This window comes from Mycolicibacter heraklionensis (genome assembly GCF_019645815.1).
Taxonomy (GTDB): domain Bacteria; phylum Actinomycetota; class Actinomycetes; order Mycobacteriales; family Mycobacteriaceae; genus Mycobacterium; species Mycobacterium heraklionense.
The window spans coordinates 972,130-1,200,868 of the sequence record NZ_CP080997.1 but is presented as its reverse complement, the minus strand read 5'-3'; the positions used below and the strand labels follow the sequence as shown (position 1 = coordinate 1,200,868).

211 protein-coding genes, 3 tRNA genes and 5 pseudogenes (2 of these 219 running past the window's edge) are annotated in these 228,739 nt (G+C 67.7%); 102 read left to right on the top strand and 117 right to left on the bottom strand.

All coding sequences use genetic code 11. The annotated features are described in order from the left end of the window. The 4 genes from K3U94_RS05745 to K3U94_RS05730 form a co-directional block, all read right to left on the bottom strand. Positions 1–435, bottom strand: the beginning of a protein-coding gene (locus tag K3U94_RS05745; protein ID WP_220695867.1) for a cystathionine gamma-synthase. Its footprint begins 726 nt before the window's first position; the window shows 435 of its 1,161 coding nt (coding positions 1–435); the start codon lies at positions 433–435; the stop codon falls past the left edge of the window. Continuing rightward, complete coding sequence (locus K3U94_RS05740) at positions 432–1,151, bottom strand: Rv1078 family RDD domain-containing protein (RefSeq protein WP_220695866.1); 720 nt, start codon at positions 1,149–1,151, stop codon at positions 432–434. The genes K3U94_RS05745 and K3U94_RS05740 overlap by 4 nt, the downstream gene beginning before the upstream one ends. A gap of 68 nt (positions 1,152–1,219) precedes the next feature. After that, positions 1,220–2,614: a cystathionine beta-synthase gene (locus K3U94_RS05735; RefSeq protein WP_220695865.1), complete on the bottom strand. Its 1,395-nt coding sequence runs from the start codon at positions 2,612–2,614 to the stop codon at positions 1,220–1,222. A gap of 46 nt (positions 2,615–2,660) precedes the next feature. Further along, positions 2,661–3,707: an alpha/beta hydrolase gene (locus K3U94_RS05730; RefSeq protein WP_220695864.1), complete on the bottom strand. Its 1,047-nt coding sequence runs from the start codon at positions 3,705–3,707 to the stop codon at positions 2,661–2,663. Between the two features lie 181 nt (positions 3,708–3,888). Here K3U94_RS05730 and K3U94_RS05725 point away from each other — a divergent pair, with 181 nt between their 5' ends. Continuing rightward, positions 3,889–4,743, top strand: a complete 855-nt coding sequence (locus tag K3U94_RS05725) for an SGNH/GDSL hydrolase family protein (RefSeq protein ID WP_220695863.1) — start codon at positions 3,889–3,891, stop codon at positions 4,741–4,743. Between the two features lie 35 nt (positions 4,744–4,778). Next, a complete protein-coding gene (locus K3U94_RS05720) occupies positions 4,779–5,996 on the top strand; it encodes an acetyl-CoA C-acetyltransferase (protein WP_047317270.1) in 1,218 nt (405 codons plus the stop codon). 68 nt (positions 5,997–6,064) lie between these two features. On the opposite strand, the gene K3U94_RS05715 is transcribed toward K3U94_RS05720, so the two are convergent. Beyond that, positions 6,065–6,913 (bottom strand): putative endonuclease domain-containing protein, encoded by an 849-nt coding sequence (locus tag K3U94_RS05715; protein ID WP_220695862.1) that lies wholly within the window; start codon positions 6,911–6,913, stop codon positions 6,065–6,067. A 121-nt stretch (positions 6,914–7,034) separates the two neighbouring features. Beyond that, positions 7,035–7,883, bottom strand: coding sequence for a Bax inhibitor-1/YccA family protein (locus K3U94_RS05710; protein WP_047317272.1), 849 nt, complete (start codon positions 7,881–7,883; stop codon positions 7,035–7,037). A gap of 167 nt (positions 7,884–8,050) precedes the next feature. Here K3U94_RS05710 and K3U94_RS05705 point away from each other — a divergent pair, with 167 nt between their 5' ends. From K3U94_RS05705 to K3U94_RS05695, 3 genes are read left to right on the top strand one after another with little or no spacing between them, the layout of a single operon-like run. Further along, the gene (locus tag K3U94_RS05705) at positions 8,051–9,118 is read left to right on the top strand and encodes an enoyl-CoA hydratase/isomerase family protein (RefSeq protein ID WP_230987442.1); all 1,068 of its coding nucleotides are present in this window, start codon (positions 8,051–8,053) and stop codon (positions 9,116–9,118) included. A gap of 9 nt (positions 9,119–9,127) precedes the next feature. Continuing rightward, entirely contained in the window at positions 9,128–9,901 is a 774-nt protein-coding gene (locus K3U94_RS05700) for an enoyl-CoA hydratase (RefSeq protein ID WP_220695861.1), read from the top strand. A 26-nt stretch (positions 9,902–9,927) separates the two neighbouring features. Next, on the top strand, positions 9,928–11,628 hold the full coding sequence (locus tag K3U94_RS05695; RefSeq protein WP_220695860.1) for an alpha/beta hydrolase: 1,701 nt from the start codon (positions 9,928–9,930) through the stop codon (positions 11,626–11,628). Here the strand turns inward: K3U94_RS05695 and K3U94_RS05690 are convergent. Then, positions 11,560–12,036, bottom strand: coding sequence for a rhodanese-like domain-containing protein (locus tag K3U94_RS05690; RefSeq protein WP_220695859.1), 477 nt, complete (start codon positions 12,034–12,036; stop codon positions 11,560–11,562). The two genes, K3U94_RS05695 and K3U94_RS05690, sit on opposite strands and share 69 nt — an antisense overlap. Further along, complete coding sequence (locus tag K3U94_RS05685) at positions 12,033–12,587, bottom strand: cysteine dioxygenase (RefSeq protein ID WP_220695858.1); 555 nt, start codon at positions 12,585–12,587, stop codon at positions 12,033–12,035. Before K3U94_RS05685 ends, K3U94_RS05690 begins: the two co-directional genes overlap by 4 nt. Positions 12,588–12,864: 277 nt before the next feature. On the opposite strand from K3U94_RS05685, the gene K3U94_RS05680 reads away from it, so the two are divergent. Beyond that, entirely contained in the window at positions 12,865–13,920 is a 1,056-nt protein-coding gene (locus tag K3U94_RS05680) for a patatin-like phospholipase family protein (RefSeq protein WP_220695857.1), read from the top strand. Between the two features lie 4 nt (positions 13,921–13,924). Here K3U94_RS05680 and K3U94_RS05675 read toward each other — a convergent pair whose 3' ends face one another. Genes K3U94_RS05675 through K3U94_RS05650 form a run of 6 tightly spaced genes read right to left on the bottom strand, consistent with a single transcriptional unit; the run spans position 13,925 to position 19,870 of the window. Beyond that, on the bottom strand, positions 13,925–14,761 hold the full coding sequence (locus tag K3U94_RS05675) for a patatin-like phospholipase family protein (protein ID WP_220695856.1): 837 nt from the start codon (positions 14,759–14,761) through the stop codon (positions 13,925–13,927). Continuing rightward, on the bottom strand, positions 14,758–15,633 hold the full coding sequence (locus K3U94_RS05670) for a class II glutamine amidotransferase (protein ID WP_220695855.1): 876 nt from the start codon (positions 15,631–15,633) through the stop codon (positions 14,758–14,760). Before K3U94_RS05670 ends, K3U94_RS05675 begins: the two co-directional genes overlap by 4 nt. Positions 15,634–15,641: 8 nt before the next feature. After that, positions 15,642–16,109, bottom strand: a complete 468-nt coding sequence (locus K3U94_RS05665) for an SRPBCC family protein (protein ID WP_220695854.1) — start codon at positions 16,107–16,109, stop codon at positions 15,642–15,644. A gap of 16 nt (positions 16,110–16,125) precedes the next feature. Next, positions 16,126–17,184: an NAD(P)H-dependent amine dehydrogenase family protein gene (locus tag K3U94_RS05660; RefSeq protein WP_220695853.1), complete on the bottom strand. Its 1,059-nt coding sequence runs from the start codon at positions 17,182–17,184 to the stop codon at positions 16,126–16,128. Continuing rightward, positions 17,184–18,815, bottom strand: a complete 1,632-nt coding sequence (locus K3U94_RS05655; RefSeq protein ID WP_220695852.1) for a long-chain fatty acid--CoA ligase — start codon at positions 18,813–18,815, stop codon at positions 17,184–17,186. Before K3U94_RS05655 ends, K3U94_RS05660 begins: the two co-directional genes overlap by 1 nt. A gap of 41 nt (positions 18,816–18,856) precedes the next feature. Then, entirely contained in the window at positions 18,857–19,870 is a 1,014-nt protein-coding gene (locus tag K3U94_RS05650) for a YncE family protein (protein ID WP_230987440.1), read from the bottom strand. Positions 19,871–20,538: 668 nt separating this feature from the next. Between K3U94_RS05650 and K3U94_RS05645 the strand changes: the two genes are divergently transcribed. Continuing rightward, a complete protein-coding gene (locus tag K3U94_RS05645) occupies positions 20,539–21,291 on the top strand; it encodes a hypothetical protein (RefSeq protein ID WP_220695850.1) in 753 nt (250 codons plus the stop codon). Between the two features lie 81 nt (positions 21,292–21,372). On the opposite strand, the gene K3U94_RS05640 is transcribed toward K3U94_RS05645, so the two are convergent. Together K3U94_RS05640 and K3U94_RS05635 are read right to left on the bottom strand one after the other, a co-directional pair. Continuing rightward, positions 21,373–21,446 (bottom strand) — tRNA-Leu (locus K3U94_RS05640). A gap of 88 nt (positions 21,447–21,534) precedes the next feature. After that, positions 21,535–21,840, bottom strand: a complete 306-nt coding sequence (locus tag K3U94_RS05635; protein WP_220695849.1) for a DUF732 domain-containing protein — start codon at positions 21,838–21,840, stop codon at positions 21,535–21,537. A 481-nt stretch (positions 21,841–22,321) separates the two neighbouring features. Here K3U94_RS05635 and K3U94_RS05630 point away from each other — a divergent pair, with 481 nt between their 5' ends. The 14 genes from K3U94_RS05630 (at position 22,322) to K3U94_RS05565 (ending at position 34,137) form a co-directional block, all read left to right on the top strand. After that, on the top strand, positions 22,322–22,621 hold the full coding sequence (locus K3U94_RS05630; protein WP_047317294.1) for a PE family protein: 300 nt from the start codon (positions 22,322–22,324) through the stop codon (positions 22,619–22,621). A gap of 9 nt (positions 22,622–22,630) precedes the next feature. Continuing rightward, positions 22,631–23,869, top strand: coding sequence for a PPE family protein (locus K3U94_RS05625; RefSeq protein ID WP_047317295.1), 1,239 nt, complete (start codon positions 22,631–22,633; stop codon positions 23,867–23,869). A gap of 11 nt (positions 23,870–23,880) precedes the next feature. After that, positions 23,881–25,128, top strand: a complete 1,248-nt coding sequence (locus K3U94_RS05620; protein WP_412178173.1) for a PPE family protein — start codon at positions 23,881–23,883, stop codon at positions 25,126–25,128. Between the two features lie 46 nt (positions 25,129–25,174). Beyond that, entirely contained in the window at positions 25,175–25,471 is a 297-nt protein-coding gene (locus K3U94_RS05615) for a WXG100 family type VII secretion target (protein WP_047317297.1), read from the top strand. A 14-nt stretch (positions 25,472–25,485) separates the two neighbouring features. Then, positions 25,486–25,770, top strand: a complete 285-nt coding sequence (locus tag K3U94_RS05610) for a WXG100 family type VII secretion target (protein WP_047317298.1) — start codon at positions 25,486–25,488, stop codon at positions 25,768–25,770. A gap of 206 nt (positions 25,771–25,976) precedes the next feature. Further along, the gene (locus K3U94_RS05605; protein WP_047317673.1) at positions 25,977–26,276 is read left to right on the top strand and encodes a PE family protein; all 300 of its coding nucleotides are present in this window, start codon (positions 25,977–25,979) and stop codon (positions 26,274–26,276) included. A gap of 39 nt (positions 26,277–26,315) precedes the next feature. Continuing rightward, entirely contained in the window at positions 26,316–27,539 is a 1,224-nt protein-coding gene (locus tag K3U94_RS05600; protein WP_275564543.1) for a PPE family protein, read from the top strand. Between the two features lie 39 nt (positions 27,540–27,578). Then, positions 27,579–27,875, top strand: a complete 297-nt coding sequence (locus K3U94_RS05595; protein ID WP_047317674.1) for a WXG100 family type VII secretion target — start codon at positions 27,579–27,581, stop codon at positions 27,873–27,875. A 32-nt stretch (positions 27,876–27,907) separates the two neighbouring features. Further along, on the top strand, positions 27,908–28,192 hold the full coding sequence (locus tag K3U94_RS05590) for a WXG100 family type VII secretion target (RefSeq protein WP_220696689.1): 285 nt from the start codon (positions 27,908–27,910) through the stop codon (positions 28,190–28,192). A gap of 134 nt (positions 28,193–28,326) precedes the next feature. After that, positions 28,327–29,148: a PPE family protein, SVP subgroup gene (locus K3U94_RS24285; protein WP_220695848.1), complete on the top strand. Its 822-nt coding sequence runs from the start codon at positions 28,327–28,329 to the stop codon at positions 29,146–29,148. A gap of 51 nt (positions 29,149–29,199) precedes the next feature. Next, entirely contained in the window at positions 29,200–30,381 is a 1,182-nt protein-coding gene (locus K3U94_RS05580; protein ID WP_220695847.1) for a PPE family protein, read from the top strand. Between the two features lie 28 nt (positions 30,382–30,409). Beyond that, positions 30,410–32,932: an ATP-binding protein gene (locus tag K3U94_RS05575; RefSeq protein WP_230987438.1), complete on the top strand. Its 2,523-nt coding sequence runs from the start codon at positions 30,410–30,412 to the stop codon at positions 32,930–32,932. Beyond that, positions 32,932–33,615: a response regulator gene (locus tag K3U94_RS05570; RefSeq protein ID WP_047317303.1), complete on the top strand. Its 684-nt coding sequence runs from the start codon at positions 32,932–32,934 to the stop codon at positions 33,613–33,615. Before K3U94_RS05575 ends, K3U94_RS05570 begins: the two co-directional genes overlap by 1 nt. Positions 33,616–33,681: 66 nt before the next feature. Continuing rightward, positions 33,682–34,137, top strand: coding sequence for a DUF1942 domain-containing protein (locus K3U94_RS05565; RefSeq protein WP_047317304.1), 456 nt, complete (start codon positions 33,682–33,684; stop codon positions 34,135–34,137). 14 nt (positions 34,138–34,151) lie between these two features. Here the strand turns inward: K3U94_RS05565 and K3U94_RS05560 are convergent, their stop codons facing one another. The 5 genes from K3U94_RS05560 to K3U94_RS23560 are packed head-to-tail and all read right to left on the bottom strand — an operon-like array spanning position 34,152 to position 41,438. After that, complete coding sequence (locus K3U94_RS05560) at positions 34,152–36,704, bottom strand: DUF4118 domain-containing protein (RefSeq protein ID WP_220695846.1); 2,553 nt, start codon at positions 36,702–36,704, stop codon at positions 34,152–34,154. Then, the gene (locus tag K3U94_RS05555) at positions 36,697–37,596 is read right to left on the bottom strand and encodes a potassium-transporting ATPase subunit C (protein ID WP_220695845.1); all 900 of its coding nucleotides are present in this window, start codon (positions 37,594–37,596) and stop codon (positions 36,697–36,699) included. Before K3U94_RS05555 ends, K3U94_RS05560 begins: the two co-directional genes overlap by 8 nt. Position 37,597: 1 nt before the next feature. Then, positions 37,598–39,676, bottom strand: coding sequence for a potassium-transporting ATPase subunit KdpB (kdpB, locus tag K3U94_RS05550; protein ID WP_220695844.1), 2,079 nt, complete (start codon positions 39,674–39,676; stop codon positions 37,598–37,600). A gap of 1 nt (position 39,677) precedes the next feature. Next, positions 39,678–41,348, bottom strand: coding sequence for a potassium-transporting ATPase subunit KdpA (gene kdpA / locus K3U94_RS05545; RefSeq protein ID WP_047317307.1), 1,671 nt, complete (start codon positions 41,346–41,348; stop codon positions 39,678–39,680). Further along, positions 41,349–41,438, bottom strand: a complete 90-nt coding sequence (locus tag K3U94_RS23560; RefSeq protein ID WP_109519438.1) for a potassium-transporting ATPase subunit F — start codon at positions 41,436–41,438, stop codon at positions 41,349–41,351. 332 nt (positions 41,439–41,770) lie between these two features. On the opposite strand from K3U94_RS23560, the pseudogene K3U94_RS05535 reads away from it, so the two are divergent. Then, positions 41,771–42,481, top strand: a pseudogene (locus K3U94_RS05535) (dienelactone hydrolase family protein); the annotation flags it as partial. Beyond that, complete coding sequence (locus K3U94_RS05530) at positions 42,478–42,909, top strand: CBS domain-containing protein (protein WP_220695842.1); 432 nt, start codon at positions 42,478–42,480, stop codon at positions 42,907–42,909. The pseudogene K3U94_RS05535 and the gene K3U94_RS05530, both read left to right, overlap by 4 nt. A 26-nt stretch (positions 42,910–42,935) precedes the next feature. Here K3U94_RS05530 and K3U94_RS05525 read toward each other — a convergent pair whose 3' ends face one another. The 7 genes and pseudogenes from K3U94_RS05525 to K3U94_RS23550 all read right to left on the bottom strand — a co-directional run. Then, on the bottom strand, positions 42,936–43,886 hold the full coding sequence (locus tag K3U94_RS05525; RefSeq protein WP_220695841.1) for a Ppx/GppA phosphatase family protein: 951 nt from the start codon (positions 43,884–43,886) through the stop codon (positions 42,936–42,938). Next, positions 43,877–44,368: a DUF501 domain-containing protein gene (locus tag K3U94_RS05520; RefSeq protein ID WP_047317309.1), complete on the bottom strand. Its 492-nt coding sequence runs from the start codon at positions 44,366–44,368 to the stop codon at positions 43,877–43,879. The genes K3U94_RS05525 and K3U94_RS05520 overlap by 10 nt, the downstream gene beginning before the upstream one ends. Beyond that, positions 44,361–44,999 carry an FtsB family cell division protein gene (locus tag K3U94_RS05515; protein ID WP_220695840.1) on the bottom strand — a complete coding sequence of 213 codons (639 nt, stop codon included), beginning with the start codon at positions 44,997–44,999 and terminating at the stop codon, positions 44,361–44,363. Before K3U94_RS05515 ends, K3U94_RS05520 begins: the two co-directional genes overlap by 8 nt. An 18-nt stretch (positions 45,000–45,017) precedes the next feature. Beyond that, on the bottom strand, positions 45,018–46,307 hold the full coding sequence (gene eno, locus K3U94_RS05510; RefSeq protein WP_220695839.1) for a phosphopyruvate hydratase: 1,290 nt from the start codon (positions 46,305–46,307) through the stop codon (positions 45,018–45,020). 81 nt (positions 46,308–46,388) lie between these two features. Next, positions 46,389–47,123, bottom strand: a complete 735-nt coding sequence (locus K3U94_RS05505) for a lytic transglycosylase domain-containing protein (RefSeq protein WP_047317312.1) — start codon at positions 47,121–47,123, stop codon at positions 46,389–46,391. Between the two features lie 135 nt (positions 47,124–47,258). Then, positions 47,259–47,819, bottom strand: coding sequence for an RNA polymerase sigma factor SigC (sigC, locus tag K3U94_RS23555; protein ID WP_230987574.1), 561 nt, complete (start codon positions 47,817–47,819; stop codon positions 47,259–47,261). A gap of 147 nt (positions 47,820–47,966) precedes the next feature. Beyond that, positions 47,967–48,638 (bottom strand): annotated as a pseudogene (locus K3U94_RS23550) (DUF2275 domain-containing protein); the annotation flags it as partial. 118 nt (positions 48,639–48,756) lie between these two features. Between K3U94_RS23550 and K3U94_RS05495 the strand changes: the two are divergent. After that, complete coding sequence (locus K3U94_RS05495; RefSeq protein ID WP_220695838.1) at positions 48,757–50,283, top strand: PPE family protein; 1,527 nt, start codon at positions 48,757–48,759, stop codon at positions 50,281–50,283. A gap of 22 nt (positions 50,284–50,305) precedes the next feature. Here the strand turns inward: K3U94_RS05495 and K3U94_RS05490 are convergent, their stop codons facing one another. The 3 genes and pseudogenes from K3U94_RS05490 to K3U94_RS05480 form a co-directional block, all read right to left on the bottom strand. Continuing rightward, positions 50,306–52,906: a LuxR C-terminal-related transcriptional regulator gene (locus tag K3U94_RS05490; protein WP_220695837.1), complete on the bottom strand. Its 2,601-nt coding sequence runs from the start codon at positions 52,904–52,906 to the stop codon at positions 50,306–50,308. Positions 52,907–53,010: 104 nt separating this feature from the next. Continuing rightward, positions 53,011–54,111, bottom strand: a complete 1,101-nt coding sequence (locus K3U94_RS05485; RefSeq protein WP_220696686.1) for a catalase family protein — start codon at positions 54,109–54,111, stop codon at positions 53,011–53,013. Positions 54,112–54,132: 21 nt separating this feature from the next. Then, positions 54,133–55,935 (bottom strand): annotated as a pseudogene (locus tag K3U94_RS05480) (peroxidase family protein); the annotation flags it as partial. Positions 55,936–56,180: 245 nt separating this feature from the next. Here K3U94_RS05480 and K3U94_RS05475 point away from each other — a divergent pair. The 5 genes from K3U94_RS05475 to K3U94_RS05455 all read left to right on the top strand — a co-directional run bounded on the left by K3U94_RS05475 (position 56,181) and on the right by K3U94_RS05455 (position 60,851). Continuing rightward, positions 56,181–56,456, top strand: a complete 276-nt coding sequence (locus K3U94_RS05475) for a hypothetical protein (RefSeq protein ID WP_220695836.1) — start codon at positions 56,181–56,183, stop codon at positions 56,454–56,456. Between the two features lie 299 nt (positions 56,457–56,755). Then, on the top strand, positions 56,756–58,270 hold the full coding sequence (locus K3U94_RS05470) for a S8 family peptidase (protein ID WP_220695835.1): 1,515 nt from the start codon (positions 56,756–56,758) through the stop codon (positions 58,268–58,270). Between the two features lie 17 nt (positions 58,271–58,287). Then, on the top strand, positions 58,288–59,571 hold the full coding sequence (locus K3U94_RS05465) for a serine/threonine protein kinase (RefSeq protein WP_220695834.1): 1,284 nt from the start codon (positions 58,288–58,290) through the stop codon (positions 59,569–59,571). A 121-nt stretch (positions 59,572–59,692) separates the two neighbouring features. Next, positions 59,693–60,508 (top strand): C1 family peptidase, encoded by an 816-nt coding sequence (locus tag K3U94_RS05460; protein ID WP_230987433.1) that lies wholly within the window; start codon positions 59,693–59,695, stop codon positions 60,506–60,508. Positions 60,509–60,527: 19 nt separating this feature from the next. Then, positions 60,528–60,851, top strand: a complete 324-nt coding sequence (locus K3U94_RS05455; protein ID WP_220695833.1) for a protease inhibitor I42 family protein — start codon at positions 60,528–60,530, stop codon at positions 60,849–60,851. Positions 60,852–60,912: 61 nt separating this feature from the next. On the opposite strand, the gene K3U94_RS05450 is transcribed toward K3U94_RS05455, so the two are convergent. Next, positions 60,913–62,661, bottom strand: coding sequence for a DUF6345 domain-containing protein (locus K3U94_RS05450; RefSeq protein WP_220695832.1), 1,749 nt, complete (start codon positions 62,659–62,661; stop codon positions 60,913–60,915). A gap of 216 nt (positions 62,662–62,877) precedes the next feature. Between K3U94_RS05450 and K3U94_RS05445 the strand changes: the two genes are divergently transcribed. Then, positions 62,878–63,717, top strand: coding sequence for a DUF5995 family protein (locus K3U94_RS05445; protein WP_220695831.1), 840 nt, complete (start codon positions 62,878–62,880; stop codon positions 63,715–63,717). A gap of 12 nt (positions 63,718–63,729) precedes the next feature. On the opposite strand, the gene K3U94_RS05440 is transcribed toward K3U94_RS05445, so the two are convergent. After that, positions 63,730–64,632: a hypothetical protein gene (locus K3U94_RS05440; RefSeq protein ID WP_220695830.1), complete on the bottom strand. Its 903-nt coding sequence runs from the start codon at positions 64,630–64,632 to the stop codon at positions 63,730–63,732. A gap of 185 nt (positions 64,633–64,817) precedes the next feature. Here K3U94_RS05440 and K3U94_RS05435 point away from each other — a divergent pair. Continuing rightward, positions 64,818–66,052 (top strand): annotated as a pseudogene (locus K3U94_RS05435) (IS256 family transposase). Between the two features lie 3 nt (positions 66,053–66,055). On the opposite strand, the gene K3U94_RS05430 reads toward K3U94_RS05435, so the two are convergent. The 5 genes from K3U94_RS05430 to K3U94_RS05410 form a co-directional block, all read right to left on the bottom strand. Beyond that, a complete protein-coding gene (locus K3U94_RS05430) occupies positions 66,056–66,322 on the bottom strand; it encodes a hypothetical protein (RefSeq protein ID WP_220695829.1) in 267 nt (88 codons plus the stop codon). A gap of 93 nt (positions 66,323–66,415) precedes the next feature. Then, entirely contained in the window at positions 66,416–67,555 is a 1,140-nt protein-coding gene (locus K3U94_RS05425; RefSeq protein WP_220695828.1) for a hypothetical protein, read from the bottom strand. 234 nt (positions 67,556–67,789) lie between these two features. After that, a complete protein-coding gene (locus tag K3U94_RS05420) occupies positions 67,790–68,053 on the bottom strand; it encodes a protealysin inhibitor emfourin (RefSeq protein WP_220695827.1) in 264 nt (87 codons plus the stop codon). A 16-nt stretch (positions 68,054–68,069) separates the two neighbouring features. After that, on the bottom strand, positions 68,070–69,116 hold the full coding sequence (locus tag K3U94_RS05415; protein WP_220696684.1) for a M4 family metallopeptidase: 1,047 nt from the start codon (positions 69,114–69,116) through the stop codon (positions 68,070–68,072). Between the two features lie 123 nt (positions 69,117–69,239). Continuing rightward, on the bottom strand, positions 69,240–70,553 hold the full coding sequence (locus K3U94_RS05410) for a phospholipase D-like domain-containing protein (RefSeq protein ID WP_220695826.1): 1,314 nt from the start codon (positions 70,551–70,553) through the stop codon (positions 69,240–69,242). 243 nt (positions 70,554–70,796) lie between these two features. Between K3U94_RS05410 and K3U94_RS05405 the strand changes: the two genes are divergently transcribed. Beyond that, entirely contained in the window at positions 70,797–71,303 is a 507-nt protein-coding gene (locus K3U94_RS05405) for a LysM peptidoglycan-binding domain-containing protein (protein WP_220695825.1), read from the top strand. A gap of 25 nt (positions 71,304–71,328) precedes the next feature. Then, complete coding sequence (locus tag K3U94_RS05400; RefSeq protein ID WP_220695824.1) at positions 71,329–71,976, top strand: LysM peptidoglycan-binding domain-containing protein; 648 nt, start codon at positions 71,329–71,331, stop codon at positions 71,974–71,976. Here the strand turns inward: K3U94_RS05400 and K3U94_RS05395 are convergent. The 5 genes from K3U94_RS05395 to K3U94_RS05375 all read right to left on the bottom strand — a co-directional run bounded on the left by K3U94_RS05395 (position 71,961) and on the right by K3U94_RS05375 (position 77,790). After that, positions 71,961–72,899: a nucleoside triphosphate pyrophosphohydrolase gene (locus K3U94_RS05395; RefSeq protein WP_220695823.1), complete on the bottom strand. Its 939-nt coding sequence runs from the start codon at positions 72,897–72,899 to the stop codon at positions 71,961–71,963. The two genes, K3U94_RS05400 and K3U94_RS05395, sit on opposite strands and share 16 nt — an antisense overlap. Before the next feature lie 5 nt (positions 72,900–72,904). Then, positions 72,905–76,540, bottom strand: coding sequence for a transcription-repair coupling factor (gene mfd / locus K3U94_RS05390; protein ID WP_220695822.1), 3,636 nt, complete (start codon positions 76,538–76,540; stop codon positions 72,905–72,907). Between the two features lie 76 nt (positions 76,541–76,616). Then, a complete protein-coding gene (locus K3U94_RS05385; RefSeq protein WP_220695821.1) occupies positions 76,617–76,868 on the bottom strand; it encodes a type II toxin-antitoxin system RelE family toxin in 252 nt (83 codons plus the stop codon). Beyond that, complete coding sequence (locus K3U94_RS05380) at positions 76,865–77,137, bottom strand: type II toxin-antitoxin system Phd/YefM family antitoxin (RefSeq protein ID WP_220695820.1); 273 nt, start codon at positions 77,135–77,137, stop codon at positions 76,865–76,867. The genes K3U94_RS05385 and K3U94_RS05380 overlap by 4 nt, the downstream gene beginning before the upstream one ends. A gap of 50 nt (positions 77,138–77,187) precedes the next feature. Beyond that, entirely contained in the window at positions 77,188–77,790 is a 603-nt protein-coding gene (locus K3U94_RS05375) for a TetR/AcrR family transcriptional regulator (RefSeq protein ID WP_024442510.1), read from the bottom strand. An 87-nt stretch (positions 77,791–77,877) separates the two neighbouring features. On the opposite strand from K3U94_RS05375, the gene K3U94_RS05370 reads away from it, so the two are divergent. From K3U94_RS05370 to pth, 10 genes are all read left to right on the top strand, one after another. After that, a tRNA-Gln gene (locus tag K3U94_RS05370) sits at positions 77,878–77,949 on the top strand. Between the two features lie 59 nt (positions 77,950–78,008). Beyond that, the gene (glmU, locus tag K3U94_RS05365) at positions 78,009–79,535 is read left to right on the top strand and encodes a bifunctional UDP-N-acetylglucosamine diphosphorylase/glucosamine-1-phosphate N-acetyltransferase GlmU (RefSeq protein WP_267878349.1); all 1,527 of its coding nucleotides are present in this window, start codon (positions 78,009–78,011) and stop codon (positions 79,533–79,535) included. 109 nt (positions 79,536–79,644) lie between these two features. Next, positions 79,645–80,625, top strand: a complete 981-nt coding sequence (locus tag K3U94_RS05360) for a ribose-phosphate diphosphokinase (RefSeq protein WP_047317319.1) — start codon at positions 79,645–79,647, stop codon at positions 80,623–80,625. A 1-nt stretch (position 80,626) separates the two neighbouring features. Next, complete coding sequence (arsC, locus tag K3U94_RS05355; RefSeq protein WP_220695819.1) at positions 80,627–80,971, top strand: arsenate reductase (glutaredoxin); 345 nt, start codon at positions 80,627–80,629, stop codon at positions 80,969–80,971. Further along, positions 80,968–81,624, top strand: a complete 657-nt coding sequence (locus tag K3U94_RS05350; RefSeq protein WP_047317321.1) for an LpqN/LpqT family lipoprotein — start codon at positions 80,968–80,970, stop codon at positions 81,622–81,624. The genes arsC and K3U94_RS05350 overlap by 4 nt, the downstream gene beginning before the upstream one ends. Before the next feature lie 58 nt (positions 81,625–81,682). Then, the gene (locus K3U94_RS05345; RefSeq protein WP_220695818.1) at positions 81,683–82,045 is read left to right on the top strand and encodes a heme-binding protein; all 363 of its coding nucleotides are present in this window, start codon (positions 81,683–81,685) and stop codon (positions 82,043–82,045) included. Next, positions 82,045–82,320: a hypothetical protein gene (locus K3U94_RS05340; protein ID WP_220695817.1), complete on the top strand. Its 276-nt coding sequence runs from the start codon at positions 82,045–82,047 to the stop codon at positions 82,318–82,320. Before K3U94_RS05345 ends, K3U94_RS05340 begins: the two co-directional genes overlap by 1 nt. Before the next feature lie 27 nt (positions 82,321–82,347). Continuing rightward, positions 82,348–83,220, top strand: coding sequence for an oxidoreductase (locus K3U94_RS05335; protein WP_220695816.1), 873 nt, complete (start codon positions 82,348–82,350; stop codon positions 83,218–83,220). 139 nt (positions 83,221–83,359) lie between these two features. Further along, the gene (locus tag K3U94_RS05330; RefSeq protein ID WP_220695815.1) at positions 83,360–83,995 is read left to right on the top strand and encodes a 50S ribosomal protein L25/general stress protein Ctc; all 636 of its coding nucleotides are present in this window, start codon (positions 83,360–83,362) and stop codon (positions 83,993–83,995) included. A gap of 12 nt (positions 83,996–84,007) precedes the next feature. After that, positions 84,008–84,592 (top strand): aminoacyl-tRNA hydrolase, encoded by a 585-nt coding sequence (gene pth / locus K3U94_RS05325; RefSeq protein ID WP_047317326.1) that lies wholly within the window; start codon positions 84,008–84,010, stop codon positions 84,590–84,592. 103 nt (positions 84,593–84,695) lie between these two features. Here pth and K3U94_RS05320 read toward each other — a convergent pair whose 3' ends face one another. From K3U94_RS05320 to K3U94_RS05310, 3 genes are all read right to left on the bottom strand, one after another. Then, positions 84,696–86,330 (bottom strand): fatty acyl-AMP ligase, encoded by a 1,635-nt coding sequence (locus tag K3U94_RS05320; protein ID WP_047317327.1) that lies wholly within the window; start codon positions 86,328–86,330, stop codon positions 84,696–84,698. Between the two features lie 250 nt (positions 86,331–86,580). After that, positions 86,581–87,543 carry a 4-(cytidine 5'-diphospho)-2-C-methyl-D-erythritol kinase gene (locus K3U94_RS05315; protein WP_047317328.1) on the bottom strand — a complete coding sequence of 321 codons (963 nt, stop codon included), beginning with the start codon at positions 87,541–87,543 and terminating at the stop codon, positions 86,581–86,583. Between the two features lie 85 nt (positions 87,544–87,628). Continuing rightward, positions 87,629–89,095, bottom strand: a complete 1,467-nt coding sequence (locus K3U94_RS05310) for a PE-PPE domain-containing protein (protein WP_220695814.1) — start codon at positions 89,093–89,095, stop codon at positions 87,629–87,631. 152 nt (positions 89,096–89,247) lie between these two features. Here K3U94_RS05310 and K3U94_RS05305 point away from each other — a divergent pair, with 152 nt between their 5' ends. Then, positions 89,248–90,087, top strand: a complete 840-nt coding sequence (locus K3U94_RS05305; RefSeq protein WP_220695813.1) for a serine/threonine-protein kinase — start codon at positions 89,248–89,250, stop codon at positions 90,085–90,087. On the opposite strand, the gene rsmA is transcribed toward K3U94_RS05305, so the two are convergent. The 3 genes from rsmA to K3U94_RS05290 form a co-directional block, all read right to left on the bottom strand. Next, a complete protein-coding gene (gene rsmA / locus K3U94_RS05300; protein ID WP_220696682.1) occupies positions 90,003–90,953 on the bottom strand; it encodes a 16S rRNA (adenine(1518)-N(6)/adenine(1519)-N(6))-dimethyltransferase RsmA in 951 nt (316 codons plus the stop codon). The genes K3U94_RS05305 and rsmA overlap by 85 nt on opposite strands. Continuing rightward, complete coding sequence (locus K3U94_RS05295; RefSeq protein ID WP_082133899.1) at positions 90,926–92,044, bottom strand: resuscitation-promoting factor; 1,119 nt, start codon at positions 92,042–92,044, stop codon at positions 90,926–90,928. Before K3U94_RS05295 ends, rsmA begins: the two co-directional genes overlap by 28 nt. Before the next feature lie 119 nt (positions 92,045–92,163). Beyond that, complete coding sequence (locus K3U94_RS05290; protein WP_220695812.1) at positions 92,164–93,009, bottom strand: TatD family hydrolase; 846 nt, start codon at positions 93,007–93,009, stop codon at positions 92,164–92,166. An 18-nt stretch (positions 93,010–93,027) separates the two neighbouring features. Here K3U94_RS05290 and metG point away from each other — a divergent pair, with 18 nt between their 5' ends. After that, positions 93,028–94,572, top strand: coding sequence for a methionine--tRNA ligase (metG, locus tag K3U94_RS05285; protein WP_220695811.1), 1,545 nt, complete (start codon positions 93,028–93,030; stop codon positions 94,570–94,572). A 9-nt stretch (positions 94,573–94,581) separates the two neighbouring features. Here the strand turns inward: metG and K3U94_RS05280 are convergent, their stop codons facing one another. Both K3U94_RS05280 and K3U94_RS05275 read right to left on the bottom strand, forming a co-directional pair. Beyond that, positions 94,582–94,761 carry a hypothetical protein gene (locus K3U94_RS05280; RefSeq protein ID WP_220695810.1) on the bottom strand — a complete coding sequence of 60 codons (180 nt, stop codon included), beginning with the start codon at positions 94,759–94,761 and terminating at the stop codon, positions 94,582–94,584. A 20-nt stretch (positions 94,762–94,781) separates the two neighbouring features. Further along, positions 94,782–96,239 (bottom strand): NAD(P)/FAD-dependent oxidoreductase, encoded by a 1,458-nt coding sequence (locus tag K3U94_RS05275; protein WP_220695809.1) that lies wholly within the window; start codon positions 96,237–96,239, stop codon positions 94,782–94,784. Between the two features lie 180 nt (positions 96,240–96,419). On the opposite strand from K3U94_RS05275, the gene K3U94_RS05270 reads away from it, so the two are divergent. From K3U94_RS05270 to K3U94_RS05260, 3 genes are read left to right on the top strand one after another with little or no spacing between them, the layout of a single operon-like run. Next, on the top strand, positions 96,420–97,625 hold the full coding sequence (locus K3U94_RS05270; protein ID WP_220695808.1) for an NAD(P)/FAD-dependent oxidoreductase: 1,206 nt from the start codon (positions 96,420–96,422) through the stop codon (positions 97,623–97,625). Continuing rightward, on the top strand, positions 97,622–98,551 hold the full coding sequence (locus tag K3U94_RS05265; protein WP_047317337.1) for an RNA polymerase sigma-70 factor: 930 nt from the start codon (positions 97,622–97,624) through the stop codon (positions 98,549–98,551). The genes K3U94_RS05270 and K3U94_RS05265 overlap by 4 nt, the downstream gene beginning before the upstream one ends. 12 nt (positions 98,552–98,563) lie before the next feature. Beyond that, the gene (locus K3U94_RS05260; RefSeq protein WP_220695807.1) at positions 98,564–99,805 is read left to right on the top strand and encodes an aminodeoxychorismate synthase component I; all 1,242 of its coding nucleotides are present in this window, start codon (positions 98,564–98,566) and stop codon (positions 99,803–99,805) included. 4 nt (positions 99,806–99,809) lie between these two features. Here K3U94_RS05260 and K3U94_RS05255 read toward each other — a convergent pair whose 3' ends face one another. Both K3U94_RS05255 and rsmI read right to left on the bottom strand, forming a co-directional pair. Further along, entirely contained in the window at positions 99,810–100,208 is a 399-nt protein-coding gene (locus K3U94_RS05255; RefSeq protein ID WP_220695806.1) for a DUF6632 domain-containing protein, read from the bottom strand. Positions 100,209–100,278: 70 nt separating this feature from the next. Beyond that, positions 100,279–101,115 carry a 16S rRNA (cytidine(1402)-2'-O)-methyltransferase gene (gene rsmI, locus K3U94_RS05250; protein ID WP_220695805.1) on the bottom strand — a complete coding sequence of 279 codons (837 nt, stop codon included), beginning with the start codon at positions 101,113–101,115 and terminating at the stop codon, positions 100,279–100,281. Positions 101,116–101,139: 24 nt separating this feature from the next. Between rsmI and K3U94_RS05245 the strand changes: the two genes are divergently transcribed. From K3U94_RS05245 to K3U94_RS05235, 3 genes are all read left to right on the top strand, one after another. Continuing rightward, positions 101,140–102,699: a dolichyl-phosphate-mannose--protein mannosyltransferase gene (locus tag K3U94_RS05245; RefSeq protein ID WP_220695804.1), complete on the top strand. Its 1,560-nt coding sequence runs from the start codon at positions 101,140–101,142 to the stop codon at positions 102,697–102,699. Positions 102,700–102,825: 126 nt separating this feature from the next. After that, positions 102,826–103,680 (top strand): putative endonuclease domain-containing protein, encoded by an 855-nt coding sequence (locus tag K3U94_RS05240; protein WP_047317342.1) that lies wholly within the window; start codon positions 102,826–102,828, stop codon positions 103,678–103,680. 69 nt (positions 103,681–103,749) lie between these two features. Then, entirely contained in the window at positions 103,750–104,349 is a 600-nt protein-coding gene (locus K3U94_RS05235; RefSeq protein ID WP_220695803.1) for an alpha-ketoglutarate-dependent dioxygenase AlkB, read from the top strand. A gap of 17 nt (positions 104,350–104,366) precedes the next feature. Here K3U94_RS05235 and K3U94_RS05230 read toward each other — a convergent pair whose 3' ends face one another. Together K3U94_RS05230 and pat are read right to left on the bottom strand one after the other, a co-directional pair. Continuing rightward, a complete protein-coding gene (locus tag K3U94_RS05230; RefSeq protein WP_220695802.1) occupies positions 104,367–105,023 on the bottom strand; it encodes a DUF5642 family protein in 657 nt (218 codons plus the stop codon). A gap of 42 nt (positions 105,024–105,065) precedes the next feature. Beyond that, positions 105,066–106,091, bottom strand: coding sequence for an acetyltransferase Pat (pat, locus tag K3U94_RS05225; protein WP_220695801.1), 1,026 nt, complete (start codon positions 106,089–106,091; stop codon positions 105,066–105,068). Positions 106,092–106,246: 155 nt separating this feature from the next. Here pat and gdhA point away from each other — a divergent pair, with 155 nt between their 5' ends. Together gdhA and K3U94_RS05215 are read left to right on the top strand one after the other, a co-directional pair. Next, complete coding sequence (gene gdhA / locus K3U94_RS05220) at positions 106,247–107,599, top strand: NADP-specific glutamate dehydrogenase (RefSeq protein ID WP_047317346.1); 1,353 nt, start codon at positions 106,247–106,249, stop codon at positions 107,597–107,599. A gap of 101 nt (positions 107,600–107,700) precedes the next feature. Beyond that, positions 107,701–108,030, top strand: coding sequence for a DUF732 domain-containing protein (locus K3U94_RS05215; RefSeq protein WP_220695800.1), 330 nt, complete (start codon positions 107,701–107,703; stop codon positions 108,028–108,030). A 9-nt stretch (positions 108,031–108,039) separates the two neighbouring features. On the opposite strand, the gene K3U94_RS05210 is transcribed toward K3U94_RS05215, so the two are convergent. Next, positions 108,040–108,489 (bottom strand): SRPBCC family protein, encoded by a 450-nt coding sequence (locus K3U94_RS05210; RefSeq protein ID WP_220695799.1) that lies wholly within the window; start codon positions 108,487–108,489, stop codon positions 108,040–108,042. A gap of 40 nt (positions 108,490–108,529) precedes the next feature. Between K3U94_RS05210 and K3U94_RS05205 the strand changes: the two genes are divergently transcribed. After that, positions 108,530–109,144, top strand: coding sequence for a TetR/AcrR family transcriptional regulator (locus K3U94_RS05205; RefSeq protein ID WP_220695798.1), 615 nt, complete (start codon positions 108,530–108,532; stop codon positions 109,142–109,144). Between the two features lies 1 nt (position 109,145). Here K3U94_RS05205 and K3U94_RS05200 read toward each other — a convergent pair whose 3' ends face one another. Beyond that, positions 109,146–110,180, bottom strand: a complete 1,035-nt coding sequence (locus tag K3U94_RS05200; RefSeq protein WP_220695797.1) for an EcsC family protein — start codon at positions 110,178–110,180, stop codon at positions 109,146–109,148. Between the two features lie 17 nt (positions 110,181–110,197). Continuing rightward, complete coding sequence (locus K3U94_RS05195) at positions 110,198–111,064, bottom strand: SCO6745 family protein (protein ID WP_220695796.1); 867 nt, start codon at positions 111,062–111,064, stop codon at positions 110,198–110,200. A 210-nt stretch (positions 111,065–111,274) separates the two neighbouring features. Here K3U94_RS05195 and K3U94_RS05190 point away from each other — a divergent pair, with 210 nt between their 5' ends. The 4 genes from K3U94_RS05190 (at position 111,275) to K3U94_RS05175 (ending at position 118,022) form a co-directional block, all read left to right on the top strand. Further along, positions 111,275–111,718 carry a CDGP domain-containing protein gene (locus K3U94_RS05190; protein WP_052956737.1) on the top strand — a complete coding sequence of 148 codons (444 nt, stop codon included), beginning with the start codon at positions 111,275–111,277 and terminating at the stop codon, positions 111,716–111,718. A 143-nt stretch (positions 111,719–111,861) separates the two neighbouring features. Next, positions 111,862–114,813, top strand: coding sequence for a hypothetical protein (locus K3U94_RS05185; RefSeq protein WP_220695795.1), 2,952 nt, complete (start codon positions 111,862–111,864; stop codon positions 114,811–114,813). Positions 114,814–114,861: 48 nt separating this feature from the next. Further along, a complete protein-coding gene (locus K3U94_RS05180) occupies positions 114,862–116,784 on the top strand; it encodes a hypothetical protein (RefSeq protein WP_220695794.1) in 1,923 nt (640 codons plus the stop codon). Between the two features lie 161 nt (positions 116,785–116,945). Further along, entirely contained in the window at positions 116,946–118,022 is a 1,077-nt protein-coding gene (locus K3U94_RS05175; RefSeq protein WP_230987430.1) for a MinD/ParA family ATP-binding protein, read from the top strand. Positions 118,023–118,055: 33 nt separating this feature from the next. On the opposite strand, the gene K3U94_RS05170 is transcribed toward K3U94_RS05175, so the two are convergent. The 5 genes from K3U94_RS05170 to K3U94_RS05150 all read right to left on the bottom strand — a co-directional run bounded on the left by K3U94_RS05170 (position 118,056) and on the right by K3U94_RS05150 (position 122,354). Further along, positions 118,056–118,128 (bottom strand) — tRNA-Ala (locus K3U94_RS05170). Positions 118,129–118,177: 49 nt separating this feature from the next. Then, on the bottom strand, positions 118,178–119,305 hold the full coding sequence (gene sepX, locus K3U94_RS05165; RefSeq protein ID WP_220695793.1) for a divisome protein SepX/GlpR: 1,128 nt from the start codon (positions 119,303–119,305) through the stop codon (positions 118,178–118,180). 145 nt (positions 119,306–119,450) lie between these two features. Continuing rightward, on the bottom strand, positions 119,451–120,113 hold the full coding sequence (locus K3U94_RS05160) for a GNAT family N-acetyltransferase (protein ID WP_047317404.1): 663 nt from the start codon (positions 120,111–120,113) through the stop codon (positions 119,451–119,453). A 10-nt stretch (positions 120,114–120,123) separates the two neighbouring features. Continuing rightward, positions 120,124–121,392, bottom strand: coding sequence for a molybdotransferase-like divisome protein Glp (gene glp / locus K3U94_RS05155; protein WP_047317405.1), 1,269 nt, complete (start codon positions 121,390–121,392; stop codon positions 120,124–120,126). Positions 121,393–121,442: 50 nt separating this feature from the next. Continuing rightward, positions 121,443–122,354 carry a UTP--glucose-1-phosphate uridylyltransferase gene (locus tag K3U94_RS05150; RefSeq protein WP_220695792.1) on the bottom strand — a complete coding sequence of 304 codons (912 nt, stop codon included), beginning with the start codon at positions 122,352–122,354 and terminating at the stop codon, positions 121,443–121,445. Positions 122,355–122,430: 76 nt separating this feature from the next. Here K3U94_RS05150 and K3U94_RS05145 point away from each other — a divergent pair, with 76 nt between their 5' ends. From K3U94_RS05145 to K3U94_RS05135, 3 genes are all read left to right on the top strand, one after another. Next, the gene (locus K3U94_RS05145; RefSeq protein WP_230987428.1) at positions 122,431–123,027 is read left to right on the top strand and encodes a 5-formyltetrahydrofolate cyclo-ligase; all 597 of its coding nucleotides are present in this window, start codon (positions 122,431–122,433) and stop codon (positions 123,025–123,027) included. Between the two features lie 110 nt (positions 123,028–123,137). Further along, positions 123,138–123,506 carry an FmdB family zinc ribbon protein gene (locus K3U94_RS05140; RefSeq protein WP_047317408.1) on the top strand — a complete coding sequence of 123 codons (369 nt, stop codon included), beginning with the start codon at positions 123,138–123,140 and terminating at the stop codon, positions 123,504–123,506. Positions 123,507–123,572: 66 nt separating this feature from the next. Further along, positions 123,573–124,223: an SAF domain-containing protein gene (locus K3U94_RS05135; RefSeq protein WP_220695790.1), complete on the top strand. Its 651-nt coding sequence runs from the start codon at positions 123,573–123,575 to the stop codon at positions 124,221–124,223. A gap of 6 nt (positions 124,224–124,229) precedes the next feature. Here the strand turns inward: K3U94_RS05135 and K3U94_RS05130 are convergent, their stop codons facing one another. From K3U94_RS05130 to rpmF, 6 genes are all read right to left on the bottom strand, one after another. Further along, complete coding sequence (locus tag K3U94_RS05130) at positions 124,230–124,658, bottom strand: large conductance mechanosensitive channel protein MscL (protein ID WP_047317410.1); 429 nt, start codon at positions 124,656–124,658, stop codon at positions 124,230–124,232. 229 nt (positions 124,659–124,887) lie between these two features. Further along, positions 124,888–125,382, bottom strand: a complete 495-nt coding sequence (locus K3U94_RS05125; RefSeq protein WP_047317411.1) for a MogA/MoaB family molybdenum cofactor biosynthesis protein — start codon at positions 125,380–125,382, stop codon at positions 124,888–124,890. A gap of 46 nt (positions 125,383–125,428) precedes the next feature. After that, positions 125,429–126,871 (bottom strand): S1C family serine protease, encoded by a 1,443-nt coding sequence (locus tag K3U94_RS05120; protein WP_047317412.1) that lies wholly within the window; start codon positions 126,869–126,871, stop codon positions 125,429–125,431. Between the two features lie 55 nt (positions 126,872–126,926). Continuing rightward, positions 126,927–128,378, bottom strand: a complete 1,452-nt coding sequence (locus K3U94_RS05115) for a HAMP domain-containing sensor histidine kinase (protein ID WP_047317413.1) — start codon at positions 128,376–128,378, stop codon at positions 126,927–126,929. Continuing rightward, entirely contained in the window at positions 128,378–129,070 is a 693-nt protein-coding gene (locus tag K3U94_RS05110) for a response regulator transcription factor (protein ID WP_024442851.1), read from the bottom strand. Before K3U94_RS05110 ends, K3U94_RS05115 begins: the two co-directional genes overlap by 1 nt. 63 nt (positions 129,071–129,133) lie before the next feature. Further along, positions 129,134–129,307: a 50S ribosomal protein L32 gene (gene rpmF / locus K3U94_RS05105; protein ID WP_220695789.1), complete on the bottom strand. Its 174-nt coding sequence runs from the start codon at positions 129,305–129,307 to the stop codon at positions 129,134–129,136. Positions 129,308–129,485: 178 nt separating this feature from the next. On the opposite strand from rpmF, the gene K3U94_RS05100 reads away from it, so the two are divergent. Genes K3U94_RS05100 through K3U94_RS05060 form a run of 9 tightly spaced genes read left to right on the top strand, consistent with a single transcriptional unit; the run spans position 129,486 to position 141,309 of the window. After that, positions 129,486–131,210 carry an acyclic terpene utilization AtuA family protein gene (locus tag K3U94_RS05100; RefSeq protein WP_220695788.1) on the top strand — a complete coding sequence of 575 codons (1,725 nt, stop codon included), beginning with the start codon at positions 129,486–129,488 and terminating at the stop codon, positions 131,208–131,210. After that, positions 131,207–132,355, top strand: a complete 1,149-nt coding sequence (locus K3U94_RS05095) for an acyl-CoA dehydrogenase family protein (protein ID WP_220695787.1) — start codon at positions 131,207–131,209, stop codon at positions 132,353–132,355. The genes K3U94_RS05100 and K3U94_RS05095 overlap by 4 nt, the downstream gene beginning before the upstream one ends. After that, entirely contained in the window at positions 132,352–133,947 is a 1,596-nt protein-coding gene (locus K3U94_RS05090) for an acyl-CoA carboxylase subunit beta (RefSeq protein WP_220695786.1), read from the top strand. Before K3U94_RS05095 ends, K3U94_RS05090 begins: the two co-directional genes overlap by 4 nt. A gap of 12 nt (positions 133,948–133,959) precedes the next feature. Further along, the gene (locus K3U94_RS05085) at positions 133,960–135,945 is read left to right on the top strand and encodes an acetyl/propionyl/methylcrotonyl-CoA carboxylase subunit alpha (RefSeq protein ID WP_220695785.1); all 1,986 of its coding nucleotides are present in this window, start codon (positions 133,960–133,962) and stop codon (positions 135,943–135,945) included. After that, complete coding sequence (locus tag K3U94_RS05080; RefSeq protein ID WP_220695784.1) at positions 135,942–137,120, top strand: acyl-CoA dehydrogenase family protein; 1,179 nt, start codon at positions 135,942–135,944, stop codon at positions 137,118–137,120. Before K3U94_RS05085 ends, K3U94_RS05080 begins: the two co-directional genes overlap by 4 nt. After that, the gene (locus tag K3U94_RS05075) at positions 137,120–137,956 is read left to right on the top strand and encodes an enoyl-CoA hydratase family protein (protein WP_220695783.1); all 837 of its coding nucleotides are present in this window, start codon (positions 137,120–137,122) and stop codon (positions 137,954–137,956) included. The genes K3U94_RS05080 and K3U94_RS05075 overlap by 1 nt, the downstream gene beginning before the upstream one ends. Positions 137,957–138,014: 58 nt before the next feature. Beyond that, a complete protein-coding gene (locus K3U94_RS05070; protein ID WP_047317419.1) occupies positions 138,015–138,614 on the top strand; it encodes a DUF1707 SHOCT-like domain-containing protein in 600 nt (199 codons plus the stop codon). 53 nt (positions 138,615–138,667) lie between these two features. Further along, positions 138,668–140,128 carry a biotin carboxylase gene (locus K3U94_RS05065; protein WP_220695782.1) on the top strand — a complete coding sequence of 487 codons (1,461 nt, stop codon included), beginning with the start codon at positions 138,668–138,670 and terminating at the stop codon, positions 140,126–140,128. 20 nt (positions 140,129–140,148) lie between these two features. Beyond that, positions 140,149–141,309, top strand: a complete 1,161-nt coding sequence (locus K3U94_RS05060; protein ID WP_434084917.1) for a serine hydrolase domain-containing protein — start codon at positions 140,149–140,151, stop codon at positions 141,307–141,309. A gap of 22 nt (positions 141,310–141,331) precedes the next feature. Here K3U94_RS05060 and K3U94_RS05055 read toward each other — a convergent pair whose 3' ends face one another. Continuing rightward, complete coding sequence (locus K3U94_RS05055; protein WP_047317422.1) at positions 141,332–141,967, bottom strand: TetR/AcrR family transcriptional regulator; 636 nt, start codon at positions 141,965–141,967, stop codon at positions 141,332–141,334. A gap of 68 nt (positions 141,968–142,035) precedes the next feature. On the opposite strand from K3U94_RS05055, the gene K3U94_RS05050 reads away from it, so the two are divergent. Continuing rightward, positions 142,036–142,959, top strand: a complete 924-nt coding sequence (locus tag K3U94_RS05050) for an oxygenase MpaB family protein (RefSeq protein ID WP_047317423.1) — start codon at positions 142,036–142,038, stop codon at positions 142,957–142,959. Positions 142,960–142,970: 11 nt separating this feature from the next. Here the strand turns inward: K3U94_RS05050 and K3U94_RS05045 are convergent, their stop codons facing one another. Beyond that, positions 142,971–143,327 carry a hypothetical protein gene (locus tag K3U94_RS05045; RefSeq protein WP_047317424.1) on the bottom strand — a complete coding sequence of 119 codons (357 nt, stop codon included), beginning with the start codon at positions 143,325–143,327 and terminating at the stop codon, positions 142,971–142,973. A 170-nt stretch (positions 143,328–143,497) separates the two neighbouring features. On the opposite strand from K3U94_RS05045, the gene K3U94_RS05040 reads away from it, so the two are divergent. From K3U94_RS05040 to K3U94_RS05020, 5 genes are read left to right on the top strand one after another with little or no spacing between them, the layout of a single operon-like run. Then, entirely contained in the window at positions 143,498–143,809 is a 312-nt protein-coding gene (locus K3U94_RS05040) for a DUF2563 family protein (RefSeq protein ID WP_047317425.1), read from the top strand. Further along, a complete protein-coding gene (locus K3U94_RS05035) occupies positions 143,806–145,143 on the top strand; it encodes a putative alpha/beta hydrolase (protein ID WP_052956754.1) in 1,338 nt (445 codons plus the stop codon). The genes K3U94_RS05040 and K3U94_RS05035 overlap by 4 nt, the downstream gene beginning before the upstream one ends. Before the next feature lie 49 nt (positions 145,144–145,192). Next, positions 145,193–145,465, top strand: coding sequence for a hypothetical protein (locus K3U94_RS05030; RefSeq protein WP_047317426.1), 273 nt, complete (start codon positions 145,193–145,195; stop codon positions 145,463–145,465). 19 nt (positions 145,466–145,484) lie between these two features. Then, entirely contained in the window at positions 145,485–145,991 is a 507-nt protein-coding gene (locus K3U94_RS05025; RefSeq protein ID WP_052956755.1) for an LpqN/LpqT family lipoprotein, read from the top strand. 21 nt (positions 145,992–146,012) lie between these two features. After that, the gene (locus K3U94_RS05020) at positions 146,013–146,630 is read left to right on the top strand and encodes a class I SAM-dependent methyltransferase (protein WP_047317427.1); all 618 of its coding nucleotides are present in this window, start codon (positions 146,013–146,015) and stop codon (positions 146,628–146,630) included. On the opposite strand, the gene mnhG is transcribed toward K3U94_RS05020, so the two are convergent. The 8 genes from mnhG to K3U94_RS04980 form a co-directional block, all read right to left on the bottom strand. Further along, complete coding sequence (gene mnhG / locus K3U94_RS05015) at positions 146,615–146,962, bottom strand: monovalent cation/H(+) antiporter subunit G (protein WP_047317428.1); 348 nt, start codon at positions 146,960–146,962, stop codon at positions 146,615–146,617. The genes K3U94_RS05020 and mnhG overlap by 16 nt on opposite strands. After that, positions 146,959–147,240 carry a monovalent cation/H+ antiporter complex subunit F gene (locus tag K3U94_RS05010; protein ID WP_220695781.1) on the bottom strand — a complete coding sequence of 94 codons (282 nt, stop codon included), beginning with the start codon at positions 147,238–147,240 and terminating at the stop codon, positions 146,959–146,961. Before K3U94_RS05010 ends, mnhG begins: the two co-directional genes overlap by 4 nt. Beyond that, positions 147,237–147,764, bottom strand: a complete 528-nt coding sequence (locus K3U94_RS05005; protein ID WP_047317430.1) for a Na+/H+ antiporter subunit E — start codon at positions 147,762–147,764, stop codon at positions 147,237–147,239. Before K3U94_RS05005 ends, K3U94_RS05010 begins: the two co-directional genes overlap by 4 nt. Further along, positions 147,761–149,359, bottom strand: coding sequence for a Na+/H+ antiporter subunit D (locus tag K3U94_RS05000; protein ID WP_267878348.1), 1,599 nt, complete (start codon positions 149,357–149,359; stop codon positions 147,761–147,763). The genes K3U94_RS05005 and K3U94_RS05000 overlap by 4 nt, the downstream gene beginning before the upstream one ends. Beyond that, on the bottom strand, positions 149,356–149,805 hold the full coding sequence (locus K3U94_RS04995; RefSeq protein ID WP_047317431.1) for a Na(+)/H(+) antiporter subunit C: 450 nt from the start codon (positions 149,803–149,805) through the stop codon (positions 149,356–149,358). The genes K3U94_RS05000 and K3U94_RS04995 overlap by 4 nt, the downstream gene beginning before the upstream one ends. Then, positions 149,802–152,699, bottom strand: coding sequence for a Na+/H+ antiporter subunit A (locus K3U94_RS04990; protein ID WP_220695780.1), 2,898 nt, complete (start codon positions 152,697–152,699; stop codon positions 149,802–149,804). Before K3U94_RS04990 ends, K3U94_RS04995 begins: the two co-directional genes overlap by 4 nt. Before the next feature lie 207 nt (positions 152,700–152,906). Then, complete coding sequence (locus K3U94_RS04985; RefSeq protein WP_047317433.1) at positions 152,907–153,563, bottom strand: response regulator transcription factor; 657 nt, start codon at positions 153,561–153,563, stop codon at positions 152,907–152,909. Further along, positions 153,563–154,579 carry a HAMP domain-containing sensor histidine kinase gene (locus K3U94_RS04980; RefSeq protein ID WP_220695779.1) on the bottom strand — a complete coding sequence of 339 codons (1,017 nt, stop codon included), beginning with the start codon at positions 154,577–154,579 and terminating at the stop codon, positions 153,563–153,565. The genes K3U94_RS04985 and K3U94_RS04980 overlap by 1 nt, the downstream gene beginning before the upstream one ends. A gap of 304 nt (positions 154,580–154,883) precedes the next feature. Here K3U94_RS04980 and K3U94_RS24280 point away from each other — a divergent pair, with 304 nt between their 5' ends. After that, positions 154,884–156,242, top strand: coding sequence for a PPE family protein, SVP subgroup (locus K3U94_RS24280; protein WP_220695778.1), 1,359 nt, complete (start codon positions 154,884–154,886; stop codon positions 156,240–156,242). Positions 156,243–156,258: 16 nt separating this feature from the next. Here K3U94_RS24280 and K3U94_RS04970 read toward each other — a convergent pair whose 3' ends face one another. After that, the gene (locus K3U94_RS04970) at positions 156,259–158,253 is read right to left on the bottom strand and encodes a vWA domain-containing protein (RefSeq protein WP_220695777.1); all 1,995 of its coding nucleotides are present in this window, start codon (positions 158,251–158,253) and stop codon (positions 156,259–156,261) included. Beyond that, entirely contained in the window at positions 158,246–159,643 is a 1,398-nt protein-coding gene (locus K3U94_RS04965; protein ID WP_412178172.1) for a sigma 54-interacting transcriptional regulator, read from the bottom strand. The genes K3U94_RS04970 and K3U94_RS04965 overlap by 8 nt, the downstream gene beginning before the upstream one ends. Before the next feature lie 82 nt (positions 159,644–159,725). Here K3U94_RS04965 and K3U94_RS04960 point away from each other — a divergent pair, with 82 nt between their 5' ends. Next, positions 159,726–160,751, top strand: a complete 1,026-nt coding sequence (locus K3U94_RS04960; RefSeq protein ID WP_220695776.1) for an alpha/beta hydrolase — start codon at positions 159,726–159,728, stop codon at positions 160,749–160,751. Here the strand turns inward: K3U94_RS04960 and K3U94_RS04955 are convergent. Continuing rightward, positions 160,748–161,335, bottom strand: a complete 588-nt coding sequence (locus tag K3U94_RS04955; RefSeq protein ID WP_047317438.1) for a TetR/AcrR family transcriptional regulator — start codon at positions 161,333–161,335, stop codon at positions 160,748–160,750. The genes K3U94_RS04960 and K3U94_RS04955 overlap by 4 nt on opposite strands. A 4-nt stretch (positions 161,336–161,339) precedes the next feature. Then, positions 161,340–163,115, bottom strand: a complete 1,776-nt coding sequence (locus tag K3U94_RS04950) for an N-acyl-D-amino-acid deacylase family protein (RefSeq protein ID WP_220695775.1) — start codon at positions 163,113–163,115, stop codon at positions 161,340–161,342. Positions 163,116–163,357: 242 nt separating this feature from the next. Between K3U94_RS04950 and K3U94_RS04945 the strand changes: the two genes are divergently transcribed. Beyond that, positions 163,358–163,690, top strand: a complete 333-nt coding sequence (locus K3U94_RS04945) for a hypothetical protein (RefSeq protein ID WP_220695774.1) — start codon at positions 163,358–163,360, stop codon at positions 163,688–163,690. Between the two features lie 151 nt (positions 163,691–163,841). On the opposite strand, the gene purH is transcribed toward K3U94_RS04945, so the two are convergent. From purH to K3U94_RS04920, 5 genes are all read right to left on the bottom strand, one after another. Next, positions 163,842–165,407 (bottom strand): bifunctional phosphoribosylaminoimidazolecarboxamide formyltransferase/IMP cyclohydrolase, encoded by a 1,566-nt coding sequence (gene purH, locus K3U94_RS04940; protein WP_220695773.1) that lies wholly within the window; start codon positions 165,405–165,407, stop codon positions 163,842–163,844. Next, positions 165,404–166,030: a phosphoribosylglycinamide formyltransferase gene (purN, locus tag K3U94_RS04935; RefSeq protein ID WP_220695772.1), complete on the bottom strand. Its 627-nt coding sequence runs from the start codon at positions 166,028–166,030 to the stop codon at positions 165,404–165,406. The genes purH and purN overlap by 4 nt, the downstream gene beginning before the upstream one ends. Before the next feature lie 53 nt (positions 166,031–166,083). Further along, on the bottom strand, positions 166,084–166,563 hold the full coding sequence (locus K3U94_RS04930) for a hypothetical protein (RefSeq protein ID WP_047317442.1): 480 nt from the start codon (positions 166,561–166,563) through the stop codon (positions 166,084–166,086). An 83-nt stretch (positions 166,564–166,646) separates the two neighbouring features. Further along, positions 166,647–168,107 carry a cell division protein PerM gene (locus K3U94_RS04925; protein WP_220696679.1) on the bottom strand — a complete coding sequence of 487 codons (1,461 nt, stop codon included), beginning with the start codon at positions 168,105–168,107 and terminating at the stop codon, positions 166,647–166,649. Positions 168,108–168,152: 45 nt separating this feature from the next. Beyond that, positions 168,153–169,028: a DUF5336 domain-containing protein gene (locus tag K3U94_RS04920; protein ID WP_220695771.1), complete on the bottom strand. Its 876-nt coding sequence runs from the start codon at positions 169,026–169,028 to the stop codon at positions 168,153–168,155. A 156-nt stretch (positions 169,029–169,184) separates the two neighbouring features. Here K3U94_RS04920 and K3U94_RS04915 point away from each other — a divergent pair, with 156 nt between their 5' ends. Continuing rightward, positions 169,185–170,033 carry an LLM class F420-dependent oxidoreductase gene (locus K3U94_RS04915; protein ID WP_220695770.1) on the top strand — a complete coding sequence of 283 codons (849 nt, stop codon included), beginning with the start codon at positions 169,185–169,187 and terminating at the stop codon, positions 170,031–170,033. 113 nt (positions 170,034–170,146) lie between these two features. Here K3U94_RS04915 and K3U94_RS04910 read toward each other — a convergent pair whose 3' ends face one another. The 3 genes from K3U94_RS04910 to sucC all read right to left on the bottom strand — a co-directional run bounded on the left by K3U94_RS04910 (position 170,147) and on the right by sucC (position 173,852). Beyond that, a complete protein-coding gene (locus tag K3U94_RS04910) occupies positions 170,147–171,679 on the bottom strand; it encodes an acetyl-CoA acetyltransferase (RefSeq protein ID WP_220695769.1) in 1,533 nt (510 codons plus the stop codon). An 88-nt stretch (positions 171,680–171,767) separates the two neighbouring features. Further along, a complete protein-coding gene (sucD, locus tag K3U94_RS04905) occupies positions 171,768–172,670 on the bottom strand; it encodes a succinate--CoA ligase subunit alpha (RefSeq protein ID WP_047317446.1) in 903 nt (300 codons plus the stop codon). Positions 172,671–172,673: 3 nt separating this feature from the next. Next, on the bottom strand, positions 172,674–173,852 hold the full coding sequence (sucC, locus tag K3U94_RS04900) for an ADP-forming succinate--CoA ligase subunit beta (RefSeq protein ID WP_220695768.1): 1,179 nt from the start codon (positions 173,850–173,852) through the stop codon (positions 172,674–172,676). A gap of 288 nt (positions 173,853–174,140) precedes the next feature. Here sucC and K3U94_RS04895 point away from each other — a divergent pair, with 288 nt between their 5' ends. Together K3U94_RS04895 and K3U94_RS04890 are read left to right on the top strand one after the other, a co-directional pair. Next, a complete protein-coding gene (locus K3U94_RS04895) occupies positions 174,141–175,142 on the top strand; it encodes a M23 family metallopeptidase (protein ID WP_047317710.1) in 1,002 nt (333 codons plus the stop codon). A gap of 61 nt (positions 175,143–175,203) precedes the next feature. Then, complete coding sequence (locus tag K3U94_RS04890; RefSeq protein WP_220695767.1) at positions 175,204–175,725, top strand: hypothetical protein; 522 nt, start codon at positions 175,204–175,206, stop codon at positions 175,723–175,725. Between the two features lie 2 nt (positions 175,726–175,727). Here the strand turns inward: K3U94_RS04890 and pcrA are convergent, their stop codons facing one another. Next, positions 175,728–178,055 carry a DNA helicase PcrA gene (gene pcrA / locus K3U94_RS04885; RefSeq protein WP_220695766.1) on the bottom strand — a complete coding sequence of 776 codons (2,328 nt, stop codon included), beginning with the start codon at positions 178,053–178,055 and terminating at the stop codon, positions 175,728–175,730. A 245-nt stretch (positions 178,056–178,300) separates the two neighbouring features. Here pcrA and K3U94_RS04880 point away from each other — a divergent pair, with 245 nt between their 5' ends. Then, positions 178,301–178,564, top strand: coding sequence for a chorismate mutase (locus tag K3U94_RS04880; RefSeq protein ID WP_047317450.1), 264 nt, complete (start codon positions 178,301–178,303; stop codon positions 178,562–178,564). A gap of 34 nt (positions 178,565–178,598) precedes the next feature. Then, positions 178,599–180,263, top strand: a complete 1,665-nt coding sequence (gene pgi / locus K3U94_RS04875; RefSeq protein ID WP_220695765.1) for a glucose-6-phosphate isomerase — start codon at positions 178,599–178,601, stop codon at positions 180,261–180,263. 410 nt (positions 180,264–180,673) lie between these two features. On the opposite strand, the gene K3U94_RS24055 is transcribed toward pgi, so the two are convergent. Next, positions 180,674–180,796 (bottom strand): hypothetical protein, encoded by a 123-nt coding sequence (locus tag K3U94_RS24055; RefSeq protein ID WP_267878347.1) that lies wholly within the window; start codon positions 180,794–180,796, stop codon positions 180,674–180,676. Between the two features lie 91 nt (positions 180,797–180,887). On the opposite strand from K3U94_RS24055, the gene cysT reads away from it, so the two are divergent. Beyond that, positions 180,888–181,772: a sulfate ABC transporter permease subunit CysT gene (gene cysT, locus K3U94_RS04870; RefSeq protein WP_220695764.1), complete on the top strand. Its 885-nt coding sequence runs from the start codon at positions 180,888–180,890 to the stop codon at positions 181,770–181,772. After that, entirely contained in the window at positions 181,769–182,599 is an 831-nt protein-coding gene (cysW, locus tag K3U94_RS04865) for a sulfate ABC transporter permease subunit CysW (RefSeq protein ID WP_047317453.1), read from the top strand. Before cysT ends, cysW begins: the two co-directional genes overlap by 4 nt. Positions 182,600–182,616: 17 nt before the next feature. Here cysW and K3U94_RS04860 read toward each other — a convergent pair whose 3' ends face one another. Genes K3U94_RS04860 through K3U94_RS04850 form a run of 3 tightly spaced genes read right to left on the bottom strand, consistent with a single transcriptional unit; the run spans position 182,617 to position 186,620 of the window. Continuing rightward, positions 182,617–183,366, bottom strand: a complete 750-nt coding sequence (locus K3U94_RS04860; protein WP_220695763.1) for an SDR family oxidoreductase — start codon at positions 183,364–183,366, stop codon at positions 182,617–182,619. 48 nt (positions 183,367–183,414) lie between these two features. Further along, complete coding sequence (locus K3U94_RS24275) at positions 183,415–184,278, bottom strand: Fpg/Nei family DNA glycosylase (protein ID WP_220695762.1); 864 nt, start codon at positions 184,276–184,278, stop codon at positions 183,415–183,417. Between the two features lie 59 nt (positions 184,279–184,337). Further along, the gene (locus K3U94_RS04850) at positions 184,338–186,620 is read right to left on the bottom strand and encodes a cellulase family glycosylhydrolase (RefSeq protein ID WP_230987423.1); all 2,283 of its coding nucleotides are present in this window, start codon (positions 186,618–186,620) and stop codon (positions 184,338–184,340) included. A 125-nt stretch (positions 186,621–186,745) separates the two neighbouring features. Here K3U94_RS04850 and K3U94_RS04845 point away from each other — a divergent pair, with 125 nt between their 5' ends. Continuing rightward, positions 186,746–189,523 carry an ATP-binding protein gene (locus K3U94_RS04845; RefSeq protein ID WP_220695761.1) on the top strand — a complete coding sequence of 926 codons (2,778 nt, stop codon included), beginning with the start codon at positions 186,746–186,748 and terminating at the stop codon, positions 189,521–189,523. Position 189,524: 1 nt separating this feature from the next. Here K3U94_RS04845 and K3U94_RS04840 read toward each other — a convergent pair whose 3' ends face one another. From K3U94_RS04840 to K3U94_RS04820, 5 genes are all read right to left on the bottom strand, one after another. Next, a complete protein-coding gene (locus K3U94_RS04840; protein WP_047317457.1) occupies positions 189,525–189,926 on the bottom strand; it encodes a phage holin family protein in 402 nt (133 codons plus the stop codon). Positions 189,927–189,951: 25 nt separating this feature from the next. Then, positions 189,952–190,338 carry a hypothetical protein gene (locus K3U94_RS04835; protein ID WP_047317458.1) on the bottom strand — a complete coding sequence of 129 codons (387 nt, stop codon included), beginning with the start codon at positions 190,336–190,338 and terminating at the stop codon, positions 189,952–189,954. 215 nt (positions 190,339–190,553) lie between these two features. Continuing rightward, a complete protein-coding gene (locus K3U94_RS04830) occupies positions 190,554–190,835 on the bottom strand; it encodes a hypothetical protein (RefSeq protein ID WP_047317459.1) in 282 nt (93 codons plus the stop codon). Between the two features lie 54 nt (positions 190,836–190,889). After that, positions 190,890–193,628, bottom strand: a complete 2,739-nt coding sequence (locus K3U94_RS04825) for an AAA family ATPase (RefSeq protein WP_220695760.1) — start codon at positions 193,626–193,628, stop codon at positions 190,890–190,892. A 90-nt stretch (positions 193,629–193,718) separates the two neighbouring features. Then, complete coding sequence (locus K3U94_RS04820; RefSeq protein ID WP_220695759.1) at positions 193,719–196,463, bottom strand: helix-turn-helix transcriptional regulator; 2,745 nt, start codon at positions 196,461–196,463, stop codon at positions 193,719–193,721. 151 nt (positions 196,464–196,614) lie between these two features. On the opposite strand from K3U94_RS04820, the gene K3U94_RS04815 reads away from it, so the two are divergent. The 5 genes from K3U94_RS04815 (at position 196,615) to K3U94_RS04795 (ending at position 204,094) form a co-directional block, all read left to right on the top strand. Further along, positions 196,615–197,517, top strand: a complete 903-nt coding sequence (locus K3U94_RS04815) for an AurF N-oxygenase family protein (protein WP_220695758.1) — start codon at positions 196,615–196,617, stop codon at positions 197,515–197,517. Then, a complete protein-coding gene (locus K3U94_RS04810; protein ID WP_220695757.1) occupies positions 197,514–198,230 on the top strand; it encodes a DUF4873 domain-containing protein in 717 nt (238 codons plus the stop codon). Before K3U94_RS04815 ends, K3U94_RS04810 begins: the two co-directional genes overlap by 4 nt. A gap of 84 nt (positions 198,231–198,314) precedes the next feature. After that, positions 198,315–199,187, top strand: coding sequence for a TIGR03619 family F420-dependent LLM class oxidoreductase (locus K3U94_RS04805; RefSeq protein WP_220695756.1), 873 nt, complete (start codon positions 198,315–198,317; stop codon positions 199,185–199,187). 550 nt (positions 199,188–199,737) lie between these two features. After that, entirely contained in the window at positions 199,738–201,858 is a 2,121-nt protein-coding gene (locus tag K3U94_RS04800; RefSeq protein ID WP_230987420.1) for a cellulase family glycosylhydrolase, read from the top strand. 112 nt (positions 201,859–201,970) lie between these two features. Continuing rightward, positions 201,971–204,094, top strand: coding sequence for a cellulase family glycosylhydrolase (locus K3U94_RS04795; RefSeq protein WP_230987419.1), 2,124 nt, complete (start codon positions 201,971–201,973; stop codon positions 204,092–204,094). Between the two features lie 19 nt (positions 204,095–204,113). Here the strand turns inward: K3U94_RS04795 and K3U94_RS04790 are convergent. Beyond that, positions 204,114–205,061 (bottom strand): annotated as a pseudogene (locus K3U94_RS04790) (fumarylacetoacetate hydrolase family protein); the annotation flags it as partial. A gap of 3 nt (positions 205,062–205,064) precedes the next feature. Next, positions 205,065–207,347: an ATP-dependent DNA ligase gene (locus K3U94_RS04785; protein WP_220695754.1), complete on the bottom strand. Its 2,283-nt coding sequence runs from the start codon at positions 207,345–207,347 to the stop codon at positions 205,065–205,067. Between the two features lie 62 nt (positions 207,348–207,409). On the opposite strand from K3U94_RS04785, the gene ku reads away from it, so the two are divergent. After that, the gene (ku, locus tag K3U94_RS04780) at positions 207,410–208,285 is read left to right on the top strand and encodes a non-homologous end joining protein Ku (RefSeq protein ID WP_047317467.1); all 876 of its coding nucleotides are present in this window, start codon (positions 207,410–207,412) and stop codon (positions 208,283–208,285) included. A 113-nt stretch (positions 208,286–208,398) separates the two neighbouring features. Beyond that, positions 208,399–208,617 carry an alpha/beta hydrolase gene (locus K3U94_RS04775; protein ID WP_220695753.1) on the top strand — a complete coding sequence of 73 codons (219 nt, stop codon included), beginning with the start codon at positions 208,399–208,401 and terminating at the stop codon, positions 208,615–208,617. Here the strand turns inward: K3U94_RS04775 and K3U94_RS04770 are convergent, their stop codons facing one another. The 5 genes from K3U94_RS04770 to K3U94_RS04750 all read right to left on the bottom strand — a co-directional run bounded on the left by K3U94_RS04770 (position 208,618) and on the right by K3U94_RS04750 (position 213,284). Further along, the gene (locus K3U94_RS04770) at positions 208,618–209,022 is read right to left on the bottom strand and encodes a type II toxin-antitoxin system VapC family toxin (protein ID WP_047317469.1); all 405 of its coding nucleotides are present in this window, start codon (positions 209,020–209,022) and stop codon (positions 208,618–208,620) included. Beyond that, the gene (locus K3U94_RS04765; RefSeq protein ID WP_047317470.1) at positions 209,019–209,264 is read right to left on the bottom strand and encodes an AbrB/MazE/SpoVT family DNA-binding domain-containing protein; all 246 of its coding nucleotides are present in this window, start codon (positions 209,262–209,264) and stop codon (positions 209,019–209,021) included. The genes K3U94_RS04770 and K3U94_RS04765 overlap by 4 nt, the downstream gene beginning before the upstream one ends. 46 nt (positions 209,265–209,310) lie before the next feature. Next, complete coding sequence (locus tag K3U94_RS04760) at positions 209,311–212,133, bottom strand: MMPL/RND family transporter (RefSeq protein WP_220695752.1); 2,823 nt, start codon at positions 212,131–212,133, stop codon at positions 209,311–209,313. Then, a complete protein-coding gene (locus tag K3U94_RS04755; protein WP_047317471.1) occupies positions 212,130–212,534 on the bottom strand; it encodes an MmpS family transport accessory protein in 405 nt (134 codons plus the stop codon). The genes K3U94_RS04760 and K3U94_RS04755 overlap by 4 nt, the downstream gene beginning before the upstream one ends. 144 nt (positions 212,535–212,678) lie before the next feature. Then, on the bottom strand, positions 212,679–213,284 hold the full coding sequence (locus K3U94_RS04750) for a TetR/AcrR family transcriptional regulator (RefSeq protein ID WP_220695751.1): 606 nt from the start codon (positions 213,282–213,284) through the stop codon (positions 212,679–212,681). Positions 213,285–213,386: 102 nt separating this feature from the next. Here K3U94_RS04750 and K3U94_RS04745 point away from each other — a divergent pair, with 102 nt between their 5' ends. From K3U94_RS04745 to K3U94_RS04725, 5 genes are all read left to right on the top strand, one after another. Then, positions 213,387–214,178 (top strand): SDR family oxidoreductase, encoded by a 792-nt coding sequence (locus K3U94_RS04745; RefSeq protein ID WP_220695750.1) that lies wholly within the window; start codon positions 213,387–213,389, stop codon positions 214,176–214,178. Positions 214,179–214,192: 14 nt separating this feature from the next. Next, positions 214,193–215,269 carry an NAD(P)H-dependent amine dehydrogenase family protein gene (locus K3U94_RS04740; protein WP_220695749.1) on the top strand — a complete coding sequence of 359 codons (1,077 nt, stop codon included), beginning with the start codon at positions 214,193–214,195 and terminating at the stop codon, positions 215,267–215,269. 87 nt (positions 215,270–215,356) lie between these two features. Continuing rightward, a complete protein-coding gene (locus K3U94_RS04735; RefSeq protein WP_526022749.1) occupies positions 215,357–216,580 on the top strand; it encodes an Nramp family divalent metal transporter in 1,224 nt (407 codons plus the stop codon). A 123-nt stretch (positions 216,581–216,703) separates the two neighbouring features. Beyond that, on the top strand, positions 216,704–218,074 hold the full coding sequence (locus K3U94_RS04730; protein ID WP_220695747.1) for a PPE family protein: 1,371 nt from the start codon (positions 216,704–216,706) through the stop codon (positions 218,072–218,074). Positions 218,075–218,144: 70 nt separating this feature from the next. Then, complete coding sequence (locus K3U94_RS04725; RefSeq protein ID WP_220695746.1) at positions 218,145–219,074, top strand: class I SAM-dependent methyltransferase; 930 nt, start codon at positions 218,145–218,147, stop codon at positions 219,072–219,074. Between the two features lie 4 nt (positions 219,075–219,078). On the opposite strand, the gene K3U94_RS04720 is transcribed toward K3U94_RS04725, so the two are convergent. From K3U94_RS04720 to K3U94_RS04710, 3 genes are all read right to left on the bottom strand, one after another. Then, positions 219,079–219,996, bottom strand: coding sequence for an acyl-ACP desaturase (locus tag K3U94_RS04720; RefSeq protein ID WP_047317478.1), 918 nt, complete (start codon positions 219,994–219,996; stop codon positions 219,079–219,081). A gap of 176 nt (positions 219,997–220,172) precedes the next feature. Then, entirely contained in the window at positions 220,173–220,598 is a 426-nt protein-coding gene (locus K3U94_RS04715) for an SRPBCC family protein (RefSeq protein WP_047317479.1), read from the bottom strand. A 27-nt stretch (positions 220,599–220,625) separates the two neighbouring features. Next, positions 220,626–221,465 (bottom strand): SDR family oxidoreductase, encoded by an 840-nt coding sequence (locus K3U94_RS04710; RefSeq protein WP_220695745.1) that lies wholly within the window; start codon positions 221,463–221,465, stop codon positions 220,626–220,628. 60 nt (positions 221,466–221,525) lie between these two features. On the opposite strand from K3U94_RS04710, the gene K3U94_RS04705 reads away from it, so the two are divergent. Genes K3U94_RS04705 through K3U94_RS04695 form a run of 3 tightly spaced genes read left to right on the top strand, consistent with a single transcriptional unit; the run spans position 221,526 to position 224,526 of the window. Further along, positions 221,526–222,266 (top strand): SDR family NAD(P)-dependent oxidoreductase, encoded by a 741-nt coding sequence (locus K3U94_RS04705; protein ID WP_220695744.1) that lies wholly within the window; start codon positions 221,526–221,528, stop codon positions 222,264–222,266. Positions 222,267–222,319: 53 nt separating this feature from the next. Next, positions 222,320–222,826, top strand: a complete 507-nt coding sequence (locus K3U94_RS04700; RefSeq protein ID WP_220695743.1) for a pyridoxamine 5'-phosphate oxidase family protein — start codon at positions 222,320–222,322, stop codon at positions 222,824–222,826. Positions 222,827–222,882: 56 nt separating this feature from the next. Continuing rightward, positions 222,883–224,526, top strand: coding sequence for a hypothetical protein (locus K3U94_RS04695; protein ID WP_220695742.1), 1,644 nt, complete (start codon positions 222,883–222,885; stop codon positions 224,524–224,526). A gap of 13 nt (positions 224,527–224,539) precedes the next feature. On the opposite strand, the gene K3U94_RS04690 is transcribed toward K3U94_RS04695, so the two are convergent. The 6 genes from K3U94_RS04690 to K3U94_RS04665 all read right to left on the bottom strand — a co-directional run. After that, the gene (locus K3U94_RS04690; RefSeq protein WP_220695741.1) at positions 224,540–225,751 is read right to left on the bottom strand and encodes an acyl-CoA dehydrogenase family protein; all 1,212 of its coding nucleotides are present in this window, start codon (positions 225,749–225,751) and stop codon (positions 224,540–224,542) included. 106 nt (positions 225,752–225,857) lie between these two features. Further along, positions 225,858–226,226 carry a fluoride efflux transporter CrcB gene (gene crcB / locus K3U94_RS04685; RefSeq protein WP_047317484.1) on the bottom strand — a complete coding sequence of 123 codons (369 nt, stop codon included), beginning with the start codon at positions 226,224–226,226 and terminating at the stop codon, positions 225,858–225,860. Next, complete coding sequence (locus K3U94_RS04680) at positions 226,223–226,573, bottom strand: putative PII-like signaling protein (RefSeq protein ID WP_047317485.1); 351 nt, start codon at positions 226,571–226,573, stop codon at positions 226,223–226,225. Before K3U94_RS04680 ends, crcB begins: the two co-directional genes overlap by 4 nt. Continuing rightward, complete coding sequence (locus tag K3U94_RS04675; RefSeq protein ID WP_220695740.1) at positions 226,570–226,971, bottom strand: fluoride efflux transporter FluC; 402 nt, start codon at positions 226,969–226,971, stop codon at positions 226,570–226,572. Before K3U94_RS04675 ends, K3U94_RS04680 begins: the two co-directional genes overlap by 4 nt. Before the next feature lie 25 nt (positions 226,972–226,996). Beyond that, positions 226,997–227,413, bottom strand: a complete 417-nt coding sequence (locus tag K3U94_RS04670; protein ID WP_047317487.1) for a nuclear transport factor 2 family protein — start codon at positions 227,411–227,413, stop codon at positions 226,997–226,999. 16 nt (positions 227,414–227,429) lie between these two features. After that, on the bottom strand, positions 227,430–228,739 hold the 3' portion of the coding sequence (locus K3U94_RS04665) for an HAD-IC family P-type ATPase (protein WP_230987415.1). The gene runs 3,022 nt beyond the window's last position; only the last 1,310 of its 4,332 coding nucleotides appear in the window; its start codon lies beyond the right edge, outside the window; it ends in the stop codon at positions 227,430–227,432.

Below are 228,739 nucleotides of genomic sequence, written 5' to 3'. Positions count from 1 at the left end.
CTTGTCGGTGAGCGCCCCGCGGACCGCATCCAGGTCGGAGAGCGCCACCGGGGTATGCGCCACCCCCCACTGAGTGAAGACCTTGTCGATCAGCCGGAAGGTGCCACCGTAGGCGTCGTCGGGAATGATCAGGTGATCACCGGGGCGCAGGATCGACCGCAACGCGCAGTCCGTGGCGGCCATCCCGGAACCGAACGCCCGGCCGAACCGGCCCCGCTCCACCGCGGCCAGCGCGGTCTCCAGTGCGGCCCGGGTCGGATTGCCGGTGCGCGCGTACTCGAATCCGCCGCGCAGACCGCCGACGCCGTCCTGGGCGAAGGTGCTGCTGGCGTAGATCGGTGCGTTGACGGCTCCGGTTGCCGGGTCCGGACGGTATCCGGCATGGATCGCCGTGGTGGACAGACCAGTACTGCGGTGCGGTTGCTTCTGGCTCAACGGATCGGCAGGCAGACGGTGGTCATGATCTTGTCGGCGATCGTCTGGCGTTTGGCGTCCCACAGCGGGAACAGGTAGCCGATGCACAAGATCGCGCCGTCGATGATGTGGGCCAACTGGCGCACGATCGACATCCCGAACCCGATGGGCTGGCCGGTGGCTTCGGAGACCACCTTGAACTTCAGCACCGACTTACCGATGCTCGACCCGGTGGTGCCCTGCCGATAGCCGAAGTTCCAGATCCCGTAGGCGAGCGCGGCCAGCCAGCCGATGAACATCAGCGCGGCGCCGGTGCTCGACGGCGTGACCGTGCAGGCGAATCCGTCGGAGCTGGTGATGCACTCCCGGTCGGCGGTGGTTCCGGCGATCATCGACGGAATGCCGTAGAGCACGAGGATCGGCAGGAAGTCGATGAAGTAGGCGCCCACGCGAGTCAGCCAGGAGGTGTAAGCCTCTTGCGGCAGCTGGCCCACCGGGCTGCCGACCGCACCCGGGTACGCGCCGTAGCCGGGAGGCGGTGGCGGGTAGTTGCCGGGAGGCGGAGGCGGATAGTTGCCGGGAGGCGGAGGCGGGTAATTGCCAGGCGGCGGCGGGGGGTAATTACCCGGAGGCGGCGGGTAGTTGCCGGGAGGCGGCGGGGGGTAGTTGCCCTGCGCCGGGAAGTCACCGGACGGGGGTGGGTAGTTGCCCTGCGGAGGCGGGGGAAAGTCGGTCATCTCCACCCTTTCGGGTCGGGTCGGTGAACGGTCCAAACGCTACCGCAGGACAGTGAACGCCAGCGTCCTTATCGACGGCGTGGCCCGTCGGACAAAAAGCCCAAGAGATCGTGGCGCGTGATGACACCCACCGGTTTGCCGTCCTCGACCACCATCACCGCGTCCACCTGGGCCAGCGCGGTCGCGGCGACGCCGACGACCTCGCCGGATCCGATCAGCGGAAGCGGCGGGCCCATGTGCTGCGACACCGCGTCGGCAAGCTTCGCGCGGCCCTCGAACACCGCGGACAGCAGCTCGCGCTCGGACACGCTGCCGGCCACTTCGCCGGCCATCACCGGCGGTTCGGCACCCACGACGGGCATCTGCGACACCCCGTACTCCCGCAGGATCCCGATGGCGTCGCGCAGCGTCTCCGAGGGGTGGGTGTGCACCAGGTCCGGCAGGATCCCGGACTTGGCGCGCAGCACGTCGCCGACGGTGGGCTGCACCGTCGAGCCGTCCAGCCGGGACCGCAGGAACCCGTAGGACGACATCCAGGCGTCGTTGAAGATCTTCGACATGTAGCCGCGTCCGCCGTCGGGCAGCAGGACGACGACGAGTGCGTCGGGCCCGGCTTTGACCGCCGCCTCCACCGCCGCCACGACGGCCATTCCGCAGGACCCGCCGACCAGTAGCGCTTCCTCACGGGCGAGGCGCCGGGTCATGTCGAACGAGTCCGCGTCGGACACCGCGATGATCTCGTTGGGAATGCTCGGGTCATAGGCGTCAGGCCAGAAGTCCTCGCCGACCCCTTCCACCAGGTACGGCCGGCCGGTACCACCGGAGTACACCGAGCCTTCCGGGTCGGCGCCGATGATCTGCACCCGGCCGCCCGACACCTCTTTGAGGTAGCGGCCGGTGCCGGTGATGGTGCCGCCGGTGCCGATCCCGGCGACGAAATGGGTGACCTGGCCGTCGGTGTCGGCCCAGATCTCCGGACCGGTGGTCTCGTAGTGACTCTCGGGGCCCGCCGGGTTGGAGTACTGATCGGGCTTCCAGGCGCCGTCGATCTCTTCGACCAGCCGGTTGGAGACGCTGTAGTAGCTGGCCGGGTCGTCCGGTGGCACCGCGGTCGGGCACACCACCACGTCGGCACCGTAGGCCCGCAACACATTCTGCTTGTCCTCGCTGACCTTGTCCGGGCAGACGAACACGCACTTGTAACCGCGGCGCTGGGCGACCAGCGCCAAGCCGACACCGGTGTTGCCGGAGGTGGGTTCGACGATCGTGCCGCCGGGCTTGAGCGCTCCGCTGGCCTCGGCCGCGTCGATCATCTTCACCGCGATGCGGTCTTTGGAGCTCGCGCCCGGATTGAGGTACTCGACCTTGGCCACCACCCGGCCGGCCCCGGGGGGAACGATCGAAGTCAGCTCGACCAGTGGGGTGTTGCCGATGAGGTCACTGATGTGGCGCGCTATCCGCATGCCTGACATCGTCTCAGGCGGCTCGGTTCAGCAGCCCATGGCCTGCCTAACCGGTGGCCTCGCGGATGTATTCGCCGATCTGCCGCAACGAACGGGTGGCCTCCGGCACGAACGGTGCCGCGATCTGGAAGACGTGGATCTGGCCGGGCCACACCCGCAGCTCCACCGGAACCCCGGCGGCCGCGAGCACCTTGGCCCCCAGCCGGGCGTCGTGCAGCAGCACCTCGGAGCCGGAGACATGGATCAGGGTGCGCGGAAGCCCGGGCTTGACGTGTTGCAGGGGTTCGAGGACCTCGCTGCCGTGAGTGCGGTCGCGCTGGGCCGCGGCCTCGATCAGTTCGACGAACGCGTCGAATGCCTTGGGCGGGAACTCCGCCCCGGCGTGGATGTTGGGATGCGCCTTCTTGGCCTCCTTGGCGATCTCCAGCAGCGGCGACATGGCGACGATCGCCGCCGGGTCCTCCCCTTCTTCAAGCAACCGCTCGGCCAGCGCCAACGACAGGTAGCCGCCGGCGGAGTCGCCGGCCAGCACGATCTGGTCCGGTTCGTAGCCCTGCCGGCGCAGCCAGCGGTAGCCGTCGTAACAGTCGTCGATCGCATCCGCGATCGAGTACTTGGGGATCATCCGGTACTCCACCACCAGCACCGGACTGTCCGCGTACTTCGACAGCTTGGTGACCAGCCGGCCGTGGGTGTTGGCCCCGCAGGTCAGGAAGGCCCCGCCGTGCATGTAGAGCACGACGCGGCGGGTGCCGTCGGCCGGCAGGACGCCGGCGGCACGCACCATCTGCGCCTTGCAGCGCGGTAGCCGGATGGTGGCGCGGATGGTGCCCGGCGCCGGCAACATCGCCTTGGCGGCGAAGTCGAGCAGCCCGAACGGCCACGGCATCCGCGGTAGATAGCTGCCGACCGAGAGAACCGGCCGAATGGTGGCCCGGGCCGCCAGCCACGCGAGCCGTCCCTCGACGCTGGCTGACTCCTCGAAGACCTCGACGGGCAGCCCGTCATGACGGCCGTAACGGTGGGGTCGCGAGGTGGGATAGAGACGGGTGCGAACACGTAACGAGCTGGGAATTGTGTCGGGTGCGGTCATGATGGACACTCCCTCCAGCCGGCCCGGGCCGGCACAGCCAACGCGGTACCAAGTATCGTCACACGCGGAAATTTGAGAAGAAATCTTATGATTCGTTCCGATACTGCATCGGGTCCGCTTCGTGACCATTTTTGTTTGCTGCGCTCAGGCGACGGGCGAGTCCTTTCCCTAAAATCGAGACATGGCGATCCGGGCAACGCGACGCTCAGCTGTCACGCTGGGCACTGCGGGCGCGTTCGCTTTCAGCGGCACCCTCTACCTGGGTGTGCGCAATCTTCTGGCGGGCCAGGCCGACCGGGCCCGCCAGACGATCCCGAAGGCTTGGGACCTTCCACCCCGTGCTGACGGTTTATACGGTGCCGACGACACTGAAGTTCAGCCCTTCCACCGCGGAGCGAACGTCGATCTGCACCTGATGGTTTTCGGCGACTCAACCGCGACCGGCTATGGCTGTCGTGCCGCGGAAGAGGTTCCCGGGGCGCTGATCGCCAAGGCCCTGGCGCAGCGCACCGGATTGCGGGTTCGCTTGAGCACCAAGGCAATTGTCGGTGCCACCTCCAAGGGCCTGGCCGGTCAGGTGGACGCGATGTTCGTCGCGGGTCCGCCGCCGGATGTGGCGGTGATCATGATCGGCGCCAACGACGTCACCGCACTGAACAGCATCGCCGGCTCGGTGCAGCGACTGCGTGCCGCGGTGAAGCGACTACGCGCCAGCGGCGCGGTGGTGATCGTGGGCACCTGCCCGAAGTTCGGCGCGATCAGCGCGATACCGCGGCCGCTGCGCTGGGTCGCGCACGTCCGGGCCTGCCAGCTCGCCCGGGCACAGACCCTGGCGGTCAAGGCTGTCGGCGGTATCGCCGTGCCCTTCGCCGACTTCCGGGCGCGGGAGTTCCATGACAGCCCGCACCTGCTGTTCGCCGCGGACCAGTACCACCCGTCGGCGGCCGGTTACGCCCTGGCGGCGGGCCAAATGATCCCGGCGCTCTGCGCAGCGCTGGACCGGCCCGATTCCCGCGTGGTGGCCTCTTCGGGCTAGATTCGGCTCTATTACCCGATCTCTAGGAGCCAGAAGTGCCTGAAGCTGTCATCGTCTCAACTGCGCGTTCGCCGATCGGCCGGGCCGGTAAGGGATCCCTGGTCACCATGCGGCCCGACGACCTCGCCGCCCAGATGGTGCGCGCCGCCCTGGACAAGGTGCCTGCGCTGGACCCGCGCGAGATCGACGACCTGATGATGGGCTGCGGCCAGCCGGGCGGCGCCTCTGGCTACAACATCGGGCGGGTGGTCTCGGTGCTGCTCGGCTACGACTTCCTGCCCGGCACCACGGTGAACCGGTACTGCTCGTCGTCGCTGCAGACCACCCGGATGGCGTTCCACGCGATCAAGGCCGGCGAGGGTGACGCGTTTATCTCAGCCGGTGTCGAGACCGTCTCGCAGTTCGCGATCGGTGCCGCCGACGGTGCCCCGAACAGCAAGAACCCGCTGTTCAACGACGCTGTCGCCCGCTCCGAGGCTGCTGCGGCCGGTGCCACCGAGTGGCACGACCCGCGCGGCGACGGCCTGCTGCCCGACGTCTACATCGCGATGGGCCAGACCGCCGAGAACGTGGTGCTGCACACCGGGATCAGCCGCGAAGACCAGGACCACTGGGGCGTGCGCAGCCAGAACCGCGCCGAGGAGGCCATCAAGAGTGGCTTCTTCGCCCGCGAGATCTCGCCGGTCACGCTCCCGGACGGCACCGTGGTGAGCACCGACGACGGCCCGCGCGCCGGCACCACCTACGAGAAGATCAGCCAGCTCAAGCCGGTGTTCCGGCCCAACGGCACGATTACCGCCGGCAACGCCTGCCCGCTGAACGACGGCGCGGCCGCGGTGATCATCACCAGCGACACCAAGGCCAAGGAGCTGGGCCTGCAGCCGCTGGCCCGGATCGTGTCCACCGGGGTGTCGGGCCTGTCGCCGGAGATCATGGGCTTGGGCCCGATCGAGGCCGTCAAGAAGGCGCTGGCGAACGCGAAGATGTCGGTCTCCGACATCGACCTGTTCGAGATCAACGAGGCCTTCGCGGTGCAGGTGCTCGGCTCGGCCCGCGAGCTGGGCATCGACGAGGACAAGCTGAACGTGTCCGGCGGGGCGATCGCCCTGGGCCACCCGTTCGGTATGACCGGCGCCCGGATCACCGCCACCCTGCTGAACAACCTGGCGACCCACGACAAGACCTTCGGCGTGGAGACCATGTGTGTGGGTGGCGGCCAGGGCATGGCCATGGTGGTCGAGCGCCTCTCCTGATCTCCCTTTGTCGTTGACTCTGCGCCTACCAGGCAAAAGCGCGAGTACCCCGCCTGGTCAGCGCAGAGTCAACGGCGTTTTAGGGCGTCCCATGACTGGCGGACGCGTCGAACGACGTCGTAGCCCCGGTGTTCGGCAAGCACCTTGATGTGCGTCCAGCCGACGCTCTGGATGTACTCCAGCCTCTCCACATCTTTGACGTACTGCAGCCGATCGGTGCGATGTTGATCGCCGTCGTACTCGACCGTGAGCATGATGTCCTCCCACCCCATGTCGAGGAAGTACTTGGGGTAGCCGTCCTCGCCGAGTACGGGGATCTGGGTCCGCGGTCTTGGGAAGCCGGCGTCACCGAGCAGCAGCCGCAACCAGGTCTCCTTCGGTGACTGTGCGCCGGCGTCGACGAGGTACAGCGCGGCTTCGAGTTGGCGCAGCCCGCGGGTATGACGATGCCGCGCCGCCAGCTGCGCCACATCGTCGATCTTGAAATGCGTGGCATTGGCCAGCGCATCCAGTCTGGCGACCGCCTGACGCAACGGGCCGCGTCGGCCCAGGTCGAAGGCGGTGCGCTCCGGCGTGGTGGCGACGACGCCGCCAAGACGCTGGGATTCGCCGTCCAGGATCAGGTCCGCACGGGTCTTGACGCCGTGCGGGGCTCGCGCGTTGCGCCAGATCAGTTCGACGATCACGTCGTCGTCGACCCAGTTCGCCCCATGCAGGGCCGAGGCGGCAAGACCGCTGACGACTGCTTGGCGATGCGCCCACAGCCAGGCGCCCTCAATGCGGTGCCGCAACGTCGGCTTGACGCGTCTGTCCAGGTAGACGTTCGGCATGATCGCCGTGTGGTATTTGTCCAGCTCGTGCCAGGTGACCGCACCGGCCGCCAATGCCTCGCTACCGAGGAATGGTTCACCTTCCATGCCGGCATGCTGCCAGCGGTCTCCGACAGCACCCCAGATAGCAGTTGACTCTGCGCGTACCAGGCGAAAGTGCGAGTAGCCTGCCTGGTCAGCGCAGAGTCAACGGGGAAAAGCTAGCGGGTCACTCGCTCTGGAAGTAGCTGAGCAGACGCAGGATCTCCAGGTACAGCCAGACCAGGGTCACGGTCAGGCCCAGTGCGATACCCCAGGCGGCCTTCTCCGGCGCGCCGGCGCGGATCAGCTGGTCGGCAGCGTCGAAGTCGATCAGGAAGCTGAACGCGGCGATACCGATGCACACCAGCGAGAAGATGATCGACAGCGTCCCACCGCTGCGCAGGCCCAGGCCTTCGCCACCGCCGACGCCGAACAGCGACAGCACCAGGTTGCCGATCATCAGGGCCAGCACACCGAACATGCCGGCGACGAGCATCCGGGTGAACTTCGGGGTGACCCGGATGGCGCCGGTCTTGTAGACGACGAGCATGCCGCCGAACACACCGAGGGTGCCCATCACGGCCTGGCCGATCATCGAGCCGGCGTTGCTGGTGCCGACCGTGACCGCGGTCAGCACGAAGGAGATGGCGCCGAGGAACATGCCCTCCAGCACCGCGTAGCTGAGCACCAGGGCCTTGCTGTCCTGCTTGCGGGTGAACGTGGCCACCAGAACCAGGGCCAGTCCGCCGAATGCGCCGACGAAGGTCAGCGGCCCGGCCAGCGCCTGATTGCCCGCGACCAGGAAGAAAGAAACGATCGCTGCGACGCTGAGCACCCCCAGCGTGATGCCGGTCTTGGTGACGACGTCATCGATGGTCAGCGGGCGAGTGACCTCCCGCTGGTACTGCTGTAGCGACGGGTCGGCCTGGTAGGTCTGTCCCACCTGCTGCGTCGCACCGGCGACGCCGGTTCCGAACTGCGCGTAGCCGCCCTGTTTGGGCAACGAACGAAATACCGGGTTGCTGGTCTCCCGCACCGTCCCGATCCTTTCTTAATGCTGTCTGGTGCTCGGACACGAAGTTGTGCGAACACTTGCTCAACGGTCCACGACCCGTCGAAGTTCCCAACGGACTAGCGGCCGCTCTGCTGCCAAACCTTACCCGCGGAACGTTGACGGCGGGTAAGGATCTACATTGCGAAGGCGTGACAGGCGAATCTGACGGTGCCCGGAATCCCGACGTCCTGAATCCCGACGTCCTGGCCCACGTTGACAACGGTGTCGGTCTGCTGACACTCAACCGCCCGAGGGCGATCAACTCGCTGAACCTTCCGATGGTGACCGCGATGACCGCGGCACTTTCTGCCTGGGCCGACGACCCGGCGGTGACGGCGGTGGTGCTCGCCGGGGCCGGCGAGCGCGGCCTGTGCGCCGGCGGCGACGTGGTCGCGATCTATCACAGCGCCAAAGCCGACGGCGCCGAAGCACGCCGGTTCTGGTACGACGAGTACCTGCTGAATGCGCAGATCGGCGGATTCGGCAAGCCGTACGTGTCGTTGATGGACGGCATCGTGATGGGCGGCGGCGTCGGAGTCGGGGCGCACGCCAACACCCGGGTGGTCACCGACACCACCAAGATGGCCATGCCCGAGGTCGGTATCGGTTTCATCCCCGATGTCGGCGGCACCTACCTGCTCTCCCGCGCCCCCGGCCGGCTCGGCCTGCACGCGGCACTGACCGGCGCACCGTTTTCCGGTCCGGATGCCATTGCGCTGGGTTTCGCCGACCACTTCGTCCCGCACACGGCGTTGGAGGCCTTCACCGCGGCGATCATCGCCGACGGCGTGGACCGCGCCCTGGCGGCACACGCGATCGAGCCGCCGCCGAGTCAGCTTGCCGCACATCGTGACTGGATCGACGAGTGCTACGCACACGGCACCGTCGCGCAGATTGTGGACGCGCTGGCCGGCCACGACAGCCCCGACGCCAACGCCGCCGCCGAACTGATCGGCACCCGCTCCCCGATCGCGTGCGCGGTGACGTTGGAGGCGGTACGTCGGGCCGGCCAGCTCGCCACCCTGCAAGACGTGCTGGTCCAGGAATTCCGGGTGTCGTGCGCGTCGCTGCGCTCGCATGACCTGGTGGAGGGCATCCGCGCCCAGTTGGTCGACAAGGACCGCAACCCGCAGTGGTCGCCGGCGACACTGGCCGAGGTGACCGCCGCCGACATCGAGTCGTACTTCGTTCCCGCCGAACCCGACCTGACCTTCTAAGGAGACACCATGAGTTACGAAACCATCCTCGTCACCCGCGACGGCCGCGTCGGCACCATCACCCTGAACCGGCCGCAGGCACTCAACGCCCTCAACAGCCAGGTGATGAACGAAGTCACTGCCGCCGCAGCTGAATTCGACGCCGACCCCGGCATCGGAGCGATCATCATCACCGGCAACGCCAAAGCGTTCGCCGCCGGAGCCGACATCAAAGAGATGGCCGAGAAGAGTTTCGCCGACGTGTTCGCCGCCGACTTCTTCGCCGCCTGGTCCAAACTGGCCGCGGTGCGCACCCCGACCATCGCCGCGGTGGCCGGGCACGCCCTGGGTGGCGGCTGCGAACTGGCGATGATGTGCGACCTGCTGATCGCCGCCGACACCGCCAAGTTCGGCCAGCCCGAGATCAAGCTGGGCGTGTTGCCCGGCATGGGCGGCTCCCAGCGCCTGACCCGGGCCATCGGCAAGGCCAAGGCGATGGACCTGATCCTGACCGGCCGCACCATCGACGCCGCCGAAGCCGAGCGCTCCGGCCTGGTGTCGCGCGTGGTGCCGGCCGACGACCTGCTCGCTGAGGCCGGCAAGGTCGCCGCCACCATCGCCGGGATGAGCCTGTCGGCCGCCCGGATGGCCAAGGAAGCGGTCAACCGGGCCTTCGAATCCACCCTGGCCGAAGGGCTGCTCTACGAGCGCCGGCTGTTCCACTCGGCGTTCGCCACCGAAGACCAGACCGAAGGCATGGCGGCGTTCACCGAGAAGCGCGCACCGAATTTCACCCACCGCTGAGTAGACCCGCCGCTGAGTAGATCCCGATGAGCGCGACAGCCACCGACACCGCCACCGCGGAAGCGACCGTGGAACCGACCGCGCGCCCACCGTGGTGGGTCCGGCACTACACGTTCACCGGCACCGCGGTGGGCCTGGTGTTCCTGTGGCTGTCGCTGACGCCGTCGCTGCTGCCGCGCGGACCGCTGTTCCAGGGTTTGGTCAGCGGCGGCTCGGGCGCCATCGGCTATGCCCTGGGGGTGTTCAGCGTCTGGCTGGTGCGCTACATGCGCTCCAAGGACACCAGCCCGCCGGCCCCGCCGTGGGCCTGGCGAGTGCTCATTCCCGCCGCGGTGATCATCCATCTCTGGGTGGTGTGGACGATCCACGGCTGGCAGGACCAGATGCGCGACTTGATGGGTGTGCCGCGGCTGACTTGGTACAACTACCCCCAAGCCGGTGCGATAGCAGTGGTCACGCTGTTCGTCCTGGTCGAGGTCGGCCAACTGATCAGGATGCTGATCAACTTTCTGATGCGCCAGCTCGAAAGGGTTGCCCCGCCGCGGGTTTCGGCGGTGGTCGCGGTGGCGTTGCTGGTGGCCCTGTTTGTGGCGGTGCTCAACGGCGTGGTGCTCAAGACCGCGATGCACCTCATGAACAGCACCTTCGCCGCGGTCAACGAGGAGACCAGCCCCGACCGGGCCGCCCCGTCGACCCGGCTGCGCTCCGGCGGGCCGGAGTCGCTGGCCTCCTGGGCGTCGCTGGGCCATCAGGGGCGCATCTTCATCGCGGGTGGACCGACCGTCGAGCAACTCAGCGCATTCAACGGCACACCGGCCGCCGAGCCAATCCGCGCCTACGCCGGCCTGAATTCCGCCGACGGGATCAAGGCGACCGCTGAGCTGGCCGCCGCCGAATTAGCCCGTACCGGCGGACTGAGCCGCGCGGTGGTGGCGGTGGCCACCACGACCGGCACCGGCTGGATCAACGAGGCGGAGGCCTCGGCCCTGGAGTACATGTTCAACGGCGACACCGCGATCGTGAGCATGCAGTATTCGTTCCTGCCCAGCTGGTTGTCGTTCCTGGTCGACAAGGAGAACGCTCGCCAGGCCGGCCAGGCCCTGTTCGAAGCCGTCGACAAACAGGTGCGGGCCCTGCCAGAGTCCAAGCGCCCCAAACTGGTGGTGTTCGGCGAAAGTCTCGGCTCGTTCGGTGGCGAAGCCTCCTTCATGAGCCTTAACAACGTGCTGGCGCGTACCGACGGTGCGTTGTTCTCCGGCCCGACGTTTCAGAACACCATCTGGACCGACCTGACCATCAACCGCGATCCCGGTTCCCCGCAATGGCTGCCGATCTACCACGACGGCCACGCGGTGCGGTTCGTCGCTCGCTCGGCTGACCTGGCGCGTCCCGAAGGCCCTTGGGGTGCACCGGATACACCGCGAGTGGTGTATCTACAGCACGCCTCCGACCCGATCGCCTGGTGGCATCCGTCATTGCTGTACCACAAGCCGGACTGGTTGAGAGAGCCACGCGGCTACGACGTGCTGCCGCAGGTGCGCTGGACCCCGATTGTGACGTTCCTGCAGGTCTCCGCCGACATGGCGGTGGCGGTCGACGTGCCCGACGGCCACGGCCACAGCTACGTCGCCGATGCCGCCGATGCGTGGGCGGCGATCCTACATCCAGCGGCGTGGACCCCGGAGAAAACTGAACGACTCCGCCCCCTGCTGCACTCCAACGCTTAGTGCGGCAAGCGGGGCCGGCTCCACCAGCTCCCCGACGGCGGCCAGGGCCTGATAGCCGCCGATGACGTCGGTGGCGCGGTGCAGCCCCAAGTCCTGCAACGCGGCCGCGGCCAGGCTCGAGGTATAGCCCTGCGAGCACAGAATGATCCACTGCACGTCGTCGTCGACCGCCTGCGGCAGCCGGGCATCGCTGGTCGGGTCGCAGCGCCACTCCAGCACGTTGCGTTCGATCACCAGCGCGCCGGGCACCTCGCCCTCCGCCGCGCGTTGGGCCGCGGGCCGGATGTCGACCAGGTATGCGCCGTTGCGCAGTGCCTCGGGGACCTCATCAGCGGTCAGCCGGTGCAGCTTGGCCCGAGCCGATTCGAGCATATGGTCGATGCGGCTGGTGACGTGGGTTGTGGTCATGACGCCTCCGGATGTTGGGTGAGTTCGGTGCGCTGCCTACGCAAAGTATGGTCCTGCGCGACGTCGTAGTAGGACATTTCCGCCAGTGGCGGCGAGTAGGCATGCACGCTCAGCGTGGGGATCGGCAGCTGGACGGGCTCAGACCCAGTGGTCGGGGGCGCCCAGACGACGTCATGCACCCAGCCCCGGGTGAACGCGGCCTGGTCTCCGGCGTCGAGCCGTCGTTGCGCCAACTGACGACCATCCCAATGGAATTCATCCAGCGAGCCGGACAGCACCGTCAGCGCGCCGAGCGAGTCGCCGTGATCGTGCAGTTCGGTGGCGTGCCCGGGCACCCAGCTGATCAGCCAGATGTCGAGCCGCTCGTCGCCGTGGATTCGGACGAACCAGCGCTGGTCCTCGGGAAGCCCCGATGCGGGTAGCAAGTGGTTGTAGCGGCCTTGCAGCACCGCGTCGGCGGCCAGGTCGGTGGTCTGCAAGAGGTCGGGCAGGCGCAGCGAGCGTGGCCGGGCGGCCGGGCGCCGCAGCGCGATGGGATCAGCGATAACCATGGTGAAAACTCCAGAGCGGATGGGGTGGATTCAGGAAAGGGGTCGGCGGCAGCGTTCAGCTGCGGCAACAACAACCGTGGAATCCGACGTGCTCCATCACAGCGTCCATGCTAGGCGGGTGCGACGCCCGACGCGCCGGCCGGTCACTCGCTGGGGCGGGAATTCCGGCGTCCCGGCGCGGCAATACCCACTGTGACCTGCTCGTTCCCGACGGTACTACGGTTGTAATCGCAATGACGGAAAGAACCGGCGCGGCATTGCCCGCAAAATGGTGGACATGACCTCTGCTGCGGAACCCCGCGCGGCCCGGGCACCCCGGGTGGCCCTGGTGCTGGGCAGTGGCGGCGCGCGCGGCTACGCCCACATCGGGGTGATCGCCGAGCTTCGCGACCGCGGTTACGACATCGTCGGGATCTCCGGATCGTCGATGGGTGCTCTGGTGGGCGGGCTGCAGGCTGCCGGTCGGCTCGACGACTTCGCCGAGTGGGCCAAGTCGCTGACCCAGGGCGCGGTACTGCGCCTGCTGGATCCGTCGTTCACCGCGGCGGGCGTGCTGCGGGCGGAGAAGATTCTCGATGTCGTCCGCGACATCTTGGGCGATATCGACATCGAAGAGCTGCCAATTCCCTATACCGCGGTGGCGACCGATCTGATCGCGGGCCGGTCGGTGTGGTTGCAGCGCGGCCCGGTCGATACCGCCATCCGCGCCTCGATCGCCATCCCCGGGGTGATCGCACCGCATGTGGTCGACGGACGCCTGCTCGCCGACGGCGGCATCCTCGACCCGCTGCCGATGGCCCCGTTGAGCGCCGTCAACGCCGACCTGACGCTGGCGGTGAGCCTCAACGGCGGTGACCCGACCGCCGCCGGCCCGGCGGCTGAAGACTCCGAGCGGGGCGCGCCGGCCGGTCGATTGAATCGCATGTGGCGCAGTACGTCTGCGCTGCTGGACACCAGCGGGGCGCGATCCCTGCTGGACCGGCCGACGGCCCGAGCGATCCTGGACCGGTTCAGCAGTGGGGAGTCCGAACCCGGCGGTTCAGCGAGTCTCGACGCAGGAGAGGCGAAGCTGGGACCGCCGCATGGGCCCGGCGAGGACGAGGACTTCGCGCCCGAGGTGCCCAAACTCGGCAGTTTCGAGGTGATGAACCGGACCATCGACATTGCCCAGGCGGCGCTGGCCCGCCATCAGCTGGCGTCGCACCCGCCCGATCTGCTCATCGAAGTACCTCGCGTCGCGTGCCGCAGCCTGGACTTCCACCGCGCCGCCGAGTTGGTCGACGTCGGCCGGGAACTCGCCGCCCGCGCCCTCGACGCCGCGAAATCGCTTTAGCGCCCTAGCCTTTGGCCAAGAACTCGGCGATGGCGCCGGCCTGCCGTCGGCCCTGTTCGCGTCCGGCCTGCGCCGCCGGCAACCGGCACGCCGGGTCGAGCGGATTGCCGCCGAAGGCACGTAGCGCGTCATCGTCGGCCAGCACCGCGCACACTCGACCGTCGAACGCCGCGATCTCCCCGTCGACGCCGCCACCGGTGGGCACCAGCAGCACGGCCTCGTCGCAATCGGCGGCGACATCGAGGTTGATCGTGCTGCGCACGCCGCCATCCATGTAGCGGCGGGTGCCGATCACCACCGGGGGCCACGCGCCGGGTACCGCGCAACTGGCCGCCACGGCGTCGATGAGTTCCACCCCGGAGTCGCGGTCGAAGACCGTCAGCTCCCCGGTGTCGATGTCGATCGCGGTGATCCGCAGCGTGCGATCCGGCCAGTCGTGTGAGGGCAGACGGTCGGCGATGATGCCCCGCCGCACCGGTGCGGCAACCGTCTGCGCCGCCAGGGCAACCGCGCCGATACCTTGCAGCTTCTGCGCGGTGGTGGTGTTGGGCTCGGTGATCGCCGCCATGAACAGGTCGGTCAACGCATCGGCACCGACACCGGGATCGATCTCCGACGAGGTCTCGGCCACCTGCCGGGCGAACAACTCCGCCAGCCCCAGCCCGCTGCCGATCTGGGCGGCCACCGCCGACCCGGCCGATGTCCCCACCAGCACCGCGGATTCGAGCAGTTCCCGCGCGGTGTCGGGCGACTCGTCGGCGATGCCGCACAGCACACCGGTCTCCCAGGCGATGCCGGCTACTCCGCCACCGCCGAGCACCAGGGCGCGTTTGACTGTCATGTCATTCCTTTCCAGGGGTGTTGAGCCTCCTGGGCAGCGGCGGTCAGATCGTCCCGGCGCAGTTGCCGGGCAGGAGAATCGGGGAAAGCCAACTCGCCGGTGATGGTCAGATCGGCCTCGACGTGAACCAGTTCCCCGGGGTCGATCAACCGCCAGCGCGAATCGGCGTCCATCGGTTCGGTGGCGAACACCACCGCCGGACGGCCCCGCAACTGCTCGGAGTGCGCCCGGATCCGCGGGGTCTGCAGGTCCAGTCCGGCCGGCGCGGCTCCGTCGCGGCGGTCCAGCAGGTACAGCTCGTGGGTGTCGGGGTAGCGCAGCGCCCACATGTCGGTGGCGGTGCTCAGCAGGATATTGAGCGCGTAGATCGGCACGTTGGACGCCAGCCAGCCGACCGCGTCGCGCAGCCCGGCACCGACGTCGCCGTCATGCGCACGGACGCAACCGGTGATCAGCGCAAAGACCCGCTCGGAATCGGTCTGTCCCGCAACCAGGTCCGCGGTTCCGAGTTCGCGAAGCCGTTCCTCGACGGCGTCGAGGCCATGCAGCACGCCGTTGTGCGCGAAGATGCGGCCGTCCTGCAGGAACGGGTGGGTGTTGGCGACGTCCCGCACACCGGTGGTTGCGTAGCGCACATGCGCGACGAAGGTGGTGCCGGTCAGTTCGTGTGCCTCAGTGGAGAATTCGGCGTCCTGCCACGCCGCGATCGGTTCTTTGTGCAGCTGCGGCAGTCCGTTGGTGTCGAAGACGCCGATGCCGGTGCCGTCCGGGTTGCGCCGGCTCTGCTCGGCGAGGTTGTCCGGAGCGTCGAGCAGCCAGAACGTGGCGGTGACGACGTCGGTCCCGGCGTGCAGCCCGAAAAGTCGGCACATCGGCGAGGTCAGCCCGCCAACAGGGCGGACAGTCGCGCCAACGCCTGGCGGGCGTAGCCCTTCCACAGCCGGCCCAGCACCGGCAGCAGCGGCGCGGCCAGCTTTGACCGCGGGTGGATGACCCAGCTCCAGGTGATCGTGGTGCCGGAACCGACGGGTGCGAACTGCCAACGACCCTCGACGTGGGCCACCAGTACGGCCAGCGGGCCGGTGATGTCGGTGAGCCGGTATTCGAACGACCGCGGCGGATCGACCTCGGTCAACTCCTCCCGCATGCTGCCGCCGCCGGTCAGCACGACGGTGCGGGTCTGCCCGGCGCTCGCCCAGTCACCGGTCTGGTCCCGGATCTCTTTGATCGGCGGAATCGGCCCGTACCAGCGGCGGAAAAGCTCCGGCAGGGGTAGCGGCAGCGTTCCGGCGAACGCGTCCGCGACGGTGGCGGACACCGTCCGGGACTGTTCGACAACCAGGGCCATGAGCCGAGGGTAGCGCTCAGCGCGCCAGGTGCGGAGCGGCCCGACCGGTGATCAGCGGCAGGTCGAAGAACCCGGCGAACCCGGCCGGGGCCGCACAGGTCGCCGGGATGGCGTTGACGCAGTGCGCCGCGGTCGCCACGACACCGGGATTGCTGATCAGCCCGGCTTCGACGGTTTCGGGCTGCCAGCCCTTGACGGTGACGAACGTGTCGGGATTGCCCCGCACCTCCATCTCGTAACGCTCCCCTGCCGGACCGAAAGTCCATGGGGGGTCAAGGTTTTCTTCACCCATCATCCAGTTGACCGTGACCCGTGCCACCACCTCGTCGCCGACGGTCGCCTCCCAGTGGAACCGGCGACCGGCCACCTGACCGGGTTCGATGGAACCGATCGGAGAGTCGATGGGCGCGGTGGCCACCGCCACCTCCTGCGATGAGCGGATGTGCTCGTCGGCGGCGAAGCCCAGCCGGTCCACGCACAGTCGAACCGATTGACGGAACCCGCCGTCGAGCAGCTTCTGCATCGGGCCGCTCAGGGCCTGATCCGGGGTGCCGCCGAATCCCATCACGTGGCGCAGCACATCCGGCGCGTCGTAGGTGCGCAGGTCCGAATACTCTTCGCCGCGAATGAATGTCACGCCGGTGGACATCACCGACAGCAGCAGCGGGAACAGCTCGAAGGCCGCGCCCGGGCCGATACCGGCACCGTGCAGGGTCACGCCACCTTCGCGCGCCGCGGCCTCCAACGGTCCCACCTCCTTCTCGGACGGGTAGAACCAGCCGACCGGGGTGAGAACGTTCTTGCCGGAACGCAGCAGCGCCGCAACCTCGTCGGGGTTGGGCAGCAGCGGCGCGTAGATCACCGCGTCGGCATCCAGCGCCAGGATCTCGTCCACGCTGTCGGTGGCCGTCACACCCACCGGTTCAGTGCCGATGATCTCCCCGACGTCCTTGCCGCTCTTGGGCTTCGAGTGCACCCAACAACCGACCAGCTCCAAATCGGGATGCTCAAGCACGCCCTTGATCGCGGCGACGCCGACTCCTCCGGTTGCCCATTGGATGACACGCAGGCTCATCAGTCACGCACCTCGCTCACTTGGTATTGATCCTCGGAATACCGGGCCCGGATGGTCTTCTTGTCGTATTTGCCAACACTGGTGCGCGGGATCGCCTCGATGAAGGTCCAGCGCTCCGGCAGCCACCAGCGGGCGACCTTGTCGGACAAGAACGCTCGCAGTTCGGAGCCTGTGACCGCGGCACCAGGCCGGGCCACCACGACGGCCAGCGGCCGTTCCTGCCAACGCTCGTCGGGCACCCCGACCACCGCGGCTTCGACGACGTCGGGGTGGGCGATCAGCTCATTCTCGAGTTCCACCGAGGAGATCCACTCCCCGCCGGACTTGATCACGTCTTTCGCCCGATCGGTCAGCGTGATGAAGCCCTGCTCGTCGATGCGGCCCACGTCGCCGGTGCGCAGCCAGCCCGAGGCGAACTTGGACTCGTCCTGGCCGCGGAAATAGGCGCCGGTGATCCATGCGCCCCGCACTTCCAGCTCGCCGACCGCCTCGCCGTCGTTGGGCAGCACCCGGTCCTCGTCGTCGACGATGCGGGTCTCAACACCGCATACCGGCCGCCCCTGGGTGCCGCGTAGCGCCCAGTGCTGCTCGGGTGGGGTGCCCGGCGGCGGCCAGGCCATGGTGGCCATCGGCGAGGTCTCGGTCATGCCCCACAACTGCCGCACCTGCACGCCGTGGCGCTGCTCGAACGCCTGCATCAGCGACACCGGAACCGCCGAGCCGCCGCAGGCCACCATCCGCAACGACGAAATGTCATGGCCGGGTTCGCGCTCCAGATAGTGCAGGACGTCGTTCCAGATCGTCGGCACCGCGCCGGCCACCGTGGGCCGCTGGGTCTCGATCAGGGCGACCAACGACCGGGCGTCCAGATGCCGGTCGGGCAACGCCAGGTCCGCGCCGGCCATCAGCGCCGAATACGGCAGTCCCCAGGCGTTGGCGTGGAACATCGGCACGATCGGCAGCACGCAGTCGATCGCGCCGATCGCGGTGCCGTTGGTGGTGCATCCGGCCATGGCGTGCAGGTAGCTGGACCGGTGGCTGTACACCACGCCCTTGGGGTTGCCGGTGGTGCCGCTGGTGTAGCACATGGCGGCCGCCGAATTCTCGTCGATGACCGGCCAGTCGAACTCGCACGCCTCGGCGGCCAGCAGGTCGGCGTAGCCCAGCACGGTCTTGCCGGAGGCCTCCAACGTGGCGGTATCGCCGTCGCCCACGACGATCACGGTGTGCACGGTCTCCAGTTGCGCCAGTACCGGCGCCAGCAGCGGCACCAATGACGCGTCGACCAGGACCACCCGGTCCTCGGCCTCGTTGGCGACGAAGACGATCTGCTCGGCGAACAGCCGGATGTTGAGCGTGTGCAGCACCGCGCCCATCGCCGGCACCGCCAGGTAGGCGGCCAGGTGTTCGGTGTTGTTCCACATGAAGGTGGCCACCCGCTCGTCGCCGGTGATGCCCAGGCGCCGCAGGGCATTCGCCAGCCGGGCCGCCTGCTTACCCAGCTCCCGGTAGGTGGTGCTCCGATACCCGTCGTCGGCCACGGTGGTGACAGTGCGAGAACCGTGGACAGTCGTCACGTGGTTCAGGATGGCGCCGACCGTCAGCGGCCAGTGCTGCATGGTGCTCTGCATCGGCCTATTCGATCACGCCGGCACCTGGAATGCGGCGTGGGTTACAGCGCGGGTTCGAGTTGCAGCATTCGGGTGACCGCGTCGTCGAGCTCCAGCTGCTCGTGCAGCGACGCTGACGGCGCCGGCAGGTCGGCCAGCGACGCGATGGTCACCTTGCCGTCGAGTCCGGCGATGTAGAGCCGACTGCCGTCCGGGCTCTCGGCGGCGCAGGACGGCTCGGTGATGCCGGTCAGCGTGCCGAGGGTCTCGCTGGTGCGCGCACACAGCACCAAAACGGCGCCCTCAGTCACCAGGTAAATCCGCTGGCCGTCGCGCCCGGCGATCAGCTGGATCAGCTTGGCCTCAAGGGCGCGACCGGCGCTGACCGCGTGGGTGCGGGCGTCGACGACGTGGACCCGGCTGCGGCCGTCGGGACCGGATGTCGCCACGTACAGCCGAGCGCCTTCCGGGCTGACCGCGACATCGATGATGCTCGCGCCGATCTTGATGGTGTCGACGACGTTCAGGTCGCGGTCGAGCACCGTGACCGTGTCGCCGGAGGGCTGGCGGACCGCCGCGTAGAGACGCCGGCCGTCCGCGCTGATCCGCAGGCCGGCTGCCGCCGCCGCGGGGTCACCGGAGACCGTGACGGACCCGGCGAGACGCATGGCCGCGTCGAGCACGACCACGTCGACGCCGGCCGAGCCGGTACGGGTGAGGTACACGCGGCTGCTGGCCGGGTCGGCGACCAGGTCACCGATGTCCATGGCCACCGGGTAGCACCCGGCGATCTCGGCGGTGTCGACGTCGATCGCCAGCACGGCGTCCAGTGCGGTCGAACCCGCGGTGACGTAGGCCCAGCCGGTGCCGGCGGGGCCGGCGGCGATCGAGAAGGGCTCGTCGGCCTGGAACACGGTGTTCACGATCTTGCAGCTGGCGGTGTCGATGATCGAGACCGTGTCGTCGCCGTAGTTGGTGGCCAGCAGTCGTCGGCCGTCCGCGGTGACCGCGATGCCGCCGATCGGGCCGCGATCCAGTGTCACGGTGTTGGCGACGCGGGCTGCAGAGTTGGCCAATCTATAAGCCGGCACGTCGTCCACATCGCTCCTATCGACCACTGTTCGCATCGTTTCGTTTCGTCTCGTCACTGCCCACGCTCCCCGTGGCTACCGCAGCGCGGCCCGGTCGAGACCGGGGATGCCGAGGCGGGGCGTCTGGTCGATCCTAGCGGTGAATTCGAAGTAACAGGAAAATGTCGTAATTATTGTGATCGAGGTCGCAGGCTAATCCCAACTGCCCCACGCTGGGGCGGGCGAAACCGCAAGATCCGAACGCTTCAGCAACCCCGTCGATACGGCCTGAACAGGTTGTTTACCGTTATTGGACAACTTGTGATCTGCGTCGCGATTAACATTGAATAAGAATTTAAGAACTCCCACCAGGAAATTCGGCGCTTCCCGCCGGAAGACTCTTGCAATTTTTCGGATGGGCGAGTATGGGCCGGGGGCCCGCCCGCGAAGGTGGCCCTACGACTCGTCGAGACAGCCCGCATCGAGCTGGCCCACGAGGTGTCCAGGACATCCAAACCCTGTGTCCAGACATCCAAACCGTAGGGAAATACCTGATTCGTCCGCACTCGTGCCTTCTCTACTGTCAGCGACAACGCGTCATGACGCGCGTAACCGGGGCCATGTCGAACGGAGCGAACCTCATGCCAAGAAACACGGAGATGTGGCCGTACGTCGTGAAACGATCTGCCGTCGTCGCCGGCGTGAGCTCTTTGTGCTGGACGGCGGCGGCACTGGTCGCTCCTCTTGCCAACACCGTTCCGCTGAGCAACGGGCTCGACATCGAGTGCTTTCTGGACAACACCAACAATCACGTGAAATGCGTGACCATGGGCGGCTGCCCACGTGTGCACGGCGACTACGTCGTCGACGCCCTGCACACGATGATCAACGGGCAACAGACCGAATACCCCTATAAGTGCATCAACAACCAGGTCGTCAGCTGGGGGCTCAACATCGACCCCAACTCGACGTTCACCTTCGGAGTCCAGGCATGTCGCAAGAAGGACCTCGAAGGCGACTGGTGCACAGCGTATTCGGACTACACCTACACGCCGCCGCAGCCGGTTAAATGTCCGCCTAACTCGCGTACTTCGACAGTCCCGGCCGGCCAAACATGCACTCCGGCCCCGGACATCACCCTGACGGCGGAGCCTGGCGCGCCGCTCGGCGGGGGCGCTCCAGCGCCGGCACCTGCGCCTGCGCCTGCTGGCCACACCGTGATCAGCGACGTGGATCTGTACGACGTGCCGGGCGGCGGTGGCACCGTGATCGGGATGCTCAAGAAAGGTGACGCGGTGACGCTGAACGGCCCGTGCCCGATCCACAACGCCGCCAACCCCGATGACCCGAACAACGGCTGGTGCAAGGTCACCGACACCACCAGGAAACTGACGGGCGCCGTCTGGGGAGACGCAATCTCAAAGTAGTGGTCGAACCGCCATCCGATCGAGGACTGCGTTCGGCGCGGCAACAGCGTCAAAACCCATATCTGAGCTGCACAAACACCGTGCCCCCAGTCGGACTCGAACCGACACTGTGCGGATTTTAAGTCCGCTGCCTCTGCCAATTGGGCTATGGGGGCTCGCGGCGAATCTAACGCGGCGGCCTCGCCAGCGCCCTACCGGCACTCCGAGAAGAGAAGAGAAGAGAAGAGAAGAGAAGAGAAGAAGTCAGGCGTGCTCGGGGCAGTAGTTCTGCGCGGCGATCCGCGCGAACTCCGCGGCACGCTGCAGCGTGAAGCCGGGGTTGGTGGTCTGAACCGCGACCACGGTGTCCATCGGGGTGAGTCCGGCGTCCATCAGCTGGCACACTGAGTGACCGGCCGAGATCGCCACCTGGTCCGAGCCCCGGTGGCTCAAACCGGCCCCGGACAGCTGGGTCAGGAAGGCGGCGTCGCTGCCGACCGGCTCTGCGTGCGCCGGCGCAGCCAGACCGACCATGGCGGTGATGCCCACCAGCAGCAGAAACCGATTCATAGCTCGTAGTGTGCTGAGCGTTCGTTAATAACGTGTTACGCACCGTTTACTCCCCCGGATCCGGATGTTAAATCCGTGTTACCGGGCCCTCACCACCCCCGGGCGAACTGCTGGCACTACCGCTACCCAGCGCTAAAAATGTTGTCCATCAACCTGATTGACAGCCAGCCGCAGGACGCCGAAATGGCGGCGCCCACGCACCGCGGGTCATTGTGAGCTAGACCACTTCATTGCAACGCGAAAGCCCTTCGGCGAACACCCGATACCGCCACGCACGGCTTTTGCGTCCATGCCCCCGTTCGGCCTCCGGGACGCGAAATCGTGACGCCGCACACACCTGCGACGCGCCCGCACTGAGGTGCATGTAAAGAGTTCCGACACCGCGGTTAAGAAGCGGTTAACCAGCTTTCACAATCGCACAGTCATGCGGAACTGTGGTGCCCGGAGCCGATTCATCACCGGGCTTCGTAAGGAGAATCCCATGTCTTTCGTGACCACCCAGCCGGAGGCGCTGGCGTCGGCGGCCAGCACCCTGCAGGCGATCGGCGCCGCGCTCAACGCCCAGAGCGCCGCGGCGTCCGCCCCCACCACCGGCGTCGCTCCTGCGGCCGCTGACGAGGTCTCGGCGTTGACCGCAGCGCAGTTCGCCGCGCACGCCAGCCTGTATCAGACGGTTGCCGCGCAGGCTTCGGCCATTCACGAGATGTTCGTGGCCACGCTCAAGAGCAGCTCCGAGTCGTACGCGGCCACCGAAGCCGCGAACGCGGCGGCGGCGGGTTAGGCGGCAGACATGTGGGATTACGGAGCCCTGCCCCCCGAGATCAACTCCGGGCGCATCTACACCGGACCGGGGTCGACGCCGATGATGACGGCCGCCGCGGCCTGGCGCGGACTGGCCGCCGAACTGAGCGCGGCCGCCCACTCCTACGAGACGGTGATCAGCGAGCTGTCCGGCGAGGAATGGCTCGGCCCGGCATCGTCATCGATGTCCGCCGCCGCGGCCCCCTACATCGCCTGGATGAACAACACCGCCGCACTGGCCGAACAGGCCGCAGTCCAGGCCACCTCCGCCGCCGCAGCATTTGAGACGGCGCGGGCGGCCACGGTGCCCCCGGCGGCGGTCACCACCAACCGGGTGCAGCAGGCGGCGCTGGTCGCGACCAACATCCTGGGCATCAATACCCCGGCGATCGCGGCTCTGGACGCCAACTACGCGCAGATGTGGGCGCAGGACGCCGCGGCGATGTACGGCTACGCCAGCGGCTCGGCTGCCGCGACGCAGGTCACCCCGTTCAACGAGCCGGCCCAGAACACCAACCCGGCCGGGCTGGCCAACCAGGGTGCTGCGGTCACCCAAGCCGGCGGCAGCAGCACCGCCAACAGCACCGCGCAGACGGCGCAGATGATCTCGTCGCTGCCGAACGCCCTGCAGAGCATGGCCTCGCCGGCAGCGTCGACCGACTGGATCGAGCAGGTCATCGAGTTCCTCTACAACGACACGGTGAACGGCTACGCGTTTATGGTCGGCACCCCGCTGTACAACCTGTTCAACACCGCCGGCACCGGCGCGGCCTTCATCCCGTCGGCTCTGCTGCCAAGCCTTATCGGTTTCATGACCGGCGGGGGCTTCAGCGGCACCACCGGCAGTGCGCTCGGAAGTGGCCTGGGCGCGGCGTTGAGCCCCGGAGGTGCACTCGGCGCTTTGGGTGCGCTCGGCGGCGGCCTGTCCAGCGGCGTCAGCAGCGCATTCGGGGTCAGCGCGGTCACCCCGGCCGTCACCGCCACCATGGGCAAGGCCTCGCTGGTCGGGACGTCATTCTCGGCGCCGGCGGGCTGGACGGCAGCCACCCCCGGCGCCGCGGCGCTGACCAGCGGGCCCGGCGGTTGGGCGGTCCCCTCGGAGACCCACAACAACATGGCCTCCGTGCCCCCGCCGGTGCCGGCCGGCGTCGGGCAGCGCGGCATGAACTACGGCACGCCGCGTTACGGGTTCCGGCCCAAATTCATGCCCAAGCCGATGGTGGTCTAGGAGCAACGATGATCGACTACGCCCTGCTGTCGCCGGAGATCAACTCCGGTCGTCTGTACGCCGGTCCCGGCTCCACACCGATGATGACGGTCGCCTCCGCGTGGCGCGGACTGGCCGCGGAGATCTCCTCGGCTTTGACGTCGTGCGAAACGACGATCACCCAGCTCGTCGACGAAGAGTGGATGGGCCCGGCATCGGCATCGATGACCGCCGCCACCAAGCCCTACCTGGCCTGGATGGCCGACACGGCGGCGAAGGCCGAGGAAGCGGCCACCCAGGCCACCGCCGCAGCGGCCGCGTTCGAGGCGGCCCACGCGGCCACCCCTCCCCCGGCAGTGATCGCCGCCAACCGCGCTCAGCAGAAGCAATTGGTGGCCACCAACGTCGTCGGCCAGAACTCCGCCGCGATCATGGCCAGCGACGCACAGTATTTCGAGATGTGGGCCCAGGCCACCGATGTCATGTACAGCTACGCCGCGTCCTCGGCCGCGGCGACCAAGGTGACGCCGTTCAGCGAGCCCAACCAGACCACGAATCCGGACGGAACGGCCAACCAAGCCGCCGCGGTCAGTCAAGCCAACGGCACGGCCGCCAGCAACAACGCCGCACAGACGGCGCAGGCGATCTCGTCGCTGCCGAACACCCTGCAGACCCTGACCTCGCCCGGTCCCGCTGACGCCGGCCTGCCTCCGCCCACCCTGGCCGGGCTCCTCGAAGCCATCGGGCGCAACGCGTCGATCAACGGTGTGGTGTCGCTGGTGACCTACCCGCTCAACGGCGTGATGAGCTTCACGGGAACCTCGGCGGCGTTCACCCCGGCAAGCTTGATCCCGACCATGACCACGTTCTTCTCCGGCGGCGGTTTCAACGCCCTCGGCGGTGGTGCGGCAGGTGCCGGTATCGGCGCCCTGCTGGCCCCCGGTGGTCCGCTGAGCAGCCTGGGTGCGCTGGGCGGCGGCGCGGCATCGGCTTTCGCGGCGAGCGCGCCGACCGTGACGGCCGGGGTGGGCCAGGCCACCCTGGTCGGGGAGTTGTCCGCGCCGTCGGCATGGGCCGCGGCCGCGCCCGCTGCCAGCGCCGTCGATACGGCCAGCGCCTTACAGGGCAGCAGCTGGGCGGCCGCCCCGGAACAGATCGAGTCGATGGCGGCCATGCCCGGCGGCATGCCGATGGGCGCCGAACGGGGCGGCTTCGGCCTCGGCACTCCCCGCTACGGCTTCAAGCCGACCGTGATGGCCCGGCCAGTGGTTGCCGGCTAAGACCCCTCACCGCAGGACGGAACCCGCAGATAAGGAGAGAGAAATCATGGCAACACGTTTTATGACTGACCCGGACGCGATGCGTTCGATGGCGGGCCGTTTTGATGTGCATGCGCAGACGGTGGAGGACGAGGCGCGTCGGATGTGGGCGTCGTCGACCAACATCTCCGGTGCGGGTTGGGGTGGTCTGGCGGAGCGGACCTCGATGGACACCATGGGTCAGATGCAGACGGCGTTTCGCAACATCGTGAACATGCTGCACGGGGTGCGGGATGGGCTGATTCGCGACGCGAACCACTACGAGCAGCAGGAAGCTGCTTCTCAGCAGATCCTGTCGAGCTAGAAGGAGAACCGCAGATGTCGATTAACTACCAGTTCGGTGATGTGGATGCCCACGGTGCGTTGATTCGTGCCCAGGCGGCGTCGTTGGAGGCTGAGCACCAGGCGATCGTGCACGATGTGCTGGCTGCCGGTGACTTCTGGGGTGGTGCGGGTTCGGTGGCCTGCCAGGAGTTTGTGGCGCAGTTGGGCCGCAACTTCGCGGTGATCTACGAGCAGGCCAACTCTCACGGTCAGAAGGTGCAGTCGGCCGGCAACAACATGGCCAACACCGACGCCTCGGTGGGCTCCAGCTGGGCGTAACGTCAGGCAAGGCCCGGGAAACCCGACGCAGCAGAGGGGGCTGCGTCGGGTTTTTCCGTTCCCGGGCATCAAGGATCCATCAAGGTTCGATTCCGCTCCGTTAAGAGCACGTAAGGGCAACAGCTAACCGAGCACCGTTGCGGCACGGTGGATCTCGTGGCCGGCACCGCGCCGGCTCGATCGGTTAGGAGATGGTGATGCCGTTGATGTCGTTCGTGAGCGCCCAGCCTGCAGAGCTGGCGGCCGCGGCCGGCGAATTGACCGGTATCGGCTCGGCGATGGCCGCCCAGAACGCGGCTGCCGCCCCTGCGACTACTGGCGTGATCCCCGCTGCGGCAGACCCGGTGTCGGCGTTGACCGCAGCACAGTTCGTCACGCACGCCGGCCTGTACCAAGCGGTCAGTGCCCAGGCGAATGCGATTCACCAGATGTTCGTCACCACCCTGACGACCAGCGCGGCAGCGTACCAGGCGACCGAGGCCGCCAACGCGATCGCAGCGCGCTGAGTTCAGCAAAAAACAAGCAAGACAAAGGAACTCGAGAACATGATGGAGTTCGGTGCGTTGCCACCGGAAGTCAACTCCGCGTGGATGTACACCGGGCCGGGAGCGGCGCCGCTGATGGCCGCCGCAGCGGCCTGGCGCGGACTGGCCGCGGAGCTGGGGTCGACCGCCGCCGCCTACCAGGCGGTGATCGCCCGGATGGCCGGTGAGCTGTGGGCCGGCCCGGCGTCGGCGTCGATGGCCGCCGCGGCGGCGCCCTTCGTGGCGTGGATGAACACCACCGCCGCTCAGGCCGAGCAGGCCGCCACCCAGGCCACCGCGGCCGCGGCCGCCTTCGAGACCGCGTTCGCCATGACGGTTCCTCCGCCGGTGATCGTGGCCAACCGCAGCCTGCTGATGGCCCTGGTGGCGACCAACTTCCTGGGGCAGAACACCCCGGCGATCACGGCCACCGAGGCGCAGTACGCCGAAATGTGGGCCCAGGACGCCGCTGCCATGTACGGCTACGCGAGCGGTTCGGCCGCCGCGTCGCAGATAACGCCGTTCAGCCCACCCGCCCAGACCACCAACCCGGCCGGGTTGGCCGGCCAGGCCGCCGCGGTCACCCAGGCCGCCGGCAGCTCGGCGGCGGGCAACAGCCCGAGCAGCCAACTGATCTCGGTGTTGCCCGGCGTGCTGCAGAGTCTGGCGTCGCCGACCCAGGGCAGCTCGCCATCATCGGCGTCGTCGAGTCTGTCGGGGATTCTGGGCAGCCTGTTCGACAACAGCCAGATCACCGACAGCATCAACGGAATGGTCAACACCGGAGCCTGGAACGTCGCCAGCACGCTGTCGACCGCGGTCGGCTTCTTGAGCAGTCTCGGCAGCAGTGCGGGATCGTCGATGGGGACGGCGGGCTCCGCGGCCGCCGGCGGGCTGAGCTCGGCCGTCGGCGCGGTGGCACCAATGGCCTCGCTGGGTACGGCGGGCTTCGCGGGCCTCGGCGGGCTGGGCTCATTCGGCGGTGCGCCGGTTTCGGCGGCCCTCGGTCAGGCCGGTTCGCTCGGCATGCTGTCGGTGCCGCCGAGCTGGGCTGCCGGAACCGCCGCCAGCACCGTGTCGGCACTGCCGGGCGCCGGGTTGAACGTGCCCGCAGCAAACGGGACGTCGGCGGTACCGGCCGGCATGCCGATCGGCGCGCTCGGCGGACGCAGTGGCCCCAGCGGGAATCTGCCGCAGTACGGGTTCAAACCCAGCGTCGTCGCACACCCGGTCCTGGCCGGCTGACGCCGGAAGACCACAACCAACAACCAAGGAGCTATGGCAATGACCACCCGTTTCATGACCGACCCGGACGCCATGCGTTCAACTGCGGCCCGTTTCGACGCGCACGCGCAGACCGTGGAGGACGAAGCCCGGCGGATGTGGGCGTCGTCGACCAGCATCTCCGGCTCCGGCTGGGGCGGCCTGGCCGAACGCACGTCCTACGACACCATGGGCCAGATGCAAACCGCATTCAGCAACATCGTCACCATGCTGCATAGCGTCCGCGACGGACTTATCCGGGACGCCAACCAGTACGAACAGCAGGAAGCTGCCTCGCAGCAGATCCTGAGCAGCTAACAACACCGCTACCCCAGGGAGTAATGATCGAGATGTCCATCAACTATCAGTTCGGCGACGTCGACGCCCACGGCGCCTTGATTCGCGCCCAGGCCGCCGCCCTGGAGGCCGAGCACCAGGCGATCGTGCAAGACGTGCTGGCCGCCGGGGATTTCTGGGGCGGCGCCGGCTCGGTGGCCTGCCAGGAGTTCATCACCGCGCTCGGGCGGAACTTCCAGGTCATCTACGAACAGGCCAACGCCCACGGCCAGAAGGTCCAGACGGCCGGCAACAACATGGCCAACACCGACACCGCCGTGGGCTCCAGCTGGGCCTGAAAGCAAACCGTCAATAATCCGTACGAGACCGTAAAGAACTCGTTAACGACCTCTGGCCGTCGGGAGTCCGACGAAACAGTGGAGCGGTGACCGAGCCCAGCTGGGGGCCGGCTCGTATCCGCCGAGGAGATGTCATGTCGTTCCTGACCACCCACCCCGAGGCGCTGGCTGCGGCGTCCGGCAACCTACAGACGATCGCCGCGGCGCTCAACGCCCAGAACGCGGCCGCCGCCGGCCCGATCACCGGGCTGGCCCCAGCCGCCGCCGACGAGGTCTCCGCACTGCAGGCCACCCAGTTCTCCGCCTACGGCACGCTGTATCAGCAGATCAGCGCGCAGGCCGCGGCAATGCAGGAGATGTTCATCCACACCCTGCGCGCCAGCGCCGACTCCTACGGAGAGACCGAGACCGCCAACTCGGCGGCGGCGACCACCACGGCGGGGCTGGGCACGGCTACCGGCCTGGGGACCGTGGGCGCCGGAGCCGCCGCCGATCCGACATTCGGGCTGGGCGGAATCGCCAGCAACTCCGCCATCCTGGCCGCCATGCAGGCCACCAACCTCGGCTCGGCCGCCTCGGAGTTCACCGGCCTGGGCAAGGGCTACATCACCAACCCGCCGGGCGTCATCCACCACCTCGAAGGCGCCGCCGAGCACGCCCACCTCATCTCGCAGGCCGCGCCGGGCCCCGCCGCCCCGGTGGCCGCGGCCGCTGCCGGCCAAGCAGCCCCGCTCAACAAGATGTCGGCACCGCCGAACTGGGCCGGCGAAGCCGCCCCGGCGGCCGAGTCGCGCCCGCTCGTCGCGGCGGGTGCCGCCGAGGCCGAGCCGCACGGCGCCGCCACGGTGCCCGCCGGAGCGCCGGCGGTGGCCTCCTCGGATCGTGGTGGCCCCGGGTTCGGCCGGCCTCGCTACGGTGTCAAGCCCGTCGTGATGCCGCGCAAGCCGATCGTCTAGCGGCGACCAACGCCAGGCCGAAACCCACTAGAGGAAACGGACTTCCACGACATGGACTACGCAGCACTGCCCCCGGAGATCAACTCCGCACGGATGTACTCGGGCGCCGGGGCCGCGCCCATGACGGCCGCCGCGACCACATGGAATGCGCTGGGCGCCGAACTGGCCACGACCGCGGCTTCCTATGAGTCGGTGATCTCGACGTTGACCGACGAAGAGTGGCGGGGCCCGGCCGCAACGGCGATGGCCGCCGCGGCGCGGCCCTACGTGGCGTGGCTCAACACCACGGCCGCGGCCGCCGAGCACGCCGCCGCCCAGGCGTCGGCATCGGCCGCCGCCTACGAGGCGGCGTTTGCGATGACGGTGCCACCACCGGTGGTCGCCGCCAACCGGGCACAGTTCGCGGCGCTGGTGGCGACGAACTTCCTCGGATTCAACACCGCGGCGATCGCGGCGCTGGAGGCGCAGTACGCCGAGATGTGGGCACAGGACGCCATGGCTATGTACGGCTACGCGGCGTCGTCATCGCTTGCCGGGGTACTGCAACCGCTGAGCTCGCCCGCTCCCAGCACCAACCCGGCCGGGATCGCCGGTCAGGGCGCAGCCGTCACGCAGGCCTCGACCAGCAGCGCGCAGAACGGGTTGTCGCAGTTGGTATCCGGACTGCCCTCGGCCATGCAAACCCTGGCGGCGCCGGCGGCGGCATCACAACCGGCGCAGAGTGGCATCACCGACTTCCTGTCCAACTTCGTCAACTCCACCCAGAACATCGGGATCTGGAACGGGCTGCAGACCTACAGCTCGGCGTTGAGCAACGCCGGCGCCTGGCACCTGTTCGCCGGCATCGCCAGCGCATACGCCATCGCCACCGGGCCGACGGCGCCACCGGTCTGGCCGGAGATGGTTTTGGCGGACGCGGTGACGACGCCGGCCGGCGCCGCATCCGGCGGCGCCCCGGTGCTGGCCGGTGTCGGCAAGGCCGCCCCGGTGGGCGGGCTGTCGGTGCCCCAGAGTTGGCCGGCGGCCGTCCCGACAACGGCCACCTCGATCCCCGACAGCACTGCCACCCTGGTCAGCCACGGCTGGACAGAGGCAGAGGAGGGCGGCACGGTCAACACCGTGGGCGCCGGGATGCCAGGTGTGGCATCAGCGGGTCGCAGCGGCTCCGGTCTGAGCAACCCGAGGTACGGGTTCAAACCCACCGTGATGGTGCGGCCTGTCGTCGCTGGCTGATGCCGTCGGTTGCCGCGATGATGGTCTGGTGAGTCTCGTGAGCCAGCGCGGCGAGCGCAGAGAACCACGCGGAGAGCTGCGCATCTACCTCGGAGCCTCGCCCGGGGTCGGAAAGACCTACGCGATGCTCGGCGAAGCGCACCGTCGCGCCGACCGCGGCACCGATGTGGTCGCGGCGGCGGTCGAGACCCACGGCCGCAGCAAGACCGCGGAGCTGCTGCAGGGCATCGAGATCATCGGCGAGCCCGGCGGCGAACTCGATGTCGATGCGGTGCTGGCCCGTCACCCCGAAGTGGTCCTGATCGACGACCTCGCCCACACCAACCCCGCGGGCAGCCGAAATGCCAAACGCTGGCAGGACATCGAGGAGTTGCTGGCCGCCGGGATCACCGTGGTCTCCACCGTCAACGTGCAGCAGCTGGAGAGTCTGAGCGACGTTGTCACCAAGATCACCGGGACCACTCAGCACGACACCGTGCCGGACGCGGTCGTGCGCCAAGCAGCGCAGATCGAACTCATCGATGTGGCACCGGAAGCCTTGCGCCGCAGGCTATCCCACGGCAACGTCTATCCGCCGGAAAAGGTCGACGCGGCGTTGGCCAACTACTTCCGTGGCGAGACGCTAACCGCGCTGCGGGAATTGGCGCTGCTGTGGCTGGCCGGGCAGGTGGACGCGACACTCACCCGCTACCGTGCCGACAAGAAGATCACCGAAACCTGGGAGGCGCGGGAGCGCATCGTGGCCGCGGTGACCGGTGGCCCGGAATCCGAGACGTTGGTCCGGCGGGCCTCCAGGATCGCGTCGAAGGCCGGCGGCGACCTGCTGGTGCTGCATGTCCTGGGTGGCGATGGGCTCTCTGGCGCGCCGGCACCCCGGGTGGGCAAGATCCGCCAACTGGCGATCAGCCTGGGCGCCTCGCTGCATACCGTGATCGGCGACGACGTGCCGACCGCGCTGCTGGACTTCGCCCGTGACGTCAACGCCACCCAGTTGGTGATCGGCAGTTCGCGCCGTTCCCGCTGGGCGCGCATCCTCGACGAAGGTGTCGGCGCGGCCGTGGTGCAGCAGTCCGGCGACATCGACGTGCACATCGTCACCTACGAGGACGCCAAGCCGAGTTTCCGTGGGTTGACGGTGTCGCCGCGGGAGCGACGTGCGGTGTCCTGGCTGGCCGCCGTGGTGGTGCCGTGCCTGATGTGCGCGATCATGGTGGGCTGGCTGGACCGCTACTTCGACGCCGGACAGAGCGCACTGTTCTTTGTGGGCGTGCTGCTGGTGGCCCTGCTCGGCGGTATCGCCCCCGCGGTGCTCTCGGCGTTGCTGTCCGGAGTGCTGCTGAACTACTTCGTGCTCGCACCGCGACGTGATTTCACCATCGCCGAGCACGACGTCGCCGTGACCGAGGTCGTCCTGCTGTTGGTGGCCGTCGCGGTGGCGGCCCTGGTGGACGGCGCGGCCAAACGCACTCGGGAAGCCGGCCGTGCCTCCCGCGAAGCCGAGCTGATGACGCTGTTCGCCGGCTCGGTGCTGCGCGGCGCGGACCTGGACACCCTGCTGGAGCGGGTTCGCGAGACCTATGCGCAACGAGCCGTGAGCCTGGTCCGCGTACCCAGCGGCACCGCGACGCCCGAAGTCGTCGCCTCGGTCGGTGAAAACCCGTGCACGTCGGTAGCTCTCGCGGACACCTCGATCGATGTCGGCGATGACGAGTTCTGGATGCTGATGGCCGGCCGGCAGTTGGCCTCGCGTGACCGCCGGGTGCTGTCGGTGGTGGCTCGGCAGGCGGCCGGACTGGTCCGTCAGGAGGAACTGGCCGCCGAGGCCGGCCGGGCCGACGCGGTGATGCGGACCGACGAGCTGCGCCGTTCCCTGCTGTCGGCGGTCAGCCACGACCTGCGCACCCCATTGGCGGCAGCCAAGGCAGCGGTGTCGAGCCTGCGCGCCGACGACGTCGACTTCTCCCCCGACGACACCGCCGAACTGCTGGCCACGGTGGAGGAGTCGGTCGATCAGCTCACCGGCCTGGTGGGCAACCTGCTCGATTCCTCGCGACTGGCCGCGGGCGTGATCCGGCCGGAGTTGACCAAGGTGTACCTGGAAGAGGTGGTGCAGCGCGCTTTGATCGGAATCGGTAAGCGCAGCAACACCTTCGGCCACGGCCGCGGCCTCGACCAGGTGAAGGTCGAGGTGGGCCCGACCGTGGCGATGGCCGATGTCGGACTGTTGGAGCGCGTGCTGGCCAACGTGATCGACAACGCGTTGCGTTACGCCTCCGACAGCGTGGTGCGGGTGACAGCCGGCCGGGTCGGCGACCGGGTCCTGATCAACGTCGCCGACGAGGGCCGCGGGCTGCCCCGGGGCGGCGAGGCGCACGTATTCGATCCGTTCCAGCGCCTCGGCGACCGCGACAACACCAGCGGCGTCGGCCTCGGGCTGTCGGTCGCACGGGGATTCACCGAGGCGATGGGCGGCACCATCTCGGCGACAGAGACACCAGGCGGCGGGTTGACCATGGTGGTGGACCTGGCCGCACCGGCAGGAGAGAGCTGATGACCACACGAGTTCTGGTAGTCGACGACGAGCCGCAGATTCTGCGCGCGCTGAAGATCAACCTGTCGGTACGCGGCTACGAAGTCGTCACCGCGGCGACCGGCGCCGGCGCGTTGCGTGCCGCCGCCGAGCAGCGCCCGGACGTGGTGATCCTCGATCTGGGGCTGCCCGACATCTCCGGCATCGAGGTGCTCGCCGGGCTGCGCGGCTGGCTGACGGTGCCGGTCATCGTGCTGTCCGCCCGCACCGACTCGGCCGACAAGGTGGAGGCGCTCGACGCCGGCGCCGACGACTACGTGACCAAGCCGTTCGGAATGGACGAGTTTCTGGCTCGGCTGCGTGCCGCCGCACGGCGCAACGCCGCGACCGCCGAAATCGACCAGCCAATAGTGGAAACCGCCTCGTTCACCGTGGATCTGGCGGCCAAGAAAGTCACCAAGAACGGCGGCGAGGTCCACCTGACCCCCACCGAATGGGGCATGCTGGAGATGCTGGTGCGAAACCGGGGAAAGCTGGTCGGACGCGACGAGTTACTCACCCAGGTATGGGGCCCGGCATACGCAAAGGAAACGCAGTACCTGCGGGTCTATCTGGCGCAGTTGCGGCGCAAACTCGAAAACGATCCGTCGAACCCCAAGCACCTGCTCACCGAGGCGGGGATGGGCTACCGATTCGAAGTGTGAATTTTTGAGGTTTTGAAATCCGCCGGTTCGGATATGCCGTGGAGACACTAGCGGAAGGAGTTTGCCGTGATGTTCTCCCAAATCGCCAAGAAGACGGCGGTAACAGCAGCCGGCCTGGCCACGGCCGGAATGCTGGCGGTGGCGCCGGCTTCTGCAGACCCAACGGTCGTCGGATTCGGCCAGACGCAGGAGATTCAAAGTCCAGGCGGGGCCATCGATTACACCGTCAAGAATCTGCAACCCAGCGGCCACAATGACGGTATTTGGTACGCGGATGTGACGGCGCAGGCGGTAAGCGGATCCCCCACCCCCAATATCGCTGACTTCAATGCGCGTGCCGTCAACAGTTCAACATTCGCGGTGATGAAGGGCAATGAGGTCGACGGCCTGCCCAACGGGCCGATCGCCGCGGGCAGCCAGACCAGCGGGCGACTCTACTTCGACGTCAAGAACGGCACCGCGCCGGACAGCGTCGTCTACCGCGACGCCGCCGGAGTCGACAAGGTCGTCTGGAAGCACTGACAATCCCGTCCCAGTCACGTCGCTTGGGGGGCGGCCAGATCCACCATCATGGTGAGTCCGCCCCCCGGCGTCTCGGTGGCGGAGATCGTCCCGCCCATCGACTCGACGAACCCCCGCACTACCGACAAGCCCAGGCCGATACCGGTGGTGTTGTTCTGGTCGCCGATCCGCTGGAACGGCTCGAACAGACGCTCACCGTCCGACGGTAGGCCGCGCCCCTGGTCGGCGACGTTGATGAGAACCCGATCGCCGAACTGACACGCACTGACCCGTATCGGGCCGTCGGGGGCGTAGCGCAGCGCGTTGTCGAGAAGGTTGGCCAGCACCCGGTCCAGCAGTCCGGCGTCGGCCAGCACCACTGCGTCACCGACGTCCACTTTGACCCGGTCGATGCCGGAGCGGACGAAGCCGCTGTTGCCGCGACCGATGCTGACCAGGGCCCGTTCCACGGCTTCGTCCAAGTACACCCGGCCCAGCTCGGGGCGCACCACGCCGGCGGCCAACCGGGAAGAGTCGAGGAGGTTACCGACCAGCGCGGTGAGTTGGTCGATCGACTCCTCTACGGTGGCCAGCAGTTCAGCGGTGTCGTCGGGGGAGAAGTCGACGTCGTCGGCGCGCAGACTCGACACCGCGGCTTTCGCAGCCGCCAGCGGCGTACGCAGGTCGTGGCTGACCGCCGACAGCAGGGAACGGCGGAGCTCGTCGGCCCGGGTGACCGCGTCGGCTCGGCTTGCCTCGTCGGTCAGTTCACGCTGCCGGACCAAGCCGGCGGCCTGCTTGGCCACTGCGGACAGCACCCGCCGATCGCGGGCCGCCAACTGTCTGCCGGCGATCAACATCCAGAACTCGTGATCGCCGACATCGATGGCGGTGTCGGCAGACTCGACCGTCGTACACGGCTCACTGCCCGCCGCGGCGATGACCGTCTGGCCGGCCTGCCGGCCGTCGAGGGTGCGCATCCGCAAGATGCTCACCGCCCGTACGGCGTAGGTCTCCCGGACTCGTTCCAGCAGCGTCTCAAGGTCGGCGCCCCGCAACACCGACCCGGCGAACAGCGCCAGCAACTCCGCCTCCTGGGAGGCACGGCCGGCTTCCCTGGCGCGTTCGGCGGCGCGATCCACCAGCACCGATACCGCGACCGCAACCAGCAGCAGGACGATCTCGGTGACCGCCGAGTCGGTTTCGGCGATGGTGAAACTGTGCCGGGGCTCAATCAGAAAGTAGTTGAGCAGCAAGCCGGATATCAGGGCCGAAAGAATTGCGGGGGCGACGCCGCCGAGCAGGGCCACCGCCAGCACGCTGACGAAGAACAGCGCGCTCTCTCCGCCCAAGCGCAGTACCGGATCCAGCCATGTCGCCGTGATCGCGCAGACCGCCGACGGTACGAGCAGCGCCGCCAGCCACGGCAGCGCACGACGTTGTCGCGGCGAGATGGGTGCGATTCGGAAGCCCTGCTTGGACTCTTCATGAGTCACGATGTGTACGTCGATCTTGCCGGACCGCCGCACCACCACCGCGCCGATGCCCTCGTCGAACAAGCGCGCCCAGCGGGACCGCCGCGACGTCCCGATCACCAGCTGGGTGGCGTTGACTTCCCGGGCGAAGTCCAACAGCGCGGTCGGTACGTCGTCGCCGACGACGATGTGCAGCGAGGCACCGAGACTGCCCGCCAGCTCGCGGATCTTTCCCATCCGCGCACTCGGTACGGCGGGGTGTCCGTCGCCGGCCAGCACATGAAGCGCCAGCAACTCGGCGCTGGACTTCGATGCGATCCGCGAGGCACGCCGAACCAGCGTCTCCGATTCCGGGCCGCCGGTGACGGCCACCACCACGCGTTCGCGGGCTTCCCAGGTGGCGGTGATCTTCTTGTCCGCGCGGTACTTCGCCAGTGCGGCGTCGACCTGGTCGGCCACCCACAGCAGCGCCAGTTCCCGCAGCGCAGTGAGGTTCCCGCTGCGGAAGTAGTTGGACAACGCCGCGTCGACCTTCTCCGGCGCGTACACGTTGCCGTGGGCGAGCCTTCGGCGAAGCGCCTCCGGCGCGATGTCGACGAGTTCAATCTGCGACGCCTGACGGACGAACGAATCCGGCACCGTCTCCTGCTGCTCAACCCCGGTGATTTCAGCGACGACGTCATTGAGGCTCTCCAAATGCTGCACGTTGACCGTAGAGATCACCGTGATCCCCGCAGCGAGCAGTTCTTCGACGTCCTGCCACCGTTTGTGGTTCACGCTGCCCGGCGTATTGGTGTGGGCCAACTCGTCGACGAGCACCACCTGCGGCCGTCGCGCCAACACCGCGGGGACGTCGAGCTCGGGAAAGCACTTGCCCCGGTAGTCAATCCAACGGGGCGCGACGACCTCGATTCCCTGCAGCAGTTCGGCTGTCTTTCTCCGACCGTGTGTCTCGACCACAGCCGCCACCAGGTCGGTGCCTCGTTCCAGCCGCCGGTGAGCCTCGCCGAGCATCGCGTACGTCTTGCCGACGCCAGGCGCCGCACCCAGATAGATGCGCAACTCCCCACGCTTGCCGCGGGTGCCGTAATCGCTCACCGGACGATCATCCATCGGAACAGCAGCCGGGGACAGGATGCTCGTGGTCTAGTTCCAGGTTGACCGCGACGACGTTGACGCGGGCCTCACCGAGGAATCCGAGCAGTCGGCCGCTCTGGTGAGCGCGCACCACGGCACGGACCTGCTCGGCGCTGATCCCCCGAGCCCTTGCAATCCGGTCGACCTGAAGATCGGCGTAGTCCGGTGAGATGTCGGGGTCCAGGCCGCTGCCGCTGGCGGTGACGGCGTCGGCCGGAACCCGCGGGTGTTCGGGCGCCGTCCCCCGGATCGGCACGATCTGGCCGGCGGAGTAGTCCTCACCCGGCCGGGCACATTCCACCCGGACACCGCGATAGCTGGTCAGAAACGGCCCGCGGCCGGCGACGCACGGTTCGTTGACACTGACCACGCGTGCCGGATGGGCGACGGTGCCGCTGCGGTCGCGCGGGCCGAACACCGCCAGCACCGCACCCGTCCCACCGGCGGTGCAGAACGGCCGCGACCCGGCTCCCGCGTCAAGCCCCTCCGCCTCCTCAACCGCCACGCTGCGGGAGCAGACCTGGGTGAGCAGGCTCGGCTGACCGGGCATATCGACGATGCTCTCCGGACCCAGATTGCTTGCCCCGCTGGCTAAAGCGTCATAGCCGGCCCCGGCGCCCGACGGCCTGCCCTGGAAGTACTGCGGCAGCGGTAGGCCGGTGGTGTCGGTGAACGACTGCCCGATCAGTGCGCTGGCCACCGGTTGGCCTTCGCCTTCGATCAATGAGCCATCGGCGCGCTCGCGCAGACCCGGGATCTGCGCCACCAACCAGACGAACACCGGGTAGCCGACACCGAGCACGACGGTCAGGACGAGCAGCGCACGCAGCGCGGCCCAGTGGCTGCGAATCAGGCTCGCGAATCTCATGTCACGCCATCCCGGGCAGTAGTTGAACCAGCAGGTCGATGAGCTTGATCCCGACGAACGGGGCCACGATCCCGCCCAGGCCGTAGACCGCGAGGTTGCGGCTGAGCAGCTTGGACGCGCTGCCCGGAACGTAGCGAACCCCGCGCAGCGCCAACGGAATCAGTGCGGCGATGACCACCGCGTTGAAGACCACCGCCGACAGGATCGCCGATTGCGGGCTGTGCAACCTCATCACGTTGAGCAGACTCAAGCCCGGGAAGATCGTCACGAAAAGCGCTGGGATGATGGCGAAGTACTTGGCGATGTCGTTGGCGATCGAGAAGGTGGTCAGCGCGCCTCGGGTGATCAGCAGCTGTTTGCCGATCTCCACGATCTCGATCAGCTTGGTGGGGTCGGAGTCCAGGTCCACCATGTTGCCCGCCTCTTTGGCGGCGCTGGTGCCGGTGTTCATCGCCACCCCGACGTCGGCCTGCGCCAGCGCAGGTGCGTCGTTGGTGCCGTCGCCGGTCATCGCGACCAGCCGACCGCCCTGCTGCTCCCGTTTGATCAGCATCAGCTTGTCTTCGGGGGTGGCTTCGGCGAGGAAGTCGTCGACCCCGGCCTCGTCGGCAATCGCCTTGGCGGTCAACGGGTTGTCGCCGGTGATCATCACGGTCCGGATACCCATCCGGCGCATCGCGTCGAACCGCTCGCGCATGCCCTGCTTCACCACGTCCCGCAGGTGAATGACACCGAGCACCTGGGCGGGCCCGCCCACCAGCACCTCGCCGACCACCAGCGGTGTGCCGCCGGCGGCGCTGATGCCGTCGACGATCCGGCCGAGCTCGGCGGGGATGTCACCGCCGTGGCCGCGCACCCAGTCGCTGACGGAATTGGCGGCGCCCTTGCGCAATTGGCGTCCGGCGATGTCGACGCCGGACATGCGCGTCAGCGCCGTGAACTCCACCCAGGACGCGGCCGTGAGCTCACCCGGCGTCCGGGTTCGCAGGCCGTAGGCCTCCTTGGCGTAAACCACGATTGAGCGGCCTTCGGGGGTTTCGTCGGCGAGACTGGACAGTTGTGCGGCATCGGCGAGTTCGGCGGCGGTCACCCCGGTGAGCGGAAGGAACTCCGAGGCATGCCGGTTGCCCAGCGTGATCGTGCCGGTCTTGTCCAGCAGCAACGTGTTGACGTCGCCGGCGGCTTCCACCGCTCGCCCGGACATGGCGAGCACATTGCGCTGCACCAGCCGGTCCATGCCGGCAATTCCGATGGCGGACAGCAACGCACCGATCGTGGTGGGGATCAGACAGACCAGCAGTGCCACCAAGACGATGCCGGTGACGCCGTTACCGTCGAGCGCCGCCGTATCCGCGACACCCGGGTTGTTGGCCTTGGAATAGATCGCCAACGGCTGCAGGGTTGCGACCGCCACCACGAAGATCAGGGTCAGCGCGGCCAGCAGGATGTTGAGCGCGATCTCATTCGGAGTCTTCTGCCGGTTGGCTCCCTCGACCAGCGCGATCATCCGGTCGACGAAGCTCTGCCCGGGTTTCTGGGTTATCCGGACCACGATCCGGTCCGACAACACCAGCGTCCCGCCCGTGACCGCGGAACGATCACCGCCGGATTCGCGGATCACCGGGGCTGATTCGCCGGTGATCGCCGATTCGTCCACCGACGCAATGCCCTCGACCACGTCACCGTCGCCCGGGATGACCTGGCACGCTTCGACCACGACGATGTCACCCCGTTGCAGCAGCGGTGCCGCGACCGCCTCTTCGACTCCGGGCGTGTTGGGGGTCCATCCGCGCAGCCGACGTGCGACGGTGTCGGACTTGGACTTTCGCAGAGCGTCGGCCTGCGCCTTACCGCGGCCCTCGGCGACGGCCTCGGCCAGGTTGGCGATGACGACAGTCAGCCACAACCAGCACACGATCAGCCAGCCGAACCATGTCGGCTCGCCGATGGCCAGCACCGTGGACCACACGGCGCCGACCTCGACGATCAACATCACCGGGTTGCGCCACAGGGTACGGGGATCGAGCTTGCGCAACGCCGCGGGCAGTGACGCAAGCGAGACAGTTGTAGCCGAGCGCATGTCAGTGCAGCCCTTCAGCGAGTGGCCCCAACGCCAGTGCCGGCAGAAAGGTGAGGGCAACCAGAATGAGCGTCACCCCGACGACCATGCCGACGAACTGGGGCTTGTGGGTGGGCAGCGTGCCAAGGGATTCCGGAGTCTGACCCTGCGCCGCGAGCGCCCCGGCCAGCGCAAGCACCAGGATCATCGGCAGAAACCTGCCGATGAGCATCGCGATGCCCAGCGCGGTCTCGTACCACGTCCCGTCGGCTGCCAAGCCCGCGAACGCGGAACCGTTGTTATTCGCCGCGGAGGTGAACGCGTAGAGCACCTCGGAGAGCCCGTGCGGTCCGGTGTTGGCCATCGCCGAGCGCAGGCCCGGCAAGGCGATCGAAATTGCCGTTCCGCACAGCACAACCACTGGAGTCACCAGAAAATAGCTTGCCGCCAGCTTGATCTCGCGTGCACTGATCTTCTTGCCCAGGTATTCCGGCGTACGGCCGACCATCAGCCCGGCGACGAACACCGTGATCACCGCGAGGATCAAGATGCCGTACAGGCCCGAGCCGACACCGCCGGGAGCGACTTCCCCCAGTTGCATGTCGACCATCGTCAGCAGGCCGCCCAGACTGGTGTAGGAGTCGTGCGTGGAATCCACTGCGCCGGTGGAGGTCAGCGTGGTCGCCGCGGCGAAGACCGCCGAGTCGGCCACGCCGAGCCGCTGCTCGATCCCCTCACTCGCGGCCCCCACGGCGGTCGGGACGGTGCCGTGATGCGCCAGCTGCGACCAGCCGAGCAGGCTGACGCTGATGAGGGCGATCACGGCCATGATGGCGGCGATGGCGTGACCCTGCTTGGTGTTGCCCACCATGCGGCCGAACGTGCGGGGCAGCGAGAACGCGATGACCACCAGCAGGAAGATCTCGACCCAGTTGGTCCATGCGGTCGGGTTCTCGAACGGATGCGCGGAGTTGGCGTTATAGAAGCCGCCCCCGTTGGTGCCCAGCAGCTTGATCACTTCCTGGCTGGCCACCGGGCCACCCGGAATGGTCTGCGGCGCACCGGTCAGGGTCGTGATTGTCTGGTCGTTGAGGTGAAAGTTCTGGACAACCCCGCCGGCGATCAACACCGTCGCGCCGACGACCGCGATCGGGAGCAGGATGCGCAGGGTGCCACGAACCAGATCAACCCAGAATGAGCCCAGCACGGCGGTGCGTCGGCCCACGAGCCCGCGGACAAAGGCGACGGCTACCGCCATGCCGACCGCGGCGGAGACGAAGTTCTGCACCGCCAGGCCGGTCATCTGCACCAGATGGCCCTGCGTCGACTCGCCGGGATAGGCCTGCCAGTTGGTGTTGGTGACAAAGCTGACCGCGGTGTTCCACGACAACCCAGGCGTCATCGATGTCGCCGGATCATCCAGATGCAGGGGAAGTGCGCCCTGAATGAGCTGCAGAACGAACAAGAACACCACGCAGACGGCCGAAAACGCCAGAACACTGCGCGCGTAGCCGACCCAGGTCTGTTCGGACTCCGGGTTGACACCGATCGCCCGGTAGACGAATCGCTCACTGCGGGAGTGTGTTTCACGGGTGTAGACCCGATACATGTAGTCGCCCAAAGGTACGTGCACCGCCACCAGCGCCACGACCAACGACGCCAGGAACAACACGCCCGCGGCTGTCGTACTCAACTAGAACCGTTCCGGGAACAGCAGTGCGGCCACCAACAGCACGACCACCGCAAGGGCCAGCGCCAGACCGACGGCATTGGTAAGGCTCACAGTCGCTCAACCAACTTCAACACCCCGCCGAGCAGGGCGAAGATCGCCACCGTCAGCAGCAGGTAGGTCACTACAGCCACGCGTTCTCCGTTCTCGAGAACCCGATCGGGTCTGCGACGAAGCTAGACCCGGTGAGCAGGCACGGCGGCGGCCGTTGACGCTTTCTTTACGCTCGACGAGGCGACCTTTACGGCCCGGTAACGCAGGCGCCCGCCGAGGCGCACCGACCCGGATCGGACCTAGGGGACTTTTGTCCCTACGCGATCAGCCCTAGTGCTCTTGGGCGGTCCACGACGTCGCGCAAGACTTGAAGAATGTCCAGCATCGATCGTGATGTTGCGGCCCGACCGCCCGTGACGCGCGACGAAGAAGTCCAGGTGCCGGTCGGCCCGGTGACCCTGGCCGGGCACCTGGTCATTCCCGAAAAGCCGACAGGGATCGTCGTCTTCGCGCATGGCAGCGGCAGCAGTCGACACAGTCCCCGGAATCGCGCTGTAGCCGACGTTCTGAACCGGGCAGGACTTGCCACGCTGTTGTTCGACCTACTGACGCCGCAAGAAGAACGCTTACGCACCAATGTTTTTGACATTTCGTTGCTGGCCGGGCGTTTGGTCGAAGTCTCGAATTGGCTCGCGGCGAAGTCGGAGACCGCCGCGCTGCCGCTCGGTTACTTCGGGGCGAGCACCGGGGCGGGCGCCGCGCTGGCAGCAGCCGCCGATCAGGGGGTGAAGGTGGCAGCGGTGGTCTCCCGCGGTGGCCGGCCCGACCTGGCGGGTCGGGCACTGAAGAACGTCAGCGCACCGACGTTGCTCATCGTTGGAAGCCGCGATGAGGCGGTCCTGGAACTGAATCGGCAAGCCAAGGCCATGATGCCGGGCACCTGCGAACTCGCCATCGTCACCGGTGCCACGCACGTCTTCGAGGAGGCCGGCGCGATCGAGAAGGTGGCAATGCTCGCGCGTGACTGGTTCCTCGAACACCTCGGTCGGACGACTGCTGCACCAGGCAGCAACACCAATACGGACCAAAGGAGGACATCATGACTACCGCACGAGACATCATGCACGCCGGCGCCACCTGCGTGGGTGAACACGAAACACTCGCCGCGGCGGCCCGGCAGATGCGCGACATGGGCGTCGGTGCGCTGCCGATCTGCGGTGACAACGACCGATTGCAAGGGATGATCACCGACCGCGACATTGTGGTCAGAGGCCTTGCCGCAGGACTGGATCCGGCCACCAGCACCGTCGGCGAACTAGCTCAGGGCAGGATGTATCACGTCGACGCCGATGCGAGCGTCGAGCAGGTGCTGATGGTCATGGAAGAACATCGGGTACGGCGACTGCCGGTGATCGAGAGTCATCGTCTGGTCGGCATGGTGAGCGAGGCGGACATCGCGCTCCACCTCCCCGGGCACCAGATCGCCGAATTCGTGAGAGCGATCTGCTCCCCCGACGCCCTGGTCGGCTGATCGCGACGGGTGGCGACCGGCGGCGGTCAGGCGATCGACAGCACGATGCCGTCCAGGATGTCGTGTTCGCTGACCACCAGCTCCGCGATTCCGGCGCGCTCAGCCAAGATGCGGGCCAGCTCCTCGACCACGATCGCCCCGCCGCCGATGACATCGACGCGGCCGGGGTGCATCGGCCCCAGGGCGGCCCGCTCGGCACGGCTCATGCCGATCAGTTGATCGCAGACCGCCGTCAGATCGTCGAAGCCGACCCGCGACAGATGTATTGCGGCCGAATCGTATTCGGGCAGCCCGTGCGCCAGGGCCGACAGCGTGGTCATGGTCCCCGCCACTCCCACCCAGGTTCTGGCGTGCTGCACCGGCACCGCCTGCACCGCCTCGCCGAGCAGCTCGCGAGCCACCTCGCGAGCGGCCGAGACTTCCTCGGTGGTCGGCGGGTCGGAGTGCAGGCACCGTTCGGTCAACCGGACACAGCCGACGTTGGCCGAGTAACTCGCCGACACCCCGGTGTCCGGATCGCCCAGCACCACCTCGGTGGATCCGCCACCGAGATCGACGACCACGAATGGCCCGTCGGCACTGTCCAACTCACCCACCGCGCCGCGGAAGGACAGCTGCGCTTCCTCTTGCCCGGTGATCACCTCGGCGACCGCCCCCGCAACGGCTTGTCCCAATACCTGCGCGGTCATGGCGAAGAACACGTCGCGGTTGGCCGCGTCGCGGGTGGCCGAGGTCGCCACCATCCGCACTCGTGAAACACCGTGTGCCACCAGCAACTCGGTGTAGTCGGCCAGTGCCGCGCGGGTGCGCTCCAACGCCTCGGGGGCGAACTGTCCGGTCGCGTCGACGCCCTCGCCCAGCCGGACGATGCGCATCTCCCGGTGGATGTCGCGCAGCCGGCCGTCGACCGGCTCAGCGATCAGCAGCCGAATCGAGTTGGTGCCGCAATCGATTCCGGCCAGACGAGTCACAGCCACTCCTCCGGCCGGAGAATCCCGGCCATCGCGGGCTCGGCGGCCAGGATGGCCAGCGTCTCGTCGCCGAACGGGTTGACGCCGCGGCCCTTGGCCAGGGAATGCGCCATCAGCACGTGCAGGCATTTCACCCGGTCGGGCATGCCCCCGCCGGTGAACGTGGTTCCCAGCGGTTGGATCGCGTCGCGTTCGGCGAGATAGGACTCGTGGGCGGCCCGGTAGCCGGCGGCGAGTTCGGGATCGTGCTGCAGCCGCTCGGTCATGTCGGCCATCAAGCCCGAGGACTCCAACCGGCTGGCCGCGGCGGTCAGCGCCGGGTGAGTCAGGTAGTACAGGGTGGGGAACGGTGTTCCGTCCGGCAGCTTCGGGGCCGTTTTGACCACGGCGGGCTCGCCATTGGGGCACCGATAGGAGATCTCCAGGACGCCGCGGGGCTCTCGGCCCAGTTGCCGGCCCACCGCGTCCAGGTCGGCGGGATCAACCAACGGGCACCACCGGTGCGGGCGGAACCGGAACCCACGGCGGTGCCGGCGGCGGCGGAGGAGGGTGCGGCGCGTCGGCGATGGTGTGCCACAGCGCGGTGTACCAGGGGTCACCACTGGGGGCGGCCAGGGGTTCGGCGCCCGGCTCGCCGGGCACCTCGGGCGTCGCCGGCAGCTGGACCTGGTAGGGGATCTCGCCGGGCATGACGAAGCCGAGCCGCTGGCGGGCCTGCGCCCGGATGTGCGCGGGGTCGTCCAGGTTGGCCTTCTGTTGCTGCAGGTCGGTGATCTGGCGGTGCAGGGTGGTCTCCAATTGGGACTGCTGTTTCATCTCGGCGTGCTGGGCGAAGAAGGTACGGACCGGCCCGGCGACGGTCAGCGTGAGCACGCACATCACCGCGGCCAGGATGACCGCCCGCCGGGCGGTGAAACCGACTCGCAGCTCCGAGCTCTGCTCGGCCGCCGCGGCAATGGCTCGTTTGACCGCTCCGGCGGGTGACGGCGGCGTGCGCGAGCTGCCCGTCGCGCGGCGCACCACCGCTGCAGGACGCGGCCGTGCACGTCGCGTCTCTCCGGCCCGGCCCGGCCGTGATTTCGCGGCGCGCCGCTTGTCGGGCCGTTTCGGATCGGACATGGCAGCGCCCCCTGGCTGCTACTTGCTCTCCGGCGCGTAGCGGGGGAAGGCCAGCTCGCCGGCATAGCGGGCGGCGTCGCCGAGTTCCTCCTCGATGCGCAGCAGCTGGTTGTACTTGGCCACCCGCTCGCTGCGGGCCGGAGCACCGGTCTTGATCTGGCCACTGCTGACGGCCACAGCGAGGTCGGCGATGGTGGTGTCCTCGGTCTCGCCGCTGCGGTGGCTCATCATGGTGCGGTAACCGCTGTGGTGGGCCAGGGTGACGGCGTCCAGGGTTTCGGTCAGCGTACCGATCTGGTTGACCTTGACCAGCAATGCATTTGCCGCACCCCGCTCGATGCCCTCCTCGAGGCGTTCGGGGTTGGTGACGAACAGGTCGTCGCCGACGAGCTGCACCCGGTCCCCGATCGCCGAGGTCAGCGACACCCAGCCGTCCCAGTCGTCCTCGGACAGCGGGTCTTCGATCGACACCAGCGGGTAGTTGTCGAGCAACTTGGCGTAGAACTCGGTCAGCTGGGCCGCGGTGCGGTTCTGCTTCTCGAACGCGTAGCCGCTGCCCTCGGTGTAGAACTCGGTGGCCGCGACGTCCAGCGCCAGCGCGACATCGGTGCCCAGCTTGAGCCCGGTGGCCTCGATCGCGGTGCTGATCAAGTCCAGCGCGGCGGTGGTGCCGGCGACGTCGGGAGCGAAACCGCCCTCGTCACCAAGCCCGGTGGACAGCCCCTGCTTCTTCAGCACGGCCTTCAGCGAGTGGTAGACCTCGGCACCCCAGCGCAGCGCCTCGGCGAAGTTGGGGGCGCCGATCGGGGCGACCATGAACTCCTGGACGTCGACACCGGTGTCGGCATGCGCGCCGCCGTTGAGGATGTTCATCATCGGCACCGGCAGGATGTGGGCGTTGGGGCCACCGAGGTAGCGGTACAGCGGCAGCGCCGCGGAGTCCGCGGCGGCCTTGGCCACCGCCAGCGACACACCCAGCATGGCGTTGGCGCCCAGCCGGGACTTGTCCGGGGTGCCGTCGAGGTCCACCAGGGCCTGGTCCACCAGCCGCTGGTCGTCCGCGCTGATCCCGATCACCACCGGCGCGATCTGGTCCAGTACCGCGGTGACCGCCTTCTGCACACCCTTGCCGCCGTAGCGGGTGCCACCGTCGCGCAGTTCCACGGCCTCGTGTTCGCCGGTGGAGGCGCCGGAGGGCACCGCGGCCCGGGCGAAGGTGCCGTCCTCCAGCGCGACCTCGACCTCGACCGTGGGGTTGCCGCGGGAATCGAGAATCTCGCGGGCGCCGACCTGCTGGATGATGGACACTGACTTCTCCTTGAGCGTGGGTGGGGCCGGCCGTCTTGTCCTATCGATGGCCTGTTGGGAGCCTATCCCGTAACAGACGCCTCACAGCGGGCGACCGGCCGCGTACGCGGCGGCCCAATCCCGGACAGCGCGGGCGTAGATCTCCGACTCGTTGTAGGCCATCAACGCCGTCATCCAGCCCTTGGGGGTGGCCAGATCTTTGCCGCGCCAGCACAGATAGCCGGCCGCCGACAGTGCGGCGTCATCGATGTTGTCGGGGCTGACGACGCCGTCGTTGTTGGCGTCGACACCGTAGAGCCGCCAGGTCTCCGGAATGAACTGCATCGGGCCCATCGCGCGGACCACGCCGTCGTCGTCGGCCAGCTCCGGCTGCACGTCCTCGACGATGTGAAGATTGCCGCCGGACCCGTCGAGCCGGACGCCGCGGATCTTGGGCCGCACGTCGCCGTTGCGTGCCACCGTGGCGTTGTTGTAGTGGCCGTGATGACTCTCGATCTGGCCGATGGCCGCCAGCGTGGTCCAGCCCAGATGACAGTTGGGGTTCTCCACCTCCGCGACCCGTGCGGCGTAGGCGTAGGCCTCCAGCGCGGTGATCGGGATGCCGAGCATCGGGGCCCGCTCGGCGGCCCACTGATAGAGCTGGTCGGCGGGCCGGCCCGAAGCGACGTCGGTACTCACCGGCGGCACCGGGTCTCCGGGGGGTGGCGGCACACCCTGCGGGATGGGATTACCGAGCTGCCAGCTGCAGCTGGACGCCAGCAGCACAGCCGTCGCGCCGACGACGGCGGCCGTCCGCAGCCAACGTAGCGCCGACACCGCTCTCCCCAACCTCGAAGCTATGGTTTTGCGTCCATCGTTCCATGACCGGTCCAAGAGCGAGGCACCACCGACTGCCCGCGTCGCCTGCACACCTGGTAAAAACCGGCTCTGCCAGCGCGAATCCAAGCCGGTCTAACCGGTGAGCTCACCGCGTTCCGGATCGGCCAGCAGCGCGTCACGCGCGCGTGCGACTCGAGACCGAATAGTCCCCACCGGGCAACCACAGACCGCGGCCGCGTCGGAATAGGACAGGCCGAAGAGCTGGGTCAGCAGCAATGCCTCGCGCTGATCGGTCGACAGGCCGGCGATCAACGCGGTCACCTCGACGACGTCCTCGAAGCCGCGGGCGGGCCGGTCGCGGTCGAGCAGCAGCTCGGGGTCGGCGCCCGGCGCGGTGCGCGGACGCGACTTGAGGTACCGAATGTGGTCGGCCACCACCCGGCGCGCGATGGCCAGCAGCCAGGTCCGGGCGCTGGAACGGCCGGCGAACCGCGGGATCGCGCCGATGGCTCGCAGGAAGGTTTCCTGGGTCAGGTCGTCAGCGCTGACACCGTCGAAAAGGTAGGCCACGAATCGCCAGACATCGTGCTGAGTGGCCTTGATGAAAGCCTCCAGCGCCCGGGCATCACCGGCTGCGGCGGCGACGGCGAGAGCGGTGACAGCATCGTCGTCGACCCGGTCAGCTCCCGCCATGAACATCCACCTTAGACCCGGGGTCGCGACGCTATTACGACGCATGGTCGTAGAGCTGTCGGAGCGGTTGACCGACCGCAGATGGCGGCGCCGGCCCCGACTGCCGGGCGCCGCCGGGCCAGCCCCATCCGCAGCGCCGTCGACGTCCCACCGGGCCGGGCGCGGGCCTGCGCCACCGATGCGTTGGCGCGCCACCAGCAAAGCGAATACCAAGCCGATCAGCACCGGCAGGTGACTGGCGATCCGAGCTGCCGTCACCTGACCGTGGTAGGCGTCGACAGCCACGTAACCGCCCAATGCCAGGGCATACACTCCGGCGATCGCGGCAACGCCGACCGCCACGGACGGCCAGATACCGGCGGCGATCATCGCCCCGCCGAGCGCCAGCAACCAGGCGGTGGACTCATGCAGCAAATGCGCTCCGGTGGCGGCGCCGTGCCCGTGTCCGTGCGCCGACACCATGCCGAAGTCCACGCCGGCGATCTGCACCGCCGCCATCGCCACCTGGAGCACCCCGACGGCTATCAGCGCCGGCCGCCGAAAGCCCCACCGCGACCACAGGCTGCCGCCGGAGCTCTCGGCGGTGACCGATGTCACCCCGGCGGCCGCCAGAATCTGGGCGGCCAGGTCGGGGCCGGCGTCACCGTCGGTGTCGCTGTTGATCTCGGTCAGCTTGCGGGCCTGCGCGGCGGCCCCGACCAGCCAGCGCCGGCAACTGCGGCAAGATGCCAGGTGCGCGTCGACCTGCTGCGCCGGCAGCTCCTGCTGCTCGCCGTCGAGCAGCGACGACAGGGTCTCGCGCACCACCTCGCACCGCATGCCGACATAGTCGCTCATTCGGCGCCCGGATACAAAGATTCGTCTGCAGGGAACCAAACCGGGCCACGCCGCGACCAATTGGTTGACCGAACAAGATCACGTTGGGAAGAGGTGCTCGATGACCGCACCGGTCTGGCTGGCGTCGCCGCCGGAGGTGCACTCGGCGCTGCTGAGCGCCGGGCCCGGCCCCGGGCCGCTGCTGGAATCGGCGTCGGCGTACTCGGTGCTGAGCGCGGAATACGCCGAAGTGGCGGCCGAGCTCGACGCGGTGCTGGCCGGAGTGCAGGCCGGCGCCTGGCAGGGCCCCAGCGCCCAGCAGTACGCGGCCGCGCACGGCCCGTATCTGAGCTGGCTGGCCGAGAGCGCCGCCAAGAGCACCGCCGCGGCCGGCCTGCATCAAACCGCGGCCACGGCCTACACCGCCGCGCTGGCCGGCATGCCCACGCTGGCCGAACTGGCCGCCAACCACGCTGTGCACGCGGCGCTCGTGGCGACGAACTTCTTCGGCGTCAACACCATCCCGATCGCGGTGAACGAAGCCGACTATGCCCGGATGTGGGTCCAGGCCGCGGAGATGATGACCGTCTACCAGGGCGTCGCGGGAGCGGCGCTGGCCTCGGTTCCGCCTGTGACGCCCGCGCCGCCGATCGTGGCCCCGGGGGCTGCCGAGGCCGCTGCCGCGCCCAGTTGGGAGCAGCAGCTCAAGGACCTGATCACGCAGTACAACATGGGCTTTGCGGACCCGATCGCCAAGTGGCTGTGGTCGCAGTTGGGCTTCGACGGATATCCGATCGAGGCGTTTCCGTTTGCCAGCTCGGTCACCCAGATGCTGCTGCAGATCCCGGGGATGTCCCCCATTCTGGCCGGGGCCTTCGGCTGGTTCACCTTCCACACGCTGATGCTGTTGTGGCCGATCGGGCAGATTGCCCTGCAGATGGCGATCCCGATCGTGATGGCCGCGTTGCCCGCTCTGGCCGCCGCCGCCGGACTCGGTGCGCTCGGCGCAATCGGTGCGGTCGGGCTCGACCAGACCGTCGAGCCGACCCCGCCGATGCCGGTGGGCGGCAGCGTCGGCGCCCCGGTCGCCGCGGGTGCCCCGGTGCCGGCGGGCGCCGAGGCGTGCGCCTGCGCGGACCCGATCTCCTCGGCGGGAACCACCGCTCCGGCCACCGCAGGCGCCGGCATGCCGGCCGGCGGCGCGGCGGGTGGCGGGCCGGGCGTCGGATTCGGGCCGACCTCCTGCCTGTACCTGGTGAGCAGTGTCTCCTCGTCGGCGCGCAGCTCCAGCGGTGCGCGACGTTCCCGCAGTGCCGACGAAGAGGCCTCGGAGAGCCAGGGCGCCCCCGGTGAGGCGACGGCGCAGGCGCTGGCCGCCAAGCGCCGGCAGCGCCAGCGCGCCAAGCAGCGCGGATTCGGCGACGAATACATGGATATGAACATCGGTGTGACGCCGGAGTGGGAGACGCCCCCGGGCGCCAGCGCCTCGGATTCCGGGGCCGGCCCGCTGGGCTTCGCCGGCACGGCCGCCAATTCGGACCGGCGCGCGGCAGGGCTGACCACCCTTGCCGACGATCGGTTCGGCAGCGGACCCCAGATGCCGATGATCCCCGGCGGCTGGAACGGGTCCACCCGCTCGCAAGACTGAACGCCTCACCGCCGCGCCTCGGCTATCCGGCGGGCTCCTGCCAGACGATCTTCGCGAGATCGTCGCGATCGGCGATGTCGAGCTTGATGCAGGCGCGGTAGATGTGACCCTCGACAGTGCGGACCGACACCGTCAGCCGCTCGGCGATCTGCCGATTCGACAGTCCACGGGCGATCAACGCCGCGATCTCACGCTCGCGTGAGGTCACCGGCAGGGGTCGCGCCGCATTTCTGATGGCCGGCGTCATCGCCCCGTCGCAATGCGTGGCAAGCCACAGCGCACGCGCTGCTGACTCCGCGCTCCTGCGCCGCTGACCGGCACGCTCGTACAACGGCACCGCCTGCGCGACGGCGTCCGCGGCGGACAACATCAAGCCCGCGGCTTCGAATTCGACACTGGCCGCGTCCAGGGCAGACGCGTCCCCGGCGCCCACGGCCTCCGCATGTCGGGCGTACATGGCCGCGACCTGTCCCCCGACGCGTGTCGCCAATGTCCGCAGTCGACCGGCGACGGTGCGGTCGCCGAACCGGGCCGCATGGTGCAATGCCTCGGCTTCGACCGCGAACTGGCCCGAGCTGCGGGCGAGACCTGCGGCGGCGCGGGCCAAGTCGACGGCCGAGCGTTCGCCGCCCTTGGCGGCGGCAAGCCACGACTTGGCGATCATCACCTGCGGCTCCCACAGCGCCTCGTGCGGGCCGGTGTGTTCCTTGGTAGCGTCCAGCACCCGCTCTGCCTCGTCGATGTTGGTCAGCGCGGCGTGCGCGCGCACCAGCAGCACCCGTGCGGGCAGCTGCCAGGGCAGTGAGGCTTCAGCGTTCAACGCCGCGATCGCCTGCTCCATCGACGAGATCGCATCGCGGAATCTGCCACGATATGTCGCGACCAGGCCGGCCATGATCTTGGCAATCGCCCATCCGACGAACTGCCCGGCAGACGAGAACTGCGCGTACTCGGCTACCCGCCGATCGGCCAGGTCGAGTTCCCCGACGTAGGTGAGCGCCAGCACATCGCCGTAGCGCACCATTACCCGAAGCATGCCGTCGGTGGCCTTCTGCTCGGCGCGGCACCTGGCGGCAATCGGTTCGAAATCACCCCCGCGGCCCGCGAGCGGCATGGCGAGTCCCGCACCGAAAGCGGCGAAATCGATGGCTTGCTTCGGGGCGTGGGGGTCCGCCAACACCTTCTCGGCTGCGGCCAATCCCTCGTCGATCTTGTTCTGGTGGACTGCCATTGCCGACTCGGTGGCGTCCACGATGAGCTTGAGGGCCGGGTGTTCCACGCGGCTGTGCAACAGTTTCAAGAGCTCGGTGGCCTGCGTGATATCACCCATCGACCAGAACAGGATCGACAGCCGAGGGATGCCCCACTGTACGAGCTGTAGCTCATCGAGGTGGGACGGATCAAAGCGGGCGAGGATCTCGTCGGCTTGGACCGGATGGCCCTGCCATAGCAGCGCCCGCGACAGGAGTTCGGCGGCGCGCAAACCACCACCCCGCTCAAACGCCGCGCGTGCCAACCGTTCCCCAAGCGGCAGGTTCGACAGGAAGATCGCGTCCTTGGCCGCGCTGATGAGCGAGCCCATATCCACCACCTGGTCGCTGTCGATGCACAAGTGCGCCAGCCGGATGCGGTCAGTGGCCGATTCCAGATCACGGTCTCGAAGAACCTGCACGATGCGGCCGCGCAGACTGCGTGCCGACGCGGTCCCGACCCGGCGGCGGACGACGTCACCGAATACGGGGTGGCTGAACCGCGCGCTGAGGTGCCGACCGTCCTGCGCGACGCGGATCAGGCCTTGCACCTCTGCGGCGTCCACCGCCTCCTCACCGGCCAACTCACACAACGCATCAACGTCCAGTGGTTCGCACAGCGCCAACAGCTTCAACGCGCCGACGACGTCATTGCCGGCGCGATCGAGACGCTCGTCGAGCAGAGCAGCCAGACCGGACGGGATCGTCGTCGGCCCACGCAGCTGCCACACGCCGTTGACTTCAGTCAAAGTTCCCGCATCGACCGCCCCCTCGACCAAGTGGCGCAAGAACAACGGATTGCCGCCCGACGCTTCCCACATGACGTCGGCGCTGAGCCCCTCGAGCGTCCCGCCCAGGGCCGATTCGACCAGCGCGACACTTTGTTCCTTGGTGAAGACCTGAAGCTCGAGGCGTCGCAGGTGCCCGTCCTTCCACAGCGCGGTGACGGCGTCGAGAACCGGTTCGCCGCTGCGCACCGTGGCCACCACGCGCGCCGCCCGCTCCACCACGATCTGGTGCAGCAAAGTGGCCGACAGTTCGTCCAACAGGTGCGCGTCGTCAACACCGATAACGGTGTCACCGTCGGCCAGAAGGGATTTGCGCGCCGACATCAGCAGCGCGATCGGGTCGCGTGAGGCGGACGCCTCCACCCACTGGGCAAACGCACCCAGCGGGATACTGCGGGAGGACTCGGTGCATGCCACCCAGCGCACCTGCGAAGTCAGCGATCTGGTGACGGCGCGGGCCAAAGTCGTCTTGCCGACTCCGGCGGAGCCCACCAGGACCACACCGCAGCTGTCTTCGTCGCTCAGCGAAGAGCGGATCGCCTCGTATTCCACGGGGCGATCGAGCAGCCGCCAACCGCCTGCCATGGATCGATAGTGTAAGTCGGCTTTCCGCGCGTCACCAGCAATAATCCGCTTCAGAATCGCATTCCTCCGGCCTGGCGCATGCATGGCGGCTGCAGCGACCCGGGTCAATCCGGCAGCTGCGTGATATCGGTCGGTTCGATTCGCGGCGCGGCGTTCACGGTGTGACGAAATTGGCTCGACGCCTCATAAACCTGCCTCTTGAGCCGGTTGATGGAGCCGAGGGGACGGTGATCTGCCAGTGCGCGCCAGGAGTTGAACGACAGCACATCGTCACCGAAGGCACGCCGCTCCGGGCTGCACGGGTTTTGGGGGGGAAAGGTTATCTTGGCCACCGGCCGGTGCGGCGATGCGGCTTCGGGCCAGGCCACCGTGGCGTCTTCGATCGGCATCGTCACGGTGTCGGTGCACAGTTGCACGCGCAGTTCGTATTCGGCGCTGTTGTCGCGAAAGAACTGGACCATCAGGTCCCGATGGGCGTCCTGGCCGGCATCGCGAGACACCAGTTGGCCTTGGAGGTTGCGCACCGCGTCCGACAACGGCGCGTAGAGCATCTTCGCGACGTAGTCGCCGTAGCGCAGCGGCGCCGACGAATAAAACGTCTCGCCCAGGATGTGGGTATTGGGCGCGACGAATACCGCGAGGTTCGACGGCAGCCGGACACCGACCTTGTTCACGGCGGCCAAGAGCTCGCTGCCCGCCCACAGCGCACGGTCTGGCAGCATCGCCAGCACCCGGGCGGTCGGCATTCCCTGCGCAAGGTAGGCATGGGCGTCGGCGAACAAGAACTCGCGGTGAGTCACCATGATGAAATCCTGCGTGGAGGCATCGTCATCGGCCAGGGCGCGCGGTCCACGCACACCGAGGACCTTGATCGCCAGGCCGCGGACACCGCGGATCTGATCGCTGCGCAGCACTCCCGACGTCGTGGAGATCCGCGCGATCACCGGGTAGGTCGCGGGCGCGGCGAACAGCCCCTGCGCCAGCTCTTCGGGGAGATCGGGGTAGACGGTGAGTTCTCCGCGCAGGATCGCATGGCTCTTGGCGTGCGCGTCGCGCAGACCGTGCTTGAACTTGCGATAGGCCCGTTCATTGTTGTGACGCAGCGCGGCGGTGATCCGGTCGATCACCTCGTTCTCGTCGGATCGTGGCCGCTCCAGGTCTTCGCGGTAACGCACGTAGCTGCGTTCGGTATCGCTGCGTGCCACGCCCTCGCCGGGAATACCGGCCGCCGACGCTCGCGACGACGCGTCGACGGGATGCCAGGGCGCGAAGGGATTGGCGACGCCGTCCAGGGCCGGTGCCAGTGCCGGGAAATGCCGCAGCAGCACGGTCCGCATGTCGTTGTCGGCGACCCAGTCCATCCCCGCCGGGGTGTAGACCTCGGGACGGAAATCGCGCGTGAAGAAGCGGTCGCTGGCGAGTCTGCGCGATGCCATCAGCACAAAGATCCGAAACGCGGTGTCACTGAACCCGAATCCTCTCGGCTTGGGTTCGGCGTACAGCCCGACCATCAGGTCGACCCTCTCCACGTCGGCGTAGATCTGACGTAGTTCCTCGGCCCATACTGGGTTGTCGGTCAACTCGTCGAACGACGACACCGGTTTGAGACGCAGCAGACGCCGGAACTCGTTGTAGCGCGGCACGCCTCGCTCGCGCACCCTGAGTATGTCGGTGGCGGCCAGGTCGAGCAGTGATCCGTCTGGGCGCTCGAAGTGCTGCAGGTGCCGCGGGTAGTTGTGCAGCGTGATGGCGCCGGGGTGGGCGCGACCAAACGAGTAGAAGATGTCGGCCATCGACATCTCGCCCAGCCGCTCGCGCACGTGCAGGACGGTCAGGTCGGGGAACTCGTGTTCGGCCACGACACAGTCATCGGCGAGCGAGCGGAACAAGAAGCTGTCGGGGATCAGCGGATGCATACGGTAGACGGCCACAAACTCTTCGGTGAGCGAATAGGGAACGCCGTGATGGTTGGTGGGTGACCCGGGTATGCCCTGCAGCACCTCGCTGTCGGTGATGCGCCCGAAGCGACGCCGGAACCGCTCGCCCAGTACCCCAAACCAGTTCGCTCGCATGGCGAACACGGTTGTCGGGTGGGCGATGATGGCCGGTGTCCAATCGATCGTGTGGATCTTGGCGATCAGCGCGGCGTTGACCAGCCGGGCCTTCTCGTACAGTTCCTGATCGCCCAGCTGCGGGTACCGGGCCGCAAGCTGTTCGCAGATCGCGTTGTGTTCACGCATGAACAGTGAGTGCAAGATGGCCAGGCCGACCCAGAAGTTCCCGGCGGCGCCGCTCAGGTCTAGGTGGCGCTCCAGTTCGGCCGGCGGCAACCCCATCTGGTCGAGCTTGAGCTGACCGTGGTGGCCGGCACGCAGCCCGGCACAGAAATCCGGCGTAGATCCGTAGATCTGCGAGGCGTCCCACCAGTGGGTGTCGCCGGTCACGAACGTGGGCGGACCGTCCGGATCAGGGCTGGGGTCGGGCGCCGCGCGGTTGATCGTCATGGGCCGCTGCGGCCAGGGGTCATGGTCGTGCAGCGGGATCTGCCAGGGCTGCGCGCCGACGGTGCCGTGACTGAACCAGTCGTGCACCTCGAACTGGATCCACGCGGCGGCCAGCAGGTTGAGAGTGGTGGCCGGCTGAAAATGGTCGCGACCGAGCAACCGCCGGCTGACCAGCCGCGGATTCGGATCCAGCAGTTCCGCGGGATCCTCCGGGTAGGTGTACGCCGGCGGGACATTGCGGCCGAACCTGCTTCCCTGTGAACCCATCAGCGGGTCGTCGACATCGTTATAGGTGCCGTTGAGGGTTCGGGCGCCCAGCGGGTTGCCGAAGGCTTGTCCGTCGTCCGGCGGCCGGTCTGCGGGGCCGCGGCCCACGTCGTAAAGGTTGTATGCCCGTAGCTGATTGCGCAGCCCGACCAACACCGCGACCGCCAGCGGCCTGGGCAGCCGCGACCACCCGATCGTGCGATCGGCCCTTTCGGCGGCTCTCGACATGAACCGCGACATTGTTGCCCGCACTTCGATCCCGCCTCTCTGTGGTCTTTCGATTCCGATCCCCGGCCTCGTCGATCGTCGAACGTCACATCGGAAAGAACACGAGTAGTCGAATACTCCATATTCGGCGATTCCGGGTCGTCAGTACACCCCTTCATCTGTGTATTCGCGGCTACCCGCTGCTCAAGACAGGTAGCCGTCCACTCGTGCGGCCAGCGGTCGGCGGTCCTAATTTTCTCCAATCAGGAACCGAAACGATGTGAGGAGAATTCGAAATGTCCGTGTTATCGCAAACGCGAGATGTCGCAACGGTCGAAGCGGCCGATCCCGCGCCACTCTCGTCGCCCACCGTCATCACCGAGCACGAAATTCTACTGGGGACGGCAGCGGCGGTTTCGTTTCCGCGCCACGATACGGGCCACCGGCTGGCGGCCGCGGTGCGCCGGACGCTGGCTTCACTGCGTGAACTTCCCGCGCCGCCGACCCGTTACCCGAGTGTGCTTGATTACCTGGAGTCCTCGCGCATGGCGCGCGAGATGTGCCGGCTATGAGCATCGTCGTCGCCACCTGTGTGGCCGTGCTGATCGTGCTCATTTCGAGCGGCGCGCACGAAATGCAGCTGCGGCTTGAGCGTTGGGACTACGACCGCCACTTTGAGGACTGACCAGTCATCTCCACCGCGAAAGCAGTGGCCAGATACTGCTGCGTACCACGAAGATCGGAGTGACAATCAGTGAATGTCGCCAAGGCTGGGCACCATCGTCCGTTCAGCGGCGGACGTGCCGCGGCGGGCTTGAGGACCACGCCTGTGACCGCCGGTGCACAACCCCGGAGCCCCCGCCGCCGACCAATGGTCAGCGAGCTGTTGCTTGCACCTCGAGGCGAAGTGCCCCCGGAGGCCGACCGAGCGGTGCGCTCCGTCGAGCAGGGCCGCCGGGTGGTTCTCGTTGAATTGCGGCTACCACCGGGTGCAGACACCCAGGCGGTCCGGGACCAGTTCAACGACTTGTTCACGCACGTCTTTCGCGCACGTAGTCGACCGCCCCAGCCGGTTCCCGTCGGCCGGCACTACATGCGGTGCACGTTGACCCCGGCCGAGGTGGAGCGACTTGTGCAGGGCGGCACCCGGCCCACCAAGGCCGGCACGGAGCGCGCGCTGGACCTGATCTACCACGTATGGCCGGATTTCGTGGTCAGCGCTCATCTGGATCGTTCGGTGACGACCATCCAGGCGGACGCCGCATCACGCACCTTCCGGTGCGACGGCACCGGTGTGATCTGGGCGGTGATCGATTCCGGGATCGACGAGCACCACCCGCATTTCACCGGCACCGCCACGCTCTCGGCGAGTTCGGTGGCGTCGCTGCACCGCGATTTCACCATCACCGACCCGGCCAGCCCCACCACCGGATCATCTCCGCTGACGGATCCCTTCGGGCACGGCACCCACGTCGCGGGCATCATCGCCGGCCAGGCACCCGCGGATCAGGCCATAGTCCGCATCGCCGCCAACGAGCCGACAGCGCAGGGGCTTCCGCGCTGGGTTCAGCGAGACCTACCGCCCGGTGCCGCACTGAGCGGAGTGGCTCCGCGCGCGAACCTGGTCAGCCTGCGAGTGCTCGACGAGGACGGACAGACCCTGTCCAGTGCGGTGATCGATGCGCTCGACTATGTGCGCACCGTCAACGCCGGCGGCCGCGATCTGGTCATCCACGGAGTGAATCTGTCGCTCGGCTGCGGCTGGCTCATCAGGGATTACGCCGCCGGGCAAAGCCCGCTGTGCCGGGAACTGGACCTGCTCGTGGGGACCGGGGTGGTCGCCGTGGTCAGCGCAGGCAACTTGGGCGCCGGGGTCGTCGGCGCCGGTGTCGGCGTCGGCGCCCAGGCCGCCGGCGCGGGCGGCGATGTGTACGGGCAGCTGTCCACCATCACCGACCCGGGCAACGCCGCATCGGCCATCACCGTCGGTTCGGTGCACCGCTACAAACCCCACACCTTCGGTGTGACCTTCGATTCGTCGAAAGGTCCCACCCTCGACGGGCGGCTCAAACCCGAACTGGTGGCGCCCGGCGAACGGATCACCTCCGCGGCGACCGGGAAACAGGCAGCCGGGGTTCCACCGTTGGCGGCCAAACCGCAGGATCCCTCGGAGCTGGCCCGCTACATCGAAGACAGCGGCACCTCGATGGCTGCCGCCCATGTGTCCGGTGCGATCGCCGCCTTCCTGTCGGCGCGCACCGAGTTCATCGGCGAACCACAGCGTGTCAAGAAGATCTTCGTCGACACCGCGACCGATCTCGGCCGGCACCAATTCTTTCAGGGAGCCGGCCTGATCAACCTGCTTCGGGCCCTGTCCAGCACGTAGGATCCGAGAGGAAAGACATGACCACCATCAACGGATTACCTTACTACGAACTGGATTTCAACGCTGACGGCTCGTTGAACTCCGAAGCCGGACACGGTGACGGTGGCCTGCCCGCGGCGGTCGCGGCCGGCGGCATCGCCGACCTGTTCATCTTCTCGCACGGCTGGAACAACGGTGTCGACTCCGCCCGCGACCTCTACCATGCGATGTTCTCACTGCTGGCGGATCAACTCGGCACTCACACCGCCACCAGCGCAGCCGTCGGCGTGGTGTGGCCATCGCTGCTGTTTCCCGATGACGATCCGGCCACCGCGCCGCCGGTGCCCTCCACGGGATCACAACTGGCCGCTGCACTCGCCCCGGCTTTCCCCGACCAGCAAGGGCACCTCGACACTTTGGGGCTTCTGCTCGACTCCCAACCCCAGGACCCCGACAAGCTCATCGAATTCCACACCCTGGCAAGCGGCCTCGTCACCACCGCGCCGCAAGGCAGCGAGGACACCGGTGAAGCTGGCCTGCTGTGCACCGACGCGACGGCCGACACCGCCACCGTGCTGGGCCACGCCGCCGCGATGGCACCCGCCGGCACCGGCAATGCGCAAGGGCTGGGCAATCCGTTCGCCGGACTGTGGTCGGGCGCGCGAGAAGTGTTGCGCACGCTGAGCTACTACGAAATGAAGAACCGCGCCGGGGTCGTCGGCAAAGAGGGACTGGGCCCGTTGCTGGGGCGGCTCCGCGGCCCCGCCGGATCCCCGCGCATCCACCTGATCGGCCACAGCTTCGGCGCCCGGCTGGTCTCCTACGCCCTCGCCGGCCTGCCCGCCTCGGCGACGCAGGCAGCCAGCCCGGTCAAGTCCCTAACCCTGATCCAAGGAGCGTTCTCGCACTTCACCTTCGCCACGTCGCTCCCGTTCGACAGCGGTCGGTCCGGCGAGCTCGCCGGTTGCGAGGCACGCGTTGACGGTCCCCTGCTGGCAACGTTCAGCCGGGCCGACCGGGCGGTCGGCTGGTGGTATCCCGCCGCCAGCATGCTGGTCCGCCAGGACGCACAGGCCGCTGAGGACCTCGTATACCGCTGGGGCGCAATGGGACATGACGGATACCAGAACGATCCGGCTGCATACGCCGTTGCGCTTGCCGATCCCGGCAGCCCCTATGACTTCGCCCCGCACCGGTTCTACGCACTGGACGCCAATGCCGTCATCGCCGCCAACGAATCGGCCTTCAGCGGAGCCCACAGCGACATCAAGCACCCGCAGGTCGCGTGGGCCATCGCCGCAGCGGCCAAGCTTGCGCCCTGACCGGCGTCGCGCTCGGTGAAATGAGGTAGTTCCCTACTCGTGCCATATCGCCTTTCAGCTCAAGATGATTGGAGATGCACTCGGGTATCACACCCGACCCAATCAGACGGAGGTCAGTGACATGGCAAAAGTTTCAACACGGCGCGGGGAACGCAAGCGGATCTGCAATCTGATTCCCACACCGGACGAAAGGACGAGGACCGACTGGAAATTCACCGACGCGCTGGACGCAGGGGTTCTCGGCGCCCCGGCTGCGCTACCGCCCAGCGTCGACCTGCGCGAGTCATGGTGGGGCATAGGCGACCAGGGCAATACCGGCTCGTGTGTCGGCTGGGCATCGGCCGATGCAGTGGCGCGCTACATGTTCGTGACGGCCGGCAGGCTGGCGAAGACGGCGAGATTGTCACCGCGCTTCGCCTGGATGGCGTCCAAGGAGACGGACCAGTTCACCTCGCGGCCGGAGACGATGATCGAAGGCGCAGGCACCACGCTGAAGGCAGCGGTCGACGTTCTGCGCAACTACGGTGCGGTACCCGAGACGATGCTGCCGTTCACGATCAACACGGCGATGTACTCCGGTAACGAGAACACCTTCTACGCCACGGCCGCGACGCACAAGATCGCGTCGTACTTCAACCTGCAGCGCAATCTGGACAACTGGCGCACCTGGGTCAGCCAGCACGGGCCGATCCTCGTGGGCCTCAATGTCGATGCGACATGGGACAACGCGGCGACAACGGGCGGAAAACTCGATCAGTTCCAGCCCGCCACGGTCCGCGGTGGCCATGCCGTGGCCGTGGTCGGCTACACCGATGACGGACGCTTCATCATCCGCAACAGTTGGGGCACCGGGTGGGGTGACGACGGGTTCGGCTACGCGAGCCCGGAATACATCAACGGCGCCTTCTACAACGAAAGCTACGGAGTGACACTCTGATCACGAGGCGCGATACGAAATGGCAATCAGCCTGACCGAACGCGACGACGGCCGCCGGATCCAGGTGCAGGTCGGCGACACGATCGAGATACGACTGCCTGAAAACGCCCCAGCGGGTTACCGCTGGGGCGTTGACAGTCTTGATGAACGATTGTTCGAGCTCACCGGATCCAGCGGCGACTACCCCACCGCGACAACGGGTTCGGCCGGCGAGGCGCTCTTGCGAGTCACGGTGCGCGCGCCAGGGGAAGGCACCCTGCGGCTCAAGTACTGGCGGAGCTGGGAGGGTGCGGCCGGCGTGCTGAAGCGTTTCACCCTCGACGTCCAGGCGTTACCGCAGTAGGCGATCCGCACGATGAACCCGGGTCCGGTCGAGCGAACCCGGGTCCAGTCGACGGGGGCACTTATCCGAGCGGCGCCTCGACACGGTAGCGCTTGCGCAAGCCATTGCCGAAGTCCACCTCGATCTCGCGAGTGGCCACCAAGACCGCCTGGTCGAGTTGCACTGCGTACCCGACTTCGGTGGTCCCGGGCACCAGCGAGTAGCCGACCGGCATCTGCCCCTTGGCCGCCCAGCGGGCCATATGCTGCGCCCACGATGCCCCGAGACGCTGCTCTACCGGGTCCTGGTCGGGTCCCGCTACCGCGGGCTGTTCGACGCCTTCCGGAGTCGGGGTCGGGCCGCCACCGCCAACGCCGCGAGTGAGCCGGTCCACCGCACGGACCGAGCTGGCGACCCGGGTGACCTTGCCGTCGTTGTCGACACAGACCCGGACCTCGCCGGCGCCGGGAGTGATCACCGGCAGACCGTTGATCATCTGCTTGAACTGAATGGTCGTACCGGTCACCACCGGGTCCAGCAGCTCGCCGTCGCCCATGGCGCTGCCGCCGGCCTCGGCGGCATGCTGAACCTTGTCGAAGACCAACTCCGCATCACGCGTCAGCCCGTACAAACCGAGGGCCTCTTGGGCGATCGCCGCCGCCTGGCTCACCGGAATCTGGTCGTGGTTGGCGTAGTTGTGGTGGTCGAGTTGCGCTTCGACCGACCCGTCGGCCCCGAACGCCAGCAGGGCGTCGCCCTCGCCTACCCGGAAGGCGCCGCTGGCCGACACCGCGACCTCGCGGGGAACACTGACGCGCACCCCGAAGCGATCGACCGCTGAGCGAAGAATTCGCGAATTGACCTCGATCGGCCGCAACCGCGCGCCGCGCAGGTCTGCCGGGACGGTGAGCTGCCGTTCGCGTGCACGCAGATTCGCCGGCGCCAGGCTGGACGCGTAATACCAGCGCCACTGCCACCAGTTCTTGCTGACGTGGCCAAAGTTGAACAGCCGCTCGTTGTTAACCCGATCGGTGGCCTCTGCCTGAGTTGCACCGCAGGCGACGACAGACGGCACCTGGCCGTGGGAGATCCGCCAGCTGGCATCCATCCAGGCGGCGCTGAATGACTTGCCCTTGTTCCACTCCTCGAAGAAGTACTTGCCGTAGTTGCCGTCATCCACGCTGGTGGTTTCGAAACCGAACAACATGCGGAAGCCCAGATTTGCCGAGTTCCAGGTGATGATCGGGTTCAGCGGGGCGTACACCGGGCAGGCGAAACAGGTGGACCAGAACAGGTAGTTGGCACGTTCATTGCCCAGGCGCATGTTGCCGGCCCATGCGTTGGTGCCCTGGTTGTTCCAGTTGCCGCCCAGTGGGAACCACACACTTCCGTCCGCGCGGCGTCCGCCGTGTCCGGAATGGTAGGCAACGTTGACCGCATCCATTCCATAGGTGTCCTGCCAATCGTCGAAGTCCTCGTAGTACGACCAGATTTGGACATTGCCGTCCTTGTACCAGAAGTTCGGCGCGGTGAACTTGCTGACGTATCCGAGGAAGCCGGCGGCATCCTCGTGGGTGTACATCAGCGAGCCGGCGTCGGCGAAGGTTTCGATCGAGAAGGCGCCGTAGGCGTTCGCGCCGCCACGAGCATCGAGTTTGCCGGCAGCGGAAGGAGGCAGCTCCCCCTGGGGGTTGTCACCAACCGAGTCCCCCAAGACCATTCGTGCGGTGCCATTACCGTTGCGGGCAGCCAACCGGGCCGCGGCCGGGACGGGGTTCGGATGAGTAGCGGGTGCGGCCGGTGTCTTCAATCCGGCTTTCTTCGTGGGCATATCGACTCCAATCTCGGTGCTGACTTCCTACCCCGATGATGGGTCGGCCGATATCCCGCGCCTAGCGTAGCGAACTACTTCAGTTATCCGGCTGTGAAGTCGGGCTTTTCACGCGCCAGGCGACGTGTCGGCGCCTCGGCACTGCGAACGAGCCGGAGCAGATCACGTAGTCGACTACGCTATGTTGCGCCACCCGTGCAGCGGATCCTCGGACATATGAACCCAATGCCGCCCCCACCGGATCCGCTGCCCTCGGCCACAACACTCGACGAAGTGGTCGCCACCATCGATACCGTCGTCGACTGGTCGATCGGTGCGTCAAGCCGCCTGGGCTACTTTGCGGCACTGTACAAGCGGATCACGGTCGCGGTGCAGACGGCCGTGACCGAAGGCGCTTTCGAAGACGGACCCCGGATGGAGCGGTTCGACGTTGCCTTCGCCAACCGCTATTTCGACGCGCTCAACGGGCACTTCCATTCGCAGCGCTACCCGGGGGCAACCCGCTCCTGGTGGGTGGCCTTCGAAGCCGCGAACACCGCGAGACCGATCCTGTTGCAGCATCTGGTCGCCGGGATCACCGCACATATCGCTCTTGATCTGGGCATTGCGGCGGCCGAGGTCTCGCCCGGATCGGCGCTGTGGGCACTGCGCGACGACTTCAACACGATCAATGCAGTACTGGCCGGCCAGGTCAACGACGTAGTCGGCCGGGTGAATCAACTGTCACCGACATTGAGCGATCTTTATGCGATGTTGGGATCAGGCGAGCTGTTCGCGATCAACGGTGCGGTGCGGGCGATGCGCGACAGCGCGTGGCGCTTCGCCGTCTTGCTGGCGCAAGAGCCGGTGATCGCGCGCGATGCCACGATCTGGATCCGCGATCGCCGAGTCGCCGGGCAGGTGGTGTCCGTCTTCGACGCGCCCGCGCTCAACGCCCTGTCCCAGGCGGTCATCCGCGAGATAGCCGAATGGGAAAGCCGCAGTATCGTCCACAACATCGCGGTGCTCGACGCGATCGCAGCCAGTCCGGCGTCGCCGATCCAGACCACGCTGTGACGGTTCGGCGGTTCACCGCTCCTCCTGATCGAAGTGGGAGGCGGGGCTCTGGGGTTTGGCCGCGTCGCGGTTTCGGCTGGGAATGCTGTCGAGCACGTTCTGGGTTTGAACGTCGATCAGTCTGGTGAAGGCCTGCTGCGAACCGCCGAAGATCAGTGCGTACGCCACGAGCTGTTCTCGAGCCGCGGCGGCGACATCCGGGCCCAGGACACCGGCGCGGATCAGCAGCAGCCCGGCCAATGCCGTCAGCGCGCCGGTCGGCAACTTCACCAGCAGCGAGGCCATCGGAACCGCGTACGGCGTAGACGAACCCCGCATTCGGCGAATCGCGACCGACCCCATCAGGCCGGCGCTGAACAGCCCGATGAATTCCACCAGGAAGATGTCACCGCCCGACGGCGCCCATCCCCCGGTCGGACAGGTGGCGGCCGTCGGATGATCGGGAACGCACAATGCGAACCAGCCCGGCGCACACCAGCCGAGTAGGCCGATCCCCACTGCGAACAGCGTGAGCACGAAGGTGGCTCCGAAAAGGAGATTGCGAAAGCTGCGCGTCCGGACGTGTTCGTCGGCACAGGCCGCGTAGATCGCCCGCACATCCTGGGCGATGGCGCCACGGTCGTCATCGGTCAGGGCGTGCTTCGCAGCGTACTGGCGCAGGTCGTCCAGGCGGGCATCGTGGGGTTTGAGGAGCAGGGCCGCGTCGGCGATGATGTCGGGCAGTTTCGCGGCAACGGTATTGGGCGGCGACAGGGCGGTGAGCGTTACTTCGACCGCATTGATGTGTGCCAGCGCCCGCGCGACATCGACCCCCGTCCATGCGTGCCGTATTCCTGGACGACTCTTGACGGCCGAATCAGCGGCACGCAGTCTGCCCTTCGCCTCGGCCAGTCGGCGTCGTTGTGCGGCGGACATCGCGTTTCCCAACTGCTCGGCCAGACAGTCGATTTGGGTAAGTCCCCTGGGGTGGTGGGGTTTCGGGAGGCGGTCCGGCCAGGGTTGAAGGTCCCGGGTGTGTCGGTGCCGGTGTTGGGGTGGGCCATCGCGTAGTGATCGGTGAGTTACCTACCAAGTGACTCAACAGGAAGACACACGACGCGATGACCCAGAACCATTCTGCCCTGCTGGCCCAGCTCGATGCACTCAAGTCCGCCGACTCCGGTGCGGTGTTCGCTGAGCTGATCCGCGCCGGGCTGCAGGCGCTGATCGAGGCCGAGGCCACCGAGGCGATCGGGGCTTACCGCTACGAGCGCACCGGCGGGCGTAGCACGCAGCGCAACGGGCACCGCCCCAAGACGGTGGCCACAACCGCCGCGATATCGAGGTGGGCATCCCCAAGCTGCGGGCTACTCGTTTTTCCCGTCGCTGCTGGAACGCCGCCGCCGCATCGACAAGGCCCTGCACGCGGTGATCATGGAGGCCTACGTGCACGGGGTGTCCACGCGCAGCGTCGATGACCTGGTAGCCGCGATGGGCGTCGAATCCGGGGTGTCCAAGTCGGAGGTCTCCCGGATCTGCGCCAAGCCTCGATACCGAGATCGAGGCGTTTCGCACCCGCAGCCTGGCTCACACGCAGTTTCCGTACGTGTTCTGCGACGCCACGTTCTGCAAGGTGCGGGTCGGGGCGCATGTGGTCTCCCAGGCCCTGGTGGTGGCCACCGGGGTCTCGATCGACGGCACCCGCGAGGTGCTGGGCACCGCTGTCGGCGATAGCGAGTCCTTCGAGTTCTGGCGGGAGTTCCTCGCCTCGCTCAAATCGCGTGGTCTGTCCGGGGTGCACCTGGTGATTTCCGATGCCCATGCGGGCTTGAAAGCTGCGGTGGCCCAACAGTTCAGTGGGTCGTCGTGGCAGCGGTGCCGGGTGCATTTCATGCGTAACCTGCACACCGCCGTGGCCGCGAAGCATGCCCCCGCGGTGACCGCGGCGGTCAAGACGATCTTCGCCCACACCGACCCCGAGGGAGTCGGCGACCAGTGGGACCGCGTCGCCGACACCCTCGCCGAATCGTTTCCGAAGGTCGCGGCCATGATGGGCGAGGCCAAGACCGATGTGCTGGCGTTCACCGCGTTCCCGAAGGCCCACTGGCAGAAGATCTGGTCGAACAACCCCATAGAACGGTTGAACAAGGAGATCAAGCGCCGGGCCGATGTCGTGGAGATCTTCCCCAACCCCGCGGCGTTCCTGCGCCTGGCGACGGCGGTAGTCATCGAAGCCCACGACGAATGGCAGGTCACCCGCCGCTATCTCTCCGATGTCTCCATGGACGAACTACGCACCGTCATCGCCAAGAAACACACCGCCGAAGCGCTTGCCAAACAACACCAAATCGCTTAGCGTTCACCATGACTCGTCGATCACGACGCATGAACCACGTCCGATCCGAAGTCCACCACTCCACGGGACGCTATCGTCGATTTCCACATCGAGCTCGACGATCCGGCTCTGCGCGTTCTCTCGCCAGGCGGCGTGCAGACGTCGTCTTGCCGGCTGAATAGGCGGCAGCTGCGTCGTCTCGGGATCGGTTCGCGCAGCACCGATATCCATCCAGCGAACGACCGCGTCGGTGTCGTCGGTATTCGCACGTTTGCCAAGTGACCGGGTCATGGCGCATATCCCTCCGGGCGGTGGCCGTCGGAGTCCACTATCTGCCTCAGGGCGGCCGGCCGGCACGAGTAGCGTTGTACCCGAATTCAGTCGCTAACGAGCACCGGGTGGAAACTCGGTGTCCGACGGCACATACTCGGCCGAACCGCTCAGGATGACGGTGGGATTGGCCCTGTCGATCTGGGCCATCGTGTCGATGTGCCGGAGCGGATCTTCAAGGGTTTCGCGGGTGCCGAAGAACGTCAACAGCACCGGCGCATCCATCGCCGGTGACGGCGAAGCGACCACGACAAAAACCCTCGACATCGGATGATCGGCAACCAGATCCTGGATGGCACCTGTCGAGGCGAACTGACTCTCGGCACACAGGGCGCCGGCTTTGCTATCGCCGAAGTCGTGAACCTTCCCCGCCTCGTCGAAGAAGGCAAACGGGTCGCGAGCCAACGAGATCTGGGGCGGGTAACACGAATGGGTGTCCTTGAGTATCCGGTGGGTGACAAAGACTCCGTTCACCGACAGGCGCACCAACCGGACTTTGCGCGAGTCGATGTCGATCACCACCTTTTGCTCGACCGTCCCGCCGGGCGAGAGGAAGGCGTCGTCATAAGGGGCGGCAAACAGATTGGCGTACAGCAGCTCGGAGTCGGCGGGTAGGTTCGGGGTTTGGCGGTACTCGCCTCGCAGTACGCGCCCCAGCGGAGACAACCCGGCGAGCAGGTATTCGGTACTGGCGGGCTCCGGCGGTGTTCCAGCGGGGTACGCCGTCACGCGCATCAATCCGGCATGGATCTCCGCCTGAACCGAACCACGGTTATGCAGGGTCGTTTTGGCCAACAGATGAACGATGGGGCCGGTCGAGCCCGTAGGCGTCAGCTCGGTGCTGACGTCGATGAGCGGACGTGCAGACGCCGGCAGGTACTCGGTCTGCATCCAGAACTGGGCGAGACCCACCAATGGGAACAATGCGACAGCAACGGCTGCACTCCTACTGAATGCACCACGTGCGTAGCGACCCAGATAGAACACCCACAACAGGGCGATACCGCCGATCGCCAACACGACGCCCGTGACGCCCATGAGCTGGCTCTGCGGGCTGCGCTGATCGACCATCCATACATAGACCGCGAGTCCCGCGACGAAGACCTGGCTCAACATCGCGGTCAGTGCGGCGCCGCGGGATCTCTTCGCGATCTGGACCGATGCCAGCACGCAGGTGATGCCGATCGCGCTCAACAGCGCCGTCCCGATCAGATCCCACGCGGTGCTGGTCAGCGTCGCATTCCGCACGGCCAATCCAAGGACAAGTGCCGAGTCGACACCGACCCAGCCCATCAGCAGGATGCGCAGCGATCTTCGCATGCCGCCGAGATCATCCGCGTGGCCTGTTGCGGACGCCTGGTGATCGTCGGCCTCGTCGACGGGTCGTTCAAGAGTGATCACCCGTGCTCCTTCGAAAGGTGTGGCGCGTTAGATCGTTTCTCGCACCAGGGTTGCCACCGACTGCGGTAGCAGGCTTTCGGGTATCTCACGGCTGGTGTCCCCCGCCGGAGTTCGACGCGTCACCACATAGGTGTAACGATCGGCGCCGGAATCGCTCGGCAACGGCGCCACGCCGTCGACGAGGCGGTCCAGTGCCGCCCGGACATCGGGATCCAGCGCGTCGGCCTGGATGCGGCCTGTCGCAGGCAACCCGGCCAGACCGCCGCGCCGTTCGATGACGTATTGACTCATCGGTGCCCCGCTTCAGCTACGCGATGCCCACCGCCTGCCACGCGGCGTCAATCGCACTGTATACATCGGCATCCGTCGCAAACAAGGACTTTGCCGCCGACCGAGTCAGGTTGGCGAATGACCTCATCTTCATGTTCGGCGATGCTTTGGGGCTGGTGAGTGCCGCGTACCACGCCTTGCCGGCTTTCGCCCAGGACTGTCCGCCGATGGCCTTGGCCGCGAGATAGAACGCGTGATTGGGGATGCCGCTGTTGGTGTGCGGATCGCCGCCCGGAACGTAGTCGCGGTAGTGCCAGGGCTGCCGGGACAGGCAGTGCTGGGCGCCGGGGTCGGCCATGTCGCGCAGGCAGGTGTAACCCTTCGCGGCGGCCTTCGGCCCGATGATGTCAGCTCCGATGAGCCAGTCGGCCTGGTCAACGGTCTGGTTCTTCCGCCATTGCCGGAACATCGTGCCGAACACGTCGGAAACGCTCTCGTTGAGGCCGCCGGCCTCGTTGGTGTAGTTCAGACCCGCCGTGAACTGAGTTACGCCGTGGGTCAACTCGTGTCCGATCACGTCGGTTGACGCGGTGAAATCGACGAAGACCTCGCCGTCGCCGTCGCCGTACGTCATCTGGGTGCCGTTCCAGAAGGCGTTGGAGTAGTGCACGTCGTAGTGGATCGACGACACCAGGGTCATGCCGGCGTCATCGACGGAGTTGCGTCCGAAGCACTGGGCGTAGAAGTCGGCTACAGCCAGCGTCACCTCGTAGGCACGTCCGGCGGTGGCGTCCGACGACGAGGCCGGGTTGAGCACGGGGGCACCGGGAAGCGACCGGGTGTTCTTACAGTTGAACACCGTCGCTTCCGGTTGTGTCGCCAGCCTGTCGGTGGTCGTCGCACTCCTGGACAACATTCCGGCTTGAGCCGCGCGGATCTGCGCGGTCCTGAGTTGACGCCACACCGGCTCGAGGGCGCCGGTATCGCGCAACGCCTGGCGTGACCGGGCGGACAGGGACTTGTCGGCGGCGAGTTTCTCCAGCACGTCCTTCGGAACGATGAAACAACCGCAGCAGCTGTGCATGACACCCTCCAGGTGGTTCAGGCGCCCATCCCAGGAGCGCTCACTCGTGGACACCACCCATGCTGGACGTCGGCGTCGGCTCCGGTCACGAGTAGCCGACTACGCGAAAGCAGCACTGCCGGCTCATACTTCGTCGTAGTCGGCGGGTTCGACGCGCACAAACCCGCCGGCGCCCAGCGCGGCGCGCGTCACCGGAGTCTGCCCGAGGCCCTGTTCGGGGCTGGTGAACGCACTGTCCCAGTCCGTCTCGAATATCTGCTCGAAGTATTGCGCGATACCCGGGTGCGGAACCCACAGCCCGGCCTCACGGTTCTTGGTCACCGCGGAATCGGACCAGTTCTGCGAGGACACCAACGCCGCAGCGCCATCGATCACGATCATCTTGTTGTGGCAGTGCACCAACTGGTCGGTGTTGATGTAGCGGATATTGGCGTCGAGCTTGAGGCCATAGTCACTGGCGAGCACATCGAGGTTCTGGTGCTCACGCGGCAGATCTCCGCGGTCGAAGATCTTGCCGAGGACGATGCGCACATCCAGCTCCGGATGTTGTCGCCGCGCCGCCGTGACGGCGTCCAGCAGTAGCCGCACATGTGGCTGATCAGCCTTGATGTACTGCTGCTCAATGACGATGGACCTGGTTGCGGTGCGGATCAGATCGGGTACGACATCAAGGTAGTTGTCGGGGCTGAGCACCGGCTGGATGGTCAACGGCGCGTCGAGCTCGAACACACGGCTGGGAAACAGTTGCGACGGACGTTGTGTCGGGGCTCGTTCGATCAGGATCATCCCCGGTTCCGGCGGCTCGCCGGTCACTTGGCCGGCACCTGCGGTCACCCGGGCCATATCGCGCGTCAGGATCTGGGTGAACAGCGCGGCCAGCTCCCGGGAGCGAATCGCCAACCCCGCGTCTCGGTTACCGGTGCGGAACGCGGGTCCGCCACCGCCGTCGGTTTCGTTGAGCGGGATGGAATTGGTGCTGTAGTTGCCGCTCTGCACCAGCGTCCACTCGTCGTCGATCACAATGACCTTCTCGTGCGACGACGCGAAGACGTGAACGCTGGGGTTGGCACAGGACGGCGCGGGCACCCCCACCACGCCCATATCGACGAGCTCACGGAAAAGCCTTGTCTCCGCCGCGCTGTCGATGTCGAGCATGAGCGACACCGTGACTCCGCGTGCCAGCGCGTCGAGCACGAGCTGCTTCATGTAGGAGGCGGAGAAGTCGTAGATGCCGATCAGGATCGACCGTGTGGCGGCGTCGAAGAGTTTCTTGGTCACCGCGTACGTGGAGTCCGGTGACGCATAGGCGATCACCTCGCTGTGCACGGTTACCGACGGGATGGCTTGTTTGGGGTAGTTCCCCAGGTGGCAGCGCCGGTTCACCAGCGATACCGGGGAAGGCGTTGCGGCGCCAGCTGTTTCGACCCACATCGGCATGGCCGTGCCTCCTTGTGATCAGCCGGCCCCCGAGACTGGACGGTCGGCGCGAAGCCTGTCGGGACCAATGCTCCACGCCAACGGCCTGCCGCGACACGCGTATCCGACTACTCGACAATCCTTGGCGGTCCAGGTAGATGAAGACCGGCGCGGGACGCGAATGGAGTAGTGCGCTACCCGTGCGTGGCTGACGGGGACCGCCGCAGGATGGCGGAGACCCAACCTGGGGAAAGGATTCCTGCCATGCACGAGATACCGCGACTCACGGTTCGCAGTCCGCAACCGTTCGATATTGTCGGCGACAGCTTCGTCCTGTGCGGACTCGGGGCCGCCGTAGAAGGTGTCGTCGGCTCGGCGATCTTGACCGACCACAAAGGTACCGTTCTGACGACCGTCACGCCGATGTTCGTGCCGAACACCGGATTCGGGTACACCCTGTTCGACTTTCCGGTCAGCTACCCGTTGCCCGCGACGGCCGAAGGGGTGCTGACCGTCCACTCGGACAACCCCAGCGGGCTACCCGAGAACGACTTCACAGTCTCGGTGCCGCTGACCTTCGGGCGTCCGCTGCTGGGCGAGCCCTTCCACAGCTTCTCACTGCACCGCGTCGTCGCCGGCGACACGCTGTTCACGATCGCGCAGGACCGCTACGGCGACGGCAATCTGTGGCAGCGGCTGTTCATCGCCAACCGAGACCGCATCGACGATCCCGACGTGATCCGGGTCGGGCAGATCCTACGGGTTCCCTAGCGGCCCCCAGGAGGAAGTGACAACCATGAAGACCTACCAAGTCCAGCCAGGCGACACCCTGTTCGCCCTAGCCCGGCGCCAGTACGGCGACAGCACCCTGTACCCGGTGATCGCGAAGCAGAACCACCTCGCCAACCCGGATCTGATCGTGTCGGGACAGCAGCTGCTTATCCCGTACGTGACGTATCGACACTTCGTCACCGCATCCGATTCCACCGCATCACGACAGGCGATCACCCAGCAGTATTACGGCACCGACGACACCAACGTGCAGCTGATCTGGGAGATCGTCAACGGGGTCGCGCAGCGCGAGATTCACCTGGGCGCCTGGCTGCACATCCCCGATCTGACCGACGTCGGACATCACACGGTCGTAGCCGGGGAAAGCCTCGAGGCGCTGGCCGCCCGGTGGTACGGCGACGACCACCTCGCGATCGTGATCGGGCTGGCGAACAACCTTCCCGCGAACACCGAACCGGACCCGGGTCAGGTGCTCATCGTCCCCGGCCTCAACCGGCGCCATCACGTCGCCGGCGATACGCTGACGTCACTGTGCCGCGAGGAGTACGGCGACGTCGATCTGGATACCCGGACGTCGGTCGTCGCGGCCGCCAACCACATCAGCGAACCTGCCACGATCTTCGCCAACCAGGTGATCTACTTCCCCTCCTGAGGCGAATCGGGCCCGGCGAGCGGTTCGTAAGCCTCCTCGTCCGTCGCCGGCCAATGGGCGCGCCACTGCTGTTCATCGGGCTCCCCGATGATCCGCTTCTCCACCACACGGACGGTATCCATGAGTTCCAAAACCGCTGTCCGCAAGTCGTTTTCCGCATCGATGCCGGCGGCAACGGTGACGGTGGTGACGGCCTCGGGGATCAGGTCGGTGGGCACGCCGGCGCGGGCGAGCCGTTGCAACACCTTCTGGGCCAACGCCAAGGCCGGCTGCGCGGTCGGCACGTCATCGAGAATCGAGTCACGCGACTTCTTCTCGAGATTCTTACGCTCTTCCCACTGCGCCACCTGCTCGGCAAGCGAGATCTCCTCGCCGGCGAGCACCGCGGGCGCCCGATTGATCAGCTTGCGCAGCAGCGAGTCGGCGACGTCGTCGATGCCGAACGCGTTCTCCGGTGCGTCCTCGGCGATGCGGGCGTGGAACAGCACCTGCAAGAGCACGTCGCCGAGTTCCGCGCACAGCTCGTCGGCGTCGCCGCTGCGGACCGCGTCGAACAGTTCGTAGGTCTCCTCGAGCAGGAACCGGCGCAGCGAGTCGTGGGTCTGTTCGCTCTCCCACGGGCCGGTGGTGCGTAGCCGGTCCATGATCGCGACCGCGTCGATCAGCCGCTCCCCCGGCGGCGCATCCGGCGCCGCGATCAGGGCTTCGCCGGCCTCCAGGCGGGCAACCACGTCGGGATGGTTGCGGTCCGAAGACAACAGCACGGGCGCTTGCACGTCTGAGAGCACCGATCGTGCGGCCGGCAACGACCAGGGCACCACGATCGGCAGTTCCTCGGTGTAGGCGACCTCACCGGCAAGCAGCGCGAGGGCTTCGACCGGCACGAGCGAGGGCCGGCGGGGGTCCACCAGGACGACGGTCATCGTGGTTACCGTACTGCGGGCGCCGCGCCGGTGACGTCGATGAGACCCTGCGGCTTGCCGTCCAGCGCGGAAATCAGATCGGCCACCATCTGGACGAGTTCGACGTCGCGGATGCGGGGCGCGCCGACGCCGCCGCCGGCCCGCGGGATCGGCACCTGCACGGTGGCGGTGGTGGCGCGGTAACTGGCCGACGGATGCATTCGCTTGAGCCGCAACTGGGCGGAGTCCGGCAACGTCATCGGGGCCAGCCGCAGCGTGGTCGCCGACGCCGCCGACACCTCGGTGATCCCGGCTGCTCGGCACAGCAGCCGCAGCCGGGCCACCGCCACCAACCGCCCGGCCGGCTCGGGCAGCGGCCCGTAGCGATCGGTCAGCTCATCGATGACAGCGTTGATCGCGGCGTCGTCGGGCGCAGCGGCTAGCCGTCGGTAGGCCTCCAGCCGCAGCCGGTCGGAGTTGATGTACTCCGGCGGCAGATGCGCGTCGACCGGCAGGTCGATCCGGACGTCCTTGACCTCCTCGGTGGTGATCGTCTCGCCGTTGAACGCCGCCCGGTAGGCCTCGACGGCCTCGCCGACCAGCCGCACATACAGGTCGAAGCCCACCCCGGCGACGTGCCCGGACTGCTCCACCCCCAGCACGTTGCCGGCGCCGCGGATCTCCAGGTCCTTCATCGCCACCGCCATCCCGGCGCCGAGTTCGTTGTTCTGGGCGATGGTGGCCAACCGGTCGTGGGCGGTCTCGGTCAGCGGGCTCTCCCGCGGATAGAGGAAGTAGGCGTAGCCGCGCTCCCGGCTGCGGCCCACCCGGCCCCGCAGCTGGTGCAGCTGGGAGAGCCCGAAGGTGTCGGCACGCTCCACGATCAACGTGTTGGCGTTGGAGATGTCCAGGCCGGTCTCGATGATCGTGGTGCACACCAGAATGTCGTACTCCCGGTTCCAGAAGCCCTGCACCGTGGTTTCCAGCATTTCCTCGGGCATCTGGCCGTGCGCGACCACGACCCGGGCCTCGGGCACCAGCGCACGCACCCGGGCGGCGGCCGCGTCGATGGAGCTGACCCGGTTGTGCACGTAGAACACCTGGCCATCGCGCAGCAGCTCGCGCCGCAATGCCGCGGCGACCTGCTTCTCATCGTGCGGGCCGACGTAGGTCAGCACGGGATAGCGGTCTTCGGGTGGGGTGAGGATCGTCGACATCTCCCGGATGCCGGCCAGGCTCATCTCCAGGGTGCGCGGGATCGGCGTGGCGCTCATGGTGAGCACGTCGACGTGGGTGCGCAGGGCCTTGATGTGCTCCTTGTGCTCGACGCCGAACCGCTGTTCCTCGTCGACGATCACCAGGCCGAGGTCCTTCCAGCGCACCCCGGTCTGCAGCAGCCGGTGAGTGCCGATCACCACGTCCACGGAGCCGTCGGCCAGGCCGTCGATAGTCGCCTTGGATTCTCGGGCGTCGGTGAACCGCGACAGCCCCTTGACGGTGACCGGGAAGCCGGCCATCCGGGTGCTGAACGTCTGCAGGTGCTGATCGGCCAGCAGCGTGGTGGGCACCAGCACCGCGACCTGCTTGCCGTCCTGGACGGCTTTGAACGCCGCTCGCACCGCGATCTCGGTCTTGCCGTAGCCGACGTCGCCGCAGATCACCCGGTCCATCGGGACGGGCTTTTCCATGTCGGCCTTGACCTCGCTGATCGCGGTGAGCTGGTCGACGGTCTCGGTGAACCCGAAGGCGTCCTCCATCTCGGCCTGCCACGGGCTGTCCGGGGCGAACGCGTGGCCGGGCGCAGCCTGGCGTTTGGCGTAGAGCGCGACGAGTTCGTCGGCGATCTCGCGGACGGCCTTGCGGGCCTTGGTCTTGGTCTGGGCCCAGTCGCTGCCACCGAGCCGGCTCAGCGCCGGGGCCTGGCCGCCGACGTAGCGGGACAGCTGGTCCAGGGAGTCCATCGGCACGTAGAGCTTGTCGGTCCCGTTGGCTCCACGTTTGCCCGACGCATACTCGAGCACCAGGTATTCGCGCCGCGCCCCGCCGACGGTGCGCTCGGTCATCTCCACGAACTTGCCGATGCCGTGCTGGTCGTGCACCACCAGGTCGCCGGCGGTCAGCGCCAACGGGTCGACGGCGTTGCGGCGCTTGGCTGCCAGCCGCTTGCCTTCCGGCCCGCTCACCCGGTTGCCGGTCAGATCGGCCTCGGTCACCACCACCAGGTTGGCGCCCGGGATGATCAGACCCTCGTGCAGCGGGCCCTTCAGCACCCCGACCACGCCGGGCTGCGGCGCGGCACCCGCATCCAACAGTGTTGCCGCAGTCTCGGATTCGGCCAGCTGCTCCACGATCCGCCGCGCCGTGCCGACGCCGGGGGCCACCACCGCGGCACGCCCCCCGGTCGCGATGTGCGCCCGCAGCATGGCGAAGATCTCGTCGATGTCGCGCTGCCGCCCCCGTGCCGACGGCGACGCGCGCACATCGAGTTCGACCGCCTCCGGGTCGGGCAGCTGGCTCAGCGTCCACCACGGATGCCCGGTGTCCAGCGCCGCCTGGCGCACTTGGGCGAACTCACGGAATCCCGATCCGCCGAGCTGCTCGATGTCGATCGGCGCCTCACCGCCGATCGCCGCTGTCGACCAGGACGCCTCCAGGAATTCGCGTCCGGTCTTGATCAGGTCGGCGGCGCGGGCGCGGATCTTCTCCGGATCGCAGACCAGCACCGGGGTACCGGCGGGCAGCTGATCGGTCAGCAGCGCCTGCGGGCCGGGCCGCAGCACCGGGCCCAGCGCCTCCATGCCGTCGACCGGGATGCCCTCGGCCAGCTTGGCCAGCATGTCGCCGACGGTGCCCAACACGGCGTTGTCGGCGTGCGGCTGATCGCGTGCCAGCTCGGCCGCGCGCGCCCGGACCTCGTCGGTGAGCAGCAGCTCCCGACAGGGCACCGCGACCACTGTGCCGACCTCGACCTCGGGGATGGAGCGCTGATCGGCCACCGAGAACGGCCGGATCTCGGTGGCCTCGTCACCCCAGAACTCGACGCGCACCGGATGCTCGGCGGTCGGGGGGAACAGGTCGAGGATCCCGCCGCGGACCGCGAACTCGCCGCGCTTGCCAACCAGGTCCACCCGGGTGTAGGCCAGCTCGACCAACCGGGCGATCACCGCCTCGAACGGAATCTCGTCACCGACGGCCAGCATGACCGGCTCGATCGCGTCCAGTTGGCCGGTCATCGGCTGCAGCAGCGACCGGGCCGTGGTCACCACCACGCGCAGGGGCGGCCCCAGCCGGGCGTCGTCGGGGCGGGCCAGCCGGCGCAGCAGCAGCAGGCGGGCGCCCACGGTGTCCACCCCGGGCGAGAGCCGCTCGTGCGGCAGCGTCTCCCAGGACGGAAACAGTGCCACCGTGTCGCCGTACACCCCGCGCAGCTCCGCGGTCAGGTCGTCGGCTTCGTGGCCGGTGGCGGTGACCACCAGCAGCGCGCTGCTGCGGGCCAGGGCTGCCGCGGTGAACGGACGCGCTCCGACCGGGCCCACCAGCGCGAGTTCGGCGGGCGGGTCGCCGGCGCGCTCGATGAGTTCGGCGAAGGCGGGCGCGCCCAGCGCCAGGTCTACGAGGCCCGCAATCGGGTTTTGGACAGTCTGGTACCCCGGTGCGGTCATGATGTGGACAATTCTAGGCGCTGCCCGATTCACGTTGCGGCACTGGTCAACCCGAGGGCAGGCGGCGCCGCATTATTCAGCGGTACGCATCGCTGCGCTTGACGACGGCGAAGATGATGACGACACCGGCGGCATCGTCGATCTGGTAGATGATGCGGTATTGCCCGAACCGGACACGCCAATCGTGGTGCGGGCCGACGAGCTTTCGCGCCCCGACCGGACGCGGATCGTCAGCGAGGGCAATGATCGCCTGTAATGCGGTCTCGAACGCGTCGCGCGGCAGACGTTGCAGCTGTTTGAGGACGTCAGGGTGGAATTCGACCCTCACGACGCGACGAATGCCTCGGCGTCCACACCCAGTGCGTCGAGCATCTCGCCCAATGACATCGTGGTGAACTCGTGCTCCCGAACGCTTCGCAGCCGGAGTGCGTCGGCGACGTCGGCGTGTTCGTGCAGCCGTTCGTAGTCGGCCATCGAAATCAGGACGGCGATCTCGGTTCCACTGTCGGTGATGATCGCCTCTTCACCGGTGGTGGCCACCTCGCGGACGATGACACCAAGCCGTGCGCGCAACTCACGCAAGCTGTGTGTACTCATGTTAAACAAGTTACGCCCAGCCATCGGTGCGGGCAATTCGGTATTCGAGCTTATTCGTCGTGCAGGGTCGGATCGGACTCCAAGTGAGTCAATCCGTTCCAACACAGGTTGACCAGGTGCGCGGCCACCACTTCTTTCTTGGGTTCGCGTACGTCGAGCCACCACTGGGCCGTCATCGACACCGAACCGACCAACGCCTGGGCGTACAGCGGCGCGGTCTCGGGGTCCAGGCCGCGTTTGGCGAAGTCGCCGGCCAAGATGGACGACACCTGGCCGATCGCGTCGTTGAGCAAGGTCGAGTAGGTGCCGGAACTGATCGACGCCGGAGAGTCGCGGATCAGGATGCGGAATCCGTCGGTGTGCTCGTCGACGTAGGTCAGCAGGGCCAGCGCGACGCGCTCCACCCGCAGCCGGGACTGGTTGTTGGTGGCCTTGGTCAACGACGTGGTGATGCCGTCCAGCAATGCCGACATCTCGCGGTCGACCACCACGGCGTAAAGCCCCTCCTTGCCACCGAAGTGCTCATAGACCACGGGCTTGGACACGTTGGCGCGCTGCGCGATCTCCTCGATGGAGGTGCCCTCATAACCGCGTTCGGCGAACAGCGAGCGGGCGACATCGATGAGTTGGTGACGACGCTCGCTACCTGTCATCCGGGCTCGAGGCGCCCGGCCGTCCTTGTCCAGACCAGCCACGCGACCAGGGTAGTCCGTTGGACTAGAGTCACTGCGGAACACCGATCCGTCGTGGTGTAATCGGCAGCACCTCTGATTTTGGTTCAGATAGTTCAGGTTCGAGTCCTGGCGACGGAGCTCACGGATTTGCTCTTACTTTTTGCCGCGAACGTGCGCAGAGTGACAGGCTAGGCGGCGTGTCGACGCACAAACACGCTCCCCCGCAAGCGGGAGGTACCCCCAAGTCGCGCCCGGATACGCAGGACGCCGTCATCGTCTTGGCGGCCGGGGCCGGAACCCGGATGGTCTCCGACACCCCCAAAGTGCTGCATGAGCTGGGCGGGCGCAGCATGCTGGCGCACTGCCTGTCCGCGGCCGCCGGCGTCGGGCCCCGCCACTTGGTGGTGGTGTTGGGCCACGAGCACGGGCGCATCACCGGGCCGGTCGCCGAGCTGGCGCAGGCCCTGGACTTTCCCATCGACATCGCGCTGCAGGACCAGCAGCTCGGGACCGGGCACGCGGTGCTGTGCGGCCTGGCCGCCCTGCCGGACGACTTCACCGGCACCGTCGTCGTCACCTCCGGCGACATCCCGCTGCTGGACACCGCCACGCTGCAGGCGCTGATCGACACCCATCGCACCGCCCCTGCCGCGGTCACGGTGCTGACCACCACGCTGGCCGACCCCACCGGCTACGGCCGCATCCTGCACACCCAGGACGGTGAAGTGACGGCCATTGTCGAGCAGGCCGACGCCACCGAATCGCAGCGGGAGATCCGCGAGGTCAATGCCGGGGTGTACGCCTTCGACATCGCCGCGCTGCGTTCCGCGCTGGGCCGGCTGGGCTCCGACAACGCCCAGCACGAGCTGTACCTCACCGATGTGATCGGCATCGTCCGCGGCGACGGCCAGGTGGTGCACGCCCGCCACGTCGACGACGCGGCGTTGGTGGCCGGCGTCAACGACCGGGTGCAACTGTCCGCGCTGGCGACCGAACTCAACCGCCGCCTGGTGGCCACCCACCAGCGGGCCGGCGTCACCATCGTCGACCCCACCACCACCTGGATCGACGTGGACGTGACCATCGGGCGCGACACCACCGTCGCGCCCGGAACCCAGCTGCTGGGCCGCACCGTCGTCGGCGCGCACTGCATGATCGGACCCGACACCACTCTGACCGATGTCACGGTGGGCGACGGCGCGTCGGTGATCCGCAGCCACGCCACCTCGTCGTCGGTCGGCGCCGGCGCCACGGTCGGGCCGTTCAGCTATCTGCGCCCCGGCACCGTGCTGGGCGCCGACGGCAAGCTGGGCGCGTTCGTCGAGACCAAGAACTCCACCATCGGCGCCGGGACCAAGGTTCCGCACCTGACCTACGTCGGCGACGCCGACATCGGCGACCACAGCAACATCGGCGCCTCCAGCGTGTTCGTCAACTACGACGGCCAGACCAAACGGCGGACCACGGTCGGCTCGCACGTGCGCACCGGCTCGGACACCATGTTCGTCGCACCGGTCACCATCGGCGACGGCGCCTACACCGGCGCCGGGACCGTGGTGCGCCACGATGTGCCGCCGGGCGCACTGGCCGTCTCGGCCGGCCCGCAACGCAACATCGAGAACTGGGTGCAGCGCAAGCGGCCCGGCAGTCAGGCCGCCGCGGCGGCCGACGCCGCGAACAGCGCCGAAGAATCCGGGCACACTCCACCCGATCGGTCATCGTGAGGTTGATCGCGTTGAGGCAGCCCGAGACGAAACCACGCACCGGGCTACGTACCATAAGGCCCGAGTTAACTCGACCGAAATCCACAATCTCCTACGGCGGGGGCAGCACGTGAGCCACGACTGGACAGACAATCGCAAGAACCTGATGCTCTTCGCTGGTCGTGCGCACCCGGAGCTGGCTGATCAGGTCGCCAAGGAACTGGACGTACCAGTGACGGCGCAGACCGCCCGGGACTTTGCCAACGGCGAGATCTTCGTGCGCTTCGACGAGTCGGTGCGGGGCTGCGACGCCTTCGTGCTGCAGTCGCACCCGGCGCCGCTGAACCAATGGTTGATGGAACAGCTGATCATGATCGACGCGCTCAAGCGCGGCAGCGCCAAGCGGATCACCGCGATCCTGCCGTTCTACCCCTACGCCCGCCAGGACAAGAAGCACCGCGGCCGTGAGCCGATCTCGGCGCGCCTGGTGGCCGACCTGCTCAAGACGGCCGGCGCCGACCGGATCGTCACCGTGGACCTGCACACCGACCAGATCCAGGGCTTCTTCGACGGCCCGGTGGACCACATGCGGGCCCAGCCGCTGCTGATCGGCTACATCAAGGAAAACTACGGCAACTCCGATGTCGTGGTGGTCTCCCCCGACTCCGGCCGGGTGCGCATCGCCGAGAAGTGGGCGGACTCGTTAGGTGGCGTACCGCTGGCTTTCATTCACAAGACCCGCGACCCGCTGGTGCCCAACCAGGTCAAGTCCAACCGGGTGGTCGGTGAAGTGGCGGGCAAGACCTGCGTGCTGATCGACGACATGATCGACACCGGCGGCACCATCGCCGCGGCGGTCAACCTGCTGCGCGAAGACGGCGCCCGCAACGTGATCATCGCCGCCACTCACGGGGTGTTGAGCGACCCGGCCGCCGAGCGGCTGGCGGCCTGCGGGGCCAGCGAGGTGATCGTCACCAACACCCTGCCGATCCCCGAGGACAAGCGGTTCCCGCAGCTGACCGTGCTGTCGATCGCTCCGCTGCTGGCCAGCACCATCCGCGCGGTGTTCGAAAACGGCTCGGTCACCGGCCTTTTCGACGGAGACGCCTGACATGGCTGACGCGGTGGTCTATCACAACCCGCGCTGCTCGACCTCACGCAAGACGCTGGATCTGCTGCGCGAGAACGGTATCGAGCCGACGGTCGTGGAGTACCTGAAGACCCCGCCGTCGCGTGCGGAGCTGGCGGAGATGATCCGTGCCGCGGGGATCGGTGTGCGCGACGCGGTGCGCACCGGCGAGGCGGTGTACGCCGAGCTGAACCTGGCCGATGCAACCGATGACGAACTGCTCGATGCGATGGCCGCCAACCCGATCCTGATCCAGCGGCCGTTCGTCGTCACCGGTAACGGCACCCGGCTGGCCCGTCCGATTGACGCGGTCCGCGAGATCCTGTGACCCCGCTGCGCTTGGCCGCCGCGGCCCTGGCATGCGCGACCGTGGTGAGCACAACGTCGGGGTGCGGCGCCAAAACCCCGGACTATCACTCGATTTGGGGCAACGGCAGTACGACCACCACCTCATCGGAGCCGGAGGCCCCGGTCACCGTGGGGCGCTACCTGGAGGACCAGGGAGTGGCCGCTGAGGCGGTGGCCCCCAACGCACCGACCGACCTGACCGTGTCGATCCCGACGCCGCCGGGCTGGACGAAGAAAGAAAACCCGATGCTGCCGGCCACCACTCTGGTCCTGGGCAAGGGCGAGAAGTTCCCGCGGGCGATCTTGAGTGTGGTCAAGCTCAACGGGAACTTCGACTCGAAAGAAGCCATCCGCCACGGTGTGGTGGACGCCCAGCTCTCGCCGAACTTCCGGCTGTTGGACGCCTCCAACGAGGACTACCAAGGCTTCCCGTCCTCGATGGTGCAGGGCACCTACGACATGGACGGCCAGCGCCTGCACAGCTGGTTCCGGATGGTGATCGCCACCGGTTCGGGGCCGGCGGAACAGCGTTACCTGGTGCAGTTGGCGGTCACCGCCCCGGCCGACGAGGCGCCCAAACATGCCACCGACGTCGAGGCGATCATGAAGGGGTTCACCGTCGCCGCGAAGTGAGTCCCCACCGGCCCCGGGCCTTGTTAAAGTGACGCACCCGCCTGAAGGGAGTTCCGCGATGTCCCTCGTTCGCCTGTCCTCACTGAGCCTTGCGGGCCTCGGCGTCGCCGCAGTCGCTACCGGCCTGCTGGCACCGGTGGCGCTGGCAGACCCGCCCGGCTGCACCGCCGCCGACATGGCCAACGTGCTGACCGGGGTCGCCGCGTCGACATCCGGATACCTCTACGCGCATCCCGACATCAACGAGTTCTACACCGACCTGCGCAACCGGCCCGACGACGAAGTGCCCGAGGCGATTCGCAGCTTCTTCGCCGACAAACCACAAGCCCACGCCGACCTGCTGGCGCTGCGCCAGCCGCTGGCTGACTTCCGCGCCCGCTGCGGACTGCCCCAACCCGAGCGCCCGCTGCTGGACCAGTGATGACACGCCGGATCTGGGTCATCGCCGCACTGGCACTGACCAGCCTGCCGGGCGTCGTCGTCGTGTTCACACCGGCCGGCAGCGCCACGGCGCAGGGCTGCGTCGGTGTGGGCCGCCGCGTCTACGTCAGCGGATGCGCCGACCCGGTGCCCCCGCCGTCCTACTACGCGCCGCTGCCCGAAGACGTGCCGCCACCTCCGCCACCGCCACCTCCCCCGGTCAACACCTGCGTGGGCTACAACGGGCGTTGGGTGCACGCCAACAACTGCAACTGAGCGCCGCAGCGATCTAGGGTGGCAGCCATGAGCTCTTGGACCGCCGCCGATCTACCGTCCTTCGCCGGCCGCACCGTTGTGGTCACCGGCGCCAACAGCGGACTGGGCGCCGTCACCGCACGCGAGCTGGCCCGCGTCGGCGCCGCCGTCACCCTGGCCGTCCGCGACACCGCCAAGGGCCAGGCCGCAGCGGCGGGCATGCCCGGCAACGTGGTGGTGCGTGCCCTGGATCTGGCGGACCTGTCGTCGGTGCGGCGGTTCGCCGACGAGACACCGGGGGTCGACGTGCTGATCAACAACGCCGGGATCATGGCCGTGCCCTACGCCAAGACCGTCGACGGTTTCGAGAGCCAGATCGGCACCAACCATCTGGGACATTTCGCGTTGACCAACCTGCTGCTGCCCAAACTCACCGACCGGGTGGTGACGGTGTCGTCGTTCATGCACCGGATGGGTTACGTCAGCCTCAAGGACCTGAACTGGGAGTCGCGGCGGTATTCGGCATGGCTGGCCTACGGCCAGTCCAAGCTGGCCAACCTGCTGTTCACCAGCGAGCTGCAGCGCCGGCTGGTGGCGGTGGGCTCACCCCTGCGGGCGCTGGCCGCCCACCCCGGCTACTCGAGCACCAACCTGCAGGGCCACACCGGCAATCGGGTCGGCGACGTGCTGATGCGCACGCTCGGCAACGGCCTGTTGGCCACCAGTCCCGATTTCGGGGCACGCCAAACCCTGTATGCCGCGTCCCAGGATCTGTCCGGCAATACCTTCGTCGGTCCGCGGTTCGCCTTCATCGGCCGCACCGGGTCGGTGGGCCGCAGCCTGCTGGCCAAGCGCGGCTCCACCGCCGCCGGGCTGTGGGAGCTGTCTGCGCAGCTCACCGGGGTTCAATTTCCGCTCTGAGGTGCGGATGCGCTAGCCTGACCAGGCGTCACGGCGAGGGCGGCCCCCCAATTCGGCCGCCGTTATCGACGAGGACCTCCTGGATGGTTGTCGCGATCTGGCCGTGCCTCATGCACGCCGCAGCAACCAAGGAGTTCCGATGGCCAAGTCCCAGACCACCAACCAGCTCACCGTCTCGGTGCGGACCGAGACCGGTAAGGGCGCCTCCCGGCGGGCCCGCCGCGAAGGCAAGGTCCCCGCGGTCCTCTACGGCCACGGCACCGACCCGCAGCACCTGGAGCTCAATGCCCACGACTTCGCCGCCGTGCTGCGCCACTCCGGCACCAACGCGGTGCTCACCCTCAACATCGAGGGTAAGGAGCAGCTGGCGCTGACCAAGGCGCTGGACGTGCACCCGATCCGTCGCACCATCCAGCACGCCGACCTGTTGGTGGTCAAGCGCGGCGAGAAGGTCGTCGTCGAGGTCAACGTCGTCATCGAGGGCGACGCCATGTCCGGCACCCTGGTCACCCAGGACGCCACCACCGTGGAGATCGAGGCCGAGGCGCTGTCGATCCCCGAGCAGCTGACCGTCTCCATCGAGGGCGCCGAGGCCGGCACCCAGTTCACCGCCGGCAGCCTGGAGCTGCCCAAGGGCGTGACGCTGGTGTCCGACCCGGACCTGCTGCTGGTCAACGTGGTCGAGCCGCGGGCCGAAGAGGAGCCCGAAGCCGAAGCCGCGGGCGAGGCAGCCGAGGCGGAGGCCGGCGAGGCCGAAGCCGGCGAGGCCGAGTAGGCCGAGCACGGCGTGGCCGAGTCACCGCCGATACTGGTGGTCGGCCTGGGCAACCCGGGCCCGAACTACGCCCGCACCCGGCACAACGTCGGCTTCATGGTTCTCGACCTGCTGGCCGAGCGGATCGGGTCGGCGTTCAAGCTGCACAAGAAGTCGGGGGCCGACGTGGCCACCGGGCGCCTGAGCGGGCGCTCGGTGGTGCTGGCGCGACCACGCTGCTACATGAACGAGTCGGGCCGCCAGGTGGGCCCACTCGCCAAGTTCTATTCGGTGCCCACCGGCGGCGTCGTGGTGATTCATGACGACCTCGACCTGGACTTCGGCCGGATCCGGCTCAAGCAGGGCGGCGGCGAGGGCGGTCACAACGGGCTGCGCTCGGTCGCGACCGTGTTGGGCAGCAAGGACTTTCAGCGCGTCCGTTTCGGGATCGGCCGGCCGCCCGGCCGCCAGGATCCGGCGGCGTTCGTGCTGCAGGCATTCACCGCCAAAGAGCGCGACGAGTTGCCCACGATCTGCGAGCAGGCCGCCGACGCCACCGAGCTGCTGATCGAGCTCGGGCTGGAACCGGCCCAGAACGTCGTGCACGCCTGGGGTTAACGGGCCCGCCACCTCCCGCGAGTGTGCGTGTTTGTACGGCAAATTCCGGCGTGTCGGCGTACAAACACGCACCCTCGCGGAAAGAGGAAACGCGGCAGGCGCGCTAGGTGACCAGGGCGACGGAGTTGGCCCGGCGCAGCTTGCCCGACGGGGTCTTGGGGATGCTGCCCGGCCCGAGCACCACCACGTTGCGGGGCCGCATGTCGACCTCGGTGACCACCTCATGGGCGACCTGGTGCTCGATGCGGCGTACCTCGGCAGGGTCCTGCCAGGCGTTGGATTCCACCGCGACCGCGAACGTCTCCCGGGAGTGCCCGGCGTCCAGGCGTACCGCGACGGCGCAGCCCGGGCGCACACCCTCGACCCGGCCCGCAGCCCGCTCGATGTCGGTCGGGTAGATGTTGCGGCCCGCCATGATGATGACGTCCTTGACGCGGCCACACACCACGACGTGGCCGTCCTCCATCTGGTAGCCCAGGTCGCCGGTGTCGTACCAACCGTGCTCGTCCTGCGCCGGCAGGAAGCCCGCCATGGTCAGATAGCCCGGGGTCACCGGCTCGCCGCGCAGCTGGATCACGCCGACCCCGCGCGGCGGCAACGAATTGCCGTGCTCGTCGACGATCCGGATCTCGATGCCCTCCAGCAGCGGCCCCAGCGAGGCCAGTCGCCGGGTGTTGCCCTTGGTGGCGGGCACCGCCCGGCGCAACGCGGCCAGCAGATCGGCGTCGACCTCGTCGACCACCAGGCCCGCGCCGCACTTGGAGAACGACACCGCCAGCACCGTTTCGGCCATGCCGTAGGCCGGCAGGATGGCGGCCGGGTTCAGCCCGAACGGCTTACCGGCATCGATCAGGTCCTCGACGTCGGCCGGCTCCACCGGCTCAGCACCCGAGAGCGCGAACCGCAGCGTGGACAGGTCGAACTGTCCCGGCGTGGCCTGCTTGCGCAGCCGCTTGGCGAACAGCGCGTAGGCGAAGTTCGGGGCCGCGGTCATGGTGCCCTTGTACTTGTCGATCAGCTTGGCCCACAGCAGGGTGTCCCGCAGGAAGTCCATCGGGGTGATCTTGACCAGCTCGGCGCCGAAGTACATCGGCACGGTCAGGAAGCCGATCATGCCCATGTCGTGGAAGCACGGCAGCCAGCTGACCATGACGTCCTTCTCGACGTCATACTCGGCGCTGATGAACATCGCCTCGGCGTTGGAGTAGATGTTGCGGTGGGTGATCTGCACGGCCTTCGGCGACCCGGTCGACCCGGACGTCAGCTGCATCAGCGCCAGATCGTCTTCACCGGCTTCTTCCGGGTCGATCGGCTCGGCGGCCAGCAGGTCAGTGACCGTGACCACCTTCAGACCCTTCTCCTCCAGCACCGGCGCGGCTGCCATGAAGGGGTCGGAGATGATGACGGCCTTGGCGTCGATCATGTCGACGACGGTCATGGTGTCCTCGGCCCAGACCGCCAGGTCGGTCCGCGGGGTGGGCTGGTGCAGCATGGTCAGGCTGGCGGCGCGCATCCACACGCCCTGGGCGGTGGGAGCGATTTCGACCGGGGCGCCTGCGAGCACCCCGACCGCGTCTCCCGGGCCGACCCCGGCCGCGGCCAGCCCGCCGGCGATGCGCCGGGCGCGTTCATGGACCTCGCCCCAGGTGTGTCGGACGGGGGCGTGCGGTTCACCGGTAACCATGCCCTTGGACGACTCCCGGGCACTACGGAACATGTTGTCGGTAAACCTGCTCACGACGGCCTCCTAGCCGGCACCGGTACTTTCCATACGGGCTCAGATTTCATGCTCCACCTGCTGGAGACCACATCGCGACAGGCACGCGCGCACAATTCGGTGGCGGTTAGATCTCGATACCGTAATGCGCGGCCCACCAGAGCGGCGAGCGTCTGGGTGGCAGGGCTGTCCTGGCCGCAAATAGTCACCGCGGGCCATCTTAAACTCCTCTTAATCCGCGGGCAAATCTGCCAGCGGATCGGTGTCGCGGCTAGGCCCCACTCACCGACGACGGCACCACTCGGGCGCCGTAGACCGGGCCGCTGGCCACCCGCACCGCCCGTCCCGCGCCGAGCGCCGAGAGTTCGACGGCGACGTCGGCCGCCGACTGCGCCGACAGGCACAGGAACGCACATGTCGGGCCGGATCCGGACACCACACCGGCCAGGGCACCGGCCTCGACGCCGGCGCGCAGGGTCCGGCGCAAGCCCGGGTTGAGGCTGACGGCCGCCGCCTGCAGGTCATTGCCGAGCAATCCGGCCAGCCGCTGCGGGTCACCGGCGGCCAGCGCCGCCAGCACCGGCTCGGGCTCACCCGATTCCGGCAACTTGCGCCCCGTGTCGCGCAGCCGGTCCAGCTCGGCGAAGACCGCCGGCGTCGACAGCCCACGGTCGGCGAACGCCAGCACCCAGTGGAACGTCTCCCGGGTGAGCACCGTTGCCAGTTCCTCGCCGCGACCGGTGCCCAACGCGGTACCGCCGTGCAGCGCGAACGGCACGTCACTGCCCAGCCGGGCGGCCAGCGAATGCAGGTCGCGACGCGGCACGCCGAGTTCCCACAACACATTCATGCCGACCAGCACCGCCGCGGCGTCGGCGCTGCCGCCGGCCATGCCGCCGGCCACCGGGATGGACTTGTCGATGCTGATCGCCACGTCCGGAGCGCGGCCAACGTACTCGGCCATCAGCTCGGCGGCCTGCCACGCCAGGTTGCGCTCATCGGTCGGCAGCACATCGGCACCCTCGCCGCTGACCCGCAACGACAGCACGTCGGCGTCGCGGACGGTCACCTCGTCGACCAACGAAACCGCGTGGAAAACGGTGGTCAGCTCGTGGTAGCCGTCATCGCGACGGTCACCGACGGCCAAGTAGAGGTTGAGCTTGCCCGGTACCCGCACGGTTACCGAACCGGTCGGGGACCAGTCGGTGGCGGTATTGCCGTCGGATGCGGTCACGCCGATGAGACTATCGGTCCACACCGGCTCCGAGGGGGGTTAGTGCCTGGGCTCGGACTGGGTACGCCTCCTCGATCAGGTTCGATCAGGAGGAGAACAGGCCGGAGAAGTCGGAGCTGATCGAGCTGAACGCGTTCATCAGCACCTCCAACTCGAACCCGCCCGCCATGGTGACCAGCCCGGTGGTGGCCGCCAGCGGCATCCCGATCGCGCCCAGCAGATCACCCGACATCAGTTCGTTGAAGAACAGGCTCGCGGCGTAGGCCGGCAGCGTGGTGATCAGCGAATTGATGATGTCGGCGGTCGGGAGCAGAGTCGCGTACAAGGTCGCCGCGGCGCCGCTGAGCGTGTTGACGACGTCCATCAGGCTCGGCAGGGAGAAGTCCGCGGGGCCGCTGTCCAAGCCGAACAGATCCGTCGCGCTGCCGGACCCGATGTTCTGCAGGTCCGCGATGAAGTCGTTCCAACCCTGCTCGGCACCGTTCACCAGAGCGGTGAGCACGTCCATCGGGTTGACGTCGGGGAAGACCCCGAACGGCGTGGAGACGTCCGCCGGGCCCTGGTCCCAACCGTGTTCGATGTCGCCGTAGCCGAGGTTGATCAGCACCCGCAGGGCCGGCTGCAACAGGTCAGCGAACGCATTGCCGAAGGCGTTGCCGCGCAACAGCTCCAGCAGCGGCAGGTTCTCGGTGGGGATCATGAAGTACTGGTTGTTACCGGTGTAGTCGCCGGAGGTGTCCAGCTCGATGGCCGTCGCCAGCTGGGCGTCGGTCAGCGACGGGTAGGTGCCGTGGATGAACATGATGCCCAGGAAGGCATTGATGTCGGCCAGGAAGTTCAGCGGGTATTTCGGGAAGTCGGCGAAGCCGTCGTATTCCTGGATGTAATTCGCTGTCTCCCAGGGCGTCTCGGACGGCGCGCCCCCGCTGAAGGTGACCCCGAGGGCGGGCAGGCTCAGCGGGACACCGGGAACGTCGAAGCGGGACAGCAGGCCGCCGTTGGGGTTGGCCGGGCTGCCCAGTGTCACAAAGGACAGCTGGTCGGAGGTCGGACGCTCGTCCTCGGGCAGAGCCAGCAGCTGGTCCATCACCAGTCCGTTGATGACACCGCTCTGCGAATAGCCCAGTACGACAAGGTCATTGCCCCTGCCGACCTCTTCCAGGATCTTCTGGTACAGGATGGTGGAGCCCTGCTGCAGCGAGGTGTCCAGCGGCAGCGTTTTCACGCCGGTGAGCGGGTAGAGGCCCTCCGGCGTGAACAGCGGGTTGGTGGCGTCCACCGGGAAAGTCGGCTGACCCTCGAACTTCGGGGTCGACGGGTCGATGAACCGGTCGGTGAGGGCGGTCAGGTACTGCGGCGGTGGGATCGGGAGTCCGCTGCCACCCATGATCCAGGACTCGGTGTCCAGCAGGGTCGTCTGGGCGATCACTGTCTTGGCGGTCGCGGCCAGCTCGGGCGCCACCACGGGCGCGACGCCCAGTGCGGCAATGGCGGCCAGGGTCAGCGGCACCGCACCGAAGGAAGTCAGGTTGCGATGGGACAGAGTTGTCATGGCGGCCTCCCGGGGTGACGTATGCGGACGATTATCACCTCGCACCAGCGAAATGTCATCGATTTTTGGCTATTCAATCATGTTGTTCTTAGTTTTCTGCGAGGCGTCCCCTAACCGCGCCGAAGACCGCTTCAGCGCCATAACCTGGGCCCATGACTGGAGTCGGCGTCGACTACGGCGGCTACCTGATCGAGCGCGAGGTCGGGCGTGGCGGGCACGCCGGCGTATACCGGGCCCATCACCGCAGCGACCCCGACACGATCGTGGCGCTGAAGGTCCTCGACGAGTGGCACCGCTCCCCCGCCGAGCAGGGCCGGCTGGACCGCGAGTTCGCCTTCGCGAACGCGCTCAAGCACCCCAATATCATCGCGGTGTACCGGCACGGGCCGTTCTGGCTGGCGATGCAGTACATCGACGGGGGCAAGGCGACCGGCCTGCGAACGCTCGAGGATCGCCTGGCCGCGCTGACCCAGGTGGCCGCCGCGCTCGACTACGCACACCGACGCGGCATCGTGCACTGTGACGTCAAACCCGCCAACATCCTGATCCCCGCGGATTTCGGGCGCGCCGGGGCGGTGCTGACCGACTTCGGGACGGCCCACGCCGTCGTCGAAGACGTGTGGCACCGGCCCCGACATACCGGAAACCCCGAGGTCTCACTGCCCTACACCGCGCCGGAGATCCTGCAGGGCAAGGCCCCATCGGCGGCCACCGACGAATACGCCCTGGCCTGCACGGCGGTCGAGCTGCTCACCGGGGCACCACCGTTTGCCGCCCAGAACGCGGCCGATCTGGCCGATGCGCATCTGCGCCTGCTGCCGCCGCCCCTGTCCGACACACTCGGTCCGGCGGCGCGGGCCGCCGACGTAGTGGTGCAACGTGCGCTGGCGAAGTTTCCGGCGCGCCGCTACGAGTCCTGCGCCGACTTCGTCGAAGAGTTGTCCCGCGCGCTGCTGTCGCACGCCGGGCCCGCTAAGGCCGTCGAAACCTGAAGCAGGCGAACGAAATCCGCGATCGCCAGCGTCTCGCCGCGACGCATCGGATCGATACCCGCCGCCCCCAACAGTTCGGCGGATCGCGCGCCCGACCCAGCCCAGTCGGCGAACGCGTTGCGGGAGGTCTTGCGGCGCTGGGCGAATGCGACGTCGACCAGAGCGAAGACCTGCCGGCGGAACGCGTCGTCGACCGGCCACGGAGCGGCGTCGTACCGGTCGATGCGCACCAGCCCGGAATTCACTCGCGGTACCGGCCAGAACACACTCGGCGGCACGGTGCCGCAGCGACGCACCGCACCGAAGAATCGCGCCTTGGCGCTGGGCACCCCGTAGTCCTTGCCGCCCGGCTCGGCGGCCAGCCGCTCGGCCACCTCCAACTGCACCATGACCGTCACGGTGCGGATGGAGTCGAACTCTGACAGCAGGTGCAGCAGCGCCGGGACCGCCACGTTGTAGGGCAGATTTGCCACCACCGCGGTCGGCGCGGCCGCCAGCTCGTCCCGGCGCAGGGTCAAGACATCGGCGCCGAGCACCTCCAAACGGGTCGCATCAGCGGGTGTGTGTTCGGCGATGGTCTGCGGCAACCGCGCGGCGAGCACCGGATCCTTCTCGACGGCGATCACCGTCGGGCCGTGCTCGAGCAGCGCCAGGGTCAGCGACCCGAGCCCAGGCCCGACTTCGAGGACATGATCGTCGGCGGTGATTCCGGCGCCGTCCACAATCCGGCGCACGGTGTTCGCATCGTGAACAAAGTTCTGCCCCAGTGATTTCCGGGGCCGCAGGTCGAGTTCGTTCGCCAGGGCCCTGATGTCACCGGCCCCGAGTAGCCCGATGGTCAGCGTCTCCCGCTGCACACCGGCCAGGCGCCCCAGCCTTGGCGGGCCTGGGTGACCTCCGCGATCGCGATCTGCTCTTCACGGGTGGCCATATCCGCGCGCGGCGCGTACTTCAGACCGCCGTTGGCCACCCAGGTGCCGTAGTCGAACTGCACGCCGCCGTAGAAGCCGTTGCCGGTGTTGATCGCCCAGTTTCCGTGCGACTCACAGTTGGCGATGCGGTCCCAGGCCGCTCCGTAGACCGACGGCGGCACCTCGGTGCCGGGCTTGGCGCCGACCCGCAGCACCGAGTCACGGGCCGGGGCCACCACCTCGTTGGCGACCGGCAGGCGACCGGTCTCGGCGCCGTTGACGGTGGCCACCGAGTAGGTCACGTCCTGGGTGCCCGGGGTGCCCGGGTCCTCGACGACCTGCCGGCTGATGTTCATGGTCGGATCTTCGATGCGACGGGCGGGCGGCGGAAGCGGCACCCGCTCGGTGACCTGCTTGACCCGGATCCGCGTCACCTGGATCTGCATGCCCTCGCTGATCGGCGTCGACGCCGCCGGGGTGACCTTGTCGGCCTGCTGTAGCGGGGCGCCGTCGGCGGCCAGCAGCTCGGCGACATTGGGCGCGGCCCGGTGCACCGTGCGCACGACGCCACCGTCGTCGATCGTGACGGTCTTGGCGCTGACGACCGGCAGCGCCATCCCGGCCAGCGGGACCCGGCTACCGCGGGACGCCGCGGCGGGGGCGGTGTCGGTCATCGACAGCTGGGCCAGCGCCTCGTCCACCGAGAGCGCCGTTGTCCACACCTGCTGGGGCTCGCGACCGTCCAGGGACACCTGCAGCGGCCGGCCACGACGGACCAGGATCGTGTCGGAGTCGTGCACCTGAGCATTGCGGGCGGGGCTCACATCGTCGCGGTCGCCGAGGTCGAAGCCGTTCTCGGCGACGACGTCGATCACCCGCGACCGCATGGTGGTGACGGTGATGGGAGTTCCGTCCACATCCAGCGTCACGGTCTTGACGCTGGCGAGCGCGAAGCCGCCGGCAAAGGTCAGCACCAGCAACAGCGCGCCGACCAGCACCCGCAGCATCGGCGATGGCGCCTGATGCAGCCTGGTCAAAGTGTTCAAGGCAGAAAACCTCACGACGTTGAAGGCACGGCAATGGGGCATTGTCTGCCCCAGGTTCGATAACGGAACGGTAACGAACCCGACCGGCAGTCGGCAACCGAATGTGACCTGCTCGACCTTCAGTCCAACCCGTACACCCGACGGGCATTGCGGTTCGTCACCTGCGCCAGTTCGGCTGCCGATGTTGCCAACAGCTCGGCCAGCGCTCTGACAGTGTATGGCAGACAGTAGGGCTCGTTCGGTGAACCGCGGTACGGATGTGGAGTCAAAAATGGTGCGTCGGTCTCCACCAGCAGCTGCGCATGGGGAATCAATGCCACCGCTTCCCGCAGGTCACGGGCGTTTTTGAAGCTGACCGTGCCGGACAGGCTCAGGATCCAGCCGGCCTCGACGCAGGTGTGAGCCATTTCGGGACCCGAGGAGAAACAGTGGAAGATCACCGTCTCGGGAGCACCTTCGGCGCGCAAAACATCGAGCACGGCGCCGTCGGCGTCGCGATTGTGGATCATCAACGGTTTGCCGGTGCGTTTGGCCAGGTCGATATGCCAGGCGAAGGCGTCGCGCTGGGTCTGCGGATCGGCGCAGCCCTCGAGGCGCCCGGGCCAGTACAGGTCCATACCGGTCTCCCCGATCGCCACCACCCGCGGATGGGCGGCCAGCGCCTCGATCTCGGCGCGGGCCGCGTCGGTGAGGGTGCCGGCCCGGGTGGGATGCAGCGCGACCGCCGCGTAGACCCGGTCGTCGGCGTCGGCGGCCTGGGTCACCCAGCGAGCCGAAGCCAGGTCGTCGGCGACGGTCACCGCCGCCTGCACCCCGACCGCGGCGGCCCGGTCCATGATCGCGCGCACCGAAGACGCGTCGGCACCGCCGCAGGCGTCGAGGTGGGTGTGGGCGTCGACCAGCGGGCTCAGCGGCTCCGGTGCGGGCGGCGGAGTTTTGGCTGATCGTTTCGAGCTCACCCGCACACAATAGGGTGAACGGTGATGAAGCCTTTCTACGTCACCACCGCGATCACCTACCCCAACGGTGACCCGCACATCGGCCACGCCTACGAGTACATCGCGACCGACGCGATCGCCCGGTTCCACCGACTCGACGGATTCGACGTGCGGTACCTGACCGGCACCGACGAGCACGGGCTGAAGATGGCCGAGACCGCCGCCGCCGAAGGCATTCCGACCGCGGAGCTGGCGCGGCGCAACTCCGATGTTTTCCAGCGGCTGCAGGAGAAGCTCAACATCTCCTTCGACCGGTTCATTCGCACCACCGACGCCGATCACCTGGAGGCGTCCAAGGTGATCTGGCAGCGCATGGTCGACGCCGGTGACATCTACCCCGGCGCCTACAGCGGCTGGTATTCAGTGCGCGACGAGCGGTTCTTCACCGAGGGCGAGACCCGGCTGACCGAGGATGGTTCCCGGGTCGCCGCCGAGACCGGCGCGCCGGTCACCTGGACCGAGGAGCAGACCTTCTTCTTCCGGCTCTCGGCCTACGCCGACCGGCTGCTGGCGCACTACCAGGCCAACCCGGACTTCATCGCTCCCGAGGTGCGCCGCAACGAGGTGGTCAGCTTCGTCTCCGGCGGGCTGCGGGATCTGTCGATCTCGCGCACCTCGTTCGACTGGGGCGTGCCGGTTCCCGGACACCCCGATCACGTCATGTACGTCTGGGTGGACGCGCTGACCAACTATCTGACCGGGGTCGGCTATCCCGACACCGACTCGGAGTCGTTTCGCCGGTACTGGCCCGCCGATCTGCACATGATCGGCAAGGACATCATCCGGTTCCACACCGTGTACTGGCCCGCGTTTCTGATGTCGGCCGGAATCGAGTTGCCGCGCCGAGTTTTTGCGCACGGCTTCCTGCTCAACAGCGGCGAGAAGATGAGCAAGTCGGTGGGCAACGTGATCGACCCGGTGGAGTTCGTCGACAAGTACGGGGTCGATCAGGTGCGCTTTTTCCTGCTGCGTGAGATCCCGTTCGGCCAGGACGGCAGCATCTCCGATGAGGCGATGATCGGCCGCGTCAACGCCGACCTGGCCAACGAGCTGGGCAACCTGGCGCAGCGCTCGCTGTCGATGGTGGCCCGCAACCTCGACGGGGTGGTGCCCGAGCCGACCGCCCAAGCCGCTGACGGCGAGGAACTGCTGGCACTGGCCGACGAGCTGCTGGAGAAGATGCGGGCCGCGTTCGGAACGCAGTCCATGCACCTGGGCCTGGAGGCGATCTGGCAGATGCTGGGCGCGGCCAACCGGTACTTCTCGGCCAACGAGCCGTGGAAACTGGCCAAGAGCGAGTCGGCGGCCGATCAGGCCCGCTTCGGCACGGTTTTGTACACCACGCTGGAGGTGGTGCGGATCGCGGCGCTGCTGGTGCAACCGGTGATGCCGGACTCGGCAGCCAAGCTGCTGGATCTGCTGGGCCAGACCGACGAGCAGCGGATGTTCACCGCCGTGCCCGAGCGCCTGGCGCCGGGTCTGACGCTCCCGGCGCCGTCCGGGGTGTTTCCGCGCTACCAGCCCCAGTAGCGCGAGGCGCTAGCCGTCGTGGCCGCGGGCGATGACCCGGACCATCTTGAGGTTGATGCGGACGAAACGCCAGCACTGCACGAGCAGGCTCTGCCGCAGCCGCAACGTCCGACGGGTCGGCAGCGGGGCATCGGCGATGCGCTCGGCGGTCTGGCGGTTCGCCGCTGTGTTGGTGGCGTCGTCGTCCATGAGTGAGCCTTCCCTTCCAGTCATTCCGGGATCAGCCACCAGAACGGCCGTGCCTTGGCCTTGTAGATGAACAGGTAATGCAGCAGCAGTTTCATCCAGTGGCCGGCGAGGCCGATTTCGCCGGACGTACCGGCGAGGTCGCGGCCGGTCTGCGGGTAGCGCGCCGGGTCGGGCACCACCGGAAACATCGTCATCGCCGCTGCCGAGCCCTGCCGCAAACCGGTGCCCGCCGAAGCGATGCAGGCCGCACCCATGGTCGCCATCGACGCGCGGTGAGCGGGTGCATCGACGCCCCGGATGATCCGGTCGCGGATGGTCCGAGCGATCGTCTTCGCCATGATCCCCGACGGCATCCCGGTGCGCGGCGGGCTGGGCGTGATGACCGTGCCGTTGCGGCTCGTGCGAGGCCGGGAGATCGGATGTGGCGGCGCAAACGCGATGCCGGGCGCAAAGATATTCGGGTAGACCGGCGACTGGTAGGTGTGCGGCCAGTCCTCGGCGGACCATTGCTCGTAGGGCTTGCCCGAGTAGTCCGCGTCGACCTTCATGAACCCGGACGGCGCGAACAGCGTCGTCGTGATGTCCGTGCCGGCCCGGTCGTACGCGGTGAGGTTGGCACCCTTGAACGGCGGAAGCAACATCGCGAAGTCGAAGTCGAGCTGGTGTTCGGTGCCGTCGAGTTGCTCGTAGCGCAGTTGCCCGTCCATCACCTCGTGCACGTGCGCCTGGGTGACCGCCTTGACGCCGCGCTCGCGGAACAGCGACTCGGTCCACAGCCGGCTGGACTGCGTGAAGCCTTTGTCGACGAAATCCAAACCGTCGACGCCGAAGTCACCGAGTTCGTACTCGTTGGTCAGGTAGACGATCTCGGCGAGGTCGCGCACGCCGGCATCGCGCAGGGCGCGCTCCACGTTGAACGTGTACTCGAACGCCGCGCCTTCGCAGGTGCAGGTGCCATGCCCGACGCCGACCACAAGGCGTTGCGGCACACCGTCTTTCAGCTTGGCGATAACCCGGTCGAACGCCTGGCCGGCCTCGACGGCGTGGCCGGCGGTGCACACCGACCAGGAGTGACCGCCCGGACCGAGCCCGGGGGTGGCCGCGAAGTTCAGCAGCGGACCGGTCGCGTTGACCAGATAGTCGTAGGTGAGGTTGTCGGTCTCGCCGCGGCGCGCGGGGTCGGTGTAGGTGAAGTCCACCGACGGCTTTCCTTCCTCGGCGGTGCCTTCGGGGTGGATGGTGGTCGCCCATGCCTGACGGAACCCGATGTGTTTGCGGTCGTAGATCGGTTTGAGCGGAATCAGCACCTTCGCCGCGTCCATCCGGCCCACCCCCACCCAGATGTTGGAGGGGATCCAGTTCCAGTCCGGTTCGGGTGAGACCACAACGACTTCGTGCTGAGGCGGCAACATGCGGCGCAGATGCAAGGCGGCGGTGTGCCCGGCGATGCCGGCGCCGAGGATAACGGTTCGCGTCATCGGTACTCCCTCTCCCTGGTGGCCCGGGCTTGCGGGTGCTGCTCCACGACTGCCGGCCACGCCAGCCATATTACCCCCGGGGGTATATTTCGCGCCAGGGGCCCGGGCGCCACCGCATCGGGCGGGCGTGATGTGGGCCACAGGCTGTCACGTTCGGGACGTCCGCGGTGTCTTGAGGGCATGACCAACACACACAACTCCCCCAGCACCCGCACCCGCACCCGCGTCGTCGTCATCGGCGGCGGCTACGCAGGCACCATGGCGGCCAACCGCCTACGGGCACGTCCGGACGTCGACGTCACCCTGGTCAATCCGCGGCCGGCGTTCGTCGAACGGATCCGGCTGCACCAGCATGTGGCCGGCACCTACCGAGCCGACATCGACTACCACGACCTACTCGGTGACGGGGTCCGGCTGCTGGTCGACGAGGCCACCCGGATCGACGCCGCCAATCGACGCATCCAGCTGGCATCGGGCACCGTGCTGCGCTACGACTACCTCATCTATGCGGTGGGCAGCACCGGCGCGATCACCGCGGCGGTTCCCGGTGCCGCCGAATTCGCCTACTCCATCTGTGAATTCGAGTCCGCAGTCCAGCTGCAGGGCCGGCTCGCCGAGGTGGCGCCGGACGCACCGGTGACCGTGGTGGGCGGTGGACTGACCGGAATCGAGGCGGCCTCTGAACTGGCCGGGCAGGGTCGTCGGGTGACCCTGGTCTGCGGCGGAATGCTCGGACCGTCGCTGCACGCGGCGGGCCGTCGCTCGGTGGCCAAGGCGCTGCGCAAGCTGGGTGTCGACGTACGCGAGGCCGCGGTCGTCGCCGAGGTGCGGGCCGACGCACTGGAGCTGCGCGACGCCACCGTGCTGCCCAGCGCGGTGACGGTCTGGACGGCGGGCTTCGGCGTCCCGGACTTGGCCGCGGCCAGTGGACTGGCCACCGACGCAGTGGGCCGGCTGCTCACCGACGAGACCCTGACCAGCATCGACAACCCGTGGATCATGGCAGCCGGAGATGCCGTCGCCCCCTCGGGCCAGCCGTTGCGGATGAGCTGCCAGGCCGCCTTGCCGCTGGGCGCCCAAGCCGCCAACACCGTGCTGGCCCGCATCGCCGGCACCTCACCGGCTCCGCTGGACCAGTCGTTCGCCGCGCAGTGCATCAGCGTGGGCCGGAACGCGGCGACCGTGCAGCTGTCCCGCCGCGACGACACCCCGATCAAGGCGTTCGTCGGCGGCAGACTCGGCACCGTGGTCAAGGAGGCGATCTGCAAGTACACGGTTAAGTGGATTCGGGGCGAGGCCACCAAGCCGGGCTCGTACCGTTGGATGAAGGGCGGCCGGGCGGCCCAAATCGCACCGGGGCACGTGGAACGGGGGGCTGCGGTGTGAGAAGCGAGGGGGCACCTCCCGCTTGCGGGGGACACGCCGAGCGGTTCACCGAGCTGCGGCCACTGCTGTTCACCATCGCCTACGAGATCCTGGGCTCGGCAACCGAATCCGACGACGTCTTGCAGGACAGCTACCTGCGCTGGGCCGAGGTCGATCTGGCCGAAGTCCACGACGTCAAGGCGTACCTGGCCAGCCTGGTCACCCGTCAGGCGCTCAACGCGCTGCGGGCCGACGCCCGGCGCCGCGAGGAGTACGTCGGGCCGTGGCTGCCCGAGCCGCTGCTGCTCACCGAACATGACCCGTCTGCCGATGTCGTGCTGGCCGAATCGGTTTCGATGGCGATGTTGGTGGTGCTGGAGACCCTCAGCCCGGACGAACGCGCGGTGTTCGTGCTGCGCGAAGTGTTCGGGTTCGGCTACGACGAGATCGGGGCCGCGGTCGGCAAATCGGCGGCCGCGGCCCGCCAAGTCGCGCATCGGGCCCGTGGCCACGTCCAGGCCCGGCGGCCGCGCTACACCCCGGTGGACCCGGAGGAAAGCGCTCGGGTCACCGCCGAGTTCATGACCGCGGCGGCCGGCGGCGACCTCACGACCGTGCTGTCGATGCTGGCACCCGATGTGGTGTGGACCGCCGACAGCGGCGGCAAGGCCAGCGCGGCCCGGCGGCCGATCGTCGGAGCCGACAAGGTTGCCCGCACAGTCATCGGGCTGCTGCGGCAGGGGGCGCAGATGCCCGATGTCCGGGTGGAGATGGGCGTCTGCAACTCCGCGCCCGCGGTGCTGCTCTTTCATGCCGACCGGCTGGAGGGCGTGTTCACGTTCGAGATCGTCGACGGCCTGATCACGAACTTCTACGCGATGCGCAACCCGGACAAGCTGGCGGCGGTGGCGGCTGCCCGGGAGATCACCCGCGGTGCCGACGTCTGACAAGCTAGTGCCGTGCGGATCGAGCGGCTCGGCGACGTGGGGGCGGCACCGGAGGTGCTGCGTGCGGTCGGCGATGCCACCGACCGGCGTGGGCTGCCGCCGCCGGCCGCACTGACCGGCGAGTGGTTCGGGTCACGGGCAGTCATCGCGCCCAGCGTGGCGGTCGAGCCGGTGGGCCCCGGCGAGGTGTTCGACGTCGCTCCAGGCGCCCAGTCCGACGCGGTGGGTGGCGGCTGGATCGGGTATCTGTCCTACCCCGATGCCGGAGCCGACGGCCTGGGCCCTCGCATCCCGGAAGCTGCCGGTGGCTGGACCGACTGCGTGCTGCGTCAGGACGACCAGGGCCAGTGGTGGTTCGAGAGCCTGTCCGGCGCGGCGATGCCGAGCTGGCTGGCCGAGGCGCTGACGACGCCCGCCCCTGCCCAGGGATGCCACATCTACTGGGAGACCCCGGACCGGCAGGCCCACCGCGCCGGGGTGCTGTCCTGCCTGGAGGCCATCCGGGCCGGTGAGGTCTATCAGGCCTGCGTGTGCACCCGCTTCACCGGGACCGTCACCGGCGCACCGCTGGACTTCTTCTCCGACGCCGTAGCGCGCACCTGGCCGGCGCGTGCCGCCTACGTCGCGGGCGACTGGGGCGCGGTGGCCTCGCTGTCACCGGAGCTGTTCCTGCGCCGCCGCGGTCAGGTCGTGGACTCCAGCCCGATCAAGGGCACCCTGCCGCTGTACGCCCGCCCGTCGGCGCTGCGCGCTTCGACCAAGGACGTGGCAGAGAACATCATGATTGTGGACCTGGTCCGCAACGACCTGGGCCGGGTGGCGACCACCGGCACGGTCACCGTGCCCGAACTGTTGGCGGTGCGCCCCGCCCCGGGGGTCTGGCATCTGGTGTCCACGGTCTCGGCCAGCGTGCCGGAGCAGCTGCCCATGGCGGCGTTGCTGGATGCCACGTTCCCGCCCGCATCGGTGACCGGAACCCCCAAACACCGTGCCCGCCAGCTGCTTTCGGAGTGGGAGTTGTCGCGCCGTGGCGCCTACTGCGGCACCGTCGGGCTGGCGTCACCGGTGGCCGGCTGCGAACTCAACGTCGCGATACGCACCGTGGAATTCGACGCCGACGGTGGCGCCGTGCTGGGGGTCGGCGGCGGTATCACCGCGGACTCCGACGTCGACGCCGAGTGGCAGGAGTGCCTGCACAAGGCCGCCCCGATCGTCGCCGACGGTCAGTCGCGGCAACGCAGCACCGCGTCGTAAACCCTCAGACCGTTGCGCCGCGGCGCGGCATCAGCAATGCCAGCACCAGCGCCACGATCAACAGCGCCGGTACGTCGCCGAGCAGATGACCGCGTTCGGCGGCGTCGCCAATCGCCTGCGCCGTCATGATCGCGGCGTGCACAACACTGGAGGCCACCGTGAACCAGATGAGGCTGCGGTGGGCCAGCGGATCACGCGCGGCGAACAACAGGAACACCCCGAGCGTGGCGTACATGCCGAGGATCATCACCAGGTAGTGCGAGGAGTCCGCGCCGGCGTGACCCCAGGCCCAGCCCGCCGGCCAGATCACGGTCAGCGGATAGATCCCGACGATGAAGATCAGGCCGATGACGGTCAGCGCAACCTTCAGCGGTGTCGATTCGGTCGTGTCATTCGACGTCATACGCGCCCTCCCGAGGCCAGGAAGCTACTGCAGCAAAGCTTAACGACGCCGGGACGAATCCGATATCCCCTCACTCCCGGGAGCGCAGCACCGCGTCGTACAGCTCGCGTCGCGACACCGCGGCCGGCACGTCGGCGATCACCCGCGCGCAGGCGTCCTTGACACGCATGCCCTCGCCCGCCAGCCGGTTCACCTCGTCCACCAGGGTTGCCAGGTCGGCGCGCGGGGTGGCCCCGGCCAACACCACGGTGATCTCCCCCAGCACGCCGTCGACCGCCCAGTCGGCCAGCTCGGCCAGGGTCCCGCGCCGCACCTCTTCGTGGGTCTTGGTCAGCTCCCGGCACACCACCGCGCGGCGCTGGCCACCGAGCTCGTCGACCGCGTCGCGCAGGCAGTCGGCCAGCCGCCGCGGCGACTCGAAGAACACACACGTACGTCGTTCGTCGGCCAGTGACGCCAGCCAGGCCCGTCGCGCGGCCTTCTTGCGGGGCGCGAAGCCCTCGAAACAGAACCGCTCCGCGGCCAGTCCGGACACCGCCAGCGCGGTCGTCACCGCCGACGGGCCGGGCAGGCAGGTCACCGGCAACCCGGCGTCGGCGCACGCGGCCACCAGCCGGTAGCCCGGGTCGCTGATCAACGGCATCCCGGCGTCGCTGACCACCAGCACGGTGGCCCCGGCGTCGATGTCGGCAAGCAGCGCCGGCACCCGCGCCGCCTCGTTGGCGTCGAACAGACTGACCACCCGCCCGGCGATCTGCACGCCGAGCGCCTTGGCCAGCGTCCGCACCCGCCGGGTGTCCTCGGCGGCCACCACGTCGGCGGTGCTCAGTGCTTCGACCAGCCGCGGCGAGGCATCGGAGGGCTGGCCCAGCGGGGTGGCACCCAGCAGCAATCGACCATCGGGCATGGCGCACAGCCTACGATCGTCGGAATGAGTGCTCCGACCGCTACCAGGCCCGCGGCCGTGCCGGAGCGCAGTGCTCCGGTGATCAGCCCTGGGCTGTTGGTGCCGGTCGCCGATTTCGGGCCGACCGACCGGGCCCGGGGCTGGGCCGTGACCGCGGCGGTGACGCTGCTGGCCGCGGTGACCCGCTTTTCGAGCCTGTACACGCCGACCGACGCCGGCACCCCGATCTTCGACGAGAAGCACTACGCGCCGCAGGCCTGGCAGATGCTGCACAACCACGGTGTCGAGGACAATCCGGGCTACGGCCTGGTGGTGCACCCGCCGGTGGGCAAGCAGCTGATCGCGATCGGTGAGGCGCTGTTCGGCTACAACGGGCTGGGCTGGCGGTTCACCAGTGCGCTGCTCGGGGTGCTCGCGATAGCGCTGCTGGTGCGGATCGTGCGGCGGATGACCCGCTCGACGCTGGCCGGCGGGATCGCCGGACTGCTGCTGGTGGGCGACGGCGTCAGCTTCGTCGCGGCGCGCACCGCGCTGCTGGACGGCTTCCTGACGTTCTTCGTGGTGGCCGCGTTCGGGGCGCTGATCGTCGACCGCGACCAGGTGCGCATGCGCATGCACACCGTGCTGACCGACGGCCGCTGCGGCGCGACGCCCTGGGGCCCTCGGCTCGGGGTGCGCTGGTGGCGGTTCGGCGCCGGGGTGCTGCTCGGATTGGCCTGCGCCACCAAGTGGTCCGGCCTGTACTTCGTGGTGTTCTTCGGCGCGATGTCGCTGGCGTTCGACATGGCCGCCCGCCGGCAGTACCGGGTGCGGCGGCCCTGGCTGGGGACGCTGCGCCGCGACCTCGGCCCCACCGCCTACGCGATGGTGCTCATCCCGTTCGGGGTGTATCTGGCGTCGTATGCGCCGTGGTTCGCCTCCGAGACCGGCGTGGACCGGCACGAGGTCGGCCAGTCGATCGGGCTTCAAAGCCGGTTCCCGGTACCCGACGCGCTGCGCTCGCTGTGGCACTACACCTACCAGGCGTATCACTTCCATGCCGGGCTGACGAACGCCGCCGGCAACCACCACCCGTGGGAGTCCAAGCCGTGGACGTGGCCGATGTCGCTGCGCCCGGTGCTCTATGCGATCGACCAGCATGACGTCCCCGGCTGCGGCGCGCAGTCCTGCGTCAAAGCCGTGATGATGGTGGGCACGCCGGCGATGTGGTGGCTGGCCGTGCCGGTGCTGGGCTATGCGTTGTGGCGCAGCCTGGTGCACCACGACTGGCGCTACGCCGCGGCGTTGGTGGGCTACTGCGCGGGCTGGCTGCCGTGGTTCGCCGATATCGGACGGCAGATGTACTTCTTCTACGCGGTGCCGATGGCGCCGTTCCTGGCGATGCTGCTGGCCCTGATCTGCGTCGACATCGTGAACGACGGCAGAACCGGCACCGAGGAGCGCTGGGCGCTCGGGTTGCTCGCGGTCTCCGGTTACGTGGCACTGGTGCTGACCAACTTCGCCTGGCTGTATCCGATTCTGACCGGCGTGCCGATCTCGCCGGCCACCTGGAATATGGAGATCTGGCTGCCCAGTTGGTCGTAGCCCGGCCTCGCAGCGCCCTGCCCTCGAGATTGCGCCCAGGGCTGTTGGCGGAGCCTATCCACAGCCGTGGGCGCAATCTCAACGCGCGGACCGCTGGATGTCGGTGCCGCTCATCACCATCGACCCATGTTCGAGGTGTTCAAAGGAACCGAGGCGCTCGCCGGCGGCCTCACTCGCGGCAACTTGCGGTGGAACTACTCCGCACTCTTTCCCGACGTCTACCTGTCAAAGGAAGCGCCACCGACATTGCGCGCCAATACCGTTGGCGCCTGGCTCTGGTCGGGGCGCAAGGGCGTGATCGCGGGCCGTGCCGCGGCGGCACTGCACGGCGCCCGGTGGATCGACGCGACTACGCCGATCGAGATGATCTGGCGCAACGGACGGCCACCGACGGGAATCATCGTGCGCAATGAACGCATCGACGCCGACGAGCTGGTCGACATCGACGGGATGTTGGTGACCGGACCGGCACGTACGGCTCTAGACCTCGGCCGGCATCTACCCCGTGACCTGGCCGTGCGGCACCTCGATTCGTTGAGCCGTGCCACCGGCGTGAGTGCCGGCGAAGCCCTGCTGTTGGCCAAACGTCACCCTGGGGCCCGAGGACTGCGCCGATCGAAAGTCGCACTCGATCTGATGGACAGGGGTGCCGAGTCACCAAAGGAGAGCTGGTTGCGGATGGTGCTGATCGACGGTGGGCTCACCCCGCCGGTTACGCAGATACGTGTCGGCGACGGCGCCTGTGTGGCTTATCTGGACATGGGGTGGCGGGACGCGATGGTTGCCGTCGAATACGACGGAGAGCACCATCGGACCGACCGGCGGCAGTATGCGAAGGACGTCCGCCGCGGCGAGATGATTCGAGACCTCGGATGGTGGGTGATCAGGGTGATCAAGGAGGATCACCCTGCCGTCATCGTCGCGCGCGCTCGTGAGGCCCTTGCGCGACGATCGGACTTGAGATTGCCGCCAGGGCTGTGATCGCCGGACTGGTCACAACCCTCACGGCAACCTCGACGAATCGAACGAATGTGCGATAGTCTGCGTGTCGTGGCGATACCGGTTCAGGAGTCGCTGTTCGACCTCAGCGAACGCCGACAGCTCGGCGACGGCGCCTGGCTCGACGTACGTCCGGGCTGGCTGTCCGACGCCAGCAGCGAACTGGTGGGCGAGCTGCAGACGGTCATTCCCTGGCGAGCCGAACGCCGCCGGATGTATGACCGGGTGCTCGACGTCCCGCGGCTGGTCAGCTTTCACGACCTGACGACCGGGGAAGCGCCGCACCCGGCGATCGCGAAACTGCGCCGCCGGCTCAATGACATCTACGCCGGGGAACTCGGCGAGCCCTTCACCACGGTGGGGCTCTGTCTCTACCGTCACGGGGGCGACAGCGTGGCCTGGCACGGGGACACCATCGGCCGCGGCGCCACCCACGACACCATGGTCGCAATCGTCAGCGTCGGCGCCACCCGCACGCTGGCCCTGCGGCCACGCGGGGGCGGTCCCGCCCTGCGGTTGGCTCAACACCACGGCGACCTGCTCGTGATGGGTGGCTCATGCCAGCGGACGTGGGAGCACTCGATCCCCAAGACGGCCACGCCCACCGGCCCGCGGATCAGCATTCAGTTCCGCCCGCGTGGCGTGCGGTAGCCGAACCGGCGGCTCCGCTAGTTCCGGATCGCTTCCACCGCGGCCACCAACAGCTCGCGGGCCCGGGCGGTGTCGACCGGGGTGACGGACTCGCCCGGCCGCACCAGGGGGTTGGCGGTGACCAGGACCTGGTAGGGCCCGAAGTAGGCCGAGTAGTTGTAGAGCTCACCGACGCGGGACTTGCCGGCCGCGACGGCCTCGATCACCCGGTGCACGCCCAGGGTCTTCGCCCCGTCGATGTGCGGCACGTCGACGGTTTCGATCAAGCCGCGCATCTGGGCACCGGAGAAGCCGATTCGCCGGCAGCTGCGTCCCGGCTCATTGACCGGAACCGGCTCGGAGGTCTCCAGGGCGATGGTGATGAAGCGGTTGCCTTTCCCTTCGGCGGCGACGGCGGCCATGTTGCCCTGCACGCCCTGCGGCAGTTGCTGGCTGATGGCGAACTTCGAGCAGTCGGCGGGATCGAAGGTCAGGCCCGGGGGCAGCGCGGTGCCCGCCAGCAGTTTGGGCTCGATCCCGGTACGTGGGATCGCTTTGGCCTCGAATTCCGGGCCGAAGGACGACTTGAGGTCGACCACCTTGCCGATGTCGGCGGACACCTCGGCGGGACTGGAGCTGCAAGCGGCGAGCAGGCAGACACAGCCGATGGCCAGCACCGCGCGAAGGGTCAACATCGCAGCCAATTTACCCAACGCGACCTGGGCCGCGGCCAGCGGTTACCCCACGGCTTGGATGGCTTGGCGGCCAACCTCTTTGATCCGATCGGCAGTCACGCGGTCGAACGGCAGCTGGTCCTCGCCCGGTACGTCGAGGACGGTGGTGACGACGCCGGGGTCGTCGCGCTCCCAGTAGGCGCCCAGATGATCGAGGATGGCGCGCATGGGCGCATTCTCCGAGAGCACCCGCGCGGTGAACTTCTCGATGCCCTCGAGCCGGGCGATGACCGCCACCGCTCCCACCAGATAGGTGCCGATCCCGCGGCCCTGATAGCTGTCGCCGACGATGAACGCGATCTCGGCGAAGGTTGGGTTTTCGGGATCGCGGACGAATCGCCCGTCCGCGACGAACGAGCCGTCGAGCTCGGTGATCACCCAGACGAAGTGGTCGACGTAGTCGACCTCGAACAGGTAGTGCATCAGCGCGGGACTCGGGGTCCGGGTGGTCTGGAACCGCCGGTAGAGCGTCTCCCCGGAGAACTCGACGTGCCCCGTCACGGTTCGCGCGCTGTCGCCGGGCAGCACCGGCCGCAACAACAGGTCGGTGCCGTCGCGGGCCTGGATCGGTACGGCGGTGAGGTAGGCGGCCAGGCGCTGGCGCGCGATACGCACCAGCCTTCCCATGACCTCGGGAACATGCACCATCTCGTGGAAGGCCTGCTCGTCACCGATCCAGCCGGTCAGCGGCGTCGAGGTGGTGACCGTCGCCGTTCGCCGGCCCTTGCGGAGCAGCGCGATCTCACCGACCACCATGCCGGCGGTCACCTCGTTGACGACCACGGCGCCGTCGTCGCCGATGTGCTTGACCTGGGCCGATCCCGACGAGATCAGCAGGAATGACACAGCCTGCTCGCCCTGCCGCATGAGTTCGGCACCGGCCGGGGCCTGCAGCGGTCGCAACCCGGCGAGCAGCGGCGCCAGATCAGCCGCCGAGCAGTCGGCGAAGATCTCCATCTCCGCGAGGTCAGCGGCGGGTAACGCCTCGTCAGGCACCGTGGCGAGCGGGTCCCGCCGCGACTTCACCATCGAGTGCTCCGCCCCTTGTTCGCCAATCAAGGTTAACCAGTGCCCCGCGAATGTTAATGATTTAACAATGCCGTAACGGCCAGGATTCGGCGTTAGCGATTAAGGCCGCTAGCCTGTGCCCGCGACAGCGACACGCGAGGAAGAGATCACACATTATGACCGAACTGAACCCGAAGCTGCACGACATCTACGACGAGGTGCTGCGGCGCAACCCCGGTGAGGCCGAGTTCCATCAGGCCGTTTTCGAGGTGCTCAGCAGCCTCGGCCCGGTGGTGACCAAGCACCCGGAGTACGTGGACAGCGCCGTCATCCGGCGGATGTGCGAGCCCGAGCGCCAGATCATTTTCCGGGTGCCGTGGCTCGACGACAACGGCGACGTGCAGATCAACCGGGGTTTCCGGGTGGAGTTCAACTCGGCTCTGGGCCCGTACAAGGGCGGCCTGCGGTTTCACCCCTCCGTGTACCTGGGGATCATCAAGTTCCTCGGCTTCGAGCAGATCTTCAAGAACTCCCTGACCGGCCTGCCGATCGGCGGCGGTAAGGGCGGGTCGGACTTCGACCCCAAGGGCCGCTCCGACAACGAGATCATGCGGTTCTGCCAGTCCTTCATGACCGAGCTCTACCGCCACCTGGGCGAGTACACCGACGTCCCCGCCGGTGACATCGGCGTGGGCGGGCGCGAGATCGGCTACCTGTTCGGCCAGTACAAGCGCATCACCAACCGCTACGAGTCGGGCGTGCTGACCGGCAAGGGCCTGACCTGGGGCGGGTCGCAGGTCCGCACCGAGGCCACCGGCTACGGCGCGGTGTTCTTCGCCGACGAGATCCTCAAGACGGCCAAGGACTCCTTCGAGGGCAAGCGGGCCGTGGTCTCGGGTTCGGGCAACGTGGCGATCTACGCGATCGAGAAGATCCACCAGCTGGGCGGCACCGTGGTGGCCTGCTCGGACTCCAGTGGCTACATCGTCGACGAGAAGGGCATCGACCTGGAGCTGCTCAAGGAGATCAAGGAGGTCAAGCGCGAGCGCATCGAGGCCTACGCCAAGACCCGCGGCGGCACGACCCAGTTCGTCAACAGCGGCGGTTCCATCTGGGACGTGCCCTGCCAGATCGCGATTCCGTCGGCCACCCAGAACGAGCTGGACGGCAACCACGCCGCCACGCTGGCCCGCAACGGCTGCAAGATCGTCGCCGAGGGCGCCAACATGCCGTGCACCCCGGAGGCCGTCAAGCTGTTTTCCGAGGCCGGCGTGACCGTTGCGCCGGGCAAGGCAGCCAACGCCGGTGGTGTGGCCACCAGCGCGCTGGAGATGCAGCAGAACGCGTCGCGGGACTCGTGGAGCTTCGAGTACACCGAGCAGCGGCTGGCCGCGATCATGCAGAGCATTCACCACCGCTGCCTGGTCACCGCCGATGAGTATGGCGCCCCGGGCAACTACGTGCTGGGCGCCAACATCGCCGGCTTCATCCAGGTCGCCGACGCGATGACCGCGCTGGGGCTCATTTAGCGCCTGTTGACTCTGCGTCCATGGCGGGGTGCACTCGCACTTCTCCGCCATGGACGCAGAGTCGACGTGCTTTCGACCCCTTATCGCCTAGCATCGCCGGTATGAATCGGATTCTGGGTGCAGCCGTGTTCGTCGGGACCGCCGCCATCGCCCTGCTCGGCAGCGCACCGGCCTACGCCGACGACGCCAGCTATCTGGCGGCACTCGACGCCAACGGCGTCTTCAAGTCCGGTCCGCCCAACGCACGCCTGTCGGCCGGACACCGGTTCTGCAACCAATTGCGCAGCGGCTCCACGGTCGACCAAGTCGTCGACGACTACGTGCGTCGGCCGTCGTTCGGCGGGCCGTCCATGGTCGACGATCTGACGGTCAACCTGCGCCCGGTGATCGACATCGCGCAGCACGAACTGTGCCCTGACACCCTGCACTGATTCTTCGGGTTATCCCGCCTTGCGTTCAGCGGCGGCGACGAGCTTGCGCATCAGCGTTCCGAGCACCACCCGCAGGACCATCCAGTAAGCCACACCCACTGCGCGCCAACGTGTCTCGTACCGGCCGCGCCACGTCACCCGGGTGCCGTCGGCGTCCTCGACGAAGGTCACCCGCGCCTGATAGTCGCGGATCGGGCCATCGGTGAGCATGGTGTAGCCATGTCGGCCGGGGGGTTCGTGGATGGTGATCATCTCGCGGGTCGGCCGTCTGCGCCGCCCGACGGCCCGGATTGCGCCCACACCGGCGTCGCCGGTCGGGCTCAGAGACTCCCATGTGGAGTACGGGATCAACGGCGCGGCCCACTGCGACCACCGGGCGCCGTCGGAGACAAGGGCAAACAGGGTCTGCGGCGATGCCGTGGTGCGACTCCGGACCACACACTCGTAGCGGCGCATCATGGCCGACACAATAACAGAACGCTGTTCTATTATAGGGGTCATGTCGATACCCCGTCCCCTGCCCTTCGCGCGCGCCCGCAACGAGGCGCAGCGCCAGGACCGGTTGACGCGGCTCACCGCCGCCACCCGCGAACTGCTGACCCACACGCGGGCCACCGCACTGACGCTGGGCGACGTGGCGACAGCGGCCGGTCTGGCGAAGTCGGGCATCCTGCGCTACGCCGGTTCGCGCGAAGCGCTGTTGCTGCGAGTGATGCACGACGAACACCTGGCCTGGATCGACACACTGGCCCGCGAACTGCCGGGCAGGACGCCGGCGGAAGCCCTGGCCCGCACCCTCGCGGCGCGGCCCGTACTGTGCGAGCTCATCGCGGCTTCGCCAGCGCTGATCGCCAAGCTCAGTCCCGACGAGATGGGTGTCCTGATGACCCAGGCCCGCGACGCTCAGCAGCGCCTCGGTTCGGCCCTGCGGCCCTCGCTGCCGCTCTCCGACGACCAGCTCAGCGCCCTGACGGCGGCGGTGCACGCCTTCACCGGCACCGCCTGGGCCTGGACGAATCCGAATTCGATCCGGCCGATCGTCACCGACTTCGAGTCGACCGTCGGGCGACTGCTGCGAGTCTTCATCGCCGGGCTGGAGTCGGTGGACCGGTGAATCAGTCCGGGGCAGCGCCTTCGTCGCCCGATTTCGCAAGTATCTCGTCGATCAGTGGGATGTCGACAGCACCGTCAGAAGCCACCACCGGCGCCCACTGGCCGGCGTCCAGGTCGTGCTTTTCGGTGAGGAACCGCAGCCGATAGGCCTGCTGGGCGCGTTCGAATGTCTGATGCGCGATGCGGGCGTTGAGTCCACCGTTGACCACCGCGCCCAAGATCGGAACCGCCTGCGCCAGTTTGCGTTTGGCCAGCCGGAATCCCAGCGCCATGGAGACCTGACGGATCACGTTATCCGCCTGCTGCGGCTGCAGATGGTGCCACGACGCCTGACGCATCATCTGCTGCGTCAGGCGCGACAGCGAAGCCAATGCCGCGGCCTTCTCCGCGGAGTTGCCGGCGGCGGAATAGGCGATCACCCCCGAAGCGAACGCCTGCTCATCTGGCACGCGGACGTCGTAACCGTAGTGTGCCGCAACCAATGCCACGATGCGGCCCATCCCGACCAGCACCGCGGTCACGTCAGCCACGACGGCCGAGGCCGCGACCGTCATGGTCGTACCGCCGGTGACCGCACTCGTGACCGCCGAGCCCGTTACCGCCAGCGACGACGCCGCGCCTTCGGCCACGGCCAAGGCGATGTAGCGCTCTTTGCGGCGCGGCATCGAGCGGTCGCAGTGCTTCAGGTCGAGCGTCTTCACCTCGTCATAGGACTGCACCGCGACGCCTTCTTCGGCGAACATCGCGAAAACGTTGGCCGGCTTGACCGAATTGAGTCCCCGCTCTACCAGAACGGCGTGCAGGGTCTCCAATGCCTTGGTGGTGAGCTGGTCCACCTTGCCGATGGCTGCCGTGGCGCCCGGGACCTGTTCGACCCCGGAGCGGACTTGGGAAACCACGTCTTTGGCGCGATCCGTGATGCCCTGGCTGAGGCCTTCGAACCATCCGGGCGGTTCGGCGCCGGTAGCCGCGTCCAACAGCAGGCCCCAAGCCTTGCGCTCATAGGGGGACATGTCCGGCCGACCAGACTGAGCCACGTGAGAAATCCTACCGGTCACTGCCGGTCGAGGAATTGGCGAAGATCAAGCCCCATCGGCGAATCAAGAGGGATCTCACCCGAGGCGACGACGGCCCGGGTCAGCGGGTGCAGCATACGGATCAAGTCGTGCCGTTCGGTATCGCTCAGCGCCTCATACCCCGGGGCGGCGAGCCGGTCGGTTTGCTCTTCGATCTGCGCTTTGAGCCGGACGCCTTCCGGGGTGAGCCCATCGGCCCCGACAAGACCCTTGTCGCGCAGCGCGTTCGCCAGCCGGTTCCACTCGTCATCGGTGAATTCGCGGGCGACGGTGTAGGTATGGCGTGGGGTCCCCGAGGCCAGCGCGTGGAACACATGCGATTCGCGGCCCTCGATACCGGCAGCCAGAAGGGCCGCGATGTGACCATCGCCGCGATGCTCGCGCAGCACGGTGGCCGCGTGCCACAGCTTTGCCAAGGGCTGCTCCGGCAGCCGCAGTGCATGATTGGCGGCACCCAGAACACGGCCGGCGAGGGGCGCCGCAGACGCCACCCGTGCGGCGAGTTCGGCCGCGCGGGCCACCTCCGGGCCGTCCGCCAGATCCGCGAGGTGGCGCCGCAGTGCGGCGACCGCGCCCGCTTGACGTGCCTCGAGGGCAGCTTCGGGCGGCGCGAACTGCCACGCGGCGGGCAGCGCCTTGGCGACGCGTTCGAAGGAGAAGTTGTAGAACACCGCATGCACGACTTCGGCGCCGACCGCACCCAGGGGAGCGGCGCGGCCCGCGAAGTAGCCCATCCAGAATCCGCGATAGCCGGCGGCGTCGAGCGCGGCCAGGGGTTCCGGTGAGAAGTAGACAACCGCGTGCAGGGGCTCCAGCAGCCGCCACGCCTCCCGAGCGCTAGACACGGTGGCCGCCGGATTGTGTGGCGCGAACTGACATGAGCATGGTCATTCCACTACCTCGCATACCTCACTCTCGGCCCCTCCGCCCACCAGGCTGCCTTCGAATCGACGTGTACGCAAAGTGACGGTACGGTTAACAGAAGGTGAACTGACGTTTGCCGGTCCCGTCAGAGCGTGTGTTGTCGTAAGCCGAGTTCGAAGGATTACTTCCCCATGTCCACTCATCTGATCATCAGGGCGATCATCGGCATCGTCACCTTCGGCGCAGTCGCCTTCACGGGCGCCTACAGCCCCCCGGTCGCCCGTGCCGACCACCCCGCCAACTGCGATGTCCGCCCCTGGGGCTTTCTGGGCAGACAGACGCGGGTTATCTGCGACTCGCCGATCCGGCCAGACGGCTATTGGACGCGCCAGCGGATCATCGGGTTTCCCGCCCACTATCAAAACGCGACCAGCCGCTGCTCTAACAGCAAGTACTACAGCAACTGCACGTACTACCCCGGTGGCTGGGTCGACGCCGAGGTATCAAGTCACGACACCTACGAGGTCCGCGCCGACAACGTTCTGCCCGACGAGCCCGGGCACATGCCTGACCCGGCGCCGCTACCCCCTCCGCCCGACGGCTCTGCGCCCCAGATGCCGCCGGACCGCGACTGAGCAACCACATCACTCGTACCGGCTCCCAGGGTTGAGCGAGGAAACTCCGACGCCCAAGCCGTCATTGCGGTGACGTTGCAGTAGCAGCCGACGCGATGGAGCAAACCAGTCCACCGGCGAACGCGTTGCTGTAGACAACACATATGGCAGTCAAGCCGTCCAGGACTGGCCGAGTTATACCGACAGTCCTATCGATTATCAGCGGCCTCCCGTTCGCCTATGGCGCGTTGCTGTGGCAGCGCCGGGACGATACGAAGATCGCCTCCGCTCGCCTGGCCGAACTCGTTCACGACTCCCGGGTGGCCTTTTTGCCCGGCGACAGCGAACTGGTCCGCAGCGCAGTAACCCAAGGCTGGTCGGTCATCGCAGGCTATGGCCTCGTGTTGGCAGCCTGCGCGGTGATCTATCAGATGCTTACCTTCTCCGCGGTAGGCCGACGAGCCATTCCGCTGGTGTGGGGTATCGCCGTTCTCGCCGTCGCGGCCAACGCCATCGAGAACACCTTGCTGTATCTCTCCCTGGCGCATCCCGGTCTACGTTTCTGGGTGACCGTCGCCGCGGCAACGAAGTGGGCGGCATTCGTCGCGGCAGCATTGGTAGTCGCGGTCACCGCAGCATTGGTGACTCGGTTGGCTAAGTCCTATATGTCCCAGTACTTGATCCGGCGGCGTTCGGACCTGCACAGCGGCCGACCGTGGTGGACTGGATTGCTTGCGCCGCTTGATATTCCGCAGACTTCCGAGCAGGCCGACGCTGACGAGCGAGCGTGGCGCCTTGCCTACAATGTGCCTGGCTCGGGCAAACATGCCGGAGGGACCGCGTTGTGCTTGTCCGGAGGAGGGGTGCGGTCGGCTTGCGTAGCAATGGGAGCGATGCAGGTCTTCTCGAGTCAGCAACTGCCCGGTAGCGATCGCAAATTATTGGACGACTTTTCTTACATCATATCGGTGTCCGGGGGCGGCTTCAGTGCCGGCGCACGCCTCCTAGCCGTACAGCCTCCGCCCAGGTCGGAGGGGCTGCCCGAAAGTCCCGAGACGAAATCTTTGCCCATATCGGCGCGCTTCGCGCCCGGCTCTCCGGAGTTCAATTATCTGCGAAGACATTCCAGCTATATCGCCGACACCGTGCCGGCTCTGCTCATGGCGCTGGCTCAGGTAGTTCGAAATCTTTTGGCCTCGTTGGCTATGCTCTTTTCTTCTGCGATCCTGATCGGCTGGCTGGCGGGTTGGCTCTACGCCATCATCCCGATCGCGGCCAGAGTCCCGGGAACGAATCGGGCGGGACAGCTGATTGCCCTCAACCCTTACCCGCCGCCAATCTGGGTGGCGCTCTTGATTATTCTCGGCGCAGCGCTGCTGGTTGCCGCCGGCGCCCTGATCGCGGAGTGGCGTTCGGTGCAGCCTGAAGCCACACGCTGGAAGGAGCGGTTGGGCACGATCGCAGAGGCCATCATGCTTTATGCGTTGATGTTCTTCATCCTGGTCGCGGCCTTACCGCAACTTCTCGCGTGGTGCTCGCCCATCGCTCCCGCCATTCCCGAGGGCCATTCGAGCCGAGCGTTTGCAGGGGCGCTAGGTGGAGCAGCCGCCATCGCGGTCGTGCAGTTGGCCACCGCAGTGGTGTCGATGGTACGACCGAAGGACTCCGGCAGTTCCCAGAATGACTCCGGGCTCTGGTCATGGATCAAGAAGATGCTGCCCCCGTCGGTGCTCCAACTGCTCCTGACCACCTTGACCCTGACCATGCTGGCCGCGGTGTGGTTCGCGATCCTGGGAACCGCCGGCGCATGGGTCTTCAACTACGCCACCCATGATGGCACCACGTTGCACTCCGTTCCGTATTGGAAAGAATGCTGGCTGGCCGTCGTCGTAGTGGCACTCTTCCTCGGCTTCTGCGATGTCACATCGCTGAGCCTGCATCCGTTCTACCGCACCAGGATTGCTCGCGCGTTCGCCGTACGCCGGGTGTCTGGAAGCGCGCAGCCCTACCCCAAGACGGAGCCGACCTGGCTGGACACTTATGGCCGGTCTGCCGCCGGTGGACCGGAATTCGTGTTCGCCGCCGCGGCAGCGGTGTCCGGGGAACGTAAGCCCGGGCCAGGCCAAAACGTCGTCTCCTTCGTCCTTGGAGCTGACCACATCGGCGGCCCGGCACTGGGCTGGCTTCGCACCGCGGGTTTGCGGCAACTGGCACCTGCCCGCATTCAGCGCGACCTCACTGTCCAAGCGGCGATGGCGATCAGCGGCGCAGCGTTCGCCTCGTCGATGGGCCGGCAGACCAGCGGAATTCAGGCCCTCCTGGCCGCCTCGGGGGCACGGCTGGGAACGTGGCTGCCGAACCCGGTGTTCGTCGGAGACCTCGAGCACAACCAATCGAATAGGGCATTTCCCAAGGCATTGCCGTCGGTGCGCGGGGCGAGCTACTTCTACCGAGAACTGTTCGGCATCAACAAGTCCGACGCCCGATTGGTCCAGGTGACAGACGGCGGTCACTACGAGAATCTGGGGCTGGTTGAGGCACTGCGCCGCAGGTGTCGACTCATCTACTGCATCGACGGTGGCGGCGACACCCCGCCGCTGCTGTCCGGGCTAGCCGATGCGACGCGGTTGGCCAGAAGCGAACTCGGCGTGGAGATCTCCCCGTATCCGGTGTCATCTTCCACCGCTGTGCCACGTGCTGATCAAGCCGAGCACGACGACGCTAAGGTGGCATTCTCGGAGGCCGAGCTTGCCCCCGGCTCCGGCACCCGGTTTCCGCGGTCGCACCCTTTCGAGCGCCTCAACGGACGCTTGACCGCTGGGGCGGTATTGCGGGCCAAGATCACCTATCCCGCCGCCGCCGGCCTGCGGGAGAGCATGGGGATCTTGATCCTCGCCAAAGCGACGCTGTGGCAGCAGTTACCCGATTGGGTCCTGACTCACGCCGCTTCGAAGGGTAACGACGCCTTTCCGCACGACAGCACCGAAAACCAGTGGTTCACCGAAGCTCAGTTCGATGCGTACATCGAAGTCGGCCGTCTCATCGCGACCGAGGCGCTGCGAGCGCCCTACCCGGCAGATCTGTCAGCGCCGCGAAACTGGGGCCAGTTCCAGTGACCAGAAGGTGTCGATGTTGAAGCATTCGTCGCCGGTGAAGGAGGAGGCATGGAGTCGCCGCAGCCGGAAAGTCGGTATCAACGCCTTGCGGACGGGATCGCGGAGCGGCGGTTGACGGGATTGACCCGCGGCGAACGGGCCGCGGTGCTGCTCCTAATCGGCATGAGCGGTATTGCCGTATTCATATCTGCTCTCATGGTTTTCGATAAAAGTGCCGTCGATGTCAAATCCGAACCGACGTGGCACGGCGTGAACGGTGTGATGATCCTCGGTGGCTTGGCTGTATCGACATCGCTGCTCGCCGCTGCCTTGCGGCCGAGCGAGAAGTCGGGAGCGTCGGGTCGGGTGTTGACGGCGACCGCCGCGGCGTTGCCCTACGGTGGACTCGCTGCGCTGTGTCTCACCGTGCTGTTCCTCGATCTGACGTCGATCGGCGCTGCGTCGACGATGCTGGCGCTAGCGTTCTGGATCTGCCTGGCCGCCGGTTGCCTGTGGGCTGTCAGACGCGCCCCGACACTCCCGGCCCGACTGCTAGAACGCAGTCAGGCTATGAAGGTACTCGTCCCGGCAGCCTTGCTGTTGCTGTTGGCGGCCCTGGCGGCCGTTGTCGGGCGATCGACGTGGATCGTGGAATGGGTGCTGGCGCCGACGCTCATCCTGGTCGCATTCAGCGCGGTCGCCGTACTGCCCGCGCTGTCCACTGTCGGTGCCGCCAAAGGTCTTGAGACACTCCATAATCGAGGCACGAAAGTGGCCGAGAAGGTACGGGCCAGGCCGTGGACATTGTTCGGTATGGGCCTTGCGAAACTCGCGATCATCACCTGGCTGTGGCTGGCGTACCGGAGCCAAGGGCAGTCAGGATCGAAAGTGGGTACGTCGTGGTCGGCGTGGATAGCCGGCGTGGCGCTGGCTCTACTGGTGATGACTCTGTTCTCAGTGAACAGGCGGTTGACCTTCTCCGACTCTGACCACCTCACCGTGTCGCGCACCACGGGCCTGCTCGTTGGGGCAGCTCTTATCCCCATCGTGGTTGTCGCCTTCGTCAGCGGAGTGCGCACTTCCCGGCCCGACAAACTGCTGACCATCATCGCCATCGCGATCGTCATCATCGCGGCGGTGGTCGCGAGCCGAATGGAGCAGCGACGCCAAAGGATAGCCGCGGCGGCCGCCACCCTAGCTTTAGCCGTATTCTCCTCGCTCTGGCTCCTGCCGCGGCAGATCGGCGGGACCAGGCCGGAATCCACCGTGGTGAGAAGCCTTCGGGAGGTCTCCAACCCGCCGGCGCAAATGGCGCAGCCCATCACCGTCGGCTCGGCTTTGGAGATCATCGAGGCTGTGCTCGCCGTCAGTGTGGTCGCTTTGCTCGTCGCGACATTTGCGAGCGGGCGCAAGTCGTTGGGGGTTTATCTGACGGCGGTATTGGCTTGGCTGCTCAGCAGATACCTGGTGGCGCCGAAGGTGGCCCCCGAGATGACCGACCTCAACTTCGACCTGGTGTTGACTGCGGTACTGACGGCCACCGCGGCGCTCTGGGCGGCCGGACGCCGAGGCCCGATCGACCCGTTCGAGATCGCGGCCACCATGACCGTGACGTTCTTCCTCATCGAGTTGCCACTGCTCGGCGGTCTGATGCCGAATCCGCCGTCGCTCAAGTTGTGGCTGGCGGTGCTCGCCCTCGTCACCGCGGCGGTGGGGGCGATCTGGAGCATCCTGGCGGATTTGGCGAAGCCTGCCGAACAGCGGGACGGGTTCGTCCGTCTGTGCACGTCCACGCTACTGCTCTATCTGCTTCTCGCGTTCGCCTGGACGCTGACTGACGGTGCGACAGCGCTTGTGCAAGGTATCTCGGGCCTCGTGCTCAGCTACCTCGCGATTCCCCTCGGCCTGCTCCTGGTCGCTGCAGCCGCAGTCGAGCAGACGACAGAGCACGCCAGCAGCCGGCAGGCGTCACGTCCGCACCCAGCGCCTTAGCGGTTCGATTTTGCCCGCTTCTCGACCCGCACCCATTTCTGCTGCGACATCGATTTTCGCCGTAGCGGATCAGCCGCAGAACTGTAACGGCCGGCAAACAGTTCTGTTGTGCTGCCCAAGATTGCTGATATGCAATTGACCACCCGTGCTACTAATGCATCGTGACCGACCTGGACCAACCGTCACCGAAGCTGCCCGATTGGAGCACTGCCAGCACGAACCGGGGTTCGCATCGGCGTCCGAATCAGGCGGGTGCCCACCGGATCGGAAACGAGGCGGGCCGCCGTCCCCGTCGGTATTACCCGATCTCCGAAATCCTGCATATGCCGGATCTGCCCGCGCCGCGAAAGGCCGCACCGGCCTCCGGCTGGCGCAGACTCGTTTATGCCGCCTCATTCCACGGCATCAATGCCGGAGAATCACCGATTGAACAGCATTTCCGTGCACTCCGCGACCAGATCCGTCAGCGTATGCACAAGAACTTGGTGATCGGCGTGGTCTCCGGTAAAGGCGGCGTCGGCAAGACCACGATGACCACGTGTATCGGCGGCGTATTCCGGGAATGTCGGTCAGACAACGTGGTGGCGATCGACGCCACACCCGGCTTCGGGACGTTGGCCGACCGGATCGACGCCGGCTCACCTGACGGCTACACCGAGATCATCTCCAAGACCGACGTTCGGGGCTACACCGATATCCGAGAACATCTCGGCCACAACAACATCGGTCTGGATGTGCTGTCGGGCAATCGGACATCCGACCAGCCTCGTCCGCTCGTGCCGTCGATGCTGAACGAGGCGCTTGCCCGCCTGCGCCGCACTCACCAGGTCGTCCTGATCGACACGTCGGACAATCCGGAGCATCCGGTGATGAAGGCGGTATTCAACTCCTGCGACGCCTTGATCTTTGTGTCCGGACTCACCGGCGACACCGCACTGCCGGTCGCCCGTTGCATCGATCTACTGCGCTCAATGGACTACGACGAACTGTTGGCGCGTTCGATGGTCATCCTCAACAACAGCCGGAACCACGCCACTCCGAATGCGCGACGCTACCTCACCGATCTGTTCACCGAGGCCGAGATCCGTGCCGAATACATGCCGTACGACTCGCACCTTGCCAAAGGCGGGATTATCGACACACAGAACGAGCTTCGGCCGCAGAGCCGGCTACGACTGTTCGAAATCGCGGCGGCGCTGGCGGATCAACATGTGCGCAGAGCCGATCGACTGAACTGACCGGGCTCGACAATCTGAACTACACCAACTCTGTGGAGCTAAGGGGAATCGAACCCCTGACCTTCTCGATGCGAACGAGACGCGCTACCAACTGCGCTATAGCCCCTGACCGCTAGGAGATTACCAGCCCCCGGCCGGCCCCCTGAAACCGAGACCTACTGACCGGCGGCACGCGCCAGGTCGCTGCGCCAGTCGTACCGGCCGGCGCTCGACGTGTACTCGAGGTGCTCGAACACCGGGTCCTCGTCGTCGATCTCCAGCACCGCCACACCCGGACGGCGCAGTCGTGACGGCACCACCTCGAACGCGTCGGTGTGCAGACTCTCGCGCTGCATGCGAGGCCGCTCGGAACGCCGTGCGCGGCGCGCCCGCACCTGCTGCTCGATACGCGTCTGGCGCCGCAGGTAGGCCAGATAGAGCACGGTCGCGCCGGCCGCGCCACCACAGATCCACCACGCGGTGGGCGCCACGGTGAAGGCGGTGAGCGCCGAGAGCACCAGGATGACCGCCAGCGACATCAGCACCCGCTTGCGGAACTCGTACTTGCGTGCGCTGACGGCGGCCGCGGTGTCGATACGGGGGCGGCGACCACGGGCCGACAGACCGGCCCTGCCCGCCCGCGTGGACTCCGCCTCGGGTTCCAGCCCGGAGCTGTCCTCGACGTATTCATACTCGTAACCGTCGGCCTCGGCTTGGCCGTCGGCGCCGGCAGTCGGCTCCTCGTCGGCCTCGGCTTCCGCCTTGGCGGCCAAGGCCTCGGCCGCCATGGCGGCCTCCTCCGCAGCGCGCGCTTCCGCCTCGGCGGCGGCCTGAGCTTCGGCCTGGGCGCGCGCCTCGGCCTCAACCTCGGCGGCCAGCCCCGCTTCCGACAGCGGCAGCACGTCGGAGTCGTCGGCGACGACGTCGACGTCCAAATAGTCGAGCTCGGCCTGCTCGCCCACCTGCGTCTCCGAGGCGGCGACGAACACCGCCGCCGCGGCGACGAACACCCGGGAACCACCCTCGGCGGGTTCGCCCTCGACCTCGTCGACATCATCGATGTCGTCGGGCTCCTCGAGGTCGTCGGCGCTGTGCTGCCAGTCGGGATCGCTGCGGTGACCGGCGGCCGGGCCGCCGCGCTTGAGCAGCCGGGCACTGGACCCACTGGTCAAGACCCGGGTCGCCAAGGCCACGTCACTGGTACGACGGACCGCGTCACGCTTGCTGACCAGCATCGGCACCAGTACGAACAGCCAGAGAACGACCAGTGAGATCCAGAGCAAAGATTGCGGGATGCTGGGCATGGTTGGCCTGCTCCTTTCCGAGCCAAGGCTAGGTGTGTGAGCCACACGACCTCGGACGACGCGCCGAACCAATTACACAGATGTAATTTACTCGCTGACCTCGTTAGTCACAACTACCACACGGGTAACAGCGCCCGAATATTCGTCAGGCCCGCGAAGCCCGGCCGGACTGAATCAGCGCCGAGGTCACCGACCCGGCGACCTCCTCGACCGTCATCGCCACCAGCAGGTGATCACGCCACGCCCCGTCGACGTCCAGGTAGCGCTGCAGCAGCCCCTCCTGACGAAAGCCGACCTTCGCCAACACCGCCCGGCTGGCCGCGTTCTCCGGCCGGACGGTGGCCTCGACCCGGTGCAGCCGAACGGGCCCAAAGCAGTGGTCCAGCCCGAGCGCCACCGCCCCGGTCGCCACTCCCCCGCCGGCCACCGCGCTGGACACCCAATAGCCGATCCAGGCCGAGCGCAGCGCCCCGTGGGCGATGTTGCCCACCGTCAGCTGGCCGCAGAATCGGCCGTCGAGTTCGATCACGTACGGCAACATCCGCCCGTAGCGGGCCTCGGTGCGCAGGCTCGAACACAGCGGCGGCCAGGAGGCGCTGCCGTGCCGGGTCACCCAGTCCACCTCCACGCTGGGTTCCCACTGCTCCAGGTAGGCGCGGTCGGCCAACCGGATCCGGCTCCACGCGACGCCGTCACGCATCCGCACCGGCCGCAGCCGGATCACCCCCGCCGCCACCCGCAGGGGCCCGAGCACACTCGGCCAGCCGGGGTGCTCAACGGCTTTGAACGGCCACAGGTTGACCAACATGGATCCTGGCTCAACCCCGCTGAGCCAGGAAGGCGACGTCCACCAAATCGCCGGCGGCTACTTGCTCGACTTCCTCGGGAACCACCACCAGACAGTTCGCCTCGGCCAGCGTGGCCAACAGGTGCGACGCAGTGCCGCCAGTGGCCCCGAGCACCTGCACCAGGTACTCGCCGGTGTCCTCGTCGCGCATCAACTGGCCGCGCAAAAACCCCTTGCGGCCGGGCATCGAAGCGATCGGCCCCAGCGTGCGGGCCCGCACCATCCGGCGCATCGGCTCGCGCTTGCCCAGCGACAGCCGGATCAGCGGACGGATCATCACCTCGAACACCACCAGCGCGCTCACCGGGTTGGTGGGCAACAGGAATGTCGGCACCCCTTCGGGGCCGAGCTGGCCGAAGCCCTGCACCGAACCCGGGTGCATCGCGATCCGGGCGACCTCCATGTCACCGAGATCGGCCAGCACCGCGCGCACCTCATCGGCCGCGGCGCCCCCCACCCCGCCGGCGATCACCACCACCTCGGCGCGGTTGAGCTGTCCCTCGACCACCTCGCGCAGCTTCTTGGGGTCGCTGCTGACGATGCCGACCCGGTTGACCTCCGCGCCCGCGTCACGACCGGCCGCGGCCAGCGCGTAGGAGTCGACGTCGTAGACCTGCCCGTTGCCGGGTGTGCGATTGACGTCCACCAGTTCGCCGCCCACCGCCATGACCGACAGCCGGGGACGCGGGTGGACCAGCACGCGGTCGCGGCCGACGGCCGCCAGCAGCCCCACCTGGGCTGCCCCGACCACCGTGCCGGCGCGCACCGCGACGTCACCGGGCTGCACGTCGTCGCCGACCCGGCGCACGTAGTCGCCCGGACGCACGCCGCGCAGCACCCGGACCCGGGAGCTGCCGCCGTCGGTCCAGCGCAGCGGAAGCACCGCGTCGGCCAGGGTGGGCATGGGCGCTCCGGTCTGGATCCGGGTGGCCAGCTTGGGTTGCAGCCGGGTGGGGGTGCGGGCGCCGGCTTCGATGACACCCAGCACCGGCAGGGTGACCACGGCATCATCGCGCCCGGCCCCATCGGAGCTGTCGCCGATCGCGTCGGCACCGAGCACGTCGACGCTGCGCACCGCGTAACCGTCGATGGCGGCCTGGTCGAAGGCGGGCATCGGTCGCTCGGCGACCACCTCTTCGGCGCACATCAGGCCCTGCGCCTCGGCGATCGCCACCCGGACCGGGCGGGGCGCCACGGCGGCTGCCGATACCCGGGCCTGCTGCTCCTCAACCGAACGCACGGTGTGCCTTTCTCCGTTGCAGCCTCGGTCCGATTAGGGCAGACGTCAGCTCAGTTCTCCGCCAAGCCCAGCCGCGCCACCAACCACCGGCGCAGGTCCGGACCGTAGTCATCGCGGTCCAGGGCAAAGTCAACCGCAGCTTTGAGGTAGCCGCCCGGATTTCCCAGATCGTGTCGCGACCCCCGGTGCACGACGACGTGCACCGGATGGCCCTCGGCGATCATCAGCGCGATGGCGTCGGTGAGCTGCACCTCGCCGCCGGCCCCACGGTCGATGCGCCGCAGCGCGTCGAACACGGCCCGGTCCAGCACGTAGCGGCCCGCCGCGGCATACATCGACGGTGCGTCTTCGGCCTTGGGCTTCTCGACCATCCCCTTGACCCGCAGCACGTCCGGGTTGTCGCCGTCGGTCAGCGGCTCGACGTCGAAGACACCGTAGGCGCTGACCTCCTCCGGACTGACCTCGATCGCGCACAGCACGGTGCCGCCCCGGCGGGCACGCACCTTCGACATGGTCTCCAGCACGCCGGTGGGCAGCACCAGGTCGTCGGGCAGCAGAACCGCGACGGCATCCTCATCGGCGGACAACACCGGTTCGACGCAGCTGATGGCATGCCCCAGGCCCAGCGGCTCGGCCTGCACCACCGACTCGACCTTGATCAACTGCGGGGCCCGACGCACCTTGGCCAGCATCGCCTTCTTACCGCGGGCCTCCAGCGTGCCTTCCAGCACCAGGTCTTCGACGAAGTGCGCGACCACGCCGTCCTTGCCCTCGGAGGTGATGATCACCAGCCGCTCCGCGCCCGCCTCGGCTGCCTCGGCGGCGACCAGCTCGATTCCCGGGGTGTCAACGACCGGCAGCAGCTCTTTGGGCACGGTCTTGGTCGCAGGCAGGAAGCGGGTGCCCAAACCTGCCGCGGGCACAATGGCGGTGCGCGGAATCGGGACCTTCGGCGTGGGCATTGCTCACACGATAACCGCAAACCACTTCACCTCTTCGGCTGGCGGTGGGCGAGCCGTTGCTGACAGTCTGGTTGCCGTGACCGACGACGCGGTAGTGGCCGCCAAGTCCGCGTTGCGGGCCCGACTGCTCGCCGACCGGCGCGCCGTACCCCCCGATGTGCACGAGGCCGAGGCCGCAGCGTTGGCCGAGCACCTGGAGCACCTGGCGGGCGACGTCGCCACGGTCTGCGCCTATGTACCGGTGGGCAGCGAGCCGGGCTCCACCGCGATGCTGGCCCGCCTGGCGCGTCGTGGCGTGCGGGTGCTGTTGCCGGTGGTGCGCACCGAGGACGACGGCACCCCGATGGCGCTGTTGTGGGGCGAGTACCGGCCCGAAACCCTGGCCACCGCGCGGTTCGGTCTGCTCGAACCACCACAGCCGTGGCTGGCCGCCGACGCACTGGCCGAGGCGGACGTGATCGTGGTGCCGGCGGTGGCCGTGGACCGTCGGGGGGCGCGGCTGGGGCGCGGCGCCGGCTTCTACGACCGCTCGCTGCAGTGGCGCCGGCCGCAGATTCCGCTGGTAGCGGTGGTCCGCGACGCGGAACTTCTCGATGAGGTGCCCGCGGAGGCCCACGACGTGACGATGAGCCACGCCCTGACGCCCGGCCTCGGTCTGGTGGCACTGGGCTGACTTCGAAGTGGCCCCAAAACGAGCCTTGGAATGAGGAAGGCCACATAGTGTGTTCTAGCACTTAGCACGGTAGAGTGCTAATCCGATTGTTCGATCCACGGAGGTTTCGCGTGCCCACCTACAGCTATGCCTGCACCGAGTGCAGCAACCGCTTCGACGTGGTCCAGGCCTTCACCGACGACGCGCTGACCACCTGCGAGGAGTGCAACGGCCGGCTGCGCAAGATCTTCGGCAAGGTCGGGGTGGTCTTCAAGGGCAGCGGCTTCTACCGCACCGACAGCCGGGAATCGGGCAAGTCCGGGAAGTCAACGTCCAATGGTTCCAGCAACGGCAGCGGCACCGCCAGCTCCAGCACCTCCAGCGACTCGAGCAGTGGTTCGGGCGACAGCGGAACCAAGTCGGCCGACAGCGGCACCAAGTCCAGTGACAGCGCCAAGGCCAGCACCGCGTCGTCAACCCCGGCGACCACCTCCAGCTAGCTCGTTATCCACAGCCCGGCGCCCGGGTCGACGACGCCCGGTGAACCTACCGGTTAGCGTGCCGCCATGGGCGACTCGCTCAACCCCACCCTGAGCAGCCGGATATCGCAGGCACTGCGCCCGGACTGGACCCGCACCGTGCGCGCCCGGCGCGTGACCGCAGCCGCCCTGGTGGTGCTGGCTGGCGTCGCGGCGATCCGCTCCGACCCGCGAGGCGACCGGCTCGACGTCGTGGTGGCAAGCCGCGACATCGCGCCCGGAACAGCCCTGACCGTCGACGATGTTTCTCTCGAAAGCCGTTTGGCCCAAACGGTTCCCGACGGAGCCGCCACCGATATGGCGGCGGTGGCGCAGACCACGCTGGCGGGCCCGGCCCGCCGTGGCGAAATACTCACCGATGTCCGTCTGCTGGGCAGCCGACTCACCGAGGCCGCCGCCGGACCCGATGCCCGCATCGTGGGTGTGCACCCGGCCGACGCCGCCCTGATCGATCTGGTGCGCCCCGGCGACGTCGTCGACGTCGTGACGGTCGCCCCCGAGGACGCCGCCGGTCCGCCGGGCGCCGCCCGGGTGCTCGCCAGCGGCGGGATCGTGGTGCTGGTGTCCGACAAGCACAATCACGACGAGCGGGTGGTCCTGGTGGCGTTGCCGGCCACCGCCGCGGTGGCGGTGGCCGGCGCCACGCTCGGTCAGGCCGTCACGCTTACCCTGCGCTGAACACCGTTAGGCCGCAGCGGGCTGCACGCTGGCGCAGAACTTGCACTTTGTCGCTTCGGGATCGATCTCCGATTTGCACTCCGGGCAGGTCTTGGTGGGCGCCGGGTCGCCGAACACCGTCTTCCCACGTCGCTTCTGGATGTGCTTGTAGGGCAACACGATGAAGAAGTAGATCGTGGCCATGAACACGACGAAGTAGATGATCGCCGAGATGAAGGCGCCGAGGTCGATGAATGTCGCCTCGTTACCCTCCGCCCCCAATTGGTAACCCAGCCCCAGCCCGGCAGTGTCGGGCTGCGCGGCCGAGACCAGCGGGTTGATCACGCTGTCGGTGAAAGCCTTGACCAGGTTGGAAAACGCCAACGCCACCACCAAACCGATGGCCACCGTGATGACGTCATCGCGCATCAGGAAATTCTTGAATCCCTTGAGCACCGCAACTCCCCTTCCGTACGGATGCACTGCGAAGCGGCGCCACGCCGCCTACGGCGAACCGTAATAGCCGCTGCGGAGTCCGTACGGGGGATTTCGTGAAGTCGAACCTCAACCGTGATGCGGCGGGATGTTGTCTCGCAACCAGCGCTCGCGTTCCTCGGCTTCTCGGACCTCGTCGGGGTCGCGTTCGTCCGACGACGACTGATGCTCTTCGAGTCCGGGCATGGCCCTAGATCTCCAGGCTGGACAGTTGGCCGATGATCGCCGCGGCCAGCGGGTTCAGTGTCGCCATCCCGTCACGCACCGCCGCCCGGGACCCGGCCAGGTTGACCACCAGGGTGCTGCCCGAGACCCCGGCCAGGCCACGCGAGAGCCCGGCGTCGGCGATCCCGGCGGACAACCCGGAGGCCCGCAGTGCCTCGGCGATGCCGAGGATCTCGCGGTCCAGGATCTCGCGGGTGGCCTCGGGGGTGACGTCGCGCGGGGTGACCCCGGTACCGCCCACCGAGACGACCAGGTCGACCCCGCCGATCACCGCCGTGTTCAGCGCGTTGCGGATCTCCACCTCGTCGGCGGCGACGGCAACCACACCGTCGACCATGAACCCGCCCTCGGCCAACAATTCGGTGACCAACGGGCCACTGTGGTCCTCATCGCCGTGGGCGGTGCGGTCGTCGACAACGACGACGAGGGCGCGGCCGGCGAGTTCTCGGGACTGCTCCATGGGTGCAACCGTATATCCGGTTTCCGACACCGAACTCACCAACCCGTCACTGCTGCGCTTTACCCAGCGTGACCTGCGCAGTCTTGGACGTGCCGCTGGCATCCAGATAGGTCAGCGTCACCTGGTCGCCGGGCGCCTTGGAGCGCACCGCGGCCACCAGCGCGTCAGCGCTGCCGATCGGGCGCTTGTCGAACGCCGTCACCGTCGCACCCTCGGGCAGTCCGGCCTTCGCGGCCGCCTCGCCGGGCACCACCTCGACCACCTTGGCGCCGTGCAGGCTGCGCTCGCTGGTCACGCGCACCCCCAGCGAGGCGTGCGACGCCGTGTGGTCCGGCGAGTTGATGAGTTCGTCGGCGATCCGTTTGGCCTGATCCACCGGGATCGCGAAGCCGAGGCCGATCGAGCCGCTCTGGGCTTCGGCGGAGTCGCCGCCCATGGTGGCGATCGCGGAGTTGATCCCGACCAGGTCGCCGTTCATGTTGACCAGAGCACCGCCCGAGTTGCCGGGGTTGATGGCGGCATCGGTCTGGATCGCGTCGAGCACCGTGTTCTGGTTGCCCGCCTCGCCGCTGGTGGAGACGGGCCGGTTGAGGGCGCTGACGATCCCGGTCGTCACCGTGCCCTCCAGTCCGAGGGGCGACCCGACCGCCACCACGTTCTGACCCACCCGCAGGTCCGCCGAGGACCCGATTGTGATCGGAGTCAGGTCCGAGACGCCCTGGACGCGCACCACGGCGATGTCGCTGGCCGGGTCCATGCCCACCACCGTGAACGGCGCTGTGCGGCCATCGGCGAAAGTCACCATGGTCCTCGGCGCCCCCTTGGCGCCGCTGTCGGGCTTGCCCGGGTCAAGCTTGCTGCCCGGGTCGGGCCGGTTGGCCGGGTCGGGCTTAGCCGCAGCGGCGGCCACCACGTGGTTGTTGGTCAGGATCAGCCCGTCAGCCGACAGGATGATGCCCGACCCCTCCTCGGACTGGCGTCCCAGATCGGTCTCCAGCATGACGACACTGGGCACCACCTTCGCCGCGACCTTCTCCACCGAGCCGTCCGGCAGATTCACCGCGGCCGGCACACCCGGGGCCTGAATGCTCGGCGGGTGGCTTCCGGTGGCGGCCGGCTTGTGATCGGAGTGCAGCGCCGAACCCACCACACCGCCCATCACGCCGGACATCGCCGCGATCGCTACCGCCCCGAGCACCAAGCCCCCGGCGCGGGAACGCTTCGGCTGTGCCCCGCCCGGACCACCCGGACCGCTTGGGCCCCCGGGACGGCCGTAGGAGGCGTCATAGGCGGCGCGATAGGCGGACTGCTGATGCTGCTGCTGACCCTGGTGCGGGGCGTACCGCCAGTCGTAGGGCGGCGGGTACGAGCCCTGCGCGGCCCGGCCCGGATAACCGGACTGCCCGCGTTGGTCCGCCACCGGTGCACCGGTCGGGTTGGACCGTTCCGGTTGTTGCGGCGGCGGGAGGTACCCGGGGTAATTCGTCATGTTTGTTGCCTACTCCTAGGGACACGACTGCGGCGACGTTGCCTCACCACCATGCCTACGTGGACTGAGAAGCGCCTGTGACTGCTGCGGCCGGTACTTGTTCCGCCGACGTGGGCCCGCCGGGCAGCACCATCCGGAACGATGTGCCGGGCGGATGCCCGCCGGGGACGGTCTCTCCGATGGTGATCGCCCCACCGTGTTTGAGCACCACCTGTTTGACGATCGCCAGCCCCAGCCCGGATCCAGGCATGGCACGTGCGGAGTCCGACCGGTAGAAGCGCTCGAAGACCAACTCCCGTTGGTTCTCCGGGATTCCCGGCCCCTCGTCCGACACGATCATCTCCACGTGCGTCGGGTCGAGCTGGCGCATCCGCAATCCCACCACCCCGCCCGACGGGCTCCACTTGGCCGCGTTGTCGAGCAGGTTGAGCACCGCACGGGACAGACCCGCGGCGTCGCCGTACACGTGCCAGGGCACCACCTGGATGTCGAACTCGATGTCGTTGCGGCGCCGCCGGACCCGCTCCATGCTGCGGTCGACGACCTCGGTGATGTCGACCTGTTCGTAGGCGACCTCACGCTGGTCGTCGCGGGTGAGGTCCACCAAATCGCCCACCAGCGTGGACAATTCCTCGATCTGACCGATTGCGTCGGCACGCAGTTCGGCCATCTCCTCCTCGGGCAGCTGCGGGGCGCCCGGCGCCGCGGACGCCATCAACAGCTCGACGTTGGTGCGCAGCGACGTCAACGGGGTCTTCAACTCATGCCCGGCGTCGGCGACCAGCCGCGCCTGCCGCTCCCGCGACTCGGCCAGGGCCCGCAACATGGCGTTGAACGCTTCGGTGAGGCGGGCCAATTCGTCGCTGCCATAGACGGGGATCGGTCTCAGGTCGTCGGTGCGCGCCACCCGTTCGGCCGCCTCGGTCAGCCGGCCCACCGGCCGGAGGCCCGTTCTGGTGACCATCCCGCCGGCCACCGCGGCCACCACGACACCCACCCCGCCGACGACCAGCAGCACCCACCGCAGCTTCATCGTCACCGCCCGGGTGGGCGCCAAGCTCTTGGAGATCAACAGCGTGCTGCCGTTGGGCAGGTGCACGGCCAAGACCCGCTGGCCGGATGCGGTGCGGCGCGACAGGAACAGCTCACCGCGGATGACGGCCTTCTCCTGCTGCCCGACCGGCAGCCGCTGGCCGGGCTGATTGGCGGTGTAGATCGACCGGCCCGGATTGACCAGCATGGCGTTGACGTCGGAGTAGGCGGTGCCCTCGATCGCCTTGCGCGGATCGGCGGCCAGCGAGCCGCTGGCGATCAGCATCTCCGCGCGACTCTGCAACTGATTGTCGATGTCGTTGTAGAGCGCAGCCGAAATAACGGCGTAGACGGCCACCGCCATCAACACCACCACCAATGCCACCATCGACATCGCCAGCAGCATCACCCGCCAGCGCAGCGACAGGGAGGTCTTCTTCGCCTCTTCACCCTGTCGACGGCGGAAGGATTGCATCAGGGAGGAGTCTCGCGAAGCACGTAACCCACCCCGCGCACGGTGTAGATCAGCCGCGGCTCGCCTTCGGCTTCAGTCTTGCGACGCAGGTACCCGATGTAGACCTCCAGCGCGTTGCCCGAGGTGGGGAAGTCGAAGCCCCACACCTCCTCGAGGATCCGGCTGCGGGTCAGCACCCGGCGCGGGTTGGCGATCAACATCTCCAACAGGGCGAACTCGGTGCGGGTCAGGCTGATCTGCCGGTCGCCGCGGGTGACCTCGCGGGTCACCGGGTCCAGCGTCAGGTCCTCGAACGACATCGCGACCGATTCGGACAGGTCCTCGGCGGTGGTGCGGCGCAGCAGCGCCCGCATCCGCGCCAGCAGTTCCTCCAGCGCGAACGGCTTGGGCAGGTAGTCGTCGGCGCCGGCATCCAGGCCGGCGACCCGCTCGGAGACCGAGTCCCGGGCCGTCAGCACCAAGATCGGCAGGTCGTCACCGGTGCTACGCAGCTGACGACAGACTTCCAGTCCGTCCAGCCGCGGCATCATGACGTCCAGGATCATCGCGTCCGGACGGTCGCTGGTGATCGCCTCGAGCGCCTCGACGCCGTCGGTGGCCAGCGAGACCGAGTAACCATTGAACGACAGAGACCTGCGCAACGACTCGCGCACAGCGCGATCGTCATCAACAACCAGTACCCGGGTAGCCATGGGTGCTATCCAATCATCCGAAAGGCGATCTGGAGGGTCAGAGCAGGTCGTGTCGGAGCCTATTTAGCGGCGGTCGAGGTCGATAAGGCCCATACGCGCGGCTTTGAGCAGGCGGCGCGGCACCTTGTGCGCGCGGCCGGCGACCGTCACATTGACCAGGCCGGTTGCCTCAGCCTTCCACTGCGCGCGGCGACTACGAGTGTTCGCACGCGACATCCTGCGTTTCGGCACGGCCATGGTCGAGCCTCTCCTGTTGTGGGCATAGTGCCGCTCGATACCAGCGGCGGGACTATCCGAAAGGATAGCCGGTGACCAGCGTCGGCTCCAAAATAGCTCCGATCGGTGACGATGCGCCTTGACGCGACACCGGCGGTACCGGCTAACCTACCGGTTGGTTGAGGGATGGGAATTGGGGATGACAGCAGCCGTTCGGATCGGTAACTGCTCGGGGTTCTACGGCGACCGTCACGCCGCAATGCACGAGATGCTCACCGGTGGTGAACTGGACTACCTCACCGGTGACTACCTGGCCGAGCTGACCATGCTGATCCTGGGCCGCGACCGGATGAAGCACCCCGAACGCGGTTACGCCAAGACCTTCCTGACCCAGCTCGAACAATGCCTCGGACTGGCCCTCGACCAGGGCGTTCGCATCGTGGCCAACGCCGGCGGGCTCAACCCGGCCGGCCTGGCCGACGCGGTGCGCGAGCTGGCACACCGGCTGGGCATCCCGGCCCGCGTCGCCCACGTCGAAGGCGACGACCTGCTCCCGCGCGCCGCTGAGCTGGGGTTGGGCAGTCCCCTAACAGCAAATGCCTACCTGGGCGCCTGGGGCATCGTCGAGTGCCTGGCCGGCGGTGCCGACGTGGTGATCACCGGGCGCGTCACCGACGCCTCGGTCATCGTGGGACCCGCCGCCGCGCACTTCGGCTGGGCACGCACCGACTACGACCAGCTCGCCGGGGCCGTGGTGGCCGGCCACGTCATCGAGTGCGGCATCCAGGCCAGCGGCGGCAATTACTCCTTCTTCACCGAGATACCCACCGAGAAGTTGCTGCACCCCGGGTTCCCGCTCGCCGAGATCCACGCCGACGGGTCGTCGGTGATCACCAAGCATCCGGGCACCGGCGGGCTGGTCAGCGTCGACACCGTGACGGCGCAACTGCTCTACGAGGTGACCGGCGCGCGCTACGCCAACCCCGACGTCACCGCGCGCATGGACAGCATCGAACTGGCCTTGGACAAGACGGGCGGCCCGGACCGGGTGCGGATCTCCGGCGTGACCGGCGAGGCGCCGCCGCCCACCTACAAGGTCTCGCTGAACAGCATCGGCGGGTTCCGCAACTCCACCACCTTCGTGTTGACCGGCCTGGACATCGAGGCCAAGGCCGAGCTGGTGCGCACCCAGCTCGAGGCGGCCATGACCGTCCGGCCGGCCGAGCTGGAGTGGACGTTGTCGCGCACCGACCACCCCGACGCCGACACCGAGGAAACCGCCAGTGCCCTGCTGCACTGTGTGGTGCGCGACCCGGACCCGGCCAACGTGGGCCGCAAGTTCTCCGCGGCCGGCATCGAGCTCGCGCTGGCCAGCTATCCCGGGTTCTGCGTCACCGCCCCACCCGGTGACGGCCAGGTCTACGGGGTGTTCACCCCGGGCTATGTCGATGCCACGCAGGTGCCGCACGTCGCCGTGCACGCCGACGGTACCCGGGTGGACATCCCGTCCGCCTCGGAAACTCTTGAGCTGGCGCCGGCCGCCGATCCAGAGCTGCCCGAGCCGCTACCGGCCGGACCGAGCCGTCGGGCGCCCTTGGGGGCGATCGCCGGCGCCCGCAGCGGCGACAAGGGCGGCTCGGCCAACGTCGGGGTCTGGGTGCGCACCGATGAGCAGTGGCGCTGGCTGGCCCACACGCTGACCACTGAGATGTTGCGGAAGCTGCTTCCGGAAACCGCCGAGTTGCCCGTCACCCGTCACCTGCTGCCGAAGTTGCGCGCGGTGAACTTCGTGATCGAGGGCATCCTCGGGCAGGGAGTGGCCTACCAGGCCCGATTCGACCCGCAGGCCAAGGGACTGGGCGAATGGCTGCGCAGCCGTCATCTCGAGATACCCGAACGACTCCTACCAGAAGGGACCCCGTGAGTATCTGGACCACCCCCGAACGCGAGGCGCTGCGCAAGACCGTGCGCGGTTTCGTCGAACGCGAAATTCTGCCGCACGTCGACGAGTGGGAACGCTCCGGCGAGCTGCCGCGCGAACTGCACCGCAAGGCCGCCGACATCGGCTTGCTGGGCGCGGGCTTCCCCGAGGAGGTCGGCGGCAGCGGCGGCGACGGCGCCGACGCGGTGATCGTCTGCGAGGAGATGCACCAGGCTGGGGCGCCGGGCGGCGTATTCGCCTCCCTGTTCACCTGCGGTATCGCGGTGCCGCACATGATCGCCTCGGGCGATGCTCGGCTCATCGAGGAGTTCGTCCGCCCCACGCTGGCCGGCGAGAAGATCGGTTCGCTGGCCATCACCGAGCCCGGCGGCGGCTCGGATGTCGGGCACCTGCGCACCACGGCGCGCCTTGACGGCGACCACTACGTGGTCAACGGCTCCAAGACCTTCATCACCTCCGCGGTGCGCGCCGACTATGTCGTCACCGCGGTCCGCACCGGCGGGCCGGGAGCGGCCGGGGTGTCGCTGCTGGTGGTCGAGAAGGGCACACCGGGCTTCGAGGTGAGCCGCAAGCTGGAGAAGATGGGCTGGCGATCCTCGGACACCGCCGAACTGTCCTACATCGACGCCCGGGTGCCGACGGCCAACCTGGTCGGCGTCGAGAACACCGGCTTCGCCCAGATCGCCGCGGCCTTCGTCTCCGAGCGGGTCGGGCTGGCCGCGCAGGCCTATGCCAGCGCGCAGCGCTGCCTGGATCTGACCCTGACCTGGTGCCGGGACCGGGAGACCTTCGGCCGGCCGCTGATCTCGCGGCAGGCGGTGCAGAACACCCTGGCCGAGATGGCCCGCCGCATCGATGTGGCCCGGGTCTACACCCGCCACGTCGTCGAGCGGCAGCTAGCCGGCGAAGCCTTCCTCATCCCGGAGGTGTGTTTCGCCAAGAACACCGCGGTGGAGGCCGGTGAGTGGGTGGCCAACCAGGCGGTGCAGCTGTTCGGCGGCATGGGCTATATGGCCGAGTCCGAGGTGGAGCGCCAGTATCGGGATATGCGCATCATCGGCATCGGCGGGGGAACCACCGAGATCCTGACCTCACTGGCCGCCAAGACCCTGGGATACCAATCGTGACGACCCTGAAGTCCACCCTGGACCCCAACTCCCCCGCCTACACCGACGCGGCGTCCGCGCTGACCGACAAACTCGCCGAGATCGATGCCGAGCACGCCAAGGCACTCGCCGGCGGCGGACCCAAGTACGTGGACCGCCACCATTCCCGCGGCAAGCTCACTGCCCGGGAGCGCATCGAAGCGCTGATCGACGCCGACTCACCGTTCCTGGAGCTGTGCCCGCTGGCTGCCTGGGGCAGCGCCTTCCAGGTCGGTGCCAGCCTGGTCACCGGGATCGGCGCGGTCGAAGGCGTGGAGTGCATGATCGTCGCCAACGACCCGACGGTCAAAGGCGGCACCTCCAACCCGTGGACGCTGCGCAAGATCCTGCGGGCCAACAAGATCGCTTTGGAAAACCGGCTTCCGGTGATCTCCCTGGTGGAATCCGGCGGAGCGGACCTGCCCACCCAGAAGGAAGTCTTCATCCCCGGCGGCCAGATGTTCCGCGACCTGACTCGACTGTCGGCCGCCGGCATCCCGACCATCGCGCTGGTATTCGGCAACTCCACCGCCGGCGGGGCCTATGTGCCCGGCATGTCCGATCACGTGGTGATGATCAAGGAACGGTCCAAGGTATTCCTGGCCGGGCCGCCACTGGTGAAGATGGCCACCGGCGAGGAGTCCGACGACGAGTCGCTCGGCGGTGCCGAGATGCACTCGCGCACTTCGGGGCTGGGTGACTACCTCGCCAACGACGAGCTTGACGCGGTGCGGATCGGTCGGCGGATCGTGGCCCGGCTGAACTGGACCAAGAAGGGCCCGAAGCCGGCCACCGTCGTCGAACCCATCTACGACGCCGAAGAGCTGATCGGCATCGTGCCCGCAGACCTGCGCATCCCGTTCGACCCGCGAGAGGTGATCGCACGGATCGTCGACGGCTCCGACTTCGATGAGTTCAAGCCGCTCTACGGGTCGTCGTTGGTGACGGGCTGGGCGCGGCTACACGGATATCCGATCGGCATCCTGGCCAACGCGCGAGGCGTGCTGTTCAGTGAGGAATCTCAGAAGGCCACCCAGTTCATCCAGTTGGCCAACCGCTCCAACACCCCACTGTTGTTCCTGCACAACACCACCGGCTACATGGTGGGCAAGGACTACGAAGAGGGCGGCATGATCAAGCACGGCTCGATGATGATCAACGCCGTGTCCAACTCGACGGTGCCGCACATCTCGCTGCTGCTCGGCGCGTCGTATGGGGCGGGGCACTACGGCATGTGTGGACGCGCCTACGATCCGCGTTTTCTGTTCGCCTGGCCGTCGGCCAAGTCCTCGGTGATGGGCGGGGCACAGCTCGCGGGCGTGCTGTCCATCGTGAACCGGGCGGCCACCGAGGCCCGCGGGCAGCAGGTCGACGAGCAGGCCGATGCCGCCATGCGCGCCATGGTCGAAGGGCAGATCGAAGCCGAGTCGCTGCCGCTCGTGCTGTCCGGGATGCTCTACGACGACGGGGTGATCGACCCCCGCGACACCCGCACCGTATTGGGAATGTGTTTGTCCGCCATCGCCAATGGCCCGATCGAGGGGACGTCGAACTTCGGCGTCTTCCGGATGTAGGGGATACCGCCGATGATCAGCACTGTTCTGGTGGCCAACCGCGGCGAGATCGCTCGACGGGTCTTCGCCACCTGCCGTCGACTGGGCCTGGGCACGGTCGCGGTCTACACCGACCCCGACGCGGGCATGCCGCACGTCGCCGAGGCCGACGCGAAGGTACGCCTGCCGGAGACCACCAGCTACCTGTCCGCCGAGGCGATCATCGCCGCAGCCCAGGCGGCCGGCGCCGACGCCATCCATCCCGGTTACGGATTCCTCTCCGAGAACGCCGAATTCGCTGCTGCCGTGCAGGCCGCCGGGCTGACCTGGATCGGGCCGCCGGTGGCCGCGGTGACCTCGATGGGCTCCAAGATCGAGTCGAAGAAGATGATGGCCGCGGCCGGGGTGCCGGTTCTGGAAGAACTCGACCCGGAAACCGTCACCGCCGACCAACTGCCGGTGCTGGTGAAGGCCTCCGCGGGTGGTGGCGGCCGCGGCATGCGGGTGGTCAGCGAATTGTCAGCCTTGGCAGGCGAAGTGGCGGCCGCTCAGCGCGAAGCCGCGTCGGCGTTCGGCGACCCGACGGTGTTCTGCGAGCGCTACCTGCCGACCGGGCATCACATCGAGGTCCAGGTGATGGCCGATCAGCACGGCACGGTGTGGGCGGTCGGCGAACGGGAATGCTCGATTCAGCGCCGCCACCAGAAGGTCATCGAGGAGGCGCCGTCGCCGTTGGTGGAACGCACCCCCGGGATGCGCGCCAAGCTGTTCGAGGCCGCCAGGCTGGCGGCCAGCGCGATCGGCTACACCGGCGCCGGCACCGTGGAGTTTTTGGCCGACGAGCAGGGCGAGTTCTACTTCCTGGAGATGAACACCCGGCTGCAGGTCGAGCACCCGGTCACCGAGGAGACCACCGGTGTCGACCTGGTCGAACTGCAGATCGCGGTGGCCGACGGGGCCCGGCTGGACACCGAACCGCCGGCCGCACACGGGCATTCGATCGAGGTGCGCCTCTACGCCGAAGACCCGGCCCACGGGTGGCAGCCGCAGGCCGGGCCGGTGCACGCCCTCGACGTTCCGGGCGTAGCGACTCAGTTCGAGACGCTGTCCCGGCGCACCGGCGTCCGGCTGGACTCCGGCATCGTCGGCGGGTCGACCGTTTCCATTTACTACGACCCGATGCTGGCCAAAGTGATCAGCTACGCGCCGACCCGCCGGCAGGCGGCGGCCGTGCTTGCAGGCGCGCTGGCGCGCACCCGGCTGCACGGGCTGCGCACCAACCGTGACCTGCTGGTCAACGTGCTGCGGCATCCAGCCTTCCTGGACGGCGCCACCGACACGGCGTTCTTCGATACGCACGGTCTGACGGAACTGTCGGCGCCGCTGGCCGATGCCGCGACGGTGCGGGCCAGCGCCATCGCGGCCGCCCTGGCCGACGCCGCCCATAATCGGGCCACCGCCCAGGCGTTCGGCTCCATTCCCGGCGGTTGGCGCAACCTGGCGTCGGGATTCCAGTCCAAGGGCTACCTCGACGACACCGGGGCCGAACACCGCGTCGAATACCGTTTCACCCGAACGGGATTGATCATCAACGACGACGTCACCCTGGTGTCGTCGACCCCGGACGAAGTGGTACTGGCCGACCCGGCCGGCGTCGCCCGCACGTTCACCGTCGCTCGCTACGGTTCCGACATCTGGGTGGACTCCCCCGCCGGCGGTGTCCACCTGGTGGCGTTGCCCCGGTTCCCCGACCCCGAGTCGGCGGTGGCGCAGGGGTCACTGCTGGCGCCCATGCCCGGCAACGTGATCCGGCTGGGCGCAGCCGTCGGCGACCAGGTGACCGCCGGCCAGCCCCTGATCTGGCTGGAAGCCATGAAGATGGAGCACACCATCAGCGCACCGTCCGACGGTGTGCTCACCCAGCTCGACGTCAAGCCCGGCGACCAAGTGGAGGTCGGTGCCGTGCTGGCCCGTGTCGAACAGCCCGAGACAACGCAAGCAGAAGGAGATCCACTGTGACCGATTCCAAGAGCGACACCAGCTTCATCGAAAGCGACGAACGGCGCGCCCTGCGCGAGGCCGTCGCAGCGATGGCCCGCAACTACGGCCAGGACTACTACCTGGAGAAGGCCCGCGCCGGCGAACACACCGACGAACTGTGGAACGAAGCGGGCAAGCTCGGCTTCATCGGCGTCAACCTGCCCGAGGAGTACGGCGGCGGCGGTGCCGGCATGTACGAGCTGTCGCTGGTCATGGAAGAGATGGCGACGAACGGCTGCGCGCTGCTGATGATGGTGGTCTCGCCCGCCATCAACGGCACCATCATCTCCAAGTTCGGCACCGACGAGCAGAAGCAGCGCTGGATCCCCGGTATCGCCGACGGATCGTTGACCATGGCCTTCGCCATCACCGAGCCCGACGCCGGGTCCAACTCGCACAAGATCACCACCACCGCGCGCCGCGACGGGTCGGACTGGATCCTCAAGGGCCAGAAAACCTTTATCTCCGGCATCGACCAGGCGCAGGCGGTGCTGGTGGTCGGCCGCAGTGAAGACGCCAAGACCGGCAACCTGCGGCCCGCGCTGTTCGTGGTGCCCACCGACGCTCCGGGGCTGAGCTACACGCCCATCGAGATGGAGCTGATCAGCCCGGAGCGCCAGTTCCAGGTGTTCCTCGACGACGTCCGGCTGCCGGCCGACGCGCTGGTGGGTTCCGAGGACGCCGCCATCGCCCAGCTGTTCGCCGGGCTGAACCCGGAGCGCATCATGGGCGCGGCCAGCGCGGTCGGCATGGGCCGTTTCGCGATCGGCAAGGCCGTGGACTACGTGACCACCCGCCAGGTGTGGAAGACCCCGATCGGCGCGCACCAGGGCCTGTCGCACCCGCTGGCGGCGAACCACATCGAGATTCAGCTGGCCAAGCTGATGATGCAGAAGGCAGCGACGCTGTACGACGCCGGCGACGACTTCGGCGCGGCGGAGGCGGCCAACATGGCCAAGTACGCCGCCGGTGAGGCATCGACCCGGGCGGTGGACCAGGCGGTGCAGTCCCTCGGCGGCAACGGCCTGACCAAGGAGTACGGCATCGCCGCCGCGGTCACCGCGTCCCGGCTGGCGCGGATCGCCCCGGTGAGCCGCGAGATGGTCCTCAACTTCGTCGCGCAGACCTCGCTGGGCCTGCCGCGGTCGTACTGATGGACACACTGGTTACCTACGCCGGGCCGGAACACACCGGCGACGGTTCGGCCCGGCTGACCCTGGACTCGCCGCACAACCGCAACGCGCTGTCGTCGAAGCTGGTCGCCCAGCTGCACGCCGGGCTGCGCGACGCCGCGGCCGACCCGAACGTGCGGGTGGTGGTGCTGGGCCACACCGGCAACACGTTCTGTGCCGGTGCGGACCTCAGCGAAGCCAGCGGGGGTGACCCCGGCGGTTCAGCGAGGCTCGACGGAGGAGAGGCGAAGCTGGGACCGCCGCTTGGACCCGGCGAGCTGGCCGCGGACCGGGCCCGTGAAATGGCAGCGCTGCTGCGCGCGATCGTCGAGTCGCCGCGGCCGGTGATCGCGGCGGTGGACGGCCACGTGCGGGCCGGCGGCATGGGGCTGGTCGGCGCCTGCGACCTCGCGGTCGCCGGGCCGGCCAGCACCTTCGCCCTGACCGAGGCCCGCATCGGGGTGGCGCCGTCGATCATCTCGCTGACGCTGCTGCCCAAGCTCTCGCCGCGAGCCGCGGCCCGCTACTACCTGACCGGCGAGAAGTTCGGCGCCGCCGAAGCCGCGGCGATCGGGCTGATCACCCTGGCCGCCGATGACGTCGACGCCGCCGTCGCCGGTCTGGTTGCCAACCTGCGGCTCGGGTCCCCGCAGGGGTTGGCGGCGTCCAAGGCCCTGACCACCGCGGCGGTGCTGGCCGGTTTCGACCGGGACGCCGAACCGCTCAGCGTCGCGTCGGCGCGGATGTTCGTCTCCGACGAAGCTCGGGAAGGGATGCTGGCATTCCTGCAGAAGCGCCCACCCAGCTGGGCCGGCTGACTCCACTTTGGGCAACCCAGCTTGCGGCAAACGCGGTTAGTCGTAGGCTACGTATCCGATGAGGAACTCAACCCGGCGTGGCGTCGACTCGAACGGCACCCAGTCGCGCGCCGCTGACACCGACCGGATCCAGTTGGCGCAGGTGCTGGGCGACGCCGTCGCGCAAGGCCAACTGCCGATGAGCGAGTACGAGGCCCGGCTCGCCAAGGCCTACGCGGCCCAGACCTACGACGAGCTCGACCGTCTGCGCGCCGACCTGCCGGGCTCCTCGGTGTGCCCGCACCGCGGCGGTGACTGCAAACCCGCCCCGTCCACGTTGCTGCTGGCGATCATGAGTTCCTTCGAGCGGCGCGGTCGGTGGAACGTGCCCAAGCGGCTGACCACATTCTCCCTGTGGGGCGGCGGCGTCATCGACCTGCGCTACGCCGACTTCACCTCGCCGGACGTCGAGATCAACGCCTACTCCATCATGGGCGGACAGACCATTCTGCTGCCGCCGGAGGTCAACGTGGACATCCACGGTTACGGCGTGATGGGCGGCTTCGACCAGCAGGTCGAGGGCACCGGCACCCCGGGTGCACCGACGGTCAAGGTGCGCGGTTTCTCGCTGTGGGGCGGGGTCGGCATCCGCCGCAAGAACCGCAAACCGCGCGGCTGAGACCAGCCGCGGCGGTCTCGACATGTGCGCCGGAGCAAGGGCACACTTTGGGCATGGAGACACCGCGCCGCTGTCTGACCGGCATCTCTGACGTACGCGCGTTCTTCCACACCAACACCACGCCGCTGTATTTCATCTCGCCGACCCCGTTCAACCTGCTGGGCATCGACCGTTGGGTTCGAAACTTCTTCTACCTGACCTACTTCGACTCGTTCGAGGGCACGCATTCGCGGGTGTTCGTGCCCCGACGACGGGACCGCCTTGATTTCGACTCCATGGGCGATGTGTGCAATCACCTCTTGTCCGATCCCGAGACACTCGAGTTCATCGCGGGCCGGGGCCCCGGTGGCAAAGCCTGCTTCGTGATGATGGAAGAAGAAACGCAAACGCTCGCGCGGCAGGCCGGTCTGGAGGTCATGCACCCCTCGGTGGCGGTGCGCAATCGCCTGGGCTCGAAGACCATCATGACGCGCCTGGCCGACTCGGCGGGCGTGCCGAGTGTGCCGCACGTGATGGGGCGGGCCGGCTCCTACGAAGAACTGCTGACGCTGGCGCGGGACGCCGGATTAGGAGATGACCTCGTCATCTCCATCCCTTATGGCAACGCTGGCAGCGGGACGTTCTTTGTGCGCGGTCAGGCCGACTGGGACCAGCACGCCGCTGAGCTGACCGCGGAGCAGGAATTCAAAGTCATGAAGCGGATCCGCAATGTCGAGGTGTGCATCGAAGGTGCGGTGACCCGCCACGGCACCGTAATCGGCCCCGCGATGACCAGTCTCGTCGGTTATTCAGAGCTGACTCCGAATCCCGGCGCCTGGTGCGGCAACGACATCTGGCGCGAAGTACTCCCGCCAGACCAGACGCACGCCGCGCGAGAAATGGTGCGAAAGCTGGGCGACATCCTGAGCCGGGAAGGTTATCGCGGCTATTTCGAGGTGGACCTGCTGCACGACTTGGACTCCGACGAGCTCTACCTCGGCGAGGTCAACCCGCGACTGTCCGGCGCCAGCCCGATGACGAACCTGACCACCGAGGCCTACGCCGACATGCCGCTGTTCCTGTTCCATCTGCTCGAGTACATGGACGTGGAGTATGAGCTCGACATCGACGAGATCAACGCGCGCTGGGAGCGCGGCTATGGCGAGGACGAGGTCTGGGGCCAGGTGATCATCAACGAGACCTCGCCGGAGGTCGAGCTCTTCACCGCGACGCCGCGCACCGGGGTGTGGCGCATCGACGACGACGGCCGGGTGTCCTTTGCGCGGTCCGCCAACGACTGGGCCACACTGCTCGACGGGTCCGAGGCGTTCTACATGCGCGTCGCGGCACCCGGAGACTTGCGTTCCGAAGGCGCCCAACTCGGCGTACTCGTCACCCGCGGACACTTGCAGACCACCGATTATCGACTGACCGAACGCTGCCAGCGCTGGGTCAAAGGCATGAGAGCGAAATTTGTCTCAACACCCCTGACACCGGCCACGCCGATCGTCTCCCGGCTCGTCGCGCGCGCGTGAGCGACGCCGCGCCGGGCCGCATCCCGGACGGGATCTCCCTGGACAACTGGCTGTCTGAACCGTATTCGCGGTGGTCGTTTCAGCACGTCGAAGACTTCGTGCCGACCGCGGTGATATCGCGCGGGACCGGGCCCGCCGCGGTGCTGCCCACGACCGGCGCCGAGCTGGCCTCGGCCCCGGTGACCACGACGGATGGAGCCGTCGCCACCGTCGGCGCCGTCATGGAGGCCACCGCGACCGACGGGTGGGCCGTCGCCCACCGCGGCGAGCTGGTAGCTGAGGAGTACGCCGGCGCCCTGGGCTCGCACACCCGGCACTTGCTGTTCTCGGTGAGCAAGTCAATGGTGGCCGCCGTCGTCGGCGCGCTGCACGGGGCGGGGGCCATCGCCCTCGAGGCACCGGTCACCGCGTACGTGCCCGCACTGGCGGACTGCGGCTACGCCGGCGCGACGGTGCGCCACCTGCTGGATATGCGCTCGGGTATCGCCTTCTCGGACAACTACCTGCACCCGACCGCGGAGATACACACCCTCGACGAGGCGGTCGGGTGGGCCCCCGGCAGCGGCACGGACAGTCCGGCCACTCTGTGTGATTTTCTGCTGACGTTGCGGCAGAAGTCGGCGCACGGCGGCCCGTTCGAGTACCGCTCGTGCGAAACCGACGTACTCGGCTGGATCTGCGAGGTCGCCGGCGGCCAGCGGATGCCCGAACTGATGTCGGAGCTGGTGTGGAGCCGCATCGGTGCCCAATGCGACGCCACCATAGGCGTGGACCCGGTCGGCACCGGGTTTTTCGACGGCGGCATCAGCGCCTGCCTCACCGACCTGATCCGGTTCGGGTCGCTGTTCTTACGCGGAGGGGCTTCGTTGACCGGCCGGCAGGTGGTGCCGGCGGGGTGGATCGCCGATACCCTCGACGGCGGTCCCGACTCGCGTCAGGCGTTCGCCGCCAGCCCTGATGACACCGGAATGCCCGGCGGGATGTACCGCAATCAGGTGTGGTTCCCCTACCCGGGCAGCAATGTGGTGTTGTGCCAGGGCATGTGCGGCCAGCTGATCTATATCAACCGCGCCGCGGAGGTGGTCGGCGCCAAGTTGTCCACCCAGTCCTACGCGGCTGACTCGCGGATGTTCTCCGACACCCTGCGTGCCTTCGATGCGATGGCGCGGGAACTCGGCTAGCAGCGGGGCATCGCCATCGGACTCAGCCCCGGAACAGGGCCGGGTCATCGAGTTGGCCCAGCAGCGCGGTCAGCTGGTCCACCAGGTGCTCCGGCGCCAGCTTGATATCGCCGGCCAGCCAGGCGCTGATCGTCTGGGCCACCCCGCCGACCACGAAATGCGCGACCGCCTTGATCCGCTCGTTGCCCGGCACCCGCAAGACGTTCTGCACGTGGCGGCCGGACAACATGGCGAACAGCGCGCTGGATTCAGCGCGCTTGCGCACCAGTAGCGCGTTGGTCAGCTGAGTGCTGAACAGCATCCGGCCGACGCGAGCGTCCCCGGCGATGGCCGCCACCAAGTGAGCCATCCCGGCGCGGGTCTGCTCGGCCGAGGGCACCGCAGCCACCGCGGCCTGGGTGCTGGCCGCCAGGTCACCGACCACTCGGTCGAACACCGCGGCCACGAACTCGTCCTTGTCGGCGAAGCTCTCGTAGAAATACCGCGACGCCACGCCGGCCCGGTGGCAGATCCCGCGCACGGTCAACTCGACCAACTCGCGGGCGCCCAGCACGTCGAGCCCGGCCGCCAGCAGGCGCTCCCGGCGCTCGGCCAGCCGGTCGGCTGCTTGCACACCCCGGTAGGGGCGCTCGGGCACGGCAGAAACCACGTTCACCATCTTGACACCGGGCCCTCAGCTGGGCAATATCAGGAAACCGACGTTCTCACAATCAGCGAGGTGCAGTAATGACAATCAGCGAGCCGGTTCCCCTGGTGGAGCGTTCGGTGAACGACTCGCTGGGCGCGCACCCCGCGCCACCCAGGCGTTCCAGACGTTCCTGGCTGCCGCAGGTCACCTGCGACGACAACATGATGATGGGCGTGGCGCTGCTGGCCGGACCCGCCAACGTGATCATGCAACTCGCCCGGCCCGGGGTGGGCTACGGCGTGATGGAGAGCAAGGTCGAAAGCGGCCGGGTCGACCTGCATCCGATCAAGCGAGCTCGCACCACGTTCACCTACCTGGTGGTCTCCACCCAGGGCAGCGACGAGCAGAAGGCCGCCTTCCGTGAAGCGGTGAACAGTGCGCACCGTCAGGTTCGGTCCACCGCTGACAGCCCGGTGAAGTACAACGCGTTCGACCGTGACCTGCAGCTGTGGGTGGGGGCCTGCCTGTACAAGGGCAACGTCGACATCCACCGCATCTTCCTCGGCGAGATGGACGACGAGCACGCCGACCGGCACTACCACAATGAGGGCAAGGCGATGGCCACCATGCTGCAGGTGCCCGAGGACATGTGGCCTGCCGACCGGGCCGCCTTTGACCAGTACTGGCAGGAGCAGCTGGACAAAGTGCACATCGACGACGCCGTCCGCGAATACCTGAAGCCGATCGCCGCGAGCCGGCTGCGGGGCCTGACCCTGCCCGGCCCCTTGCAGCGGGCCAACGAGCGGCTCGCGCTGCTGATCACCACCGGCTTCCTTCCGCAGCGCTTCCGTGACGAGATGCAGCTGCCGTGGGACGCCGACAAGCAACGTCGGTTCGACCGGTTGATGGGCGCTCTTCGCGGCGTCAACAATCTGCTGCCGCAGTTCTTGCGCGGCTTCCCGTTCAACTTGATCCTGTGGGACCTCGACCGTCGCATCCGCGCCGGTCGCCCGCTGGTGTGACGCCGCCGCCGTCAGGCGTTCTTGGTCAACACCCACCAGATGGTGGCTGACGAGCCGGCCAGCGTCCCGGCCAGGGTCTTCTGGTCGAAGGAATGGGTCAATTTGCCCTCATCGAGGGTCCACACCCACCGGTTGCCCTCAAGGTGGGCGTCCCTGTCCCAGCCGATGTCGGTGTCATGGATGTTGAGGCAGTCGGCACCGCACGGGGCCAGGAACCAGGTATAGGCGGATCCGGCTCGGACTATGCCGGCGCCGTCGGTGATGGTCATCGTGTAGGTCCCCGAAAGCGGCGCGGGCCGCCCGGGGCCGACCGATTCGACAGCGGCCCCGATCAGGCCCGCAGCAACAGCAAGACCCTTGAACCACACGGCCTCACTCCTTCCTCCCGGCCTTCCTCCCGGAGGCCCCTTGGCTGAATCTAGGATTCGGCGGCACGGTGGCGAAACAGGGTTTTCCCTTGGTTTTGCGGGTGAATTGACGGTTCGGCGCCCGTCGGTAGGCTTTTATCCCGACACCAGCGGACGGAAGGTGACAGGCGATGCACGTCATCCCCCATGCGTTGCGCACCGGGGCAAACGTGTCCGACGACGCCGGCGGGCACGCCAACGAGGGCGCCCAGCGCCTCGACGTGGCCGGCGTGACCGCCAAGATGTTCGGCGATTTCGACGACGCACACGGTTTCCACGCCGCGCTGGGCAGCGCCAAGGACAGTCATCGCGACGCCCTGCAGGGCCACCACCAGAACCTCACCGGCATCGCCGAGAACGTGCGCACCGCCGCCGCCGGCTTCACCCAGATGGACAACCACAACGCCACACTGTTGCGAGACGTCGCCGGCCCCCAACAGTGAGTCGTCCCACCCTGCAGCACCTGAACGTCGACGACCTCGTCGCGCAGGCCGGTGGTGATCCGTGGGCGATCGACGACAGTCTGCAGGCCGGCAGCCCCACCCAGATCAACTTCTTGGCCCAGGCCTTCCACTCCGCCGCCGGTTCGGCCACCGCCGCCGAAGAGTCCTTCCGCGCCGCCCAAGAACACTTCACGCAGTACAACCGCGAAAACGGCGAGCAACCCATCAACAACGGGGCCGAGGTGCAGCGCGTCAAAGACAGCCTGCATGCCACCAATGAGCAGCTCGGTCAGATCGCCGCCGACCTGGAGACCATCGCTGCCGCCCTGGCTCAGGCCCGGGCAACCTCGCGGGGCAACATCAAGTCACTCAATGAGAACCTGGGGACCGCCGACTATCTGATCGGCCACTACCTCGACCTGGAGAACCAGGGCCTGGATCGCGACGCCGATATCGAGAATGTTCGTCAGGCAGCCAAGGCCGACACCGAGACGGCCCTGCACAACGAGACGTTTTTCCGCAACGACTACTCCAAGACCCTGAAGCAGGCCCTGACCAACCTGCGGGTCAAGGACGGCTATAACCCCGATATCCGCAAGTACGACGCCGAGAACCAACCGGCCGGCGGGGCGGACGGCGGGGCCGGGGCGGCTCCCACCGGCCCGCCCGCGGGCGCCGCCGGTGGCGACGGTGGCGCCGGGGCGACTCCCACCGGCACGCCCACGGGCGCCGACGGTAACGGCGCCGCCGGGGTCATCGCGCCCTGGCTGACGTCCGGAACCCCGGCGATAATTCCACCCGGGGGTCCGCCGGCCCGGCCGAGCCAACCCACCCAGGTCAACGGCAAATGGGGCAACGTCGGCGACGGCCTCGCGGCGGCAGGTGAACGTGCGAACGTACCCGCCAATGTTGGGAAGTTCGTCCCGGGCGGATCGCCGAGCGCCGCAATTCCGGGCGGCGTCCCGATGGGTACTGCGTTGGAGACCGTCGAGAGGTTCGGCAAACGGCTGGGTTTCGTCGGAAACTTCGTCACCGGCGTGAACGGGATCGTCGAGGGCGCCAACGACGTGAGCAACGGTGCCGCCCTGAGCACCACCCTGGTCGACGTCGGCGCCAAAACCGTGGGAGATATCGGCGGTGGCTTGGTCGGCGCCACCACTGGGGCCGAAGCGGGGGCCTGGATCGGGACCATGATCGTCCCGGGGGCCGGAACCGTCATCGGCGCCGGCGTCGGAGCGGTGGTCGGCGGCGTGATCGGCAGCGACATCGGAAAGAAGATGGGCGAAGAGATTTCGGATTTGTCACACAGTGTTTGGCGTAGCCTCTTCGGCTGAGCTGGGCCACAGGTAAGGGAGAACGATCACCATCAGCAACGCAGAGCGCATGATCTTCATCGCCGGGGTAGTCGGGCTTCTCATCGCAATTCCGGTGGATCCACGCAAGGACGCGAAGTCGAAGTGGCTGTTTTGGGTCATCGGCCCGATGGTGTGCGCCGCATTGTTCGCCGTCGCGCTCTACGGCTCAGTGAAGAACCCCGAAACGTCGGACTTACTCAGCGCCGTCGCTGGCGGCACGTTCTTCGCCTACCTCTGCTTCGGCGCCGTCTACGTCCGCAAACGCTGGCCGATCGGGCGCTGGCCTGGTTCTCGTTCCTGACGCACGGAAAGGACTTGACGTGGAACCCGAGAGTCAGCCAGCCAGCGAGGGACTCATCCAGCTGGATCCCCGCACGCCCGACGAACCGACGATCACCCTCCCCCGGCCGCCGGGTTGGGGGTTCATGCCGGGCAAAGACGAGACGTCGATCCGCGGCATCCTGTTCAACCAGGAGCTGCGGCGGCACGGCTTCACGCCCAACGCGGTGGTGACGTGCGAAGAGCTCACCGGCCAGGTGGGACTGCCATCGCAGGCCCTGGCCAAGGAGCGCGCCGCGGTCATCGACCTCGTCGGTGACCTCGACACCGACGTCGCAGGCACGGTGTCGGGCTTTCCGAGCAGAACGATCACCTACAACCTGCAGGGCCGACCCGCGACCGGCCTGCTCGTCGCGGTGCAGAACACGGCAGACCGGATCTGGGCGATCACGCTCACCCTGCAGACCACCGACGCCGACAACCCCCACTACATCGCCGCTAAGCAGGCACTGCTGGATTCCCTGGAAGTCCACCTGCCCACCCCGTGACGCCCCTGGGAGAATGCACTCATGGTCGAGCAGAGCCTCTGGATGCAGAAAGTCGCCGGCGACCCGGGACATTCGCAGTGGTACATCGAACGCTTCCGCGAGATGGCCCGCGCCGGTAAGGATCTGGCCGGCGAAGCGCGCTTCATCGACGCGATGGCCGCACGCGGTGCACGCATCCTCGACGCCGGCTGCGGCCCGGGCCGGGTCGCCGGCGTGCTGGCCAAGTGTGGTCACGACGTGGTCGGTGTCGATGTCGATCCGGAGCTCATCGAGGCCGCCGGGCAGGACTATCCCGGGCCGCGCTATCTGGTGGGCGACCTCGCCGAACTCGACCTGCCCGCCCGCGGCATCTCCGAACCGTTCGACATCATCGTGTCCGCGGGCAACGTCATGACGTTCGTGGCCCCGAGCACACGGGTCGAGATCCTGCGCCGGTTGCGCGCCCACTGCGCCGACGACGGCCGGACCGTGATCGGCTTCGGTGCCGACCGGGACTACGACTTCGATCAGTTCCTGCGCGACGCGTCGGCCGCCGGTTTCGCGACCGATCTACTGCTGGCCACCTGGGACCTGCGGCCGTTCACCGAGAACTCCGATTTCCTGGTCGCGGTGCTGCGCCCCGCTCACAGCGGCAGCTGATCGTCCTCGCTCAGCTCGCCGAGCTCGTCAACGGTCAGTACCTCGGTCATGTCCTGCTCCTGATAGGCCAGCCGACCCACCCGGTGCGCCACCACGGGCGCGGTGATGAGGGTGAACAGGATGCTCACCGTCACCATCCCCGCATCGTGGCTGCCGCGCAGCCGGATCAACGCACCGAACAGCACCAGCAACAGGCCCAACACCTGCGGTTTGGTGGCCGAATGCATGCGGGCCAAGGTGTCGGGGAACCGCACCACTCCGATGGCCGCCGTCAGCGCCAGCACCGACCCGGCGAGCACCAGCACCCCGGCGAGCACGTCGAGCACGATCACGGCTGCCTCCCCAGATCAGGTGCGTCGTCGGGAACCCGGAAACGTGCCACGCTCACCGACCCGATGAAGCCGACCAGCGCCAGCGCCGCGAGGCTGTAGGTCACGGTGGTGTCCCGGCTGACCGCGGCCCAGATACCGATACCGCACATGGTCATCGCGGCCAGCGTGTCCAGCGCCACCAGCCGGTCCAAGGTGGAAGGTCCGGCCAGCAGCCGATACATGGTGATGACGGCGGCGACGCCCAACAGCACACCCGCCATTCCCCAGATCACGTTCATGCGCCTACTCCCGCGGGCTGCCACTCGTCGTCACGCTCGAAGGCGGCGATCAACAGTCGCTCCACCTGCGCGACCTGCTGATAGAAACGTTCGACCGCCTGGGCGGACCCGACATCGATCACATGGCAGTACAGGATGCGGCGCACCTGATCGATCTCCAGCACCATCGATCCGGGAATCAGCGTGGTGATGTTGGCGGCCAGCACCAGAACCAGGTCGGACTTGATGGTCAGCGGCACCCGTAGCACCCCGGTGAGCGGCGGCGGTCCGGGTCGGATCGCCAGCCACATCAACTGAACGCTGGACTCCATCAGATACCAGGTGAACAGCCCGATCAGCGTCACCAGCGGCACCAGATGCACCCGGCCCTGTACCGGCACGGGCGGCATGGGCAGCAGGACCAGGATCACCACCGCGACCACGATCCCCGTGACGATGTTGGGGATCGTGAAACGGCCCCACAACAGCACCCATACCGTCGCCAGCGCGGACACCGCGAACATCTTCAATGCGACGGCCCTCATGGTGTGCCCACTGACAGCACGGTCGAGATGTATTCGCCCCGGTCCAAAACCTCGGCGGCGGCCCGCTGGGTGTAGGCGAAAATCGGGCCGGCCAGCACGCTCAGCGACAAGCCCAGCGCGATCAGCGCGAGCGTCGGGACCACCATCCACGTCGGCATCTTTCCGACGTCATCACGGTCGTCATAGGCGACGTCGCCGACGTCGTCGAGCAGCACCGGCGGGGCGGCGAGCACCAGCTCGCCCTCGGGTGCGTCGACGCGGCGGCGCCAGAACGCCATGGTCCACACCCGCGCCAGCACATACAGCGTCAGCAGACTGGTCACCACCGCGCCGCCCACCAGGCACCAGGCCAGCACGGACCCGTCACCCACGCCGGCCTGCAGCACGGCGGTCTTGCCGATGAAGCCCGAAAAGGGCGGAATACCACCGAGATTGAACGCCGGCACCAGGAACACGAAAGCCAGCAGCGGGTTGGCGATCAGACCGCCCAGCCGGTGCAGCGACGAAGCGCCGCCCTGGCGTTCGATCAGTCCGGCCGCCAGGAACAGTGTGGTCATCACGATGATGTGGTGCATCACGTAGAAGATGGCGCCGGACATGCCCAGCTGGCTCGACAACGCGACCCCGAACATCATGAAGCCGATGTGGCTGACCAGCGTGAACGACAACACCCGCTTGATGTCGCTCTGCGCGATGGCGCCGAAGATCCCGATCAGCATGGTCAACAGCGCCGCGACCAGCAGCACCGAGTCCAGTCCCCCGTCGGGAAACAGCAGTGAGTGCGCCCGGATGATCGCGTACACACCGACTTTGGTCAGGATCCCGGCGAACACCGCGGTGATCGGGGCGGGCGCGGTGGGATAGGCGTCGGGCAGCCACGCCGACAGCGGGAACACCGCGGCCTTGATGCCGAACGCCACCAGCAGCACCGCGAACACCGCGCTGCGGGTGCCGCCGGGCAGGTCGCCGGTCCGCGTCGCCAGCTCGGCGAGGTTCAGCGTGCCGGTGGCCGCGTAGACCAGCGCGATGCCGAACAGAAAGACCAACGACGAGGCCATCGAGACCATCACGTAGCCGATGCCGGCACGGATGCGTTCGGCACTGGCGCCGATGGTGAGCAGTACGAAGCTCGCCGACAGCAGCATCTCGAACCCGACGAACAGGTTGAACAGGTCACCGGCCAGAAACGCCAGGGAGACGCCGGTGGCCAGGGTCAGGTAGGTGGGCAGAAAGATCGACACCGGCTGGCGGTCGTCACCGTCGCGGACACCCTGCCCGATGGCGTAGACCATGACCGCGAGCAGCACGATCGCCGACACCACCAGCATCAGCGCCGACAGTCGGTCGACGACCAGGCTGATGCCCAGCGGACCCAACCCCTGCTCGGTCGGCCCCCAACCTCCGACATGCAGCACCAGCGTGCCGTTGCGGTCGGTCAGGTACAGCAACACCGCGCTGACCGCGGCCACCGCGCACAGCACACCGATGGTGATCGGCCGCTGTAGCCGGGGGCGACGACCAACGATGAGAGTCAGCGCCGCGCCCAGCGTGGGCAGCAAGACCGGCAGCGGCATCAAGACGGCGGCAAGACTCACCGTGACACCTCGCTTTCGGGAACGGCGTCGAGCTCACCGGCCGCCACCGGCACGCCCTGGTCGGGTTCGGCGGCGATGACCTCTTCGTCGGACAGCTGCGAGACGCGGGTGGCTTCCTGGTCGTCGCCGATGTCGTCGGTGGTCGTCAGGTTGTAGGAGCGGTAGGTCAGGGCAAGCACGAACGCGCCCACACCCATCGTGATGACGATGGAGGTCAGCACCATGGCCTGAGCCAGCGCATCGGCATCGGTGGCCTTGCCGGAGCTGGCCCAATAGATCGGCGGGTTCCCGTCGGGCCCGCCGACGTCGATGAGCAACAGGTTGACGGCATTGCCGATCATCATCAGGCCCAACAACATTCGGGTGAGGCTGCGCTCCAGCAGCATGTAGACACCGCAGGAGGTGAGCCCGGCGGCCATCAGCAGCGGAACCAGATGGGCGGTCATGACACTCCTGCCAGCGGTCGGGTCGGGGGCTGCGATTCAAGCTCCTGGTCCAATCGCACTCCCAGGCTGCGCAGCACGTCGAGCACCATGCCGACCACCACCAGATACACGCCCAGATCGAAGAACAACGACGTCACCACGTTGACGTGGCCCAGCACCGGAAGCGTGAAGCTCAGCACCGCCGAGGACAGCACCGGCGCCCCCAGGAACAGCGATCCCAGCGCCGTGCCTCCGACCAGAGCCAGCCCGACACCCAGGATCTTGCTGGAGTCCAGGGGCAGCGTCTCGCCGAGCTCGTAACGGCCGCCGGCGAGGTAGCGCAACGCCAGCCCGAGCCCGGCGGCCAGGCCGCCGGCGAAGCCACCGCCGGGATAGTTGTGCCCGGCGAACAGGAAGTAGATCGAGACCACCATGATCAGCGGGAAGATGATCCGGGTCGCGACCTCCAGCACCAGCGACCGCTCATTGGGATCGTGGTAGGCGCTGCCCCGCAGCCAGGTGGTGGACCCGATGGCCGGGCTGTAGGGGGTGGTGATGCCCACGGTCTTGCGCGGGCTGCCGGCGTCGGCGATCCGCGGCGCCCGGCCGAACCGGCGGTTGCGGAACACCATCGAGGCCACGCCGGTCGCGGCGACCAGCAGCACCGAGATCTCCCCGAGGGTGTCCCAGGCCCGGACGTCGACCAGCAGCACGTTGACGGTGTTGGCGCCGTGGCCACGGACGTAGGCGGCCTCGGGCAACGCTTCGGACACACCATCTCGGGTGCGCGCCGCCATCGCGAAGGCCGCCAGCACGGCGACGCTGACACCAACCGCACCGGCCAGCAGGATGCGCGGCAGCCGGTGTAGCGCCATGGTGGGCCGCTCCGCTTCCGCCGGCAGCGTGCGCAACACCAGCACGAAGATCACCATGGTCACGGTCTCGACCAGCAGCTGGGTCAGCGCCAGGTCGGGCGCGCCGTGGAAGGCGAATGCCGCGGCGCAGCCGTAACCGGTCACCCCCACCATCACCACCGCGGACAGCCGGTTGCGGGCCATGGTCGCGCCGATCCCGCCGGCGACCACCAGCACGGCGACCGTCAGTTGCAGCGGCGTATCCCACAGGTGCAGTTCGACATGATTGCGCGCGCCCAGCGCCAGCGCCGTCAGCGGGAGCACCACCAGCGTCGTGAAGATCATCGCCTGGTTGATCGGCAGGGAGCCGCGCTGGGTGATCCCGGTCAGCCGTACCGCCGCCACGTCGAGCAGCCGCAGTACGTCGTCGTAGATCCGGTCGGCCTTGCCCACCGGCAGCCGGCGCAGCCGGGACAGCCGCAGCGGGCCTCGCGCGGTGAAGACACCGGCGCCGACCACCAATACCAACGCCGAAAGCAACACCGGCAGCCCCACCCCGTGCCACAGCGCCAGGTGATAGCCCGTTCCGCCGGGCATGGTGTCGGCGTAGCTGCGCAACACGGTGTCGAGGGTGAGCGCACACAACCCCAGGGCCAGGCTGGTGGCGGCCAGCACCGCCGGCGGCGCCAGGAAAGCCGCGTCGGGGCGGTGCAGGCCCGCCACGGCGGCGCTCGGCGCGGACCGGCCCTTGCCGGCGAAGCCGCCCCAGATGAACCGCACGCTGTAGATCACGGTGAACATCGACGCGAGCACGCCGGCGGCCAGCACATACGGACCGGCGGAACCCAGGACCGGGGAATGTGCCTCGGTTCCGAAGATGGTCTCTTTGGCGATGAAGCCCACGAACGGCGGCACTCCGGCCATGCTGGCGGCGGCCGCGGCGGCGACCAGGAACAGCCCCGGGCAGCGGCGCCCCAACCCGGCCAATTCGCGCAGGTCGCGGGTGCCGGTGGCGTGGTCGATGATCCCGACCACCATGAACAGCGTCGCCTTGGCCGCCGCGTGCGCGCACATGGCGGTCAACCCGGCCAGCATCAGATCACCGGTACCGGCTCCGACCAGCACGATCATCAAGCCCAGCTGGCTGACGGTGCTGTAGGCCAGCAGCAGCTTCAGGTCGTACTCGCGCACCGCCCGCCAGCCCGCCAACAGTGCGGTGGCCAATCCGAGAATCACCAGCGTCGGTCGCCACCCGGGCGAATCGGCGAACCCCGGAGCCAGCCTCGCCACCAGATAGATCCCGGCTTTGACCATCGCCGCGGCATGCAGGTAGGCACTGACCGGTGTCGGTGCCGCCATGGCGCCGGGCAGCCAGAAATGCAGCGGCACAATCGCCGACTTGCTGAGCGCACCGACCAGGATCAGCAGCACCCCGACGGTGACGACGGTCCCCGACGGCGGATGGGCCACCAGATCCGACAGCAGGTAGCTGCCGGCGGCGTTGCCCAGCATGATGATGCCGACCAGCATGGCCAGCCCGCCGGCAGTGGTGACCAGCAATGCCTGGGTGGCGGCCCGGCGGTTGATGGCACGTTCGGCGTAGTGGCCGATCAACAGGAACGACAACACCGTCGTCATTTCCCAGAACACGTAGAGCACCAACGCGTTGTCGGCGACCATCAGCCCGAACATGGCTCCGGCGAAGCCGACCATCTTCGCGGCGAAGCTGGGCAGCCGCGGATCGGTTTCGGTGTGCGACCCGACCGGCCGGAAGTAGGCGGCGCAGTAGAACAAGACCAGGGCGCCGATCCCCAACGCCAGCACGCACATGATCGCGCTGAGCGAATCGAACCGCAGCGCGATGTCCATCGACAGTCCGGGCACCCAGGGCACCGTGACGCGGTGGTCGTCGGCCGGCCCGGTCGGCCAGTTCGCCACCACCCAGCCCAGCGATACCAGCGGGATCGATCCCAGCGGATAGAACGCCGCCCTGCCCCACCTGCGCACCAACGCTGGTGCCGCAGCCGTGCCAACAACATGGGCAAGCAGTATCGCCAGCATCACGCTCCACGGGCCGTTTCGTTTAAGTCGATGCGTTCAGTCGTGGCACTAATCGTGAGGAGACCGCGGACGCGCCCAGAACACGTCCGCACCCATCTCCCACCACCACTGAAACCAGTCTCTGTGGTGCAGCGGCCCCGCGCCATGGAATGCAACCCCCATTCGGCGGGGGGTTAAACACCCATGACGATTGAGGGCGGCGCCCCGTTACGGCTCGATTAACCCGGTCCTGATCGCGTACCGGGTGAGTGCGAGGCGGTCGCGCAGGCCCAACTTCTGCAGGGTATTGGTCCGGTGGCGGTCGACTGTCTTGGCGCTGATCCCGAGGGTCTTGGCGATTTCTCGCGCCGAGAAGCCCTCGGCGATCAACTTGAGGACTTCTTCTTCGCGCGGGGTGAGGATGGTTTCCGGCAGCGTAGTGCCGTGCCGCGCCCGATGCAGGTAGTCCCGGATCAGCGCGGTCACCGCCCCGGCGTACAGAAACGGCTCACCGCGAATCGTCGCCCGGCAGGCCTCGAGCAGGTCACGGTCGGCCACCGACTTCAAGACGTAGCCCGACGCGCCGGCCTTGAGGGCTTCGAAGAAGTACTGCTCGTTGTCGTGCATCGACAGCATCAGCACCCGCACATGCGGATGGTTGCGGTTGATCTCGCGGGCGGCCTGCAATCCGGTCATCCGCGGCATCGCGATGTCCAGAATGGCCAGGTCGACGGGGGTTTCCTGCAACGCTGCGAGCGCCTCGGAACCGTCGGCGGCCTCGGCGACGACAGACAGGTCGGGCTCGGCGTCCAGGATCATCCGCAGCCCACTGCGCATCAGGGCGTGATCATCGGCGAGCAGGATGCGCGCCGGCTGCGTCGGCATCATGACGGTCCCGTCCCTGATGCTGCCGGTATCACCAGCCGGATTTCGGTGCCCTGCTCGGCCGAGGAGGTGATGGTCAGGGTGCCGTGCACCAGCAGTGCTCGCTCGCGCATTCCGGTGATTCCGGCTCCTTCGACGTTCAGGCCGCCGGTGCCGTCATCGGAGATCCGCAGTGTCAGCTCTCCTGCCGCATCGACATGCAGGTCCACCCATACCTTCTGCGCTCCGGAATGCCGGGCGATATTGGTCAAGCTCTCCTGGACGATGCGATAGCACACCAACTCCACGTTGGGGTTGAGTCGTTCCGCTTGCGGGGCAATGTCTTTGACGACGTCTATGCCGCTCGCCTGGGTGAACTGGTTGCACAGTGCCTGCAGGGCGCTCTGTAGGCCGAGGTCTTCCAAGGCATCCGGGCGCAGCCGTCGCGCAATGCCGCGCACTTCGTCGAGACTGGCCCGCACGATCTCCTGAGCGTCCGCGAGGTCACCCCGTATTCCTTCCGGCGCGGCGTCGACGGCGCGCTTGAGGGTGAGCAGGGCCACGGTGAGGGTTTGACCGATCTCGTCGTGCAACTCCCTGGCGATCCGCTGCCGCTCGTTCTCCTGCGCGACCAGCACCAAGGCGCTCGAGGAGGCGCGTTCGGTCTCCAGCCGGTCCAGCATCGCGTTGAACGACGCCATGAGGTGGTGCAGGTCACCGGCGCCGGGGTCGTGCACCCGGTCGGTGTGCCGAAGCAGGTCAACCCGTCGCATGGACGCGGCAAGCCGGTCCAGCGGGGCGAGGCTCGACCGCAACAGCAGGGCATTGGCGCCCACCACGACGGCGAGTCCCACCATCAGGACCGGGATCTCGGCCAGTCGGACGGGCCCCGAAACGGTGGCCGGTGACATGGCCAGCACCAGGGTGCCGAAGGTGAAGACCAAACCATTGATCAGGACGACGCGCCGGAACAACCCCCGCGCGGGAGCGCTCGCCCGCCGCCGAAACCGGTCGACGAGCCCTGTCCAACGGCTCATACCACCACCCTGGTCTGCGCGGCACACAATGTCCATACGGGTTGCCGCGGCGTGCGAATGGGTGTCAAACACCATGGCGAGTCACCGGTTCGGGCTCGGAGAATGGTGGTACGCCCAGCGCATCGTGGGCTTTGGCGCCATGGTCGAGATGTTTGCCGCCCCGGAGTGTCGAGCCCCCTGGTGCAGCGCCGGGCGAGTTAGATCGACGGATCACACCACCACCGACCCGTGACCGGAGGGATGCAACTGCAATGGACCGCTCTGCCCGAGCGCGGCGTCCCGCTGCACCCGGGGTGCACAGCCAATGAATTTCGCGGCGTTGCCGCCGGAAGTCAACTCCGGTCTGATGTACCTCGGCGCCGGCGCAGGGCCGATGCTGGCCGCGGCGACTGCCTGGAGCGGACTGGCGGCCGAACTACACACGGCGGCAGCAGGTTACGAATCGGTGGTCGCCGAGTTGACCAGCGTGGCATGGACCGGCCCGTCTTCGGCGGCGATGACGGCCGCGGCTACGCCGTTCGTGGCGTGGTTGAACACCACCGCGACTCAGGCTGAAAAGACTGCCCTGCAAGCCAAAGCGGCGGTGGCCGCCTACGAGGCCGCGTTCGCCTTGACCGTGCCCCCGCCGGTCATCGCGGCCAACCGCGCCCAGTTGTTGACGTTGTTGGCCACCAATGTGCTGGGCCAGAATGCCGCGGCGATCGCGGCCACCGAAGCCCAGTACGGCGAAATGTGGGCACAGGACGCCACCGCGATGTACAGCTACTCGGCCCTGTCGACCACCGCCTCCGAGCTGGAGCCGTTCTCACCGCCGCCGCAGACCGCCAACCCCGCCGGCCCGCTGAGCCAGAGCGGCGCGCAGGGCGACTCCGCCGGCAACCTCGCACAGACGGTGTCGTCACGGCTGGCGTCGGCGCTGTCTGGTCCCGGATCGTCCGACGCCTCGTCGCCGTTGGCGGCCTTGCCGGCGGAGGCCGACATCCCGACCGGGCCGTTTGACTGGCTCGGGGTGATCGCCGACGAGCTCGGTGTCGGCGTTGCCCTGCCGTTGTCGATCATCGGCGTCTTCCTGGCGGGCGCGGCGATGCATTTCGCGGAGCAGGACTCCCAAGAGATCTTCGACACCCAGGATGTGCTCCGCGCCGGCCAGCAACGCATCTTGAACGCTCTGGACCAACTGGGGGTGCACGAGGAACTGCCGTCGATCGAAAACCTCCGAGTTCCCCACGAAGCGGTGGTGGTCGCCATGGGCGAGTCGTTCCCGCTCGGGACGCTCTCGACGCCCATCAGTTGGGCCGAGGCGGCCCCGGAGATCCGCCATGCCAGTTTCTCGACGCCGCTCAGCGCCGGCACCACGCCCGCTGGGCTGGGAACGGCGTTCGGCCAGATGGCCCTGGCCGGCATGGGCGGCAGCGCCTTGGCCGGCGCCATGAACCAGCGCCGCTCGGAGTCCGGGAAGGCGGTTGCGGCCACGGCGTCCGCAGGATCCGGCACGTCTTCTTCGGAGTCGGCAGAGCAGACAGCGGTGGCGGCGGCGCATTCCCCGCTGACCTCGGTGGTGGAGCTGGCGGCCGGAATCCGCGAGCTCGGCGAACTGCACGACGCCGGCTATCTGACCGGCGAGGAGTTCGCCGCGCAGAAGCGCCGGCTGCTGTCCCGGTGACCGCTGGGCGCGCCACCTAACGGCGGCGCGACCGCAGGTAGTCGCCAACCACCGCCGCGCCGAGTCCGTCGAGTTCGGGCACCACCACCCGGCCCTGCACCCGTCGCGCCACCTGGTCGATGAAGCGGGCCAGCCCGGGATCGTCGCCGAGACGGAAGATCGTCACCTGCGCACCGAGCCGGGCTACGTCGTCGAAGCCCCGGACGGTGTGGGCGATGGTTCGTGGATGCGGAGGGTAGTCAAAAAACACCGTAGAACCCGCCCCTGCGCCGTTGAAGTCCTCCAGGTGCGCGGTCGGCTCCCCGTCGGTGACCACCAGCACCACCGGCTGGGCGTTCGGGTGACGACGCAGGTGCCGGCTGGCCAAAGCCAGCGCATGGTGCAGATTGGTGCCCTGCTCGTAGACACCCTCCAGACCGGTCAGCTCCGCGGCGGTCACCGTGCGCGCATAGCGGCCGAAGGCGATGATCTGCAACGCATCCGAACGGAACCGGGTGCTGATCAGGTGGTTCAACGCCAGCGCGGTGCGTTTCATCGGCAGCCAACGGTTGTCCATCACCATCGAGAAAGACGTGTCCACAAGCAGCGCAACGGCGGACTGGGTACGGGTCTCGGTCTCGGAGACCTCGACGTCGTCAACGCTGATCGACAACCGGCCGCGGGTGACGGCGGTGCCCGGTTCGTGCGGTTCGGCGACCTGCCGCAGCACCGTGTTGGTCAGGGTCCGGGTGACGTTCCACGGCTCGGTGTCGCCGAACTGCCAGGGCCGGGTCGCCCCGGTCAACTCGCCGGCCGCCCCCGCCCGGCGGTGGTCGCGTTCGCCGCGGCGCCCCGAAAGTTGCCGCGCCACATCGCGTAGCGCGGTTTCGCCGAGCCGGCGCATCGCCTTGGGCGACAGCCGCCACTGCCCGTCGGAGCTGCGGTCCAGGAACCCTTGGTTGAGCAGCGCACGTTCCAGCTCGGCCAGGGTGCGCGCGTCGACGGCGGCCTGGTCGCCGAGTTGGCGGGCCAGCGCGTCGAGGTCGACGTCGTCCATGCTCGCGCCCGGATACGCCTGCGACAGCTGCTCGGCCAGCTGCTCGAGCTCGGCGATATCGGCCAGGGCCTGGGCGCCCTCCCCCATGCCGAGGGGGTTGTTGCCGGAGAACTCCGACGAGCCGGACCAGTCCTCACCCGGCCGGGCCGCCTGCAGATGCGCATCGAGTCGTCCCAGCGCCTGCTGCAGTGCTGGGGAGCCGAATGCCTGCTCGGCCAACGCATCCAGCTCGGCGCGCTGCTCGGCGCTCAGACTGTTGCGGAAGCGCTGCGCGGCCGCGGCGCGCTGGGCCAGCGAATCCAGCAACTCCTCGACATTCTGCGGGTTCTCCGGGAAGAACTCGCCATGCTTATCCATGAACTGTTGGAAGTCCTGCGCGGTGTCTTCGCCGCGAGAGTGCTTGTCCAACAGGTCGTTGAGGTCGTCGAGCATGTCGCTGACCCGTTGCCGGTCGGCGTCGGTGGCGCCTTCCAATGCCTGCTTCATGCCGGCGAAACGCTGGTCCAGCATTTCTCGACCCAGCAGGTCCTTGATCTTTTCGTAGGACTCCCGGGCCTCGCCACTGCGCCAGTTGTAGTCCGACAGCTCCTGCACCGCTTTGGCCGGCGACGGCGACAGCCCCTCGATCTGCATCTCAGCGAAGCGCGCGTCATCGTCGAGCGCGCGGGCCAGCTCTTTGCGTTCGGCCAGCACCGCCTCGTCGAGCAGCTTTTTGACCTCGGCCAGGGTTCCGTCCAAGTTGTTGCGGCGCAACAATTCCCGACGCCGCCGTTGCGCCTCGGCGGCCAGCTGGTCGGCCCCGGTCAGGTTCTTGGTGCCCCTGCGCAGCAGCTCTTGCAGCGCCCGCCGCGGCGACGTCCCCTCCATGACGTCGCGTCCGATCTCCTCCAGCGCCTCGGCCAGATCGACCGGCGGCGCCAACGGATCCGGCCCACCGGTGTAGGCCGAATACCGGGATGCGTGCCGTCTAGCCATAGACGGTTTCGCCCTCGTCCGACGTCTTGTCGATGCGCTTGGCCAAATACAGTGCTTCCAAGGCCAACTCGAGTGCCGCGGCGCGTTCCCCGTCGGACTCCGCACCCAGCCGCTGGGCGACGGCATCGATCACCGGCAGATCCGGCAGCGCCGCCAGCACCGCTTTGGCGGAAATCCGCTCCCCCGTCGTCACCGTCGCGTTTTCGACCGCCGCCACCAGGGGGCCCACGTCGATCCCACCCAGCGCCCGCGCCGCGGTATCGGCGGTGGCCCGGCGCAGCAGGTGCTCCAGCACCGCCTGTTCACGACCTTCCTCGCCGGACTCGAATTCCAGCTTGCCGCGCAGCACGTCGACGATCGTGCTCAGGTCCACCACCCGGGCCACCGGATCGGTTTCGCCCAGCACCGCGCCGCGGTGGCGGGCCGACGCCGCCACCGTCTCCGCGGCGGCGATCGCGAAGCGCGCCGAGACACCGGAGCGCTGATCCACCGAGCGGGACTCGCGCAGGTAGCGCGCGAAGCGGGCCAGCACGGCCAGCAGATAGTCGGGCACCTGCGCGCTCAGGTGCGCCTCTTGGGCGATCACGCCCACCTCGGCGTCGAGTTCCAGCGGGTAGTGGGTGCGGATCTCGGCACCGAAGCGGTCCTTGAGCGGGGTGATGATGCGGCCGCGGTTGGTGTAGTCCTCCGGGTTGGCGCTGGCGACCACCAGCACGTCCAGCGGCAGCCGCAGCGTGTAGCCGCGCACCTGGATGTCGCGTTCCTCCATCACGTTGAGCATCGCCACCTGGATGCGCTCGGCCAGGTCGGGCAGTTCGTTGACGGCGACGACGCCCCGGTGCGCCCGCGGGATCAGCCCGTAGGCAATGGTCTCGGGGTCGCCCAGACTGCGGCCCTCGGCCACCTTGATCGGGTCGATGTCGCCGACCAGGTCGGCGACGCTGGTGTCGGGGGTGGCCAGCTTCTCGGTGTAGCGCTCGCTGCGGTGCCGCCACGCCACCGGCAGGTCGTCGCCGAGTTCGGCGGCCCGTCGAATCGACTCGGGCGTGATCGGCGAATACGGGTGCTCACCGAGCTCGGCGCCGGCGATCACCGGTGTCCACTCGTCGAGCAATCCGGTCAGCGCTCGCAGCAGCCGGGTCTTGCCCTGGCCGCGTTCGCCGAGCAGCACGATGTCGTGACCGGCGATCAGCGCGCGCTCGAGTTGCGGCAGCACGGTCTCCTCGAACCCGAAGATGCCGGGCCAGATGGCCGCGGCGTCGTCACCGTCGCCGAGCCGGGCCAAGAGGTTCTCGGCAATCTCCTGTTTGACCCCCCTTTCCCGGTGACCGGCAGCACGCAGCTCACCGAGAGTCTTGGGCAGATCGTGCGGGGCATTCGGCGCGGTCACCACTCCACGCTACGACGGGTCTGATGGTCCGTCACGATGTCCTGCGTTTATCGGCCACCCAATACCCGATACCCTGGGTACTGTGAACTTTCCGGAATGGCGTGAACGACCGGCTCAGACGTATTTCGGCCCGGCGTCCTGGCAGGCCCAGCTGCTGGCTGCGGCCGCAGCGATCTTTTTGCGCACCTCGATCGCCGTGCTGACGCTGGTCGGCATGGTCGTCAACTGGTTCTGGCCCGCGGCTCTGCAGCGAGCACGCCTCGACCTCATCGACCAACCGATGCGCTACATCCGGGCGCTGCCTGGCACCGAGGTGATACGGGAGCGGCTGACCGACTGCCCGGCGGAGTGGGTGGTGGCCCCGGGCGCCCGCGACTCAAACCGGGTGATCGTCTACTTCCACGGCTCGGCACTGGTGACGCTGGGCCTCAATTCGCACCGCCGCTTTGCCAGCAAGCTCTCCGCGGTCACCGGCGCGAAGGTGTTCAACGTCGGCTACCGCTTGGCGCCGCTGGCCGGGATCGACGAGGCCGTCGCCGACGGCCTGTGCGCCTACCGCCGCGTTCTGGACGCCGGGTTCACCGCGGATCACGTTGTGGTGGCGGGGGATTCGGCCGGCGGACTGATGGCGGTGAACACCGCGCTGGCCGCTCGCGATGCCGGGTTGCCGGCACCCGCAGGCCAAGTGCTCATGTCACCGCTGACCTCGTCAGACATGGCGATCAAGCGCGAGGCCGCACGCACCCACCGAGACCCGTTCTTCCCGTTCATGGCCTTCATGTTCATCTACCGGGTATTCGCCACCGTGAACGGCACCCGCGAGCTTCCGGTGATGCCGCCCGAAGCGGAGCTGCGCGGGCTGGGACCGTTCCTGCTGCAGGTCGGCAACAACGAGATGCTGCGCAACGACACCTTCGTGCTGGCTGACAAGTTGACCGCCGCCGGCGTGCCGAACTGGGTTCAGGTGTGGGACCGCGCGTTGCACATGTTCCAGCTCACCTTCGACTTCAACCCCGACGCTCGCCGGGCGGTCGCCGAGATCGCCGACTTCGTCGAGTACGCCGTGGCCAACGCTGCGCCGAGCGCCGAGTCGACTCTCGGCGCCTAGCTCTGCCCCTGCAACAGGGCCAAAAGCAGCGGAATCCGGTTGGCCTCGATCTCGGGCTGCGGCAGCACGGCCCGCACGATCGCCGCGCCGTCGAAGGTGTTGGTAAGCAGCGCAACGATGTTGGGGAACAGCTCCTCGGGAAATGCGTCGGCACCGGGAAATCCACGGGCGGTGTCGTAGATCTTGGCACCGTATTCGTCCAACACCTCCGACAGCGTGGACCGCAGCTTCTCGTCGGTGCGGGCGGCGATCAGCAGCTCGTAGACCACCGCGTTGTTGGAGTTTGCCGTCAGATCACGCAGCAGGGTCAGTATCGCCTCCAGCGCCGGTCCGTCGGGCGGGATCTCCGCTACCTGCTTACCGATCAGCTCCAGCTGACGTCGCAGCACCTCCTGGGCGGTGGCCGCCATGAAGTCGCCCATGGTGCCGAAGTGACGGAACAACGCCCCGTCGGAGACCCCGGCGCGCGCGGCGATCACCTTGGCCGACGCCCGGGCATAGCCGATCTCGGCGATGGTGGCGATGCTGGCGTCGAGCAGCCTGGCGACGGTGGTCTCGCGGCGCTCCTGTTGGGTTCTGGCCATGGTTCTAGACCGATTGCAGCTCACGGGATCCGGCGCGCAGGAAACGGCCGGAGCGCACCGTGGTGCCGTAGCCGTCGCAGAACTGCCCGTTGCGGAACACGACGGTGCCGCCCACGCCGGTGGCGACCACCGCGTCGTCGTTGCGGTTGACCATCCGGCTCAGGTCGCCATAGAACGGCACCTTCTCCTCGTGGTAGGCGTCCACGGCGTCGGTCAGGCCCGCCGGGTCGATCACCACGAAGTCCGCGCGGTCGCCTTCGCGCAATGTGCCGGCGTCGAACCCGAACCAGTCGGCGACTTCGGAGGTCAACCGGTAGACCGCCCGCTGGACGCTCATGAACGGACGCCCGGCCGCCTCGGCGTCGCGGACTCGCTTGAGCAGGCGCAGCGAGAAGTTGTAGAAGGCCATGTTGCGCAGGTGTGCTCCGGCATCGGAGAACCCCATGTGGATCACCGGCTCGTTGGCCAGCTTGTCCAGCTGCTTGGGCCGGTGGTTGGCGACGATCGTGGTCCAGCGGACGTTACGTTCGCCGTTGTCCACCAATACATCGAGGAACGCGTCCAGCGGGTGCAGCCCGCGCTCCTCGGCGATCTGCCCGAAGCTCTTGCCGATCAGGCTGGCGTCCGGGCATTCGACGATCACCGCGTCGTGGAAGTCGCGGTGCCACAAGCTCGGGCCCAGCTTCTTGCGGTCGAAGGCCTTGCGGAACCGGCGGCGGTACTCGGTGTCGGCCAGCAGCGCATTGCGCTCCAGTTGGTCGCGCAGGTGCAGCGCGGCGGTTCCCCCGCCGAACTCCTCGAAGACCGGCAGATCGATTCCGTCGGAATACAACTCGAACGGCACCGGCAGGTGCTGGAACCGCACGCTGGATCCCAGTACGGCGTTGAGCAGCCGAGCACCCGGACCGAAGACCCGCACCGCGCCCGGTGCCGACTTGGCGTCGGCGGAGACCAGCAGGCTCATCCGAACGCCGCGCCGCCGGCCGAAGATCCCGCTGCTGGTCAGGAAGAAGTTCAAGGCCGTCAACGGGTTTCGGACGTCGGGTGCGCTCTGCAGCATCCGGCCGCGCTTGCGCAGCACCTTGATCAACCGCCGCCGCTCACGCCAGGTGGCGAACGTCGACGGCAGCGCCCGGGACCGGAACCGGTCGCCGTCGAGCTTGTCGATGGGGGCGTCCATCCCGGACATGCCCAGCAGTCCGGCCTCGAGCCCCTGGTCGAGCAGTGTGGCCATCTTCTCCAGCTCGGCATCGGTCGGGACGACACCGTCGGTGGTGGCGCGGTCCAAGCCGAGCACCGCGGTCCGCAGGTCCGAATGACCAAGCATGGAACTGACATTGGGCCCGAGCGGCAACTCGTCGAGGGCGCGCACGTACTCGGCGGGCGTCGACCAGGTCTTTTTGGACTGCAGCGCATCCAGGACGAACTTGCGCGGCACCGCCTCCACCCGGCTGAAGAGGTCGGCGGCATCCTCGGACTCGGCGTAGACCGTCGACAGCGAGCAGTTGCCCAGCAGCACCGTGGTGACGCCGTGGCGCACCGACTCCCGCAGCCCCGGGTCCAGCAGCACCTCGGCGTCGTAGTGGGTGTGCACGTCGATGAAACCCGGGACCACCCACTTGCCGGCCGCGTCGATCACGTCCGGGCAGCCGGTTTCATCCAGCTCCCCCGACACGATGTCGGCGACGACGCCGTCGCGGATGCCCAGGGTGCGGACCTGCGGGGCGTTGCCCAGGCCGTCGAACCACAGTCCGTTGCGGATGATCAGGTCATAGCCCACGACGTCTCCCCACTTCGAAGTTGAGATAAATAGTGAGTGCCTGCAATCTTTTTGTCAAGGCTTACATTCAGTCCAAACCATCCGCCGTGTCAGCGCAGCCATGGACCGCGCCATCTACCGAATCGAAGACTGCAGCGCAGTCAGTCCAACAACCGTATCGGGCAACTGGAAGCCGCACAGCCAACGGCGAGCCAAATCCTCGCGGTCTGCCCTAATGTTGCGCGCGAAGGAAGGAGTTGGCAATGGAGCCGTGGGCTTGGTGGGTATCGCTGATCTTCTATTCGCTGATCTGCGGTCTAGGTGGAGGGATTATCACTAGTTCCAAAAATCGGGGATGGGGACAAGGCGTCTGCTTAGGCTTTTTTCTCGGCCTTATCGGCCTGATCGTCACAGTCGGAGTCGCGCCCCTGAAGCCGCCTCCAGCAAAACCACAAAAGTCAGTTCTCTCCCCGGAATGGCAAGCGGAATCGCAGCCCATGGGTTTGCCTGCGACGCTCAGCGCTGTCACGGTAGGCATTTTGGGCGGTATCGCCGTCGTCGCGGGCGTTATCGCGTTCGCCAACTGGCTGGCGTGACGGCACCACCACCGGGACCGCCCATGCCTCCGACACCGGTTCAAGATCTGCCACTACCGGGCCGCCGCAGATTGAGCTCTTACCACCGCCGCGACCGTTCCACGTTGATGTCGTTAACTACACCGAGCGGCTCGCCCCTGCAGTAGCTCACCTAGTGCGCGAAGTGCCGTGCCCCGGTCAGGTAGAGCGTGATCCCGGCCTCGGCGGCCGCCGCGGTGACCTCGTCGTCTCGCACCGAGCCGCCGGGGTGCACGATCGCCTTCACCCCGGCCGCGGTCAGGGTCTGCAGACCGTCGGGGAACGGGAAGAACGCGTCGGAGGCCGCCACCGCACCGGCCACCCGCTCGCCACCGCGCTCCACAGCCAACCGGGCCGCGTCCACCCGGTTGACCTGCCCCATGCCCACACCGATGGTGGCACCGTCGGCCGCGACCACGATCGCGTTGGATTTGACCGCGCGGCAGGCCCGCCAGGCGAAGACCAGGTCGGCCAGCGTGGCCGGGTCGGCCGGCGACCCGGTGGCCAGCGTCCAGTTCACCGGGTTGTCTCCCGGTGCGTCGAGGCCGTCGCGGCTCTGCATCAGCAGACCACCGCTGATCTGGCGCCATTCGGTGCCGCCGCGCAGCGGCTCGGAGGCCAGCAGCACCCGGATGTTCTTCTTGCGCGACAAGATCTCCACGGCACCCGGCTCGTAAGCCGGCGCGACGATCACCTCGGTGAAGATGGTGCTGACGTACTCCGCCATCTCCACGCTGACTTCGGTGTTGGCCGCGATCACCCCGCCGAATGCACTCAAGGGGTCGCACTCGTGCGCCTTGCGGTGGGCATCGGCCACCGAGGTCGACGAGATCGCGATGCCGCACGGGTTGGCGTGCTTGATGATGGCCACGCAGGTGTCTTCGTGATCGAATGCCGCCCGCCAAGCGGCATCCGCGTCGGTGAAGTTGTTGTAGGACATCTCTTTTCCGTGCAGCTGGTCGGCCTGAGCCAAGCCCGGCCAGGCACCGCCGTCACAGTAGAGAGCGGCCTGCTGGTGCGGATTCTCGCCGTAGCGCAGCTGCGTGGCCCGGCGGTAAGTGCGCCCGTACCACTCCGGCAGCGCCTGCCGGGGCTCCTCGGGCGCCAGCGTCGACGACATCCAACTGGCGACCGCGACGTCGTATTCGGCGGTGTGCCGAAATGCCAGTGACGCCAAACGTTTCCGCTCCGCCAGAGTGAATCCGCCGGCGTTGACCGCGGTCAGCACACCGTCGTAGCCGAGCGGATCGACCACCACGGCGACGCTGGGGTGGTTCTTGGCGGCCGCCCGGATCATCGACGGTCCGCCGATGTCGATCTGCTCGACGCATTCGTCCACGCCGGCACCGGAATCCACGGTCTCGCTGAATGGGTACAAGTTGACCACCACCAGCTCGAACGCCGCGATCTCCAGCTCGTCCAGGGCCGCGGCGTGCTCGGGTTTACGCAGGTCGGCCAGCAGACCGGCGTGTACCCGGGGGTGCAGCGTCTTCACTCGGCCGTCGAGCACCTCCGGGAAGCCGGTCACCTGCTCCACCGGCGTCACCGGAATGCCCTTGGCCGCAATCGACTTGGCGGTAGATCCGGTGGAGACGATATCCACGCCGGCGGCGTGCAGGCCGGCGGCCAGGTCGACCAGTCCGGTCTTGTCGTAGACGCTGATCAACGCGCGACGAATCGGTCGCTTGCCGTCGGTCATCCCAGGGTTGCCTTTCGTCCGTTCCAGGTCACGCCGCCGGTCGCCAATGCGGCCAGCACGTCAACCAGGAGCTTGCGCTCCACTGTCTTGATGCGTTCATGCAAAGAGTCTTCGTCGTCGCCGTCGAGCACGGCGACCGGTTCCTGGGCCAGCACCGGACCGGTGTCGGTTCCGGCGTCCACCAGGTGCACGGTGCAGCCGGTGACCTTGACTCCGTAGGCCAACGCCTCGGGCACCGCGTGCGCTCCCGGGAACGCGGGCAGCAGCGCCGGGTGGGTGTTGATGGTGCGTCCCAGAAAACGGTTGAGGAAGTGCGATCCCAGGATTTTCATGAACCCCGCCGAGACCACCAGATCGGGACTGTGGGCCGCGGTGGCCTCGGTCAACGCGAGGTCCCATGCCGCCCGGTTCGGATAGTCAGCCATCCGGACGGTGAATACCGGCAACCCGGCCGCCGCGGCGACCTCCACCGCCCGGCAGTCCCGGTCGGTGCCGACGGCGACCACTCGGGCCGGGTAGTCCCCCACCGCTGCGGCCAGCAGCGACTCGAGCAGCGACCCGGTGCCCGAAGCCAGCACCACCAGCCGGGCGGGGACGCTGGGAGCCACGTGGATCGGTTGCACGGTGACTGAGCCTAATGGTGATCGGGCCTCCGGCGACGATGCGGCCCCGACGATCAGGCGGACCGCTGCGCCCGGTCCCGGGCGACCCGAAGTGCGGCCGCCACGCCGTCCGTCCAAATCTCGACCATGTCCCAGGTCACCTCGGGGTGACCGATCGGCTGGGCCATCTTGCCGAGTTTGGCGACCCGCCCGTACGCCAGGTCCTGAAAGTCCGGGTCGTCCAACTCCGGGAACTCGTCGTACTCGCTGCAGAACCCCGCGCTCTCCAGCTCGTCGTACAGGGACTCCGCCAGGTCGTCGGTCAAGCCGATGGTGCCCGACTGCGGCGACGGCTCGATCATCTGCATGCCGGCCTCGACGCCGTCCACCCAGATCAGGACCGCCACGTCGAGCACCCGCTCATGGCCCGGCGGCAGGATCAGCCCGGTCAGCTTTTCGGCCCGGACGCCGGCCAGCATGTGCAGGTTCCGCCGCCTCGGCACGCCAGGCGGGAGGTTCTGGCCGGCGGACTCGGTACTCACGACGTCGGTCATGTCGTCCCCTTGGAGTTCGGACGGGCGGCACTTCCCATCCGATCAGCCGCAGGCGACATATATAAGGGACTGAAGTCCTCGATTTAGCGGTCGTACCCGTCGTCGTCGGTGAACATCAGGTCTTCGGGGTCTTCCAGCGGGCCCGGCGGCTGCGTCGGCGCGTGCGACCGAAACGTTCGCGGCGGCTCGGGTTCTGGCGTCCAATTCAACTCGCCGCCGTCGGTGACCTCGTCTGATTGGAAGCCCGGTTCGAAGTCGGCGTCGAACAGCTCGTCCGGTTCGAAGAGCTCCGCGGCTGACGCGAGATCCTCGGGGTCGACGTCCACGATCGGCGCCGGGATCGGTTCGGCGACCCCTTCGGGCTCCGCGGGCCGCGCGGGGCCGGGCGGCAGCACCCGCTGCGTCCCGGCCATCGCATCAGCCCGGACCCCGCCGATCATCACCACCGTCAGCGCTCCGATCGCGGCGAACCAACCGAACACCGCGGGGCCGAAGGTCAGCTGATCCACCCCGACGTCACCGAAGTTGCCCAGCCGTCCCCCACCGGCGGCCCCGAGCACGGCCATCGACACCGCCGCGATGAAGGCCGCCGCCGCCACTTTGGCCAGCGCCGGAAGCAGCGGTAGCGGCCGGCGGGCGCATTGTTGCCCGACGGCCACTCCGGAAGCCGCCCCGATGATCAGCAGCGCCACCCAGGCCGGGCCCAACGGCGGCGTGGGTGCCGCAGCCAGAATCGGCAGCGCCGGGATGTCGCCGCCGAGCACGGTGAACGCGCTGAACAGCGCGGGGCCGATGTGTGCGCTCGAGCCGACCGCCATCGCCGTCGCGCCGACCAGGACATTCGGCACATACAGCACCGCCAACAGCGTCAGGCTTAGCTGGCCGAACAGCGAATCGGTGATCGCGTAGAGCTCGTGCATGGTGCCCCAGTGCCAGACCAGCGAGACCACCGTCACCGCCCCGGACAGGCCGAACAGCGCCAGCATGCCGGTGATCGCGGCCCGCACCGAGTCCGCCAGCCAGCCCGGCAGCCGCGTCTCGGCCAGCGCACGCCGGCCAACCCTGGTCCCCACTCCCAGTGCCGCGCCGATCGCGTGCACAGCGAACACGTGCGCGAAGGCACCCAGGGCATGCGGGGTCTGCAGCTCGGTGATGACCGATGCCGCGTCGTGGATGACCGCCAGCGAGACCGCCGCGATCAACAGCGGGCCGCCCAGAGCCGAGGCCACGATCCAGCGGATGACGAACCACGAGGCACCACGGGCGGTGGCCTGCGCGGTGGTTCGTGCCGTGCCGGCCACCATCAGCAGCACCGGCAGCAGCGGTAACACCCCCAGGTCACGGCCGCCGATTGCAATCGGCACCTGGTGCACGCCCAGCCACATGCTGGCGATGGCACCCGACGCCCCGGTCATGTCGCTGTTGGCGATCAGCAACTGCAGCAGCGTCACCGCTGCGATGACCGTCAACGCCACGACGGACGGGCCGAACGCGACCCGTACCAGGTCGCGGGTCGGGTTCGAGCCTGGTTTGCCGCCGGTCACCGATGTCACGCTGCGAGCACGTTCAACTCGGCGCGCGGGCGCGGGTTAGGGCTGCGCCGGCCCCGACGAGGCGGAGCCGCCCTGCGACTGCTGGCCGCCCGTCGAGCTCTGGTCCGAACCGGATGCGCTGTGGCCACCGGTCGATGAACTCCCCGAACCACCGGACGACGGCGGGTTGTAGGAGGGGAATCCGGTCGGCGGAGTCGGCGGCCCCTGCGGTGCCGACTGCTGGGCGCCTGAGGAGTAGGCACCCGACGACGGTGCCTGCTGGGCGCCGAAGCCGCCGCTGGACGGCGCGGACGGGTAGCTGCCGTACGACGACGGGTAACCAGGCTGCTGCGGAGCCTGCTGACCCTGGTGTCCGTAGCCCTGCTGGCCGTAGTAGTTACCGCCCGGCGGCAGCCCGTACTGGGCGTAGGGGTCGTACTTCGGACGCGGCGTCGGCGCAGTCACCACGCCGGCCTCCAGCAGCAACGATCCGACCGCGGCGACGGCCTGCAGGACGCTGAAGGTCAGGATCAGCCACAGCCCCCAACCGATGGTGTAGTCGCCGCTGGCATCGGCGACGGTCGAAATGGCCAGCAGGGCACCCAACGCCGAGACCACGGCGACCACCGCCGTGTAGACCTTCGCCTTGGGCAGCAGGCTGACCGCGGCCAGCAGTGCGGCCAGCACCGCCAGCGGAACGGTGTGGCCGGCGTCGCCGAGGACCAGCGGGTAGTCGACGTCGGTGATCGTCACGATCGGCCCGAAGTTGGCCAGGTAGACACCCAGCCCCAGCGCAACCACCGCGATCCGGAGATACTGCGGCAGTTTGCTCTCGGCATCGCCGCCCGCTTTGGCGAACGACGGGGTCGGTGGTCCGTATGAGCCTGACGGTTGAGAAGGCTGGAAGCCGGGAGTCCCGGGCGAGTAGGTCATGACCTCTCCTGTGCTTGTGGGCAGGGCGCTTCTGGGCGGTGCGGCGCTCTTCGACCATCCACGCTAGCGCACATGCGGGGCTACTCGGTGGGACAACACCGCGCGATCCGGACCCCCCCGTTGCCCGTCGAACAGGAACACGTTCTAATCACGGATATGGATTACGGGCTCGTGCTGTTCACCAGTGACCGCGGAATCAACCCGGCTGCCGCCGCCAAACTCGCCGATGATCACGGCTTCACCACGTTCTATGTGCCGGAGCACACGCACATTCCGGTGAAGCGGCAAGCCGCCCACCCGACCACCGGGGACGAGTCTCTGCCCGATGACCGTTATATGCGCACCCTGGACCCGTGGGTCAGTCTGGGGGCCGCCTGCGCGGTGACCTCGCGAGTGCGCCTGTCGACTGCGGTGGCGCTGCCGGTCGAGCATGATCCGATCACGCTGGCGAAATCAATCGCCACACTGGACCATCTGTCCGGCGGCCGGGTGAGCCTGGGTGTCGGATTCGGTTGGAACACTGATGAACTGGCCGATCACGGCGTGCCGGCCGGACGGCGGCGCACCATGCTGCGGGAGTACCTGGAGGCGATGCGGGCGCTGTGGACGCAGGAGGAAGCGTCCTACGAGGGCGAGTTCGTGAACTTCGGCCCGAGCTGGGCTTGGCCCAAGCCGGTGCAGTCGCACGTTCCGGTGCTGGTCGGTGCGGCCGGCACCGAGAAGAACTTCAAGTGGATCGCCCGCAGCGCCGACGGCTGGATCACCACACCGCGTGACTTCGACATCGACGCGCCGGTCAAGCTGCTGCAGGACACCTGGGCGGCCGCGGGCCGCGACGGAGCACCCCAGATCGTGGCGTTGGACTTCAAGCCGGTTCCCGAGAAGCTGGCGCACTGGGCCGAGTTGGGTGTGACCGAAACCCTGTTCGGGTTGCCGGACCGCTCCGAGTCCGAGGTGGCGGCGTATGTGGAACGGCTGGCCGGCAAGCTGGGGCTCAGCACCTAGCGTTCAGCACCTAGCGCGGGAGCCCCACTCCGCGCGAAGGTGCGTGTTTGTCCGGCGACACGCCAGTTGTGCTGGCATTCTGTGCACCCTCGCGGCGGGACGGTGGTGGGGAATCAGCGCAACGAGCAGCGGTTGCCGTAGTCGAACGCGTGCACCGTCACCGCGGCGCCCAGCGGGTCGCCGTCGGACAACAAGGCCACCAGGTCGTCGTCTTCGGTGGTCGCCAGGAACCGGGTGCCGTCGGCATCCAATCGGCCGATGACGATTCCGGTCCGGGTCTCCCAGTCGTAACGGACGCTGTAGGTCTCGATGGTGGCCGGGCCCTCGGCGCTCTCGGTGACTGCCACGGCCGGTGCGGTATCGGCCCGGGCCTGCAGTTCGGCGCTGCGATCCGGCTTCCACGGCACCGCAGTGGTCGAGTACACTCCGGCCGCGTACTTGCTCATCATGCCGCCGTTGGCCCCGACGAACGTGAATTGCCCTGGGACACTTCGGGCTGAGGCGACAGCCTCGGCGATCGCATGCATCGAATAGTTGTTGCCGGCGCCGCCGAAGAAGGGCAGCCCGCCGGTCAGGGTCAGGCCGCGCGGGTCGTCGGCGGACAAGCCGAAGGCATCGCAGATGGCGAACACCGGCACCGGGAAGCAGCTGTAGAGGTCCATGGCCGCGACGTCGCCGAAGCCGATCCCGGCCATCTCGAGCGCCTCGGTGGTAGCCGTGATGGCGGCCGGGTAGGCACTCAGGTCAGGCCGCTCCAGCAGTCGCTGGGCACGCATGTCGGCGTGACCGTGCAGGTACACCCAGCGGTCCTCGGGCACACCCAGGCGGCGGGCGGCCTCCACCGACATCACCAGCACCGCGGCACCCTGATTGACCTGGTCGCGCGCCACCAGCAGCCGCGGGTAGGGGTCACAGATCATTCGGTTGTCGGTGCTGATGGTGGTCAGCTCATCGACCGAACGCTCCACCGGGGAAGCCGAGAACGGGTTCTTCGCGGCGATCTTGGTCATCGGGGCGAACAGCTCCCCCATGGCCTGCAGGTAGTCGGCCGTGCTCAGGCCCAGCCGGGCACGGCGGGCGTTTTCCAGCAGGCCGTACTGCACCGGCGCACCGGTCAAGCCGTGGATCACGGTGTAGCGCTCGACGAACTCGTCCAGACCGAAGCCGCGGTCTTCGAGCTGCCCGTCGATGGTCTCGGTGAAGTCCGGCTTATTGTCGGCCTTGGCGAAGTGGCGCAGCGTCGAAGTCGCGTCGGATCCGCACAGCAGCACCACGTCGGCGGTGCCCGCCACGATCTCGCCGGCGAACTCGGTGAGCAGCTTCTGCGGCCCCTGACCGCCTACTTTGTCCAACACCGCCCGCGCCGGCTCCGCGCCGAGCAGCCGCGCAACAGACCGGGGAAAGTTGTTCGACTTGCCCAGCGGCGCAGGGGCTTTCGGAATAGAGATCTCGAACTGGCGGGTGGCCACCACCGCATCGATGGCCGACGCGACCTGGTCTGTGTTCGCCCCGCAGTCAGCCAAGGCCGCTTGGGCGGCGGCCGCGGCCAGCTCCACCGGCGACATCGCGCGGTAGTCGGCGTCGTCGATACGCTCGGCGGCCTGCCCGACGCCGACGACGACGGGAGTGCGCGGATCGATGCTCATGTGCTCACCCTTCTACGACGAGCAGACGCGAAAGCCCCCAAAAAGCCATGAACTTGGGCGCTTTCACGTCTGCTCGCGCGAGAAACAGCTACAGGCTCTCGAGGATCTGTCGAGCCAGGGCCGCGGTGGCCGACGGGGTCTTGCCCACCTTCACCCCGGCGGCCTCCAGCGCCTCCTGCTTGGCGGCCGCGGTACCCGACGAGCCGGACACGATGGCGCCGGCGTGGCCCATGGTCTTGCCCTCCGGCGCGGTGAACCCGGCCACGTAGCCGACCACCGGCTTGGTGACGTTGGCCTTGATGTAGGCCGCGGCCCGCTCCTCGGCGTCGCCGCCGATCTCGCCGATCATCACGATGACCTTGGTGTCCGGGTCCTTCTCGAACGCCTCGATGGCGTCGATGTGGGTGGTGCCGATCACCGGGTCGCCGCCGATGCCGATCGCGGTGGAGAAACCGAAGTCCCGCAGCTCGTACATCATCTGGTAGGTCAGGGTTCCGGACTTCGACACCAGACCGATCGGGCCGGAGCCGGAGATGTTGGCCGGCGTGATGCCGACCAGGCACTCGCCCGGGGTGATGATGCCGGGACAGTTCGGCCCGATGATCCGGGTCTTCTCACCCTTGTCCACGTTGTAGGCCCACGCGTAGGCGCTGTCCTGCACCGGGATGCCCTCGGTGATCACGACCAGCAGCGGGATCTCGGCGTCGATGGCCTCGATCATCGCGTCCTTGGCGAACTTCGGCGGCACGAAGGCGATCGACACGTCGGCGCCGGTCTCCTTCATGGCCTCGGCGACGCTGCCGAACACCGGCAACTCGACGTCGTTGCCGTCCTTGTCCTTGTGCGAGACGGTGGTGCCGGCCTTGCGGGCGTTGACCCCGCCGACGATCTGGCTGCCGGCGGCCAGCATCCGCGCGGTGTGCTTGGTCGCCTCGGCACCGGTGATGCCCTGGACGATGACCTTGCTGTCCTTGTTGACGAAGATCGACATGACTTAAGCGTCCTTTCCGGCTGCGAAAGCCAGCTCGGCGGCCTTGTCGGCGGCCTCGTCCATGGTGGCGACGACGGTCACCAGCGGGTGGTTGGCCTCGGCCAGGATCGCCCGGCCCTCCTCGACGTTGTTGCCGTCCAGGCGCACCACCAGCGGCTTGGTCGCGGCGTCACCGAGGATCTTCAGCGCCGCCACGATGCCGTTGGCCACCGCGTCGCAGGCGGTGATCCCGCCGAACACGTTGACGAACACGCTCTTGACCTGCTTGTCACCCAGGATGACGTCCAGGCCGGCGGCCATCACCTCGGCGGAGGCGCCGCCCCCGATGTCGAGGAAGTTGGCCGGCTTCACGCCGCCGTGCTTCTCACCGGCGTACGCGGTGACGTCCAGCGTCGACATGACCAGGCCGGCGCCGTTACCGATGATGCCGACCTCGCCGTCGAGCTTGACGTAGTTCAGGTCGTGCTCTTTGGCCTTGATCTCCAGCGGGTCGGTGGCGTCCAGGTCGGCGAACTCGGCGTGGCCGGGCTGACGGAACTCGGCGTTGCCGTCCAGGGTGACCTTGCCGTCCAGCGCCAGGATCTGGTCGTCGGGGGTGCGAACCAGCGGGTTGACCTCGACCAGGGTGGCGTCTTCGGCGACGAAGACCTCCCACAGCTTCTGGATGGTCACGGCGGCGGCGTCGAGCACCTCGGCGGGCAGGTGGCCCTGCTCAGCGATCGAGCGGGCGAACGCCAGATCGACACCCTTGACCGCGTCGACCGGCACCTTGGCCAGCCGCTCGGGCTTGGTGGCGGCGACCTCTTCGATCTCCATGCCGCCCTCGACCGAGCACATGGCCAGGAAGGTGCGGTTGGAGCGGTCGAGCAGGAAGGAGATGTAGTACTCCTCGGCGATGTCGCTTGCCTCGGCTACCAGCAGCTTCTTGACAACGTGGCCCTTGATGTCCAGACCGAGGATGTTCTGCGCGTGGGTGAACGCGTCGTCCGGGGTGGCGGCGTACTTTACGCCACCGGCCTTGCCGCGGCCGCCAACCTTGACCTGGGCCTTCACCATGACCGGCCGGCCGATCTCGGTGGCGATGGCCTTGGCGTCCTCAGCGGAGGTGGTTACCCGGCCCGGCGTGGTGGGCACGTTGTGCTTGGCGAACAGCTCCTTCGCCTGATACTCGAAAAGATCCATGGGCTCACTGTCTTATTGCGGGTCGCCGGCAAGCCGGCGCTGTCGGATTGTGAGAGATTTAGCTCCCGAGGCACTGTATCGAGAGTGCGGCGGGGTTCCCTCCTCGCGTACCACTGCTGTGGCACATCTCACCGCCAGAAAAACGTGATTCGCTTCACATTAACGACGGGATTTGGCCGATAGCTTGCCAGGCCCCAGGGGGAGTGGTTACCGTCACCAGGTCCAGGTCTTTATAACGTTCTGATCACGACCAGAGGAACTTCTAGGCTGATGCAGCACGGTGCACCGATGCGTCCGGTTTCCGGCGGGGCTCTCCCTCGACGTCGAAACGGCGCCACGGCTGCTGCGATCCGGTCTCCGGAACCCAGCCCCGCCGAGGTCACCGACATCATTCCGTTCAACGCGTTCGGCTGGCCCGACGACGCATTCAGCGACGACACGTTCGACGAAGCGTCCGACGTGCTGCTGGCCCCTGAGCTCGACGACATGACCGACACCGACAACATGCCGGTCCTGCGGCTGGCATTCCCCCGCGGCGGCTACCCGGAGCGCTCCTACCACCCGCACGAGGCGGCTCAGCTGCCCCCGCGCGGCGGCAGACACCGTAGTCAGCCCGCCAGTGCCGTCAAGAGTCGCGTGATGATCGCGGCGATGGCCGCCGGCGCGGCCGCTGCCGCCGCACACGCCGCCACCCACCCGTCCGGCGACACCGTCGCCCGGCCGGCCGTGCTGGCGGCCAGCAAGACCACGCTGAACGACGGCACCACCACGACTTCCAGCCACGGCTTGCAGATGATCACGGTCAAAGCTGCGGCCAACGTCGTCGTGCACAACGAGGAGTTGGCCAAGGGCGTGGCGTTCGCGCAGGAGCGCGCCGAGCGTGAAGCCCGGCTGCAGCGCCCGTTGTTCGTCGCACCCACGCAGGGCGCGTTCACGTCGAACTTCGGCTACCGCTGGGGTGTGCTGCACGCCGGCATCGACATCGCCAACGCCATCGGCACCCCGATCCTGGCGGCTTCCGACGGCGTGGTGATCGAGTCGGGTCCCAGCGCCGGTTACGGCATGCTGGTCAAGCTGCGCCACTCCGACGGCACCGTGACCCTCTACGGCCACATCAACCGGTCGCTGGTCAGCGTCGGTGAGCGCGTGATGGCGGGCGACCAGATCGCCGAGATGGGCAATCGCGGCTACTCGACCGGTCCGCACCTGCACTTCGAGGTGCTGCAGAACGGCACCAACCGGATCGACCCGGCTTCCTGGCTCGCCAAGCGCGGGATCAATTTCGCCTGATACGACGGCGTCGACCTGCCACGCACGGCTTCGCCGCGCTTGCAGTCGCCGCTAGCCTGGAATGGTGAGCGACCGCCACCATCCACCGACCGGCGTCAGTTCTCCCAGCCGCATCATCCGCCGGGCGCCCACCGGCGCCATCCCGATCGTCACCAACTCTGGGCGGATGCCGCCGGCCATCCAACCCACCCCAGCACCATTGCCGGTGCGATACCCGTCGGCCGGCGTCGCGATCGGCGTCTGCGTGCTCGCCCTCGTCGGCTGCTGGGCCACCTCGGTGGTGTCCACCGACCTGATCGCCAGCTGGTGGCACACCGACCGGCTGTTCTGCGTCGCGGTCGGCTTCTTGAGCCTGGTGTTTGCCGGGACGACGGTGTCCGGGGTGATCATGCTGCTGCTGCGGCGCCCGCTCGGCCGCTACCTGATCGCGGTCGGAGCCGTGGTCGCCCTGCTGACTTTCGGCAGCCTGTTCCTCGCGGGTGCCCGGGTGCCGGGGATCGTGCACGTCATCCCGGTCATCGAGGTCGCCACCGTCGCGGCGGCACTACACCCGGCCACCAGGCGCTGGGCGGAGAGCGGCTAAGGCTAGAGCTTGGTCACCGGCGCGTGGTTGTGCATCAGCTTGACCCGCCCGGAACTGCCGAAGTCGATCAGCGACATCGCCGACTCCCCCACCCCGGAGACTTCCTCCACCCGGCCCAGACCGTACTTGTCATGCGTCACCCGATCCCCCGGCGCCAGCACCAGCAGCGGCCGGTTGCTCGATCGGCTCGGTGCCGGCCGCGGTGCACCGAACCGGCCGGCGCCGCTGACCGGGGCGCTCGGTGATGCGGTGGCGTCCGTGCGCCGCCAGTCGATGAGCTGCTGGGGGATCTCCCGCAGGAATCGCGACTCCGGGTTCAACATGGGCTGGCCCCAGGACGAACGCACCTTGGCCCGGCTCAGGTACAGCCGTTGCCGCGCCCGGGTCAGGCCGACGTAGGCCAGCCGGCGTTCCTCGGACAGCTCGCGGGCATCCCCCAGCGAGCGCATGTGCGGGAACATGCCGTCCTCCCAGCCGACGACGAACACCACCGGGAACTCCAGCCCCTTGGCGGTGTGCAAGGTCATCAGGGTGACCATGCCGGCCCCGTGCTCGGGGATCTCGTCGGTGTCGGCGATCAGCGAGACCCGCTCCAAAAACGCCGCCAGCACCCCTACGTCGGGCACATCCTCCTCCTCGAGGGTGCCGTCCTGGTCGGCGAGCGCGTTGGCCCGGTCAATGCTGAATTCGTGTGCGACGCTGACGAGTTCGTTGATGTTGTCCAGCCGGGCCAGTTCCTGCGGGTCGGTGGAGGCCTCCAACTCGGCGCGGTAGCCGGTCCGGTCCAGCACCAGCTCCACCAGGCCGCCGAGGTCGTCGTCGCAGGTGTTCAGGTGCGCCCGCAGCTCCTCGAGCATCGCCACGAAAGCGGCGATCGCGTTCTGCGAACGGCTGTTGAGCATCGGTACACCGCCCTCGGCGGCGGCAGCCAGCGCGGCGGCGAACCCGGTGCCGGTGTTCTCCGCGTGCACCGACACGCACGCCTCCGCACGGTCGCCGATACCGCGGCGTGGGGTGTTGAGGATGCGCCGCAGGCTCACCGCGTCGCCGGGATTGTCGAGCACTCGCAGGTAGGCGATGATGTCGCGGATCTCTTTGCGTTCGTAGAAGCGCACGCCGCCAACGACTTTGTACGGGATGCCGCTCCGGATGAACACCTCTTCCAGCGACCGCGACGCGTTGTTGGTGCGGTAGAACACCGCGATGTCGCTGTAGTTGACGGTGCCCGCATCGGTCAGGGCGTCGATCTCCTGGGCGACGAAGCGTGCCTCGTCGTGTTCGTTGTCGGCGACGTAGCCGACGATCAGCTCGCCGTCGCCGGCGTCGGTCCACAGTCGCTTCTCCCGGCGCCCTGAGTTGTAGGCGATCACCGCGTTGGCTGCCGAGAGGATGTTCTGCGTGGAGCGGTAGTTCTGTTCCAGCAGGATGGTGGTCGCGTCGGGGTAGTCGCGTTCGAAATCCTCGATGTTGCGGATGGTGGCGCCGCGGAAGGCATAGATCGACTGGTCGGCGTCACCGACCACGCACAGTTCCGCCGGCGGGATGTCCGTGTCGGACTGCCCGCCTTCGACGGAACCGCCGTGCCCCGCAAGCTCGCGCACCAGCATGTACTGGGCGTGGTTGGTGTCCTGATACTCGTCGACCAGGATGTGCCGGAACCGGCGCCGGTAGTGCTGGGCGATCTCCGGGAACGCCTGCAGTATCGCGACCGTCTCGCCGATCAGGTCGTCGAAGTCCAGCGCGTTGGCCGACCGCAGCCGGCGCTGATACTCGGCGTAGACCGTGGCCACCACCCGGCTCAGGTCGTCGGAGTCCTCGGTGAGGTCGGCCAGTGCGCGGTCCGGGTCGATCAGTTCGTTCTTCAGGTTGGAGATGGCGCTGGCCAGCAGCCGCGGCGAGTGCCGTTTCACGTCCAGTCCCATGTCACGGCCGATCATCAACAGCAACCGCCGCGAATCGTCGGCGTCATAGATCGAGAAGTTCGAGTTCAGCCCGGGGACCACCGAGGCTTGGTTGCGCAGGATCCGCACACAGGTGGAGTGAAACGTCGACACCCACATCACCCGGGCCCGGGGTCCGACGAGGCTCGACACCCGCTCACGCATCTCGGCGGCGGCCTTGTTGGTGAAGGTGATCGCCAGGATCTGGCCCACCCCGACGTCGCGGGCGGCCAGCAGATAGGCGATGCGCCGGGTGAGCACCGCGGTCTTGCCCGAGCCGGCCCCGGCCACGATCAGCAGCGGCGAACCCTCGTGCAGCACGGCGCGGCGCTGCTGCGGGTTGAGCCCGTCGAGGAGGTGGTCGGTCTGCGGAGTGGCGTGCAAGCTCATAGCGTTCCCAACGTACCGCCGCCCGGCGACAGTCTTTGCGCTGGCACGGCCCTTAGTGGCAGACTCGGTTCGTGCTCGACATGCAGCGTCGATTTTTTTACGGGTACCGGTCAGCGGTGCCCGTGGTTTAGCTGCAACGCCAAGCCCCGCGGTCCGCTTCGCCGACCCGGGGCTCGTCTGTTGTGTGAGGCCGGATCGCCGATGGGACCAGAAACCACCAACAGCGAGAACCTGGAGTTTTGATCATGTCTGCCCAACCTCAACAGCTGCCCGACATCGACGAGCTGCGCCACGAGATCGACCGTCTGGATGCCGAGATCCTGGCCGCGGTGAAGCGCCGCGCCGAGGTGTCACAGGAGATCGGCAAGGCCCGGATGGCCTCCGGCGGCACCCGATTGGTGCACAGCCGCGAGATGACGGTCATCGAGCGTTACAGCGAGCTCGGCCAGGAGGGCAAGGACTTGGCCATGTTGCTGCTGCGGATGGGCCGCGGCCGGCTCGGCCACTAAGCCGGCCGCCGGGCCCCGCCGCTAGTGTCGGGGTATGAGCTCCGTTACCCAGATCCCGGACATCTCCACCACCCCGGCCTGGGAAGCGTTGCGCAAGCATCACCAGCAGATCGGCGACACCCACCTGCGTCAGTTCTTCGACGACGATCCCGAACGCGGCGCGCGGTTCACCGTCACCGTCGGTGATCTCTATATCGATTACAGCAAGCACCGCATCACCGCCGAGACCGTGCGGCTGCTGGTCGATCTGGCCCGGACGGCGGGCCTGGAGGACCGGCGCGACGCTATGTTCGCCGGGGTCCACATCAACACCTCCGAGGATCGGGCGGTGCTGCACACCGCGTTGCGGCTGCCGCGCAACGCCGATCTGCACGTCGACGGCCAGGATGTCGTCGCCGACGTCCACGCGGTGCTGGACGCGATGGGCGATTTCACCGATCGGCTGCGCAGTGGCGAATGGGTCGGTGCCACCGGGAAACGCATCAGATGCGTCGTCAACATCGGTATCGGCGGCTCGGACCTGGGCCCGGTGATGGTGGACCGGGCATTGCGCCATTACGCCGACGCCGGCATCTCGGCGCGGTTCGTCTCCAACGTCGACCCGGCCGACCTGACCGCGAAACTGGCCGGCTTGGATCCGGCCACCACGCTTTTCGTCGTCGCCTCCAAGACGTTTTCGACACTGGAGACACTGACCAACGCCACCGCGGCCCGCCGCTGGCTGACCGACGCGCTGGGCGACGCGGCCGTGTCCAAGCATTTCGTGGCGGTCTCCACCAACGCTGCGCTGGTCGAGGAGTTCGGCATCGATACCGCGAACATGTTCGGCTTCTGGGACTGGGTCGGCGGACGGTACTCGGTGGACTCGGCGATCGGGCTGTCGGTGATGGCCGTCATCGGCCGGGAGCGCTTCGCGGAGTTCTTGTCCGGCTTCCATATCGTCGACGAACACTTCCGCACCGCGCCTTTGGAATCCAACGCGCCGGCGCTGCTGGGCCTGATCGGGCTGTGGTACTCGAACTTCTTCGGCGCCCAGTCCCGCGCGGTGCTGCCCTACTCCAACGACCTGGACCGCTTCGCCGCCTACCTGCAGCAGCTCACCATGGAATCCAACGGCAAGTCGACCCGCGTCGACGGCACTGCCGTCAGCACCGACACCGGTGAAATCTATTGGGGCGAGCCGGGAACCAACGGCCAGCACGCGTTCTACCAACTGCTGCACCAGGGCACCCGGCTGATACCGGCCGACTTCATCGGCTTCTCCCAACCGGTCGACGACTTGGCCACCGCGGACGGCACGGGCAGCATGCACGACCTGTTGATGAGCAACTTCTTCGCCCAGACCCAAGTGCTGGCGTTCGGCAAGAGCGCCGAAGAGATCGCCGCCGAAGGCACATCCCCAGATGTCGTGCCGCACAAGGTCATGCCCGGCAACCGCCCGACCACCTCCATTCTGGCTACCCAGCTCACCCCCTCGGTGCTGGGCCAGTTGATCGCGCTCTACGAACACCAGGTGTTCACCGAGGGCGTGGTGTGGGGGATCGACTCGTTCGACCAGTGGGGCGTGGAGCTGGGCAAGACGCAGGCCAAGGCGCTGCTGCCGGTGCTCACCGAGGACGCCGCCCCACCGCGCCAGACCGACAGCTCCACCGACGCGCTGGTGCGCCGGTATCGGGTGGAGCGGGGCCGGGCGAGCTAGACCCGGGCTGGGGCATTTCTCTCACCCTGACTTTTTCCGGCAGCCACCGCCGTCGGTTCGCCGAGCAGCGCAACCGGCCGGCAGCAGCACCGTGCCGCAGCGGCGTCACCGCGATCACACCGATGAGCGTCACGGCGGCACGCAGCGACCCGGGCCCGGCACTGCGGGAAGCACGTGCCGAGTCGAATCAGCGCTGTTCATAACAGGTTTCGCACCAGAATCCGGCACAGGCGACGACCACCCCGCAACAGTCGCGCAGCTGAGCCCAGGACCACCGCTTCCCGGGGCGCCAGGTTGACCCGCCGACCGGCTTAGGCGGCCGCAACGAAAAGTCGATGGCCGTCCGTTGAATTCCGGCCGGGAAACCTATCGCGGCACGACAAAGATTTCGGCGTCCAGGTTTCCTTAAGCTACGCGCCATGCAGATGCCAACCCGTGTTGGGCAGAGCGCCGCAACGGCGTTCGGCCGCCACCGCGGCGCCCGCCGCGGTGTCGCGGGCGTTCTGCACTGTTGTCGCTGACTCCCCCGCCACTTGCTAATTCTCGGTAGTCACTCTCGGTGACCGGTGCCGAACATCTCGGGCATTGGAAGGCCAGCATGCATTCTTCTTTCGGATCCACCCGATGACAGTCGCGACTCCACTGAAGCCGACTCAGCGAGTCCGACCCGGCACGGAGGTGCGGGACTCTGCGGCGGCCCTCTCAGCCATTCCGAGCCGATCCGTCATCACCCCGCTTCGGATCGGGGTGACCACGCTGTGGCTGTCGGTGATCGTGCTGCTGCCGTTGGTCGCCATCGCCTGGCAAGCCGGCGGCAGGGGTTGGGAAGGTTTCCGGCTGGCCGTCACCTCGCATGCCGCACTCGAGTCGTTCCGCGTCACCCTGACGATCTCGGTCCTGGTGACCGTGCTCGACGTGGTGTTCGGTCTGGCGACCGCCTGGGTGTTGGTGCGCGATGACTTCGTCGGAAAAGGCGTGATCGATGCGCTGATCGATCTACCGTTCGCGCTGCCGACCATCGTCACCAGCTTGGTGATGCTCGCCCTGTACGGCAACTCCAGTCCGATCGGCATTCATCTGCAGCACACTCCGCCCGGGGTGGCGATGGCACTGGCCTTTGTCACGTTGCCGCTGGTGGTCCGCGCCGTCCAGCCGGTGCTGCTGGAGATCGACCGGGAGGTCGAGGAGGCAGCCGCAGCCCTCGGAGCGACGCGCCTGACCACCTTCAAGACGGTTGTGCTGCCGTCGCTGCAACCGGCGTTGTTGACCGGTGCCGGGCTTGCGTTCTCGCGTTGCGTCGCCGAATTCGGCTCGGTCGTGACGATCGGTGGTGCCGTTCCGGGCAAGACCGAGGTGTCGTCTCAGTGGATCCGCGCACTGGTCGAGAACGATGACCACACCAGCGCGGCGGCGATTTCGATGGTGTTGTTGGCGATCTCGTTCGCTGTGCTGGTGGTCTTGCGGACCGTCGGCGGGCGTGCGGCCAAGCGCGAGGAGGAGGCCGAGTGACGTCGCGGTTGGAGAAGCGCCATCTCCTGCGCATCACCGTCTTGACCTATATCGGCGTCATGCTGATCGCTCCGGTGTCGGTGATTCTGTACCGAACGTTTCAGCCTGGGTTTGGCCACTTTTGGGCCTGGGTGAGCACTCCCGCGGCCGTCTCTGCGCTGAAACTGTCGTTGCTACTGGTGGCCATCGTGGTGCCGCTCAACGCATTGTTCGGTGTTTCGACGTCGATCCTGCTGGTGCGCAACAAATTCCGGGGGCGATCAACGCTTCAGGCGATCCTCGACCTGCCGTTTGCGGTCTCACCCATTATCGTCGGCGTCGCCCTGATCGCACTGTGGGGATCATCGGGGGCTCTGGGATTCGTCGAGAACAACCTGGGATTCAAGATCATCTTCGGGCTGCCCGGCATGGTGCTGGCCAGCATCTTCGTCACCCTGCCGTTCGTGGTGCGCGAGGTCCAGCCGGTGCTCGTGGAGATCGGAATCGAACAGGAGCAGGCTGCCGCGACGCTGGGTTCCAATGCGTGGCAGACACTTTGGCGGGTCACACTGCCGTCGATCCGGTGGGGACTGACCTACGGCATCGTCTTGACCACTGCGCGCACACTCGGGGAGTTCGGTGCGGTGATCATGGTGTCGTCGAACCTACCGGGCCAGTCGCAGACCCTGACGTTGTTGGTCAACGACCGCTACCACCGGGGGGCTGAGTACGGCGCCTACGCCGTGTCCACCCTGCTGATGGGCGTAGCCGTTGCGTTCTTGATCGCCAAGGCGGTCCTGCTGATCTACCGCAAGCGAGCCAAGGCCCTGGATTGGGTGACCCGCTGAGCCGAGCATGACTCCGCTCAGGCGAAGCGTTTGGTGTACCGCGGAGGCATGCGGCGCAGCAGCCATACCAGCGGGGCCCACGGCCAGGGCGGGACCACGGCCCGGCCGGTTTCGCGTTCGATGGCACGCACCATGGCCTTGACCCCGGATTCGTTGTCCACCATCAACAGGGTGGATGCCGACTTGGCGGTCATCTCCGATTCGATGTAGCCCGGCTCCAGCACCGTGACCTTGATCGGGCCCCGCGAGTACTCCGCGCGCAGCGACTCGCCCAGCGACGACACCCCGGCCTTGCTGGCGGCGTAAGCCGCCTTGACGCCCGGAACGCCCTTGTTGCCCAATACCGACGAGATCAGCACCAGGTGGCCGCTGCCGGCGGATTTGAACATCTCCAGCGCGCTCTCGATCTGCACCAGCGCGGCGACCAAGTTCGTTTCAACGGTCGCCTTGTTGGCCCACAGCTTGCCGGATCCGAGCGGAGCGCCCTTGCCGATGCCGGCATTGACGATCACCCGGTCAATTCCGCCCAGTTCGGCGGCGAACTGGTTGAACACCTTGGGAATTTCGTCGTGGTCATTCACGTCGAGGGCAGCCACCGCCACCTTGATCCCCGGAAACTTGTCTGTGAGTTCGGCTTTCAGTTCATCAAGCCGGTCCGTCCGGCGGGCGCACAGGGCCAGGTCACGTCCCTGTGCAGCGAAAACGCGGGCCATGCCGGCACCCAGTCCTGAACTGGCACCAGTGATGAGGATTTTCTGACGGGTCACCAGGGCAGCTTAACGGCGGTCGCAGGCTGTCGAAGACACGTCGAAGAATTACTTGAGCAGTCGCGACATCCGTCGGTCGGCCAGCACCTTGCCGCCGGTCTGGCAGGTCGGGCAGTACTGAAATGACTTATCGGCGAAAGATATTTCCCGAACAGTGTCAGCGCACACCGGGCACGGCAGACCGGTTCGGGCGTGTACGCGCAGACCGGAACGCTTCTCTCCCTTCAAGGTGGCGGCCTGTTGGCCGACCGAGCGGGTGACGGCGTCGGTCAGCACGGCGTGCATGGCTTCGTGCAGTGCGGTCAGCTGATCTGCCGACAATTTGCCGGCGGTGGCGAACGGCGACAATCGCGCGGTGTGCAGGATCTCGTCGCTGTAGGCGTTGCCGATTCCGGCGATCACCTTCTGATCGGTCAGGACGTTTTTGATCCGGCCGGTATTGCCGGCCAGCAGTCCGGCCAGCTCATCGGCATTGATCGCCAGCGCATCCGGCCCCAGTGTGGCGATGCCCGGCACCTTCGCCGGATCGTCGACCAACCAGACCGCCAGCCGTTTCTGGGTGCCGGCTTCGGTCAGGTCGAAGCCGGGAGCCTGCCCCGGGACGCCCAAGTGCACCCGCAGCGCGATCGGGCCCTTACCCGGTCGCAGTGGCGCGGCCGCCAGCTGATCCGACCAGCGCAGCCAGCCCGCCCTGGACAGATGCGCGATCAAAAACAGCTCACCGGCCTGCAACCCCAGATACTTGCCCCAGCGGTGCGCGCCGGTCACCTGCTGGCCGTGCAACGCCGTCGGCGGCGGGTCGAAAGTCTTGAGCACCGACAGCGCCGCCACGTCGATCCGGCCGATGGTGCAACCGACGGCGTGCCGACGCAGATGATCGGCGAGTGCTTCGACCTCGGGCAGCTCCGGCATGCACCCGAGTCTGCCTGTTTCCCGCACGACGTGCCCGACTCTTTCGCCGGACGCGGCCCCTATCCCGTCGCCGCGGCGGGGCTCACCACCACCGAGACCGTGGCGGCGCCGGCGTCGGAGGCGACAGCCAGTTGAGCGGCGTTGGTCGCCGAGACGACGTGCCCGCCGCTGATCACGACGTCATAGCCGTCGGGGTAGGCGAGCGCGGGCACCGAGATGGTGGTAATGGAGCCCTCGGCAAAGCTGCCCGACCCGTTCGCCATCGCGGTGGAATAGCTGAAGTGCAGGGAGCCGTCGACCATTGACCAGGCTGTTGGGGTGCCCGAAACCAGCTGCGGGTACGGCTCGGCCAACAGGGCCAACTTCGCGGCGTCTACGTTGTCGCCGGTCGGCGCCACCGCGGGGTCGTGGACCAGCCACCCGTGGCCGCCCCCGGTGGTGGTGATGTCGCCCCGGTCGCTGTACTCCCACTCGGTCCACCCGATGAAGTTCTTGTCGGCGGCTCCCATGGTCGCGCCGATGGTGTCCAAGCTGCCGCCGGATCCGAATTCGCTCATGAACGACGGGATGCCGTGGGCGTTCGCGTACACCATGGCGTTGTGCACGGGTATATCGGCCAGCGGCCCGACATAGCCGAGGTAGTTGTGGAACGAGAAGACGGTGTTGGGATCGGCGACCGTGCCCAAGCTGATGGGGAACGCCAAGCCGTTGATGACCGCGGGCTCGAAGAAGACCGGGGTGTGCGGGTCGACGGCCCGGATCGCGGCGTCCACCTGGTTGTAGAACGGGGTCAGTTGCTGGGTGCCGAAGTGCGGGCTGAACAGGCTCGCCAGGGTCTGTGAACCCGCGGCGGGTTCGTTCATGACCCCGTAGCCGGCGACTCCGGGGTTGCCCTTGAAGTAGTCGGCCACGTGCTCCCACATCAGCGCGTAATGGTTCTGCAACCCGACCTGGTCGGGTGCGTGCGAGTTGGACCAGAACGCATCCCAGGCGTGGTTGCTCGCGGGATTGAGCAATCCGTTGAGCAGGAAACCGAAGTCGAGGTTGGGCAGACCGCCGTCCTGTGCCGCCCAGTCGGGGGCGCCTTCGCCGGCGAACTTGGCGCCGTAGTCGTCCTGGTGCATGTCGAGGATGGCGGTGATGCCGTGGTTGTGCAGGATCTGCACGGTCTGGGCGATCGACGCGAGGTAGGCGTCGTCGAAGACACCGGGTTGCGGCTCCACGCCGGCCCAGATGACCCCCAGTCGCACCACATTGAACCCGTTGTCGGCGAGGAAGGCCGCGTCGTCGTCGCCGAATCCGATCGCCGAGGGTTCATAGGGCGCCAGCTTGTACACCTCGTTGAGGCCGTGCAGGATGACGACCCGCCCGTCAGCATCGGTTATCCAGCCGCCCGCGCTGGCCAAAGCCGCCGGGCCCACCGGGTCCCGGGTGGGATCGGCGCCGAAGTGGCCGGCCGCGCCGTGGATGCCCAGCGCGCTGCCGTTGCCGCCCGCACCGCCCAACGCCGGCAAGCCCGTGGAAGGCCCGCCAACTCCGCTAGCGCCACCGTCACCGCCGTGTCCGCCGCTGCCCAGCAGCCCGGTGCCGTCGCCGCCGTCACCGCCATGGGAGCCGTCAGCCCCGCTGCCGCCGGCACCGCCCGCACCGCCGATCCCGAACAGCAGCCCGGCCGCGTGGCCGCCGGCACCGCCGACACCCCCGGTCCCGCCCGACGCGTCACCACCGGCGCCGCCAGTCCCGCCGATACCCATGAACACGCCGCCCGCTCCACCGGCACCGCCGGCTGCTCCCGCGCCGCCGGCACCGCCGATACCCCCGTTGCCGAGCAGTCCCGCCGCTCCTCCCGTACCGCCGGCCGCCTGGGCATTGGTGCCGGCATAGCCGGCCCCGCCGTCACCGAACAGCCAGCCGCCCGCATAACCGTCGACGTGCTGGGCCGTGCCGTCGGCTCCGTCGGCGATCATGGGCCCGAGACCGACCGCCTCGCTGAGCTGGTTCAGCCCGTCCAGCAGCGGGGTGAGCGTCGCGCTGTGTATCCAGTTCTCGATGTCGGTGTGCAGTGGGGTGTAGATGTTCTGGTCGAACCACGCGGTCGCATCAAATGCGGATGCGTCGCCACTACCGGGCCAGCCCAGGTCCGCGAAGGCCGCTTCCCAATGGGCGGAGTCGAAGAAGGCGTCCCAGGACGCGGGCGTCGCCAACGCGTCCCAGTCGGCACTGTTGCTCGCCGCGTAGATCAACGGCGCCAGCGCCTGATCGAGCAGCTCGTCGACAACATCGGCGTGCACCGCCGGCGCCATCATGACCAAGTCCAGCAGTGCCGCAACAGCCGCGGTCACGCCAACGCGAGTCATCTCGGACGGCCCCCCACCCACTGAAAAGAAGATTAGATTCAGCTTAGGGGAACGTTACGCCGGTCGCATTCGATGTCAACGGGTTCCGCAGGCCGCCGTTCGTTGCGACCATGTTGATCGTGTTGGGAGGGTTGGCGGGGAGGGAATCCGAAGTCCGCGCGATATCGGATTTTCTTGCGTGCATTGCGGACGGCCCAGCGGGGTTGATGCTGGAGGGTGAGCCCGGCATCGGAAAGACGTCCTTACTGGTTGACGCCACCGACCAAGCTCTGGCACGAGGGTTTCAGGTGTTGGCGGCACGCGGTTCGCCTGCCGAAGTCAGCTATGCGTATTCCGCGGTGGCTGATCTGTTGAGCGATGTCGACGACGCGGCGTTGGCTCAGTTGCCCGACATACATCGCCTGGCCCTGGGTCGCGCGCAGCTGGGCGATGTCGCCGCCGGCCCGGTTACCGACGAACGCGTGGTCGCAACGGCCTTCTTGTCGGTGATCGAGCGCCTCAGCGCCCAGGAGCCCGTCTTGCTGGCAGTCGATGATGCGCAATGGCTGGATCGCTCCAGCACGGCGGTGATCAGCTATGCCGCCCGCCGACTCAGCGGACGAGCCGGAATGCTGGCCACGGTCCGCATCGGGGAACCGGACTCGCTCGATATGCAGTCGCGGCTGCAGTTCCGCCGGCCGGAGGCCCTCACCCGGCTGCGCATCCGACCGCTGCCCCTGGGCGGTCTGCACGCGCTGATCGCCGCGCGGTTGGGGCATACCCTGCCGCGCCCGACGATCACCCGGATCCATGACATCTCCGGCGGCAACCCGTTCTTCGCCCTCGAACTGGCGGCCCGCACGGTGACCGGCGAATCCGATGCCATCGTCGATCTGCCGGACACGTTGTCGGCGTTGGTGCGTGGCCGGATCGGGGACGCCGACGACGAGGAGTCCACGGTATTGCTGGCAGCGGCGTCCACGGCGGCGCCGACCGTCGAACTGATCGCCCAAGGCGCCGGCTTGACCGAGGCCCGCGTCGTCGAGTTGCTGGACTCGGCGGCAAGCCGCGCCATCGTCGGTCTTGACGGGAACCGGGTGCGGTTCACCCATCCGCTGTTCGCCACCGGCGTCTACACCGGCGCCACGCCCGCGCGCCGGCGGGCCATGCACCGCCGGCTCGCCGACGTCATCGATCAGCCCGAGATCAAAGCACGCCATCTGGCCCTGTCCGCGACCAGTGGCGACCAGCTCACCCTCTCGGCGCTCGACGCGGCCGCCGAATCCACATCCGCGCGCGGCGCACCGGCCGTCGCCGCCGAATTGATCGAGCTGGCAATCAAATTGGGCGGCGACACCCCGCAGCGACGCATCCGCGCCGGGGAGCTGCAGTTCCGCGCGGGATCGCTGGTTGCCGCACGCCGGCATCTGCAGACGAGCTTGCAGGACACGCCCCCGGGGGTGCTGCGGTCGATGGCGTTGATGTGGTTGGGCGCGGTGCGGGGGTACGACGACGACACAGTGGGTTCCGCCGAGACGATGGCCGCGGCGGCCGATGAGGCCGGCGACAACGCGGCGTTGCGGCTGCTGTGCCTGCTGCGGATGATTCTGCCGCTGGCCATGCTCGACCGTCTCGGCGATGCCGTCGCGCGTGCGCAGGAGGCCGTCGCCCTCGCCGACCAGCTCGGCGTGCCGAACCTGCGGAGCCAGGCGCTGTCGATCTTGGTTTTCGCCAAGTTCGCCCGCGGACTCGGTGAGGACCGCGAAGCCCTGCGGCTTGCGCTGGAGCTGGAGGATCCACACGGTGGCGCCACCACCTGGTTTCGGGCCAGTGGCGTGGCGGCGATGATGCCCGCCTACCGCGGTGACCTCGACCTCGCGCTGACTCGGATGCGGGCGTTACAGCAGCAGCTGCGCGTTGGCGGCACCGAGGTGGACATCCTCTGGGCGGCCGTTCGGATATCGATGATCGCGCTGTGGGCGGGCCGCTATCCGGAGGCCGATGCTGCGGCACGGGACGCGGTGGAGCGCGCCGAGCAGATGGACGCGCGGCTGGCGTTGGTCACCGCCTGGACGGTCCAGGCCGCGGTTGCGGCATACACCGGCCGCGAAGTCGAAGCGCGCGACGCGGTGGCGGCCGCGATCGCTACCTCCGGTCGGATCGGCGCCCCGCTGTTGGCCAAAGAGCCCAGCCTGATCCTGGGCTTCCTCGAGGTCTCACTCGAGAACTATCCGGCGGCGCTGGCGGTGCTGCAGCCCCTGCTCGACGGATTCCGCACCGCCCCCAGCTGCGGCATTCAGGGTGGCGGATATCTCCCCGACGCCATCGAAGCGCTGGCCGCTCTGGGCCACCTCGACGACGCCGAGCACCTGATCGAGACGCTCGAGGAGCACGGCACTGCCCATGATTGGCCTTGGACGCTCGCCGTGGCTGCACGCGGACGCGCCCAGGTGTTAGCGGCCCGCGGCGAGTTGCCGGCCGCGCTCGAGGCCCTCGATCGGGCGATGACGCATCATGCGCGGCTGCCGATGCCCTTCGAGCGGGCCCGCACCCAGCTGCTGCTGGGCACGGTGCAGCGCCGACGACGCCGCCACCCAGGCGCCACGGCGAGTCTGCGTGAGGCGCTGCAGACTTTTGAACAGCTCGGCGCCCCGTTGTGGGCGGCGCGAGCAAAAGCCGAATTGCGCCGCATCGATCAGGCCCAGGGCGACAGCACAACCTTGACGGCCTCCGAGCAGCGGGTGGCGGCGCTCGCGGCGGACGGCATGTCCAACAAGCAGATCGCCGCGCAGCTGTTCATCTCGGCCAAGACCGTCGAAATGAATCTGAGCCGGATCTACCGCAAACTGGGCATCCGCTCGCGTGCCGGGTTGTCCGCGGCCCTGGCGTCAGTCCGCGACGCGGACTGACTTACCTGGCGATGCGACCGGCGTCGCGCAGCACCAGCGACAACACCCAGCCCACCAGCGAGAGCACGATCGCGGCCCAGATGGCGTCCCACCAGAAATCGGCGATGTAGAGACCCCAGTGCTTGGCGGTCTTGTCGGTGATCCACGCGGTGATCCACAGCATCAGTGCATTGACCACGATGTGGAACAGGCCGAGGGTGACGATGTACAGCGGTATCGACAGCAGCTGCACCACCGGTTTGATGAAGGCGTTCACCAGCCCGAAGATCAAGGCGATGACGAAGATGATGCCCACCCGTTGCAGCGTGGTGTCGCCGCCGACGATCTCGACCCCAGGAACGATCTGGGTGACGATCCACAAGGCGAGTCCGGTCAGTGCGGCGCGAAGCAGGAATGGTCCCATGGGCGCAAAACTACTCGGTGCGGCGTCAGTGCGGGGTAAGTCCGTAGACGTAGTAGCACGGCTCAGCGCGTTGCCCCGGTCCCGTCGCCAGACCGGGCGACCACATGGTCGGCACGCCGTTGACCACCCAGCAGTTCTTGTCGGACAGGTCGATGGCCTTCTTAGCCTGATCGTTACCCTGGTTCGCCTCTTGCAATGCCTTGTTCGCGCGGTCCGCGCCCTGCTTCGTCTCGTCGATGACGCGCTGGGCTATGCCCGCACCCTGGTCCTGCTCCTGGTCCTGCTCCAGCTGGCATTGCAAGTCTTTCTCGTCACAGGCGGGCGGGTCGTCGGCGCCGGCGATCGGCGCCCAGCCCAGCAGGGCGGCGCCCGCGATGGCCACCACGGAAGCCTTGCGGCGGCGATTCAGCATGACCAGTCCCCTTTGATCGAGTCTCATCGCCGACGCTAGCCCGCCGGCCGAACGCAGCGATACAGGGATTTCCCTGGCATCGGGGCGCAAAATGTCTGGTGTGTCGGGTGGGTTGGCAAGGCCACCCTGTTGGCACATCCCGCGCGGCTGTCCGCCGCGTTGGCGGCGACCGGGATTGCCGACCGTCCCTGATATGGCCGGCAGGGGTTAGGTGGCTAGCCGGTGGCGCCGATGCGGGCCCACACCCCGGTGGTGATCCGGTCGATATGCCATCCGGCCTGCCGGCACACCGTCACCACGGAATCCACGGACTCCGCGGAGAACACCCCGAACAGGGTTTCGTCGCTGGGCGCGGTCAACGCCACCAGCAGCTTCACCCGTGCGGCGGTCGCGGGGGCGGTCAGCCGGTCAATGGCTGCTTCGACGGCCGATTCCATCAGGTCGGGTTGATACCACTCGACCAGGAAGCACTGACGCGTGGACTCGCTGTCGCCCATGCGCCCGACGTTAACGACAGTGGCACCGAATGGAACCAGGGTTTTCCCTGGACTTCACCCTGGGCTGAGCGCGGCGGACAATCCGGCGCGGGAACGGATCCCCAGCTTGCGGTACACGCTGGACAGATTCATCTCCACCGTCTTGGCGGCAATGAACAACTCGGCGGCGATCTGCTTGTTCGACAATCCGACCGCCGCCAGCTCGGCGACGCGCCGCTCGGCGGCGGTCAGCCCGGCCCCCGCACCGACCGGGCCCGCCAGGCGCGCCACCTCCGCCCGCGTCCGATCCGCCCACAGCGGCGCGCCGATACGTTCGAAGGTGTCCAGCGCCTCCCGCAGCGTCGCCTCGGCGGCCTGCTTACGGCGGCGCCGACGCTGCAGCGCACCCAGCACCAGCTGGGAGCGGGCCAGCTCGAAGGGCATCGGCAGCCGGTCATGGTGTGCCAGGGCGTCCTCGGCGGCCTTCTCAGCGGCCTCCAATTCACCCCGGGCGGCCAGCAGGTGAGCCCGCCCCCGGGCGCCGACGGCCAACATCCACGGCCGGTCGTGGCGAACGCCGTTACATTCCAGGGCGGCGACCAGCGGTTCGGCCTGATCGAGGCGCCCCAACGCGGTCAACGCCTCGATCGCATCGGGAAGATAGCCCCCGATCGTGATCTCGGTGTCATGGTCCGGGTCGAACGCGGCCAACAGCGGCTCCAACACCGTGACCGCTGCTGCGAAATCACCCAATGACACCTCAAGAAATCCCAGGGTCGCCGTCGCCGAAGCCGCGTTCATCACATCTCCGACGGCACGGGCCATATCGATCGCCGAATGCGCGGCCGAGCGAGCATCGTTGACGCATCCGGTATGGGCGGCCACGGCAGCCTGACGGGCCCACGCGAACACCAGCACCATCTTGGCGCCCATCTGCTCGGCGCGCCGCACGGTCTCATCGGCGATAGCCCTCGCTTCGGTGTAACGGCCCAACCACAGCTCATTCATGGTGGCGTGATCGGCGACCCAGAGGATGTCGATCTCGGTCCCGGTCGCGAGGACCCGCTGCTGGACGGCACCGATCTGCTTCTGCGCCTCGTCCAGGTCCCCCGTCCAGGAGCGAATCACCGGTGCGGCGGCGCTGGCGTGGTAGCCCACTGCCGCACTGCTGGCCGGATCTTCCAGATCCCGCGCCAGCTCCAGAGCTGCCTCGTCCACTCCGAGGCCGTGCATGAAGCGGACAATCGCCTGCGTCGTCAACGCCTGGCTGTGCAGGGCGGGAATGCCAAGCTGCTCGGCTTGGGCCACGGTGATGCGGGCCTGGCCAACGGATTCCTTCAGATTTCGTGTCAACGCAACGATCGGCACCAGGAGCAATCTGGCGCGAAGCTGCAGCACCGGGTTATCGGCGGCTTGGTCGACGGCCTGGGTCAGCAAATCCGCTGCGGTCGACAAACTGCTGTCGTAGCCGGTGACGGCAGCCAGGGCGATCAACGCCATGCAGCGCAACCCGCTCGGCTCCGGCAAAGCATCCAACGTCGATTGCAGGTGGGCGCGTGCCGGTGCGACCGCACCGGAACGGAAGTGCTGTTCGGCGGCCCGCATCCGCCGAAGGGGAGTGTCGTCGCCGAGTTTGATGGCCAGCTCCAACAACTCGGCAGCCACCGCCGGTGCGCCGCGCGCCACGGTGGCCTCGACCCCGGCATCAAGGGCTGCCAGGGTGTCCGGATCACTGGTGGTCGCCGCCAACGCCAGATGCCGGGCCGTCAGCTCGGGTTCCTCAACGATGCCAGCCAGTCGCCGATGTATCACCCGGCGCGCAGCCGGTCCGGCCGAACTGTAGACACCGGAGGCGAACAACGGATGGCGGAACCGGACTCGGTCACCGTCGACCTCGGCCACCCCGCCGGCCTGTCCGGATTCGACCACCTCCACCACCCGCTCGGGCGTGATACCGACGGCCTTACCGACCCGCTGCACGGTCGGCGACGCGGCACACGCGGCGGCCAGCAGCACCGCGCCGACCTCCTCGTCGAGGTCAGCGATGTGGTCGTGCACCAGCGCGGCGAGCGTGTCGGGCAGACCACCCGCCGCCCGGGCCGGGTCCTCGGCGATGAACCGCGCCAGCTCGAGTGCGAAAAACGGGTTGCCACCAGATATTTCGTAAATCCGAGTGATCACCGGGCGCGGCAAGGCGTGACCCAGCCGTGCCGACACCAGAGCGTGCACGCCGCCCAGGGGCAGCGGAGCTACCGGTAGATGCGTGATCATGTCGGGGCGCGAAGCGCTCAGCCAGCTCATGTCGACGGAGTCCGCCACACCGGTCCGAACGGCGACAATCAGCCCGGTGCAGCCGGTGAGCCGTCGTGCCGCGAACCCGATCACCGCCCGACTGGAGGCGTCCAACCACTGAGTGTCGTCGATGCAGAGCAAGACCGGCCTGTCCGAACTCAACCGGCGGATCACGGCCAGGAACGCGGAGGCCACCATCCGCTCGTTGCCGGCGGGCCCGTCGCTGCCACCAAGCAGAACGTGCTCAAGCGCGGCGCGCTGCGCCTCAGGCAGTTCAGCCAACACCGGGCCGTCGACGAAGGCCAACAGATCAGCCACCGCGGCGTAGGCATAGCTGACCTCGGCTGGGGCCCCCGAAGCGGAGAGCACCCGGAACCCGCGTGCCGATGCGGCCTGGGTGGCGTCCGACAGGATGGTGGACTTGCCGATACCCGCTTCACCCTCGACCACCAGGATGGTGGGTTCGCCCAACGCACGCTCCAGGAAGTCGCGCACCGCCGCCGACTCCGAGTTGCGAGCCACCAAACCTGAAACCACAGCCAGTATTTTGCCCGGTTTATGTCAGGTAAATCCCGAAAAGCTGAGAGTCTGCGTATTTCACATCGCGGGCTGTCACCCGGGGTTGAGTGCCGCGAACAGGCCGCCCCGGGACCGGATGCCGAGCTTGCGGTACACGCTGCTCAGAGTCGTCTCCACCGTCTTGGGCGCGATGAACAACTCGGCGGCGATCTGCTTGTTGGACAGTCCGGCTGAGGCCAGCTCCGCGACACGATGCTCAGCGGGCGTCAGTCCACCACCCGGAGCCGAACTGATCAGCCGCGCCAACTCGGCCCGGGCGCGCTGCACCCATAACGGCGCCCCCAACGACTCGAAGGTCTCCAGCGCCGCGCGCAGAGTCGCCTCCGAGGCCTGCCGGCGCCGGCGCCGACGCTGCACCTGCCCCAACAACAGCTGAGTCCGCGCCTTCTCGAACGGCATCGGCAGCCGTTCATGGTGAACCATCGCCTGCTCAGCGGCCAGTTCAGCGGCATCGAGCTCACCGCGCGCGGCCAACAGATGACTGCGGCCGCGGGCACCCGTTGCCAGCATCCATGGTCGATCGAGGCGGGTTCCGTTACGCTCCAGCGCCGCGACCAGCGGCTCGGCCTCATCCAGCCGCCCGAACGCGGTCAGCGCCTCCACGGCGTCAGGCAGGTGGGATCCGACAACGATCTCGGTGCCGTGCTCGGGATCGAACGAGGCCAGCAGCGGCTCCAGCAGTTTGATCGCGGCAGCGTGATCGCCGAGCGACACCTCGAGAAACGCGCACGCCGCCGTCGCCGACGACGTGTGCATCGCGTCGCCGATGACGCGGGCCGCGTCCATAGCCGCGCGCGCAATCGAGCGGGCGTCATCGACACGCCCGGCGTAGGCGGCCACCCATGCCTGACGTGCCCACGCGCAGACCAGCACCATCTTGGTGCCCATTAGCTCGGCGCGCTGCACGGCCTCGTCAGCAATGACTCCCGCCTCGGCATAGTGACCCAGCCACAGTTCGACCATCGCGGCGTAGTCGTCCATCCAGAGGATGTCGGTCTCGGTCCCGCCTTCGGCAAGCCGCTGCCGCAGAGCGCGAATCTGCCCGGGAGCGTCGTCGAGTTCCCCAGCCCAGGAACGAATTACCGGCGCGACGACGCCGGCGCGGTACATCGCCGCCGGAACGCCGGCAGGGTCCTCGGAATCCACCGCCAGCCGCAGGGCGTCCGGATCCAGTCCCTGCCCGAACCAGAAGCGCACCACGGCCTGAATCGTCAATGCCTGGCTGCGCAATCCGGCGATGCCGATCTGATCAGCTTGCGCCACAGCGGTATTCGCGAGTTCAACGGCATCCTTGGCGTTGCCGATCACCCTCGCCACCGGCACCATCAGCAGTCGGGCTTGAAGCTGCAGCAGGGGATTGTCGGCAGCTTGGTCGATAGCCTGAGTCAACAGATCCGCGGCCACCACCAAGCTGCCTTCGTAACCGGTGAGGGCGGCTATCGCAATCAACGCCGTACAGCGCAACTCGCTCGAAGACTCTGCCCCGTCCAGGATCGACTGCAGGTGGGTGCGCGCCGCCGCGACGGCTCCAGAACGAAAGTGTTGTTCAGCGGCCCGGATTCGCCGCGACGGCGTGTCGTCGCCGAGTTTGATGGCCAATTCGATCAGTTCGGCGGCAACCGCTGGGGCACCGCGTGTTCGGGTGAACTCAACGGCCACGTCGAGCGCCTCCACGGCGTCCGGATCGTGGGTGGTCGCCGCCAACGCCATGTGCCGCGCCTTGAGCTCGGGCTCGTGTACGAATTCGCTGTACCGACGATGCATGGCGCGGCGCGCCGACGCCCCGGCTGCACTACAGACACCCGTGGCGAACAGTGGATGGTGAAATCGGATCCGGCCGCCGTCGATCTGGGCCACCCGTCGTGCCTGAGTGGATTCGATCAGTTCGACGACCCGATCTGGGTTGAGATCGGTGGCCAGGCCCACTCGCTGCACGGTCGGCCGCGCAGCGCAGGCGGCGGCCAACAACACCGCCGCGACATCCTCGTCGGGCTGCCCTATGCGGTCACGCACCAGGGCCGCCAGACTGTCGGGCAGTTGCACGTCGGCCTGGTCCGGCGCCTCGGCGATGAACCGTGCCAGTTCCAGGGCGAAAAACGGGTTACCGCCCGATATTTCGTGAATCCGCGTGATCGCCGGGCGTGGCAAGGTGTGACCCAGCCGCGCCGACACCAGAGTGTGCACACCGCCCAGACTCAACGGAAGTACCGGCAGACGTGCCACCTTGTCAGGGCGGGCAACACTCAGCCAACTCATGTCGACGGTGTCCGCCGAGTCGGTCCGCACCGCGAGCAGCAGCCCGGCCCGCCCGGGCAGCCGTCGGGCGGCATACCCGATCACCGCCTGACTGGAGGCGTCCAACCACTGGACGTCGTCGATGCAGAGCAACACCGGTGCTTCCGAACCCAACGCGCGGATCACCGCCAGAAACGCGGTGGCCACCATCCGCTCGTTGCCTGCCGGCCCGTCGCCCCCACCGAGCAACACCTGCCCCAGCGCCGCTCGTTGGACCTCCGGCAACTCCTCCGGCACATCGATGGCGGCCAGCAGATCGGCCACCGCGGCATAGGCGTAGCTGACCTCGGCCGGTGCGCCCGACGCGGAGAGCACCGCGCAACCACGCTCGGCTGCGGTCTCCGCTGTCTCCCACAGCAGGGTGGACTTCCCGATACCGGCTTCACCTTCGAGCAGAAGCACCCCCGGCTCGGACAGCGTGCGCTCAAGAAAGGCGGTCAGAACTGCTGTCTCCGCCTTTCGGTCCGCCCCCACAGAACGCATGCCGACAATTTTGGCAGGAACGGCCGCAACCCGCGCCAGGCAACGGTGACGGAAGTCACACAGGTACCGGAAGTATCCGGTACCGTCGGTATTGACATGCCTTGGTATGGCTCCTAGCTTTTACAAGTCCGAGCGAGAAGGGATTTCCGTCATGACCACAGCGGTGCGGCCGAGCGAACCGACCCGGGAGGAATTTGCCGAGCGTCTGCTGAAGGGCTCGGTGAAAAAGTCCTACGCACCGGTCGTCGACATCGATTGGAATGCCCCGCTGGAGGAGGACAAGTTCTTCCTGCCGCCGCGGATGTGCACCCTCTACGGCACGCCGCTGTGGGAGGCAATGACCCGCGAACAGCAGATCGAGATGTCCCGCCAAGAGCTGGTCAACGTCCTGTCCGCCGGCATCTGGTTCGAGAACATCCTCAACCAGGCGCTGCTGCGCGACATGATGCACAAGAACCCCACCGCGCGCACCACGCACTATTCGCTGACCGAACTGGGCGACGAGACCCGCCACATGCTGATGTTCGGCAAGACCATCGACCGGATCGGCGGCGTGCCGGTCCGCCCGCGGCTGCACCAGCGCATCGTCATCAACGCGCTGCCCTTCCTGTTCCGCGGCAGCATCTTGTGGGGAGCGGCGCTGGTCGGCGAGGAGATCTTCGACTCGCTGCAGCGCCAGATTCTCGACGACCCGGACCTGCAGCCGATCGTGCGGCGCGTGATGCGCATCCATGTCACCGAGGAAGCCCGCCACATCCAATACGCCCGCGATGGTCTGCGGCGCAGCGTCCCGGGGATGCCCCGCTACCGGCGTGTGCTGTTGGCAAACCTGCAGGGTGTCGGCGGACCGTTCTACCGCCACCTGTTCACTTTGCCGGTGGTCTACAACCGGGTCGGGCTGGACGGCCGCGAAGCTCGCCGGGTGGCGCGGGCCAACCCGCACTTCCATGCGGCTTCCCGCTCGTCATTCGCGCCGCTGGCCGCGTTCTTCACCGAAGTCGGACTGATGGGCGGGCTGGCCCGGCGGATGTGGCGGCGGGCCGGATTCCTGTGAGCCGCAACGGCGTCCTCGACGTGGTGGTGCTGGGCGACCCGGCGCTCCTGCACGGGTTGATCGACGGCGTCCGCGCCGTCGATCCGGCGAACGTGACCACCCGATTCGACAGCGCCACCGACACCTGGACGGTGACCACCGCCGACGGGCAAGAGCTCACCGCCCGCACCCTGATCGGGACCGCCGCCTCCACCGACGACGCCGTCGCCAGGCATGGCGTCCCCAACCGATTCCAGGTCCCCGGCCCGCACACCCGCCGGCAGGCCCGGTATGTGGCCCGGCTCATCGATGCCCTACGGCGCAGCGGAGCCAGCCGGATCGAGTCTCGCTCGCCACGGCTGCGGGTGCATCGACTGCTGCCGACCCGGGGGATCTCCCGGTTTTACCTCACCGGATCGCTGGGCGTCGACGACGAAACCTACGACGGGCCAGCGGTTCTCACCCACAACGGTGAGGAGTATCCGACGCGAGTCCGCCTGACTGGCCACTTCGATCCGATCGATGGCCAATATCATTGGCAGGGAATGTTTTTCACGGACCTACCGAGCGGGAGCGTCACCGGCTCCAAGGTCAGCATCCGGATTGGCGAGCACACCGCGCAGGGGCGCGTCGCGGAGCGGACGCCGTGGGGCACGCTGACCGTGATCGGCGCCGCCGGTTACCCGCCATTCCCGTTGGAGGATGTCGAGATCGCGATGCCGCCCCGCATGTGATTCGCACTCCCCCACTCGGGTCGACACGGGCGAGTCTGCTATGCAGAGAACAGCGCCCCAGCACCTAAAGACCGAGGAGACGACGTGCGGTTCACCTACGCCGAAGCGATGACCGACCCGAGCTATTACATTCCGCTCGCCAAGGCCGCCGAGGCCGCCGGGTACCACAGCATGACGATCCCGGACAGCATCGCCTACCCGTTCGAATCGGACTCCAAATACCCCTACACGCCCGACGGCAATCGGGAATTCTTGGACGGCAAGGCCTTCATCGAGACCTTCGTCTTGATCGCCGCGCTGGGCGCGGTCACCAGCACGCTGCGGTTCACCCCGTTCGTGGTCAAGCTGCCGATCCGCCCGCCGGCATTGGTCGCCAAGCAGGCCGGCTCGCTGGCCGCGATGATCGACAACCGGCTGGCCCTGGGCGTGGGCACCAGCCCGTGGCCGGAGGACTACGAGTTGATGGGGGTGCCGTTCGCCCGCCGCGGCAAGCGGATGGACGAGTGCATCGAGATCATCCAGGGGCTCACCACCGGCGACTACTTCGAGTTCCACGGCGAGTTCTACGACATCCCCAAGACCAAGATGACCCCGGCGCCGTCGCAGCCGATCCCGATCCTGATCGGTGGCCACGCCGAAGCCGCGCTGCGGCGCGCGGCCCGGCACGACGGCTGGATGCACGGCGGTGGCGACCCGGCCGAGCTCGACGGGCTGATCACCCGACTCAAGCAGCTCCGCGAGGAGGAAGGCCGCGCCGACGACCCGTTCGAAATCCACGTGATCTCGGTCGACGGATTCACCCTCGACGGCATCAAGCGCCTGGAGGACAAGGGCGTCACCGACGTCATCGTCGGCTTCCGGGTGCCCTACATCGTCGGCGACGACACCGAGCCGTTGGACACCAAGATCCGCAACCTGGAGCGGTTCGCCGAGCACGTCATCGCCAAGGCAGGGTGAACCCCGTCACGTCCGCGGCCGGACGTGTCCACACTCACTGTTTCGCCCGGGTAAATCGGGATACATTCCGTCGCCGCTGGCGTTAATGAGTACGTGCACTGACCGCCGGTGGCGGTCGGGTACTGCAGTTCTCATTGTGTGACCTGCAGGGAGTAGTGACATGAAGACGCAAACGTACTTGCCGGCCGAGCCGAGAACCGGTCACATCGACCGCCAGCGGGTTGTTCGCCTGCTTCGCGCCGCAGCATCCGAAGCCGGGCAGAGCGACGCCCGCCGCCAGTGGATTCGCGCCGCGACGCAGTGCTGATCGGGATTGACGAAATAGTTGTCGTCGCGAACTATCGCGCGATCTCGCCCACGACGGCGCCCCAGCGCGTCCACCAGCTATAAACCCAGGTAATCGCTGCCCGAGCACCCTTCTGGACGCCTTGGCCGGCGACCGAATCGCAATCCTTTTCCGCCGCACCCTTGCGCGTTGTTAAGTAGCTCATTTAGCTTCTCAGACAGGCCTCAGGCGCGACAGGGGCGTTGATGGGAAGGGTTTGTCGAGATGTCTCGTCACCGCAGCAGGGTTGTGGGCAGCAAGGTTGTCGGAGTCGCCGCGTTTTTGGCTGTGACCTCTGCGGCCGTGCCGCTTGCGCCGGCGCACGCCGACCTCGACGACATGATGGACGTCTTGTTCACGCCGTTTGCCACCACAGACGGTGCCCTTGACGGCCAAGCCCTGTTCGACACGACCGCCTGGGACACCTTCTTGTCCTCCGCACACTGGGACGCCGCCTTTGCCGCCCTGGCCGAGCCGAGCCCCGCACTGGCCGTCGACTTCTACACCGGCCTGCACGACCTCGCCGAGAAGTGGATCGACAGCGAACTGGGCAGCCAGGTCAACGGCGCCATCAACACCCTGTTCGGCTCCACCGTCATCGGCAACGGCGCCGACGGCACCGAAGACCACCCCAACGGCGGCAACGGCGGCTGGCTCTTCGGTGACGGCGGCGCCGGCTGGAACAGCACCACCGACGGCGTCGCCGGCGGCCACGGCGGCTCCGCGGTCGGAATCTTCGGCAACGGCGGCGCAGGCGGCGACGGCGGCGCCGGGGCCGTCGGCGGCGACGGCGGAGCCGCCGGCTGGCTGTTCGGCAACGGCGGCCACGGCGGCGACGCCGGCGACGGCGACACCCTCAGCGGCCTGCCCGCCCTCGGCGGCGTCGGCGGGGTGGCCGGCCTGATCTACGGCACCCACGGCGCGGCCGGCCACTACGGCACCCTGCCCGGCGGCATCACCGGCACCGTCGCCCCACCGGTCGAGGTCTCCAACGGCTGGCTCACCAACTCCGACGGCCAGGTCGTCATGCTGCACGGCCTCAACCAGGTCTACAAGATCGCCCCCTACGAACCGTCTGCCGGCGGCTTCAGCGACGACGACGCCGCGTTCCTGGCCGCCAACGGTTTCAACGCCGTCCGCCTCGGTGTCATCTGGGCCGGGGTGGAACCGCAACCCGGCGTCATCGACTACGACTACCTGGCCTCGATCCAGCAGACCGTGCAGATCCTGGCCAACCACAACATCGTCGCCATCCTCGACATGCACCAAGACCTCTACAGCGGCAGCCTGGGCGGCGACGGCGCTCCGGACTGGGCCACTATCACCGGCGGGCTGCCCAACATCGAGGCCGGCTTCCCAGGCAGCTACTTCGTCAGCCCGGCACAGAACTATGCCTGGGACGCGTTCTGGGCCAACACCAACGGACCCGACCAGATCGGGCTGCAGAACCACTACGCCCTGATGTGGCAGGCCGTCGCCAACTACTTCAAGGGCGACCCGAACGTCGCCGGCTACGAGATCATGAACGAGCCCTGGGCAGGCACTCAAACGCTGGGAGGGTTGCTCGGCAACCCCTACTTCGACGCCCAGCAGCTGACCCCGTTCTACAACCAGATCGACGCGGCCATCCGCTCCGTCGACCCCAACAAGACCGTGTTCTTCGGTCCCACCACCCTCGAGGCCAGCCTGCCGGTACCGAACCACCTGGGCACGGTGGACGACCCCAACACCGTCTTCTCGTTCCACCACTACTGCATGGTGAACGCGCTGTTCTCGACCCTGAGCTTCGGTTGCGACTGGAATGCCGACGTCTCGTTCGGGTTCGCGATGGACTACGCACAGGAGCACAACATCCCGGCGTTGCTCAGCGAGTTCGGTGCCACCAACAACATCCCGACCATCACCGCCGGAATGAACGCCGCCAACCAGCATCTGATCGGCTGGACCGAATGGGCCTACACCGGCAACGACATCACCAGTACCTCACCCAACGATCAGGCGCTGGTCTACGACCTGACCAAGCCGCCGGTCGGCGACAACATCAACGTCGACAAACTCGACGCCCTCTCCCAGCCCTACCCGCAGCTGATCTCGGGGACACCCACCGCCTGGTCGTTCAACAACGGGGTCTTTTCGTTCAGCTACTCCACCGACCAGGCCGACGGCTCCGGCAGCTTCGCCGCCGGTTCACAGACCACCATCTCGGTGCCACCCACCCAGTACCCCAACGGCTACACCGTCACCGTCACCGGCGGACACGTCACCTCCAGCCCAGGCGCCTCGGAGCTGATCATCACGTCAGACTCCGGCGCCTCCACCATCAACGTGACAGTCACCGCGTCCTAGGCGGCGACCCCGGCACGCGGCTACGCCGCAACCTTGCGCAGTGTAAGTAACTCGTTTACCTTCTCAGAAACACTTAAGAAATCGAGTGTGTCCATGGGAAGGGTTTGTCGAGATGTCTCGTCACCGCAGCAGGGTTGTGGGCAGCAAGGTTGTCGGAGTCGCCGCGTTTTTGGCTGTGACCTCTGCGGCCGTGCCGCTTGCGCCGGCGCACGCTGACCTCGACGACATGATGGACGTCTTGTTCACGCCGTTTGCCACCACCGACGGTGCCCTTGACGGCCAAGCCCTGTTCGACACCACCGCCTGGGACACCTTCTTGTCCTCCGCGCACTGGGACGCCGCCTTTGCCGCCCTGGCCGAGCCCAGCCCCGCACTGGCCTTCGACTTCTACACCGGCCTGCACGACCTCGCCGAGAAGTGGATCGACAGCGAACTGGGCAGCCAGGTCAACGGCGCCATCAACACCCTGTTCGGCTCCACCGTCATCGGCAACGGCGCCGACGGCACCGAAGCCAACCCCAACGGCGGCAACGGCGGCTGGCTCTTCGGTGACGGCGGCGCCGGCTGGACCAGCACCACCGACGGCGTCGCCGGAGGCCACGGCGGCTCCGCGGTCGGAATCTTCGGCAACGGCGGCGCAGGCGGCGACGGCGGGGCCGGAGCTGTCGGCGGCGACGGCGGAGCCGCCGGCTGGCTGTTCGGCAACGGCGGCCACGGCGGCGACGCCGGCGACGGCGACACCGCCAGCGGACTGCCCGCCCTCGGTGGCGTCGGCGGGGTGGCCGGCCTGATCTACGGAACCCACGGCGCGGCCGGCCACTACGGCACCCTGCCCGGCGGCATCACCGGAACCGTCACCGCACCGGTCGAGGTCTCCAACGGCTGGCTCACCAACTCCGACGGCCAGGTCGTGCTGCTGCGCGGCCTCAACCAGGTCTACAAGATTCCGCCTTACGAGCCGTCCGCCGGCGGCTTCAGTGAAGAAGACGCGGCCTTCCTGGCCGCCAACGGCTTCAACTCGGTACGCCTGGGCATCATCTGGGCCGGGGTGGAACCCCAGCCCGGCGTCATCGACTACGACTACCTGGCCTCGGTGAAGGAGACGGTCGAGATGCTCGGCCGCCACAACATCGTTGCCATCCTCGACATGCACCAAGACCTCTACAACGAGGAGTTCGGCGGCGAGGGCGCTCCGGATTGGGCCGTCTTGACCGGCGGACTGCCCAACCCCCTGCTGGGCTTCCCGGGCACCTACCCGCTGAACCCGGCGCAGAACTATGCCTGGGACTCGTTCTGGGCCAACGCCAAAGCGCCGGACGGCATCGGGCTGCAGAACCACTACGCGCTGTCGTGGCAGGCCGTCGCCAACTACTTCAAGGGCGACGCCAACGTGGCCGGCTACGACATCATGAACGAGCCGTGGGCGGGCACCCACGCGTTGGGCAGCATTTTGGGCAACCCGTACTTCGACGCCCAGCAGCTGACCCCGTTCTACAACCAGATCGACGCGGCCATCCGCTCCGTCGACCCGAACAAGACCGTGTTCTTCGAGCCGAACACCCTCTTCGGCAGCCTGCCGGTGCAGACGCACCTGGGCACGGTCGACGACGAGAACTCGGCCTTCTCGTTCCACCACTACTGCGTCACGACGTCACTCATCCCCGGCTCGAGCTTCGGCTGCGACTGGAACGCCGACATCGTGTTCGGGTATGCGTCGGAATACACCCAGGAGCACAACATCCCGGGCTGGCTCAGCGAGTTCGGTGCGACGAACAACCTCGGAGCCATCGGGGCGAGCCTGAATGCCTCGAACAAGTGGCTCTACGGCTGGTCTGAGTGGGCCTACACCGGCGGCGACATCACCAGCGCGTCGCCGAACGATCAGGCACTGGTGTTCGACCTGAGCAAGGCGCCGGTCGGCGACAACGTCAACTGGGACAAGCTTGATGCCCTGTCCCAGCCGTACCCGCAGGTGATCTCCGGAATCCCGAGCTCGTTGTCGTTCTCGGGCGGAGTCTTCTCCTTCAGCTACTCCACCGACCAGGCCGACGGCTCCGGCAGCTTCGCCGCCGGTTCACAGACCACCATCTCGGTGCCACCCAGCCAGTACCCCAACGGCTACACCGTCACCGTGACCGGCGGACACGTCACCTCCGGACCCAACGCTTCGGAGCTGATCATCGCGTCCGACTCCGGTGCCTCCACCATCAAGGTGACCGTCACAGCGGCGAGCTGAGCGGGCTAGGCACGGCCTACGGGCGCGGGCGCTCCGCCAGCGGTATCGGCGGAGCGCTGGCCCGCACCGTCTGACGTACCTCACCCAGGCCCTGCACCTGAAGGGTCACCACGTCACCGTCGCCCAGCCAGCCCGGAAATGGTTGCGGCAGTGCGGGATCAAGATGCTCAAGCAGGGTGCAGGACGGTACCGTGCCGGAGCCGAAGACATCACCGGGCTGCAGCGGCACCCCGCGCGACGCGTAGCTGATGACCTCGCCGAAGCTCCAGTCCATGGCCTCGGTCGACCCGAGGCCCACGATCACGTCGTTGACGATCGCGGTGGCGTGCAAGCTGAGTTTGCCGTTGCGGCGGTAGGGCTCCAGCTCGTCGGGGGTGACCAGGTAGGGCCCCAGGGTGACACCGCTGTCCTTGCCCTTGGCCTGGCCGATCGCCAGCACGCCCTCCTGGGCTTGCAGGTCCCGTGCCGACCAGTCGTTGAAAATGGTGTAGCCGATGATGGCCTGCTCGGCTTGCTCCACCGACAGGTTCGCGCCGGACGTGCCGATGATCGCCGCGACTTCCAACTCGAAGTCCTGGCAGGCACTGCCGGGTGCCATGGGCGCATCGTCGTAGGGCCCCAGAACCGTTGCTGGGCAGGCGAAATAGAACGCCGGAATCCGATACCAGGTGTCATCGAGGTCGCGGCTGCGGCCGGTCGCGGCAAGGCAGTTGCGCATATGGTCCAGAAAGCACAGGCTGTCGCGGATCGACGGCGGACGCGGGATCGGCGCCATCAGCGCCACCTGGTCGGCCCGCACCGTCGCCGTTGGGGCGGCCAACGCCCGTTCGCCGGCGTCGCGCAGACCATCGGGACCCAACCGGATCAGCTCCAGCAGTGTCACACCGGGCGGCAGCGCATGGATCACGTCGCCGTCCAGCACCCCCGCACGCTCCCCGTCGTCGCTTCGATAGGTCACCCACCGCACGGGTCAATCCTCACTCACGACCTCCTCGGGGGTCTTGTCAGGCCGCAGTCCGCGCCAACTGGGTTGGCGCAGCCGACCATCCGTCGTCCGTTCACTGAAGCGCACCTCCCCCACCACGGTTGGTTCCACAAACGTGACACCCTTGGCGTCCAGCCGGGAAAGCGGTGCCAGAAAAGGTGATTCGTCGGTGCGCAGCGGCATCAACATCTTCTTCAGGGCGGCGAGGTTACGGTCGGTGAACCCGGTGCCGACCCGACCGACGAAACGCAGGCCGTCACCCTCGGGAATACCCATCAGCAGGGACCCGATCCCGCCGCTGCGGCCACCCTCACCGGCCCGCCAACCGCCGATCACCACTTCCTGGGTTCGCCAGCGCTTGGCCTTGACCCACGCCGGCGACCGGCGCCCCGGGTGGTAGGGCGAGTCCCACTTCTTGGCGACAACGCCCTCCCAGCCGAGCCGGCGGGACTGTTCGAGCGCCTGGTCACCGTCGGCTGTCAGCAGGTCTTTGACCACCAAATCGGTTCCTCGCGCGAGGGTTTCCAGCAGGCGACGGCGATCCCGGTAGGCCGCGCGCAGCAGTGGGCGACCGTCGAGATAGAGCAGGTCGAAGGCCCAGAACTCCAGACGAGGAGAGCGGGCGTTGTTCTGCATCTCGGCGAAGCTGGGGACACCGCTGTCATCGAGCGCGACGAGCTCGCCGTCGAGCACCACGTGATGCTCGGCCAGATCGGCGGCCGGGAACGGCAGGTGGGGGTATTCGCGGGTAACGTCGCGCCCACTGCGAGCGCGCAGTCGAATCCGGCCGCGGTCGGCTTCCACCAGCAGCCGGTATCCGTCCCACTTGCCCTCGAAGGCCCACTGGCTCGGGTCGAGCCGGGTCACCGAACCCTCGGTGGCCAGCATCGGGGCCAACTCGTTGAAGGTAAACGCCTTCTGGTCCTTCATCCGATGCGCCAGCCACTGGTCGCCGCCGGTGCGGATCAGCGCGTATCGCCCGGAGATCCGGCTGCCGGCCAGCACCACGATCACCTCCCCCTTCTCGACGGTGTCCTCGAACTTCTCGGTGACATAGCTGCCCGAGTCCCAGATGCGAACCGTGCCGGCGCCGTACTCGCCCTTGGGAATGGTGCCTTCGAAGCTGCCGTACTCCAGCGGGTGGTCCTCGGTGCGCACCGCGAGATGGTTGACCGACGGCGTGTCCGGCAGATTCTTGGGCACCGCCCAGCTCACCAGCACACCGTCGCGTTCCAGCCGGAAGTCGTAGTGCAGCCGGCGGGCGTGGTGCTCCTGGATGACGAAACTGTTGCCCTCCCCCGGCGACGGCGTCGCGTCCGGCACCGGTTCGGGAGTTCGGCCCGCGTCACGCTTGGACCGGTATACGGCCAGTCGATCGTGTCGGGCCAGGGGCCGGTCCAGCTCGGCCAACAGATCGCCGTCGCGAGCGACGCGGTCCAGCACTTCGTCGTAGCGCAGCTGCCGCAGGTCCGGGTCGTCCAGCTCCGCCCAGGTGCGTGGCGCGGCAACCATCGGATGGGCACGGCCCCGCAGCGAATAGGGCGCAATGGTGGTCTTCGACGCGTTGTTCTGACTCCAGTCGACGAAGACCTTCCCGGCCCGAAGTTTCTTGGCCATGGTCGCGGTCACCAGCTTCGGCAGTGTGCTTTCGAGTTGCTGCGCAACCCTTTTGGCCACCGTCGCCGCACCCGGGCTGCTCACCGGGCGATCAAGGGCGGCGTAGACGTGCACGCCCTTGCTGCCGCTGGTGACCGGGAACGTCTCCAGGCCAAGCTCGGACATCAGGTCCCGGATGGCGCGCGCCACCTCAGCGAGTTGGCTCATTGTCACGCCCTCGCCGGGGTCGAGGTCGAACACCAGACGCGTCGCCAGCCCGGGCTTGAGCACCTTCCCGCCGTGGGTCCATTCCGCCTCGAAACGCCACTGCGGCACGTGGACTTCCAGCGCCGCCTGCTGGGCGATCCAGGCCAGGCCGTCGAGGTCCTCGATGATCGGGTAAGTGGTGATGCCGGAGCGATGCTGAATCTCGGCGCGGGCCAACCAGCCCGGCGCCGAGGCGGCCAGCTGTTTTTCGAAGAAGGATCCCTGCTCGACGCCGTTGGGCCAGCGCTTGCGGGTCGCCGGTCGTCCCGCGATGTGCGGCAGCATCACCTCGGCGATGCGGGTGTAGTAGTCGAAGACCTCGGCCTTGGTGGTGCCCGTGGCGGGGTAGAGCACCTTATCGGCGTTGGTCAGCTTCACCCGGGTCCGGAGCGGCTCAGCGGCCATGTCGCCAACCTACGTCGCGCCAAAGCCGGTTATGGGCAGATCGAGGTGGGCATACTGGCCACATGCGTTCCATCTGGAAGGGTTCGATCGCATTCGGTCTGGTCAACGTGCCGGTGAAGGTCTATAGCGCCACCGAGGACCATGACATCAAGTTCCGTCAGGTGCACGCCAAGGACCACGGACGGATCCGCTATCGCCGAGTCTGCGAGGAGTGCGGCGAAGTCGTCGACTACGCCGACATCGCGCGGGCGTATGAGTCCGACGACGGCCGGATGGTGGTGATCACCGACGACGACATCGCGAACCTCCCCGAGGAGCGCGATCATGAGATCGCCGTTCTCGAGTTCGTGCCGGCCGGCGACCTGGACCCGATGCTCTACGACCGCAGCTACTTTCTGGAGCCGGCATCGAAGTCGATCAAATCCTATGTGCTGCTGGCCAAGACGCTGGCCGAAACCGATCGGGTGGCGATCGTTCATTTCACACTCCGCAACAAGACCCGGCTGGCGGCGCTGCGGGTCAAGGACTTCTCCAAGCGCGACGTGATGATGGTGCACACCCTGCTGTGGCCCGACGAGATCCGCGACCCGGACTTCCCCGCATTGGACACCAAGGTCGAGATCAAGCCGGCCGAGCTGAAGATGGCCGGGCAGGTGGTCGAGTCGATGGCCGACGATTTCGACCCCGACCGCTATCACGACACCTATCAGGAGCAACTGCACGAGTTGATCGCGGCCAAGCTCGAGGGCGACGAGGCGTTCACCCCCGAGGAGCGGCCCGCCGAACTGGATGCCACCGAGGATGTCTCCGACCTGCTGGCCAAGCTGGAAGCCAGTGTGAAAGCGCGCTCGGCGAAGGCGCCGGCGAAGAAAGCTCCCGCGAAGAAAACACCGGTGAAGAAGGCACCCGCAAAGAAAGCACCGGCCAAAAAGTCCTGATCCGCACACGGGCAAGCCACGGTATTTCACTCGTTACGGGCATTGTTTGACGTGGCGGGTGTAACCCTGGGCCTTATGTCCGATATCAAGGACGTCGTTCTGATCCATGGCGCATGGGCCCGCGGTGGCAGTTGGGGGCCCCGCCCACCAGCCCGGTGCTGGTGATTCGGGACGAATGCGACCAGGTCGTGCCGCCACAGATAGCACCCAAAACTGCAGCCCGGTACCAGCAGGGAACCTACGTCCAGGTCTCCGGCTCAGACCATCTGGTCTTCTCCGGTGAGGCACTACCGGTGACCATGGGCCTCATCGATGACTGGAGACGCCGGTGATCATGTCACCAGTTCGTATTCCACTTGCAGCAGCTCGTAGGTCCTGACCGCTCGCCGGTCGCGGGTCAACAGCGTTGCTCCAGCAGCCATCGCCGTCGATCCAACCAGCGCGTCATAGGTTGCTCCACCGGTGACATTGTGTGCCGCGAGATAGTTGATCAGCTCGCGATGCCTTCGTGCGTCCAGCGTGAGGTAATCGGCGGATGTGACGTCGGCCAGGTACGCGTGGACTGCCGCTGGCGCTACGCGATGCGGCGGCGGTAGTCGCGTCAGAACGGAATAGGTTTCCACCGCCGTGTGTGCGACCAGATGAACTCCCCGGCCGAGGGCACGCGCGGCGGGTTGGTGCGCTTCGTGCCAGGTTGCGAATCCGGCAACAAGAACACTGGTGTCGGGCGTGATCACCTTCGTACCCGGTCCAACGTCTCGCGAACGATTTCGTCGGTCAACGGGGGCAGCTCACGGTCTGGCCGTGCGACAAGGACCGAACCTTCCCGGACCAATTCGACGTCGGTGAACGCAGGTTCAATCTCGATCCGTCCATCGCGCTCCGTGATCTCCACCTGATCGTTTCCGTGCAAGCCAAGGCGATCGCGAATCCGCTTTGGAATCACCAAACGCCCCGCGGGGTCAATGGTTGTGCGCATGGTAAAAAAACTACCATCGACACGGCCAGGCTGAGCTCAGCCGCCGTCAACCGCTTTCGGCCGCCACCGCGGGCCGCTGGCGCACCCGCTGCGGCCACCAGAACCAGCGCCCGAGCAGCGCCGCGATGGACGGTGTCATGAACGACCGCACGATCAATGTGTCGAACAGCAGGCCGAGCGCGATGGTGGTGCCGATCTGACCGAGAATCCGCAGGTCACTGAAGATGAACGAGGCCATGGTGGCGGCGAACACCAGTCCGGCGGCGGTCACCACCGAGCCGGTCCCGCCGATCGCCCGGATGATGCCGGTGTTCAAGCCCGCGCCGATCTCCTCCTTGAACCGCGAAATCAGCAGCAGGTTGTAGTCCGAGCCCACCGCCAGCAACAGGATGACCGCCAGGGCCAGCACGATCCAGTACAAGTGGATGCCGAACAGGTACTGCCACACCAGCACCGACAGCCCGAATGAGGCGCCCAGCGACAGGGCGACGGTGCCCACGATGACGATCGCGGCGACCAGGCTTCGGGTGATGATCATCATGATCAGCAGGATCAGGCTCAACGCGGCGATCCCGGCGATCAGCAGGTCATACTTGGCGGCGTCGGCGATGTCCTTGTAGGTCGAGGCGGTTCCGGCGAGGTAGATATGCGAGCCCTGCAGCGGGGTGCCCTTGACGGCTTCCTTTGCGGCGTCACGGATCTTGTCGATGTGCGAGATGCCCTCGGGGGTGGCGGGGTCGCCCTCGTGGGTGATGATCAGCTGCGCGGCTTTGCCGTCGGGCGACAGGAACAGCTTCATCCCGCGCTTGAACTCGGCATTGTTGAACGCTTCCGGGGGCAGGTAGAAGGAGTCGTCGTTCTTGGCTTCGTCGAACGCCTGACCCATGGCGGCCGGGTTGTCGTTCGCGGCCGCCGACTGATCGCTGATCCCGGAGTTGGTGGCGTAGTTGTTCAGCGCGAGGTCGCGGTTGACCTGCTGGCTTTCGATCTGGGAAGGGATCAGCCCCACCAGTTGTGGTTGTAGCGCATCGAGCTGGTCCAAGGTCGCCGTGAGTTGTTCGAATTTCTCGCTGAGCGCGTCGACGCCGTCTTGTATGTCGAACACCGAACGCAGCGCCCAGCACGCGGGAATGTCGAAGCAGTGCGGTTCCCAGTAGAAATAACTGCGGATGGGGCGGAAGAAGTCATCGAAGTTCGCGAGCTTGTCACGCAAGTCGTTCATCAGGTCGATGGTGTCGTGAAAGCTCTGGGTCTCGGCGTGGGTGGCGTCGGCGAGCTGCTGCTGCAAGGCATATTGCTGTTCCAGCGTGTGGATCGACTTCTCGGCTTCCGCCGCCTGCTTGAGCAGATCGGCCGCCCGGTCCATCTGGTACCGCAGATTCTGGGTTTGGGCGACGCTTCCCTGGCCCACCGAAAACGGTATCGAGGTGTGTTTGAGCGGCGTCCCCAACGGCCGCGTTATCGACTGGACCTTGGCGATGCCCGGCGTGTGGAACACGGCTTTGGCGACCCGTTCCAACACCAGGAAGGACGCCGGGTTGCGCAGATCGTGGTCTGACTCGATCATCAGCAATTCCGGGTTCAGCCGGGCCTGGGAGAAGTGCCGTTCGGCGGCGGCGTAGCCGATGTTGGCCGGGGCGTGGTCCGGCATGTAGACGCGGGCGTCGTAGCTGGTCTTGTAGCCCGGCAGGGCGAGCAGACCGACCAGGGCGACCCCGCAGGCCACCACGAGAATGGGCCCGGGCCAGCGAACGATAGCGGTACCGATCCTGCGCCACCCGCGGATCCGCATCGCCCGGGTGGGTTCGAAGCGGCCGAATCGACTGCCCAGGGTGAGCACGGCCGAGGTCAGGGTGAGCGCGGCGATCAGCGCCACGAAGATGCCGATGGCGGCGGGCAGACCCAGTGTGTGGAAGTACGGCAGGCGGGTGAAGGTCAGGCAGTACACGGCACCGGAAATGGTCAGGCCCGAACCGATCACGACATGCGCGGTGCCGCGGTACATGGTGTAGAACGCTGTCTCGGGATCCTCGCCGGCCGCGCGCGCCTCCTGGTAGCGGCTGATGATGAAGATCGCATAATCGGTTCCCGCGGCGATCGCCAGCAGCGTCAGGAGATTCGTTGAGTACGTGGATAATCCGATGATCTCGTGGTAGCCGAGAAACGCGACGAAGCCACGAGCGGCGGCCATTTCGATGGCCACGGTGAGCAGCGCAAGCACGGTGGTGGCGACCGAGCGGTAGACGGCGAACAGCATCAGCGCAATCACCAGGAAGGTGATCGCGGTGACCTTGTTGGTGCCCTCGCTGCCGACCGAGAACTGGTCGGCGACCAGCGGCGCCGCACCCGTCACATAGGCGTGGACGCCGGGCGGCGCGGGCGTGTCCCCGACGATGCGGCGCACCGCGGCCACCGACTCGTTGGCCAACGTCTCGCCCTGGCTTCCGGCCAGAAACACTTGCGCCAGTGCCGCTTTGCCGTCGTTGCTCTGCGAACCGGCGGCGGTCAGCGGGTCGCCCCAGAAGTTCTGGATGTGCTGAACGTGGTCGGTGTCGCGCTCCAGCTTGGCGACCAGGGCGTCGTAGAACCGGTGCGCGTCGTCACCGAGCGGCTGCTCGCCTTCGATGACGATCATCGCCGCGCTGTCGGTGTCATACTGCTGGAACACTTTTCCGATGCGTTTCGCCGCCTGGTACGAGGGCGCGTCCGGGGAACTCATCCCCACGTTGTGGGCCTCGGCCACCACCTCCAACTGCGGAACCAGACTGTTGGTCACCGCGGCCAGGGCCACCCAGAACAGCACGATCGGCAGCGCGAAACGGCGGATGGTGCGCGGCCAGAACGGCCGGGACTCGGGCGGCGCGCTCATCCGGACTTGTCCAAGCAGAAGGTGTAAGCACTCACTGCGTTGACGGTCCTTTCGTCTTTGAGCTCGCCGTCGATCACGATGCGGCAGCCCAATGTGTCGCCGTTGCCCTGCGCCCGCAGGTCGGCGATAACGGCCGGTTCGGTCGTCGTCGCCTGGTACCGCCACGGCAGCGGAGCGTCGATGATCTGCTGAGGCGCGGCGTTGACGTCGAGGTAGTTGATGGTGGCGACCGCGCCCGGTGCGCCGAAGACCTCGTAAACGACGTCCTTGGGATTGAAGGGCACGATTTCATCGGCCTTGTCGCTCTTCGTCGACGTGGTGTCACCCGATCCGAAGATGCCGTGCAGCCGGTAGACGGCGAACGCGGCGATGCCGACGACAGCCACGGCCACAAGGACCATCCACCCCTGCCTGACCAGGCTGGAAAACGACGGTCTCTTCACGGGAAGCCTCTCGGTATCCGTGGGCAGGTCGAATGAAAATTAAGCGTACGGTACGGAACCGTACGGTTCAATAGTGCGGCACCGCGATTCCTGCCGGCGAGATCAGTCGACGCGGCGGGTGAGAGCCGGCAGGATCACGCCGTCGACCAGACTCGCCACGGTGCGCGCGGTGGGCGCCCGGCCCGAGACCAGGGACCGGAAGACGAGATACCCCGGCAACACGTCCCACAGGTCATCATCGATGGCGGCGGCATCGATCTCCCCCCGGCCGACCGCCAGTCGCAGAATGTGCTGCATCAGCGCCTTGCGCTGATCGATGAACTGGTGCTGCATCGCCTCGTTCAGCGCGGGATTGCGCGACACCTCCACCAGCACCGCCCGCAGCGTGCCGGCGTGTTGGGCGGTCTGTTGGCAGACCAGCTCGCCCAAGCGCAGCAGATCACCCCGCAGCGTGCCGGTGTCGGGCGGAACCGCGACCTGACGGATGCCCTCGGTGAACGCGGCCAGTACCAATTCGGCCTTCGACGGCCAGCGTCGGTAGACCGTGGCCTTACTCGCTCGTGCCGTGGCCGCGACCGCGTCAACCGTCAATCGGTCGTAGCCGTTCTCCTGCAGCAGCGCCAAGGTGACGTCCAACAACTCGGCTTCACGCGGCGACCAGGTGGATGCGCCGGAAAGATCGAGGTTCGAAGTCACGGCATCAACCATAGAATGCCGCCGCCAAAACCCGCGGACAGTCACCAAACATCGAATTAGAACGTGTTTCAAAAAAGGGTTCAGCTCACGCTCATTCCTTGTTAGCGTGGCGCCGTGATACTCGACAAATTCCGAATCGATAATCAAACAGCCGTAGTCACCGGTGCTGGCCGGGGCCTGGGCGCCGCTATCGCCGTCGCGTTTGCCGAGGCCGGCGCCGACGTGGTGATCGCCTCACGCACCCAATCCGAACTAGAGGCCGTCGCCGAACAGGTCCGCGCGGCGGGTCGTCGTGCCCACATCGTGGTCGCCGACCTCGCCCATCCCGAGGAGACGGCGAAGCTGGCCGCCGAAGCTGTCGAGGCGTTCGGCAGGCTCGACATCGTCGTCAACAACGTCGGCGGAACGATGCCCAACACCCTGCTGACCACGTCGACCAAAGACCTCAAAGACGCGTTCACGTTCAACGTCGCGACGGCGCACGCACTGACCATCGCGGCGGTGCCGCTGATGCTGGAGCACTCCGGCGGCGGGTCGTTCATCAACATCACCTCCACCATGGGGCGGGTGCCCGGGCGAGGGTTCGCCGCCTACGGCACGGCCAAGGCCGCGCTGGCCCACTACACCCGATTGGCCGCGCTGGACCTGTGCCCCAAGATCCGCGTCAACGCCATCGCACCGGGATCGATCGTGACCTCGGCGCTGAACGTGGTGGCTTCCAACGAGGAGCTACGCACCCCGATGGAGAAGGCCACGCCGCTGCGGCGACTCGGTGAGCCCGAGGAGATCGCGGCCGCCGCCCTGTATCTGGCTTCTCCGGCCGGCGCCTACCTGACCGGCAAGGTGCTCGAAGTCGACGGCGGTATCACCTTCCCGAACCTTGACCTGCCCGTCCCGGACCTGTGAGGAACCACTGACCTATGACTATTCGCGTCGCGCAGATCGGCACCGGCAATGTCGGTGTCCACGCGCTGAAAGCACTGATCACCAACCCTGAGTTCGACTTGACCGGAGTGTGGGTGTCCTCGGACGCCAAGGCCGGCAAAGACGCCGCCGAACTGGCCGGTGTGGACACGCCGACCGGCGTGATCGCGACCACCGACCTGCAGCAGGTGCTCGACGCCAAGCCCGACTGCGTGGTCTACACCGCGCTGGCCGACAACCGGCTCGTCGAGGCGCTGGAGGACTTCAAGCGCATCCTGAACGCCGGCATCAACGTCGTCGGCAGCAGCGCGGTGTTCCTGCAGTACCCGTGGAACGTCATCCCCACAGAGATGCTGACCCCCATCGAAGACGCTGCGCGGCAAGGCGGTTCGAGCTTGTTCATCAACGGCATCGACCCCGGATTCGCCAACGACCTGCTGCCCCTGGCACTGGCCGGCACCTGCCAGAGCATCCAGCAGATCCGCTGCATGGAAATCGTCGACTACGCCACCTACGACAGCGCGGCCGTCATGTTCGACGTGATGGGCTTCGGCAGGCCGATGGACGAAACCCCGATGCTGCTGCAGCCGGGTGTGCTGAGCCTGGCGTGGGGTTCGGTGGTGCGCCAGCTCGCGGCCGGCCTGGGCCTGGAACTGGATTCCGTCGAGCAGTCCCACATCCGGGTGCCCGCGCCGGAGGACTTCGCGATTTCTTCGGGTGACATCGCGAAAGGCACTGCCGCGGCGCTGCGATTCGAGGTGCGCGGCATGGTCGACGGTAAGGCCGCCGTGGTTCTCGAGCACGTCACCCGGCTGCGCGAAGACCTGTGCCCGGAGTGGCCGCAGCCCGCCCAGCCCGGCGGGTCGTACCGCGTCGAGGTGACCGGTGAGCCGTCGTATGCGCTGGACCTGTGCCTGTCCAGCCCCAATGGCGACCACAACCACGCCGGCCTGGTGGCCACCGCGATGCGGGTCGTCAACGCGATTCCTGCGGTGGTCGCCGCCGAGCCGGGAATCCGGACCACGCTGGATCTGCCACTGGTCACCGGCCGCGGCCTCTACAGCGCCGGCTGACCACCACGCCGGCGTGACCGCGGAGCATCGGCGAATTTCCGGCTACCCTGACTTTCCTGTTCGTTAATCCGGATGGAAAGGGTGTCGGTGGCTGCAGGCACCGCGGTTCGACTGAAGCCGGGCTGGGCGTTGCTCGGCCCGGCTTTCGTCGCTGCGATCGCCTACGTCGACCCGGGTAACGTCGCCGCCAACGTCAGCGCGGGGGCGAAATTCGGCTTCCTGCTGGTCTGGGTCATCGTCGCGGCCAACGTGATGGCCGGGCTGGTGCAGTATCTGTCCGCCAAGCTCGGACTGGTGACCGGGCACTCGCTGCCGGAGGTGATCGGCGCCCACAGTCGTAAGCCGGTTCGGATCGCGTACTGGCTGCAGGCCGAATTGGTGGCCATGGCAACAGATCTCGCCGAAGTCGTGGGCGGGGCGATCGCGTTGAACCTGATCTTCGGCTTACCGCTGCTGCTCGGCGGCCTCATCACCGGCGTGGTGTCGATGGCGCTGCTGGCAGTCGGCGACCGGCGCGGTCCGCGGATTTTCGAGCAGGTGACCAGCGGGCTGCTGATCATCATCGCCATCGGGTTCCTGGCCAGCCTGGTGGTCTCCCCACCGGCGCCCGCCGACGTCGCCGCCGGCCTGCTGCCCCGTTTCGACGGCACCGAAAGCGTGCTGCTGGCCACCGCGATCCTCGGCGCGACGGTGATGCCACACGCGGTGTACCTGCACTCGGGGCTGGCCCGCGACCGGCACGGCCAGCCCGAGCCCGGCCCGGCGCGACGGCGACTGCTGCGAGTGACCCGCTGGGATGTCGGCCTGGCGATGCTGGCGGCCGGCACGCTGAACCTGGCCATGTTGCTGGTGGCCGCCAACAACCTGCGCGGCCTGGACGATGCCGGTTCCATCGAGGGGGCGCATGCCGCGGTCGGCAACACCCTGGGCCCGACGGTCGCACTGTTCTTCGCGATCGGACTGCTGGCTTCCGGACTGGCGTCGACCTCGGTGGGCGCCTATGCCGGCGCGATGATCATGCAGGGCCTGCTACGAGTGTCGGTTCCGCTGCTGTGGCGCCGGCTGATCACGCTGGGCCCGGCGCTGGCGATCCTGGTACTCGGGATCGAGCCCACTCGGGCATTGGTGATCTCGCAGGTGGTGTTGTCCTTCGGGATCCCGTTCGCGCTGGTACCGCTGATCCGGGTGACCGGCGACCGGGAACTGATGGGCGCCGATGCCAACGGGGCGCTGACCTCGGCACTCGGCTGGGCCGTCACCGTGGTGATCGGCGTGCTCAATGCGGCGCTGATCTACCTGACCCTGCGCTAGGCAACGCCTCCACATCTCCTGCCGAGCGTTCTTCCGACGTTAACTCCTACGCCGCCCGCCCGTCCCGACCTCGTCGACAGACGCCCCTAGCGTGAGGTTGCGCGTTCGTCGTCGAAGGAGTTGATGGGCGAGTTGCATGCGGTTGCGCCGACGTGGCTGGCTTCGCCGCCCGAGGTCCATTCAGCACTGTTGAGCAGCGGACCGGGCCCGGGGGCACTGATGGCCGCCGCATTCGCGTGGTCGTCATTGAGCTCTGAATATGCTTCGGCAGCAGCAGAATTGAACACTACCTTGAGCGCCGTGCAGGCTGGGACTTGGCTGGGACCGAGCGCGGAGCGTTATATTGCTGCCCACCAACCGTATTCGGCCTGGCTGACACAGGCCAGCACCGACAGCGCGCGCGCCGCCGCCCAGCATGAGATCGCCGCAGCCGCCTACGCCAGCGCCTTGGCCACCATGCCGACCATGGCCGAGCTGGCGGCCAATCACGCCACGCACGCGGTCCTGGTTGCGACGAACTTCTTCGGCATCAACACCATTCCGATCGCGATCGCCGAAGCCGACTACGTCCGGATGTGGATCCAGGCCGCCACCACAATGGCGACCTATCAAACGCTGTCGGACACGGCCTTGGCTTCGATACCCCGCACACCGTCGCCGCCGTCGATCCTGGCGTTCGAGAACGACGGCGGCGGCGACGATGACGGCGGCGCCGGCGGCAACCCGGCCGACGTCCTCACGGCCCTCTACGAAACGCTGGCGATCTTCCTCGAGATCGCCGACATCTTGGACGGCCCGATCATCGCGATCATCGTGGAGATCGTGAACCGCATCATCGAGGCCATCAATGCCGCGGCATCCCCGGTCGCGAGCGTGCCGCCCCTGGCGCCGGTGATCGCGGGCGTGGCGAAGCCCCTCACCGTGGTCGCCGCGAGGGTACCGGCAGTGTTCATGGCGCCGCCCCCCGATGACGTGCCCGCGGCCGGGTTCGCCCCGGGTTCGCCGACGCCCGCCACTTCGGTCACAGCTACCACCCCGACTCCCGCCGCCCCTCCCCTGATCGCGACACCGGTAGCCGTCGCCCCGGCGGTCCGCGCGGCGGCCCGGGCCGGCAACGGCCCCGACAGAGGATTCGGCCCCACGCTCAACAACCGGGAGGCCGCGCCCGCGGCGGGGGCTCGCAGCCGGAAGGCGGCCGCGAGCCCGGCGCGTCGCCGGCGCCGCACGGCGGCCAAGGAGCCCGGCAGCACCGTGAGCATGGGCTCCGATCCGGTGGTACCCGACACACCACCGCCTCCCACCGCGACGCCGCCGGCGACGGCGTCCGACCGCAACGCAGGCGCCTTGGGCCTGGGCGGAACCCACCCTCGAGTCAGCGGGAAACACGCAACCGGGTTGACCACGTTAGACGAAGACGCCTTCGGTAATTCCGCGACGACACCGATGCTGCCCACCACCTGGGCCCCGGGTCGGGAACAACCGCCCGACCCCTAACGTTTATTAACTGTACTAATTACTTGCTAGGCTAAGTAAGTTGTCTTGCCTACTACTTCAAGGAGCGCTCATGGCACGCACCGACCACGACACCTGGGACCTGGCCACCAGCGTGGGAGCCACCGCGACGATGGTGGCCGCCGCCCGGGCCCTCGCCACCAAGGCCGACAATCCCCTGATCGACGACCGCTTCGCCGAGCCGCTGGTCCGGGCCGTCGGCGTCGACTTCCTGACCAAATGGGCCGCCGGCGACCTGGCGGGCACCGACTTCGACGACCACGACTCCGGGTGGAAGCTCGGCCAGATGCCCGACGCGATGGCCGTCCGCACCCGCTTCTTCGACACGTTCTTTGCCGACGCCACCCGGTCCGGGATTCGCCAGGCGGTGATCCTGGCATCGGGCCTGGATGCGCGCGCCTACCGACTGACGTGGCCCTCCGGCATGACGATCTTCGAGATCGACCAGCCACAGGTCTTGGCATTCAAGGCCGCGGCACTGACCGACTTGGGCGCCGAACCGACCGCCGATCGCCGCGGCGTCGCGGTCGATCTGCGCGACGACTGGCCGGCCGCGCTGATCGAGGCGGGGTTCGACCGCACCCAGCCCACTGCCTGGATCGCCGAGGGACTGCTCGGCTACCTCCCGCCGGACGCGCAGGACCGGCTGCTGGACAACATCGCCGCACTGAGCGCCGACGGCAGCCGGCTGGCCACCGAGGCCATTCCGAACATCTCCGCGGACCAGCACGATCAGGCCCGGGAAATGATGCGCAGCGCCACCGAGAAATGGCGGGCGCACGGCTTCGACCTGGAATTCTCCGAACTCGGGTACGAAGGTGACCGCAACGACGTCGCCGCCTACCTCGACCCCTTGGGCTGGGCCTCAACGGGCGTGACCATGACTGAGCTGTTGACGCAGCACGGGCGTCCCGCGCCCGCGCGCGCCGCCGACTCGGTGTCGATGGCCGACACGATCTACTACTCGTCGATCAAGGGCTAGGCGGCTAGGCGGAGACGCTCTCGCGCGCCTTGGCCTTCTCTTCGTAGTAGGTGGCCCGCTCGTCGACCATCTTCATGAAGCCCGCGATCTGCTCGCGGGCCTCCTCGCCCGCCGCCCCGAAGTCATTGCGCTCGAAGACCTTCCAGAACCGCAGCACGGGCTGGATGACCTCATCGTGGTGGATGCGCAAGTCGTAGATGCCGGCCTTGGCGATCAGGATGGCGTTCTCCTGGAAGCCGGGCATGTTCATCCCGGGCATCGAGAAGCCGATCACCTCGTCGCGGATGGCGCACATGGCCTCGTCCGGCGCGATGTCCAGCGCCGCCTGCATGAGGTTGCGGTAGAAGACCATGTGCAGGTTCTCGTCGAGAGCGACCCGGGCCAGCAACTGGTCGGCGATCGGGCATCCGGAGGCCTTGCCGGTGTTGCGGTGCGAGACCCGGGTGGCGAGTTCCTGGAACGACACGTAGGCCAGTACCTGCAGCGCTGACTTGCCGCCGGCGTCATAGCCGGCGATGGTGTGCTGCATCCGCATGTTCTCGAGGTTCACCGGGTCAATGCCGCGGGTGACGATGAGGTAGTCGCGCAGGGCGATGCTGTGGCGGCCCTCTTCGGCGGTCCATTGGCCGACCCAGGTGCCCCAGGCGCCGTCCCGGCTGAAGGTGGTGGCGATCTCGCGGTGGTACGACGGCAGGTTGTCCTCGGTCAGCAGGTTGACCAGCAGGGCGGACTTGGCGACCGGGTCCAGCGGGGAGTCTTCGGGAACCCAGTCCTCGCCGCCGAGGAACGCGAAGTCGCGTCCCCTGCTCCACGGCACGTAGTCGTGCGGCAGCCACGGCTTGGCGGCCTTGAGGTGGCGATTGAGGTTCTGTTCGACAATCGGCTCCAGCTCGTGAAGCAGTGCCGTCTGGACGTTCACCATAGTTTTTGGTCCCCTCCCTGATCGACAGGTGGGCTGTCGCTTGGCCCCCCAGCCAAACCTACGGTCCCGTAGGTTTGCTCCACGGTAAGCACCCACCCCGCCGCGTGTCAACCGTTAACTTAGCTGCTTCGGCGCATTCCGCACCTCGAATCCACCGACCAGCTCAGCTACCCCAGCTACCGCGCCCGGCCTTCCGACTGCCGCTTGAGCCCCTCGGCCTCCATGTCGACGTAGCGACGTATCCGGCCGCCGGCGAGCAGGCCGGCCAGCCAGGCCATTGGACCGGTCAGCGTAAAAGTCAGGACGGCCCGCACCCCTGAGCCGGTCGGCGTCAGCTCGTGGAAGCCGGTGAACCGGATTCCGGCCATCGACGCCGACCAGGTGAAGGACCGCTCGTCGACCAGGTCGGTGACCGTCCACACCATCGGCCGCCCGGTGGGCTGCCGGACTCGGGCGGTGCTGCCGACTCGCAGCGGACCGGAGTCGAGCCGGGTGATCTCACGCATCGATGCGGTCCAGTCCGGCCAATGCTCGACATCGGTCAGGACAGCCCAGACGTCGCTGGGACGGGCCGCGATGGGATCGGTGCGGGTGTAGTGCATCGGCGCTCCCTTCCCCTCAACGGCACGCTACCCAAGTTCGGCGGCCACCCGGGCGCGTTCCCGCATCGAGGCGACCACTCCCCCGTCGGCGAGGATGTCGGCGCCGGTGAGATAGGCGCACTTGTTTCCGGCGCAGAAGGCGAACAGCTCGGCCATCTCCTCGGGCGTGCCCCACCGCGGGATCAGCGCGTCGGGCATCATCATGCCCACCCCGGCCTTCTCTTCGCGCCGCCCCATCTCGGTATCGATGTTGCCCGGCGACACCGAGACGATGCGCAGCCCGCGGCCACCGAAGCGCTCGGCCTGCGCGGCGCAGTACCACTTCACGAAGGCCTTGCTGACCGTGTAGGAGAAGCCCGAGCGCATCTGCTCGGGTGCGTTGTTGCAGTACGTCGTCATCGCGGCCACGAAAGCGTCGCCGTCGCTGAGCGCCAGCGGGAACTGCTTGGTGGGGTATGCCTTGTCGGGCAGCAGCTGCGCGGCCATCGAAGCCACGTTGACGATCACCGCGCCGTCGCCGGCGACGTCGTAGAACACCTCGTTGACGACGAGGGTGCCGAAGGCGTTGGTGCGCATGACGAATTCGGCGTCACCCATGCTCGGGCTGACCCCCGCGGTGTGGACCACCGACGCCAGCGTCCCGAGACCGGTCGCGGTGTCGAACAGCCGGGTGACCGCGTCACGATCGGTGACATCGCAGTTGACGGCGGTCGCGGCGATGCCGAGCTCGGAGAGCGCGACCTGCGCCGAGTCGAGCCGCTGCTGCCGAACATCGCACAACACCACGGTGTGGTCTCGGCCCAGGATCTTGGCCGTCGCCAGACCCATGCCGCCCGCGCCGCCGGTGATCACTGATACTGAAGCCATAACTGGACGGTAGACGGCTGCGCCCCGGTGCCGGTCGACTGGGTGATGCGGAGAGTCGAAATGGCTGATCTGTCAGGCAAAGTGGCGCTGGTGACCGGAGCCTCGTCGGGCCTGGGCGCGGCGACGGCCCAACTGTTCGCCCGGCGCGGCGCGACGGTGTTCGGGCTGGCGCGCGATGCCGAGCGGCTCGCCACGGTGTTCGCCGACGTGCCCGGCGGGCAGTACGCCCCCACCGACATCAGCACCGCGGCGGCCTGCGCGGCGGCCGTCGAGCAGTGTGTCGCCCAGTTCGGGCGGCTCGACGTGCTGGTCAACGTCGCCGGCGCCCACCAGATGCGCCACACGCCGGCCGTCACCGACGACGAGTGGGCCCACGATCTGGCGGTCAACCTCAACGGGCCGTTCTTCCTGTGCCGCGCCGCGCTGCCGCACCTGCTGGAGGCGGGCGGCAATATCGTCAACGTCGCCTCGATCGCCGGGGTGGAAGGGCAGGCGTACTCGGCGGGCTACTGCGCGGCCAAGCACGGGCTCGTCGGGCTCACCCGGGCGTTGGCCGTGGAGTTCACCGCGGAGAAGCTGCGGGTCAACGCGGTGTGCCCGGGTGGGATGCTGACCCCGCAGGTGACCAACTTCCAGCTTCCCGAGGGTGCCGACGTCAACCTGATCATGCGGGTGGCCTCACCGCGCGGGATGAGCGCCCCGGCCGACGTCGCCGAGGTGATCGCCTTTTTGGCCAGCGATGCCGCCGCCGCGGTGCACGGCGCGGTCTACCTGACCGACAACGGGAAGACGGCTGGCTAGGACGCAACGGCAGAGCGGTATCCCTGTCGGACGTCAGAGCTAGCGTGTGGGCCATGGAACCGAAACCGGGCCCTACCGCGACACGTCCCGTCCTGCCAGAGGGCTACGGATTGCCGAGTTCGGCGGAAGGCTTGTTGAGCTGGTCAGAAGTTGAACAGCGATTGACCGCGTCCCAGCACTATTGGCTGACCACGGTGCGCCCGGACGGCACCCCGCACTCCGTACCGCGTTGGGGCGTGTGGCTCGACGGCCGCTTCTATTACGACGGCGCACCCACCACACGCCACGCGCGCAACCTCCAGGACAACCCGGCGTGCACCCTGACACTGGAAAGCGGTACGCAAGTGGTGATCGTCGAGGGAGTCTCCACAGCGACTTCAGCAAGCCCCAACGACCTCGGAGTCCGATTGGCGACCGCGTTCGAGAAATACCACCCGCAGTACGCTCCCGGCCCCGATGCCTGGGCGGGCCAGGACGGCGGCGGACTGCGGATGATCGTCCCCCGGCGGGCCCTGGCCTGGTTCGCGTTCCCAACCGACTGCACCCGGTTTGCCTTCTGACCTATATAGACGCGTTCCGTGTCGACGACACGGCGACCGGATTAGCATCCGCTGGTATGGCGCAGCGAGTACGGATGCGCACGGCGTTGGCCGCCGCAGCGGCAGCGCTCATGGCGCTGAGCGGATGTAGCTCTGGTCCAACACCGCCGGGAGAGGACTCAGCGGTGCGGTCCACCGGTTCAGCGGTCAATCCGTATCTCGCGGCAGCCAAATACGGCATCACCCACATCGATTCCGCGCAATCAGACAGCTTCGACGATCCGATCCCCCGCGGCACCTTTCACCTCGACCCGACCCAGCTGGACCGGGTTCCCGGCGGGCCGGTCAACATCATCACGCTGGCATCCACCGATCCGAACTACCGGTGGGTGTCCTCGACCTCGGGTGTCCGCTACGTCGATGTCGCGGACGGCGGATTCAAGCAGGTTGCGGCACTCGACGCTCCTGGGGTGCAACCGATTTCCCCGCAACAGCTCGACGCGGTGCTGAACCAGAGATTCACCGATGTCGGACAGATCGAGTCAGCGATCCGCGACCACTGGGGCGGAGCGAATTGGCAGCGGATCAGCAACGGCGTCTACAGCCTGGTCGATCGCGACAATTTCATCTATTACGTGACGCAGCAATCGGAGATCGTCAAATTCGGTCTGAAGAACGCCGAGCAGCCCGAGGCAGGCATCGCCATCGTCGGCCGCATCGACTTCAAGCCATACCTGACGGGCGACATCACCAGCCTGGGCATCCCCGAGAACATCGTCGGCGCCTCGATGACCTACGACGGTCGCCTGCTGGTGCTCAGCACCGGATCGTTATCGGTGCTCGATCGGGACCTGTCCGCGCCGTTGCAGCAGATCAAGTTCGGCGAGGACGAAACGGTCTCGAACTCGATGGCGGTCGACGAGCGTAACGGCATCTACGTCGCCTCCGACAAGTTGATGCGCAAGATCGTCTGGACTGGCTCCAAACTGTCGCAAGACGAGGCGGACGGCGCATGGTCGGCCGCCTACGACACCGGACGGCAACCCCCGACCATCAAGTTCGGCTCCGGAACCGGCTCGACGCCGACGTTGATGGGCTTTGGCAAGAACGATGACGAACTGGTGGTGATCACTGACGGATCCGACCATATGAAGCTGGTGGCGTTCTGGCGCAACGACATTCCGGAGGGCTTTCAGCAAAGGCCGGGAACGAAGTCCACCCGGATCGCGGATCAGATCAGCGTGAGCGCCGGCCTGCCGGAACCATTGCCGGAATTCATCCAAAGCGAACAGTCCGTCGTAGTCAGCGGGTATGGCGCGTTCGTGGTCAACAACATCGGTGGAGGCGGTACGCCGGACCGGCTGGTCGATGTGCTGGCCAGCGGACCCGTTTCGCCAGCGCCGCACGGGGCGCAGCGCTTCGAATGGGATCCCACCACCCACCGGTGGAGATCAGCCTGGGCACGCGGCGATGTGGTGTCCACCTCGATGGTCCCGGCCGTATCCGCCACTTCGGGAATCGTCTTCCTCAACGGCTACACCGCGGCCGACGGCTGGGAGGTGACCGGGCTGGACTGGCAGACCGGGGAGACGGTGCACCGCACCATCTTCGGACAGTCGAATCTGGGCAACGGCGCGTACGCCCTCATCGAGGGACTGCCCAACGGGGACCTGCTGTTCAACAGCGTCGGCGGGCCACTGCGCGCAACGATCGCGCAGTAGCCGACCGGGCTGATCAGCGCAGCGCCAGGCCGGTGATCGCCCGGGCGATGACCAGCCGCTGGATCTCGCTGGTGCCTTCGAAGATGGTGAAGATCTTGGCGTCGCGGTGCATACGCTCGACCGGGTAGTCGCGGGTGTAACCGTTGCCGCCGAGGATCTGGATCGCCTCGTCGGTGACGTAGACGGCGGTCTCGCTGGCGAACAGCTTGGCCATCGAGCCCTCGGCGTTGTCGAAGGCCTTGTTGTTGCGCGCCATCCAGCCGGCCCGCCAGACCATCAGCCGTGCCGCGTCGATGCGGCTCTTCATGTCCGCCAGTTTGAAGGCTACGGCCTGGAACTCACCGATCTTGCGGCCGAACTGCTCACGCTGGCAGGCGTATTCGAGGGCGTATTCGTACGCGGCGCGCGCCACCCCGACCGCCATCGCCCCGACGGTCGGACGAGTGCGCTCGAAGGTCTTCATGGCGGCCTGACCGCGGGCGGATGCACCGGATTTGACCCGGGCGACGCGCTCCTCGAACTTCTCTCGCCCACCGAGGATCATGTCCTCGGGCAAACGGACGTTGTCCAATACGATCTCGGCGGTGTGCGAGGCCCGGATGCCGTGCTTCTTGAACTTCTGGCCCTGGGCCAGCCCCTTGGTGTCGGGCCCGATGACGAACGTGGCCTGGCCGCGTGAGCCGAGTTCGGGGTAGACCGAGGCGACCACGATGTGCACGTTGGCGATACCGCCGTTGGTGGCCCAGGTCTTGGTGCCGTTGAGCACCCATTCACGTGTTGCTTCGTCGAAGCGGGCGCGAGTCCGGATCGCGCCGACATCCGAGCCGGCATCGGGTTCCGAGGAGCAGAAGGCCCCGAGTTTGGGGTCATCGGCGGTACCGAACATCTCGGGCAGCCACCGGCCCAGCTGTTCGGGAGTTCCGTTGCCCGCCAGGGCCGCCGCCGCCAACCCGGTGCCGAGAATCGACAAGGCGATCCCGGCGTCACCCCAGAACAGTTCCTCGAACACCGTGAGCATGCCGATCCCGCTGGGCTCGGCGGCCTGGGTGGCGAACAACTCGGGCGAGTACAGGCCGATCTTGGCGGCCTCCTGGATGATCGGCCACGGCGTCTCTTCCCGCTCATCCCATTCGGCGGCGGCCGGGCGGACGACCTCGGCGGCGAACTGATGGACCCAGTCCCGCACCTCGATCACGTCATCGCTGAGCTCTACCGAGAACGACATTGCTACTCCTGGAAGGACTGGGCGGACGCCACGGGACACTGTCGGGCTCGATTGTGGCACCTCATGCTGGAAGCAATTGCGTAGCGTCACCTAACCCGCGGATCGGTCAGGCCCAAATCGCTTGTGCCGCGACATTGCCGACGTAATAGGCGCCCAGCCCGCAGGTCAAGGTGAGCACCAGGTTGGCCAGCGCGTACAGCCGCGCACCGACGCCGGCCAGCTGCAGGGTCTCGTAGGAAAAGGTCGAGTATGTGGTCAGCGCGCCGCACAGACCGGTGCCGACCAACAGGTGCAGCCCTTGGTCGCCGGGGCTCGCGGCGCCCATGAGCACACCCAGGACCAGGCTGCCCAGCACATTGGCGGTGAACGTGCCCCACGGGAAGGTGGTGTCGTGGCGGGCCTGGACGAATCGGTCGGTCAGGTAGCGCAACGGCGCCCCCACCGCGGCGCCGGCGATGACCAGTAGCCAGGTCACTGGCCGGCGGGGCGTCGCCCGACGTGGCGGATGACCTCGACTTCATCCAGCAGGATCAGGCCCTCGGTGACCAACTCGTCCAGCTCCGGCAGGAAGGCACGGATCCGCTCGGCGGCGTCGACGATGATGACCGAGACCGGCAGGTCCTCAGACATCGACAGCAGCCGGGTGGTGTGGATGGCCGAGGACGCTCCGTAGCCCTCGATGCCGCGGAACACCGACGCGCCGGCCAGGCCGGCCCGATGCGCTCGGTGCACGATCTCGCTGTACACCGGCCTGTGATGCCAGGTGTCGCTCTCTCCGAGGAATACCGTCAGGCGCAACGCGCGTCCGGTGAGCTCGCTCATGCTGTCCTCCTGATGACCAGACGGCGGGTGAGGCTGGCAGCGGTCCAGGTCGCGATCAACACTGCCACCGGCGTGGTGAGCAGGTAGACCAAAGCCGGGACCGGCTGTCCGGCGGCGATGAGGGTGTCGACGTCGCCGGCGAAGGTGGAAAACGTGGTGTAGCCGCCGAGCACGCCGGTGCCCAGCAGCGGACGCAGCAGTCGATGTCCGACCCACAGTTCGGTGATCGCCACCATCAGCACCCCCATCAGCGCGCACCCGCTCACGTTGGTGACCATTGTGGCCCAAGGGAATCCACCGACCGGGGTGGGCAATGCCAGCGCGACGGCGTAGCGCGCGCAGGCACCGATCGCGCCGCCGACGGCCACGGCCGCGACTACCGGCGTCTGCTCATGCACCGCGGAGCCCCGCTATCGGTTCCGGCTAGGCAGAGCCGTCGCCATGTCCATGCGGCGCGGCGGCCTCACGGGTGATCTGCTCGAACTGCTGCGCCATGGCTTCGGCCAGCGCGGTAGCCGCCGACAGCGGCCGGACCATCACGACGAAGTCGTCGATCTTGCCGTCGTCGTCCATATGCAGGAAGTCGCATCCGCTGAGCCGTTTACCGTCGACCGACGCTTCGAATATCAGGGCATGGTCACGCCCGGAGGCGTCAGCGATCTCTCGCACGTAGCGGAAGTCTTCAAAGACACGCATCACGGCGCGCAGGATCGCCGCGGTGACCGGCTTGCCCGGGTAGGGCTTGAACGCCACCGGACTGGTGAACACGACATCGTCGGACAACAGCGCCTCGATGGCCGCGGCGTCACGGGCCTCGACCGCTTGCCGGAATGGGTGCATGCCACGCCTCCGCTGGTCAGTTGGTACCACTGACCATCACGGTAGACCCACCAGCGGCCGCGGCCGAGGAGGCCTGGTCGCCTGCCGGCCGCAGCACAGCCACGGTGGCCATCGGGCCTGACTCGATCTCGGTGCTGGTCTCCGGTGCCTCGCGCCACCGGGCCGGCAGCACGTGCGGCGCCGCGGCGATCGCGAGCACTGCGGCGCCGGTGGCTCCCAGCGCCTGCGACCAGCCCAGCGGTCCCACCGGTACGCAACCCAGGAGCTGGCTGATTCCGGGCAGGCTGATCATCGCCGCGAACGCCGCGAATGACCCGGCGGCGGTGAGCAAGACCAACGGCGCGTGCGAGTCGACCAGCGTCTGGGCCAGCTCGGTGGTGACCAGCGTGATCAGCGCGACCGTGGCGGCGCGTTGCCGGGCGCCCGGTACAACAGAAAGGCGAGCCATCCCCCATGCCGCGCTGGCCGCGGCCCCGGTGATCGCTCCGCGGACCGCGACGGCGCGCATCAGGCTGCGTTCGTCGATGCCGTGCACGACTCGATGCGAGGAGCCGGCCGGGGTGCTGACCGCGACCGCGGTGGCCGGCAGCGCGTCGGTCAGCATGTTCATCAGCAGCAGTTGGCGGTTGTTCAGCGGCGAGGTCCCCGACAGCGCGGTGCCGACGACACCGAAGATCACCTCGCCGACATTGCCGCCGAGCAGGCCCGTCACCGCCAGCTGCACCCCGCGCCACAGTCGCTGGCCTTCGTCGATGGCATCCACCAGTGCGCCGATGCGCCCGTCGGTCAACACGATGTCGGCCGTGAGGTGCGCCGAGTCGCTGCCGCGCGCCACGACGCCCAGGCCCACGCTGGCGGCCCGGATCGCCGCCGCATCGTTGGCGCCATCGCCCACCATGGCGCAGACCCGGCCACTGCGTTCGAGGGTCTGCACCACCTGCACCTTGTTCTCCGGGGACATCCGGGCGAAGATCACCCGCTGCGCCACCGCACGTTCCTGGCCCTTGCGCGACAACGCGTTCCACTCCGCGCCGGTGATGACCTGCTCGGCGGTGACCGGCACCCCCAGTTCCGCGGCGATCGCGGTGGCGGTGACGGGGTGATCGCCGGTGATCAGCCGGATGCCGACGCCCCGCTCCGCCAGGTCGGCGAGCAGTTGCGGCGCTTCGGCGCGGGGGGTGTCGGAGATGCCGAGGAACCCGGTGAGCGTCAGTCCCTCGCCGCACAGTCCGGCGAGAGCGTCCGGGTCGTCGGCCAGCGACTTCACCTGTGCGGCGCTAAGTCGGCGCTGCGCCACCGCGATCACCCGCAGCCCGCCGGCAGCGA

Bases quoted from the DNA above. Each gene is read 5' to 3' on its own strand.
- K3U94_RS05740 (WP_220695866.1), bottom strand. From the start codon at position 1,151: ATGACCGACTTTCCCCCGCCTCCGCAGGGCAACTACCCACCCCCGTCC.
- K3U94_RS05735 (WP_220695865.1), bottom strand. From the start codon at position 2,614: ATGCGGATAGCGCGCCACATCAGTGACCTCATCGGCAACACCCCACTG.
- K3U94_RS05730 (WP_220695864.1), bottom strand. From the start codon at position 3,707: ATGACCGCACCCGACACAATTCCCAGCTCGTTACGTGTTCGCACCCGT.
- K3U94_RS05725 (WP_220695863.1), top strand. From the start codon at position 3,889: ATGGCGATCCGGGCAACGCGACGCTCAGCTGTCACGCTGGGCACTGCG.
- K3U94_RS05715 (WP_220695862.1), bottom strand. From the start codon at position 6,913: ATGGAAGGTGAACCATTCCTCGGTAGCGAGGCATTGGCGGCCGGTGCG.
- K3U94_RS05700 (WP_220695861.1), top strand. From the start codon at position 9,128: ATGAGTTACGAAACCATCCTCGTCACCCGCGACGGCCGCGTCGGCACC.
- K3U94_RS05695 (WP_220695860.1), top strand. From the start codon at position 9,928: ATGAGCGCGACAGCCACCGACACCGCCACCGCGGAAGCGACCGTGGAA.
- K3U94_RS05690 (WP_220695859.1), bottom strand. From the start codon at position 12,036: ATGACCACAACCCACGTCACCAGCCGCATCGACCATATGCTCGAATCG.
- K3U94_RS05685 (WP_220695858.1), bottom strand. From the start codon at position 12,587: ATGGTTATCGCTGATCCCATCGCGCTGCGGCGCCCGGCCGCCCGGCCA.
- K3U94_RS05680 (WP_220695857.1), top strand. From the start codon at position 12,865: ATGACCTCTGCTGCGGAACCCCGCGCGGCCCGGGCACCCCGGGTGGCC.
- K3U94_RS05675 (WP_220695856.1), bottom strand. From the start codon at position 14,761: ATGACAGTCAAACGCGCCCTGGTGCTCGGCGGTGGCGGAGTAGCCGGC.
- K3U94_RS05670 (WP_220695855.1), bottom strand. From the start codon at position 15,633: ATGTGCCGACTTTTCGGGCTGCACGCCGGGACCGACGTCGTCACCGCC.
- K3U94_RS05665 (WP_220695854.1), bottom strand. From the start codon at position 16,109: ATGGCCCTGGTTGTCGAACAGTCCCGGACGGTGTCCGCCACCGTCGCG.
- K3U94_RS05660 (WP_220695853.1), bottom strand. From the start codon at position 17,184: ATGAGCCTGCGTGTCATCCAATGGGCAACCGGAGGAGTCGGCGTCGCC.
- K3U94_RS05655 (WP_220695852.1), bottom strand. From the start codon at position 18,815: ATGCAGAGCACCATGCAGCACTGGCCGCTGACGGTCGGCGCCATCCTG.
- K3U94_RS05635 (WP_220695849.1), bottom strand. From the start codon at position 21,840: ATGAATCGGTTTCTGCTGCTGGTGGGCATCACCGCCATGGTCGGTCTG.
- K3U94_RS05630 (WP_047317294.1), top strand. From the start codon at position 22,322: ATGTCTTTCGTGACCACCCAGCCGGAGGCGCTGGCGTCGGCGGCCAGC.
- K3U94_RS05625 (WP_047317295.1), top strand. From the start codon at position 22,631: ATGTGGGATTACGGAGCCCTGCCCCCCGAGATCAACTCCGGGCGCATC.
- K3U94_RS05615 (WP_047317297.1), top strand. From the start codon at position 25,175: ATGGCAACACGTTTTATGACTGACCCGGACGCGATGCGTTCGATGGCG.
- K3U94_RS05610 (WP_047317298.1), top strand. From the start codon at position 25,486: ATGTCGATTAACTACCAGTTCGGTGATGTGGATGCCCACGGTGCGTTG.
- K3U94_RS05605 (WP_047317673.1), top strand. From the start codon at position 25,977: ATGTCGTTCGTGAGCGCCCAGCCTGCAGAGCTGGCGGCCGCGGCCGGC.
- K3U94_RS05600 (WP_275564543.1), top strand. From the start codon at position 26,316: ATGATGGAGTTCGGTGCGTTGCCACCGGAAGTCAACTCCGCGTGGATG.
- K3U94_RS05595 (WP_047317674.1), top strand. From the start codon at position 27,579: ATGACCACCCGTTTCATGACCGACCCGGACGCCATGCGTTCAACTGCG.
- K3U94_RS05590 (WP_220696689.1), top strand. From the start codon at position 27,908: ATGTCCATCAACTATCAGTTCGGCGACGTCGACGCCCACGGCGCCTTG.
- K3U94_RS24285 (WP_220695848.1), top strand. From the start codon at position 28,327: ATGTCGTTCCTGACCACCCACCCCGAGGCGCTGGCTGCGGCGTCCGGC.
- K3U94_RS05580 (WP_220695847.1), top strand. From the start codon at position 29,200: ATGGACTACGCAGCACTGCCCCCGGAGATCAACTCCGCACGGATGTAC.
- K3U94_RS05570 (WP_047317303.1), top strand. From the start codon at position 32,932: ATGACCACACGAGTTCTGGTAGTCGACGACGAGCCGCAGATTCTGCGC.
- K3U94_RS05560 (WP_220695846.1), bottom strand. From the start codon at position 36,704: ATGGATGATCGTCCGGTGAGCGATTACGGCACCCGCGGCAAGCGTGGG.
- K3U94_RS05555 (WP_220695845.1), bottom strand. From the start codon at position 37,596: ATGAGATTCGCGAGCCTGATTCGCAGCCACTGGGCCGCGCTGCGTGCG.
- kdpB (WP_220695844.1), bottom strand. From the start codon at position 39,676: ATGCGCTCGGCTACAACTGTCTCGCTTGCGTCACTGCCCGCGGCGTTG.
- K3U94_RS05530 (WP_220695842.1), top strand. From the start codon at position 42,478: ATGACTACCGCACGAGACATCATGCACGCCGGCGCCACCTGCGTGGGT.
- K3U94_RS05515 (WP_220695840.1), bottom strand. From the start codon at position 44,999: ATGTCCGATCCGAAACGGCCCGACAAGCGGCGCGCCGCGAAATCACGG.
- sigC (WP_230987574.1), bottom strand. From the start codon at position 47,819: ATGGCGGGAGCTGACCGGGTCGACGACGATGCTGTCACCGCTCTCGCC.
- K3U94_RS05495 (WP_220695838.1), top strand. From the start codon at position 48,757: ATGACCGCACCGGTCTGGCTGGCGTCGCCGCCGGAGGTGCACTCGGCG.
- K3U94_RS05490 (WP_220695837.1), bottom strand. From the start codon at position 52,906: ATGGCAGGCGGTTGGCGGCTGCTCGATCGCCCCGTGGAATACGAGGCG.
- K3U94_RS05475 (WP_220695836.1), top strand. From the start codon at position 56,181: ATGTCCGTGTTATCGCAAACGCGAGATGTCGCAACGGTCGAAGCGGCC.
- K3U94_RS05470 (WP_220695835.1), top strand. From the start codon at position 56,756: ATGGTCAGCGAGCTGTTGCTTGCACCTCGAGGCGAAGTGCCCCCGGAG.
- K3U94_RS05465 (WP_220695834.1), top strand. From the start codon at position 58,288: ATGACCACCATCAACGGATTACCTTACTACGAACTGGATTTCAACGCT.
- K3U94_RS05460 (WP_230987433.1), top strand. From the start codon at position 59,693: ATGGCAAAAGTTTCAACACGGCGCGGGGAACGCAAGCGGATCTGCAAT.
- K3U94_RS05455 (WP_220695833.1), top strand. From the start codon at position 60,528: ATGGCAATCAGCCTGACCGAACGCGACGACGGCCGCCGGATCCAGGTG.
- K3U94_RS05450 (WP_220695832.1), bottom strand. From the start codon at position 62,661: ATGCCCACGAAGAAAGCCGGATTGAAGACACCGGCCGCACCCGCTACT.
- K3U94_RS05445 (WP_220695831.1), top strand. From the start codon at position 62,878: ATGAACCCAATGCCGCCCCCACCGGATCCGCTGCCCTCGGCCACAACA.
- K3U94_RS05440 (WP_220695830.1), bottom strand. From the start codon at position 64,632: ATGTCCGCCGCACAACGACGCCGACTGGCCGAGGCGAAGGGCAGACTG.
- K3U94_RS05430 (WP_220695829.1), bottom strand. From the start codon at position 66,322: ATGACCCGGTCACTTGGCAAACGTGCGAATACCGACGACACCGACGCG.
- K3U94_RS05420 (WP_220695827.1), bottom strand. From the start codon at position 68,053: ATGAGTCAATACGTCATCGAACGGCGCGGCGGTCTGGCCGGGTTGCCT.
- K3U94_RS05415 (WP_220696684.1), bottom strand. From the start codon at position 69,116: ATGCACAGCTGCTGCGGTTGTTTCATCGTTCCGAAGGACGTGCTGGAG.
- K3U94_RS05410 (WP_220695826.1), bottom strand. From the start codon at position 70,553: ATGCCGATGTGGGTCGAAACAGCTGGCGCCGCAACGCCTTCCCCGGTA.
- K3U94_RS05405 (WP_220695825.1), top strand. From the start codon at position 70,797: ATGCACGAGATACCGCGACTCACGGTTCGCAGTCCGCAACCGTTCGAT.
- K3U94_RS05400 (WP_220695824.1), top strand. From the start codon at position 71,329: ATGAAGACCTACCAAGTCCAGCCAGGCGACACCCTGTTCGCCCTAGCC.
- K3U94_RS05395 (WP_220695823.1), bottom strand. From the start codon at position 72,899: ATGACCGTCGTCCTGGTGGACCCCCGCCGGCCCTCGCTCGTGCCGGTC.
- mfd (WP_220695822.1), bottom strand. From the start codon at position 76,540: ATGACCGCACCGGGGTACCAGACTGTCCAAAACCCGATTGCGGGCCTC.
- K3U94_RS05380 (WP_220695820.1), bottom strand. From the start codon at position 77,137: ATGAGTACACACAGCTTGCGTGAGTTGCGCGCACGGCTTGGTGTCATC.
- K3U94_RS05375 (WP_024442510.1), bottom strand. From the start codon at position 77,790: ATGACAGGTAGCGAGCGTCGTCACCAACTCATCGATGTCGCCCGCTCG.
- arsC (WP_220695819.1), top strand. From the start codon at position 80,627: ATGGCTGACGCGGTGGTCTATCACAACCCGCGCTGCTCGACCTCACGC.
- K3U94_RS05345 (WP_220695818.1), top strand. From the start codon at position 81,683: ATGTCCCTCGTTCGCCTGTCCTCACTGAGCCTTGCGGGCCTCGGCGTC.
- K3U94_RS05340 (WP_220695817.1), top strand. From the start codon at position 82,045: ATGACACGCCGGATCTGGGTCATCGCCGCACTGGCACTGACCAGCCTG.
- K3U94_RS05335 (WP_220695816.1), top strand. From the start codon at position 82,348: ATGAGCTCTTGGACCGCCGCCGATCTACCGTCCTTCGCCGGCCGCACC.
- K3U94_RS05330 (WP_220695815.1), top strand. From the start codon at position 83,360: ATGGCCAAGTCCCAGACCACCAACCAGCTCACCGTCTCGGTGCGGACC.
- K3U94_RS05310 (WP_220695814.1), bottom strand. From the start codon at position 89,095: ATGACAACTCTGTCCCATCGCAACCTGACTTCCTTCGGTGCGGTGCCG.
- K3U94_RS05305 (WP_220695813.1), top strand. From the start codon at position 89,248: ATGACTGGAGTCGGCGTCGACTACGGCGGCTACCTGATCGAGCGCGAG.
- metG (WP_220695811.1), top strand. From the start codon at position 93,028: ATGAAGCCTTTCTACGTCACCACCGCGATCACCTACCCCAACGGTGAC.
- K3U94_RS05280 (WP_220695810.1), bottom strand. From the start codon at position 94,761: ATGGACGACGACGCCACCAACACAGCGGCGAACCGCCAGACCGCCGAG.
- K3U94_RS05275 (WP_220695809.1), bottom strand. From the start codon at position 96,239: ATGACGCGAACCGTTATCCTCGGCGCCGGCATCGCCGGGCACACCGCC.
- K3U94_RS05270 (WP_220695808.1), top strand. From the start codon at position 96,420: ATGACCAACACACACAACTCCCCCAGCACCCGCACCCGCACCCGCGTC.
- K3U94_RS05255 (WP_220695806.1), bottom strand. From the start codon at position 100,208: ATGACGTCGAATGACACGACCGAATCGACACCGCTGAAGGTTGCGCTG.
- rsmI (WP_220695805.1), bottom strand. From the start codon at position 101,115: ATGCCCGATGGTCGATTGCTGCTGGGTGCCACCCCGCTGGGCCAGCCC.
- K3U94_RS05245 (WP_220695804.1), top strand. From the start codon at position 101,140: ATGAGTGCTCCGACCGCTACCAGGCCCGCGGCCGTGCCGGAGCGCAGT.
- K3U94_RS05240 (WP_047317342.1), top strand. From the start codon at position 102,826: ATGTTCGAGGTGTTCAAAGGAACCGAGGCGCTCGCCGGCGGCCTCACT.
- K3U94_RS05230 (WP_220695802.1), bottom strand. From the start codon at position 105,023: ATGTTGACCCTTCGCGCGGTGCTGGCCATCGGCTGTGTCTGCCTGCTC.
- pat (WP_220695801.1), bottom strand. From the start codon at position 106,091: ATGGTGAAGTCGCGGCGGGACCCGCTCGCCACGGTGCCTGACGAGGCG.
- gdhA (WP_047317346.1), top strand. From the start codon at position 106,247: ATGACCGAACTGAACCCGAAGCTGCACGACATCTACGACGAGGTGCTG.
- K3U94_RS05215 (WP_220695800.1), top strand. From the start codon at position 107,701: ATGAATCGGATTCTGGGTGCAGCCGTGTTCGTCGGGACCGCCGCCATC.
- K3U94_RS05210 (WP_220695799.1), bottom strand. From the start codon at position 108,489: ATGATGCGCCGCTACGAGTGTGTGGTCCGGAGTCGCACCACGGCATCG.
- K3U94_RS05205 (WP_220695798.1), top strand. From the start codon at position 108,530: ATGTCGATACCCCGTCCCCTGCCCTTCGCGCGCGCCCGCAACGAGGCG.
- K3U94_RS05190 (WP_052956737.1), top strand. From the start codon at position 111,275: ATGTCCACTCATCTGATCATCAGGGCGATCATCGGCATCGTCACCTTC.
- K3U94_RS05185 (WP_220695795.1), top strand. From the start codon at position 111,862: ATGGCAGTCAAGCCGTCCAGGACTGGCCGAGTTATACCGACAGTCCTA.
- K3U94_RS05180 (WP_220695794.1), top strand. From the start codon at position 114,862: ATGGAGTCGCCGCAGCCGGAAAGTCGGTATCAACGCCTTGCGGACGGG.
- sepX (WP_220695793.1), bottom strand. From the start codon at position 119,305: ATGCCCAGCATCCCGCAATCTTTGCTCTGGATCTCACTGGTCGTTCTC.
- K3U94_RS05160 (WP_047317404.1), bottom strand. From the start codon at position 120,113: ATGTTGGTCAACCTGTGGCCGTTCAAAGCCGTTGAGCACCCCGGCTGG.
- K3U94_RS05150 (WP_220695792.1), bottom strand. From the start codon at position 122,354: ATGCCCACGCCGAAGGTCCCGATTCCGCGCACCGCCATTGTGCCCGCG.
- K3U94_RS05135 (WP_220695790.1), top strand. From the start codon at position 123,573: ATGGGCGACTCGCTCAACCCCACCCTGAGCAGCCGGATATCGCAGGCA.
- K3U94_RS05125 (WP_047317411.1), bottom strand. From the start codon at position 125,382: ATGGAGCAGTCCCGAGAACTCGCCGGCCGCGCCCTCGTCGTCGTTGTC.
- K3U94_RS05120 (WP_047317412.1), bottom strand. From the start codon at position 126,871: ATGACGAATTACCCCGGGTACCTCCCGCCGCCGCAACAACCGGAACGG.
- K3U94_RS05115 (WP_047317413.1), bottom strand. From the start codon at position 128,378: ATGCAATCCTTCCGCCGTCGACAGGGTGAAGAGGCGAAGAAGACCTCC.
- K3U94_RS05110 (WP_024442851.1), bottom strand. From the start codon at position 129,070: ATGGCTACCCGGGTACTGGTTGTTGATGACGATCGCGCTGTGCGCGAG.
- rpmF (WP_220695789.1), bottom strand. From the start codon at position 129,307: ATGGCCGTGCCGAAACGCAGGATGTCGCGTGCGAACACTCGTAGTCGC.
- K3U94_RS05100 (WP_220695788.1), top strand. From the start codon at position 129,486: ATGACAGCAGCCGTTCGGATCGGTAACTGCTCGGGGTTCTACGGCGAC.
- K3U94_RS05085 (WP_220695785.1), top strand. From the start codon at position 133,960: ATGATCAGCACTGTTCTGGTGGCCAACCGCGGCGAGATCGCTCGACGG.
- K3U94_RS05075 (WP_220695783.1), top strand. From the start codon at position 137,120: ATGGACACACTGGTTACCTACGCCGGGCCGGAACACACCGGCGACGGT.
- K3U94_RS05070 (WP_047317419.1), top strand. From the start codon at position 138,015: ATGAGGAACTCAACCCGGCGTGGCGTCGACTCGAACGGCACCCAGTCG.
- K3U94_RS05065 (WP_220695782.1), top strand. From the start codon at position 138,668: ATGGAGACACCGCGCCGCTGTCTGACCGGCATCTCTGACGTACGCGCG.
- K3U94_RS05055 (WP_047317422.1), bottom strand. From the start codon at position 141,967: ATGGTGAACGTGGTTTCTGCCGTGCCCGAGCGCCCCTACCGGGGTGTG.
- K3U94_RS05050 (WP_047317423.1), top strand. From the start codon at position 142,036: ATGACAATCAGCGAGCCGGTTCCCCTGGTGGAGCGTTCGGTGAACGAC.
- K3U94_RS05040 (WP_047317425.1), top strand. From the start codon at position 143,498: ATGCACGTCATCCCCCATGCGTTGCGCACCGGGGCAAACGTGTCCGAC.
- K3U94_RS05030 (WP_047317426.1), top strand. From the start codon at position 145,193: ATGATCTTCATCGCCGGGGTAGTCGGGCTTCTCATCGCAATTCCGGTG.
- K3U94_RS05020 (WP_047317427.1), top strand. From the start codon at position 146,013: ATGGTCGAGCAGAGCCTCTGGATGCAGAAAGTCGCCGGCGACCCGGGA.
- K3U94_RS05010 (WP_220695781.1), bottom strand. From the start codon at position 147,240: ATGAACGTGATCTGGGGAATGGCGGGTGTGCTGTTGGGCGTCGCCGCC.
- K3U94_RS05005 (WP_047317430.1), bottom strand. From the start codon at position 147,764: ATGAGGGCCGTCGCATTGAAGATGTTCGCGGTGTCCGCGCTGGCGACG.
- K3U94_RS04995 (WP_047317431.1), bottom strand. From the start codon at position 149,805: ATGACCGCCCATCTGGTTCCGCTGCTGATGGCCGCCGGGCTCACCTCC.
- K3U94_RS04990 (WP_220695780.1), bottom strand. From the start codon at position 152,699: ATGCTGGCGATACTGCTTGCCCATGTTGTTGGCACGGCTGCGGCACCA.
- K3U94_RS04985 (WP_047317433.1), bottom strand. From the start codon at position 153,563: ATGCCGACGCAGCCGGCGCGCATCCTGCTCGCCGATGATCACGCCCTG.
- K3U94_RS04980 (WP_220695779.1), bottom strand. From the start codon at position 154,579: ATGAGCCGTTGGACAGGGCTCGTCGACCGGTTTCGGCGGCGGGCGAGC.
- K3U94_RS24280 (WP_220695778.1), top strand. From the start codon at position 154,884: ATGAATTTCGCGGCGTTGCCGCCGGAAGTCAACTCCGGTCTGATGTAC.
- K3U94_RS04970 (WP_220695777.1), bottom strand. From the start codon at position 158,253: ATGGCTAGACGGCACGCATCCCGGTATTCGGCCTACACCGGTGGGCCG.
- K3U94_RS04955 (WP_047317438.1), bottom strand. From the start codon at position 161,335: ATGGCCAGAACCCAACAGGAGCGCCGCGAGACCACCGTCGCCAGGCTG.
- K3U94_RS04945 (WP_220695774.1), top strand. From the start codon at position 163,358: ATGGAGCCGTGGGCTTGGTGGGTATCGCTGATCTTCTATTCGCTGATC.
- purH (WP_220695773.1), bottom strand. From the start codon at position 165,407: ATGACCGACGGCAAGCGACCGATTCGTCGCGCGTTGATCAGCGTCTAC.
- K3U94_RS04930 (WP_047317442.1), bottom strand. From the start codon at position 166,563: ATGACCGACGTCGTGAGTACCGAGTCCGCCGGCCAGAACCTCCCGCCT.
- K3U94_RS04920 (WP_220695771.1), bottom strand. From the start codon at position 169,028: ATGACCTACTCGCCCGGGACTCCCGGCTTCCAGCCTTCTCAACCGTCA.
- K3U94_RS04915 (WP_220695770.1), top strand. From the start codon at position 169,185: ATGGATTACGGGCTCGTGCTGTTCACCAGTGACCGCGGAATCAACCCG.
- K3U94_RS04910 (WP_220695769.1), bottom strand. From the start codon at position 171,679: ATGAGCATCGATCCGCGCACTCCCGTCGTCGTCGGCGTCGGGCAGGCC.
- sucD (WP_047317446.1), bottom strand. From the start codon at position 172,670: ATGTCGATCTTCGTCAACAAGGACAGCAAGGTCATCGTCCAGGGCATC.
- sucC (WP_220695768.1), bottom strand. From the start codon at position 173,852: ATGGATCTTTTCGAGTATCAGGCGAAGGAGCTGTTCGCCAAGCACAAC.
- K3U94_RS04895 (WP_047317710.1), top strand. From the start codon at position 174,141: ATGCGTCCGGTTTCCGGCGGGGCTCTCCCTCGACGTCGAAACGGCGCC.
- K3U94_RS04890 (WP_220695767.1), top strand. From the start codon at position 175,204: ATGGTGAGCGACCGCCACCATCCACCGACCGGCGTCAGTTCTCCCAGC.
- pcrA (WP_220695766.1), bottom strand. From the start codon at position 178,055: ATGAGCTTGCACGCCACTCCGCAGACCGACCACCTCCTCGACGGGCTC.
- K3U94_RS04880 (WP_047317450.1), top strand. From the start codon at position 178,301: ATGTCTGCCCAACCTCAACAGCTGCCCGACATCGACGAGCTGCGCCAC.
- pgi (WP_220695765.1), top strand. From the start codon at position 178,599: ATGAGCTCCGTTACCCAGATCCCGGACATCTCCACCACCCCGGCCTGG.
- cysT (WP_220695764.1), top strand. From the start codon at position 180,888: ATGACAGTCGCGACTCCACTGAAGCCGACTCAGCGAGTCCGACCCGGC.
- K3U94_RS24275 (WP_220695762.1), bottom strand. From the start codon at position 184,278: ATGCCGGAGCTGCCCGAGGTCGAAGCACTCGCCGATCATCTGCGTCGG.
- K3U94_RS04845 (WP_220695761.1), top strand. From the start codon at position 186,746: ATGTTGATCGTGTTGGGAGGGTTGGCGGGGAGGGAATCCGAAGTCCGC.
- K3U94_RS04840 (WP_047317457.1), bottom strand. From the start codon at position 189,926: ATGGGACCATTCCTGCTTCGCGCCGCACTGACCGGACTCGCCTTGTGG.
- K3U94_RS04835 (WP_047317458.1), bottom strand. From the start codon at position 190,338: ATGCTGAATCGCCGCCGCAAGGCTTCCGTGGTGGCCATCGCGGGCGCC.
- K3U94_RS04830 (WP_047317459.1), bottom strand. From the start codon at position 190,835: ATGGGCGACAGCGAGTCCACGCGTCAGTGCTTCCTGGTCGAGTGGTAT.
- K3U94_RS04820 (WP_220695759.1), bottom strand. From the start codon at position 196,463: ATGCGTTCTGTGGGGGCGGACCGAAAGGCGGAGACAGCAGTTCTGACC.
- K3U94_RS04815 (WP_220695758.1), top strand. From the start codon at position 196,615: ATGACCACAGCGGTGCGGCCGAGCGAACCGACCCGGGAGGAATTTGCC.
- K3U94_RS04800 (WP_230987420.1), top strand. From the start codon at position 199,738: ATGTCTCGTCACCGCAGCAGGGTTGTGGGCAGCAAGGTTGTCGGAGTC.
- K3U94_RS04795 (WP_230987419.1), top strand. From the start codon at position 201,971: ATGTCTCGTCACCGCAGCAGGGTTGTGGGCAGCAAGGTTGTCGGAGTC.
- K3U94_RS04785 (WP_220695754.1), bottom strand. From the start codon at position 207,347: ATGGCCGCTGAGCCGCTCCGGACCCGGGTGAAGCTGACCAACGCCGAT.
- ku (WP_047317467.1), top strand. From the start codon at position 207,410: ATGCGTTCCATCTGGAAGGGTTCGATCGCATTCGGTCTGGTCAACGTG.
- K3U94_RS04775 (WP_220695753.1), top strand. From the start codon at position 208,399: ATGGGCCCGCGGTGGCAGTTGGGGGCCCCGCCCACCAGCCCGGTGCTG.
- K3U94_RS04765 (WP_047317470.1), bottom strand. From the start codon at position 209,264: ATGCGCACAACCATTGACCCCGCGGGGCGTTTGGTGATTCCAAAGCGG.
- K3U94_RS04760 (WP_220695752.1), bottom strand. From the start codon at position 212,133: ATGAGCGCGCCGCCCGAGTCCCGGCCGTTCTGGCCGCGCACCATCCGC.
- K3U94_RS04755 (WP_047317471.1), bottom strand. From the start codon at position 212,534: ATGGTCCTTGTGGCCGTGGCTGTCGTCGGCATCGCCGCGTTCGCCGTC.
- K3U94_RS04750 (WP_220695751.1), bottom strand. From the start codon at position 213,284: ATGGTTGATGCCGTGACTTCGAACCTCGATCTTTCCGGCGCATCCACC.
- K3U94_RS04740 (WP_220695749.1), top strand. From the start codon at position 214,193: ATGACTATTCGCGTCGCGCAGATCGGCACCGGCAATGTCGGTGTCCAC.
- K3U94_RS04730 (WP_220695747.1), top strand. From the start codon at position 216,704: ATGGGCGAGTTGCATGCGGTTGCGCCGACGTGGCTGGCTTCGCCGCCC.
- K3U94_RS04725 (WP_220695746.1), top strand. From the start codon at position 218,145: ATGGCACGCACCGACCACGACACCTGGGACCTGGCCACCAGCGTGGGA.
- K3U94_RS04720 (WP_047317478.1), bottom strand. From the start codon at position 219,996: ATGGTGAACGTCCAGACGGCACTGCTTCACGAGCTGGAGCCGATTGTC.
- K3U94_RS04715 (WP_047317479.1), bottom strand. From the start codon at position 220,598: ATGCACTACACCCGCACCGATCCCATCGCGGCCCGTCCCAGCGACGTC.
- K3U94_RS04710 (WP_220695745.1), bottom strand. From the start codon at position 221,465: ATGGCTTCAGTATCAGTGATCACCGGCGGCGCGGGCGGCATGGGTCTG.
- K3U94_RS04705 (WP_220695744.1), top strand. From the start codon at position 221,526: ATGGCTGATCTGTCAGGCAAAGTGGCGCTGGTGACCGGAGCCTCGTCG.
- K3U94_RS04700 (WP_220695743.1), top strand. From the start codon at position 222,320: ATGGAACCGAAACCGGGCCCTACCGCGACACGTCCCGTCCTGCCAGAG.
- K3U94_RS04695 (WP_220695742.1), top strand. From the start codon at position 222,883: ATGGCGCAGCGAGTACGGATGCGCACGGCGTTGGCCGCCGCAGCGGCA.
- K3U94_RS04690 (WP_220695741.1), bottom strand. From the start codon at position 225,751: ATGTCGTTCTCGGTAGAGCTCAGCGATGACGTGATCGAGGTGCGGGAC.
- K3U94_RS04680 (WP_047317485.1), bottom strand. From the start codon at position 226,573: ATGAGCGAGCTCACCGGACGCGCGTTGCGCCTGACGGTATTCCTCGGA.
- K3U94_RS04670 (WP_047317487.1), bottom strand. From the start codon at position 227,413: ATGCACCCATTCCGGCAAGCGGTCGAGGCCCGTGACGCCGCGGCCATC.